The organism is Bacillus sp. 3255, assembly GCF_031456485.1.
In the GTDB taxonomy this organism is placed as follows: domain Bacteria; phylum Bacillota; class Bacilli; order Paenibacillales; family NBRC-103111; genus Paenibacillus_E.
The window spans coordinates 1-230,686 of sequence record NZ_JAVDUS010000004.1; the positions used below are offsets into that span (position 1 = coordinate 1).

General features: G+C 53.0%; 214 protein-coding genes, 2 pseudogenes and 1 riboswitch (1 of these 217 cut by a window edge). Of the genes and pseudogenes, 166 read left to right on the plus strand and 50 right to left on the minus strand.

Annotation, left to right across the window (positions count from 1 at the left end):
• Window positions 1-143: 143 nt before the first annotated feature.
• Window positions 144-626 (minus strand): hypothetical protein, encoded by a 483-nt coding sequence (locus tag J2X61_RS06885; RefSeq protein ID WP_310186802.1) that lies wholly within the window; start codon window positions 624-626, stop codon window positions 144-146.
• A 557-nt stretch (window positions 627-1,183) separates the two neighbouring features.
• Here J2X61_RS06885 and J2X61_RS06890 point away from each other — a divergent pair.
• The 11 genes from J2X61_RS06890 to J2X61_RS06940 all read left to right on the plus strand — a co-directional run bounded on the left by J2X61_RS06890 (window position 1,184) and on the right by J2X61_RS06940 (window position 10,382).
• Complete coding sequence (locus J2X61_RS06890) at window positions 1,184-2,131, plus strand: metal ABC transporter solute-binding protein, Zn/Mn family (RefSeq protein WP_310186804.1); 948 nt, start codon at window positions 1,184-1,186, stop codon at window positions 2,129-2,131.
• A gap of 37 nt (window positions 2,132-2,168) precedes the next feature.
• Complete coding sequence (locus tag J2X61_RS06895) at window positions 2,169-2,930, plus strand: metal ABC transporter ATP-binding protein (protein ID WP_274468489.1); 762 nt, start codon at window positions 2,169-2,171, stop codon at window positions 2,928-2,930.
• 10 nt (window positions 2,931-2,940) lie between these two features.
• Window positions 2,941-3,882, plus strand: a complete 942-nt coding sequence (locus J2X61_RS06900) for a metal ABC transporter permease (protein WP_274468490.1) — start codon at window positions 2,941-2,943, stop codon at window positions 3,880-3,882.
• Entirely contained in the window at window positions 3,875-4,771 is an 897-nt protein-coding gene (locus J2X61_RS06905; RefSeq protein WP_310186807.1) for a metal ABC transporter permease, read from the plus strand. The genes J2X61_RS06900 and J2X61_RS06905 overlap by 8 nt, the downstream gene beginning before the upstream one ends.
• Before the next feature lie 114 nt (window positions 4,772-4,885).
• Window positions 4,886-5,737: a patatin-like phospholipase family protein gene (locus J2X61_RS06910; protein WP_274468492.1), complete on the plus strand. Its 852-nt coding sequence runs from the start codon at window positions 4,886-4,888 to the stop codon at window positions 5,735-5,737.
• 274 nt (window positions 5,738-6,011) lie between these two features.
• Window positions 6,012-7,046, plus strand: coding sequence for an ABC transporter substrate-binding protein (locus J2X61_RS06915; RefSeq protein WP_310186814.1), 1,035 nt, complete (start codon window positions 6,012-6,014; stop codon window positions 7,044-7,046).
• 45 nt (window positions 7,047-7,091) lie between these two features.
• Window positions 7,092-7,382, plus strand: a complete 291-nt coding sequence (locus J2X61_RS06920) for a thiamine-binding protein (RefSeq protein WP_167054316.1) — start codon at window positions 7,092-7,094, stop codon at window positions 7,380-7,382.
• Window positions 7,382-8,149, plus strand: coding sequence for an ABC transporter permease (locus J2X61_RS06925; RefSeq protein WP_310186819.1), 768 nt, complete (start codon window positions 7,382-7,384; stop codon window positions 8,147-8,149). The genes J2X61_RS06920 and J2X61_RS06925 overlap by 1 nt, the downstream gene beginning before the upstream one ends.
• A 20-nt stretch (window positions 8,150-8,169) precedes the next feature.
• The gene (locus J2X61_RS06930) at window positions 8,170-8,946 is read left to right on the plus strand and encodes an ABC transporter ATP-binding protein (protein WP_274468495.1); all 777 of its coding nucleotides are present in this window, start codon (window positions 8,170-8,172) and stop codon (window positions 8,944-8,946) included.
• Window positions 8,943-9,743: a TatD family hydrolase gene (locus tag J2X61_RS06935; RefSeq protein WP_310186821.1), complete on the plus strand. Its 801-nt coding sequence runs from the start codon at window positions 8,943-8,945 to the stop codon at window positions 9,741-9,743. Before J2X61_RS06930 ends, J2X61_RS06935 begins: the two co-directional genes overlap by 4 nt.
• Window positions 9,744-9,824: 81 nt before the next feature.
• Window positions 9,825-10,382: a DNA-3-methyladenine glycosylase I gene (locus J2X61_RS06940; RefSeq protein ID WP_274468498.1), complete on the plus strand. Its 558-nt coding sequence runs from the start codon at window positions 9,825-9,827 to the stop codon at window positions 10,380-10,382.
• Between the two features lie 65 nt (window positions 10,383-10,447).
• On the opposite strand, the gene J2X61_RS06945 is transcribed toward J2X61_RS06940, so the two are convergent.
• From J2X61_RS06945 to J2X61_RS06955, 3 genes are all read right to left on the minus strand, one after another.
• Window positions 10,448-10,750 carry a hypothetical protein gene (locus tag J2X61_RS06945; RefSeq protein ID WP_310186823.1) on the minus strand — a complete coding sequence of 101 codons (303 nt, stop codon included), beginning with the start codon at window positions 10,748-10,750 and terminating at the stop codon, window positions 10,448-10,450.
• A gap of 134 nt (window positions 10,751-10,884) precedes the next feature.
• Window positions 10,885-11,874 carry a YpdA family putative bacillithiol disulfide reductase gene (locus J2X61_RS06950; RefSeq protein ID WP_310186825.1) on the minus strand — a complete coding sequence of 330 codons (990 nt, stop codon included), beginning with the start codon at window positions 11,872-11,874 and terminating at the stop codon, window positions 10,885-10,887.
• Between the two features lie 143 nt (window positions 11,875-12,017).
• Complete coding sequence (locus tag J2X61_RS06955; protein WP_274468503.1) at window positions 12,018-12,194, minus strand: hypothetical protein; 177 nt, start codon at window positions 12,192-12,194, stop codon at window positions 12,018-12,020.
• Between the two features lie 172 nt (window positions 12,195-12,366).
• On the opposite strand from J2X61_RS06955, the gene J2X61_RS06960 reads away from it, so the two are divergent.
• The 3 genes from J2X61_RS06960 to J2X61_RS06970 are packed head-to-tail and all read left to right on the plus strand — an operon-like array spanning window position 12,367 to window position 13,604.
• Complete coding sequence (locus tag J2X61_RS06960) at window positions 12,367-12,675, plus strand: Dabb family protein (RefSeq protein ID WP_274468505.1); 309 nt, start codon at window positions 12,367-12,369, stop codon at window positions 12,673-12,675.
• Window positions 12,676-12,687: 12 nt separating this feature from the next.
• Entirely contained in the window at window positions 12,688-12,942 is a 255-nt protein-coding gene (locus tag J2X61_RS06965; RefSeq protein WP_274468506.1) for a DUF2164 family protein, read from the plus strand.
• 23 nt (window positions 12,943-12,965) lie between these two features.
• Complete coding sequence (locus tag J2X61_RS06970; protein ID WP_274468508.1) at window positions 12,966-13,604, plus strand: NUDIX hydrolase; 639 nt, start codon at window positions 12,966-12,968, stop codon at window positions 13,602-13,604.
• Window positions 13,605-13,654: 50 nt separating this feature from the next.
• On the opposite strand, the gene J2X61_RS06975 is transcribed toward J2X61_RS06970, so the two are convergent.
• Window positions 13,655-13,819, minus strand: coding sequence for a hypothetical protein (locus J2X61_RS06975; protein WP_274468509.1), 165 nt, complete (start codon window positions 13,817-13,819; stop codon window positions 13,655-13,657).
• Window positions 13,820-13,833: 14 nt separating this feature from the next.
• Entirely contained in the window at window positions 13,834-14,088 is a 255-nt protein-coding gene (locus tag J2X61_RS06980; protein ID WP_310186833.1) for a YpbS family protein, read from the minus strand.
• A gap of 136 nt (window positions 14,089-14,224) precedes the next feature.
• On the opposite strand from J2X61_RS06980, the gene hrpB reads away from it, so the two are divergent.
• From hrpB to J2X61_RS07030, 10 genes are all read left to right on the plus strand, one after another.
• Window positions 14,225-16,714, plus strand: coding sequence for an ATP-dependent helicase HrpB (gene hrpB / locus J2X61_RS06985; protein ID WP_310186835.1), 2,490 nt, complete (start codon window positions 14,225-14,227; stop codon window positions 16,712-16,714).
• A gap of 48 nt (window positions 16,715-16,762) precedes the next feature.
• Window positions 16,763-17,518: a hypothetical protein gene (locus J2X61_RS06990; RefSeq protein WP_310186837.1), complete on the plus strand. Its 756-nt coding sequence runs from the start codon at window positions 16,763-16,765 to the stop codon at window positions 17,516-17,518.
• Window positions 17,505-17,774 carry a hypothetical protein gene (locus tag J2X61_RS06995; RefSeq protein WP_274468513.1) on the plus strand — a complete coding sequence of 90 codons (270 nt, stop codon included), beginning with the start codon at window positions 17,505-17,507 and terminating at the stop codon, window positions 17,772-17,774. The genes J2X61_RS06990 and J2X61_RS06995 overlap by 14 nt, the downstream gene beginning before the upstream one ends.
• A gap of 44 nt (window positions 17,775-17,818) precedes the next feature.
• The gene (locus J2X61_RS07000) at window positions 17,819-18,448 is read left to right on the plus strand and encodes a class I SAM-dependent methyltransferase (protein ID WP_310186839.1); all 630 of its coding nucleotides are present in this window, start codon (window positions 17,819-17,821) and stop codon (window positions 18,446-18,448) included.
• A 1,209-nt stretch (window positions 18,449-19,657) separates the two neighbouring features.
• On the plus strand, window positions 19,658-20,752 hold the full coding sequence (locus tag J2X61_RS07005) for a GntR family transcriptional regulator (protein WP_274468515.1): 1,095 nt from the start codon (window positions 19,658-19,660) through the stop codon (window positions 20,750-20,752).
• Window positions 20,753-21,067: 315 nt separating this feature from the next.
• A complete protein-coding gene (araA, locus tag J2X61_RS07010) occupies window positions 21,068-22,555 on the plus strand; it encodes an L-arabinose isomerase (protein WP_310186841.1) in 1,488 nt (495 codons plus the stop codon).
• Window positions 22,556-22,704: 149 nt separating this feature from the next.
• Window positions 22,705-23,706 (plus strand): aldose 1-epimerase, encoded by a 1,002-nt coding sequence (locus J2X61_RS07015; RefSeq protein ID WP_274468518.1) that lies wholly within the window; start codon window positions 22,705-22,707, stop codon window positions 23,704-23,706.
• Between the two features lie 48 nt (window positions 23,707-23,754).
• Window positions 23,755-23,961, plus strand: coding sequence for a hypothetical protein (locus tag J2X61_RS07020; RefSeq protein ID WP_274468519.1), 207 nt, complete (start codon window positions 23,755-23,757; stop codon window positions 23,959-23,961).
• Window positions 23,962-24,033: 72 nt separating this feature from the next.
• Window positions 24,034-24,363, plus strand: coding sequence for an ASCH domain-containing protein (locus J2X61_RS07025; RefSeq protein WP_274468520.1), 330 nt, complete (start codon window positions 24,034-24,036; stop codon window positions 24,361-24,363).
• Window positions 24,364-24,514: 151 nt separating this feature from the next.
• Entirely contained in the window at window positions 24,515-24,871 is a 357-nt protein-coding gene (locus J2X61_RS07030) for a hypothetical protein (RefSeq protein WP_396135409.1), read from the plus strand.
• A gap of 10 nt (window positions 24,872-24,881) precedes the next feature.
• Here the strand turns inward: J2X61_RS07030 and J2X61_RS07035 are convergent, their stop codons facing one another.
• The 3 genes from J2X61_RS07035 to J2X61_RS07045 form a co-directional block, all read right to left on the minus strand.
• Complete coding sequence (locus J2X61_RS07035) at window positions 24,882-25,580, minus strand: class I SAM-dependent methyltransferase (RefSeq protein WP_274468521.1); 699 nt, start codon at window positions 25,578-25,580, stop codon at window positions 24,882-24,884.
• 150 nt (window positions 25,581-25,730) lie between these two features.
• A complete protein-coding gene (locus J2X61_RS07040) occupies window positions 25,731-26,162 on the minus strand; it encodes a threonine/serine exporter family protein (protein WP_274468522.1) in 432 nt (143 codons plus the stop codon).
• Complete coding sequence (locus tag J2X61_RS07045; protein WP_274468523.1) at window positions 26,159-26,944, minus strand: threonine/serine exporter family protein; 786 nt, start codon at window positions 26,942-26,944, stop codon at window positions 26,159-26,161. Before J2X61_RS07045 ends, J2X61_RS07040 begins: the two co-directional genes overlap by 4 nt.
• 172 nt (window positions 26,945-27,116) lie before the next feature.
• On the opposite strand from J2X61_RS07045, the pseudogene J2X61_RS07050 reads away from it, so the two are divergent.
• Window positions 27,117-29,574: pseudogene (locus J2X61_RS07050) on the plus strand (CoA-disulfide reductase).
• Window positions 29,575-29,580: 6 nt separating this feature from the next.
• The gene (locus J2X61_RS07055; RefSeq protein ID WP_379239655.1) at window positions 29,581-29,847 is read left to right on the plus strand and encodes a metal-sensitive transcriptional regulator; all 267 of its coding nucleotides are present in this window, start codon (window positions 29,581-29,583) and stop codon (window positions 29,845-29,847) included.
• Window positions 29,848-29,909: 62 nt separating this feature from the next.
• On the opposite strand, the gene J2X61_RS07060 is transcribed toward J2X61_RS07055, so the two are convergent.
• Window positions 29,910-30,668 (minus strand): alpha/beta hydrolase, encoded by a 759-nt coding sequence (locus J2X61_RS07060; RefSeq protein ID WP_310186845.1) that lies wholly within the window; start codon window positions 30,666-30,668, stop codon window positions 29,910-29,912.
• Window positions 30,669-30,743: 75 nt separating this feature from the next.
• Here J2X61_RS07060 and J2X61_RS07065 point away from each other — a divergent pair, with 75 nt between their 5' ends.
• Together J2X61_RS07065 and J2X61_RS07070 are read left to right on the plus strand one after the other, a co-directional pair.
• Window positions 30,744-31,586, plus strand: a complete 843-nt coding sequence (locus tag J2X61_RS07065) for an HAD-IIB family hydrolase (protein ID WP_310186848.1) — start codon at window positions 30,744-30,746, stop codon at window positions 31,584-31,586.
• Between the two features lie 56 nt (window positions 31,587-31,642).
• Window positions 31,643-32,071: a DUF6157 family protein gene (locus J2X61_RS07070; RefSeq protein ID WP_310186850.1), complete on the plus strand. Its 429-nt coding sequence runs from the start codon at window positions 31,643-31,645 to the stop codon at window positions 32,069-32,071.
• Between the two features lie 49 nt (window positions 32,072-32,120).
• Here J2X61_RS07070 and J2X61_RS07075 read toward each other — a convergent pair whose 3' ends face one another.
• Window positions 32,121-32,822: a DUF6022 family protein gene (locus tag J2X61_RS07075; RefSeq protein WP_274468533.1), complete on the minus strand. Its 702-nt coding sequence runs from the start codon at window positions 32,820-32,822 to the stop codon at window positions 32,121-32,123.
• Between the two features lie 143 nt (window positions 32,823-32,965).
• Between J2X61_RS07075 and J2X61_RS07080 the strand changes: the two genes are divergently transcribed.
• The 3 genes from J2X61_RS07080 (at window position 32,966) to msrB (ending at window position 36,431) form a co-directional block, all read left to right on the plus strand.
• Window positions 32,966-33,682 carry a TetR/AcrR family transcriptional regulator C-terminal domain-containing protein gene (locus J2X61_RS07080; RefSeq protein ID WP_310186852.1) on the plus strand — a complete coding sequence of 239 codons (717 nt, stop codon included), beginning with the start codon at window positions 32,966-32,968 and terminating at the stop codon, window positions 33,680-33,682.
• Between the two features lie 98 nt (window positions 33,683-33,780).
• The gene (locus tag J2X61_RS07085) at window positions 33,781-34,713 is read left to right on the plus strand and encodes a manganese-dependent inorganic pyrophosphatase (RefSeq protein WP_310186854.1); all 933 of its coding nucleotides are present in this window, start codon (window positions 33,781-33,783) and stop codon (window positions 34,711-34,713) included.
• A gap of 731 nt (window positions 34,714-35,444) precedes the next feature.
• Window positions 35,445-36,431, plus strand: coding sequence for a peptide-methionine (R)-S-oxide reductase MsrB (gene msrB, locus J2X61_RS07090; protein WP_310186857.1), 987 nt, complete (start codon window positions 35,445-35,447; stop codon window positions 36,429-36,431).
• 49 nt (window positions 36,432-36,480) lie between these two features.
• Here the strand turns inward: msrB and J2X61_RS07095 are convergent, their stop codons facing one another.
• Window positions 36,481-37,371 carry a cation diffusion facilitator family transporter gene (locus J2X61_RS07095; protein ID WP_274468539.1) on the minus strand — a complete coding sequence of 297 codons (891 nt, stop codon included), beginning with the start codon at window positions 37,369-37,371 and terminating at the stop codon, window positions 36,481-36,483.
• Window positions 37,372-37,619: 248 nt separating this feature from the next.
• Here J2X61_RS07095 and J2X61_RS07100 point away from each other — a divergent pair, with 248 nt between their 5' ends.
• Genes J2X61_RS07100 through J2X61_RS07110 form a run of 3 tightly spaced genes read left to right on the plus strand, consistent with a single transcriptional unit; the run spans window position 37,620 to window position 39,648 of the window.
• Window positions 37,620-38,267 carry a serine/threonine-protein kinase gene (locus tag J2X61_RS07100; protein ID WP_274468540.1) on the plus strand — a complete coding sequence of 216 codons (648 nt, stop codon included), beginning with the start codon at window positions 37,620-37,622 and terminating at the stop codon, window positions 38,265-38,267.
• A gap of 48 nt (window positions 38,268-38,315) precedes the next feature.
• Complete coding sequence (locus J2X61_RS07105; protein ID WP_274468541.1) at window positions 38,316-38,579, plus strand: HPr family phosphocarrier protein; 264 nt, start codon at window positions 38,316-38,318, stop codon at window positions 38,577-38,579.
• Window positions 38,580-38,595: 16 nt separating this feature from the next.
• Window positions 38,596-39,648 (plus strand): Gfo/Idh/MocA family protein, encoded by a 1,053-nt coding sequence (locus J2X61_RS07110; RefSeq protein ID WP_379239656.1) that lies wholly within the window; start codon window positions 38,596-38,598, stop codon window positions 39,646-39,648.
• Between the two features lie 47 nt (window positions 39,649-39,695).
• Here the strand turns inward: J2X61_RS07110 and J2X61_RS07115 are convergent, their stop codons facing one another.
• Entirely contained in the window at window positions 39,696-40,511 is an 816-nt protein-coding gene (locus J2X61_RS07115) for a YitT family protein (protein WP_274469311.1), read from the minus strand.
• A gap of 120 nt (window positions 40,512-40,631) precedes the next feature.
• A complete protein-coding gene (locus J2X61_RS07120) occupies window positions 40,632-40,994 on the minus strand; it encodes a hypothetical protein (protein ID WP_274468545.1) in 363 nt (120 codons plus the stop codon).
• Between the two features lie 301 nt (window positions 40,995-41,295).
• Here J2X61_RS07120 and J2X61_RS07125 point away from each other — a divergent pair, with 301 nt between their 5' ends.
• From J2X61_RS07125 to J2X61_RS07135, 3 genes are all read left to right on the plus strand, one after another.
• Window positions 41,296-43,215 (plus strand): DUF2334 domain-containing protein, encoded by a 1,920-nt coding sequence (locus J2X61_RS07125; protein WP_274468546.1) that lies wholly within the window; start codon window positions 41,296-41,298, stop codon window positions 43,213-43,215.
• A gap of 36 nt (window positions 43,216-43,251) precedes the next feature.
• Window positions 43,252-43,686: an NUDIX hydrolase gene (locus tag J2X61_RS07130; protein ID WP_274468547.1), complete on the plus strand. Its 435-nt coding sequence runs from the start codon at window positions 43,252-43,254 to the stop codon at window positions 43,684-43,686.
• Window positions 43,687-43,779: 93 nt separating this feature from the next.
• Window positions 43,780-43,986 (plus strand): hypothetical protein, encoded by a 207-nt coding sequence (locus tag J2X61_RS07135; protein WP_274468548.1) that lies wholly within the window; start codon window positions 43,780-43,782, stop codon window positions 43,984-43,986.
• A 2-nt stretch (window positions 43,987-43,988) separates the two neighbouring features.
• Here the strand turns inward: J2X61_RS07135 and J2X61_RS07140 are convergent, their stop codons facing one another.
• Window positions 43,989-44,666 (minus strand): phosphatase PAP2 family protein, encoded by a 678-nt coding sequence (locus J2X61_RS07140; protein WP_274468549.1) that lies wholly within the window; start codon window positions 44,664-44,666, stop codon window positions 43,989-43,991.
• Entirely contained in the window at window positions 44,663-44,962 is a 300-nt protein-coding gene (locus J2X61_RS07145; RefSeq protein WP_274468551.1) for a hypothetical protein, read from the minus strand. The genes J2X61_RS07140 and J2X61_RS07145 overlap by 4 nt, the downstream gene beginning before the upstream one ends.
• A 117-nt stretch (window positions 44,963-45,079) precedes the next feature.
• On the opposite strand from J2X61_RS07145, the gene J2X61_RS07150 reads away from it, so the two are divergent.
• From J2X61_RS07150 to J2X61_RS07160, 3 genes are all read left to right on the plus strand, one after another.
• On the plus strand, window positions 45,080-45,568 hold the full coding sequence (locus J2X61_RS07150) for a hypothetical protein (RefSeq protein ID WP_274469312.1): 489 nt from the start codon (window positions 45,080-45,082) through the stop codon (window positions 45,566-45,568).
• A 42-nt stretch (window positions 45,569-45,610) separates the two neighbouring features.
• Window positions 45,611-46,369 (plus strand): phosphoribosylformimino-5-aminoimidazole carboxamide ribotide isomerase, encoded by a 759-nt coding sequence (hisA, locus tag J2X61_RS07155; RefSeq protein WP_274468553.1) that lies wholly within the window; start codon window positions 45,611-45,613, stop codon window positions 46,367-46,369.
• A 78-nt stretch (window positions 46,370-46,447) separates the two neighbouring features.
• The gene (locus tag J2X61_RS07160) at window positions 46,448-47,818 is read left to right on the plus strand and encodes a PDZ domain-containing protein (protein ID WP_274468554.1); all 1,371 of its coding nucleotides are present in this window, start codon (window positions 46,448-46,450) and stop codon (window positions 47,816-47,818) included.
• Here the strand turns inward: J2X61_RS07160 and J2X61_RS07165 are convergent.
• Window positions 47,815-48,702, minus strand: coding sequence for an alpha/beta fold hydrolase (locus J2X61_RS07165; RefSeq protein WP_310186871.1), 888 nt, complete (start codon window positions 48,700-48,702; stop codon window positions 47,815-47,817). The genes J2X61_RS07160 and J2X61_RS07165 overlap by 4 nt on opposite strands.
• A 156-nt stretch (window positions 48,703-48,858) precedes the next feature.
• Here J2X61_RS07165 and J2X61_RS07170 point away from each other — a divergent pair, with 156 nt between their 5' ends.
• Entirely contained in the window at window positions 48,859-50,400 is a 1,542-nt protein-coding gene (locus tag J2X61_RS07170; protein ID WP_310186873.1) for an SAM-dependent methyltransferase, read from the plus strand.
• Here J2X61_RS07170 and J2X61_RS07175 read toward each other — a convergent pair.
• Window positions 50,386-51,015 (minus strand): TerC family protein, encoded by a 630-nt coding sequence (locus J2X61_RS07175; protein WP_274468558.1) that lies wholly within the window; start codon window positions 51,013-51,015, stop codon window positions 50,386-50,388. The genes J2X61_RS07170 and J2X61_RS07175 overlap by 15 nt on opposite strands.
• A gap of 224 nt (window positions 51,016-51,239) precedes the next feature.
• Here J2X61_RS07175 and J2X61_RS07180 point away from each other — a divergent pair, with 224 nt between their 5' ends.
• The 3 genes from J2X61_RS07180 to J2X61_RS07190 all read left to right on the plus strand — a co-directional run bounded on the left by J2X61_RS07180 (window position 51,240) and on the right by J2X61_RS07190 (window position 53,736).
• Window positions 51,240-52,142: an S-layer homology domain-containing protein gene (locus J2X61_RS07180; RefSeq protein WP_274468559.1), complete on the plus strand. Its 903-nt coding sequence runs from the start codon at window positions 51,240-51,242 to the stop codon at window positions 52,140-52,142.
• Between the two features lie 131 nt (window positions 52,143-52,273).
• A complete protein-coding gene (locus J2X61_RS07185) occupies window positions 52,274-52,444 on the plus strand; it encodes a hypothetical protein (RefSeq protein ID WP_274468560.1) in 171 nt (56 codons plus the stop codon).
• Window positions 52,445-52,542: 98 nt separating this feature from the next.
• Window positions 52,543-53,736 (plus strand): CapA family protein, encoded by a 1,194-nt coding sequence (locus J2X61_RS07190; RefSeq protein WP_310186880.1) that lies wholly within the window; start codon window positions 52,543-52,545, stop codon window positions 53,734-53,736.
• A 48-nt stretch (window positions 53,737-53,784) separates the two neighbouring features.
• Here J2X61_RS07190 and J2X61_RS07195 read toward each other — a convergent pair whose 3' ends face one another.
• Window positions 53,785-54,000 carry a hypothetical protein gene (locus J2X61_RS07195; protein ID WP_274468562.1) on the minus strand — a complete coding sequence of 72 codons (216 nt, stop codon included), beginning with the start codon at window positions 53,998-54,000 and terminating at the stop codon, window positions 53,785-53,787.
• A 107-nt stretch (window positions 54,001-54,107) separates the two neighbouring features.
• Between J2X61_RS07195 and fosB the strand changes: the two genes are divergently transcribed.
• Window positions 54,108-54,533: a metallothiol transferase FosB gene (fosB, locus tag J2X61_RS07200; protein ID WP_310186883.1), complete on the plus strand. Its 426-nt coding sequence runs from the start codon at window positions 54,108-54,110 to the stop codon at window positions 54,531-54,533.
• A gap of 87 nt (window positions 54,534-54,620) precedes the next feature.
• Here the strand turns inward: fosB and J2X61_RS07205 are convergent, their stop codons facing one another.
• Window positions 54,621-54,788 carry a hypothetical protein gene (locus J2X61_RS07205; protein ID WP_274468564.1) on the minus strand — a complete coding sequence of 56 codons (168 nt, stop codon included), beginning with the start codon at window positions 54,786-54,788 and terminating at the stop codon, window positions 54,621-54,623.
• Between the two features lie 68 nt (window positions 54,789-54,856).
• Window positions 54,857-55,732, minus strand: a complete 876-nt coding sequence (locus tag J2X61_RS07210) for a DUF2334 domain-containing protein (protein WP_274468565.1) — start codon at window positions 55,730-55,732, stop codon at window positions 54,857-54,859.
• 380 nt (window positions 55,733-56,112) lie between these two features.
• On the opposite strand from J2X61_RS07210, the gene J2X61_RS07215 reads away from it, so the two are divergent.
• From J2X61_RS07215 to J2X61_RS07255, 9 genes are all read left to right on the plus strand, one after another.
• A complete protein-coding gene (locus tag J2X61_RS07215) occupies window positions 56,113-57,123 on the plus strand; it encodes a LacI family DNA-binding transcriptional regulator (protein ID WP_274468566.1) in 1,011 nt (336 codons plus the stop codon).
• Window positions 57,124-57,229: 106 nt separating this feature from the next.
• Window positions 57,230-58,663: an extracellular solute-binding protein gene (locus J2X61_RS07220; RefSeq protein ID WP_310186889.1), complete on the plus strand. Its 1,434-nt coding sequence runs from the start codon at window positions 57,230-57,232 to the stop codon at window positions 58,661-58,663.
• 68 nt (window positions 58,664-58,731) lie between these two features.
• Entirely contained in the window at window positions 58,732-59,607 is an 876-nt protein-coding gene (locus J2X61_RS07225) for an ABC transporter permease subunit (RefSeq protein ID WP_274468568.1), read from the plus strand.
• 10 nt (window positions 59,608-59,617) lie between these two features.
• Window positions 59,618-60,487 (plus strand): carbohydrate ABC transporter permease, encoded by an 870-nt coding sequence (locus tag J2X61_RS07230; protein WP_274468570.1) that lies wholly within the window; start codon window positions 59,618-59,620, stop codon window positions 60,485-60,487.
• Between the two features lie 33 nt (window positions 60,488-60,520).
• On the plus strand, window positions 60,521-61,795 hold the full coding sequence (locus J2X61_RS07235) for a CehA/McbA family metallohydrolase (RefSeq protein WP_310186893.1): 1,275 nt from the start codon (window positions 60,521-60,523) through the stop codon (window positions 61,793-61,795).
• Window positions 61,796-61,846: 51 nt separating this feature from the next.
• The gene (locus tag J2X61_RS07240) at window positions 61,847-64,462 is read left to right on the plus strand and encodes a DUF5054 domain-containing protein (RefSeq protein WP_274468573.1); all 2,616 of its coding nucleotides are present in this window, start codon (window positions 61,847-61,849) and stop codon (window positions 64,460-64,462) included.
• 87 nt (window positions 64,463-64,549) lie between these two features.
• Complete coding sequence (locus tag J2X61_RS07245; protein ID WP_274468574.1) at window positions 64,550-65,554, plus strand: LacI family DNA-binding transcriptional regulator; 1,005 nt, start codon at window positions 64,550-64,552, stop codon at window positions 65,552-65,554.
• Between the two features lie 168 nt (window positions 65,555-65,722).
• The gene (locus J2X61_RS07250; RefSeq protein ID WP_274468575.1) at window positions 65,723-66,481 is read left to right on the plus strand and encodes an MgtC/SapB family protein; all 759 of its coding nucleotides are present in this window, start codon (window positions 65,723-65,725) and stop codon (window positions 66,479-66,481) included.
• Window positions 66,482-66,496: 15 nt separating this feature from the next.
• Window positions 66,497-67,264 (plus strand): glycerophosphodiester phosphodiesterase, encoded by a 768-nt coding sequence (locus J2X61_RS07255; RefSeq protein WP_274468577.1) that lies wholly within the window; start codon window positions 66,497-66,499, stop codon window positions 67,262-67,264.
• Window positions 67,265-67,349: 85 nt separating this feature from the next.
• Here J2X61_RS07255 and J2X61_RS07260 read toward each other — a convergent pair whose 3' ends face one another.
• Entirely contained in the window at window positions 67,350-67,694 is a 345-nt protein-coding gene (locus J2X61_RS07260; protein ID WP_274468578.1) for a DUF1904 family protein, read from the minus strand.
• Between the two features lie 220 nt (window positions 67,695-67,914).
• Here J2X61_RS07260 and J2X61_RS07265 point away from each other — a divergent pair, with 220 nt between their 5' ends.
• Entirely contained in the window at window positions 67,915-68,271 is a 357-nt protein-coding gene (locus tag J2X61_RS07265) for a hypothetical protein (RefSeq protein WP_274468580.1), read from the plus strand.
• A 70-nt stretch (window positions 68,272-68,341) separates the two neighbouring features.
• Here the strand turns inward: J2X61_RS07265 and J2X61_RS07270 are convergent, their stop codons facing one another.
• Window positions 68,342-68,821, minus strand: a complete 480-nt coding sequence (locus J2X61_RS07270) for a C40 family peptidase (protein ID WP_274468581.1) — start codon at window positions 68,819-68,821, stop codon at window positions 68,342-68,344.
• A 182-nt stretch (window positions 68,822-69,003) separates the two neighbouring features.
• Here J2X61_RS07270 and J2X61_RS07275 point away from each other — a divergent pair, with 182 nt between their 5' ends.
• The 14 genes from J2X61_RS07275 (at window position 69,004) to J2X61_RS07340 (ending at window position 84,376) form a co-directional block, all read left to right on the plus strand.
• Window positions 69,004-69,876, plus strand: coding sequence for an aminoglycoside 6-adenylyltransferase (locus J2X61_RS07275; protein WP_274468582.1), 873 nt, complete (start codon window positions 69,004-69,006; stop codon window positions 69,874-69,876).
• Window positions 69,877-69,896: 20 nt separating this feature from the next.
• Window positions 69,897-70,781, plus strand: coding sequence for a nucleoside hydrolase (locus J2X61_RS07280; protein WP_274468584.1), 885 nt, complete (start codon window positions 69,897-69,899; stop codon window positions 70,779-70,781).
• A 25-nt stretch (window positions 70,782-70,806) separates the two neighbouring features.
• A complete protein-coding gene (locus tag J2X61_RS07285) occupies window positions 70,807-70,968 on the plus strand; it encodes a hypothetical protein (RefSeq protein ID WP_274468585.1) in 162 nt (53 codons plus the stop codon).
• Between the two features lie 80 nt (window positions 70,969-71,048).
• The gene (locus tag J2X61_RS07290; RefSeq protein ID WP_274468586.1) at window positions 71,049-72,569 is read left to right on the plus strand and encodes an MDR family MFS transporter; all 1,521 of its coding nucleotides are present in this window, start codon (window positions 71,049-71,051) and stop codon (window positions 72,567-72,569) included.
• A gap of 131 nt (window positions 72,570-72,700) precedes the next feature.
• Window positions 72,701-73,345, plus strand: a complete 645-nt coding sequence (locus J2X61_RS07295) for a hypothetical protein (protein ID WP_310186902.1) — start codon at window positions 72,701-72,703, stop codon at window positions 73,343-73,345.
• A gap of 53 nt (window positions 73,346-73,398) precedes the next feature.
• Entirely contained in the window at window positions 73,399-74,265 is an 867-nt protein-coding gene (locus J2X61_RS07300; protein WP_274468588.1) for a VOC family protein, read from the plus strand.
• A 162-nt stretch (window positions 74,266-74,427) separates the two neighbouring features.
• Entirely contained in the window at window positions 74,428-75,084 is a 657-nt protein-coding gene (locus tag J2X61_RS07305) for a YheC/YheD family protein (RefSeq protein ID WP_310186904.1), read from the plus strand.
• Window positions 75,085-75,173: 89 nt separating this feature from the next.
• Window positions 75,174-76,304 (plus strand): L-dopachrome tautomerase-related protein, encoded by a 1,131-nt coding sequence (locus tag J2X61_RS07310; protein WP_310186906.1) that lies wholly within the window; start codon window positions 75,174-75,176, stop codon window positions 76,302-76,304.
• 695 nt (window positions 76,305-76,999) lie between these two features.
• The gene (locus J2X61_RS07315; protein ID WP_274468594.1) at window positions 77,000-78,676 is read left to right on the plus strand and encodes a permuted SH3 domain-containing protein; all 1,677 of its coding nucleotides are present in this window, start codon (window positions 77,000-77,002) and stop codon (window positions 78,674-78,676) included.
• Between the two features lie 30 nt (window positions 78,677-78,706).
• Complete coding sequence (locus tag J2X61_RS07320; RefSeq protein WP_274468596.1) at window positions 78,707-79,429, plus strand: ABC transporter ATP-binding protein; 723 nt, start codon at window positions 78,707-78,709, stop codon at window positions 79,427-79,429.
• Window positions 79,426-80,604, plus strand: a complete 1,179-nt coding sequence (locus tag J2X61_RS07325; protein WP_274468597.1) for an ABC transporter permease — start codon at window positions 79,426-79,428, stop codon at window positions 80,602-80,604. Before J2X61_RS07320 ends, J2X61_RS07325 begins: the two co-directional genes overlap by 4 nt.
• A 46-nt stretch (window positions 80,605-80,650) precedes the next feature.
• The gene (locus J2X61_RS07330) at window positions 80,651-82,867 is read left to right on the plus strand and encodes a hypothetical protein (RefSeq protein ID WP_310186908.1); all 2,217 of its coding nucleotides are present in this window, start codon (window positions 80,651-80,653) and stop codon (window positions 82,865-82,867) included.
• Window positions 82,868-82,993: 126 nt separating this feature from the next.
• Entirely contained in the window at window positions 82,994-83,884 is an 891-nt protein-coding gene (locus tag J2X61_RS07335) for an RNA polymerase sigma-70 factor (RefSeq protein WP_310186910.1), read from the plus strand.
• Window positions 83,885-83,932: 48 nt separating this feature from the next.
• Window positions 83,933-84,376, plus strand: a complete 444-nt coding sequence (locus J2X61_RS07340) for a carboxymuconolactone decarboxylase family protein (RefSeq protein ID WP_310186911.1) — start codon at window positions 83,933-83,935, stop codon at window positions 84,374-84,376.
• Window positions 84,377-84,447: 71 nt separating this feature from the next.
• On the opposite strand, the gene J2X61_RS07345 is transcribed toward J2X61_RS07340, so the two are convergent.
• The 5 genes from J2X61_RS07345 to J2X61_RS07365 all read right to left on the minus strand — a co-directional run bounded on the left by J2X61_RS07345 (window position 84,448) and on the right by J2X61_RS07365 (window position 89,453).
• Window positions 84,448-85,347 carry an SDR family oxidoreductase gene (locus tag J2X61_RS07345; protein WP_310186912.1) on the minus strand — a complete coding sequence of 300 codons (900 nt, stop codon included), beginning with the start codon at window positions 85,345-85,347 and terminating at the stop codon, window positions 84,448-84,450.
• A gap of 62 nt (window positions 85,348-85,409) precedes the next feature.
• Window positions 85,410-85,592, minus strand: coding sequence for a hypothetical protein (locus J2X61_RS07350; RefSeq protein WP_274468605.1), 183 nt, complete (start codon window positions 85,590-85,592; stop codon window positions 85,410-85,412).
• A 4-nt stretch (window positions 85,593-85,596) separates the two neighbouring features.
• Window positions 85,597-86,790: a Ger(x)C family spore germination protein gene (locus J2X61_RS07355; protein ID WP_310186914.1), complete on the minus strand. Its 1,194-nt coding sequence runs from the start codon at window positions 86,788-86,790 to the stop codon at window positions 85,597-85,599.
• A 17-nt stretch (window positions 86,791-86,807) separates the two neighbouring features.
• Window positions 86,808-88,313: a spore germination protein gene (locus J2X61_RS07360; RefSeq protein WP_310186917.1), complete on the minus strand. Its 1,506-nt coding sequence runs from the start codon at window positions 88,311-88,313 to the stop codon at window positions 86,808-86,810.
• 30 nt (window positions 88,314-88,343) lie between these two features.
• The gene (locus J2X61_RS07365; RefSeq protein WP_274468610.1) at window positions 88,344-89,453 is read right to left on the minus strand and encodes a GerAB/ArcD/ProY family transporter; all 1,110 of its coding nucleotides are present in this window, start codon (window positions 89,451-89,453) and stop codon (window positions 88,344-88,346) included.
• A 237-nt stretch (window positions 89,454-89,690) separates the two neighbouring features.
• Between J2X61_RS07365 and J2X61_RS07370 the strand changes: the two genes are divergently transcribed.
• From J2X61_RS07370 to J2X61_RS07465, 21 genes are all read left to right on the plus strand, one after another.
• Window positions 89,691-90,425: a class I SAM-dependent methyltransferase gene (locus J2X61_RS07370; protein ID WP_310186920.1), complete on the plus strand. Its 735-nt coding sequence runs from the start codon at window positions 89,691-89,693 to the stop codon at window positions 90,423-90,425.
• Between the two features lie 128 nt (window positions 90,426-90,553).
• Window positions 90,554-91,534, plus strand: coding sequence for a glycoside hydrolase family 43 protein (locus J2X61_RS07375; protein ID WP_310186922.1), 981 nt, complete (start codon window positions 90,554-90,556; stop codon window positions 91,532-91,534).
• A 202-nt stretch (window positions 91,535-91,736) separates the two neighbouring features.
• Window positions 91,737-93,395 carry a spore germination protein gene (locus tag J2X61_RS07380; RefSeq protein WP_310187389.1) on the plus strand — a complete coding sequence of 553 codons (1,659 nt, stop codon included), beginning with the start codon at window positions 91,737-91,739 and terminating at the stop codon, window positions 93,393-93,395.
• Window positions 93,340-94,458, plus strand: a complete 1,119-nt coding sequence (locus J2X61_RS07385) for a GerAB/ArcD/ProY family transporter (protein WP_310186924.1) — start codon at window positions 93,340-93,342, stop codon at window positions 94,456-94,458. The genes J2X61_RS07380 and J2X61_RS07385 overlap by 56 nt, the downstream gene beginning before the upstream one ends.
• The gene (locus J2X61_RS07390; RefSeq protein WP_274468615.1) at window positions 94,439-95,656 is read left to right on the plus strand and encodes a Ger(x)C family spore germination protein; all 1,218 of its coding nucleotides are present in this window, start codon (window positions 94,439-94,441) and stop codon (window positions 95,654-95,656) included. The genes J2X61_RS07385 and J2X61_RS07390 overlap by 20 nt, the downstream gene beginning before the upstream one ends.
• A gap of 18 nt (window positions 95,657-95,674) precedes the next feature.
• Complete coding sequence (locus tag J2X61_RS07395; RefSeq protein WP_274468616.1) at window positions 95,675-95,875, plus strand: CLC_0170 family protein; 201 nt, start codon at window positions 95,675-95,677, stop codon at window positions 95,873-95,875.
• A gap of 87 nt (window positions 95,876-95,962) precedes the next feature.
• The gene (locus J2X61_RS07400) at window positions 95,963-96,946 is read left to right on the plus strand and encodes an aldo/keto reductase (protein ID WP_310186929.1); all 984 of its coding nucleotides are present in this window, start codon (window positions 95,963-95,965) and stop codon (window positions 96,944-96,946) included.
• 12 nt (window positions 96,947-96,958) lie between these two features.
• Window positions 96,959-97,336: a LytS/YhcK type 5TM receptor domain-containing protein gene (locus J2X61_RS07405; RefSeq protein WP_310186932.1), complete on the plus strand. Its 378-nt coding sequence runs from the start codon at window positions 96,959-96,961 to the stop codon at window positions 97,334-97,336.
• The gene (locus J2X61_RS36310) at window positions 97,270-97,428 is read left to right on the plus strand and encodes a histidine kinase dimerization/phospho-acceptor domain-containing protein (RefSeq protein ID WP_396135410.1); all 159 of its coding nucleotides are present in this window, start codon (window positions 97,270-97,272) and stop codon (window positions 97,426-97,428) included. The genes J2X61_RS07405 and J2X61_RS36310 overlap by 67 nt, the downstream gene beginning before the upstream one ends.
• A 4-nt stretch (window positions 97,429-97,432) precedes the next feature.
• Window positions 97,433-97,924: an ATP-binding protein gene (locus tag J2X61_RS07410; protein ID WP_310186934.1), complete on the plus strand. Its 492-nt coding sequence runs from the start codon at window positions 97,433-97,435 to the stop codon at window positions 97,922-97,924.
• A gap of 156 nt (window positions 97,925-98,080) precedes the next feature.
• Window positions 98,081-99,313, plus strand: a complete 1,233-nt coding sequence (locus J2X61_RS07415; RefSeq protein WP_310186937.1) for an aminopeptidase — start codon at window positions 98,081-98,083, stop codon at window positions 99,311-99,313.
• Window positions 99,314-99,346: 33 nt separating this feature from the next.
• Entirely contained in the window at window positions 99,347-99,970 is a 624-nt protein-coding gene (locus J2X61_RS07420; protein ID WP_274468623.1) for a TetR/AcrR family transcriptional regulator, read from the plus strand.
• Between the two features lie 5 nt (window positions 99,971-99,975).
• Entirely contained in the window at window positions 99,976-100,848 is an 873-nt protein-coding gene (locus J2X61_RS07425; RefSeq protein ID WP_274468624.1) for a GNAT family N-acetyltransferase, read from the plus strand.
• Between the two features lie 93 nt (window positions 100,849-100,941).
• The gene (locus tag J2X61_RS07430) at window positions 100,942-101,289 is read left to right on the plus strand and encodes a hypothetical protein (protein ID WP_274468626.1); all 348 of its coding nucleotides are present in this window, start codon (window positions 100,942-100,944) and stop codon (window positions 101,287-101,289) included.
• A gap of 974 nt (window positions 101,290-102,263) precedes the next feature.
• On the plus strand, window positions 102,264-102,641 hold the full coding sequence (locus J2X61_RS07435; protein WP_310186945.1) for a hypothetical protein: 378 nt from the start codon (window positions 102,264-102,266) through the stop codon (window positions 102,639-102,641).
• 121 nt (window positions 102,642-102,762) lie between these two features.
• Window positions 102,763-102,897, plus strand: coding sequence for a hypothetical protein (locus J2X61_RS07440; RefSeq protein WP_310186948.1), 135 nt, complete (start codon window positions 102,763-102,765; stop codon window positions 102,895-102,897).
• A gap of 43 nt (window positions 102,898-102,940) precedes the next feature.
• On the plus strand, window positions 102,941-103,987 hold the full coding sequence (locus J2X61_RS07445; protein ID WP_274468629.1) for a LacI family DNA-binding transcriptional regulator: 1,047 nt from the start codon (window positions 102,941-102,943) through the stop codon (window positions 103,985-103,987).
• A gap of 196 nt (window positions 103,988-104,183) precedes the next feature.
• Window positions 104,184-105,455: an ABC transporter substrate-binding protein gene (locus J2X61_RS07450; RefSeq protein WP_310186951.1), complete on the plus strand. Its 1,272-nt coding sequence runs from the start codon at window positions 104,184-104,186 to the stop codon at window positions 105,453-105,455.
• 83 nt (window positions 105,456-105,538) lie between these two features.
• Complete coding sequence (locus tag J2X61_RS07455; RefSeq protein ID WP_310186953.1) at window positions 105,539-106,423, plus strand: carbohydrate ABC transporter permease; 885 nt, start codon at window positions 105,539-105,541, stop codon at window positions 106,421-106,423.
• Between the two features lie 12 nt (window positions 106,424-106,435).
• The gene (locus tag J2X61_RS07460; RefSeq protein WP_310186955.1) at window positions 106,436-107,275 is read left to right on the plus strand and encodes a carbohydrate ABC transporter permease; all 840 of its coding nucleotides are present in this window, start codon (window positions 106,436-106,438) and stop codon (window positions 107,273-107,275) included.
• Window positions 107,276-107,345: 70 nt separating this feature from the next.
• Entirely contained in the window at window positions 107,346-108,608 is a 1,263-nt protein-coding gene (locus tag J2X61_RS07465) for a Gfo/Idh/MocA family protein (protein WP_310186958.1), read from the plus strand.
• Window positions 108,609-108,654: 46 nt separating this feature from the next.
• Here J2X61_RS07465 and J2X61_RS07470 read toward each other — a convergent pair whose 3' ends face one another.
• Window positions 108,655-109,215 carry a helix-turn-helix domain-containing protein gene (locus tag J2X61_RS07470; protein ID WP_310186960.1) on the minus strand — a complete coding sequence of 187 codons (561 nt, stop codon included), beginning with the start codon at window positions 109,213-109,215 and terminating at the stop codon, window positions 108,655-108,657.
• A 141-nt stretch (window positions 109,216-109,356) separates the two neighbouring features.
• Here J2X61_RS07470 and tdh point away from each other — a divergent pair, with 141 nt between their 5' ends.
• The 4 genes from tdh to J2X61_RS07490 all read left to right on the plus strand — a co-directional run bounded on the left by tdh (window position 109,357) and on the right by J2X61_RS07490 (window position 113,521).
• Window positions 109,357-110,397 carry an L-threonine 3-dehydrogenase gene (gene tdh, locus J2X61_RS07475; RefSeq protein WP_274468635.1) on the plus strand — a complete coding sequence of 347 codons (1,041 nt, stop codon included), beginning with the start codon at window positions 109,357-109,359 and terminating at the stop codon, window positions 110,395-110,397.
• A gap of 20 nt (window positions 110,398-110,417) precedes the next feature.
• Window positions 110,418-111,596, plus strand: a complete 1,179-nt coding sequence (locus J2X61_RS07480; RefSeq protein ID WP_274468636.1) for a glycine C-acetyltransferase — start codon at window positions 110,418-110,420, stop codon at window positions 111,594-111,596.
• 123 nt (window positions 111,597-111,719) lie between these two features.
• Complete coding sequence (locus tag J2X61_RS07485; RefSeq protein WP_310186963.1) at window positions 111,720-112,289, plus strand: Hcp family type VI secretion system effector; 570 nt, start codon at window positions 111,720-111,722, stop codon at window positions 112,287-112,289.
• 146 nt (window positions 112,290-112,435) lie between these two features.
• Entirely contained in the window at window positions 112,436-113,521 is a 1,086-nt protein-coding gene (locus tag J2X61_RS07490; RefSeq protein WP_310186965.1) for a PQQ-dependent sugar dehydrogenase, read from the plus strand.
• Window positions 113,522-113,591: 70 nt separating this feature from the next.
• On the opposite strand, the gene fabF is transcribed toward J2X61_RS07490, so the two are convergent.
• Window positions 113,592-114,830: a beta-ketoacyl-ACP synthase II gene (fabF, locus tag J2X61_RS07495; protein WP_310186968.1), complete on the minus strand. Its 1,239-nt coding sequence runs from the start codon at window positions 114,828-114,830 to the stop codon at window positions 113,592-113,594.
• A gap of 142 nt (window positions 114,831-114,972) precedes the next feature.
• On the opposite strand from fabF, the gene J2X61_RS07500 reads away from it, so the two are divergent.
• Window positions 114,973-115,809, plus strand: coding sequence for a helix-turn-helix transcriptional regulator (locus tag J2X61_RS07500; protein ID WP_310186970.1), 837 nt, complete (start codon window positions 114,973-114,975; stop codon window positions 115,807-115,809).
• A 796-nt stretch (window positions 115,810-116,605) separates the two neighbouring features.
• Here J2X61_RS07500 and J2X61_RS07505 read toward each other — a convergent pair.
• Window positions 116,606-116,869: a hypothetical protein gene (locus J2X61_RS07505; protein WP_310186972.1), complete on the minus strand. Its 264-nt coding sequence runs from the start codon at window positions 116,867-116,869 to the stop codon at window positions 116,606-116,608.
• A 2-nt stretch (window positions 116,870-116,871) separates the two neighbouring features.
• Window positions 116,872-117,036, minus strand: coding sequence for a hypothetical protein (locus tag J2X61_RS07510; protein ID WP_274468643.1), 165 nt, complete (start codon window positions 117,034-117,036; stop codon window positions 116,872-116,874).
• A 178-nt stretch (window positions 117,037-117,214) separates the two neighbouring features.
• On the opposite strand from J2X61_RS07510, the gene J2X61_RS07515 reads away from it, so the two are divergent.
• From J2X61_RS07515 to J2X61_RS07530, 4 genes are all read left to right on the plus strand, one after another.
• On the plus strand, window positions 117,215-117,415 hold the full coding sequence (locus tag J2X61_RS07515; protein WP_274468645.1) for a hypothetical protein: 201 nt from the start codon (window positions 117,215-117,217) through the stop codon (window positions 117,413-117,415).
• A gap of 300 nt (window positions 117,416-117,715) precedes the next feature.
• A complete protein-coding gene (locus tag J2X61_RS07520) occupies window positions 117,716-118,090 on the plus strand; it encodes a ribosomal maturation YjgA family protein (RefSeq protein ID WP_274468646.1) in 375 nt (124 codons plus the stop codon).
• A gap of 77 nt (window positions 118,091-118,167) precedes the next feature.
• Window positions 118,168-118,542 carry a GNAT family N-acetyltransferase gene (locus J2X61_RS07525; protein ID WP_396135417.1) on the plus strand — a complete coding sequence of 125 codons (375 nt, stop codon included), beginning with the start codon at window positions 118,168-118,170 and terminating at the stop codon, window positions 118,540-118,542.
• Between the two features lie 14 nt (window positions 118,543-118,556).
• Window positions 118,557-119,735, plus strand: a complete 1,179-nt coding sequence (locus tag J2X61_RS07530) for an alanyl-tRNA editing protein (protein ID WP_310186977.1) — start codon at window positions 118,557-118,559, stop codon at window positions 119,733-119,735.
• Window positions 119,736-119,828: 93 nt separating this feature from the next.
• Here J2X61_RS07530 and J2X61_RS07535 read toward each other — a convergent pair whose 3' ends face one another.
• Window positions 119,829-120,080: a hypothetical protein gene (locus J2X61_RS07535; RefSeq protein ID WP_274468649.1), complete on the minus strand. Its 252-nt coding sequence runs from the start codon at window positions 120,078-120,080 to the stop codon at window positions 119,829-119,831.
• Window positions 120,081-120,256: 176 nt separating this feature from the next.
• Here J2X61_RS07535 and J2X61_RS07540 point away from each other — a divergent pair, with 176 nt between their 5' ends.
• The gene (locus tag J2X61_RS07540; RefSeq protein WP_310186980.1) at window positions 120,257-121,900 is read left to right on the plus strand and encodes a PAS domain-containing sensor histidine kinase; all 1,644 of its coding nucleotides are present in this window, start codon (window positions 120,257-120,259) and stop codon (window positions 121,898-121,900) included.
• 63 nt (window positions 121,901-121,963) lie between these two features.
• Here J2X61_RS07540 and J2X61_RS07545 read toward each other — a convergent pair whose 3' ends face one another.
• Entirely contained in the window at window positions 121,964-122,344 is a 381-nt protein-coding gene (locus J2X61_RS07545) for a YmaF family protein (RefSeq protein ID WP_274468652.1), read from the minus strand.
• 144 nt (window positions 122,345-122,488) lie between these two features.
• Here J2X61_RS07545 and J2X61_RS07550 point away from each other — a divergent pair.
• The 3 genes and pseudogenes from J2X61_RS07550 (at window position 122,489) to J2X61_RS07560 (ending at window position 126,145) form a co-directional block, all read left to right on the plus strand.
• Window positions 122,489-124,830: pseudogene (locus J2X61_RS07550) on the plus strand (xanthine dehydrogenase family protein molybdopterin-binding subunit).
• Window positions 124,827-125,678 (plus strand): FAD binding domain-containing protein, encoded by an 852-nt coding sequence (locus tag J2X61_RS07555; protein WP_310186982.1) that lies wholly within the window; start codon window positions 124,827-124,829, stop codon window positions 125,676-125,678. Before J2X61_RS07550 ends, J2X61_RS07555 begins: the two are co-directional and overlap by 4 nt.
• A complete protein-coding gene (locus J2X61_RS07560; RefSeq protein WP_396135411.1) occupies window positions 125,675-126,145 on the plus strand; it encodes a (2Fe-2S)-binding protein in 471 nt (156 codons plus the stop codon). The genes J2X61_RS07555 and J2X61_RS07560 overlap by 4 nt, the downstream gene beginning before the upstream one ends.
• Before the next feature lie 72 nt (window positions 126,146-126,217).
• On the opposite strand, the gene J2X61_RS07565 is transcribed toward J2X61_RS07560, so the two are convergent.
• Window positions 126,218-126,787, minus strand: a complete 570-nt coding sequence (locus tag J2X61_RS07565; RefSeq protein ID WP_274468655.1) for a CGNR zinc finger domain-containing protein — start codon at window positions 126,785-126,787, stop codon at window positions 126,218-126,220.
• A 155-nt stretch (window positions 126,788-126,942) separates the two neighbouring features.
• Here J2X61_RS07565 and J2X61_RS07570 point away from each other — a divergent pair, with 155 nt between their 5' ends.
• From J2X61_RS07570 to J2X61_RS07615, 10 genes are all read left to right on the plus strand, one after another.
• Window positions 126,943-127,437 (plus strand): DinB family protein, encoded by a 495-nt coding sequence (locus J2X61_RS07570; RefSeq protein ID WP_274468656.1) that lies wholly within the window; start codon window positions 126,943-126,945, stop codon window positions 127,435-127,437.
• 1 nt (window position 127,438) lies between these two features.
• Window positions 127,439-128,557 carry a serine hydrolase domain-containing protein gene (locus J2X61_RS07575; protein ID WP_274468657.1) on the plus strand — a complete coding sequence of 373 codons (1,119 nt, stop codon included), beginning with the start codon at window positions 127,439-127,441 and terminating at the stop codon, window positions 128,555-128,557.
• A gap of 231 nt (window positions 128,558-128,788) precedes the next feature.
• Window positions 128,789-129,076, plus strand: a complete 288-nt coding sequence (locus J2X61_RS07580) for an AbrB/MazE/SpoVT family DNA-binding domain-containing protein (protein ID WP_274468658.1) — start codon at window positions 128,789-128,791, stop codon at window positions 129,074-129,076.
• Window positions 129,077-129,229: 153 nt separating this feature from the next.
• A complete protein-coding gene (locus tag J2X61_RS07585; RefSeq protein WP_310186985.1) occupies window positions 129,230-129,649 on the plus strand; it encodes a GTP pyrophosphokinase in 420 nt (139 codons plus the stop codon).
• A 247-nt stretch (window positions 129,650-129,896) separates the two neighbouring features.
• On the plus strand, window positions 129,897-132,077 hold the full coding sequence (locus J2X61_RS07590) for a helix-turn-helix domain-containing protein (protein ID WP_310186988.1): 2,181 nt from the start codon (window positions 129,897-129,899) through the stop codon (window positions 132,075-132,077).
• 190 nt (window positions 132,078-132,267) lie between these two features.
• The gene (locus J2X61_RS07595) at window positions 132,268-133,188 is read left to right on the plus strand and encodes an ABC transporter permease (protein ID WP_274468665.1); all 921 of its coding nucleotides are present in this window, start codon (window positions 132,268-132,270) and stop codon (window positions 133,186-133,188) included.
• Between the two features lie 13 nt (window positions 133,189-133,201).
• Window positions 133,202-134,062: a carbohydrate ABC transporter permease gene (locus tag J2X61_RS07600; protein ID WP_274468666.1), complete on the plus strand. Its 861-nt coding sequence runs from the start codon at window positions 133,202-133,204 to the stop codon at window positions 134,060-134,062.
• A gap of 33 nt (window positions 134,063-134,095) precedes the next feature.
• Window positions 134,096-135,664: an extracellular solute-binding protein gene (locus J2X61_RS07605; protein ID WP_274468667.1), complete on the plus strand. Its 1,569-nt coding sequence runs from the start codon at window positions 134,096-134,098 to the stop codon at window positions 135,662-135,664.
• A gap of 69 nt (window positions 135,665-135,733) precedes the next feature.
• Window positions 135,734-136,792, plus strand: coding sequence for an amidohydrolase family protein (locus tag J2X61_RS07610; RefSeq protein ID WP_310186991.1), 1,059 nt, complete (start codon window positions 135,734-135,736; stop codon window positions 136,790-136,792).
• A 28-nt stretch (window positions 136,793-136,820) separates the two neighbouring features.
• Window positions 136,821-137,180, plus strand: a complete 360-nt coding sequence (locus J2X61_RS07615) for a Rieske (2Fe-2S) protein (RefSeq protein ID WP_274468669.1) — start codon at window positions 136,821-136,823, stop codon at window positions 137,178-137,180.
• Between the two features lie 293 nt (window positions 137,181-137,473).
• Here J2X61_RS07615 and J2X61_RS07620 read toward each other — a convergent pair whose 3' ends face one another.
• Window positions 137,474-137,695: a hypothetical protein gene (locus tag J2X61_RS07620; protein WP_310186995.1), complete on the minus strand. Its 222-nt coding sequence runs from the start codon at window positions 137,693-137,695 to the stop codon at window positions 137,474-137,476.
• A gap of 1,042 nt (window positions 137,696-138,737) precedes the next feature.
• Between J2X61_RS07620 and J2X61_RS07625 the strand changes: the two genes are divergently transcribed.
• From J2X61_RS07625 to J2X61_RS07665, 9 genes are all read left to right on the plus strand, one after another.
• Window positions 138,738-144,443 (plus strand): family 10 glycosylhydrolase, encoded by a 5,706-nt coding sequence (locus J2X61_RS07625; RefSeq protein WP_310186997.1) that lies wholly within the window; start codon window positions 138,738-138,740, stop codon window positions 144,441-144,443.
• A 66-nt stretch (window positions 144,444-144,509) separates the two neighbouring features.
• Window positions 144,510-149,711: a phosphodiester glycosidase family protein gene (locus tag J2X61_RS07630; protein ID WP_310186999.1), complete on the plus strand. Its 5,202-nt coding sequence runs from the start codon at window positions 144,510-144,512 to the stop codon at window positions 149,709-149,711.
• Between the two features lie 11 nt (window positions 149,712-149,722).
• Complete coding sequence (locus J2X61_RS07635; protein ID WP_310187002.1) at window positions 149,723-150,739, plus strand: S-layer homology domain-containing protein; 1,017 nt, start codon at window positions 149,723-149,725, stop codon at window positions 150,737-150,739.
• Window positions 150,740-150,895: 156 nt separating this feature from the next.
• Entirely contained in the window at window positions 150,896-152,581 is a 1,686-nt protein-coding gene (locus J2X61_RS07640; RefSeq protein ID WP_310187005.1) for a glycoside hydrolase family 10-like protein, read from the plus strand.
• A 13-nt stretch (window positions 152,582-152,594) separates the two neighbouring features.
• A complete protein-coding gene (locus J2X61_RS07645; protein ID WP_310187007.1) occupies window positions 152,595-154,193 on the plus strand; it encodes a response regulator in 1,599 nt (532 codons plus the stop codon).
• Window positions 154,194-154,381: 188 nt separating this feature from the next.
• Entirely contained in the window at window positions 154,382-155,326 is a 945-nt protein-coding gene (locus J2X61_RS07650; RefSeq protein WP_310187010.1) for an ABC transporter permease, read from the plus strand.
• Window positions 155,327-155,350: 24 nt separating this feature from the next.
• Window positions 155,351-156,271, plus strand: coding sequence for a carbohydrate ABC transporter permease (locus J2X61_RS07655; RefSeq protein ID WP_310187012.1), 921 nt, complete (start codon window positions 155,351-155,353; stop codon window positions 156,269-156,271).
• 112 nt (window positions 156,272-156,383) lie between these two features.
• The gene (locus J2X61_RS07660) at window positions 156,384-157,910 is read left to right on the plus strand and encodes an extracellular solute-binding protein (protein ID WP_310187015.1); all 1,527 of its coding nucleotides are present in this window, start codon (window positions 156,384-156,386) and stop codon (window positions 157,908-157,910) included.
• A 64-nt stretch (window positions 157,911-157,974) separates the two neighbouring features.
• Complete coding sequence (locus tag J2X61_RS07665; protein WP_310187017.1) at window positions 157,975-158,811, plus strand: Gfo/Idh/MocA family oxidoreductase; 837 nt, start codon at window positions 157,975-157,977, stop codon at window positions 158,809-158,811.
• 107 nt (window positions 158,812-158,918) lie between these two features.
• Here the strand turns inward: J2X61_RS07665 and J2X61_RS07670 are convergent, their stop codons facing one another.
• The 3 genes from J2X61_RS07670 to J2X61_RS07680 form a co-directional block, all read right to left on the minus strand.
• Window positions 158,919-162,158: a hypothetical protein gene (locus J2X61_RS07670; RefSeq protein WP_310187019.1), complete on the minus strand. Its 3,240-nt coding sequence runs from the start codon at window positions 162,156-162,158 to the stop codon at window positions 158,919-158,921.
• A 78-nt stretch (window positions 162,159-162,236) separates the two neighbouring features.
• On the minus strand, window positions 162,237-163,295 hold the full coding sequence (locus tag J2X61_RS07675; protein WP_310187022.1) for a Gfo/Idh/MocA family protein: 1,059 nt from the start codon (window positions 163,293-163,295) through the stop codon (window positions 162,237-162,239).
• Between the two features lie 45 nt (window positions 163,296-163,340).
• Window positions 163,341-164,918 (minus strand): FAD-dependent oxidoreductase, encoded by a 1,578-nt coding sequence (locus tag J2X61_RS07680; RefSeq protein WP_274469318.1) that lies wholly within the window; start codon window positions 164,916-164,918, stop codon window positions 163,341-163,343.
• 122 nt (window positions 164,919-165,040) lie between these two features.
• Between J2X61_RS07680 and J2X61_RS07685 the strand changes: the two genes are divergently transcribed.
• The 9 genes from J2X61_RS07685 to J2X61_RS07725 all read left to right on the plus strand — a co-directional run bounded on the left by J2X61_RS07685 (window position 165,041) and on the right by J2X61_RS07725 (window position 176,380).
• A complete protein-coding gene (locus J2X61_RS07685; RefSeq protein ID WP_310187397.1) occupies window positions 165,041-166,231 on the plus strand; it encodes an SGNH/GDSL hydrolase family protein in 1,191 nt (396 codons plus the stop codon).
• 17 nt (window positions 166,232-166,248) lie between these two features.
• Window positions 166,249-167,757 carry an extracellular solute-binding protein gene (locus J2X61_RS07690; protein WP_310187025.1) on the plus strand — a complete coding sequence of 503 codons (1,509 nt, stop codon included), beginning with the start codon at window positions 166,249-166,251 and terminating at the stop codon, window positions 167,755-167,757.
• Between the two features lie 26 nt (window positions 167,758-167,783).
• Window positions 167,784-169,613 carry a cache domain-containing sensor histidine kinase gene (locus tag J2X61_RS07695; RefSeq protein ID WP_310187028.1) on the plus strand — a complete coding sequence of 610 codons (1,830 nt, stop codon included), beginning with the start codon at window positions 167,784-167,786 and terminating at the stop codon, window positions 169,611-169,613.
• A gap of 47 nt (window positions 169,614-169,660) precedes the next feature.
• Window positions 169,661-169,939, plus strand: coding sequence for a hypothetical protein (locus J2X61_RS07700; RefSeq protein ID WP_274468685.1), 279 nt, complete (start codon window positions 169,661-169,663; stop codon window positions 169,937-169,939).
• A gap of 469 nt (window positions 169,940-170,408) precedes the next feature.
• A complete protein-coding gene (locus tag J2X61_RS07705) occupies window positions 170,409-172,232 on the plus strand; it encodes an assimilatory sulfite reductase (NADPH) flavoprotein subunit (RefSeq protein WP_274468686.1) in 1,824 nt (607 codons plus the stop codon).
• A 37-nt stretch (window positions 172,233-172,269) separates the two neighbouring features.
• On the plus strand, window positions 172,270-173,988 hold the full coding sequence (gene cysI, locus J2X61_RS07710) for an assimilatory sulfite reductase (NADPH) hemoprotein subunit (RefSeq protein ID WP_274468687.1): 1,719 nt from the start codon (window positions 172,270-172,272) through the stop codon (window positions 173,986-173,988).
• Between the two features lie 123 nt (window positions 173,989-174,111).
• The gene (locus tag J2X61_RS07715) at window positions 174,112-174,810 is read left to right on the plus strand and encodes a DUF7002 family protein (RefSeq protein ID WP_310187034.1); all 699 of its coding nucleotides are present in this window, start codon (window positions 174,112-174,114) and stop codon (window positions 174,808-174,810) included.
• A gap of 197 nt (window positions 174,811-175,007) precedes the next feature.
• The gene (locus tag J2X61_RS07720) at window positions 175,008-175,418 is read left to right on the plus strand and encodes a hypothetical protein (protein WP_310187036.1); all 411 of its coding nucleotides are present in this window, start codon (window positions 175,008-175,010) and stop codon (window positions 175,416-175,418) included.
• A gap of 143 nt (window positions 175,419-175,561) precedes the next feature.
• Window positions 175,562-176,380, plus strand: a complete 819-nt coding sequence (locus J2X61_RS07725) for a class I SAM-dependent methyltransferase (RefSeq protein ID WP_274468690.1) — start codon at window positions 175,562-175,564, stop codon at window positions 176,378-176,380.
• A gap of 51 nt (window positions 176,381-176,431) precedes the next feature.
• Here the strand turns inward: J2X61_RS07725 and J2X61_RS07730 are convergent, their stop codons facing one another.
• Both J2X61_RS07730 and J2X61_RS07735 read right to left on the minus strand, forming a co-directional pair.
• A complete protein-coding gene (locus J2X61_RS07730) occupies window positions 176,432-177,385 on the minus strand; it encodes a DUF4871 domain-containing protein (RefSeq protein ID WP_310187039.1) in 954 nt (317 codons plus the stop codon).
• A complete protein-coding gene (locus J2X61_RS07735; protein WP_310187040.1) occupies window positions 177,372-177,941 on the minus strand; it encodes an RNA polymerase sigma factor in 570 nt (189 codons plus the stop codon). Before J2X61_RS07735 ends, J2X61_RS07730 begins: the two co-directional genes overlap by 14 nt.
• Before the next feature lie 109 nt (window positions 177,942-178,050).
• Here J2X61_RS07735 and J2X61_RS07740 point away from each other — a divergent pair, with 109 nt between their 5' ends.
• Window positions 178,051-179,223: an oxalate decarboxylase family bicupin gene (locus J2X61_RS07740; protein WP_274468693.1), complete on the plus strand. Its 1,173-nt coding sequence runs from the start codon at window positions 178,051-178,053 to the stop codon at window positions 179,221-179,223.
• Between the two features lie 72 nt (window positions 179,224-179,295).
• Here J2X61_RS07740 and J2X61_RS07745 read toward each other — a convergent pair whose 3' ends face one another.
• Window positions 179,296-179,733 carry a DUF6376 family protein gene (locus J2X61_RS07745; protein ID WP_274468694.1) on the minus strand — a complete coding sequence of 146 codons (438 nt, stop codon included), beginning with the start codon at window positions 179,731-179,733 and terminating at the stop codon, window positions 179,296-179,298.
• Window positions 179,734-179,853: 120 nt separating this feature from the next.
• Here J2X61_RS07745 and J2X61_RS07750 point away from each other — a divergent pair, with 120 nt between their 5' ends.
• Together J2X61_RS07750 and J2X61_RS07755 are read left to right on the plus strand one after the other, a co-directional pair.
• Window positions 179,854-180,255 (plus strand): NUDIX hydrolase, encoded by a 402-nt coding sequence (locus J2X61_RS07750; RefSeq protein WP_274468695.1) that lies wholly within the window; start codon window positions 179,854-179,856, stop codon window positions 180,253-180,255.
• A gap of 61 nt (window positions 180,256-180,316) precedes the next feature.
• Window positions 180,317-181,930 carry a glycosyl hydrolase family 18 protein gene (locus tag J2X61_RS07755; RefSeq protein ID WP_310187044.1) on the plus strand — a complete coding sequence of 538 codons (1,614 nt, stop codon included), beginning with the start codon at window positions 180,317-180,319 and terminating at the stop codon, window positions 181,928-181,930.
• Between the two features lie 93 nt (window positions 181,931-182,023).
• Here the strand turns inward: J2X61_RS07755 and J2X61_RS07760 are convergent, their stop codons facing one another.
• Window positions 182,024-182,872: a pentapeptide repeat-containing protein gene (locus tag J2X61_RS07760; RefSeq protein ID WP_310187399.1), complete on the minus strand. Its 849-nt coding sequence runs from the start codon at window positions 182,870-182,872 to the stop codon at window positions 182,024-182,026.
• 347 nt (window positions 182,873-183,219) lie between these two features.
• Here J2X61_RS07760 and J2X61_RS07765 point away from each other — a divergent pair, with 347 nt between their 5' ends.
• The gene (locus J2X61_RS07765) at window positions 183,220-188,853 is read left to right on the plus strand and encodes an S-layer homology domain-containing protein (RefSeq protein WP_310187046.1); all 5,634 of its coding nucleotides are present in this window, start codon (window positions 183,220-183,222) and stop codon (window positions 188,851-188,853) included.
• Window positions 188,854-189,025: 172 nt separating this feature from the next.
• Complete coding sequence (locus tag J2X61_RS07770) at window positions 189,026-189,631, plus strand: DUF2238 domain-containing protein (RefSeq protein ID WP_274468699.1); 606 nt, start codon at window positions 189,026-189,028, stop codon at window positions 189,629-189,631.
• Window positions 189,632-191,122: 1,491 nt separating this feature from the next.
• On the opposite strand, the gene J2X61_RS07775 is transcribed toward J2X61_RS07770, so the two are convergent.
• The gene (locus J2X61_RS07775; RefSeq protein ID WP_310187048.1) at window positions 191,123-191,623 is read right to left on the minus strand and encodes a GNAT family N-acetyltransferase; all 501 of its coding nucleotides are present in this window, start codon (window positions 191,621-191,623) and stop codon (window positions 191,123-191,125) included.
• 198 nt (window positions 191,624-191,821) lie between these two features.
• On the opposite strand from J2X61_RS07775, the gene J2X61_RS07780 reads away from it, so the two are divergent.
• The 9 genes from J2X61_RS07780 to J2X61_RS07820 all read left to right on the plus strand — a co-directional run bounded on the left by J2X61_RS07780 (window position 191,822) and on the right by J2X61_RS07820 (window position 199,538).
• Window positions 191,822-192,622 carry a nicotianamine synthase family protein gene (locus tag J2X61_RS07780; RefSeq protein ID WP_310187050.1) on the plus strand — a complete coding sequence of 267 codons (801 nt, stop codon included), beginning with the start codon at window positions 191,822-191,824 and terminating at the stop codon, window positions 192,620-192,622.
• A 69-nt stretch (window positions 192,623-192,691) separates the two neighbouring features.
• Window positions 192,692-193,759 (plus strand): sulfite oxidase, encoded by a 1,068-nt coding sequence (locus tag J2X61_RS07785; RefSeq protein ID WP_310187052.1) that lies wholly within the window; start codon window positions 192,692-192,694, stop codon window positions 193,757-193,759.
• Window positions 193,760-193,989: 230 nt separating this feature from the next.
• Window positions 193,990-194,988: an NAD-dependent epimerase/dehydratase family protein gene (locus J2X61_RS07790; RefSeq protein ID WP_274468704.1), complete on the plus strand. Its 999-nt coding sequence runs from the start codon at window positions 193,990-193,992 to the stop codon at window positions 194,986-194,988.
• A gap of 19 nt (window positions 194,989-195,007) precedes the next feature.
• Window positions 195,008-196,030: a phosphotransferase enzyme family protein gene (locus J2X61_RS07795; RefSeq protein ID WP_310187054.1), complete on the plus strand. Its 1,023-nt coding sequence runs from the start codon at window positions 195,008-195,010 to the stop codon at window positions 196,028-196,030.
• A gap of 77 nt (window positions 196,031-196,107) precedes the next feature.
• Window positions 196,108-196,923 carry an SDR family oxidoreductase gene (locus J2X61_RS07800; RefSeq protein WP_274468706.1) on the plus strand — a complete coding sequence of 272 codons (816 nt, stop codon included), beginning with the start codon at window positions 196,108-196,110 and terminating at the stop codon, window positions 196,921-196,923.
• 337 nt (window positions 196,924-197,260) lie between these two features.
• On the plus strand, window positions 197,261-197,608 hold the full coding sequence (locus tag J2X61_RS07805; RefSeq protein ID WP_379239658.1) for a PadR family transcriptional regulator: 348 nt from the start codon (window positions 197,261-197,263) through the stop codon (window positions 197,606-197,608).
• A gap of 2 nt (window positions 197,609-197,610) precedes the next feature.
• Window positions 197,611-198,159: a DUF2812 domain-containing protein gene (locus J2X61_RS07810; RefSeq protein ID WP_274468707.1), complete on the plus strand. Its 549-nt coding sequence runs from the start codon at window positions 197,611-197,613 to the stop codon at window positions 198,157-198,159.
• Window positions 198,160-198,189: 30 nt separating this feature from the next.
• Window positions 198,190-198,699 carry a GNAT family N-acetyltransferase gene (locus J2X61_RS07815; RefSeq protein ID WP_274468708.1) on the plus strand — a complete coding sequence of 170 codons (510 nt, stop codon included), beginning with the start codon at window positions 198,190-198,192 and terminating at the stop codon, window positions 198,697-198,699.
• 23 nt (window positions 198,700-198,722) lie between these two features.
• Window positions 198,723-199,538: a serine/threonine protein kinase gene (locus J2X61_RS07820; RefSeq protein ID WP_274468709.1), complete on the plus strand. Its 816-nt coding sequence runs from the start codon at window positions 198,723-198,725 to the stop codon at window positions 199,536-199,538.
• A gap of 293 nt (window positions 199,539-199,831) precedes the next feature.
• Here the strand turns inward: J2X61_RS07820 and J2X61_RS07825 are convergent, their stop codons facing one another.
• Window positions 199,832-200,677, minus strand: a complete 846-nt coding sequence (locus J2X61_RS07825) for an EcsC family protein (protein WP_274468710.1) — start codon at window positions 200,675-200,677, stop codon at window positions 199,832-199,834.
• A gap of 408 nt (window positions 200,678-201,085) precedes the next feature.
• A complete protein-coding gene (locus tag J2X61_RS07830) occupies window positions 201,086-202,069 on the minus strand; it encodes an AraC family transcriptional regulator (protein ID WP_310187062.1) in 984 nt (327 codons plus the stop codon).
• Window positions 202,070-202,207: 138 nt separating this feature from the next.
• On the opposite strand from J2X61_RS07830, the gene kdgD reads away from it, so the two are divergent.
• From kdgD to J2X61_RS07905, 15 genes are all read left to right on the plus strand, one after another.
• Window positions 202,208-203,134 carry a 5-dehydro-4-deoxyglucarate dehydratase gene (kdgD, locus tag J2X61_RS07835; protein ID WP_310187065.1) on the plus strand — a complete coding sequence of 309 codons (927 nt, stop codon included), beginning with the start codon at window positions 202,208-202,210 and terminating at the stop codon, window positions 203,132-203,134.
• A 13-nt stretch (window positions 203,135-203,147) separates the two neighbouring features.
• Window positions 203,148-204,149 carry a sugar phosphate isomerase/epimerase family protein gene (locus J2X61_RS07840; protein WP_310187067.1) on the plus strand — a complete coding sequence of 334 codons (1,002 nt, stop codon included), beginning with the start codon at window positions 203,148-203,150 and terminating at the stop codon, window positions 204,147-204,149.
• Window positions 204,150-204,151: 2 nt separating this feature from the next.
• Window positions 204,152-205,609 carry an alpha-ketoglutaric semialdehyde dehydrogenase GucD gene (gene gucD / locus J2X61_RS07845; RefSeq protein WP_396135412.1) on the plus strand — a complete coding sequence of 486 codons (1,458 nt, stop codon included), beginning with the start codon at window positions 204,152-204,154 and terminating at the stop codon, window positions 205,607-205,609.
• A 172-nt stretch (window positions 205,610-205,781) separates the two neighbouring features.
• Complete coding sequence (locus tag J2X61_RS07850) at window positions 205,782-207,341, plus strand: response regulator (RefSeq protein ID WP_310187072.1); 1,560 nt, start codon at window positions 205,782-205,784, stop codon at window positions 207,339-207,341.
• A 25-nt stretch (window positions 207,342-207,366) separates the two neighbouring features.
• Window positions 207,367-209,148 carry a cache domain-containing sensor histidine kinase gene (locus tag J2X61_RS07855; protein WP_310187075.1) on the plus strand — a complete coding sequence of 594 codons (1,782 nt, stop codon included), beginning with the start codon at window positions 207,367-207,369 and terminating at the stop codon, window positions 209,146-209,148.
• 128 nt (window positions 209,149-209,276) lie between these two features.
• Entirely contained in the window at window positions 209,277-210,686 is a 1,410-nt protein-coding gene (locus tag J2X61_RS07860; protein ID WP_310187078.1) for an ABC transporter substrate-binding protein, read from the plus strand.
• A 70-nt stretch (window positions 210,687-210,756) separates the two neighbouring features.
• A complete protein-coding gene (locus J2X61_RS07865) occupies window positions 210,757-211,713 on the plus strand; it encodes a carbohydrate ABC transporter permease (protein WP_310187080.1) in 957 nt (318 codons plus the stop codon).
• 12 nt (window positions 211,714-211,725) lie between these two features.
• Window positions 211,726-212,559 carry a carbohydrate ABC transporter permease gene (locus J2X61_RS07870; RefSeq protein ID WP_310187083.1) on the plus strand — a complete coding sequence of 278 codons (834 nt, stop codon included), beginning with the start codon at window positions 211,726-211,728 and terminating at the stop codon, window positions 212,557-212,559.
• A gap of 13 nt (window positions 212,560-212,572) precedes the next feature.
• Window positions 212,573-213,535, plus strand: a complete 963-nt coding sequence (locus J2X61_RS07875) for a Gfo/Idh/MocA family protein (RefSeq protein ID WP_310187086.1) — start codon at window positions 212,573-212,575, stop codon at window positions 213,533-213,535.
• A 24-nt stretch (window positions 213,536-213,559) separates the two neighbouring features.
• Window positions 213,560-214,429 (plus strand): sugar phosphate isomerase/epimerase family protein, encoded by an 870-nt coding sequence (locus tag J2X61_RS07880; protein ID WP_274468723.1) that lies wholly within the window; start codon window positions 213,560-213,562, stop codon window positions 214,427-214,429.
• A 136-nt stretch (window positions 214,430-214,565) separates the two neighbouring features.
• Window positions 214,566-215,237, plus strand: coding sequence for a DUF4309 domain-containing protein (locus J2X61_RS07885; protein WP_274468724.1), 672 nt, complete (start codon window positions 214,566-214,568; stop codon window positions 215,235-215,237).
• 138 nt (window positions 215,238-215,375) lie between these two features.
• The gene (locus tag J2X61_RS07890) at window positions 215,376-216,539 is read left to right on the plus strand and encodes a hypothetical protein (protein WP_310187090.1); all 1,164 of its coding nucleotides are present in this window, start codon (window positions 215,376-215,378) and stop codon (window positions 216,537-216,539) included.
• A gap of 60 nt (window positions 216,540-216,599) precedes the next feature.
• Window positions 216,600-216,679, plus strand: a riboswitch (ZMP/ZTP riboswitch).
• A 46-nt stretch (window positions 216,680-216,725) separates the two neighbouring features.
• Window positions 216,726-217,565 carry a bifunctional 5,10-methylenetetrahydrofolate dehydrogenase/5,10-methenyltetrahydrofolate cyclohydrolase gene (locus J2X61_RS07895; protein WP_274468726.1) on the plus strand — a complete coding sequence of 280 codons (840 nt, stop codon included), beginning with the start codon at window positions 216,726-216,728 and terminating at the stop codon, window positions 217,563-217,565.
• Between the two features lie 132 nt (window positions 217,566-217,697).
• Complete coding sequence (locus tag J2X61_RS07900; RefSeq protein ID WP_274468727.1) at window positions 217,698-218,177, plus strand: RrF2 family transcriptional regulator; 480 nt, start codon at window positions 217,698-217,700, stop codon at window positions 218,175-218,177.
• Window positions 218,178-218,270: 93 nt separating this feature from the next.
• Entirely contained in the window at window positions 218,271-219,173 is a 903-nt protein-coding gene (locus J2X61_RS07905) for an NAD(P)/FAD-dependent oxidoreductase (RefSeq protein WP_379239792.1), read from the plus strand.
• A 501-nt stretch (window positions 219,174-219,674) separates the two neighbouring features.
• Here J2X61_RS07905 and J2X61_RS07910 read toward each other — a convergent pair.
• On the minus strand, window positions 219,675-220,553 hold the full coding sequence (locus J2X61_RS07910) for a helix-turn-helix domain-containing protein (protein WP_310187097.1): 879 nt from the start codon (window positions 220,551-220,553) through the stop codon (window positions 219,675-219,677).
• A gap of 150 nt (window positions 220,554-220,703) precedes the next feature.
• Between J2X61_RS07910 and J2X61_RS07915 the strand changes: the two genes are divergently transcribed.
• Window positions 220,704-223,616 (plus strand): family 78 glycoside hydrolase catalytic domain, encoded by a 2,913-nt coding sequence (locus tag J2X61_RS07915; protein ID WP_310187100.1) that lies wholly within the window; start codon window positions 220,704-220,706, stop codon window positions 223,614-223,616.
• A gap of 48 nt (window positions 223,617-223,664) precedes the next feature.
• Here J2X61_RS07915 and J2X61_RS07920 read toward each other — a convergent pair whose 3' ends face one another.
• Complete coding sequence (locus J2X61_RS07920; RefSeq protein ID WP_274468733.1) at window positions 223,665-224,090, minus strand: MarR family winged helix-turn-helix transcriptional regulator; 426 nt, start codon at window positions 224,088-224,090, stop codon at window positions 223,665-223,667.
• 194 nt (window positions 224,091-224,284) lie between these two features.
• On the opposite strand from J2X61_RS07920, the gene J2X61_RS07925 reads away from it, so the two are divergent.
• Window positions 224,285-224,740, plus strand: coding sequence for a CBS domain-containing protein (locus J2X61_RS07925; RefSeq protein WP_379239794.1), 456 nt, complete (start codon window positions 224,285-224,287; stop codon window positions 224,738-224,740).
• Window positions 224,741-224,803: 63 nt separating this feature from the next.
• Here the strand turns inward: J2X61_RS07925 and J2X61_RS07930 are convergent, their stop codons facing one another.
• On the minus strand, window positions 224,804-225,982 hold the full coding sequence (locus J2X61_RS07930) for an NAD(P)/FAD-dependent oxidoreductase (protein WP_310187102.1): 1,179 nt from the start codon (window positions 225,980-225,982) through the stop codon (window positions 224,804-224,806).
• 21 nt (window positions 225,983-226,003) lie between these two features.
• Complete coding sequence (locus J2X61_RS07935) at window positions 226,004-226,435, minus strand: helical membrane plugin domain-containing protein (protein ID WP_274468738.1); 432 nt, start codon at window positions 226,433-226,435, stop codon at window positions 226,004-226,006.
• Window positions 226,436-226,798: 363 nt separating this feature from the next.
• On the opposite strand from J2X61_RS07935, the gene J2X61_RS07940 reads away from it, so the two are divergent.
• From J2X61_RS07940 to J2X61_RS07955, 4 genes are all read left to right on the plus strand, one after another.
• A complete protein-coding gene (locus J2X61_RS07940; protein WP_274469323.1) occupies window positions 226,799-227,104 on the plus strand; it encodes an ArsR/SmtB family transcription factor in 306 nt (101 codons plus the stop codon).
• Window positions 227,105-227,107: 3 nt separating this feature from the next.
• Window positions 227,108-227,503 carry an SRPBCC family protein gene (locus J2X61_RS07945; RefSeq protein ID WP_274468739.1) on the plus strand — a complete coding sequence of 132 codons (396 nt, stop codon included), beginning with the start codon at window positions 227,108-227,110 and terminating at the stop codon, window positions 227,501-227,503.
• Between the two features lie 172 nt (window positions 227,504-227,675).
• On the plus strand, window positions 227,676-229,715 hold the full coding sequence (locus tag J2X61_RS07950; protein WP_274468741.1) for a Na+/H+ antiporter: 2,040 nt from the start codon (window positions 227,676-227,678) through the stop codon (window positions 229,713-229,715).
• 102 nt (window positions 229,716-229,817) lie between these two features.
• A protein-coding gene (locus J2X61_RS07955) for an ATP-binding protein (protein WP_310187106.1) crosses the window boundary here: on the plus strand, window positions 229,818-230,686 show its 5' portion. It continues 88 nt past the right edge of the window; 869 of the gene's 957 nt are visible here — the first part of the coding sequence; its start codon is at window positions 229,818-229,820; the stop codon falls past the right edge of the window.

Sequence of the window (230,686 nt, forward strand, 5' to 3'; positions counted from 1 at the left end):
ACAGTTCGCTATTTCACCCAAATCCACCCATTCTGCGAATGAAGAGGAAATACGATTCGCTATTGAGCGGTTTGCCACTGAAATTGAAGGAACAACGGCGAGATAAGGTCTTACATTTCCGTATCCTCCCCCAAAATTCCCTCTCAGGCTGAAATAAGGAATCGTATTTCCGCTAACTGCTGGTGAGGGGGAATTAGCCTGTACAACCGTGCACGCTGCTGCCCACTGGATACCATGAGTACTTGCTTGTCACACAAACTGCGCATAAGGTTGCGAGCGTGGCGAGGACTTACGCGAAGATGCGCGGCGAGCTCTGAAGGAGAGAAGGGTTGCAGCAATCTGCGTGCAAAGCGAACAGTTTCAAGCTCGAACCCATTCATGGCATCGGAATTAGAATAAGAAACAAATTTTCCAACCAATTCCAGGATCAGCTGTTGGCACTGTTTTGGCGTTTCCGCGAAAGCAGGGTAGGCGAGCGGCATGACGAGCCAGTCATCTAAACCCAGAAGGCAATGGCGCATGCACAGATCCTTGAACCGCCAAAGCTCAATATCGCGCGCATGGGTGGCGTATCCTTGGATCTCAATGGCAGCTTTGGCGCCGCCAGGCATATAAGCAAAGTCCAAGTAGCGGTACCCATTCGAGAAATCACGCTCCTCGCACTCGGGGTACAAATGATCGAAACTGCCGATTGCCGGATACCACTCCTTTCTCAGAAACTCCGTTTCTCCATGCCCCAACCCCCTTTCCAACCTTTCCCGCCTGGGGCATTCCTCTCCGAAGCAAGCTGTGATGCCATGATGATTTCGAAGGCACGTTCAAACTTCATGAAATCCCTCCTTTCTCCTCGAAATACAAAACGCCGCTCGCATCAAAGGCTGTAGGGGTTCAACCCTTACAGCCTTTGATGAAAGCGGCGTGTGCTTCACGACCGGTTGGTTATTTTATTTGACTGTTAGCGCTAGCGGTGTCACGAACCGTGCTCTCGTGTGTCTGTCCTGCATGATAAAAGACTGTTTGAAGGAATGTGGGCGTGGATAAAAAAAATGTATCGAAGAAAATATTTTTCCCTATTGCAACATTTGTGGTTCTGGTTAATAATGTACATATGATAAAGTTTCCTTAGGTAAACAAATATGCGCTTGTCCAATTTGCAAAGAAGATCCAATCGGGGAGGAACACAATGAAGATTAGAGGGGTTTGGAAGATGGCAGCCCAGGCTGCCTTACTAAGCATTATGTTGACTGTGGCGGCATGCGGGAACATGGGGACTCAGCCGGCCGCGAAGAGCGAGAAGGAGATCCAGGTAACAACAACGATCGGAATGATTACGGATATTGTGGAGCATGTGGGCAAGGAACATGTGAAAGTTACGGGGTTAATGAACGCAGGTGTCGATCCGCATTTATATAAAGCTTCGCAGGGCGATATTAAGAAGCTGGATGAAGCACAAATTATTTTTTACAATGGGCTGCACTTGGAAGGGAAAATGGTTGAGATTTTGGAGAAAATGGGCAAACAGAAACCGACCGTCGCTGTCTCCGAAAACATTGATCGCAAGGCGCTGCGTTCCGGCGCCGAGATGGCGACCGAGTATGATCCGCACATTTGGTTCAATGTGAAGCATTGGATGAAAGCGACCGAGCAAGTGAGGGATTCTCTGAGTGAGCACGATCCGGCACATAAGGACGATTACAGCAAGAACGCGGCTGCGTACTTGAAGGAGCTCGAAGAGCTGGACCGGTATGCAACCGAGCAGATCGCATTGATTCCCGAAGCCACACGCGTTCTTGTTACCGCACATGATGCGTTCGGTTATTTCGGAGATGCTTATCATATTCAAGTGAAGGGTTTGCAGGGAATTAGCACAGCGTCGGAATACGGCTCCAAGGACGTTAGTCAGCTCAGGGATTTCCTGGTCGAGAAGAAGATCAAAGCGGTGTTCGTGGAATCCAGCGTTCCCAAAAAGTCGATCGAAGCGGTCATTCAAGGAGCGAAGGAGAAAGGGCATGAGATTCAAATCGGGGGGGAGCTCTTCTCCGACGCCATGGGCCAGGCCGGAACTCCGGAGGGCACCTATGTCGGCATGGTTCGGCACAACGTAGATACCATTGTCAAAGCGCTGAAGTAGCGACCGAATAGATTCGCATTATTGAGGAGGAACGACAATGAAACATTCGGATGCCCCGCTTTCCATTCATAATATGACGGTTGCTTATCATAAGAAGCCGGTTCTTGAGCAAGTATCCCTCACGATTCCCGAAGGCAAGCTCATCGGGATCGTCGGTCCGAACGGTGCGGGCAAATCGACCTTGATCAAAGCCGCGCTCGGGCTTATACCCAAATTATCAGGCGATGTGAAAATTTACGGCAAGCCGTACAAAGAACAGCGCAAACTTGTCGGCTATGTCCCGCAGCGGGAATCGGTCGATTGGGATTTCCCGACGAACGCCCTGGATGTCGTGACCATGGGACGGTACGGCCACTTGGGCTGGTTCCGCAGACCCGGCAGCAAGGAACAGCAGATCGCGATGGCATGCTTGGAGAAGGTGGGCATGGCCGACTTCGCCGAACGGCAGATCAGCCAGCTCTCCGGCGGACAGCAGCAGCGCATCTTCCTCGCCCGCGCGCTAGCACAGGATGCCAGCTTGTATTTCATGGATGAACCGTTCGTCGGGGTTGATGCCGCGACGGAGAAAGCGATAATTACGCTCCTTGGCGAGCTGAAGAAGCAAGGGAAAACCGTGCTGGTTGTCCATCATGATTTATCGACAGTGAAGGAATATTTCGATTGGGTCATATTGCTCAACGTAGGGATCGTCGACATCGGACCGACCGATGAGGTGTTCACGAAGGAGAAATTGCAGCAAACGTATGGCGGGAAACTGGCGATTTGGGATCGGGAAGATACCCACACGCGAATAGGATGAGGTGATCACCATGTTGGACACATTGCTTCATTTATGGCAGGATCCGAATGCGCGCTGGATCTTGCTCGGCTGCTCGCTTCTCGGATTGAGCAGCGGAGTGTTGGGCAGCTTCGCATATTTGCGCAAGCAATCTCTCATGGGCGACGCCTTGTCGCACGCAGCGCTTCCCGGTGTGTGCGTCGCCTTCATGATAACAGGCTCCAAATCGATCCTGTTCTTCTTGATCGGCGCTGCGCTGGCGGGATTATTAGCTACATTAAGCATCGGTTGGATTACGCGGCATTCCAAGATCAAGCAGGATTCGGCGCTCGGCATTGTCTTATCCGTGTTCTTCGGGGTAGGTATCGTATTGCTAACCCAAATTCAGCACAGCTCCAGCGGAAACCAGAGCGGTTTGGATAAATTTCTGTTCGGGCAAGCGGCTTCGATGGTGCATTCGGATGTGGTCACGATGGCTATAATTTCTTTCGTTCTAGTTGGTATTTGTACGCTGTTCTTCAAAGAATTCAAGCTGCTCAGCTTCGATCCCGGATACGCCAGGGGACTTGGCTTCCCGGTAGGGCTCCTTGATCATTTCATGATGTTCCTGATCGTGGTGGCGGTAGTTGTCGGTATTCAAGCGGTTGGCGTCGTCCTGATGGCCGCTCTTCTCATTACCCCCGCAGTGGCCGCCAGATATTGGACGGAGAAGCTCGGGCTGATGGTCATCTTGGCGGGTCTGTTCGGTGCATTCAGCGGGTTTGTCGGCACCTACCTCAGTACGATGGGCAGCAATTTGCCGACCGGACCGCTGAGCGTGCTGGCGGCTACCGGAGTCTTCGGTTTCTCCCTTTTCTTTGCGCCCAAACGCGGACTGCTGGTTAAACTGTTCCGTCAGTCCTCCTTGAAACAGCAGGTGCAGAAGGATTCGGATCCGTACATCAAGGCCAAAGGGGTGAGCCAAGTTGAATGATTTCTGGATTATTTTGACGGCTGCTCTCGTTGCCGCGGCTTGCTCGTTGGTCGGGTGCTTCCTCGTACTGCGTAAAATGGCCATGATCGGAGATGCGATCAGCCATTCCGTATTGCCGGGCATCGTCATCGCCTTCCTGATCAGCGGGTCGAGAGGCTCGATCTTCATGCTGATCGGCGCTGCGGCCATCGGATTGATCACCGTGTTCCTCATCCAGCTGTTTCAGCAGAGCGGCTTGCAATCCGATGCTTCGATCGGCGTTGTGTTCACAGCGCTATTCTCGGTCGGTGTCGTTCTTGTCAGTTTATATACCCGACAAATCGATTTGGATCTGGACTGCGTGCTGTACGGTGAGATTGCCTATGTGCCGTGGAACACCATCGAGGTAGGCGGAATCAGCATCGGGCCGAAGGCTGTCTGGGCGGTAGGTTTCGCTTTGCTGCTCAGCGCGATTGTCATCGGACTGTTCTATAAACAGTTTAAACTCTGTTCGTTTGATCCGGCGCTTGCCGCAGCTGTGGGCATACCGGTCTTGCTGTTCCATTATCTCTTGATGGGCTTGGTGTCGGTAACAACCGTAGCTTCCTTCGAGAGCGTCGGAGCGATTCTCGTCGTAGGCATGCTGATCGTTCCGGCAGCGACGGCATATTTGTTAACGGAGAAGCTGAGCGTCATGATTGTTTGGAGTATGACGATCGGCGTGCTCTCCTCGGTAGTCGGCTATTATGTCGCTTATTTGTTGGACGCTTCGATTGCCGGCTGCATGATCAGCGTGGCAGGGGCCATGTTCGTTCTGGCTTTCCTTTTATCGCCAACCAATGGTCTCATCATTCGGAAAATTCGTCAAAAACGCGGTTTATCCGGGGTATTTCCCGAATCCGCATCATAAAATGGCTCGAACCTGCTTCTTTGTCCCTTTTACGGAGACGGAGAAGCATTTCTTTTATTTTACATTTCCTGTATGCTTAGAGGTGGCTAGAGTAGAGAGAAAGAAGGTGTCACGATGGAAGGAATTGGACTCGTACTGGAAGGCGGAGGTATGCGTGGCGTGTACACCGCGGGAGTCTTGGAATACTTTATGGAGCAAGACTGGTATTTCCCGTATGTCGTCGGGGTGTCCGCCGGAGCCTGCAATGCGGTTTCATACATCTCCAAACAACGCGGACGCAATAAGAAAGTAACCATCGATTATATCGGTGATCACAGATATTTAAGCTATCGTAATTTACTGCGCTACAAAAGCATATTCGGCATGGATTTTATATTCAATGAATTGCCTAATAAGCTGGTGCCCTTCGATTACGATACTTTCTATAGTTCGCCGCAACAGTTTGCAATCGGGACAACGGATGCGCACACCGGCGAACCGATTTACTACACGAAGCATCAGCTCCAGCTGCAAACGATGCCGATCGTTCAAGCATCCAGCTCGCTGCCGTTTGTGGCCACGCCTATCCATTATGAAGGCCGAACCTTATTTGACGGAGGCCTTGTCGATCCCATTCCTGTGCAGAAATCGCTTGCCGATGGGAACCGTAAGCACGTCATTGTGTTAACGAAGGAAGAAGGCTACCGCAAAACGCCCTTCAAGCAGAGATGGCTGGCCAAAAGCTTTTATCCGAAGTATGACGGACTCGTGGATGTGCTTGTCAATCGGAGCGAGATCTATAACGGAACGCTTGAGCTGGTGAGGAAGATGGAAGAGGATGGAAGCGCGATAGTCATCCGCCCCTCGTCCAAAGTCGTTGTTGGCCGGATGGAGAAAAGTCCGAAGAAGCTGGAAGCGCTGCATGAACTCGGGTATGAAGATGCGAAACGGATCGGCTCGCGGATGAAGGAATGGTTATTTAGCTAAGTTAATGATTAATGTTTGCAATCATTGCGAACATGAGGTATGGTAATATCAAACCAATAAGAACCCACGGGAGCTTGAGGAGTCAGGCTGAGATTGTGACCGTTATGTCGCTAACCGTTAATCTGATCTGGGTAATGCCAGCGTAGAGAATTCATACAAATGCATGTCCATTCGCAATGTTCGGAATGAGAATATCATTTTCTACCTATGGCGCTCCCGGTAAACGGGGGCTTTTTCTTGTGGTTATACAGATAAAGGGAGAGGGAAACAAGAAATGAACTGGAAGAAAATTGCACCACTCATGCTCGTGAGCTTGACCGTCCTTGCCGCAGGCTGCGGGAAGCAAGGAGCGTCGCCCGCTACGCCTGCCGCTTCAACGGCGCCGGCTGCTACCGCCAAGAAGCTGACGGATGTGAAAGTCGTCTTGGACTGGACGCCGAACACCAACCATACGGGCTTATATGTGGCCAAAGACCAAGGATTTTTTGAACAAGAGGGGCTGAACGTTCAAATTATCGCGCCTGGCGAAGCGGGGGCTGACGCGATGATTGCTTCAGGAGCCGCCGAGTTCGGCGTATCCTATCAGGAAGGCATTACGCAAGGCCGTATTCAAGGCGTGCCGATCGTCTCGATTGCCGCAGTTATTCAACACAACACCTCGGGCTTCGCATCTCCCGTTGCGAAAAATATCGTCACACCGAAGGATTTTGCAGGCAAAACGTATGGAGGCTGGGGAGCTCCGGCGGAAAGCGCAATGATCGAATCCTTGATGCAATCGGAGAAAGCCGATCCGAGCAAAGTGAAAATTGTGAACATCGGAGATGCGGATTACTTCACAGCCGTGAAAAGAGATATCGATTTCGCCTGGATCTACTATGCATGGACAGGTGTGGACGCTGAACTTCGCGGCGAACCGCTCAACATGATTTATTTGAACAAGTATTCCGATAAGCTGGATTATTATACGCCGGTTCTGGCAACGAACGAGAAAATGATCAAAGAAAAACCGGAAATTGTAAAAGCGTTCACCGCTGCTGCCGCCAAAGGATATCAATTTGCCATCTCCAAACCGGAGGATGCGGCGAATATTTTGATCAAAGCCGTACCGGATCTGGATCCGAAGCTCGTGATGGCCAGTCAGAAATGGCTGAGTCCGCGTTATCAGGACGATGCGCCTCGTTGGGGCGAGCAGAAGCGTCAGGTATGGGAGAACTATGCCAACTGGATGCTGGAACATAAGCTGCTCGAGAAAAATCTCGATGTCGATGCGGCATTTACGAACAACTTCTTGCCTGCAAGCTCGAAATAATCATCATACCGGAAATAAATCGTTAAACCGAAAGGGGCCGTTCATGTGGCTAATGCACTTGTCAGTATTCAAATCATTCCCAAAACGAAAAACAACGAAGATGTCATTCCTTATGTGGACCGTGCGATCGAAGTCATCGCAAAGTCAGGTGTGAAATACTTCGTCTCCCCGCTTGAGACAACGATGGAAGGGGAGCTGGATCAATTGATGCTCATCATTCAGGATATGAATGCAGCGATGATTGAGATGGGCAGCCCGAACGTCATCTCCCAGGTGAAAATTTATTTCAATCCATCCGGCGCTTCCATGGACAAGCTGACGGAGAAGTACAGATAATGAAGCTGAAGAACGCATTGAAAGCAGGGTGGCCACCGGTTGTTGTGGTCATCCTTCTCTTGCTTATTTGGCAGCTTGCCGTAACGTGGGGAGGGACGGCAAGCTGGCTGCTGCCTAGTCCGCTCAAAATCTGGCGGGACGGCACAACGGATATGGTCAGGGTATGGATGCATACGTGGGCAACTGTGCGTCTGATGTTGATCGGTTTCCTTGTCGGCAGCCTTGGCGGCATTGCTGCTGCAAGCATCCTGCATCGCGTCCCCTTCTTGAAGGCGGGATTGTATCCGCTGTTGATTCTGTCGCAGAACGTGCCGGTTATCGCGCTGGGGCCGCTGCTGATCATTTTATTCGGTTTTGGCATTTTACCTAAAATTATTTTGATATCGCTCGTATGTTTCTTTCCTGTGACGATGTCTACCTTGGACGGATTCATGCAAACGGATAGAAACATGTATAACTATATGCAAATGATCGGCGCAGGCAAACGGCAAATCTTCTATAAACTGGAGCTGCCGCATGCCATGCCGTTCGTATTTACCGGACTCAAAATTTCCGCTACCTACAGTGTGATGGGAGCCGTGATCGCAGAGTGGCTTGGCGGGGGTGTCGGGCTTGGCTATTACATGATCTTGCAGAAATCGGCATTCCGGGCAGACCGGGAATTCGTTGCCATTCTGATCATCGTTATTCTCAGCTTGCTCTTCTTCTGGCTGATCGCAGGGTTGGAGAAGCTTGTGATCCGGTGGAACGCCAAGCGGTCATCTTAGGAAGGGAGAGGAACGAAGTCATGAATGAACGTAAGGTCAAATTAGAGCTCAAAGGTATTCATCATACATTCCCAGGCAAAAAACAACAGGTCGCTGTGCTGTCCGATCTGTCGCTGCATGTGGATGAGGGGGAATTCGTTTCCCTAATCGGCCCTTCCGGCAGCGGGAAGAGCACCTTGTTCCACATCATCGGCGGACTGCTTGCACCCGACACCGGAGAGGTTTGGCTGGATGGCGTCCATGTAACCGGCAGGAAGGGACTTATCAGCTATATGCCGCAGCAGCCCGCCTTGTTTCCATGGCGATCCATTGAAGCGAATGTAGCGCTTTCGCAGGAGGTAGCCGGAGAAGCGCGCTCCGCCGCACTGGCCAAAGCAAGGGAGTGGCTGCCGAGAGTAGGGTTGGGCGGCTACGAGCAGGAGCTTCCGCATGTGCTCTCCGGCGGGATGCAGCAGCGCGTATCGTTCCTGAGAGCTCTGCTGGGCCCGCAGGAGCTCATGTGCCTGGATGAGCCGTTCGGCTCATTGGATGCTTTGACCCGCCAGAGCATGCAGACATGGCTGCTGAACATCTGGGAGCAGAACAAAAGATCCATCCTGTTCATTACCCACAGCATTGAAGAAGCCTTGTTCCTGTCCGATCGGATCTATGTCCTCTCCAACAAGCCGGCGCGTGTTATCGAGGAACTGGCCGTGCCATTCCCACGGCCCCGGCAGGAGACAGTTACCGTGCAGCCCGTCTTCCACGAGCTGCGACAGCATATACAAGATTTGCTGCGTCAGGAGATGAGATCATGAACAGAGCCATTGATGCCCATATTCATCTGGACATGTATGATGAGCTGCAAGCCAGCGCCATCCTGTCCGAGCTGGAAGCAAACAAAGTTGAAGCGCTAATTGCCGTCTCGAGACATCTTGCCTCGTGTAAGGCAACGATGCGGCTTCGTTCGCTTGCTCCGCAGCGGGTGTATGCTGCGTATGGTTATCATCCCGAGCAGGCGCTGCCTGCAGAGGAGGACCTGCAAGAGCTGCTTGCGTGGATCCGGCAGCATGCGGCTGAAATGGTGGCGGTAGGCGAAATCGGCCTGCCCTATTATATGCGGACGGAAGCAGAGGAGCAGGGAGGTTCTTTGGATCTTGCACCGTATATCCGGCTGCTGGAACAGTTCCTTCGTCTTGCTGCGGAGTTGGACAAGCCGGTCGTCCTTCATGCCGTCTATGAGGATGGGGACATCGTGTGCGACCTGCTCCACAAGTACGGCATTCGGAAGGCGCATTTCCATTGGTTCAAAGGCTCGCCGCAGACCATTCAGCGAATGATTCAATCGCGGTACGTCATTTCTATCACGCCTGACGTTCTGTACGAGGATGACATTCGTTCGCTTGTTCGCAGCTATCCGCTTGAGCTGCTCATGGTCGAAACGGACGGTCCATGGCCGTTCGAGGGACCATTCGAAGGCCAGATGACGCATCCGCGCATGATTCATGCCGTTATCGAGCAGATCGCCCTGCTGCATGGCAGAACGAGCGAAGCGGTGGCTGAGCGAATCATGCACACCACCAAGCAATTTTATGGCCTTCATACCGTTGGTTAATTTGGATCTGGACATCTGTTCGCACAGCTCCTATAATGAAATAGAACAAGTGTTCGTTATATTGAAAGGGTGCGTGTATACATGACGGTCAGATGCAGTTGGGTAAATGAAGATCCGTTATATGTCGATTACCATGATCATGAATGGGGTGTACCTGTTCATGACGATCGTAAATTGTTTGAAATGCTCAATTTGGAAGGCGCTCAAGCCGGTCTAAGCTGGTATACGATACTGAAGAAGCGAGAAGGCTACCGGGAAGCATTCGAAGGCTTCGATCCTCATAAGATTATCCGGTATGATGAGAAGAAGCTGGCTGAACTGCTGCAGCATCCGGGCATTGTGCGGAACAGGCTGAAAATTGCGGCTGTCGTTCAGAACGCCAAGGCCTTCCTGAAGGTTCAGGAAGAGTTCGGCTCTTTCGACCGGTATATCTGGGGCTTCGTAGGCGGTAAGCCGATTAAGAACAATTGGGCGGATATGTCGCAGGTTCCGGCAACGTCGGAGATTTCCGACGCCATGAGCAAGGATTTGAAAAAGCGCGGCTTCAAGTTCGTCGGCTCGACGATTTGTTATGCGTACATGCAAGCCGTGGGCATGGTCAACGATCATAATCAAATGTGCTTCCGTTATCATAGCTGAACGAAATAGAGAAGGCCATCCAGGAGGACGAATGTCCGAACCGGATGGCCTTTTGTGTGCTTCACTCAGGCATATTGGAGCAGTTTCTCCATCAAGTTATATTTAATTAAATAAATCCGCTTGCGCACATAGAAGTCGTAGACGGCACCCTTCAATTCTCTCGGTTTGATCCGGTTGTTCGTATCGTTATCTATGATAATCACAGAGCCGTCGTCATAGAACTTAAACGTGTAGTCGGCGTAAGGAGTGTCTGTTTCGTCAAGCATGGCGTCAATCTGTCCGGGAAGAAGATGGTCAGTTTCACACAATGCCTTGTGGTACCAATAATCTCTCTCAATAAAACGGAAATTGTGACTGGTGTTCATCATGTTAACTACCTCCTCATCTATACGGAACATTTGTTCTTGTTTTTATTATATCAAACAAATGTTCGTATTGGAAGAGGAATCTCTGAAATTAAAGGAAATATTTTCATAGAAAATCATAGAAAAAAGACCTTCAATCACTCGGATCGAAGGTTCTTTTGTGCAGCGATATGCCGGGTAATCGCCAGGCCGTGGAGCCGGCCCGTTTCGATGAAAATTTCGTTAGCATCGTATTTAGATGAAGCGACAACACCAGCTACGTATAAGCCCGGTACGGCCGTTTCCATCGTCTCGGGGTTCACGACAGGCGCGTTCGTCTCTTCGTGGAAAACGACGCCGATCGTATCCAGAAGCGTGCGGTCAGGCCGGAAGCCTGTGAGCGCAAGCACGAAATCGTTCTCGAGCGTGACTCGTTCGCTTCCTTTGCGTACGGTGACGTTCATCTCCTCGATAACTTCCACCTGAGAATCGAACCACATTGCGATACGGCCTTTATTCACCATGCTTTCGAAAATCGGCCGGACCCAAGGCTTAATATTGGCCGAGAAGTCTTTCCCCCTGTAAATAACCGTGACTTCAGCGCCAACCTTGAGCAGATCCATGGCGGCATCGACGGCAGAGTTGTTCCCGCCGATAATGGCAACTTTGGCTCCGGCATAAGGATGCGCCTCTTTATAATAGTGTGTCGTTTTCGGAAGATCTTCGCCGGGAATGCCGAGAAGATTCGGGTGGTCAAAATACCCGGTAGCAACGACCACATGGACGGCTGCATATTCAGTCTTCCGACCTGCTGCATTCACTGTATGTACTAGGAAGCCCGCCGCATTTCGCTCCACGGATACAACTTCCTCATAAGAATGAATGCGCAGCTTTTCTCGCCGTGCGACCTCGCGGTAGTAGACCAACGCTTCCTGCCGGTACGGCTTATCGTTAGGCGTGGTGAAAGGGTAGCCGCCGATTTCCAGCAGCTCCGGCGTGCTGAAGAACTGCAAGTACGTCGGATATTGATAGATGGCGTTGACGATGCAGCTTTTTTCTATGAGTAACGGGGAAAGACCTTCGCGCTGCAAGGCGACAGCCGCAGACAGACCGCAGGGTCCGGCCCCGATCACAATGACTTGTTCCAATGTTGACAACCTCCTCCATAACTGTTTCCCCAACTAATAGTAACGCAACCTAACGGGGATGCCAAGCTCAGGGAGGTAAAAAAAGAGCAGACAGCTCTCCGATTAACGTTCGGAATACGCTGCCTGCCCGGCGGATCTTGACGTTATTTCTGGTTCAATTGGCGGCTCTCATCCGCTTCGCTGATGTCGTCTTTGGCTATATTGACGGGCGTTAAGCCAGGTGCGTTCTCCAAGGTGTCGTTCACGAACTCCATGTCTTGATTTTTGGCATTCATATTCGTCGTTCCTTTGTAATTGCCGGTATGCTTCTTGTTCTCCAAGAATCATCATCCTCTCATCGTTTGGTTTTCACTTTCAGCCTTAACGTGTACACTTCGGCAGGATTTTATTCCCTGCAGCAGGGAAGAGGAAGGACTGCTTGCAGGCGTGTAGTTCGAGCGGACAAAATCAGCTATAATAAGTGAAGTTGGATAATAAAGGAGAAATGAGACGATGAGTGCGATGGCGATTAAACATATGGTAGTTTTTAATTTGCATGCAGGTAAGGATACACCGGAAGCAGAGGCGTTCTTGAGAGAAAGCGCCGAGGAGCTCGCCGCGATTCCCGGCGTAGAGCAATTCGAAGTGTTTCGTCAAGTTAGCGCCAAAACGAATTATGATTACGGATTTTCCATGTTTTTTGCAAATCAAGCCGCTTATGATGCTTATAACGTGCATCCAGTGCATACGCAGTATGTTGCCGAGCGCTGGGTGAAGGAAGTCAGCCGGTTTCAAGAGATCGATTTGACGAAGTTCGAATAAGGAGAGAATGCCATGAAGCCGTTCAAAATCCCTAAGGAAGAGAAGGAAGCGCTGATTAGCGATCTGCAAGGTCAATTGGAGAACGATCATGGGATCGAGATGGGCAATTTAGCGGTTGAACAGCTAATTGATTATATGGCCCAGCAGCTGTATGCGCCTATATATAATCAAGCGGTCGAAGATGCAGGCAAACTCCTGATGGAGCGAATGGGTGCGATGGAAGATGACCTGTATGCGATGAAAATCATGAGAAAATCGCGCAGATAACAAGCAGGGGAGGCATAGCCGCATTGAGTAAGCAAGAAGAGCTGTTCGACATTTATGATGACAAAATGAATTGGCTAGGCGCAGCCCCGCGCTCGGAAGTGCATGCGAACGGATACTGGCATTGCACGTTTCAATGCTGGATTATTAGCATGGAGGAAGAGGAACCGGCGCTTCTGCTTCAGTTAAGGCATCCGGATAAAGATTTGTTCCCGAACCTGTTGGACATTTCTTGCGCCGGACATCTGGCTGCAGGCGAAACAGTGGCAGACGGGGCGCGGGAGCTGGAGGAAGAGCTGGGACTTCACGTTGATTTCAGCGAGCTCGTTCCTTGCGGCATTTTTGCAGAGGAAGATTTGGTGTCGGACCTGCTCATCGATCGTGAATATTGTCATGTGTTCCTCTACCGGTGCGATCAACCGTTGTCACAGTACAAGCTGCAGGCCGATGAAGTGACCGCTTTATTCAAAGTAAGTGCGGCCGGCTTGGAACGTCTGGTGCATGGGGAAGCGCAACAACTGGAGGCGAGAGGGGTTAGGAGCGGCGAGAACGGCCGGCTTGAACCAGCCGAACTGGTTGTGACCTTGGACAAGGTAGTGCCGCATCCGGCGGCGTATTATGACCTTGTGTTCAATTCACTGCGGAAGCATGGCCTCCTGATATGAAAAAGAACCGAATCGGGTAACCCGACCGGCTCTCCAAACACGCGAAGGTGTTAGACAAAATACTTGTTCGCTATGTAGGCATAAGCAATATAACCGACGATGGAGAGTCCGATACACAGAATGCCAAGCGCAATTTTACGCTTAAACAGCAGCACGAAACCCGCGCTGAAAGCCGACCCTATGAACAACATAGAAATAAACGTGAGAATACCCATGAATCTTGATCTCCCTATCCTTTGTTTACGTAATCACGTACCATGTCTTCGGTTACATAAGAACGGAGCGGAGAAATGCCTTCTTTGGCATGGGCGATGATCTTGGCTGTTACAGCATTGATCGCATCTACGGTAAACGGCAGCCCGCGTCGGCACAATTCGACGGCAGCTTCGATCGCTTCCTCGCGCTGGGCATCCAGTTCGGCGAAACGAACAAGGTGCATATGCTGTGCATTCGAATGTTTGGTAATCGCTTCATGTACATTCATCTTCAAGTTCTCCTTTCGTGACCAGTTTCTAATCCAGTATACACGATTGTAAAGGGCAGGAACAGTTTTTACAGGGTGAAATCCGAACAATAATCGACAAATGATAGCAAATGATAGAGAAGGTATAAGTGAACAAATGAGCAAATTACCGATTGAAGACGTACTCCCCCAACTGAAAAAAGCTCTCCATACACATGTATGTGCCGTTCTGGTCGCACAGCCCGGTGCCGGCAAAACAACGCAGGTTCCGTTAGCTCTTCTTCAAGAGACCTGGCTGCAGGGCAAGAAAATCGTGATGCTGGAGCCGCGAAGGCTGGCCGCGCGGTCAGCTGCTCGCTATATGGCAAGTCTTATCGGCGAAGCCGTTGGGCAAACTGTCGGATACCGGGTGAAAAACGATACGTGCGTCGGTCCGCAAACGCGGATAGAAGTAATTACGGAGGGCATCCTTACTCGGATGCTGCAGTCGGACCCGGCGTTGGAAGAAGCCGGAATCGTTATTTTCGACGAGTTTCACGAGCGCAGCTTGCATGCCGATTTGGGGCTGGCGCTCAGCCGGCAGTCCCAATCGCTGCTGCGGGACGATCTGCGGATCCTCGTCATGTCGGCGACCATCGAAGCCGAACCGGTATCCGCAATGCTGGATGATGCGCCGGTCATTTTGAGTGAAGGGCGCACGTATCCTGTTGCTACCCATTACTTAAGCGCGTCCAAACAAGACGAAAGACTGGAAAACACGGTAGTCAGAAGCATTAGGCATGCCTTACAAACCGATGAAGGCAGCATCCTCGTATTTCTTCCCGGCGCACCGGAAATTCATCGCGTAGCCAGCGCTCTCGCCGCGCTGCAGCTTGACCATGTCGCGACAGTTGCGCCGCTGTACGGGAACCTGCCCCAGGATGCGCAGGACCGCGCTTTGGCGCCGTGCCAGTCGGGGAAGCGGAAAATCGTCCTGGCCACGTCGATTGCCGAAACGTCACTGACCGTGGAAGGCGTCACGGTCGTGATCGACAGCGGCCTGATGCGGGTGCCGCGCTTCTCGCCGCGTACCGGCATGACCCGTCTGACGACGGTTCCGGTGTCCGCGGCTTCGGCCGACCAGCGCCGGGGTCGGGCCGGCCGTCTCGGTCCAGGCGTATGCTACCGCCTCTGGACCGAGACCGAGCAGCGCCAGCTGGCGCCGAGCTCTACGCCGGAGATCCGTGAAGCGGATCTGGCCCCGCTCGCGCTTGAGCTGGCCGCCTGGGGCGTGTCAGACCCTGCGGAGCTGGTCTGGCTCGACCCGCCGCCTGCTGCTGCCTACCAGCAGGCGAAGGAGCTGCTCTTGCAGCTAGGCGCGCTGCAAGAGAGCGGGAGCCCCAGCGCGCACGGCAAACGCATGGCGGCGCTGGGGCTGCACCCGCGGCTTGCGCACATGGTGCTGCAAGCCATTCCGCTCGAGCTCGGCGCGCTGGCGTGCGAGCTCGCGGCAATGCTGAGCGAGCGCGATGTGCTTGCAGGCGCTCGCGGCCGGGATGCGGATGTGCGCACCCGCATCGAAGTGATCTGGCGCGCTGCGCAAGGCGAGCAGCGCGATGATGTTGACTTTGGCTTGTGCCGCCGGATTGCGGCGGAAGCCAAAGCATTGATGGGCGCGCTCGGCATACGGCCTGGCGCGCAGCGGTCTGCGGCGAGCGGATTGCTGCTCGCCTTCGCGTATCCCGATCGGATTGCGCAGCGGCGCACGATCGGGCGGTTCCTGCTCAGTAGCGGGCGCGGAGCCGTGCTGCCGGAACTGCAGGCGCTCTCGAACGAGCGCTACGTCGTGGCGGCGGAGCTCGACGACAGCGGTGTCGAGAGCCGCGTGCTGCTCGCTGCGCCGGTCAGCGAGGAGGAGCTGCTGAACGCTTTCGAGGAACGCCTGCTGCAGGAGCAGGAGGTGCTCTGGGATTCGGCGTCCGGCTCCGTTAAAGCGAGAGAGCGCCTGCGGCTTGGCGCCATTGTATTCAAAGAAAGGCCGCTGCCTAATCCGAATCCCGACCTGCTCGTCGGCGCTTTGATCGCCGGTATCCGCTCGGAATCATTGGAGCTGCTGCCCTGGAATCGGGCTGCGCGTCAGCTGCAAGAACGCGTTATCTTCGTGCACCGCCATTTCGGTGACTGGCCGGACATGAGGGATACGGCGCTGCTGGATACGCTGGAGGAATGGCTTACCCCTCATCTTTACGGAATGACAGGCAAGGGAGCGCTCGGTCGTTTGAATTTGACACAAATTTTGGAAGGCATGCTGACGTGGGAGCAGCGCCGTTCACTCGATGAATGGGCGCCTACACACATCATTGTCCCTAGCGGCTCGCGCATTCCTGTTGATTATAGCGACATAGCCTCTCCGACACTCTCGGTCCGGCTGCAGGAAATGTTCGGCTTGGCCGATACGCCGCGCATCGCAAAAGGCCGGGTGCCGCTGACGCTGCACCTGTTGTCGCCGGCGCAGCGTCCGGTTCAAGTGACGAAGGACTTGGCCAGCTTCTGGCGGGATGCGTATTTCGAGGTCAAAAAAGACCTCAAAGGCCGCTATCCCAAACATTACTGGCCGGATGACCCCATGGCGGCGATTCCGACGAATCGCGCCAAACCGCGGGTTTGAATGATTGCACACGCACATACTGTGCGTTTGAAGGGATAGAAGTTACCGATGACTAAGCACTCCGTCCCCGGAGAGATCGTGATTTATATTTCCGCAGGCTTCGCAACGGCGCCGGATTTTCTCGACCGTTTTGGCGATGCGCTTGCCGGCTGCTTCTCGGAACAGACGGGCGCCCGCGTCCGCATTGTCATCCATTTTCCGTACGGTGACTGGAGCCGGAGTCGTCGAAGGCAGCTCCTCGAAATCACCGGCGATCTATGGAACAATGCCCATAACAAGCCATCTCGCTACGGGGGCAAAAACTTAACGAAGCTCATACGCGAGCATTGGCGCCCGGGACAGCAGCTGCTCCTCGTCGGCCACAGCGCGGGTGCCGTCGCATCCATTCAAGCTGCGAAGGCGCTCATGGAGCACGGCGTGCCCATCCTCGGCGTAATCCAGATCGGATCGCCGAGATGCGCCGTCCCGCCTGCGTTGAAGGACCGCATCCTTTATTTGCACGGAGCGAATCCGCAGGATCGGAAGCTTGATCCAATCCCGCGGTTGGGTACCTGGGGCGGCTGGATCAAGGGGCGCTACGGGGTCTTTCAGTGGCATGGACAGAAACATGCTCCCTCTCACCGCCAAACAATTCCGATGATCGGCGGGCACGCGGATTATTTTAGAGACCACAATCCTTACATATGGCAGGAAACGACGAACATGCAAACGACCATCGGAACGATTTGGGCATGGTTAAATCAATTGAAAGAGCTTGAGTTGAATGGCGAACATAAATTTGAAAAGGAAGATGAATATGATTGAAGTTTTGAAGGCTGACATGGAGCACAGCGAAGAGGATGGCTATCTTGGACATGTGCAATTTAGCGTGCAAGGCCATGAACACCCGTACGAAATTACGCTGCAAAGCCCGCGCGGCAAAAATGATTGGAGCTACGCGCTGAACTTTTTGCGGGAATCAGGTAAGGAAGAAGAGATTGAAGCGGTAGAGGAGCTTTTGGAGGAGGACGAGTGGTTCGATCTGCTGGTCCAAGCAGGGCTTAAAGCGCTTGAGAAATAGTTGCACTTTGGGAGACGGATTAGAGGAGAAGAGGGGGAATTGATTTGTCGGATGATATTGAAATGAAGCAGGTTCTCCGGACAAGCTATGATCAGCAAGCCAGACAAAGGAACGGCGAATCGATGCAGGGGTGGAAAATCGAAGAGCTTGACCGTTTTTTGACCAGATTGGGCGGAAGCGGGAAAACGGTGCTCGATCTGGGCAGCGGTCCTGGACATCAGGCGGAGTACCTGCGAGAGCACGGCTGCGAAGTCACCTGCATCGATCTATCGGAAGAAATGGTTGGCATCTGCCGTGAAAAAGGCTTTGAAGCGCATGCGATGGACTTCTATGACCTTCATTTGTCTCCCGCATCGTTCGATGCCGTGTGGTCCATGAACACGCTGCTTCATGTGCCCAAAAGCAGTCTCGTCCAAGTGCTCCAGAATGTAGAGCGAGTTCTTAAGCCCGACGGCATTTTCTATATGGGGCTGTATGGCGGTTATGAAAGCGAAGGAATTTGGGAAAACGATTCGTATAGGCCTCAGCGTTTCTTCGCCTTTTACGAGGATGAGCGCATCCAGAAGAAGGTTGGCGAGGTGTTCGAGGTCGAGCATTTTGCTGTGCTTCCGATGGCGGATATGCAGCCTGACTATCAAGCGATTATAGCGAGAAAAAAACAATTGAACCCGTGATTTCACGGGTTTTTGTCGTCGCTATCCCCATCGCTCAGTGCTGTGTGACGGCCGTTGCGATCGACACTATCCCCACCGCTCGGTGTAGCGAGTTAGCCGCCGCTATGGTCACTATCCTCACCGCTAAGTGTAGCGGATCAGCTGTCGCTATGGTCACTATCCCCACCACTCAGTGCTGCGGGTCAGCTGTCGTTATGGTCACTATCCCCACCGCTCAGTGCAGCGATTCAGTCATCGTTATCGACACTATCCCTACCGCTCAGTGTAGCGGGTCAGCTGATGCTATGGTCACTATCCCCATCGCTCAGTGTAGCGATTCAGCCATGGCTATCGACACTATCCCAACCGCTCAGTGCAGCGAGTCGGCTGTCGCTATCGTCACTATCCCCACCGCTCAGTGCAGCGAGTCGGCTGTCGCTATCGTCACTATCCCCACCGCTCAGTGCAGCAATTCAGCCATCGCTATCGACACTATCCCAACCGCTCAGAGGAGCGATTAGCTACCGCTATCGACACTATCCCCACCGCTCAGTGCAGCGGGTCAGTTGATGGTATGGTCACTATCCCCATCGCTCAGTGTAGCGATTCAGCCATCGCGATCGACACTATCCCCACCTTTCAGTGCAGGGATTCAGCCATCGCTATCGTCACTCCAACGATCAGTGCCGCGAGCCTGAGCGAAGGGGATAGTGTTCCAAGAGCAATGCGCCAAACCTGAGCGAAGGGGATAGTGTTCCAAGAGTATCGCGCCGAGCCTAAGCGAAGAGAATAGTGCTCCAGGAGTATGGTACCGAACCTGAGCGAAGGGTATAGTGCTCCAAGAGTATTGAGCCGAGCCTGATCGAAGGGTATAGAGCTCCAAGAGTACGGCGCCGAACCTGATCGAAGGGTATAGCGATCCAAGAGTATCGCGCCCGAACCTGATCGAAGGGTATAGCGCTCTAAGCGTATCGTGCCAAACCTGATCGAAGGGAATAGTGCTCCAAGAGTATCGCACCCGAGCCTGAGCGAGGGGGATGGTTCTCTAAGCGTATCGCATCGAACCTGAGCGAGGGGGATAGCGCTCTAAGCGTATCGCATCCGAGCCTGAGCGAGGGGATAGTGCCCAAAGGAGAGCGTGAAATGGCAACCTGCAGAAGGGAGGCGAATATGTACATACAAGTTGAGGCGGTGTATAATACGTTCAGAATCAAACGCCTGAGGTGAATCATGAAAGAAAAGCAAATGCCGAAATACTTGCAGTTGAAACAGGAAATTTTATCGTGGCTTCACACCGGGAAGCTGAAACCGAACGATCAGATGCCGTCGGAGAATGAGATTGCGGAGCAATTTCAGATGAGCCGGCAGACGGTTCGCCAAACATTCGGCGAGCTGGAGCAAGAGGGCTGGTTGTACCGGATGCAGGGGAAGGGAACTTTCGTCTCCACGCCTCAATCGCAAAAAGGCCGGGATGTGCAAACGATCGGCATCCTGACTACGTATATATCCGATTATATTTTTCCGCACATCGTCAGAGGGGCTGAGTCCGCTTTGCGGGCGCGCGGCTACAGGCTGCTGTTGTCGTCAACAGACAATGACAAGGAGAAAGAGAAGGAAAGCCTCAACATGATGATGAGCCAACCGCTCAGCGGGCTTATTATTGAGCCGACGAAAAGCGCGGAGGGGAATCCCAATCTCAATTATTATCTATCTCTTGATTATCAGCATATCCCCTATTTGATGATCAATGAACGGTATCCGGAGATGAATTGTCCGTCGCTGGTCGTTGACGATGAAGAAGGCGGGTTCAAAGCCGCGCAGCATTTGATTGAGCTGGGGCATCGTCGTATCGCGGGATTTTTTAAGACGGACGATTTGCAAGGAGTTAACCGCTTGAAAGGGTTCATTCGGGCTCATCACCACTACCAAATCCCGCTGCTGCCGGAGCTTGTGATCCATTACACAACTGAAGAAAAACGGGAGAAGCCCTACGCGAGCGCCGTTTCGCTCCTTGCCCAAGCGGAAGACAGGCCGACGGCATTCGTTTGCTACAACGACGAGCTGGCGGTGCACCTGCTTGAGGCTGTACGTACATTTGGCCTGCAAGTCCCGCAGGAGGTTTCGATCGTGGGCTTTGACGACTCTTTTTTGGCTACGGCTACGGAAGTGAAGTTAACGACGCTCACACATCCGAAGACGGATCTGGGGTCCGATGCCGCCGAGCTGCTGCTTGATATGATTGAGAATAAGCGCATTAGCGGGAGAGAAACCGGTAGAATCTATAAGCCTGAATTAATCGTCAGGGAGTCTACCATGCGGATTTAAGGTTGGAAAATTATTTCTGGTCAACTTGTACGTACAAGTGTTATACTGGGAGTAGAGATTGGGATTTGGAAAGGGCACTCTATAGCTAATAAGTTAGCAATCGGTGTTAACGATGGAACGGAGCCCGGTCGTGCCGTATTGGCCATGTTTGATGCAGTGGTCGCAGTTCATAAGTACCAGGCGTACAGCGAGCGAGCAGGATGATCGTTCCGGTCGTGGCGGGAATGACGTTATGAAGCGTCTGCGCATGAACCGGGAGGAGGCCCGTTATAATTTCCAAAGCTCTTTTACTTAATTCCAAGGAGGCTAATCGCCATGAACGCTCACTCTGATAAAGTATTTTGGTTCGTTACGGGAAGTCAGCACTTATATGGTCCTGAGACATTGCTGCAAGTGGAGAATCATTCCAGACAAATTACGGAAGGAATTGACCGCGACGCGTCGATTCCGAGCAAGCTGGTGTTCAAAGAGGTTCTGACGACGCCGGATGCTATCCGCAGATTGTGTCTGGATGCCAATGCGGACGATAATTGCGCCGGAATCATTACCTGGATGCATACGTTTTCTCCGGCCAAGATGTGGATTGCAGGTTTAAGCGAGTACCGCAAGCCGCTGCTTCACCTGCATACGCAATTCAATCGCGACATCCCATGGGAAACGATCGATATGGATTTCATGAACCTTAATCAGGCGGCGCATGGCGACCGCGAATATGGATTCATCGGGGCGCGCATGGGCATTTCCCGCAAAGTTGTCGTCGGCTACTGGGAAGATCCGGCGGTCATCTCCCGCATTGCGGGATGGATGCGCACTGCGGTTGCGTTCGTTGAAGGACGTGAGCTGAAGGTAGCCCGTTTCGGCGATAACATGCGTCAAGTTGCCGTAACGGAAGGGGATAAGGTTGAAGCGCAAATCAAGTTCGGCTGGTCCATCAACGGATACGGCGTAGGAGATCTTGTTCAACGTGTCGGGGACATTTCCGAAGCGGAAGTGAACCAATTGATGGACGAATACAACGAGCTGTATGATATTACGCCGGAAGGGCGCAGCGCTGGCCCGGTTCGCGAAGCGATCCGCGAGCAGGCGCGCATCGAGCTCGGCATGAAGAGCTTTCTGCAGGAAGGCGGCTTCGGGGCGTTCACAACGTCTTTTGAAGACCTGCACGGCCTGAAACAGCTGCCTGGCCTAGCTGTTCAACGGCTGATGGAGCAAGGTTACGGCTTCGGCGGCGAAGGCGATTGGAAGACGGCGGCGCTCACTCGCGTCATGAAGATCATTGCCGGCAACAAGGGGACGTCGTTCATGGAAGATTATACGTATCATATGGAACCGGGTCAGGAGCTTGTACTCGGTGCGCATATGCTGGAGGTTTGTCCGACGATCGCAGCGACTCGCCCGAAGATCGAGGTTCATCCGCTAGGCATCGGCGGAAAAGCCGATCCGGCTCGTATCGTATTCGACGGCGCTTCCGGCGCAGCGCTCAATGCTTCGCTGATCGATATGGGCAACCGCTTCCGCTTGCTGATTAACGAGGTGGACGCCGTACAGCCGGTTAAAGCGATGCCTAAGCTGCCAGTGGCCCGCGTCTTATGGAAGCCGCAGCCTTCGCTTAGCGAATCGGCGGAAGCCTGGATCTATGCAGGCGGTGCGCACCATACGGTATTCTCTTACAATGTCAGCACGGAGCAATTGGTGGATTGGGCGGATCTTGCCGGCATCGAGGTAGCCATTATTAATAAGCATACATCGCCGCTGCAATTCCGCAATGAACTTCGCTGGAGCGAGGCTGCGTGGAGACGCTAGGCAGGCACAGGTTATAAGCGAAGACCGTTCTTCCTTTGCGGAGGACGGTTTTCTTGCATTTGCATTGACTTCTTCGTTTCCGATGCTTTAAAGTAAATTGATATGAGCTTGTCCAAATGATGGACAATGTGGTAGGAGGATGACTCGAGATGACAACGAAAGCTTATGAAGGATCATTCCAAGGAGAGAAAGCGGTGTGGCTGCAGGCGGGCCGCTACGAAGCCGCTGTGCTGCCGGAAATCGGCGCCAACCTGATTGCTTTTAGAGATAATGAGAAGGATTACCGTTTCCTCCGCGAGCCGTCCTTGGACGAAATGGAAGCGTTTAAAGCACGTCCAATTATTCACGGCATCCCTGTGCTATTCCCGCCGAACCGTTATGAAGACGGCAAATTCCCATGGCAGGGCAAAGTTTTTCAATTCCCGGTTAACGAACCGAAAACAGGCAATCATCTCCATGGCTTCGTCCATGATATTCCTTGGGAAGTGGAGAAATTCGGCTCCGATGAAAGCGAGAGCCGTGTGACTCTGGCATTGCGCGTTCGCGAAGGCCATTCCGTTTATACGTATTTGCCGTTCGATTTCACGATTCGCCTTACGTATGTGTTGAACGAGTTCGGTTTGCACCAGCATATATCGGTACATAATGAGGGCAGAGAGGCAATGCCTTGCTTGATCGCCTACCATACGACCATCAACGCGCCATTCGCTCCTCATTCGCAGGCTTCCGACTACAGCTTCAAAATGACGATCGGCGACCGCTGGGCGATGAGCGAAAGAATGCTGCCGACTGGCGAGTACCAACCGCTCTCGGACGAAGAAGCGAAAATGAAAGTAGGCGGCCTGTCGCCGTTCTTCGAATCGATGGATAATCATTACACCACATCGCCGCAAAACGGCCGCAACTACATGGAGTTGACCGACGCCCGTGAAGGTGTCAAATTGGTTTATGACGTCGGAACGTCTTATAAACAATGGATGATCTGGAACAACGGCGCTACAGAAGGGTTCTTCTGTCCGGAGCCGCAGATGAATCTTGTCAACGCGCCTAATGTGGATCTTCCGGCAGATCAAATTGGATTGGTCAGCTTGGAGCCAGGTGAAGTATGGGGTGAATCCGCACGTCTTTATACGATTGAATTAAAGAAATAGATCCTAGATTACCGTAATGCCCCCTATGACGCATGGAGAGAATCCGACGTGATGCTCGCTAAGCGGCAAGGGGGTATTTGCATCGAAAGGTTGGGCTGTATGGACAAAGAGCAGTTACTTGCAGAGATTGAAAAGCTGAAGCAGGAAAATGAAAGGCTGAAACAGGAAATCGCGAGGCTTCGCGGAGTCAAACGAACGTCGGCCGGAGCGATGGACAGCATGTCCACGAAATTGAAAGAAGCACTAAGAGAGTAAGGTTCCCGGCACAGTTCGACAAAACGGCGATCATTCGCTATAATGAGTACTGGTAAAAGGAGGGAAATGAAAATGAACGAAACATTACCGCCAAAAACTTGCTCGATCGATCGGCTTGTTACGAAGGAAGCTGAAGTGAGCAAAGTGCTTGCAGGGCAAAAAACAGCGTGCAGACGCAATGGCCGTTATGCCGATATCGGGGAGACGATGGACCTTCAGGGTACAACGTTTCAGGTAACGAAGGTATATCAGCAGTCGCTCGGCGAATTGACCGTGGAAGATGCGAAGGCTGAAGGACATGAGTCGGTCGAGGAGTACCGCGACAGTATTTTGGCTATGCACCCGGGCATGCCGTGGCTGCCGCAAATGAAAGTTTGGGTTCACGAATTTCAGAAAGTTTAACAGCGCAAACCAGTGCGAATCCGAGATTCGCACTGGTTTGTTGAATTTGACGTGAGAATGGATGATGAGGTTGTCTTGGTACGTATGGCTTTTATATATTCATATTTTTAGCGTTGTGCTCAGTATTGGGCCGTACTTCATTCTATTTCCCTTGTTAGCGAAAATAAGAACGGCCCCCTTCGAGCTGCTGCCCGAATATTTGGAGCCGTTTCGCATTACGGTGAGGCTCACGAAGCATGCGGGCCATGTGCTGGTGGCAACAGGCATTCTGCTTACATGGCTGACCGCCTGGACGTGGAAAACCTCATGGATCGTCTTCACCGTACTCATTATGGTAGCCTCGCTCTATTTCATTGCCAGGGCGTTCTCGCCGCTCCTCCGCAAGCTGCGCGCACCCCATGAAGACCGGGATTTGCTGGTGAATCAACTGCGCAAAGCGCTGATCTGGTACGTGATCATCACGCTGACGATGATGTGGTTCATGGTGGCCAAACCGAGCTTCTGGTGATGGCGGGGATTCAGTCCGCCGGCTTGCGGGCGTACATGACGACGAAATTGTAGTACTTGTAGATACAATCGGCGTCGGCGAAGCCGCAAGCTTGAAGCCAGTTCAACTGCTGGTTCAGCGGGGCCATCCGGTCCAGCTTCGTTCTCTCGTAAGCCGCCTTCAGCGCTTCCGGGCTTAGGTCTGTGGCTTCGATTTTCGCTTCCCAGTCCGACCGGTACAGACGATCCAGGTACGGGCTCGCGCCTTGAACTTGATCGGCGTTCACAAAGATGCCGCCAGGCTTCAGCAGCCGGTAGATGCAGTGGAACAGTTTTTGCTTATCCTCATCTTCCAGATGGTGAATCGAAAGCGCGGACACGATGCAGTCGAATGGTTCGGAGGACTCGAAAGCCGTGTAATCACCGGCAACAATCGTCAGATCGAACGGTTGGCCCTCGAAGCGCAGTCTGGCTACATCGAGCATGCCTTCCGACAAGTCGATCAGTGTAACCTTGGCCGCAGGATACTTTTCCAATATGAATGAGGATAACAGGCCCGTCCCGGCCCCTAAGTCAAGGATGCGCGGGGATGCCGTATCCGCCTCAACGAGCGAAGCGGCGGTTTGATAGAAATCATCGAAGCAGGGAATCAGTTTTCTGCGCTGACTGTCGTATTTCTCTGCGATCTCATTGAATTTGGACGTGATCTGTTGGTTGGCTTGATCTTTCATTGAGCTTCAACTCCATTTCCTAAGCTGGTGCTGTGGATATCTTGGCTTCATTCTATAGGGAAAAGGAGGAAAAAGCTAAGATATAAAACCGATCATCGTTATAGGTAAAATCTATAAAAGTGTGGCGACCTATTGGAGTAGGTCGGTGAACTAAGCTTTTTTCCGCCGGACAAGCTGATTCAGCACCTCGGAGAAGACGAGGCCCATCGCGATGGCTCCGGACAGCATGAATGCTTTGGCCGCGAGCTGCACGGCCACGTCATAATGATTGAGCACGACGTTGCGCATCGCATCGTAGGCCAACCCGCCCGGCACGAGCGGGATGATTCCGGCGACGCTGAATACGATGACCGGCGTTTTGTAGATGCGCGCCAGCAGCTGGCTGATGACGGTCACGATGAAAGAGGCGATCAAGGTGGCTACGATCGCATCCAGCGAGACCCGCTGCAGCGATATATATAGCAGCCAGCCGACCATTCCGACGAAGCCGCATTGAACAATCGTGCTTCTGGGCACATTGAACAAGATGGCGAAAGCCGCCGTTGATACGAAGCTCGTGATCAACTGTTCCAGCATGTTCATGCGATTCCCTCCCCGTTATAAAAGGACAGCACGAAGGCGATGCCGGCACCGATGGCAAAAGCCGTTAAGAAGGCTTCCGCTCCCTTGGAAACGCCTGACACAAAGTGTCCTGCCATGAGATCCCGTACGGCATTCGTAATGAGAAGGCCCGGGACAAGCGGCATCACGGAGCCGATGATAATGGTGTCCAGGTCATGTCCGACTCCTGTCCGGACGAATAAATACGCAATGCCCCCGATGAGTAGTGAGGCCAAGAATTCCGCGAAAAATTTGATCGGCACCAATCGGTGGAAATAGCCGAGAAAGGCCAGCCCGGCCCCTCCGGTGACGCAGGCCGGCAAGAAATCAGACCATGTCCCTTGAAACATGATCAAGAAGCAGCCGCTGGCAATTGCAGCGGATACAATTTTGAACCAAAAAGGAAAGCTCGTGTTCGCGGCATCGATGTCGGAGAGCTGCTTATAAGCATCTTGCGGCGATAACTTTCCTTGGGCGATCCGTCTGGAAATCGCGTTGACGACGGTTACTTTGTGCAGATCCGTCGATCTTGCGGAAATGCGAATCAGCCGCGTCGTCTGCTCGGGAGCGTCGATCGAGAAAATAATGCCGGTAGGCGTCACGAAGCTGTGCGAGTTGCGAATACCGAAGCCTTCTGCGATATGGGTCATCGTATCCTCGACCCGGTAGGTTTCTCCGCCGTTCTCCAGCATGATTTTACCGGCCAGCAAACAGACTTGAGCGATTTCATAATTGGTAGCTGCATGAGAAGGGAGATGCTCCATGAACGATTCTCTCCTGATATGTATTTGCCAAAAGTATATACCATTTTGACGCTAAAACCTAAGGGCAATGCGGCTGCCGTTCATAAATAATAATGAGCTCTGGACAAATGTATACCCTATGGGGTATTATGTATACCCATAGGGGTATACTAAACTTCAGGAGTGATCTTACATGAGAAGAACGATTGTTATTGTCGGCGGAGTTGCCGGAGGTGCTTCCGCGGCCGCGCGGTTACGCAGGTTGAATGAAAATGATGATATCATTATGTACGAAAGAGGCGAGCACATTTCATTCGCCAACTGCGGGCTGCCGTATTATATCGGGGAAACGATCGCGAACCGCGACAAGCTGCTCATCCAGTCCCCTCAGGCGATGAAGAACCGGTTCGGCATCGATGTCCGCGTTCAGACGGAAGTTACGGCGATCGATCGGGAAGCCAAAAAGGTACGCTCCCGCCATGTAATTACCGGTGCGTTGGAAGAGCAGCCCTACGATATTTTAATTTTGTCGCCGGGCGCCAAGCCGATTGTTCCGGGAATCGCAGGGATTCAAGAGGCGGATAACGTATTCACACTGCGAAATATCCCGGATACGGATCGGATTAAAGCGTATGTCGACCATGCCCGGCCGAAGCATGCCACGATAGTGGGCGGCGGTTTCATCGGCATTGAAATGGCCGAAAACCTGCGCGAGCGCGGTTTGGATGTAACAGTTATCGAACGAAATCCGCAGGTGCTGGGTCCGCTCGATGTGGAGATGGTGAAGCCGGTTGAGCGGCATTTGCGGCATAAAGGCGTCCAATTGATTATGCAGGACGGCGTCCTGGCGGTGAAAGACAGCGGCAAAACCGTTGAACTGCAATCAGGCACAAGGCTTGCCACCGATCTTATTATTTTATCTGTCGGCGTAAAGCCCGAGAATCGATTGGCGGAAGATGCCGGCTTGGCATTAGGCGTCAAAGGAGCCATTCAAGTCAACCGGCATCTGCAGACGAGCGATCCTGCGATTTATGCGATAGGCGATGCGATCCAGGTAAAGGATCGCGTCCAAGGCTTCGATACGGTTGTGCCCTTGGCATGGGGCGCGAATCGTCAAGGCCGGCTCGCAGCCGATCATATCAACGGCCTTCAAGCAAGCTACGAAGGCGCCTTCGGCACGGCGATCGTCAAGGTGTTCGATTTGACGGCGGCGGTTACCGGCAATAACGAGAAGACGCTGCGCCGCTTGGGCGTGCCATATGAAGTGGTTCATATTCATCCGAATTCGCATGCGGGCTATTACCCTGGAGCGGCTTCCATGGCGCTCAAGCTTCTTTTTGACAAAAAAAGCGGACGGATTCTCGGCGCTCAAGCCGTCGGCGCCGACGGTGTAGATAAGCGTATCGATGTGATTGCAACAGCGATGCGCGGCGGGTTGCGGGCAGAAGAGCTTGCCGATCTGGAGCTGGCTTATGCGCCGCCGTATTCGTCGGCCAAAGATCCCGTCAATATGGCCGGTTATGTAGCCTCCAACGTTATCGGCGGTCTCGTCGATACGATGCAGTGGCATGAGGTCGACGCCTATGTGGAGCAAGGCGGCCTGTTGATCGATGTCAGGGACGAAATCGAACGGGAAACGGGATATATCCCCGGTTCGATCTGCATGCCGCTGAATGATATACGGAGCCGGCTGCATGACATTCCAAAAGGAGCGGACGTCGTTGTCTCCTGCCAGGTCGGACTGCGGGGGTACTTGGCGGCATGGCTGCAAGGTCAGAAATGTGGATGGCGGATACAAAACGTATGCCGTTATGAAAGAGGAGGTGCCAACGCCGCCTCCATCGGTCAAACGTGCGGACCGCGCGCCGGAACTTACTGTGCCTGCGGAACGGCCTCCGGTTCTCATCGATGCGTGCGGCTTGCAGTGCCCAGGTCCGATTATGAGCGTGTACGAAACGATGCAGGGCTTGAAGGAAGGGGAGCGGATCGAGGTGCATGCGACCGATTTCGGATTCGCCGCGGATATTCGGAAGTGGGCGGATAAAACAGGGAACACGATGGAAGCCATCGATACCTCGTCCGGTATCGTGAAAGCTATCGTACGCAAAGGACGGACGGCATCGCCCGAGCAGAGGACCGATGCAGATGCCGATGCAGATGCCTATGCCGGTGCCGCAAGCGCGAAAGGAGCAACGATGGTTGTCTTCAGCGGAGATCTGGACAAGACGATCGCTGCGTTCATTATTGCTTCGGGGGCGGCTGCGATGGGGAAGCAAGTGACGATGTTCTTCACGTTCTGGGGGCTTAACGTGCTGCGCAAAGAAGAGGCGCCGCCGGTTGCCAAGGATGGCTTAGAGACGATGTTCAGCATGATGATGCCGAAGGGAACGCGTCAGCTCCCGATGTCCAAAATGAACATGGGCGGGATGGGATCCAAAATGATCCGCCATGTGATGAAGCGCAAAAACGTGGAGTCACTCGAGTCGCTCATGCAGGGGGCTATCCGGGCCGGCGTAAAATTAATTGCATGTACGATGAGTATGGATATAATGGGTATTAAAAGAGAAGAGTTAATAGATGGCATTGTCTATGCCGGAGTTGCCAGTTATTTGGGCGAAGCGGAGGATGCCGGCTTGAATCTCTTTATATAAGGAGAGATGGACGTGGAGTATGATAAAGCACTGAAAAATAGACTGAAACGAATGGAAGGCCAAATTCGCGGCATCCTTGGCATGCTGGAAGCGGGGGAGGATTGCCGGGAAGTTGTGACACAGTTGTCGGCGGTCCGCACGGCGGTAGACAGAACGATCGGCGTCGTGATCGGCTCCAATTTGAAGCATTGCATACAAGAGGAGCTCGAGAAGGGGAATTCACCGGACAAAGTGATCGAAGAAGCCGTTGAGCTGCTTGTGAAGAGCAGATAACCGTAGACCAGACAAGCAAACTGGGGCTGTCTCAAGATCGGAATGACTTGAGAACAGCCCTTTTAATGTACCGGTTTTGCCGGCTGAACCGATGCTTTGATCCAATCGAGCAGCAGCTTGATCGTCTCGTCTCTTTGTTGTTCGGGCGTCATTTCGGCTGGAAGGTCCCCGTTTTGCAAGCCGTAGCTGCCGAACTGGGAGTGATTTCCTCCCTGCAGCGTATGGTACTCCGTCGTGCTTGGCAAATACAGTTTGGCTTCTGTCAGCGCATCCATGTTGACAGCGCCGTCTCTTGAGCCGACCAAGGAGATGACGGGCAAATTGGCCGAGACCAGACTGCCCTTGGGATCCGGGTACGAGGCCAGAAAAAATACGCCGGCGAATTCGGCTGCATGTGCGGCGGCGAACCGGGCTGCCATCACGCCTCCAAGCGAGTGCCCGTCGATCAGGAACGTTTCGTCCGGATGTTTGGCCGTTATAATCGGCAAGGCCCGGTCACTGCCGAATATGGCGAGATTGAGCGGCATTTTCACGATATAAACACGATGTCCCGCTTTGGCAAGCTCTGCGGCATAGGGAGCGTAGCTCGCGGGCTTGACTAAGCCGCCGGGATAATAAATCATGCTCGGTTGAACCGGAGATTTTGGCTCAAAATACAATGCCTGGGCATCTTCAGACACTTGAACTTCCCCGGTTGATTGCATGGCGGCCAATGCTTCCGATTCAGGTTGATAGGGCTGCAGCAGCCAAGTAATCGCGGCAATCAAGATCAGCAGGAGAGCTAATCCCCATTTCCACCAGTGACGTTTCAAAGCTTTCACGATCATCACCTCTCGCCGATTAATTTAACAAGGGAGCAAGGAGCTGTCAAGGGAACATCTGAAGGAGGATGCCATATGAAAGATTATTTTTTGACGGACTTGGACGGTACATTGCTTCGTTCCAACGCGACCCTATCCGAGCACACAGCCCGTGTGGTCACGAAGGGCTTGGAGGAAGGAGCCGTCATCAGCTATGCGACGGCAAGAAGCTATCAAAGTTCCATGGCTGTTGCCTCACAAATTCCATGGCGGTATCCGCTTGTGCTTTATAATGGGGCTTTATTGTTCGATCCTATTCAGAAGCGGGTGATGGACGGTTTTTTTCTCGATCGGACAAGTACGGAAGCCATTGTTGCGATCGGCCGAACGATGGGGTTGGTGCCGCTTTTATTCGCATTGGATCATGAGGATCGGGAGCGTGTTTTGCATGAAAAGCTGGTCAGAAGCGGTGACCTTCAGTTTGCAGCCAGCAGGCCGGGGGATCCGCGGTTTACAGAAGTGAAGGCATTGAGCTGTCCGGAGAATTACCGGACGCTGCTCGTCACCTATATAGGCATGCTGGAAGAAGTCCAGCCGCTAAGAGACGCGATAGCAGCAGCGTTAGGCTCGAAGCTTCATATCCATATGATGAAAGACAATTACATTGCAGATCATTATTTCCTGGAGTTCAGTCATCCGCAAGCGAATAAGCGGGAGGGACTGCTGCTGTGGGCTGAACATGTCAGGTGTAGTTGTGAAGAGATCACTGTTTTCGGTGATAATCTGAACGATGTCGGGATGTTCCAAGCGGCAGGTCGGAAGATTGCCGTGGCGAATGCCCATCCGGATTTACTCCAACTGGCAACTGAAATCGCAGCGCGCAACGATCAGGACGGCGTAGCTCAATATCTAGAAGCTCGATTAAGAAATGGTGTATAATGGGAATTAATATGCACAAGCGGAGGTTGACTTTAATGCCCTATAATGACGAGCACATGAGCTACAAGCATACATTTATTCAAGTAGCTCCGGATTGTCCAGTAGAAACGGGAACGATTCCCGCCATGAAAAAAGAAGGCAAAACCGCGCACCGGATCCAATACGAGCTTCTATCGCAAAATCCGTACAAGTATTCTCAAGGCGACCTTATTTATGAGGTTCACTTGGAGCATAAGCAAATTCCGCAGGAGGAACGCGAGCTGCACGGCGATGAAATTCGTTCGGCATTGTTTTCCAAAAACCATCCTTGTTTAAGGGCTTCTATGCTGCCCAAAAAGCATGGGTGGGGCGTGCATTTCAACGAAGAAGGAAAAATCGCCCTATATGCGATGGAATCGGAACAATACCGGCAATTTGTGGAAGCCGGAACTCAACAGCAGGACGGTCTCAAGCTGTTATTCGCCATGCGGAATTCACGCGGATAACGGATGCGGTCAAGATACTAGCTCCGAGGCATAAGCCTCGGGGCTTTCCTTATGTGGCGGCAATCCGCCGCTTGAAGAAAGCGGCAAGCTGCTGACCTTGCGGTACAACGGATACGAGCTCCCAGCCGTTTCGTCCCCATGCAGCCAGCGCCAAATCAACAAAATTGCCGCCGGTCTGCCCTTTATAAGGTCGGAGCGCATCGGCTAGCCCGGTTTCTACGCTGTACTCCCATTTGGAATAGGCATCGACGTCAGGCATAGCTTGGAAGCTGTCTTTCGGTTGTTTGACAACACGCATGACGGCATAGCTGATGGCTTCAAGAATATCCTCCCGTTCGGTGACTTCAAGCGCAAATGCACGAGGGGCATGCGGGACGTTGAAGTTGACATGCGAGTGGTAAATTTGCAGCACGAGAGTGCCGATAGGAGTGCCGTCCGCCTTTTTGATGACGTACCAGGCACAGCGCTCCCGCTCTTCGGGGGGACCCCAGTTCTCGATTGAATCTGCCAAATTAAAGCCATGGCGGGTGTGGAGATCGTTTTGGGACAGTTGTTCGAAGAAAGGTGACATGAAGTGCTGAATGTAGACACCGTAAGCACGGTCACCGTATTCGATAAACATTCGGGTAAGCTCAGCTTGTTCCGTCCTGAGTACGTTCTGCCAAGTTTCGTTTAATACGTAATTGGCATATTTAACGATGGTACCGATAGCAGGTTCTTTGTCGTGCAGGTAAGAGCTTAAAGTTTTCATTTTATTTTCTCCTTTGCTGAGTGCTTGTGATTTCAATTAATCTAACGGTGTTAGAAATTAATTTATTGGTGTTAGATTAAATCAGTGTGATATAATTGTCAATACATAAATGATAAGAAGGCGCAAAGGCGGTAGACGGGTGGATGGGAAGAAGACGGATTCAATCGGCGCAAACGGGGACGAGCAGCGAGGCGGACGGTCAGCTGCATACGCCATTAGATAAAGAACGCATCATTCGCCATGCTTTGGAACAGCTCAATGCGTTAGGGCTTAAGGAGCTTAGCATGCGCAAGATAGCCGATTCGTTGGGAGTAAAGGCGGCATCGCTTTATTACCACGTGAAAGATAAAGACGAGCTGCTGCAGCTTCTCGGGGATTATATCAGCGACCAGTTGGCGTGGCCGGAGGGGGATATGAACTGGAAAGAGCGAATCATCGGCTGGGCCATAAATTTTCGCACGGCGCTGCTTTCCTATCGGGACTCGGTGGACATATTCAATGGCACCATTGCGACCAGTTACGGACGTTTGCGGCATATTGAGACTCTTTACGGCGTGCTGGCTGAAGCGGGATTTCAGGACAAGCATATTCCATGGCTTGCCGGGATGTTGAAGAATTACATCACCAGCTTCGCCGCCGAAGAAGCCAGGCATATAGATATGGCTCGGAGTGTGGAAGGACCGCCGGAAGCGTTTGGCTCCGCTTATTTAGCTGTTTTTCGGAGCTTGCCGGCAGAGCAGTTTCCGCACATGATCCGTCTTGCAGCTTATACGACCGGCCCCGATGAAGAGACAGAATTTCTTTATGGACTTGGCGTTTTGCTGGATGGTTTTTCCGCGCAATTTTCCAATCCTCACTAAAGCTTTGGTTAAGTAATGGATTTACCAAGATTTTTTAGTATAATCGTATGTAGAGACTGTAAACTCTCACTACACTAAAAACTGTAAGGAGTCGTATCATGTCAAAAACACTTATTTTCGGACATAAAAATCCGGACACTGATTCAATCACATCCGCAATTGCATATGCAGCGCTGAAAACGAAACTGGGCCAAGAGGTTGAGGCTGTTCGTCTGGGCAGCGTTAACGGTGAAACGCAATTCGCCTTGGATACGTTCAAGGTTGCGGCGCCTCGCCAAGTGGATACGGTTGCGAACGAAGCGGAGAACGTTATCTTGGTTGACCACGTTGAGCGCCAGCAAAGCGCTACCGATATCGATCAAGTACGTGTAGTGGAAGTTATCGACCATCACCGCATCGCTAATTTCGAGACGAGTCACCCGCTCTACTACCGCGCTGAGCCGGTTGGTTGTACAGCAACGATTTTGAATAAATTGTACAAAGAGAATGGCGTTGCCATTGACAAAGAAATCGCAGGCTTGATGCTTTCCGCTATCATTTCCGATTCGTTGTTATTCAAATCCCCTACTTGCACTGAGCAAGACGTGGCAGCTGCCCGTGAACTTGCGGCTATCGCCGGCGTGAACGCTGAAGAGTACGGTCTTTCCATGCTGAAAGCAGGCGCAGACCTGAGCGACAAAACTGTTGCACAGCTCATCTCCCTGGATGCCAAAGAGTTCCAAATGGGCAGCTATAAAGTAGAAATTGCCCAAGTCAATGCCGTTGATATGAACGACGTGCTGTCCAAGCAAGCGGAAATCGAAGCTGCCTTGAACACGATCATTGCCGAGAAAAATCTTGACTTGTTCTTGTTCGTCGTAACGGACATTTTGAACAATGATTCCGTAGGTATTGCGCTGGGCCGCAAAGCGGTGGCAGTTGAGAAAGCTTACAACGTAACGCTTGCCGACAACAAAGCTCTGCTTAAAGGCGTAGTTTCCCGTAAGTCCCAGATCGTACCGGTGCTTACTGACATTTTTAACAGCCTGTAAGTGCTAGGAAGGATGCCTCAAGCCATTTCATGGCTTGGGCATCCTTTTTTTGTTGCTGCTGCCGGCACTCTACACTTCCGCTACGAATAAGCAAGCAGCCGACAGACGTCTAACGGACACCACAGCCGTTATCCCAGAGTTAGACGGCCCGTTGTGTATCCAACGGACACCACAGCGCTTATTTGGCCGAAATCGAGGCGAAATGCGGTCAGAACGGCGATTAACTGCGCTGGTGTCCGTTAGATTTTCATAGTTGCACAAAATCGCCGAATAAGGTCCGCTGTGTCCGTTAGCCGGGCAAGGAGGCGGCTTCTACCCAGTAGCAGACGCGAAGATGAAGTGCTGAGTAGTTGCAGGTCGAAGGCATCCTCACCGTAAATCGCCATCTCCTGTGGTATCTGCAATCCTCAACAAACAAGCAAGCAGCCGCAATACGTCTAACGGACACCACAACCGTTATCCCAGAGTTACACGGCCCGTTGTGTATCCAACGGACACCACAGCGCTTATTTGGCCGAAATCGAGGCGAAAATGCGGTCAGAACGGCGAATAGCTGCGCTGGTGTCCGTTAGATTCATACATTGGCACAACTTCGCCGAAATAAGGTCCGCTGTGTCCGTTAGCCGGGCTAGAAGGGGCATGTACACGGAGACTTCGCAGCGACTTTTGGTTATCGCGCGAACTTTTGGTATGATAGAAGTGATTTTATTGAAAAAGAGGTGGAGTAGAACATGGATGCTAACGTTCAGCAAAGCAAATACGAGAAAGCGACATTTGCCGGCGGATGCTTCTGGTGCATGGTCACGCCGTTTGAGAAACTGCCCGGAATCATCTCTGTCGTCTCAGGCTATATAGGCGGGCATACGGAGAATCCGACATATCAAGAGGTGTGCTCGGAAACGACAGGTCATGCCGAAGCCGTTCAAATTACTTTTGATCCCGAGCTCTATCCTTATCATAAATTATTGGACACCTACTGGCGCCAAATCGATCCTACCGATGCCGGAGGTCAGTTCCATGATCGCGGTTCTTCCTACAGGACGGCGATCTTCGCGCATACCGACCAGCATTTCGCCGAGGCGGAGGCGTCCAAGCAGGCGCTGGAGGAGAGCGGCCGCTTCGATCGGCCGATCATGACGGACATCGTGCGGATTGATGCGGATGCCTTCTATCCGGGGGAAGAGTACCACCAGGATTATCATCACAAAAATCCGATGCGTTACAAAGCGTACCGCAAAGGCTCAGGCCGCGATGCGTTCATCGAGAAGCATTGGAACACAGCCAGGGATAAAGAGGAGCGCAGAAAGCAGCTAACGCCGCAGCAGTATGAGGTTACGCAAAATAACGGTACGGAAAGACCGTTCGACAACGAGTTCTGGGATTCTCACGATGTCGGATTGTACGTGGACATTGTGTCCGGAGAGCCGTTATTTACGTCCATGGATAAATTCGATTCGGGCTGCGGATGGCCCAGCTTCACGAAGCCGGTTTATGAAGGGCACGTGAAAGAGAAAATCGACACGAGCCACTTCATGGTCCGGACGGAAGTTCGGAGCACGGAGGCGGATTCGCATCTGGGCCACGTCTTCAACGACGGCCCGGGGCCGACTAAGCTCCGGTATTGCATCAATTCGGCAGCGTTGAGGTTCGTTCCGTTAGCCGATTTGGAGAAGGAAGGCTACGGAGCCTATCTTCGTTTCTTCGAAGAAGGCAAATAAGAAAGACGCCAGGCAGGACTTAGTCCTGCCGGCGTCTTTTTTCATGCGTTTATTCATCATACCAAGGATTCAAATGAATGAGTACTTCATCCACGTCCTTGTGCCGGTCCATGATCGATTTCTTGATGATCCGGGTAATATCGTGGCCCTCTTGAACGGTCAGTTCCCCCGGAATGGAGATTCTGCAATCTACCAAAATGTAATGCCCATGCTCGCGCGCGCGGATGCGGTCGATGCGCTTCACCTGCGGGACTGCCTCAATAAGGTCGGTATACTGCTGCAGCTTCTCGTGATCGACGGTTTTCTCCATCAAAATATCGAAAGATTCCCTGCCCATTTCGACTGCCAGCTTCAGGACGAGGAGCGAGACGATAATTCCCGCCGCCGCATCGCCGTAAGCGAGAAAGTGAATGTCGTAGGCTCTTCCTGCAAATGCGAGGCCGATCCCGACGACAGCGGCCAGCGATGCATACACGTCTGCCAGATGATCCTTGGCCGTAGCAATAAGACTTTTGCTGCTGGTAGAATGGCCGATTCGCATGCAGTATACATAGAGTCCGTATTTCCAAAGGGTAGAGATGACGGCGGCCGTGAAAGCGATCCAGCTTGGCGAAGTCGGTTCATGGAATAAGGCAAGAGTAGAATGATAGCCGATATAAAGCGCCGCGATGAGTAAAACGAAAGCGACGAAACCGGAGCCCAGCACCTCCGCTTTGCCATGGCCATAAGGGTGGTCTTCGTCGGCCGGGAGCTTGGATATGCGCATAGCGCTAAGCGCCGCAACCGTAGCGATAATATCTCCCGCATTATGGAGACCGTCGGCCAATAAGACCTCGCTTTGAAACAATAGCCCGATGATAACTTTCATCAAGGTTAGGACAATGTTGCTGATCAATGACAGCCAGATTGCGAGTACGGAAGATTTGTTGTCTGTAATCATGAATGATGACCTCCTACAGAAGTGTTTCCCCAAGGAAAAAAAATCCCTTGACCTGGGTACTGCTCAGGTCAAGGGATTTTTGAAAATCTCTATATGATAATCTAGTAAATAAAAATAGGGCATATTCAACACTTCACTTTACACAAATATCTTTGTATAATACCACACATAGCGGGAATTAACAAATCATGGGCCGGGAGTTCGCGCAAGTAGGCTCAATGATGGGTGGAAGGAAGAAGACGACTCATATGTTGAAGCCTTGGTTAGTAGAGATTGAACATCAATTGTTACCGCAGCTGGAACTAAATAGCGAACAACCGTACGAGCCGATCGTTGTACATTATATTCCGAAACCTTGGAAAGTGGTTGGGTCAGGCAATTATGCGGCTGTTGTCATGCATCCGAGTTATCCGGATATTGTGGTCAAGGTCTATGCGCCAGGCCGGCCGGGGATCGAGGAAGAAACGGAAGTGTACCGCCGGTTAGGCCCGCACCCCGCATACTCCGAATGTTTGCATGCAGGGAGCAATTATTTGGTCCTGCGGCGTTTGACGGGCGTTACTTTATACAAATGCTTGCATCGCGGTATACCAATCCCGCGCCAAGTGATTAAGGATATCGATGAAGCCCTGGCTTATGCGGTCAGCAGAGGCTTAAATCCTCACGATGTGCATGGCAAGAATGTGATGATGAAGGATGGCCGGGGACTCGTTGTCGACGTCTCCGATTTTCTGAAGACCGAATATTGCCCGATGTGGGACGATTTGAAAAGCGCTTATGACCGGTTTTATTTTCCATGGGTGGGGAAAATTCAGATCCCCGATTTCGCGCTCAATGTTGTGCGGAGAAGTTACCGAAAATGGAAGAATTTTCGCAGAGCTCGTGGTACAATCTAGTTGTCATGATTAGTTTCCCTACATTTTATACATGAGGAAGGCGCGTCTATGAGAGTACATGAATTTGAAATCCATGCGGATTTGCAGCGGCATGATTTGATTGAGATTTCATCCAAGTCTTCTCATTTTATGTCGGACATTATCATTGATTTTGAGCATGACCATATGCCTCATAGTGTGGATGTCAAAAGCTTGTTGGGCATGCTCTTGATACCGATCAAGGCCGGTACGACACTGCGCCTCTGGACCAAGGGGAAGGACGAAGAGGAAGCGATGCACTTTATGTTTGATTTGTTCGAATCTTACCGGTGATGATCTATAGGATAGGATGAAAGGGGCAAATACGGTGAGCACATATCAGATTGTAGTCGTTGGCTGCGGCAGCATGGCCAATGTGTGGGTGGAATATGTATTGAAACGGGCGGACAGCTCGATTGTCGCGCTTGTCGATATCAAAGAGGAATTCGCGCAAGCGATGGCGGATCGGCATCGTCTGACCTGCGGGATATACACCGATTTGAATCAAGCGATAGAGGCGACGGGCGCGAATCTCGTGCTGGACATCACGATCCCGGCGAGCCATTATACCGTTGCGACGACGGCGCTTGGCCACGGATGCAGCGTGTTCGGCGAGAAGCCGATGGCCGCTACGATGGCCGAAGCGCGGGAGCTTGTGCAGCTATCGGAGCGGACAGGCCGCTCGCTCTCCGTCATGCAGAACCGCCGCTACGATCCGAATATCCGCGCGCTGCGTGAACTGCTCCGCGCGGGAACGATCGGACGCGTCGGCTATGTGGGGGCCGATTTCTTCCTCGGCCCGCATTTCGGAGGCTTCCGCGATGCTATGGCAAGCCCGCTGATCCTGGACATGGCGATCCATACCTTCGATCAGGCACGCCTTCTGACAGGAGCAGATCCCGTCACGGTGTACTGCCATGAATTCAACCCGCCCGGCTCCTGGTATGCCGGGAATGCATCCGCGATCTGCATCTATGAGATGTCGGACGGAACGGTGTTCTGCTATCGCGGTTCCTGGTGCGCGGAGGGAGCGCCGACCTCATGGGAGGCGTCATGGCGCGTAACGGGCGAGAAGGGCACAGCGATCTGGGACGGTGCGGGAGTGCCGTATGCGGAGGTCGTGGCGAGCGGCGATCAGACCGGCAAGTTTATCCGCGAATCTACGAGAGTGGAAGCGGAGGTCAATTGGACCGGCCAGAAGGGGCACGCGGGGTGCCTGGACGAGATGTTCGAGGCGCTGCAATCGGGCAGACGTGCAGAGACCGACTGCCGTGACAACATCAAGAGCATGGCGATGGTTCTCGGCGCTCTCGACAGCGCGAAGAGCGGCCAGAAGGTGGATCTGAGGAGCTATTGGAGTTAAAAAAAAGGTTGGACAGGTGATGATCCTGTCCAACCTTTTTGGTATCGCTAGTGAATATCTTTCTTCTTGAAGCGCCCGCCTTTGACATCATGAATGTTGCCGATGGCAAGGAAAGCTTTGGGATCCAGCTCATCGACGATGGATTTCAGCTTGGCTTCTTCCAACCGGGTGATGACGCTGAAGATGACTTTCTTATCATCGCCGGTAAACGCTCCTTCACCTTGCAAATAGGTAACGCCGCGGCCCAAGCGCGATGTAATCGAGTCGCCGATTCTGCTGTACTCATCGGAGATGATCCATACGGACTTGGATTGGTCAAGTCCTTCGATAGTAATATCGATCAATTTGAAGGCGATGAAGTAAGCAATCAGCGAGTACATGGCATGATCCCAACCGAATACGAAGCCGGCGCTGCCGAGAATGAAGAAGTTGAAAAACATCACGATTTCGCCGACGGAGAAAGGCGATTTCTTGCTGACCAGAATCGCCACGATTTCCGTACCGTCGAGCGATCCGCCGGAGCGGATGACAAGTCCGACACCGATGCCGAGAATGATCCCGCCGAACACGGCGGCCAGCAGCGGATCTATGGTAATGGCCTGGACCGGGTGCAGCAGGGTGGTTCCAATGGACATCAGGATGACGGAAAATAGCGTAGATAAAGCAAAGGTCTTCCCGATCTGTTTGTAGCCTATTAACAGGAACGGCAGATTGAGCAAAACAAGAAATATACCGAGTGAAAAATGAGTCAGATGTGACAAAATGATCGAAATGCCGACGATCCCGCCGTCGATAATATTGTTCGGAACGAGAAAGATTTCCAAAGCGACGGATACTAAGGCAGAACCGACGATCATGAACATGATTCTGCGCAGAAAGGTGATGCGGCTAAGCTTTTGGTGCTTGGAAATGGCTTGTTCAGCCCCAGTTGACAGGTTAGACATGTAGATTCCTCTTTTCCATAATTCATTTCCATCTTACGCCTATGAATAATGATAAATGAGGCCCGTGTAACCAGAGGAAAATTTCAGGAATGAGAGCAGAATCGCTTTTAAACGCAGCCATATTTTCGAAAGGATGAAAACAATAAAGATGACGAATACGGTCGTTTCATAATCAGCAAAGAAGTCATTGTAAGAATGAAGGTCATCGATAAGCGTATAAATCGTTTTTTTGGTAGGCGTCGGTTCCTGTATGGTCAGAACTTGCGTCGTATTGGCCAGCACAAGCACTTCGGTATCGTTAGTAAAGTGATGGGATATTGGCGGAGTTAAAGGAAAAATGAAAAGGCCGAGAATGATCCAAACCAATATTTGCCATTGGTGCTTTCGAGTAAAACGATGCAAGGGTCATCCCCCCTTTGGATAGCATGAAACCAAATGTGCTTGAATTGTAGCACTTCAAATGGGTCTAGTCAAACGTGCTGGGTGCAATTTGTATTTTCAACCTGTGGCTGCGGTGATAAGATAAGATAGGCGGCAATAACAGATAAAGCCGAGTGAAGCCAATAAATGATTTGGTTAATTTTGTAAGCGTATTCAAAATTTGTAGGAGCATTTTTGGAGCAGGAGAAGGGGCTATGGAGGGCCGAATAGTATCTTTAACCAGCTAACAGATCGGGTTAGCATGTTTGGGGGAGCTTGCACGATGAGACAATTACTGCATAAACACGCATGGCTGCGATATGTCGTTGCAGGGACAGTTTCCTGCGGCTTGTATCTTGGTTTGTACCATATGATGACTGTGGAAGGGGCGGACAATACGCCGCGATTCATGATGCTGCGGTTGGAGGACATCGGGCCGGGAGGCTATTACAGCTCGCTCGAAGGCTTGGGCAAGTTAAGGGCGGTAATCGACTATTTGGATGAGCGCCAGGTTTCCTTCAGCATGGCCGTCATTCCTCGTTGGATCAATATCACAGCGGAAGGCGCTCGTTATGACAAATCGATCGACCAACTGGACGATACCTATATACAAGCATTTAACCGGATTATCGCAGGTGCGGCTGAACGGCGCGGAACAGTTGGGATGCACGGCTATACGCATCAAGCAGGGGATACTTACAGGAATGACGGGCATCATGCTTCGGGGATCGGCAACGAGTTCGATGTTGCGGATCTGCCGGAAACGAAGACGGTTTCGTTCGCCGAACGGCGTGTGCAAGAAAGCTGGGGGAGGTTTCAAAGGGCCGGTATTACGCCCCATTTCTGGGAAGCCCCGCACTATCATACGGCTCCGGAGCAGGATCAAGTGTTTCGCTCCTATTTCGGGCTTCAGTACCAACCGGATATGACGATAGATCCGAACCCGCCATCGGCCAGATATGAGAATGTGCCGAACAAAGGATTCGGAGGCACGTCACTGGGCAGCGTCTACGTGCCGACAACTCTGTCATATATTCCCGACGGCAAAGATGAGAAATTTATTCTCAACCAACTAAGTGTGCCGGAGCGCATTCATTCATTTTTCTATCATCCGTTTCTGGAATTCAGCCATCTAGTGCCGGTTGTCGATGAGTTCGATAGGCCGGTGATCCGAGACGGCATACCGGAGTTCCGCTATGAGGGAGATCATTCAAGCGTGCTGCAGAGGCTGATTGCCCAGCTTCAGAGCAAGGGATATCCCTTCTATTCGATTCTCGATTATGTGCCGTTCACACCCGCATCGCGGTTGAAGCTCGGCAGCCCGAAGACGACGCAGGTGCTAATCGGGCATGTCAGCGGCAGAGACCAATCGGATGCCGTCCTCTGGGATAAGAAAATCGGGAGCATGTCCGTCCTGCAAGGACAGTTCAAGCAGCTGCGTAATGACGCTCAGCCTGCTCCCCGGAAGTGGGCGACGATCCCATACTCGGAAGGCGCTGCATTTGCCTTGAACAGCAGGTCGGATGAGCACAGGAATGGCCTATGGATCGTGCGTCCAACCGGCAAACTGGAAGCCTACGCATCAACCGGCAGCTCGTTTACGCTCAGCCAATCCTGGACGATTCCCGCCAATCGTTGGCATGACTTATACGAGCTTGATCAGCCTAACGGGGATTGCATTCTCGCCGGGCAGTCGCAAGACCGGAGCAAACTGCTTGGCTTGTATATTCATAACGGCCAAGTGAAGAGCATCAAGCCCTATACGTTCCGCTCCAACTCATCCCGAGAGCTGATCGTAAGGGACTTGGGAAGAGCCCAGGGCCGGAAGTTGATGCTGTTCAAGGAAAATTCGTCGCAAGGCGTCGAGTTTGAGCTGGATGCGGCCGGCATGCAGTGGCAGTTGAATAAAGTTGAGCTGCCCATTCCTGATGAGCTTGGCGGCATTCGATTTGGCGATTTCAATGGCGACGGACAGGAAGATATTTTGCGCTGGGATGCGGATAATTTGACGAGCCGCGTGTACCAGCAAACTCCGGAGCATACGTACCAGCTGCTCTCCGTCTTCGGGCCTTGGGGCAAAGCGAACGGACGGCTTACGGTGGCGGATTTCGACGGCAACGGCAAGGCGGATATCGCGATGTATCCGAGCGACGATGCTTCTATGGATGTGGCTTTATCGTTTCAGACACTTCATGTAAAATAAGATAGATTAATAGGGACATGAACATGGAGGATCGCAATGCGCACACCTATATTGTATGGTTCGGTACACATTTTATTTTATCGAAACGGCGAAGTGCTCCTGCTCAAGCGGCAAAATACCGGATTTCAAGACGGCAATTGGAGCGTCGTTGCCGGCCGGATGGACGGCAACGAGGAAGTCGTTGCTGCAGCCATAAGAGAAGCCAAAGAAGAGGCGGGAGTGGACATCAGACCCGAGGATATGGAACTGATCGGGGTCATGCACCGCAAAAACATGAGCTCGGAATGGGTTGATTTCTTCCTGATCGCACACCGCTGGCAGGGTGAGATTACGAATCTTGAGCCTGACAAATGCGAGCAGTTACAATGGTTTCCTCTAGATGAGCTCCCTTCCAATATGGTTAGTTATATTCGGGTTGCCGTGGAGCACAAGCACGAAGGGCTATGGTTCGAGAGTATCGGGTGGAGTTAAGCATTTTGATTTTGAATTAGAGAATTCATCTAGTACACTATCAACGCATATGAATAAACTAGGGATATAGCGTTGTAAAGGTGGTATCTTAGTGTGAAAAATCGGGTTTTGGTTATCAAAATGAATTTATTGCCCTGGTATAATGAGTTGACCGACGAGTTGGATATCGGGCACCCGGGCTTTCCGGCCGGCGCCCGCGAGCGTATCCAATCGCTTGGCGAGTACAGCATTGTTGCCATCAGTAAGTTTGAAACCAGATTAAGGCAGGACCGTCAAGAAGAAAACCTCCAAAATCCGTAATCCTACGGTTTGGAGGTTTTTTCTTGGAGCAGGGCGGGGTACGCCCTGTATTCGCGGTACCATTGGAAGAGCCAGACGGCAAGCGTGAAGCAGGCGCCGCTGGCCAAGTATCCGCCAATGACATCGCTGGGATAATGCACGCCCAGATAAATTCGGCTTATTCCAATCAGCAGAATCATCAGCGAGCTGAGCAGGATGACGGCGATTCGCCCGATCCCGGAGGAGATATGCCGCCACAGCAGGAAGGCTAGCGAAGCATACAGCGCGAACGCGCCCATGGAGTGGCCGCTCGGGAAGCTGAAGCCCGCCTCCTCAACGATCCGGTGCAGATCCGGCCGCTCGCGGGCAAATGAAAGCTTGAGCAGCTGATTTAGAATGGCCGAGGCCGTTTCCACCAGAACGAAAAAAAGCAGCTCGAACCGATGATGCAGTGCAAAATAAAGAAAGGCTATTGCAGCTAGCGAAAGCGTGATGACCATCCAGGTAGAGCCGATAAAGCTGAAAAATGCCATCATCGGGGTTAACTCCGGTGACTCCAGACTTTGCACAGCTTGAATGACGGCATGGTCAAAGAACTGAAGCTGCTCGCTATGAATTTGCGAGGAAACCGCGATAAAGCAAACAAGTGCGGCCATACTCAGCAAAAGAACGAAGGTTACTTTCAATTTAGGTGCTGTCACAGCTTAAACCTCTCAATCTGATCCCATTGCTGCTCCAGCTCAAGGATTTGCTTCTGTACCGGTCCGAATAGGTCATAATGGGGATAGGACGGGTTATGGTGAATGTACCGGGGATTGAGACCGTGCGATACGCACCAAGCGGTAAGCCGTTCCAAATCCGAACACCCTACCTTGGTCACCGTCCGAATGTCGCCGAAGCGGTCATCCAGCCAGTAGTGAGTTAAGAAGGCGATTTCTCCGCGCTTCACGGCTTCCTTCCAACGCATAAGTTCCTCTCTTTTTACGCCAAATGCCATAATGGGATCCGTCCTGTTGTTATTTTTACCAGATCAAGCTTAGAATAAATAAATATGTGTTATAATTTACAATATATCAAGAAGAAGCAGCATTTGTACAATTTGACGGAGGCTTATATGCTTAGTGTAGAAGAAAAGTTAGCGATTGTGGAATCATTCCCCGAGCTGCAGCGCAGAGATGTTTCGATGGGGCGCATTAATTTTCATTATGAGGCAAGTAAGTATGACAAGAAGATTGTCGTCTATCATTTACATCCGAACGGCAATGGCTTCGTGTATGCGGAACGGATGAAAGGGTATGCGACCGACCCGAAAGGGTTCGTCAACATTCGTGATTTCGGAGCCGAGGAGCTGCGCGAGATCGTTCGCCTTTCCATCCAGTCTTTATCCGGGGAGAAGCCGTCCGTTACGGATCAACCGGAAACGCTCAACAAGGTAACGGAGGAAGAACTTTGGGTAAGCAGCGAAGGACATCGGCTTGCCGTTATCTATGACGAAGAGCAGGAGCTCTGGTACGTCTATGCCGGGGACAATCTCGACAGCGCGTTCGAAACCTACGAGGAAGTTGCAGAGTACATGGATGAGGAAGGCTTCATCAAGCAGTAATCATAATTCGAGTCACATCAAGAGGATCGTGGGGGAAGGACATTGAAATTTCGGCCGTGTATTGATTTACATAATGGAAAAGTGAAACAAATTGTCGGGGAAACGCTAGGTACCGAGGGGAAAGCGGTTGTTGAGAATTTCGTATCATCGTACGGCTCCAGGCATTATGCGGAGATGTTTAAGAAAGACGAGCTGCTCGGCGGACATGTGATCATGCTTGGCGGGGGGAACGAGGATGAGGCCAAGCATGCGCTCCGCGCTTATCCGGGCGGGTTGCAAATCGGCGGGGGCATTCATGCTGACAATGCCGGGGCTTATCTCGCAGAGGGGGCTTCCCATGTGATTGTCACCTCCTACATTTTCCGTGACGGCGAGTTGAACCGTGACCATCTGGACCGAATTGCAGCGGCTGTGGGAAAGGACAGGCTCGTCATCGACTTAAGCTGCAAAGAGAAAGACGGCAAATGGTTCGTTGCGACGAACCAATGGAAGCTGCTCAGCAATTTCGAGCTGAATGCGGCCAATATTCGCTTCCTGGAAGCGTATTGCGATGAGTTTCTCATTCATGCCGTTGATGTAGAAGGGAAGCAGAGCGGCATCCAGCAAAGTCTCGTCCGCACGCTGGCGGAGTGGGTTACGATTCCGACGACATATGCTGGCGGAGCGAGATCTTTTGCTGATATCGAACTGTTCAAGTCGTTATCCGGGGGCAAGCTCGATATTACGATCGGCAGCGCGCTCGATATTTTCGGCGGCAAGCTCTCGTATGATGAGGTCGTAGCTTACATGAAGAAGCAATAATGGCAAGGTGATCGAGTAGCGGACGCTCAAGCGGAGTGCCTGCTACTTTTTTGCCTTCAAGAAGGGGAAGTGCGTACAATGGCTCTCTGGCAAAAGCTTTATTACGCCGGTATGGTCTTCGCCATGCTGCTAATCGTGACAGGCGAATTGATTTGGCTGCCCGATCCGCTGCGGATTGGCGGGGTCGTATATTGGATCGATGTCATCGATGATCTGATCTATGTGCTCGCGCTCATCCCCATAATCTGGACAGTCGGCGCGGCGCTTCACTTCCGCTTGGAGACGCAATTATGGGTACGGATCAGGACGGCTGCTGTGTGCGCAGCTGGTGTGGCTAGCGCCGTTATTCTCATTGCGATACCGAAGAAATTGGAATTTTCGGCGGGAGCATTCATCCTAACATGGCTGTTGGTCTTCCTCGACCTCTGTATGTATGAGCGAAGACGCCGCAAACTGCCCGTTCGGAGTTTGTCCGCGTTTGCCGTAACGGTCGGTTTGCTGCTCGTCATGTTCTGGCCCACGAAGTATTTGGTGACGTACCCCGGATTAACCTTGAACATGAACCGTTATGCGCAAGTGAGCGAAGGAGCGGTGCATGGGGACATATCCGGCGTACTCGTGTTCGAGCGGCCCGCTTTTCCCATCGATTGGCTGTATGCGAAGCTGTTCGCCAAGTATTCGTTCGAGGTCGAGAATCTGGGGATGACACTTGGCGAATACAATCAAGAGGTGCGTACGATGAAGGCTGATGCGAATGCTGCCGGAAGCGCCGTTGCCCTGCAAAGGGTCGGCAAAGGGAAGGGGATAACGACGAGCGGCGTCAGAATTACCGCGATCCTGAAGGATAGCCCGGCTGCCGGCTATTTCCGGCTTGGAGATGTGATTCAGCGAATGAATGGGCAGCGCATCACGATGATAACGGAACTCACCGAGCGCATGAAGGCTGCGAAGCCCGGCGATGTCGTAGCCGTCACGGTGCTGCGGGATGGCAAGCCTGTCAGCGTCCAAGCAGCGACGCGAGCGAATCCGGATGACGCAAGCCGGGCGGCCTTCGGTATTCAGGTTGCCAATGAGATGAGCTATGATATTCCGCTGCCCGTCAGCTATCACAATTACTTGCTTCATGAAGGCGGTCCTTCTCACGGCGCAATGCTGGCATTAACATTAATCGATCAGCTCACACCGTGCGGAGTGACTTATGGTAACCACGTAGCCGGCACGGGGACGATGGAAGCGAACGGAATCATCGGCGCGGTCGGCGGGCTTGAGCAGAAAGCATATACGATCAGCAGAACGAATGCCGACGTATTCTTCGTCCCGGCGGACAACGAGGCTGAAGCGAGGAAAGGTGCGCCGAATCTGCTGATCGTTCCCGTACGCACGCTGGACGATATGCTGAATTGGCTTCAAGACCACCCGAAGCCAAGCTATACGCAGGGCTGCTCTTAGTCTCTGGCAGCCTCGTACAGTTTGCGGGCTATGCGCTGCGGCTCGAATTGAATGGTTGTCATATGGTCGCCAGGCGTTTGGATGAGGCGAAACAAACCCAGCCGGCTTGACATATGGGGATGCCACCCATAGTCGGGATGGCCCATCGGAATCGCGGTATCTTCCGTCAGGTATACATAGCTTCTAGGAACCGTGAGGCTGTAAAATTTTTTCAAATCGAGCTTCTCGAAAGAAGGACCGGCCGGTTCAGGCGTTATTTTATTATACAGGGATTGGACTTGCGCTAGGCTGCCCAAATTCGAGAACTGCTCGCGGTAGACAGGGAATGGCAGCATGATGGTGTCGTCCTTCGAGCTTTGTCGCAGCTTCTCGAACATATCCAGCATAGGGGCCGGAAATTCATCGGCAAGCCGTTCACCGTCTTTCAGGACGAAGGCATTGATAAAGACAAGGCGTCTCAAGCGATCGGGAACAAGCTCCGCTGCTTTCTGCACTAATGAACCGCCGAAGCTGTGCCCGACGAGAATGATGTTGTTGAGATTGCGGGACCGAATATAATCGGCTATCGATTTGGACATCATGGCATGGGTAACAGCCTTGTTAGGGTCAGCTCCGTGTCCCGGATATTCGGGGACGTAGACGGTATGGCCTTTTTTGCGCAGTTCCGCGGCCACGCCGGCCCAGAAGGAAGCATCCGCCCACGAGCCGTGTATAAGGACGAAGGTCAGCGGCTGCTCCCTCTCGCGGTACTCCTGCCCGTCTTCCTGTTCTGAGGGAGCAGGCTGCGCGAATGGCCAGCCCTCCTGGGGGAACGGGAACTGAGGCGTATAAGGAACCGGCCAATACAGGGGAGGGTATGGGCGATTATCGAAATAGGGATTCATCGTGTACTTCCTTTCAAGAGGTAAGATGTAATACTATATGCCCAGAATGGCCGGTTGCCCATGGAAAAGAAAGAAAGCTGTCCCTGATAGGGAGCTGGTCTTAGATATAAGGGGAATTTTTGATTGACCAATCAATAATGTAAGGACGGGTAGAGAATGTCATCAATCGATACGAAACTTTATCGTTTCAGCGAGTCGCCGATCTGGGAGCTCCAGAGAGCCTATTACGAAGAGCAAGGCATTCAGGCATGGCAGCAGCATGAGGTTCCGCAATATATTACGAGCAATCCTGTGATCGCTGCCGTCTATGCGGAAATGATTTATGGCTTCCTGCAGGACCGCTCCCGCCTAGGCTGTGTGTCCGAGCCGGTTACGATTGTCGAGCTGGGCGCCGGATCCGGCTTGCTAGCTTATCATATTCTCCATGAGCTATGCGCGATGATGGACTATGCGGGGGTTGAGCTGCCATCATTTCGCTATGTGATGACCGATTTGGCTGAAGCGAACACGGCGTATTGGCGGCAGCACCCCAGCTTGCAGCCGTATGTGCGGAGAGGCATTTTGGACTTTGCCCGGTTTGATGCGGAGCAGGATGCAGAGCTGCATCTGCTGGAATCGGGAATGGCCATTCGGCACGGGGACTTGAAGCAGCCCTTGGTCGTCATTGCGAACTATTTCTTCGATAGTATTCCGCAAGAGTTGATCTACGTTGAGAACAATCACATGTATGATTGCATGGTATCTCTGTCGCTCTCCGAGGAGACGGAGGAACCGATAGGCTCTGAACTGCTCAGTCGGATTGTGCCGACATTTCAGTACCGCTTGGCGGACGAGATGCGGCACAAGGATCATCCGTACCATCCGATCATGGAGCTGTACGCGAGCCAGCTGGAGGATTCCCATATTCTTTTTCCAACGGTCGGTTTGCAATGTCTGGAACGTCTTCACCGTCTATCCGCCGAAGGCGCCGTAATCTTGACGGGGGACAAGGGCGAGCATACCTTGGAAAGCTGGGCGTACAACGATCCTCCGGAGCTCATTCATCACGGAAGCTTTTCTTTGACGGCCAACTACCATGCCATTCGGTTTCATTTGGAGCAAAGCGGGGCTTTATGTTTATTTACGTCCCATCCTTATCACCATTTGAACGTTGGCTGCCTGCTGCATGTCGCAGAGCCGCATATGTACGGGAACACCAAACTTGCGTTCAGAAGGTTCGTAGAACGATATGGGCCCGACGATTACATCACGATCAAAGAATGGTTGGACGGTTATTTGGAGCAGCTCCAAATCCCGCAGTTTCTCGCTTTCTGGCGGTTAACCGGCTATGATGCGCAGTTCTTCATGCAATGTGCGGAACACATCGCCGAGCAGCTGCTTCCGGGAGAGGAGTGGCGGTGGGAGTCGCTGTCCCAAGGCATTACCTGCATGTGGAACGGCTACTATCCGCTTACAAGCAGGCATGAGCTGGCGCTGGCCAGCGCATCGCTGCTGTACCGGATGGATAAATACCGGGAAGCGCTTGATTATTTCGAACAGACGGATGAAGCATACGACACGAATGCCGAAGTGCAGTATGAGATGGCGATCTGCTATTACGAGATTGGCGAGCTTGAGTCTGCACGGCACCACGCAGACAGAACGGTCGCATTAGCGTCAGGTCATCAAGGCGCCCTGTCGCTCTTAGAGCTGATGTGACCTGCTGCGCCAGAAGTTGAACCAGCCGACACCGCAGATGAGACACATGACGAGAATGCCCATGAGGTCGAACCATTCTTCCTGGAGCAGCTGCAGGATGCCTGGTTCCTTTTTGATTTGCAGCACGGCAAGCTGGGCGAGCAAACCGGCAATGGCAATTTCCAGCCAAGGCATTTTGCTGAGAAACTCTTCCATTTTGTACGAGAAGAAAAAGAGCAGAAATAAGGCCGGCAGTACGCCGGTCGCGATGAAGACCACATTCCCCGACAATCTGGCGGAGAGCAGAATGCTGTCGATCCCCATCACCAAATCGAGAGCGGCAATGCTGGTGAAGATCCAAAGGAGGGAGAAATGTCTCCTCATTTCTTTCTTCGGCATGACCATGCGGACGGCAAAGGCAAACATGATGATCGCTGTCGCAATATTGATGTACGGCACTTTGGACCAGGATTGGACGCATGCGATATAAACAATGCGGAGTACGCATAAAAGTACGAGCAGATAGACCCTGAATTTACTTCGTACGCTGAACCGGTTTAAGGAATTTTGAATCATAATGGCGTTATCGACGTTGGTTAACAAATTGTAGATAAATATAATGAACCAATTTTGCATCGAACGTTTCCTTTCCTCATGGCATAGGCCAGTCCGTACAGCTAAGTTCATTATATGAACCCATTTACCAAATTAAGCCATATCCTTTGCAGATAGGCAGGGTGAATCGATGAACCTAATTTTGATGGATTCGCTTGCCGCCTTTGCAACATTATTGAGCTGTCCTGCGTTAGGAAGAGTAACCATGAAATCAACCGTTCAAAATGCAAAGGAGAGATTGAAACATGAAGAAATTAGCTGCATTGACGTTAACGTCCCTCTTGGTCAGCGCCTTGACGATCAGCCCGGCATTCGCCTTTACGGATCTGGAGGAAGGCCAGTCTGAGGCGGTGCTGGCACTGAAAGACCGCGGAGTCGTAAGCGGTATTGATAACGAGCATTACGTGCCGAGAGGCAAAATCAGCTACGCTCAGAGCGTGCAAATGATTGTGAATGGCTTGAAACTGAACATGGATACGATTCGTTTCATCAAAGAGCCGCTGGCTTCGGACACGTACACGAATATCCCGAATGATGCCTGGTATGCGAATGCTTTCATAATCGCCCATTACAACGGGTTGGAGATTCCTAAGGATGTAAACCCGAATGCGGCGATTACGCGCGAGCAATTCGGTGATTTGTTAGTGCGTGCAATGGAAACGAAAGGCAACTTCCCGCTTATCAAAATGTATATTATGATCAAAGATGAAGATCAGATCAATATCAATTATCAAGGCGCTTTGCAACGCTTATTGCTGTACAAAATTACCCAGCTTGATAAGGATGGCAACTTCAATCCGAAAACTGAATTAACGCGCGGAGAGGCGGCCGGTTGGGTGTATCAAGCGATTCGCTTCGTAGAAGCCCATGCGCAGAACGAGGCGCCGGCCGCGAACGTAACCGTGAATGTGGAGAAAGTAAACGAGGAAGTCAACAAAGTGACATTGTCCAAAGAGATGCCGCATCCCGGATACGGACTCACGATTACGGGAATCGAATTCCAAGGAAACGGGCAGGCGGTTGTGCACTATACCGTACAGCAGCCGAACCCCGATATGATGTATCCGCAGGTCATCACAGAAGCGAAAGCGGAAACTTTCGTCTCCTCCAAATATCAAGTCATAGCCGAGCCGGCGATTGCCAAGTAAGTAGAACGTGCCCTGCCTTGAAGAAGGCGGCGGCACGTTTTTTGTGTCCTTGCAGCCTGTCATTTGAACATGTCCGATACGCAATCTCTCACATAGCATATAGCATCCTATTTTCATAGGAGGTGAGAGAATTGAAATTGAACTACTACACATTATCACTAGGATTGCTTGGAGCAGCCAAACTGATCTTAGACGCGTATGGGGTGAACATCATTGAAGATGATGACATAAATGCAATTGCCAACGGCGTTGCCGCGCTGCTTTCGGTCGTGGGGATTTATACAAACCATCAAAAATCCTAAAGCTCTCGACAAGTTCGTGAATAAATCCCCTCTGGCGGCAGAGGGGATTTATACGTTGGGGCATACTATGCCAAAGGATGCCTTTGGAGGGATGCCGTTTGCTCAGAAATCGCAAAGTTGTCTTCGTCCTGCTGCTGGTGACCCTAACCGGCTGCTTCTATACCCATACGGGCGGGCCGGCCGCGCCTCAAGAGCCGAGGCTGCATGTCCAGCAAGCGGAGCCGCCGGCTCGGGGGATGCAGCCGTCGCCGAGGGCCGTGCCCGAGAAGCCGGAAGTGAACAAGGCGACGCTTGCCGCGATCGGCGATGTGCTGATACACAGTGAAGTGTATCAAGATGCCAAGCAGAAGGACGGCACGTACAACTTCACGGGCATGTTCGAAGCCGTTCGTCCCTATATGCAGGCACCCGATATCCTCGTGGCGAATCAGGAGACGATGATCGGAGGAGCGGCGCTTCGGCTGTCCGGTTATCCGGCGTTCAACTCCCCGCATGAAGTCGGAGACGCGTTGAAGGCAGCCGGTGTCGACGTCGTCACGGTGGCCAACAATCATACGTTGGATCGCGGGGAGAAAGTCATCCAGAGCGCACTCTCGTATTGGGATGTGCTGGGCATCCCGTATACCGGCGCATACAAATCCCAGGAGGATAGACAAAAAATCCGCACGCTCACCGTTAATAAAATAACGTTCTCATTTCTGAGCTATTCGTACGGTACGAATGGGATCCGGCAGCCAAAGGGCAAATCGTACTTGATCAATCGCATCGATATGCCGCAAATGGCTCACGACGTCGCACAAGCCAAGCTCGCATCCGATGTCGTCGTCGTTGCCATGCATTGGGGCAACGAATACGAGCCTCTGCCTAATGACAGCCAGAAAGCATTGGCGTATAAGCTGGCTGAACTGGGCGTGCACATCATCATCGGCAACCATCCGCATGTGCTGCAGCCCCCGGCATGGGTGACGGCTCGGAACGGGCATAAGACGTTCGTTCTTTACTCGCTGGGGAACTTCATTTCCGCACAGGGAGGCATCCCCAAACGGACTGGCGGCATCGCGAGCATTCTTGTGAAGAAAATATCGACGAAAGAGTCTTCCAGGATAGAATTAAGCCAGCCGGCATTTCTGCCTACTTTCACCTACTACCGTCAAATGGCGGAGTACAAGGTGTTCCCTCTAAGCAAGCTGTCAAACGGCCAATTAAGCGGCGTCAAGCTGCATGAATCACAGCTCCGCAAGCATATGCGGACCTATATTCAGGACCTGGCGTTCAACGATGGTTCGATCTGAACATACGAACCACCCCTCAGTGTACCGAGGGGTGGTTGTTCTTTGCAGCTACGAGAGCGTATCTTCGTCCGCATTCGCGGTTTGTGCGGTGCGCGCTTCAGCCAATTGGGCGTGTGCGGCATCGAGCTGCTCCTGCGCTTCTTGAATGGCTTGACGGCGATCGTTATTGGCGGTTTGCGCGGCATTCAAATTGCTTAGCGCATGAGCGACGGCATTATGCGCTTTGATTTCTGCATCTTGCAGATCGGATTGATAGTCAGACATGGAGCGACCTCCTAGGAAATGGATTTTTGCCTAGTTAATATTCCCAAGAAGGCAGGAATCATTCACGAACGTCTGGAACTTAAGAGGGGAGACGAGGAGGGACAAGAATGAGGCTTAACGGTATCAATCACTTGCTATTTTCCGTATCCGATCTGGACGCGTCGATCCGGTTCTATTCGGAGGTGTTCGGCGCGAAGCTTCTGGTGAAAGGGAGGAGCTTGGCGTATTTTGATTTGGGCGGGACCTGGCTTGCTTTGAATGTGGAGCAGGATATTCCGAGAAGTGAGATCGCCCAGTCGTATACGCACATTGCCTTCTCGGTAGATGAGGAAGATTTTGACGGGATGGTAAGCAAGCTGGAGCAGCTGGGCGTTCATATTTTGCCGGGCCGCACGAGAGATGAACAGGATAAACGTTCGGTCTACTTCACAGACCCGGACGGGCATAAATTTGAGTTCCATACGGGTACGCTGCTGGATCGGTTAATGTACTACAGGAACCATAAGCCGCATATGCAGTTCTATGATCTGTAGAGCATGGAACGGACGCAGCGAAAGAACAAGGGCTATCCCGAGTCGGCAGACTTGCGGGATAGCCCTATTTGAACTCAACCTATGTAATTATTGATCTTGAGATTGGTTGTTCGAGTTCGAGTTCGGATTGGATTGGAAAACTTCCGCCGCTTCCTCTGCGGAAAATTCCGTATCATCTTGGCCTGGAACCGGTAATTTATTAAATTCGTCAGACTGTACTTGCGCTTTGGTCGCTTGCTCATTCTGATTCGCCATGCTAACACCTCCTTCGTTCAATAAACAACAAAGGTTATTGTGTCACGATCCCGGCCATTTTATACGGCTTATGAAGAAATGACCGAATAAATCAAATCTTGAATGTTCACGAACCGTCTTCCGCCGGACAGCATGTGTTGGATAATCCGCTTCAGAGGCGTTCGCTCCTCATAATAGGGAGGCGCATATTTGCGGATGTGAATATAGGGAAATTCAAGAAACGGATGGTAGAAGAAGGACGCCAAATCCTCCTCACCGTAAGCGGAGCTTTCGCTCATTATTCGGTTCACGTCACCGTCGATCTGTTCCCCGCTCACATAGCCCAGAGGGGTCGGCACGTAATACGTTCTACCCACTAGGGACGCCGTTCTGCAGGAAGTCACTTGACGCCGGGAAGGCTCCCGGGGGTTATTCTCGTAGATGAGCCAAGCGCACGCTTCCAGCAGTTTGCGCTGCACGGGGGAAGCCGCATAATGCGGCGTCTCAAACCAATCCGGACGCAGGCCGGCGGTTTGAAAGGCGGACAAGGCCATGTGAAACCGGCCGTAAGCGTACGATCGCTGCATATGAACGGAGCCTGAAAGAGAGCTCGGCGCATCGTCCGGAGGACAATCCATCTGACAGCCTTCATAGGCAAATTCATAGCCTTCGCCGCTGACCGACTGGCCGTATTGATGGGTATAACCGTGCATGCCCAGCGATGCACCTCTTGTGCGAAGCGTTTGCAGCATGTCGACAAATCTGACGGAGACAGCGTCAAAGGGATTGCTCATGGTGCAGTCGTACCCTCGCTTCGGATCTATGAATCGCGGGATGACAGCGACGTGAAACGGAATATGCTGCATATATAAATAATCCGCAACGGCACGCAATTTCATTTGACTTTCCGTTGTCTCATAATAACCGCCGGGTCCGATATCCTCCAGCCGAAGTAATGCTTTCAAGTTCCAATCCCTCCGCGTTCCCTTAAGTTGAATACTGCCAATACCATTGTATGTGTCGGACTTCGGTTTCATTTCGCCGGAAAAACACGAGTCGCCACGTGAAGGTATGTGTCGATTTATGGCGAAAGAGGTCATTTCGTGACGGAGGGGAAAACGGGAAAAGTAAGCGATTTCACCTCATGTTAAAAATCTGTAAAAGACCAAGTAAATCAATAGGTTAAACGCTTACCCGCATTTTACGAAAGATTAATAAAAAACATGTTGTAATTTGTTAGTAATCCACTATAATAAAAATTACGAAGGGCGTTAAACCGGTTTAATTAAACCGCTTTAATGAAACATACAACATGCCTCGACAGATGCATGAAGGGGGTGGATGAATGGCTACCATCGATGACGTTGCCAGGCTGGCGGGCGTTTCCAAAGGAACCGTCTCCAGCGTATTTAGCAAGAAAAGGCCGATTTCTGCAGGCGTTACCGATCGGGTGCTTTCGGTAGCCAAGGAATTGGGTTACTTCCCAAATCATATCGCCAGGAGTTTGGCCATTAAGAAGACGATGGTTGTCGGACTGAAGATGCCCATTTCCAAAGCGGGCTCCTTGTCCCAATTTGAGATTCAAATGTTAAATGGCGTCATTAAGGAGTGTACGAAGCACGGTTACCGCATTCTGCTCGATACGCTTCCCGAATTCGACGATCTGACCCAGTTTTCAAGCGATCCCGTCGACGGCGTCATCATGTTGAATCCGCGCAAGGACGATCAGCGCATTGCCAGATACGAGCAGATGCGAATCCCTCTGGTTCTCGTCGGCCGTCCCGATCCTTTGGACAGCGCAATTTCCTATGTGGATAATGACAATGAGAAGCTGGCCTATGACGTCGGCACGTACCTGCTGTCGGAAGGTCACCGTTCCATTCTCTTCCTGAACGCCTCGAACGATATGACGGTTTCAGTCGATCGGGAGAACGGACTCCGAAGAGCTTTCGCGGAACAAGGCATTTCGTTCAGGAACGAGCATGTCATCAATTATGTGAGGAAACAGCATGCATCGCCGATCGATTACGGATACATAACGACGATGGGAACATATCGCAAGCTTGGTTATACGGCTGTCATTGCGGACACAGACCGCGTTGCGCTCGGTATTTTACGGGCTACAAGAGAGCTGGGGATGGAAGTGCCGAGAGATCTCTCCATTGTCGCATTAAGCAATGATGTGAGACTTGCCGAAGAAATGACACCGAAGCTGACCTCTGTGGAGCTTTCGGCGGAAACGCTGGGCGCGGAGGCAGGCCGCATCTTGATTCAGAAGATGAACGATCCGTCCGCTACCGAGCAGCGTATTGTGCAGGCGGAGCTGATCCGCAGAGAATCCTGCAGAACCGTCTAGGAGAGTTGACTCTCTTCCTAGAGAGGTTTGCCGCTTGGAATGAAAGCGCTTTATTAAGGTTTCGTAAACGAGCTTCACCATATAAACGCCATTACGGAGGGGTAATATGAAAGCCAAGAAAACGAAAATTGCAAGTTCGATGCTGGCTGTACTGCTCGTAGGAAGTTTAACGGCAGGTTGTACGACGGATAGCGGCAGCGGAGCGCCAGCACCTGCCGGTTCCGATCAGCCTAAGGCCGAAGGGAAGAAGGAAGAGCGCTCCCTGCGCATGATGTCCGCCGTCATTGGCGGCAAAACGCCGGAAGAGAACGTCTTGTTCGAGAAGGAGATCGAACGCTTGACGGGTATCAAAGCTAAGCTGGAGAAGCCTGCGTCCGACTATAACCAGAAGCTGATGGCGGCCGTTTCCTCCGGCGAGAAATACGATCTGCTGCAAGTTAGCAAAGAGTTGATGAACACGCTGACGGCCCAAGGCATTCTGATGCCGCTGACGGATCAGGTAAAGGCGTCCAAAACCTTGCAGGATCCAGACGTGCTGCCGACGCAGGAATGGGATCAGGTGAAAACGAAGGATGGCCAAATCTATGGCGTCTTCAGCAAATTCCAGGGCGGAACCATGCCGATCGTACGGGCCGACTGGTTGAAGAAGCTCAATCTGCCGGAGCCCAAGACGTTCGATGACTACTATAAGGTATTGAAAGCTTTCACGGAGCAAGATCCGGACGGCAACGGCAAGAAAGATACCTACGGACTTAGCACAGCCGGAATGTACGAGCTGCAGGGCTTCTTCAGCGGCGCCGGTCTTAAGCAGCGTTATGTGGAGAAGGACGGCAAGCTGGACGTGCCTTACTCGACGGATGCGGCGATTCCCGTCTATGAATGGTTGAACAAGCTGTATAAAGAAGGCATTCTCGATCCGAACTTCGCAACGAATGACACAGGCAAAATGCGTAACCTGTTCCTGGCTGACCGGGTTGGCATGATTACTTACTGGGATGCCTGGGTCGGCATGCTGAACAATACGCGTAAGCTGGCAGATAACAATACCGCCTTCGATGCCAAAGGCTTGCCGGGTATCGCCGGCGCCGACGGGAAGTATATGCTGCGCCGTGGCGATCCGGACGTATGGGTCATTCCGGTAAATGCGCAAAGTCCGAAGACCGCTTTCGAATTCATTGAGTGGTGGCATTCCAAGGACGGCATCGTGCTGGGCAGCATGGGGATCAAAGATACGGATTACACGGAAAACGGCGGCAAATATGAGCTGACACAAGCAGGGAAAGACCATGCGATGGACCATGGCGTACCGTTCTGGTATAACAAGAAGTTTCCGAATCCGTTCGGACTGCTGCCGGGCGTGAAAGAAGCGCAGGATCTGGTGATCAAGAACGCAACCCTGGAACTGACGCCCCCGAAATGGGCGGATGCCGAGAAAATTATTAACGAATACTCCTTCAAAGCGATCCTCGGCGAGATGCCTGCTGCCGATGCGGTGAAGAAAATGCGCGAACAATTGAAAGCGGCGAAATTGATCGATTAGCTTCTGCACACAGGGGAGTATGCACCGTCATAGTCCCCTGACTATTCATAGCATGGTGGTGACTTCGTTTGAAAGCTATATGGAGATTCAAAGCGCTATACCTGATGATGCTTCCGATCATGGCCTACTTTGTTGTTTTCTCCTATTATCCGCTTGTAAGAGGCTTTATCATCTCTTTTCAGGAGTTCCGGTTGATCGGTAACAGGCCGTTTGTCGGGTTCGACAATTACTTGACGGTGCTCAAAGATCCTACATTCTGGGAGATGCTGCAAAATACGCTGCTGCTCGGCGGGGGTATGCTGATCATCGGTTTCGTCATGCCGATCGTGCTGGCGCTGTCGCTAAATGAAATTTTACAGGCTTGGTTTAAAAAAGTGATTCAAATGATCGTCTATATCCCGCACCTGTTCTCCTGGGTCGTCGTTGGCGGCATGTGGATTCTCATGCTTTCCCCGGACACGGGAATCGTGAATGCGATCTTGAAGCTGCTTGGTTCGGAGAAGCCGGTTGCATTCATGTCGGGTACCGATACGGCCCGATGGGTCATGGTACTCACTTCGGTGTGGAAAGAGATGGGCTTCATTTGCATCCTGTACTTGGCGACGATCGTCGCGATTAATCCGGCGCTGTACGAAGCGGCCCGCATCGACGGGGCGAACCGCTGGCAGCTGGTCCGGTACGTGACGCTGCCGTCGCTTGTTTCGACGATGAAAGTTGTCATCATGCTGAACATCCTCAGCATTCTGCGGATCTTCGATCAAATCATTGTGATGAGAAACGGCGCGATCGCCAAGAAAGTCGATGTCATCATGATGTACACGTATCAGAAGGGGATTCTGGAGTTCAAGGTCGGATTGGCGACATCGGCAGGTTTTTTAGTCATTTTTGCAACGTTAATCATTACGTTCGTGACCCGAGCGGTCATCCGTTATGACGAGGGGTGAAGAGAACTTCATGAAAGTCAACAAAATGAATACAAGCTGGGGAAGCCGGTTGTTCGATGGAGTTAACCTTCTTTTTCTCATGCTGCTGCTTGCTACGATGCTCATTCCATTGCTCAATACGTTCGCGCTCGCGTTCTCATCTAATTTTGCTTCCATGCAGCCGGGCATCATTCTATATCCAAGAGAGTTCAGCCTTCAAGGCTTCACAACCGTTTGGAATCGCATGCAATTGTATTTGCCGTTCATGAACAATGTAATCGTAACGCTTGTAGGTACGGTATGCCATGTATTCTTGTGCTCGATGGCAGGATACGTACTGATCCAGAAGGGACTGCCGGGTAAAAAGCTGATGGTCTCCGCAATTTTGCTTACCATGACGATTCCAGGAGAAGCGATCATGATCCCGCTATATGTGGTGAATAAGGAGCTTGGCCTGTTAAATTCATTAACGGCATTAATCATGTCCGGCTTGGTGTCCGGATTCAGCATTTTGCTGATGCGTAATTTCTTCTTGTCCGTGCCCGGCGAAATGTCGGAATCCGCTACGATGGACGGAGCCGGAGCGTTCCGTATTTTCTTCACCATGTATATCCCGCTGGCAGCGGCAGGGCTTGCGACGGTAACGCTGTTCGAATTCGTCAGCCGGTGGAATCAGTTTACGCCTGCGCTGCTGTTCATCAGCAATCATGCGAAGTATACGCTGCAAATCGCCTTGAAATCGCTAATTGTCGATACGGATTCTACGTCGAGCAATTTTATCGTGACGACCAACGTGCGAATGGCCGGTATTGTCATCGCGCTGATCCCGCTCGTCATTATTTATCCTTATGTGCAGAAATATTTCGTCAAGGGCATTCTAGTCGGTGCCAATAAAGAGTAAGCGAAAGGATGCGTGAAAAGCGATATGATGTTGATGGATCAACGAAGAAAACAAATCGAAACGTATCGAAGAGTGATTGTGCATGCGGAGCAGAGCACTTACCTTGAGGTGCCGTTCCAGATGCCTGAGCAGGTAGAGGAAATTCATGTGAACTTCATAGTGCGCTCGCTTGGCGAATCCAGACCGGTCATCGATCTGGGCATAAGGGACAGCCGGAAGGTACGAGGCTGGAGCGGCGGCGCCCGCACCGGGTTCTTCATCGGGCTGGAGAAGGCGACGCCCGGCTATTTGCCGGGGGAGCTGCAGAGCGGCGATTGGGCGGTGCTGCATAACGCTTATAAGGTGCCGGAGGAAGGCTGCGAAGTGGAGCTGACCGTAACGTTCTATTTCCAGACGCCGCGATGGTTGAAGGGAGATCTGCATACGCATAGCGTTAACAGCGACGGTTCTTATACCTTAGAGGAAAGCGCCGCCATTATGGAAGAGCTTGGCTGCGATTTCATCGCCATGACGGATCACAATGCCGTCAGCCAGAATTATACATACCCTCGCAGCACATCGGTCGTCATGATTCCGGGCATGGAGTTTACGACCAATTTCGGGCACAGCAATTTCCTGGGGATTGCCGAGCCGATCGACGATTTCCGGGTGAGCAATCAAGCGGACGTGAACGCCCGGCTGGCGACTGCGCGCGAGCGAGGCGCCAAAATCGTGCTTAACCATCCGCATTGCGACTATTGTCCGTGGGAGTGGGACTTGCAGGTCGATCACGATTGGTGGGAAGTATGGAACGGCCCTTGGACGGCCCGCAATGATCGTGCGCTGGCGTGGTGGCAGGAACAGCTTGCTTCGGGCCGGCGGCTTGTCGCAATCGGGGGCAGCGATGTGCATCGCCCTGATCCGTACGTCAAGCATGCCATGCCGTGTACGTGGGTATATGCCGCGACGAGAACGGTTCCAGGCATCCTGGAAGCGATTGGCCAAGGCCGCGTTGCCATCACGTATTCGCCTGAGGGACCGTTCGCGCAGCTGGCTTGCGGCGCTTACATGACGGGAGATGCGGTGCCCGCTGACGCTGCGGAGCCTGTTAAGGTGCATGTGCAGCAGCTGCTCGCCGGCGATGAGATCAAGCTGATCAGCGAACTTGGTGTCGAGCGGACGGAGATTTGTACGACTGCCGGATCAATCGATTTCGAGGTTGAACGGAGCGGCCGGCTGTTCTACCGCGTAGAAGTATGGCGCCATTTCGAGGAAGTGAATCAGACCTTAATGGCGGGACTTACCAATCCGATATATTTCGAGAAGTGACCGGAGTGCGAGGAGCTTGCATTCGGCTAACGGGCGGGAGGAGACAGGGGCATGACGGTAGAGAAAATTTATGTCGTATTTAAAACGCATTTTGATATTGGTTTTACAGGTTTGGCATCCGATGTCGTGCAGAGATACAGAACGGAGATGTTGAAGGATGTCATCGATATTTGCGAAAAGACGCAAGACAATGCCGAGCGTGAGCAATACGTCTGGACGATGTCGGCGTGGCCGCTGCTTCAGTCGCTGATTGGCAGCAGCGCAGAGGAGCAAGAGAAGGCGCAGGCTTTTCTGCACAACAGGCAGTTGATTTGGCATAAGCTCCCTTATACGACGCATACGGAATTTTGCGGTTTGGAGGAATGGATTCGCGGCATGTATGTCTCGAAGGGACTGACGGACCGCTTCGGATATGACCCGAAGGACGCCAAAATGACGGATGTCCCGGGACATACGTGGATCGTGCCGTCTTTGCTGAAGAAAGCCGGCGTGGACATCCTGCACCTCGGCTGTAACCCGGCAACGACGCCGCCTGACGTGCCGCCTGTTTTCTATTGGGAAGGTCCGGACGGCGAGAGGCTGTTGACCTTCTATTCCAAGGGCTCTTATGGCACGGGAATTTTGCCGCCGCCGGAATGGAAGCATCCGGTCTGGCTCGCCATGATTCAGACCAGCGACAATCACGGACCGCATGAGGCCGGCATTATCGAAGAGATGAAGGCCTCGATTCGGGACAGCGGCTCGTCCGCTCAACTGCATATCGGCTCTCTGGGCGATTTCGCTGCGGATTTCCTCTCGAGGAATCCGGAAATACCGGTGGTGCGCGGCGATATGGCCGATTCATGGATTCACGGCGTAGGCACTGCACCGCGTGAGGTGTCCAGAGTGAGAGCGCTGCGGAGTGAGATTGCGGCGGTGGAAAGCGCGCTGGCGGTCAGCCGGTTAGCCGATGAGAAGCCGGGAAGCCGAGAGGCGGCCAAAGCGGTCATCGATGCAAGCTACGAGCAGACGCTGCTGTTCGGCGAGCACACATGGGGAATGGATTGCAAAACATTCCTGTTCCCGAGGGCCGCATACGACAAGAAGTCATTCCTGGAGTTGAAGCAAACGGAGCGTTATCAGCGAATGGAGCAGTCCTGGGCGGAGCAAGCCGATTACTTGAACAAGGCTGAAGATTTGCTCAATGAAGCGAAAGCGATGCTGCATACGGAGCCGTCACCTGGCGAGAAAGCGCTGCGGGTTCATCACTCGCTCGGTTGGAAACGCAGCGGCAAAGCGTTCATCGCAGCCTGCGACCTGCCTGACGAGCATGAAACGCTGATCGATGCGGAATCGGGTGAAGCGATTGTACTGCAGCCTTGCGAGGGCGGCGCGGAAGCTTGGATTGACGGGCTCCCTGCGCTCGGGTATAAGACGCTGCGCTATGTGAAGACGGATCAGCTTGGCGCCCCGGTACCGCAGGTGACCGATAAGCAGTTGAAGAGCTATGTAACGGAGACCGAAGCCGTCATCGAGAACGCGCATATGGTCGTTCAGGTGGACCGCCGCACAGGTTGGATTCGAAGTCTCTGGGACAAAAAGCTGCGGAAAGAATGGATTGACCGCACTTCTGAAAACGGTTTCGGACAGTATGTCTACGATATTTACTCCAATCAGGAAATTACGCGGTATTTGAAGAAATATGCTTACCGGTTCTATGATTGGGGCGTTCACGATTTCGGTAAAACGGATTATCCCGAAGGACAGCGAAGACTCACGTTTACGACCGACCGCGTTGACGTGCGTGTCATGGAAGAGGGGCATGCCGTCCGTATCCTCTGCTCGGCGATGTCCGAGACGGAAACAACGTCAGCGTACGGAAACGCGCCCAAAGTGGAATGGAGCTATTCCCTGGGTGTGGATGCGCCATACTTGGATTTGGACTATATGCTGCATGACAAGCAGGAAACGCCGCTCGCGGAGTCGGGCCATATCGTGTTCCCGCTCATGCTGGAACGGCCGCAATTCAGCGTGAACAAGCTAGGGTCGGTCGTCAATCCCGTCACGGATACGATACGTTCCTCCAGTACTTTGCTGCACTGCTGCGAACACTTTGTGGATGTCTCCAACGGCTTTGCCGGCATGGCGATTATTGCCCAGGATTCACCGCTCTTTTTCATCGGGAAGAACGGCATGTGGGACTATGAGCATGCGTATAAGCCCGAGAAACCGGAGCTGCATTTCAATCTGTTCAACAATTGGTGGGGAACGAATTTCCCGCAATGGAGCGGGGGAGATTTGCGCTACCGCTACAGGCTTGTCCCTCATGCCGGCGATTGGCGGCAGGGCGAGGTTTGGCGGATCGCGCAGGAAACGATGCATCGGACCGTGACGGCTGCGGTGCAAGCCGATACGCAGCATCCCGTTCAGGAGCTGCTTCCGGCGGGGCTGGACGGGATGGCAGTCACCTGTCTGAAAGCCGCAGAGAACGGCGAGGGCTTCATCCTTCGTCTCCGCGAATGCAAGGGAGAGAGCAGACTCGTCGAGATCGTGCTCCCGGAAGTCGTGAAGGAGCTGCGGATCACGAATCTTCTAGAGCAGGATGAGGAGGTCGCAACTATGAACCGGCACCATTACGGGCTGTTCACGAAGCCCTTCGAGGTGCATACGCTGCGGCTTGTTATGTAACGGCGGCCCTTCATATTTACAGTGTGCGGATCTTATCGTATGATAGACCCAAAATGCGATAGAACCGAACGTTGAGAGGGGCATGGAATGAAACCGACTATCTACGACGTGGCGCAAGCCGCCGGAGTATCGATCGCCACCGTATCCAAGGTGATTAACGAGACGGGCCGCATCAGCGAGAAAACGCGGGCGCATGTGCAGCAGGTCATGCAGCAGCTGAAATACAAGCCGAGCATGGTCGCGTCCGCACTGACAGGGAAGAGCACGTATACGATCGGGCTCACGCTGCCTGATTTGGCCAACCCGTTCTTTGCCGAAATAGCCCGTGCGGTGGAGGACAGGGGACACGAGTGCGGCTTCAGCGTGTTTATTTGCTCGACGGATAATGATCCGGATAAGGAAGTGAAATATTTATCCCTGCTCACGCAGAAGCGGGTGGACGGGATGATATCCGCAACCCGGATTCAGAACGACCGCTTTCTCAAGAAGCTGATCCAGCACAATATCCCGATCGCTTTAATTACTGGCGAAATGCCAACTCTGGCAGTCGATACGGTGATGGTCGACGATTATCTGGGGGGATTCCAAGCAGGCAGCCATCTGGTGGAGCTGGGCCATAGGCATATTGCGATCCTTGTGGAAGATCCGGATAATACGAGCAACCGCGAGCGGATCAGAGGCTGCAAGCAAGCCTTAGCCAATGCGGGCTTACAGGTGGAGGAGCGGCATATCGCTACCGGAGGCTTCACGGTAGAGACCGGCCACAAGGCGATGGCGCAGCTGATCGGATTGGAGGATCGCCCGACCGCCGTGTTCGCCTGCAACGATTTGCTGGCGATCGGCGCTATACGGGCAGCCAGGGAAGCGGGTCTGCAGCTGCCGCGCGATCTTTCGGTCGTAGGCTTTGACAATACGATTCTGGCAACGTTAATTGATCCGCCGCTCACGACGATCGCACAGCCGATCCAGGAGATCGGACGCCGGGCGGTCGACCTGCTCGTCCAGGAGATCCAAGGGGAGAAAGTGCTGAAGCAGCGGGTTGTCCTGCTGCCGGAGCTTGTATTGCGTCATTCAACAGGTACATACAGGTAGACAGTAGACTGTCCCCGCTTGCTGCGTGAACATGCGGCAGGTATGGCGGTCTAGCTTTTTGTCAAAAGGTTAAGCGCTTACCTTACCATGGATGGGTGCGGATACTGTGATTAGGGAAGCTAAAGCCAAAATAAGCATGACCAAAGTCAGAAGGGAGAATGTCATCACATGACGGGAACTGCGAGTGTGTGGACGATTAGTCATAGCGAGCTGTTATTGCGGTTAGTGCTCGCTGTTTTCATGGGAGGGGCAGTCGGGATCGAACGGGAATGGCATAATCATGCTGCGGGCTTCCGAACGCATATCCTAGTATGCTTGGGTTCGACGACGATCATGCTGCTGTCGATGTACGGATTCTCCGAGTTCGCGAACGAGCCGAACGTGCGAATGGATCCGGCCCGCCTGGCCGCTCAGGTGATCAGCGGAATCGGCTTTATCGGAGCCGGTGCGATCCTGCGGAACGGCTCCGTGATCAGCGGCTTGACGACGGCCGCTTCGATCTGGGTCGTTGCCGGAATCGGCTTATGTATCGGTGCAGGCTTTACTTATGCAGCCGTCTTCGCGACCATGCTTTCCCTGATTTCCTTGTTCGCCCTGAACAAATGGGAGAAGCATGTGATGCGCAACCGGCGGTATCACGAAATGACCATCAAGACGCTGGATAATCCGAGTGCGCTGGCGCAAATCGCCACTGCGCTAAGCAGGGAAGGCATTCAAATCATGAAGGTGAAAATGTCACGCCATGAGGCTTCGAGGAACTCCGGGGAAGTCACTTCCATGCAGCTGGAATTCGTGCTTCATGCACAGAATTCGGTTAAGCTGATGGAGGCCATGGAGCAGGTTCATATGTTAGATTTCGTCATCAAGACGGAATCCGGGGGCAAGGCGCTGGACATTGCCCAACGCGGTATTCGGCAGGTACATTAGGAAGGAGATGGGCATATGGAAGTGTTCCCCAAAATAACCGCTCATACCGGCTGCATGGGCATGCCGGACAATACGCGGAGATCGCTTGAAGCCGGACTGCGCAGCGGAGCCGATATTCTGGAGGAGGATCTGCTCCTGACGGCCGACGGCGTCCTGGTGTTGTCCCACGACGATCTAGTTCGGTTGGCCGACGGAACGGAGCGGCTCATCTCACAGTTAAGCTTCGCCCAGCTCAGCGAGCTGGAAGTGAGAGCCCATGGCGGTGTGCCGGGCGAGATGATGAAGGTGCTTCCGTTGGATGCCATCCTGCCTTTCTGTGAAGCGCCGGGCATCGCGATGAATCTGGATCTCAAATCCGACGCGTGTGTCGAGCCCGTTGCGGCATGGGTAGAACAGCATGGGCTGACGCAGCGGGTACTCCTGTCGGGTTGTGAGCTCGAACGTGCGCTGCTCGTTCAACAGGTGAACCCGCAGCTGCGTAAGCTGCTGAACGTCGATCCGGCCGTATTCACCGCGCACGGCTATATGGACGCGGTTCGTCTCATCTGCGAAGACGCTGTCCGTGCTCATTGCTTCGGACTCAATCTAAACTATTCAGTCGTAAGACCGGAGCTGATTCGATTCGCTGCGAAATACGGCTTGGAGGTTTATGTCTGGACGGTCAATGACGAACCGCTGATGAAGACGTTTATAGCAATGGGCGTTCACTCGATTACAACAAGGAATGTGGCGGCGTTGATGGGTTGGAAATATAAATACCAGAATGGAACGGTGAATGAATAGCCGTCATCGTGATGGCCCTTATGCAAATAAAACCCGAGGCATGCCTCGGGTTTTTCCTGCGTAACGGAAGTGTGCGTATGTACGCTCAAGTGAGCGAAATCGGCTCTTCCAGATTCGATTTCAGGGGTTGTCCTTCTTTATAGTACAGGTGCGGCGAAAGCAGGATGAAGAAGATGTGAACCTCACCGAAACCGTGCGCGGCCAGCAGGTTGTTCATGGCTAGCGCGATGCGGTCGTGCATGTCCTGATCTCTCGGGAACATCATAATCTCCAGCGATTGCGGGGAATTGTTCAGCTGCTCGACCAGGAGAAGCTCAATTTTTACTTTTTGCTGCACAACACCTGTAATTCTAGAAAACTCTTCAATAATATCGCTTGAAATCGAAGTCACGAAATCGCTCTGAAATCCTTTGAAACGGAGAAAAGGCATGCTGATTCCTTCTTTGCATAGTTGTTAGCGAATTTAATCATTCTATTGAAAAGTCATCGCAAAAACAAAATCAATTTTAGATGATATCATTCTCGGAACTAGATCGGTAAAGGCAGGAAGGGCCTCCCCGCAAAAAAATTCAGGATGGCGTGAACGATCTTCCGGGCCTGGACGTAATATAGTTGTTCATAACAGAAAAAGAAGGCATGGAGGGATTCCAATGGCAAGAAATATTGAATTTACGAAAGATAGCCTTATTCTTCATCTATCAGGATTAACAAGCGCCGCGGCGTTGAAACGCGAGGTAGACATTCCATATAGCCAAATCAAGCTAGCCACCGTCGACGATTACAAGCTTTCCATGTTTCGCTTCAGAGTCGGTACTTCGATTGCTGATATTCGCGAGGGCCGGTTCCTGATCGGTGACCGCTGGTGCTTCGTATCTTACGAAAATCATCAGGACGTCGTCATACTTGAGCTTGAAGGACACGAATTCGGAAAAGTCATATTTCAAATTGACGAACCGCACGCTGTTCTAGCCACAATTCATGAACACCTGCCTGCCGTCCATTCTTAGCCATCAAATAAAAAAAGAGAGAGTTCAGGATTAGCATTTCCTTGAACTCTCTTTTTCAATCCGGCGGGTGCTAGTAATGTCTAGCTGTTATGTATCTGCTGCCCCAGTATCCGGTGTTCAATGATTTGATCACGACACCTTCACTCTTCGTGTTGCTGATGAAATTGCCATTCCCGACATAAATGCCGACGTGGTCGATCTGCCCAGGCCTGCTGACGCTGAACATGACCAGATCGCCGATCGCCAATTGGCTCTTGCTAGGCACTCTGGATCCGAAGCTTGTCTGCGCCTTGGAGCCCCAAGGAAGATTGACGCCGTTCTTCTTGAATACAAACTGCGTGAACGCGGAGCAATCGAACACCAAGTGTTGAGGATCTCTCGTACCGAAACGGTAGGTTACTCGACCGATATATGATTTTGCTGTATTTACAAACTTATGGCCGTTGGTCGCATAAATTTCTTGAGCCGAGGCGGAAGCAGGCATGGACAGTCCCGCTGTCGAAAATAAAACGGATAGAGCAACCGAAGTGGAAAGAATTAATTTTTTCAAAAGAAATCGCACATCCTTTTTCCAGTTTTGGTAGTTAAGCGTTTGTATGGGATTACTGTACCATAGAAAAACTTAGTGATCCCTAGTTGATTACTGGGTCTAGTGGGGATATTGCCCAAGGTAAATATTGTGAGTCGATGAGATGTGGCAGTCGGACGATATACATAAGGAGAGATGTGTTAGTGAGAACGGAAAAAGAAATGATGGATTTCATTCTTGCCTTTGCCGAGGAGAACGACTGCGTTCGAGCTGTCATAATGAACGGTTCGCGGGTGAATCCGGAGGCGCCGCGCGACATTTTTCAGGACTATGACATCGTGTTCTTCGTCACCTCGGTAGCCGCATTTGTCGAGGATCGCAGCTGGATCGAACGGTTCGGGGAGCTGATTATCATGCAGACGCCCGACGAGATGGACGGCGAATGGATGCGTCCTTTGCAGCGTTTTGCATTTCTTATGCAATTTACCGACGGCAACCGGATCGACTTGACGTTCTGCGCAGCAGACAGCATGGATACACTTTCAAGAGACAGCCTCAGCAAGCTGCTATTGGATAAGGACGGATCGATCGAGCCTTTTGCGGAGCCCAGCAATAGCGACTATTTGACGAAACCGCCGACGGCTGCCGAGTTCGCCGCTTGCTGCAATGAATTCTGGTGGGTCAGTACGTACATTGCCAAAGGGCTGTGGCGCAGGGAGCTCTCCTACGCGAAATTTATGTATGAAAGGCCGGTGCGCGATATGCTGGTCAGGATGCTTCAGTGGCATATCGGGATAAGAACGGGGTTCACCGCGGATTCTGGGAAATGCGGCAAATATTTCGAGCAATGGCTGGAGCCGAGGCTGTGGGAGGCATTCGTGCGGACATACCCGGACGGTGATTATGACCATATCTGGGAAGGACTTGAAACGATGTGCGGACTGTTTCGGGAGACGGCGAAGGAAGTGGCCCAGTATGGCGGCTTTGCTTATAATGTCCAGGAAGATGAGCGGGTTAGCGCCCATCTCGCTCATGTTCGTCAGCTGCCACAGGATGCGGCAGCCATATATGAATGAGCGGGAGGTTTCATCGAGCAATGAAAAAGGTGTGGTTGGATACCGATATCGGCGGCGATATTGATGATGCCCTTTGTTTGGCCTATCTGCTGCGCCAACCTGCTTGCGAGCTGATTGGCATTTCTAGCGTTGGCGGAGAAGCGGAGAAGCGAGCCATGATTGCGGACGCCATCTGCAAGGCTGCAGGCCGAAATATCCCGGTATATGCAGGGGCTGACCGGCAGCTGCTCCCAAGCAGTCTGTATCCCACGCCGGATGGGGCGCGGCGTCTTGACCAGTTCCCCCACGATACATCCTTCCGCAAGTATGAGGCCGTAGACCGGATGCGGCAGGTGATCCGCGAGCATCCGCACGAAATTTCGCTCGCCGCGATCGGCCATTTGACGAATATTGCGCTGCTCTTCGCCGTTGATCCCGGCATTCCGAAGCTGATCAAAGAGCTGTACATCATGAGCGGCGTATTCTCGGAATCGTTGGAGAGAAGCTTGAATATGCCGCAGGATAACTGGAACGCGTGGGTGGATCCTCACGCCGCAGCCATCGTTTATGCGGCGGATGTGCCGGTGATGCGCACGTTCGGGTTGAATGTCACGACGCAGCTGGTCCTGGCGCGAAGCGAGAAGCCTGATCTGTTTCAATCCGCCGTGATGCAGGCGGTGGAGGCTTTCGGCTCACCCTGGCTTGAGCACCATGAGATGACGTTCCACGATCCGCTTGTAGCGGCTTGTCTGTTCGAGCCGGAGCTGTGCGCGTACCGCAGAGGAAAGATCGAGGTGGAGTTTAGGCAAGAGCAGAGGCTTGGCATGATGGAATTTCAAGCGAGCAGCGCCGGCTGCCATGAGATCGCGTCGGATGTGAATCGGCAGCGATTTTTCGAGCACTATTACAAGATTGTCGGCACATGACCGGGAACTGAAGGGGAGGGCACTTATGCGAGAGCTTGTTGGGCAGTGCAGTGTTTGCGGCAAAGATATTTTCTGCGCGGACGGTTTCCTGGAAGGCGTGATACGGGAAGATAAGCAGCTTGAATGCTTGACTTGTTCCGAGGGCCGTTCGGAAACCGGACTACGTCTGGAGACGGATACATTTTAAATTCTCCGGTCCGATGATCTCCTGCGTCCGCGAAGGTAAGATTAACCTATACCAAATAAGTTGAAAGATGAGGTGTAGGTGTGAATAAGCAAGGCAATGACAAAAAACTCATATTAATCGGGCTCCTGCTTGGCTTGGTATTCTCGGAGCTGGATCAAACCGTGGTCTCCACGGCGCTGCCGACAATCATCCGTGAGCTGCACGGACTCTCGCTCTACGGCTGGGTGGCGGGAATTTACATGCTTTCGATCACCATGTTCATGCCGATCTTCGGCAAACTGGCCGATATTTACGGCAGGAAGAAAATTTATTTGAGCTGTGTGACGCTCTTTCTATTGGGCTCCGTCATCTGCGGCTTGTCGGGCTCAATGACGATGCTGCTTATCGGCAGATGCATGCAAGGCATCGGCGCCGGGGGATTAATGCCGCTCGGCATGATCATCATCGGCGATACGTTCCCGCTGGAGATGAGGGCCAAAGTACAGAGCCTGGTCGGTCCTTTGCTAATTCTGCCTCAGTTATTGGGCCCGACCGTCGGCGGTTACCTCGTCAGCCATGTCAGCTGGCATTGGATATTCCTGATTAATATACCGGTTGGGATGACGTCGGCCATCTTCGTCGCCAAAGGCTTGCGCGAATCCGTGAGCGACGCTAGGAAATCGATTGACTGGTGGGGAGCCGTCACGCTGGTTCTTTCCATGCTTTCCCTGTTATTGGCTCCCGTACTTATCGACGTGAAGGGCTACACATGGGGCTCGCCGGCCGTTATCGGCCTTTTGGTGCTGTCCGCTGCGCTGATTGCCGTATTCATCCGCATCGAGTCGAAAGCCCTGGAACCGATTATTCCGCTGGCCTTGTTCCGCAACCGCTCCGTCGTCGTATTATCCTGCATTGTCTTCATCACGATGCTCGGCATCATGGGCGGCATCTCCGCCTTTCCGTTCTTTGCCCAGAACGTTATGGGCATGACGCCGACAGCCTCCGGTTATTTGTCGCTGGCCTTCATGGCGGGCGCCATTCCGGCAAGTATCATTTGCGGGCGATTGATTACGCGGGTTGCCTACAAACGGCTGTTTATCGTTTCCTTTCTATTCCCGGTCGCCAGCTTCATCCTGCTGTCGCGCCTTCATACGGACACCACGGTGCTGTATATCATCGCTTCCTTCTTCATCATGGGACTGGGCATCGGGGTCTTGTTCGGTTCCGACAACTTGATCGTTCAAGAGTCTGTTGCCAAAGAGCATTCCGGCGTAGGCGTAGCGACCGTGCAATTATTCCAGGCGATCGGGACGACGCTCGGCTTCAGCATCTTCGGCAGCCTTCTATCGCGACAAATCGTCACCGGCATAACCGGCTTGTCAGGGCAATTTCCGTCAGGCACAAGCGAGACGATTATGAACGGAGGTATGCCTCAGGGGCTTTCGGCTGACCTGCTGCTGAAGATCAAGCTGGTGTTTGCGGAGAGCTTCCAGCACATATTTGCGATCAGCATCGTCTTCGCCATTGCCGCCTTCGCCGCCTGCCTGCTGTTGAAGAAGGAAGTGCTCTCCTCCAAGGAAGAGCTTCCGTCGGCACCTGCCGCAGCAGATGCCGGCATGTAAGGATATGCCAGCCCAGGTCCGTGACGAACGGGACTTGGGCTTTTTTTCAACTTTCCACATGCTGGAAGCGTCTATTCTCTGTATGGGAGATGATGATGTTTGGGGAGCGTGCGGGGACAATGCCTTGGCCTATGGTTCATTTTAGTATTGCGTTACGAGTTTGGGAGGAGGAGTTGACTCCTGAGTTCCTATTGGGGAGTTTGGCGCCGGATGCCATCCATATGAGGGAGGGGACGAACCGGCAGGACAAGGGGCGGACTCATTTGTGTCTGGACGATGGCACGATGCCGGATCTTGCGGTCATTCATCGTTTTTGCGAAGAGCGCTTACGCAGTCGGGATCCTTTCTTCAGGCAATTTGCGCTGGGCTATGCCGCTCATATATGGACGGATCTGCGTTGGACGCAGACGGTCTGGCAATCGTTTGTCGAACAAGCGGGACAGCAGCGGATCGAACCGTTTGGAGATTTGAAAAGTATCTATAACCGGGAAGTATGTCAACTGGATTATGACTTACTGAGAATGGAGAAACGAGCGGATGCTATGCTTGCTTCCGTCGCCCGTTCTCGTGCGTATTCCCTGCCGCCTTTGCTGAAGGAGCAGGAAATTGCTTCTTACGGTGATCGGGTTGTCAGGGACTTGCGGGATGCATCTATGGAGCCGCGGATCACTCCTGCGTACATAACGATGGATACGATTCAGGAGTTTATGGAACGGACATCGGAGGAACTTAGGGAGCTTATGAAGGAATGGGCACAAATGACGCGCTTGACGTAATTAAATAACTTAACTAAACTTGATTACAAATAGTAAGTCAAGGAGGCGACAGCATGAGTTCAGTTTTACCTTCGGATATGAAGCTTGGTGTCGTGAAGCTGTATGTTTCCAATCTGGAGCGCTCCATCCGCTTTTACCGGGACATCGTCGGGCTGCGGCTGGGAAGTTGCGATAGAACGAAGGCGGACCTTACGATTGACGGCAGCGAACCGTTTCTGCTGCTCGAGGAACTGCCGCATGCCACGGTGACTCCGCGCAGATCGGCTGCCGGATTGTATCATTTTGCCATTCTCCTGCCTGACCGGGCAGCGCTTGGCCGAAGCCTGAGGAATCTGATCGCTTCCGGCATCCATATCGGTCAAGCGGACCATTTGGTGAGCGAAGCGCTGTACATCACCGATCCGGATCAGAACGGGATCGAAATTTACTGCGACCGCCCGCGAAGCGCTTGGCAGCGGGACGCCGAAGGTTATTATGTGATGGCCGCGGACCCGATCGATTGGGAGGGCTTGCTGAAGGAAGCGGAAGGAACGGTCTGGAACGGGCTGCCAGCGGGCACCACAATGGGCCATATCCATTTCCATGTCAAAAGTCTGGAGCAATCCAAAGCCTTCTACTGCGATGTACTTGGCTTTGACATTGCGGCCGATGCCAGAGCCTCGATGAGAGCTTTGTTCATCTCGGCGGGCGGGTACCATCATCACATCGGGCTGAACGTCTGGGCGGGGGAAGACGCCCCGTCACGTCCGCCGCACGGCACGGGGTTAGCTTATTGCACCCTCATTTTCCCGGATGCCGAGTCCCGGAACGAAGCGGCGGAACGGTTGGCGCGCGCCGGATCGCGCTGCGCGGCAGACGGCGAGGCCCTGATCGTTACGGACCCGTCGGATATCCAATTGCGGCTGATCGTTGCGCCATGAATATGAACCTTCAGAAGCAGATGCGGAGAAATCCGACATCTGCTTTTTTGATATGCCGCTAAATCTCATTCGCGGATTGTTTGCCGGATTGTCCGTTTCGTTTCCAGAGAGACAGACATACAGTAGCAGAGAGGAGAGCATGTACAGAGGAGGCGTGTTTCATTGCGTAAGGTTGCTAATAAATGGGTGAAATTTGCAGTCCTGCAGCAGCATTCCGGCGTGGCCAAGCACATCCCGGCTATGCGCCGGTTTAGCCCGGAGAATCTGGAGGCGATGCTTCGTCAGCATTCGTTTATCGTGGCCAAACCGATAGTCGGTACAGGCGGTAACCGGGTCATGAAGCTTTACAAGGCGGGCAGCGGCTTCGTACTGCACCATGCAGGGGTGAAGAAGACGTACGGCAGCATGAACGAGCTGCTGCAAGCCATTCGGCGAATCGGCGGGAATCGGGCGCTCATGCTGCAGCAGGGAATTCATCTGACGACGATTGACGGCAGACCGGTGGATTACCGCGTCAAGCTGGCCAAAGTGGGAAGGAATTGGGAGATCCGCGCGGTTGTAGGACGGTTGGCGCGTCCGGGATTATTCGTTACCAACCTCTGCCAAGGGGGGACGCAGCTGAAAGGCAGAGAGGCTGTTAGGCGGACGTTCCCTGCATCGATCGTTAGAGACAAAATCGCCACGATGATCGGCGTCGCCCGAACCTCGACCATGCTGCTGGAAGCGCGTTATCCGGGCATCGGCATGCTGGGGTACGATTTTGGCATCGATAAGAAAGGGACCGTCTGGATTTTCGAAGTGAATACGAAGCCCCATTAGCAGGCTGCGCGCCCACGCCTTTTGATCTTGAGCGCATACCTATAGGATAGGAGCATATGGAGATCAAGAGGTGACAGGAGGCCTGCATCATGTATAAGATCATTTGCCACTGGAACCGGTTGGATTGGCACTTCCCGCAAGAAGCGAAGAAGCAGGATTACGAGAGTCGTGAAATTTGGAAAAAAGCAATGCCCGCCGGCGTGAAAATCGATCATCACGGCCAGTATTACGTCTCTGTACCGCGCTGGGTATCCGGCATTCCGGCTACGATGAACCGCATCGTATCCAAGGACGGTAAGCCGCTGCTGGACGCCTTTCCCAGCTGGGAGTGGAATGAAGAGGGACAGGCGGATGCCCTGCAATCCGTGCTCGGCTATGAGATCGATGAGCACAACCGGATGTGGCTGCTGGATCAAGGGAAAATCGCGTATCAGCCTTCGCCGGAAGGCTCGCAGAAGCTAGTGATCTGGGATTTGAACGCGAACAAGCTCCTCGATTCCATCGTCATCCCCGATGCGATTGCGCCGTACCAAACTTCTTTTCTGAACGATTTGGTCGTGGATAATAGAAACGGCTTTGTGTATATAACCGATTCCGGCTGCGGCGATCCCAAACGTCCTTTGCGCGGAGGCATCATCGTCTATAACATGCGAACTCGAACGTTCCGGCGCGTATTGGACCGGCAGGACAGCACGCAGGACTTTCCGGGCTTCCATTTCCAGATCGACTACAAGCCGGTTTACAAAAAAGTTCCCTTGCGTATCGGCGCCGACGGGATCGCCTTGTCCGCAGACAGGTCGACTTTATTCTACTGCCAAGTAAGCGGCCGCAATTTATATGCGATCCATACGGGACTGCTCCGGAACGAGCAAGTTCCTGCGGAGCAGTTGAACGCCTCCGTGCAAGTGCTAGGCAGCAAAGGCACGACGACAGACGGCATGCATGCGGATAACAGTGGGAATTTGTTTTATACGATGCTGGAGGGGAAAGGGGTCGGCTTCTTCGATGCCAGAGACCGCAGCTTCCACAAATTCGTGTCGGACGACAGGATGCTATGGGTGGACGGCGTCGCTTTCGATCAGAAAGGCTCGATCATTTTCAACAGCAACCGGCTGCACGAAATGTACGGCGGCTATGAGATCGACTGGAGTTATCCCTATAATCTCATCATTTGGAAAGCCTATGTGGGAAAAGATGTGAAATCGTACCTGTACGGATAAGATCGATGTGAGAGGAATCGGATGCGAGACCTGGCGGCGTGCCAGGTTTTTTTCACCCCACAATTCGGTTGTGAAAACTGTGGTGAAGCGATGCATCCTGAGTATTACAAAGGTATTCGTGGGCATGAATACAAGTTTACCGATGTTCGTCAAACTTAAAAGGACCGTTAGGGGGATATTCCCTGACGGTTTTTCTTACTGCGGCGTGGCGGGGCTCTCTCGTTGAGGGAGCCGAGCTTTTCTTGGTCAAACGCAGGGCGTAACTGGAATTTCTCCCGTTATTCGCGAGAAAATTAGCCCAGTTGTACGAATAAAGGGAATTCCTCCCGTTAATTCGTCCCCATTTCGCGTAAAGGCTGCGAGTACGGGCTGAATAACGGGAGGAATTCCTGTTATTGAGCATTCGAGGATCCGCCAGGCTGCATGTAACAGGAGAAATTCCCGCTATGGGCGGGACTCTCGGTAGAGGCTTGGCTCTCTTAGAGGAGCCGAGCTTTTTTGTCGTGAGGCGCCGCCGCCCGGTCTGAGCCGGAGCCGTGGCGGCCGTACCATTTTTCAGCAAACGTTCAGACAGCTTTCAACTTTTATTCAGCCGCCGCTCAGTATGGATTCAGCCGTGTCCCTTACACTTCAACTTGTGAGATGGTTATGACGAAGACAATCGTGGTCTTGGAACTTGGAGAGGGGAATCATCAATGAGCGTAAGTCGGAAGAAGAAATGGATCATTATCGTCTTGGCAGCGATGCTGTGCGGTGCGGGAACTTATTATTACATACAGAACAAGGCGCAGCCTGCGACAGCCGCCACACAGCAGCAGACGGCCATGAAGGTGTCCAAAGGAGCGATCTCCTCCTCGATCTCTGGTACTTCCCAGCTGGATGCGAAGGACAAGCAAAATATCGTCATCCCGGTGGACGGTATCATCAAAACGATGAACTTGACGCAGAATCAGCCGGTGAAGAAAGGCGATGTGCTTCTTGAGCTCTCCGTTCCTTCTACCGAAACGAATCTGAAGGAGGCGCAAGTCACCCTTCAGCAGTTAGAGAAGGAGTTGGCGGAGCTGCAGAGCGAACAGAACCATATGTCCGTATCTGCGACGATGAGCGGCAAGCTGACGCTGACCGCCAATTTGGATGCAGGCAGCCAGGTGAGCAAAACGACGAAGATCGGCACGATCTCGGATACGTCGCAATTTAAGGTGAAGCTGCCGTTCCCGCTGCAGGATGCGGTTCAATTGCAGAAGGGCGGGAATGTCGAGCTCTCGGTGGACGGTTATTTGCTCACCAAGGTGGGGACGGTATCCTCCGTTTCGCGTGAAATCAAAGCGGATGCGAACGGAAACAAGATCGTCGACGTGGAAGTGTTGGTTACGAATGACGGGACGCTTTCGGCCGGTTTGAAGATGAAAGGCAGCGTCGGAAGCGGCGACAGCTTGATCGAATCGACCGAGCAGGCGGCCTTGGAATACGTGCGGACGACGCCGGTGTTCGCTGAAGCCGGCGGCACGATCAAAACGATGAAATTCAAAGACGGCGAGACGGTGAAGCAGGGAGACTTGATTGCGTCACTGTTCAACGACGATCTCCAGCAGAACATCGTAAGCAAGCAAGCGGCTATTGAAAGCCAGCAAATCAAGGTGGACGACGCGCAGCAGAAGGTCAACCAATTGACGATCACCGCACCGTTCGACGGCGTGTTCTCGGCCGACTTCGCCAACAGCAAGAGCAATGTGCTGCGCAACTATCCGGTCGGTGCGCAAATCACGGCCAATACGACATTAGGCGCTGTGGCCAGTTTGAGCACGATGCAGCTCGCCATTGCGGTGGATGAACTGGACTTGACGAGTGTGAAGGTAGGCCAGAAGGCTGTCGTGAAAGTCGACGCGATTTCCGGGAAATCGTTCGAGGGCGAAGTGACCTCGGTTTCCAATGTAGGAACGACGACGAACGGGGTCACGACCTATGATGCGGTTGTTTCCATTCCGAACTCAGCGTCCAATGAGCTGAAATATGCCATGACGGCAACGGCGGAAATTTATATCCAGGATAAGAAAGATATTCTCGTGCTGCCGATTCAAGTCGTGACGACAACGCGCGGCAAATCGACCGTTACGCTGAAGAAAGCGGATGGAACCGTGGAAGAGCAGCATGAAATCAAGACGGGAATTCGCAGCAAAACGCAAGTCGAGATCGTCAGCGGATTGGCCGAAGGCGACGAAGTCGTTATGCCGACGCGCAAAGCGACGACGACGACCGGCCAGCAGCAAACGGGAGGCTTCCCTGGCGGCGAAGGCGGTCCGCCCGCGGGCTTCCAAGGCGGCGGAGGCAACGGCGGCTTCCAAGGCCAAGGCGGGGGAGGAACGCGTCAGTGATCACTCATCCCGCAGAAAGGAGCCAATCGCATGAATATCATTGAATTATCCGGAATTACCAAGAGCTATGCCCGTGGCGAGGAAGAGCTGCAGATTCTGAAAGGAATCACGCTGAACATCGCACAAGGCGATTTTGTTGCGATTATCGGTCCCAGCGGCTCCGGCAAATCCACCTTGATGAATACGATCGGGCTGCTGGATATCCCGACCTCGGGCACGTATGCGCTGGACGGCGTTTCGACGGAGAAAATGTCCGATAACGGACTGGCCGAGCTGCGCAACCTGAAGATCGGATTTATATTCCAGCAGTTCAACCTGCTGCCCCGATTGTCGGCGATCGAGAATGTCGAGCTGCCCATGATCTATGCGGGCGTTCCGGCCAAACAACGCCGGGAACAGGCGCAGCGCATGCTGGAGAAGCTCGGGATGGGCCAGCGCGGACATCATAAGCCCAGCGAGCTGTCCGGCGGCCAGCAGCAGCGTGTCGCGATAGCAAGGGCATTGGCGATATCGCCCTCGCTCATCCTGGCCGACGAGCCGACCGGCGCGTTGGATTCCAAGACCGGCATTGAAGTGCTGGAGCTGATCCAGGAGCTGAACCGGCAGGGAAATACGATCGTGCTGATCACCCATGACAATCATATTGCCGATCATGCCAAGCGTGTCGTCACGCTTCGCGACGGTCAAATCATCAAGGATGTGCGCAACGAACCCGTGCCGGCGGCGGCTGGCCAGGAGGTGGTTGCGTTATGAGGCCTTGGGAGCTTATTCAGATGGCCATGGCGACGGTTAGAGCCAATCCGCTGCGCACGATTCTTACGATGCTCGGCGTCATTATCGGGGTTAGCTCAGTCATCACACTCGTTTCTATCGGGCAAGGAACGTCCAAAGCGATTGAGAAGCAGTACGAAGGCTTGGGGACGAACCTGCTGACCGTCAACCTGCTTGGCAACGGCCGGGCTACGCAGCTGAAGTATGACGAAATCATGGAGCTGGAGGGGACATCGGGCATTAGCGGCATCGCGCCGACGATGACCAGAGCGAATACGAGCATTAAATTCGATCGAACTACGCAGACGTATAGTGTGATCGGAACGAATGACCGTTATTTGGATATGCAAAAAGGGGAGGTCGGCACCGGCCGTTTCCTGGCACCGGCGGATTTGGATTTCCGCAACCACGTTGCCGTGATCGGGACGGAGGTTGCCGCCAAATTTTTCGGTAAAGAAGATCCTCTCAACGAAGAAATCAACGTCAACGGTTACATGTACACCATTATCGGCGTTTTGAAAAGCAAAGGTTCCAATACGAGCGGAACGTCGCTCGACAGTGCAGTCATCGTGCCGCTGCCGACGATGAGCCGGGATTTCAAGCTGGGCAACATTCGTTCCACGTATGTGGAGGCGGCTACGGGTGACGATATAAGCCGGGTACAGGCGGTATTGGAACGCTGGCTGTATAACAAATTCAAAAGTACGACCGGCTACAATATTTTCAATTCCTCCGAATTGATAAGTGCCAGACAGGCGGCTTCCAGTACGTTGACGAATCAGCTGGTCGCCGTTGCCGCCATATCCCTGCTTGTAGGCGGTATCGGGATTATGAACATCATGCTCGTGACGGTTAGCGAGCGGACGCGGGAAATCGGCATTCGCAAGTCGATCGGCGCCAAGCGGCGGAACATACTGCTCCAATTCCTCGTGGAAGCAACGCTGATTAGCGGAATGGGCGGATTCATCGGCCTTGTGGTCGGTGTCGGGTTATCGCTGGCTTGGCCGTATATCAATCCCAGCCAGACGACCAGTCTTTCGCTTAATGTGGGGGTATATGCCTTCTTGTTCTCTGCGCTGGTCGGCGTCATCTTCGGCTTGTATCCAGCGAATAAAGCATCCAAATTAAAACCGATCGACGCACTCCGGTACGATTAATTCGGCGCAACCAGCAACCATATCTAGCTCTGGGAGGTTATTCATCATGATACGCAAATTCAAATCGATTCCATTCAAGCAAAGCAGCCTGGCGCTGCTCTTCACAGGCAGTTTATTGGCTGCGGCGCTGCCCGGCGGTTCCGCGCTTGCGGCGGGCGAAGCCGTATACATCACGTCCTCATCCTACTTCATATTGAATCAAGCGGCGCTTTCGTCTTCATCCCTTCAGTTCGAAGTCGCTTTGCATAACGGCGACAGCAAGGCCATCGATTTCAATCAATATGGTGTCCGAGTAACCGATGATGCAGGACACAGCTTTACGGCCAAATTAAGCGAGAAGAAGAGCGCGAGCGTTCTTCCCGGTCAGGAGCAAAGCTTCCGCTTCTATGCGAATCTGGGAGAAGGGGAAACGGCGGACCGGCTGAAGATTGACGTCTTCCGCTGGGATGCAAGCCAGGTTGATTTCATGAACCATTTGGGAGATTTGCCGGTCAGCTCTGTCATCGGCGAAGGACAAACGACGGTCCCTGAGGAGATTGTGAATCTCCACTCCATCGACAGCACCCTCCCGAACGATGCGGCCCTTGCCTTCCAGTTGGGTCAGAGCGTGCGGGTTTCGGAGAATGGCAAGTGGTATTTGTACACGCAGGTGGCGGCCAAGAACCTGGGCTCCAGCAGCGTGAAGCTGCCGACAGGCTTGCAGCTCAGACTCGTAGACGCAGCCGGTATGGAATACACATCGACGGTGCTGGACGGGTCCGGAACAACCTTCCTCCCGGGCGAAGGGGATACGATTACGCTGAAGACGCCAATTTCCAAAGGGATGAACCTGAACGGAGCGTCGCTGGAATTTTATTACTTGAATCTGACCGAGGAGGTTTCGCTCGGCAGCATGAGCTTGCATGCATCGATGCAGACGACACCGCTGGATACGAAACAAGCCTACATCGGGCAGCAAACCGGGGAGCAGATGACGGTTCGGGCCAACTCGACGCAATATGCGGAGCAAGCCGACGGTGTACACGTGCAAACGATCGTGACGCTTAGCAATGACGGGAAGGAAAGCGCAGCGATTCCTTCGTTTTTCGCCACCTATCAGGTTGGCGATTCAGGGACAGCCGTTACGGCAGAGGATAATACGGCGCGCAGCAGCTATCTGGCTCCGGAAGAAACGGCTGCCTATTATTTCAATGCGGTACTGCCGGCAGGCACCGACCCGAATTCGGCGCAGCTTGTCCTCTGGGAGAAGACATCGTCATCTTCGACGGCGAGCAGCGCGTCCGGCACGGCGGCCTCGGGTACGGCAGCCGCAGCGACAACCGGCTCCGGCTCGAGCTCTGGCAGCACCAGCAGCAGCAGCACCGGCACCTCCGGAAGCTCCGGAAGCTCCGGAAGCTCCAATGCCGGTGCTTCGGGGCAAATGCCTGTTGCCGTGTTCCTGCTTAAGGGTGCCAAGGAAGCCCCAAGCGGGTTTACGACTGCGGTGAGCTATGATTTGGGTACGAAGCTGAAGTTAACCGACAACTCGGTTCTGAACAAGAATGTGGATGTCGCTCTGGTCGAGCTCCATGCCCACGAGAACGACGATCTCGGCTATAAGACGGCCATCGCCAAGTATAAGATTACGAATCACGGATCCACGACCATCGCGCTGCCGGAGCTGCAAAATGAGCTCCTGGACAGCAGCGGCAATTCCTACACGGGCACGCGCCAAAGCACCGTTGCGGCTCAGCTTACGCCCGGCAGTTCTTATGTCGTGAGCTACTCGTATCTGCTTCCGAACCGGACAACGGAGGATGACGAGTCCTTCGCCCTGAACATCTATGACGATAAGTCCGTCTCCGAAGGCAAAGTCTCGCTAGGCACCTATCAAGTCGCCTTGCAGCAAGATATTGGCGGCGATACGATAGATCTGTATCCATTCTCGTTGAAGGTGAACAGCGATTCGATCTCCTGGCTGTACAGCGGAGGCAGCTATTCCTATCAATTAACGCTCGATCTTACAATCACGCATGAGGATCAAGTGATCATCGATTCGAATTTCTCGACGATCGAATTCGAAATGGTGGATTCGCTAGGCCGCATCGTCGGCACCCAAACGTCCGCTCTTACCGGTACCGCGAAGCTGACGAACGGCGTGCAGAAGGTCGTCGTTTCGGGTCTCAAAAACGAGCAGGTGGACACCGGTGTCGTCGTCAATATGTACGAAGTCATCGCCACGCCTAACGGCACCGCCAAGCGTTTGATCAAACAATTTCATTAATCATGTCGCCAAGGCGTCCGTATGCTTGTCAGCGTACAGACGCCTTGCTGCGTTCTTTACAGAGGGGGACCCATTGTGGTATGAATACAGCAAAGCTCATGAAGATAAATGGAAAGGAAATTCCATATGGAGGAGATCTATCGGACTTATCATAAGCTGCTTTTCGCCGTCGCTTACCGCATGCTTGGGTCTGCAGCTGATGCGGAGGACATCCTGCAGGAAATTTATATGAAGCTTCCATCGGTAGATTTGGCGAGCGTCGACAATCTGAAAGCCTATTTGGTCAAAATGGTAACGAACCGCTGTCTGAACGTCGTGAAATTAGCGCGCAAGACGAGGGAAGTCTACGTAGGACCGTGGCTGCCGGAGCCGCAAATTCAAAACGCCGCCCATGATCCGATGCGGCGCATCGAGCAGGACGAAACTGTCAACTATGCGTTCCTTGTCCTGCTCCAGAAGCTGACAGCCACGGAACGGGCCGTCTTCATTCTGCGAGAAGTGCTCGGCTACGAATACGCCGAAATTGCCGACATGCTGCATAAATCGGAGGATAACTGCCGGAAAATATTCAGCCGGGCCAAAAGCAAAGTCGCAGGCTCAGGTGAGCGGTCCTCCGATCCGGCAGGAGATACCGAGCCGCTTGCCCGGCTGTTTATGCGTGCCGTCTCGACGGGCAATTTCACTGCGTTCGTCTCGATGCTGACGGATGAAGCGGTTTTGATTTCCGATGGGGGAGGCAAGAGGCGGGCTGCGATCCATCCGATTATCGGCAAGCTGCGCATTCAAGCCTTCTTCCAAGGGATTGTCGCCAAAGGGTCGCTGCAAGGGGAATGGCTCCCGGTCCGCCACAATGGACAGGACGGATTGCTGCTTGTTCAAGACCGTGAACCGGTCAAGTTCATCGCCTTCCACCTGCCTGCACAGGGGCAGCAGGCAGCGGGAATTTATATGATTGTTAATCCCGATAAGCTTCAGAACATCTTTTTTTCGCTGACCTGTCACAAAACGCCAAGCTGATCGGTCTCCTAAGCGGGAACAAAATTAACCGCAATGGAGGAGATTCGCATGGAAGTTAGATTTCAGTACAACAAGGTTAATCCGGAGGCGCAGCAAACGATGTATAAGCTGGAGGGCTTCATTAAAAGCAGCGGCTTGGACCGAACTTTGTACGAGTTCATCAAGATTAGGGCTTCGCAAATCAACGGCTGCGCTTTCTGCCTGGATATGCATATGACGGAGCTGCGCAGCATGGGCGAGACGGAGCAGCGCATCCAACTGCTGGGCGTCTGGCGCGAAGTTCCGTTCTATTCGGACCGGGAGAAAGCAGTGCTGGAGCTTACGGAGGCTGTCACATCGATCTCCGCGCAAGGCGTTCCGCAGGCGGTCTATGAGCGGGTTCGGGAGCATTTTGATGAGCGGGAGTTTGTAACGCTGATTATGGCTATCAATACGATCAATGCTTGGAACCGGATTGCTATCTCCACAGGCATGTTCCCGGGATGCCGGTAAACCGGCAGCCGTACGGGGACGGCAGTCCGCCGAAGCACTGAAAAACCTGGCCCTGGGCCAGGTTTTTTGGCTTACGTCTCCGAGATGATCCCGCCATTGACATGCAGCACCTGCCCCGTAACGAACGAAGCGTCATCCGACGCCAAATAGATGTAAGCGGGTGCCAGCTCGAAGGGTTGACCGGCCCGCTTCATCGGCGTTTCCAGACCGAACGACCGCACATAGTCGGCTGAGTAGCTGGAGACGATGAGCGGGGTCCAGATCGGACCGGGAGCGACTGCGTTGACGCGGATTCCTTTGTCCACGAGCTGCAGCGACAAGGAGCGGGTGAAAGAGACGATAGCCCCTTTGGTAGACGAATAGTCGACCAGCAGCGGAGCGCCGGCATACGCCGTAACAGAAGCGGTATTAATAATGGCGCTGCCGGGTTTCAGATGCGGCAGCGCCGCCTTCGTCATATAGAAGTGCGGGAAAATATTCGTCCGGAACGTGTCCTCAAGCTGCTCGCTGCTGATGTTGAGAATGCTTTCCTGGGGGAATTGCACCGCTTGATTCAAGATTAGCACATCGATTCTTCCGAAGCATTCCAACGACCGGCGCACAACCTCGGCGGAGAAAGCTTCGTCTCTGAGATCGCCGGCAATGGGCAGCGCTTGACGGCCGTACTTGGCGACCATGTCAGCGGTTGCCTGCGCGTCTTGGTGCTCATTGAGATAAACAAGAACGACATCCGCGCCTTCTTTGGCGAAGCCGATGGCAACCGCGCGCCCGATGCCGCTGTCGCCGCCGGTAATAATGGCCACCTTTCCTTGCAGCTTGCCGCTTCCGACATAATCCGGATTATCCGATATCGGCGCCGGAACCATCAAGTATTCCAAGCCGGGCTGTTGAGCCTGATGCTGCGGCGGGAACGTAATGGGCTTGTTTTCACATTTCATTTCATAGCTGTAATAAGGATACATCGGATGCATAGGCGATCCTCCCAACGTTTATACAACAGTAGGATATTCACCTAGTTCCGAATTCGTTCGACTTAAGCTCTTGGGGCGATTTTGAATGTGATATGATTGGCGATCAGGATGCTTAAGGTTAATCCTACCAGCATGAGAGCGACAAAAACGAACCATTCGTTCTTTTCTTTTTTTTTCTTCAAACGGGGGAATTCATAGGCAGTCAGTGCGCCATAGAACAATACGGTGAAAATAATAATTGTCATTGCATTAGCCACCCGTCCCTTTAATAAGACCGATCCGGCCAATGACGACATTTGGGTGAATGGCAACTTTCAAGTCAGGAAAGATGTCATCCCAATTATCTTTGTAATGCCGGTTCCATTCCTTGGGATAGGCCCGATAAACGGCACGCCCGAAGCCGAGAATATCGGATCGATATTTTTGCTGTGCTTGCTTGAGCGCAAGTTCGACGCGGTCTTTCAATTCTTTGTTCAACCTGCTTTGCAGGTAGAGGATCATATCATTTTGCGCGAGATTAATGGCAGAAGCACTCTCCAGGACGTTCACATTGGAGCGAATATCGACATCGATGGATAATTGCCCGTCTCCCAGGTTCGGCGTAATGTTCGATTCCACTTTGATAATTTCCACGCTGACTTTACCCCCGCCTTTCTCCTTAGGCAAACTGACCGTTATGACCCCGATGGATATTTCGTTGCGCAGATACAGGATCCCACGTGTTTCCATATCGTCCATCCAACCGACCAGTTTATCTTTCCGGAAGACGGCTGAGCCCTCGATAATTTGTGTCTTGGGATCCGAGTCGGCTGCTGCGTCAGCCATCGCGCCGACTTCCCGCGGGGTGATATTGATTTGCGGTGCGACCGGTTCGAGCCCGTCGGCGAGCATCATGTCCCAGAAATCTTTGATCGTGATCTTCAAGCCGATGCCTTGTTTGACGAGCTCTCGCGTTTCCTCGGAAGGAACCTTCTCCAGCAGCGTTCTGCTGTTCAACAGCTCGACGGCTTCGCCTTTCGTGAGGATCAGGTAGCTGTGCAGCCGCGGTTCGTGGTACCTGGCGAAAAAGTCGATAATATGCGCAACGCCTTCCTTGGCCAATTTCTCTCCGATCACCAGACTGCGGCTGTGTGCGAAAAAAATATGCCTCGATATTTTCTTCTGCAAGTTCCGGTAGGCGTCGGAGATCGTCTCCCCAGTCTCGGAAATAACGAGTGTACTGTTCTTAATATCGGAGCTGCCGCTGCCGGCGGCTGTGGATCCCAATTTGGCAGGAATGCCGATTTGAACCGAAAGACGAATCTCTTTATTCGGCATCAAGTCCAAGCCGGTCGCTGTAACGATGCCGATGTCATTGATCTCTTTCCGGTTCCAGCAGCCTGTTAGCAAGAGGACGATACAAGCCAGCAGCGATACGAGTCTGAAGTTTTTCAACAATTTCATCTGCCTTTGTGCGCGGTCTAGTTGTTGCGGTTCGAGGGGCCGGGACGGAGCCACTTCTTGAAACGTCTTTGATTCTGCTTGGCCGTCTCCTGAGGCCTCTTCGTCATCGCCCACCACGGTGCGCGAATGAGCACATCCTTAAGCCCGTTAAAGTTAAAAGGCGCCAGAGGGGTCAGGTAAGGAACTCCGAAGGACCGAAGCCGCGTGAGATGGATAATAATGAAGAAGATACCGATCAGAATTCCGTATAAACCGAGCACGGATGCGAGAATCATCATCGGAAAACGCAGCAAGCGGATCGCTCCGGTAAGGCTGTAGCTCGGAAACATGAAGGAGGCGATCCCCGTGATCGAAACGACAATGACAAGCGGAGCCCCCACGATACCCGCTTGTACGGCGGCTTGGCCGATCACGAGCGCGCCGACGATGGAGACGGCACTGCCGATCGGACGAGGAAGCCGAATTCCGGCTTCACGCAGCGCTTCGAACGATATTTCCATGAGCAATGCGGCTACGATGACCGGGAAAGGAACGGTTTCTCTGGCGGCGGCAACGCTGAACATCAGATTCGTCGGCAGCAGCTCTTGATGAAACGTAGTGACAGCAATATAGATGGATGGGAAGAGAAGCGCGATTCCAAGGAACAGATAGCGCAGGAGACGAATGGCTGAAGCCAGTATGAACCGCTCATAGTAATCTTCCGTCGCATTCATCAATTGGTAGAACGTAATGGGAACAATCAGCACGAATGGCGTATTATCGGTGAAAATGGCGATCCGGCCTTCCAGCAAATTGCCGACCACCCGGTCGGGCCGCTCGGTTTGCAGCACCTGCGGAAAGACGGAGTACGGGTTATCCTCAATAAACTCTTGAATATAGTTGCTTTCCTCCACGCCATCGATTTGAATCCGGTTAACCCGCAGGCGAACTTCCTCAATGACGGCGGGATCGGCGATTCCGTCTAGATAAGCAATCACAACTTCGGTCTTCGATAACGTGCCGATGGTCATACTTTCCATTTTGAACTGCGTTGTTTTGAGTCTTCGCCGTACCAAGCTTGTATTCGTGCGCAAGCTCTCGACAAATCCGTCGCGTGGACCGTATACAACCACCTCGGTATTAGGATCCTCAACAGACCGTTGTTCCAACGTCTTCTCGCTTATGATCAGGGCTTGCGTGCAGCCGTCTACGAGGAGAATCGTATCCCCTTCCAGCAAGTGGCTGGCTACCTCTTCAAGCGTGACGCACTTACTTACACCGCCAGAGGTGACGGCCTGCTCCAATTCGGGAGGAAATTCCGTTAGCAGATCAATGGTTCCGCTATACCGCAGCAGGGGCTGAAGCACATTCGAATCCAGCCGCTCCATATTGACCAGCCCGTTAATGTACACCATGACAGCGTCGAGGGAGGCGTTAATTTCGAAATTCCGGTAGGCGAAATCGAAGGTACGCTCAAACATAACTTCTAGTTGCTGGAAGTCGTCTTGCAGAATACCCGTCAAAACCGTCCTTTCCTGTACCATCATGAACGCCTCCATGAACGAATTGGAATTTTACGTTTTGCTTTTTTTGCGAATCATTGCAATGACGAGCAGTCCGATCGGGATGACGATTTGCAATGGCACATGCAGATAAGGATCAATAAAGTTTGAGCCGATGAAACGGAATTGAACGAAGTTAGTTGCCAAAATAATGGAAAACGGTGTGATTAGCGCGCCAAGAGCGAGAGCTATCGAGTCGTAATTTTTAATATGGAACAGTTGGGCGATAGCGACGGAAGCTCCGAAAGTCCATCCGCCTACCTTCAAGAAGACGCCGGCCACCATCAGCAAAATGATGACGGCATCGAAACGTTCGAGGAAGTCGGCGATGGAAACCATTCGGGTTGCGGCGAGAAGCGGGAAAAATTCTTCTTTATAAATATGCGGACCCAGCACGCTTATCATGACGATGGCATTAAGGGCAAGCAATATGCCCCCGGCAATAATGACGGCGAAGCCCGCCGTTTTGGCTTTGCTAACCTTCGAGAGGAACGGGAAGAACATCAAGATCAACACGGTTTCACCGAAGGGAAACACCAGGATGGAGGGTGAAGGGAACGGAAACACTTCGTTCATTACCGGCTTCCAGCCTTCCCCCAGCACCGGCTTCAGCCGCTGCAGATCGAATTCATCGTTCGTGATCAAGATGAGGATCCATACGGCGAACATGACAAGTATGTAGACGGGAAACATCAATTCGCCCATCCTTCCGAACGATTCAATGCCCCCGCGCAAGCAATAAATGATCAGCATGACAAAACAGCCGATGATGACGACCATCGGGGTATTCGGCAATATCGTCGACAGGATCAATTCGGCGAAATCCCGGCATGCCGTACTTGCGAGAAAGGTGAAGTAGAAAATATAAAGAACGATAACCGGATAAGCCAGATATTTCCCGATAATTTTGGGAAGCATCTGAATTAGGGTGTCTTCGGGATAGATGGAAGATAGTTTGATGTAAACGCCCATGAGAATAATACCGCCTAGCATCGAAACAAGAATGGCCAGCCAAGCGTCCTGCTTAGCGCCGGCCCCGACGGAGAAAATCAGCGTATTCCCGATTTCGAAGCCGAGCATAACGTAGAAGAGCTGAAGTGCGCTAATTTGTTCTTGTTTCATCGCCGTCTCCAATTATCCATTCAATGAAAGCGGCACGTGACCACTTTTCCACATTGTGACATTTCGCTTAGTAATGTATCCGATTATCCGATTTTTATACGGAAAAATCGCGGCCTTGCCCATGCGGCAAGCCCCATATAATTTAATTACAATCAAACTTGCATTAGCATGGGGCAGGTGAGAAATGTAAAATAGGTACGGGTAAACAAAAGATTACGACGGGAGAGCATCAGACAAATGAAAGAGAACAAATATGACGATAGCGGCTTTTTCGAGAAATATAGTCAAATGGCGCGCTCGATCGGAGGATTGGACGCTGCGGGGGAATGGCCGGCACTCCGCGCGCTGCTGCCGGAGCTTGCCGGTAAGAACGTGCTCGATCTCGGGTGCGGGTACGGCTGGCACTGCCGGTATGCGCGCGAGAGAGGGGCGCACTCGGTTGTCGGGCTCGACCTCTCGGAGAAAATGCTTCAACGCGCCAGAGAAATGACGAACGACTCCGCAATCACGTACCGCAAGCTGGCCATTGAGGACATCGACTATGAAGCCGGACAGTTCGATGTGGTCATTTCCTCGCTAGCCATCCATTACGTGAGAGACTTCGAACTTCTTAGCCGGCGAATTCACTATTGCCTTGCGCAAGGGGGAAGCTTCGTGCTGTCCGTTGAGCATCCGGTATTTACATCCCGTGCCGAACAGGATTGGCATTATGACGAGCATGGCGAGAAAATGCACTGGCCCATCGATCATTACCAGGACGAAGGCGAGCGGGCGGCGCGCTTTCTGGACCATGACGTCGTGAAATATCACCGGACGGTAGCTTCCTACATGAACACGCTTCTGGATGCCGGCTTCGCGATCGATAGAGTGTCAGAGCCTGGACCAACGAAAGAGGCACTGATGAAAGATCCGGAGATGAGGCACGAAGCGCGCCGGCCGATATTTTTATTGATTGCCGCCGTTAAGAAATAGGTGTGGAGGAAGAAGAAAAAGAAGACGGTGCAGGACGTCCAAAAATTTCTTGAAAGTTTGGCGAACATCGGTATAATTATGTATGTAAGTTCATTAAACAAACTAAGTCGAATGAGGAGAATATACCGATGACCAAGCCCGTGCAGCCTAAAGAACCTTTAGTTACCCATATTTATACGGCCGATCCGTCTGCTCACGTATTCGAAGGCAAAATTTATATTTATCCGTCCCACGATCTGGATCACGACGGGCCTTCCAACGATAACGGCGATCAGTACGCCATGGAAGATTATCACGTGCTATCACTGGACGATTTCAATTCGCCTTGTGTCGATCATGGGGAGGCGCTGCATTTGCGAGACATCCCTTGGGCGAAACAGCAGCTATGGGCTCCGGATGCCGCATACCGCAACAACACGTATTATCTATTCTTCCCGGCCAGAGACAAGGACGATATTTTCCGCCTCGGCGTAGCGACGAGTTCCTCGCCTGCCGGACCGTTCACACCTCAGCCCGATTATATCCCCGGCAGCTTCAGCATCGACCCTGCCGTATTCATCGATGAAGACAACAAGGCGTATGTGTATTTCGGCGGCCTATGGGGCGGTCAGCTTGAGAAATGGCAGACAGGCACCTTCGTTCCCGACGCCGCCGGACCGGCGGAGAACGAGCCTGCGCTCGGGCCAAGATTCGCCGAATTGAACGATGACATGCTCACGTTCAAAGAAGCGCCGCAAGAGATTCAAATTATTGACGAAGCGGGTAATCCGATTCTGGCCGGCGATGAGGATCGCAGATATTTTGAAGGCCCATGGATGCATAAGTATAATGGCAATTATTACTTATCCTACTCGACGGGCACCACACATTGTCTGGTCTATGCCGTGAGTCCGAACCCGCAGGGTCCGTTCGTTTTCAAAGGCACTATTCTTACTCCGGTCATCGGCTGGACAACGCACCATTCCATCGTTCAGTTTGAGGATAAATGGTATCTGTTCTACCATGACTGCTCACTGTCCGACGGCGTTAACCACAAACGCTGTGTCAAATATGCGGAGCTCACTTACAACGAAGACGGCACGATCCGGACGATTGATCCTTATAAATAAATCCGGCGCCAGAAGCTGCCCCAAAGGTTCGTCAACCATTGGGGCAGCTTTTTTGCATGCATAGAATCCGGGATTTGGATAAAAATACGGGAAAGGCAATGTTTGGGAAACAGACAGCGAAGTGTAGGGGGGATTCCGTGTGACCGTTTGGCAGTGGTATAAGCGAAGGTCTAGACCTGCAACCCAAAATCAACAGCCTCGGATGCTGCCCGGTAAGGAAAAATCGCCTCATCATTTGCTGGAACAGAAGGAAAAGGTACAAATCAACGGCAAAATTGACGAGACTTTGGGCATGGTCAAAGACATTTTAGGCGAAAATGATGACTTCGTCATGCGCCACTTCCGCATATTTGATGAATATCCTGCGGCTGTCATGTACTTCGCTGATTTGATCGATAAGCAGAACTTGAACGATTATGTCTTGAAACCGCTCATGCAGCCGACCTCCTATGATATGTGGGCGCAATCCAGCCGTCCGCTGCAAGAGTTTCTGATGGCTGAAACGATCTATACCTGTGAAGGAAGAACGGAGAAGCTGCTGCCCGAAATTGTTCAGGCGATCGTGCAAGGCGATTCCGTAGTAGTGGTAGAAGGCTTGACCGAGGCCTTCGTCTTCAGCACGCGTCACGTCGACAAGCGTTCGATCAGTCAGCCGGAGACCGAGCAGGTTATCCGCGGCGCCAGGGAAGGGTTCATCGAGATGCTGGGAACGAACCTGGCCCTGCTGCGCTACCGGCTGCCGACGCCGGACTTCCGGGTGAAGACGATGCGTATCGGCCGTGTCACCAAGTCCAAAGTAGCCATTTGTTATCTGCAGGGCATTGTTAATCCTGCGCTGGTTGAAGAAGTATACAGGCGGTTGTCGCTGATCGACATCGACGGCATTCTGGATGCCGGATACTTGGAGCAGTTTATCGAGGATAATCATACTTCACCGTTTCCTCAGATTCAGAACACCGAGCGGCCGGATAAAGCGGTGGCCAATCTGCTGGAAGGCAGGGTCATCCTGCTCGTCGACGGTTCACCGTTCGCACTTATATTGCCAACGGTTTTCAGCCAATTTTATCAAACGGTTGAGGACTATTCCGAACGGTATCTTCTCGTCAGCTTTATCCGGTTAGCCCGTTTGGTGGCGCTCGTTTTCTCGCTCATTTTCCCGTCGCTCTATGTGGCGCTCATTTCCTTCAACCCGGAGCTCATTCCGACGGAGTTCGCCGTTGCGGTAGCCGGGGGCCGGGCGGGTGTGCCGTTTCCATCCGTTATCGAAGTGTTAGTGATGGAAGTGTCGATGGAAGTGCTGCGGGAAGCGACGCTTCGGCTGCCTCAGCAGGTCGGCGGCGCCCTCTCGATCGTCGGCGTGCTTGTCGTCGGACAAGCGGCGGTGGCGGCAGGCTTCATCTCGCCGATCACCGTCGTGATCATTGCCTTGACGACGATCGGTTCCTTCGCAACGCCGGCTTACAACGCGGCGTTAGCGCTCAGGCTGCTGCGCTTTCCGCTGGTCATTTTATCGGGCATCTTCGGCTTGTATGGGGTGATGATCGGCTTGATTCTCATTGCTAACCATATGCTGTCCTTGCGTTCGTTCGGTGTGCCTTACTTAAGTCCGATCGTTCCGGGCAATTTCCAAGGGATGAAGGATACGCTGGCACGCCTGCCGCTATGGTCCATGCCGAAGCGTCCAGCTCTCCTGCATACGCCGGATGCGAACCGGTTAAGTAAAAAAACGAAAGAAATGAGCGAAGAGGCACCTAACAACACGTTAGATCCAGTGAAAGTTGGAAATACAAGGAGGGACGTAACGCATGGAGGAGCATACGCGTCAGATAACGGTCATACAGGCGGCGATCATTCTGATTAGCACAATCATTGGGGTAGGGGTACTAGCCCTATCCCTGTTTGCAGCTAGAGCTGCCGATTCCGGGGCTCCGTTCGTAACCTTGTTAGGATTTCTGATCGGTTTAATTGGACTTTGGCTGCTCACGAAGCTCGGGATGCGATTTCCGAATCAATCCATCATTCAGTACAGTGAACAACTGATCGGCAAATGGGTTGCCAGGAGCTTCAGCATATTGCTCATCATCTTCGTATCCCTGGTGACGGCATTGGCAGCGCGCGAATTCGGGGAAGTCGTCGTCACCTCCGTATTAACGAAAACACCGTTAGAAGTGACGGTCATCGTTATGCTGCTGCTGGCAGCCGTTTCATCGCGGGCAGACATCACGACCTTTACGTATTTCCATCATTTCTATTTCCCCATCATCGTATTTCCGGCGATTCTGATTGTCGTGCTCTCGCTGAAGAATGCGCATCTGGTCAATCTGCTGCCCGTGTGGGGAAACGAGCATAACAATTTCATCAGCGGAATGTTGACGATGGCGGCATTGTTTCAAGGTTCGTTTGTGATGACGATTGTCATCCCGGCCATGCGCAGGCCGGAGAAGGCGATGATCGCCGGTTACATCGGCATGATCATTCCCGGAGCGCTGTACGTGCTTATTGTCATTGCAACCGTCGGTGTCTTCGGCTCAGAGGAAATCAAGCAGCTCGTTTGGCCGACATTGGAATTAGCGAAGACGACGTCGCTTCCGGCGAACATTTTGGAACGGCTGGACGGTGCTTTCCTGGCGATTTGGGTGACTGCCGTATTCACCACTTTGCTGTCCACCTACTATTTGGCCATTAGTTTCAGCAGCCAGCTGCTGCGTTTAAAGGACCACAAGATGTTTACTTTCTTTCTCGTGCCCTTTATCTATGTCATTGCGATGTTCCCGCAGAACCTGCTGCAGATGTATGAAATTATTCAAATCGTCGGACGCTTCGGCCTCGTATTTACGGTCGCTTATCCATTGGCTTTACTCGTTATTGCGGTTATTCGCAAGAAACAAAGTCGGGGTGAGCCTCTTGCTGCAAAACCTGATTAAATTGGTTCTCATATTCCTGCTGGTCACTCCGCTGCTGACAGGCTGCTGGGACCGTTTGGAAATTGAGGACCGGGCAGTCGTCTTGGCGATCGGTATTGACAAAGCCAAACCGGGTGATGAGAAGGAGACGAGCAATGCAACGCATATTTTGCAAGATGCCCCCAACCTCGGCGGAGAATTAATTCGGACAACGGCGCAAATCGCCGTGCCGGGACGCATTCCGCTTGGAGCCGGCGGGGGCGAAGGCGGTCCTTCCGGGCAGAAGCCCGTCTGGGTGCTGACCAGCGTCGGCAAAACGGTAGAAGATTCCCTGATGAATTTGCAGCAGCAGCTCGCCGACCGGTTATTTTACGGTCATTTGCGGGTAATTGTTTTGTCCGAGGAATTGGCTAGAGAAGGCATTCAGAACGAGAACGATTTCTTCCGCCGCCAGCCGCAAGTGAGAAGAACGGTTTGGATGATAGTGTCGAAGGGGAAGGCAGCCGACATCATGAATGCCAACCCGCAGCTGGAGCGCGTACCAGCGCTGTATTTGTTAGCCACTTTGGAACACGCCAGGGAGATGGGCAAACTGCCGAACATTTTCCTAGGCGTCTTCTTGAGTGCTGCGTCTGCCAAAGGGCAGGAGGGGACGCTTCCCTACGTGGAGTTGAAGAAGAAATCGAACGTGGAAATTGCCGGGATGGCCTATTTCCACAATGACAAAATGGTTGGCAGAACAACGGCGCTGCAGATCGGTCATTATATGGCCATGAAGGAGATTAACCCTGGCGGGTACAGCGTGCTTCAACAGGTGCCGGATTCGGAAACGGCGGTCATGTTCAGAACGAAGCATCGGAAATCGAAGATCAAGACAATGATTCAGAATAACCAGGTGCATGTGGATATCAAATGTCAAGTCGAAGGCGATTTGGAGGAGAAATCCAACGAGAAACTGCTGATGACGAAACAAAATATAATGAAGCTGGAGCAGAAGATCAAGAAAGACGCCGAAGTCGGCTTCGAGAAATTAATCCAGCAGACACAGAAAGACGGAAGTGACATTTTTGGTTTCGGCGAGTATGTGCGGGCCATGCATCCGGGCTACTGGAATAAGGAAGTCCGCAACAAAGAAATGTGGGCCAACAAGTACAAAGAGATAACCGTCGATGTCAGCATGCAGGTCAAAATTAGACGGATCGGAACGAAAACCAAGTAACGAAGGAAGGCGAAACGCTTGATTACTTTTAACAATTACACGGTCTTGCTGCTATTGATTTCCGGGCTGCTCGTGTTGATCTTCGATGTTAAATTGTATGCAAAAGCAAACATGCTGAAAGAGAAAAAAAGCGCTCAGATTACAGGAGTTTTGAATATCTCTCTCGGCGTCCTTTCTTATTTCGGCTATTTGGTGTACGAGAATTGGTTTTGGAAATAAAAGGAGGAGGAGTTAGGGGAGTTATGGAGAATACCATTACGCTGTACGACTATTTGAGGAACGTTAGGTCTAGGGGAGGAAATGGATATGAAGTACCGTCAACTGGGCGATACGGAGTTAAGCATTAGTGAAGTCAGCTTTGGCACGTGGGCAATCGGAGGAGGATGGGGCGAGGCGAAAGACGCCGAGGCACTGAACGGACTGCGCATGGCGATGGAGGCGGGCGTCAACTTCTTTGATACGGCGGACGTTTATGGATCGGGTCATGCCGAAGAGCTTCTGGCTGCTGCTACCAAAGGCAAGGAAGATGACATATATATAGCGACCAAATTTTGCCGTGCAGGCGATATTCATGATCCGCATACGTACTCGGAGGCAACCGTTCGCCAATACTGCGAGAACAGTTTGAAACGATTGCAGCGCGAACGGATTGACTTGTATCAGATCCACTGTCCGCCGCTTGCCATTCTGCAGGATGGACAAGTGTTCGAGGTGCTCGACAAGCTCCAAGCGGAGGGCAAAATCCGTCATTACGGCGTGAGCGTGGAGACCGTCGAAGAAGGGCTGTTCGCGCTGACGAAGCCTGGTGTGAAGGCGCTGCAAGTGATCTATAACATCTTCCGGCAGAAACCTGCCGAGACGTTGTTCCCGCAAGCGAAGGCTGCCGGCGCAGGCATTCTGGTCAGGCTCCCGTTAGCCAGCGGATTATTGACCGGGAAGTTTACGGAATCGAGCACGTTCGCGGCCGACGATCACCGCAATTTCAATGCGGACGGTGCCCAATTCAACGTCGGAGAGACCTTCGCAGGCCTGCCTTTTGTCAAAGGCGTAGAGCTGGCGCGAGAATTGGCTTGGATCGCAGAAGGCCGTGAGAGCATGGCTCAGGCATCCATGCGGTGGATCTTGGACAATCCGAATATCACCTGCATAATCCCGGGCTTTAAGAACGAACGTCAGGTGGAAGACAACCTGGGCGCAGCGCAAGTCGCCTCCTTCAGCCCGGAGGAGCTCGAACGTCTTCAAGCCTTTTATCGGGATGAGGTTAGAGATTATATTCGGGGGCCTTATTAAGAGGATGTCTCGATGATCAATTTTTTCAAAGATTTTCTGTTAAATATTTTCTTCATTTTTTCACCATTGACTGTCTATCCGTATTTGTACCGATCGCAGCGGGATGTGTTCAAGTATCGTGTGGTCATCGCATTATTTTTCACACTCGCAATTGCCGCATCGATGCTCTTTCCCGTTAATTTCAACGGATTGGTTTATGATTTTCGATCCATTCCCTTGCTGATCGGTTCTTTGTACGGAGGCATCTATGTATCCATGGTTTTATATGCGGCAACGATTGTTTGCCGCGTTATCATTGGAAGTCCGTACAATTCGTCAGCGAAATGGCTGCTTCCGTCGCTCATGAAATACGAAATCCGCTTACAACTGTGCGCGGGTTCGTCCAATTGATGGGTGCGCCGAATATTGACCCGGAGAAGAGACAATTTTATCAGCGAATTTCGCTGGAGGAACTGGATCGGGCTCAATCCATCATAAAATGATTATTTGGCGGTCGCAAAGCCTGAGCCCGAGAAAGATGAACTTATCCTTATTAACGAAGAAGTACACTATGTTTCTCAGGTTTTATTAACGCTGGCGAATTATCATGACGTCAAAATTGAGGTTTCTTTGCAACATTCCCAAATGATCATCGAGGGAGACCGGAACAAGCTGCGGCAATCGTTCATCAATATCGGCAAGAATGCCATTGAAGCTATGGCGAACACCGGCGGATTGCTGGAAATAACGTCGTCATCCGGGCACGGCGGAAGCGTGATCGTTTCTTTCCGCGATAGCGGAATCGGTATGACGCAGGAGCAGATCGGCAGGCTGGGGACGCCTTATTTTTCATCTAAGGAGAAAGGAACCGGACTCGGGACGATGGTCTCCTTCAGCTTGATCAGAGCGATGAAAGGCAAGATCAGAATAGATAGTGAAAAAGGCAAGGGAACGGTTTTTGAAATCACCTTTCCGGCCGATATACGGGAAATATCATGACCCTGATGGATGTCAAGGAGCTTGCCTTATCGCAGCTTCTTTTTTATTTGTCCGGATCGTGAGAATTTGCTTGACAGAGAATAACGATTATACACATAATAATAAAACGACTGGTCAGTCTTTTTTATGTGACCAGGACAATAAAGGAGGAGTACGATGCCGACTTTTCAAGACAAATTAGATACCTATGCTGCTCTAGCCATACAATTGGGTGTGAATCTTCAGCAGAATCAATCGCTGGTCATTTTTGCTCCAATAGGCGCCGTTCAATTGGTGCGCAGCTTGGTCAATCGGGCTTATGACGCCGGAGCCAAGCATGTTTATGTCGAGTGGTTCGACAGTTATATCACACGTATCAAATATGACCGGGCGCCTTTCGACGCCTTGCTGGAATACCCGATGTGGCAGGCCAAAGGCTACGAGGAGCTGGCCGGGCAGAACGCCGCGTTCTTGTACGTGGAGGTTAGCAATCCGGACCTGATGAAGGGCATCGATCCGCAGCGCCTGCAGACAGCCAGCAAAACCAATAATACAGCCTTGATGGGGCTAACGAACGCCAGGCTCACCCATCAGGTCAGCTGGGCTATCGTCGCTGCGCCGTCGCAGGAGTGGGCGGATAAAGTGTTCCCGGACCTGATGCCGGAAGAGCGGGTGGAGGCATTATGGGATGCGATCTTCAAAGCGACGCGTGTCGACCTTGAAGATCCGATCACAGCTTGGCAGGAGCATGCAAGCACACTGTCGGCGAAATCGTCATATCTCAACGAGAAACAATACAAATCTCTGCATTATCGCGCTGAGGGCACCGACATCAGAATCGATCTGCCGCGGGATCATTTATGGGTTTCGGCAGGCAGCAGGAACCGGCAAGGCACGACGTATATAGCCAATATACCGACAGAGGAAGTCTTTACATCGCCGCTGAAAACAGGGGTGAACGGAACCGTTAGAAGCACGAAGCCGTTAGTGTATAACGGCGTCTTGATTGAACATTTCTCGTTAACGTTCGAAGAAGGAAGAATTGTTGATTACCATGCGGCGAACGGGCAGGATGTTTTGAAAAGCTTGATCGAATTGGACGAAGGCTCCCACTACTTGGGGGAAATCGCCTTGGTCCCGCATCGCTCCCCGATATCGGATACCGGTCTTGTTTTCTACAATACGTTATACGACGAGAACGCTTCATGCCATTTTGCCATTGGCCGGGCATTTCCGTTTTGCCTCAAGGACGGCATTGCGATGAGCGCGGAGCAATGGCAGCAGCGCGGCTTGAATACGAGCTTGACGCATGTCGATTTCATGATGGGTGCGGCGGATTTGAGCATTGACGGAATATTGGAAAACGGCGAATCGCAGCCGATTTTCCGGAACGGCGGTTGGGCATTTTGATCATGAAACAACAACCGCGGAAAGGATAAGAGCATGTCACCGAAAGTTTCACAAGCTTACAAGGAAGAGAAGAAGGCGATCATTCTCGAGGGAGCGCTTCACTGCTTTACGGAGAAAGGGTTCCAGGCTACGACAATCGACGATATCGTGAAGCATTTGGGGATCAGCAAGGGTGCGATTTATAGCTATTTCGCCTCCAAGGAAGAGATGTACATTCAAATGGCTGACGATAAAATGAATGCGATGCTGGCCAATTCCCTCGAACATTTCAAGAACTTGCCCGGAGCAGCGGATCAAATTCGATATATGTATGAACGTTTCCGCAAACAGCCTTTGGCCGAGCTGCGCAGATGGATGGCCTTTCACCTGGAGTTCATGCTGTATGCGGCTCGCCAGCCGCACTTGAGCGCACGATGGGAGCAGTATGCGGATAAAGCGCTGGTATTTATGCAGGACATCATGGAAGGCGGGAGAAAATCTGGGGAGTTCCGCGCGGACCTGGATTGTGCGGCGGCTTCCCGGCTGTTCTGGTCGATTAGGGACGGATTGGCGCTCCAGTACATGTTAAGCGGGGAAGAAGCGGAGTACCGGCGCAGAATTGACGATATGGAGGGTATGGTATTCCGTTATATTTTGAAAGGTAACGACGGAGGGTGAGCGCAGTGATTTTCAAAAAGATGAGCGAGCTGTCGGTGAACGAGGCAGTTGCGCTTTGGAATCTGGGGTTCGAGGGATATTTCATCAACAGTACGTTGAATGTGGACAGGTTTCTGGCAAGAGCAGTTGCTGAAGGGCTCTCTATGGAGCTTTCGCTGGCCATGTATGACACGTTTGGGGACCCAGTCGGGTTGGTCATGAACGGATTTCGGACGATCGACGGCCGGAAAATCGCTTGGAATGGCGGTACGGGAATTGCCCCGGCCTTCAGGGGAAAAGGCTACGGGCAGCAGCTGATGGAGCGAAACTTAGAGCTGTATCGTGAACAAGGCGCAGCTGCAGCTCTTTTGGAGGCGCTGATCCAGAACGATGCTGCCATTCGGCTGTACCAAAAAGTCGGCTACGAAATCACTGAGCGGCTGCTCGGACTTCAACATGAGGGTACACTTCATGCGGACATCCTGGGAACGAACCGTACGTATGACGTAAAGCGAGGGCGCCCGGTCGAAGTGAAGGAGCTTCCTTTCTACAGGCCGATGTCTGCTTGGCAGACCCAATGGACCAGCCTGAGAGACGGCGAAAGCATCATAGTTACCGATGGAGACGCGGTGGTCGGATATGCGCTATGCAAACGTGTGTATGCAGAGGACAGCAGCTTAGCGACAATCGTCCTTTACCAGTGCGAAGCATCGCCGGGTCGCGGGGATGAGCGCGAAATTATGCGGGCTGCGCTGCGGGAAGTTTTTGAACCAGGAGGTCCATCCTGCAAGCGGTTGACGTTGAACCTCAGGCATTCAAATCAGGAGCTTGCCGAATTGTTAACAGCCATGGGTTTCACGTCATATGTCACGCAGGTGCACATGCTGCGGCAAATGTGAGGACGTATGCACTTGTACCGGTGTGTTAGTTTATGGCGGGTGTGCATATGAATCGTTATGGAGTGCAAAAAACGATTCATGGAGGGGTACCCGATGTCTTTTTTTGACAAAGTAAAGCAGGGAGCGTCCGATGCCGCCAAGAAAGCCCAGCAAACCGTCGAAATTACCAAACTGAAGGCGCAAATTTCATCAAAAGAAAAAGAAATTGAGAAATTTTACGGCCTCATCGGCGAATCCGTTTATTCCGCTTATATGACCGGCGATACGGCCCGTTACGGAGAAATTGTAGAGAGATTAAGCCACGGCATCGCCATGGTCAAACAGGAGATCGTGCAGCTCGAACAGAAATTGATCGAGCTGCGCAATGAAAAAGAATGCGTCTGCGGCAAAGTGGTTGCGGCTGACACGAAATTTTGCTCGACCTGCGGCCATCAGTTTTGATGGGATAGCAGGGTGCTATCAATTGATGGTAGCCTACTATAACCTACAGAATCAGCAGTATCCACGCTAGATACAAAATCCACACTAACTGTCCTCAGCCACTTTATGTCCACTATCCCGTTGGTTCAGGTGACCTGGTAGCGAGCTCAGTTGCGCTATGTCCACTATCCCATTGGCTCAGGTGACGAGGTTCGAGCTCGACTGCGCTGTGTCCACTATCCCATTGGTTCAGGTTACGAGGTTCGAGCTCGACTGCGCTGTGTCCACTATCCCGTTGGCTCAGGTGCCGAGGTATCAAGCTCGGCTCCGCTGTGTCCACTATCCCGTTGTTTCAGGTGACGAGGTAGCGAGGTCAGCGGTGCTATGTCCACTATCCCGTTGGCTCAGGTGCCGAGGTTCGATGTCCATTTAGGTGACCGGGTATCGAGCTCGACTGTGCTTTGACCACTATCCCCTTAGCTCAGGAGTACTGAGCCAAGGGGATAGTGGCAGTAGGCAGCACTGACTATGAGGCGACCTGAGAGAAAGGGATAGTGGCAGTAAGCAGCACTGACTCGGGGGCGACCTGAGCGAAAGGGATAGTGGCTATAGGAAGCACTAACTCGAGGCGACCTGAGCGAAAGGGATAGTGGCTGAAGGAAGCACTGACTATGAGGCAACCTGAGCGAAAGGGATAGTGGCTATAGGAAGCACTAACTTGAGGCGATCTGAGCGAAGGGGGTGGCTGAAGGAAACACTGACTCGAGGTGACCTGAGCGAAAGGGAGGGTGGTTAGAATCGTAATCGCGAGTCGAAATGGGAATGGAGTATGAGATTGAAGGGTGAGTTAGAAGGATGAGTTAGTAGTAAGTGATGCGCGGCGGAAGCAGGGATACTCCAGAAAACGTGGAATTGTACAGAAGGTGTCAATCAAAGAACCTGAGGTAGGAGAGACGAGAGTGAGCGATACGATCATGTATGTTTGAGGAGCTGCAATGAATACCGAAAACCAACGATTATTCAAAAAACCGATATTCACAGCGGTAACAGGCTGGGCTGTTCTAGCTTGCTCAACTGCTTTTATTTATGGTATACGCTTGTTGATGCCAAGTTTTACGCTGTTGCTGGTTGCCAGCGTTTTTATGCTCGTCATATTCCTTCTTATTTGGACAACGGTATCTTTGTTTGGGCTTCTGCAATGTTTGGTTGACTTCAAGCACTTTCGCAGGATCAAGTCCAAGCTTGCGCTAGCAGAACAAGGAATATGCATCCTGCTCTGCGCAGCAGGCGCATTATTGAATATTTTGCTGGTAATATGCAACAGCATAATTATTTACCGGATATACCGGCTGTGGCAGCAGTTTTTCCTCTGAAAGAGTGCGGTGCTATGCATGTCAGGTTTGTGCTCGGTGACAAATCTAAAAAATTTCCCTGTAACAATATTGACACATTGTAAAGAGATGAACTAATATTTATTTAAGCTCAGGAAAACGTTTGGGCAAGGATTTGGGTTTAGATTTGGCTCTTGGTTTGGATCTTGGTTTGGATCTTGGTTTGGATCTTGGTTTGGACCTTGGTTTGTACCTTGGTTTGGATCTTGGTTTGGATCTTGGTTTGGATTTGGCTTAGAGTTGTTTTGGATTTTGGTTTTGGATAAAAGGAGCTGTCACATTTGCCTACACTCAAAGATATCGCCGAGCTGGTCGGCGTTTCGATTTCAACAGCCTCGCGCGTTGTCAGAAATGATACGAGCAGGCATATCAATCCTGAAACAAGAGCCAAAGTTTGGGAAGCCGTTCGACAGCTGGAATATACCCCTAACGAATCGGCGCGCCACCTCGTCAGCAAGGTGAAGGGGCAGAAGAAGCAGACGAAGCAAATCGGCTGTATTATTCAAACGGCTCGTTTGAATGACGATCATCCTTACTATTCGCCGATTATTACGGCTTTTACCAAAAAAATATTGGAATCCAGCTATTCCTTGGCTTTCATCCACACCTCTGACGAGCTTACGGATGATGCACTGCTGCACCGCTGTATTCATGAGATCGGCGTGGACGGCATTATCATGATCGGCGAGATCGGTCCATCTGTGCTCGAATATTTGCAGAAGGTAGAAGATCTCGCACTCATCGGTATTTGCACGAACGGTGCGGAGATTACGATGGTCGATTACGACAGGATACATGCGGCCAAAGCTGCCGTCGACCATTTGATTGCTCAAGGCCACCGCGCGATCGGCTTTGTCGGCGGTCCTGGGCACACCGGGCAGCTGGACAGCGAAGAACGGTTCCAGGGCTACAAATTCGCTATGTACGATGCGGGCATTCCCTTACACAAAGATTGGGTCATAGACACCCGCTGGGAAATCGACCGCAGCTACGAATACGTGAAAGAGCAGCTTGCGCGTACGGATGTAGAGCGTCCGACAGCGATCTTCTCAGCCAGCGACCAGTTGGCGATACCGGCCATGCGGGCAGTGATCGAGAGCAAACTGAGGATACCGGAAGATATCGCGTTCGTTTCCATGGATAATATTGATTTCGCCCAGTATACAACACCGCCGTTATCCTCGGTCCATGTGCCTAAAGTAGAGATTGGCATCACGGCCGCAACTACATTGCTCGACATGTTGAAAGGTGAGCAGCTGGTTCTGTCGAAGGTACTGCTGCCGCATAAATTAATTGTGAGACAGTCGTCAACGTTTCGAAGATCATAATTTTTTTTGGATCTCAGGATAACGTTATCCTGAGTTTGTGCCCAAATGAATTCGATTGAAGGGGGTGAGTTGCGCTTTACGGCCAATCCGGATTGTAACCGTTTTCCCGGTTAGATGAGTTCTTTCACAAAAAAATTAAAAGGGTGATTACACAATGGTTAAGAATGCGAAAAAAATGGTTTGCTTATCAATGCTGATGTCTTCCATGGTTGCCGTGAGTGCTTGCGGGAGCACAGCTTCAACGGACCCAGTCTCTTCTGGGGCACCCGGGGCGGATGCGAAAGCGACGGCTGCTGCAAGTGGGGAGAAGGTTACGATCACGTATGGCGGTTGGGGATTGGATACGATGACCGAAGTCATCAAAGCTTTCCAAGCCAGTCATCCGAATATTGAAGTGAAAGCGGAGAACACACCGTACAAGCAATATTTCACCAAACTGGAGACAGCCGCTCAAGGCGGAACGATGCCGGACGTGCTCTGGATGAACGGGCCTAACTTCATCAAATATGCTGAGAACGGCATGCTGAAGGATTTGACCGACAATATAAAGAAGGATCAAGTCGATTTGAAAAATTTCCCGGCATCCCTCGTATCGCTCTATAGTCTTGGCGGCAAGAACTATGGCATTCCCAAAGATTACGACACGATCGGCTTATGGTACAACAAGAAACTGTTCGATGAGAAAGGTGTCTCTTACCCGGATAACACATGGGATTGGGCGAAGCTGACGGAAGCGGCCAAGAAGCTGACGGACCCCGGCAAAGGCGTATATGGCTTCGCCGCACCGCTCGCCAACCAAGAGTATTTCTACAATACGATTCTTCAAGCCGGAGGCAGCATCATTTCTGACGACCATAAGAAATCAGGGTACGATTCGCCAGAATCCATCGAGGGCTTGAAGTTTTTGACGGATCTTATTCAAGTACATAAAGTGTCCCCGACGCTCGCCCAAATGACGGAGACGGCTCCAGCGGACCTGTTCACTTCAGGCAAGCTGGCGATGTATTTCGACGGTTCATGGGCAGCCTTCACGATTAATCAAAATGCGGAAATGAAAAACATAGCCGATGTTGCCCCGCTGCCGAAGGGTAAAAAGCAAGGCGTCGTCATTCACGGACTGGGTCATGTCATCTCGGCCAACTCCAAGCATCCGAAGGAAGCGTGGGAGTTCGTGAAATTCCTCGGCTCGAAGGAAGCGGCGGAAGTAGCGGCTAAGCAAGGGGGAGCCATCCCGGCTTACAAAGGCAGCGAAGCTGCATGGCTTGCGGCATTCCCGCAATATAAGGCCAAAGTATTCATCGATATGACTGAGTATGCAACGCCGTATCCGGTATCCAAGAACACTTCCGTATGGACAACGTATGAGACGGAAATTTTGAAAAACGCATGGACCGGCGATAAACCGGTGGCAGACGCTGCCAAAGAGCTAGGCGCCAAAATGAATCAAGCCCTGGCGGCAGAGAAATAATCCGCCAAAGCGGAGGTTCGCACGGCAGCGACAAGCACCGTCGAACCTCCCGCCTTAAATCAACCATGGGAGCGTGCGTACTCATGCGATTCAGCTCAAAGCGCCTATCCGAGTGGATGTGGGCGTACATCATGATCACACCGTTAATGCTGGGTTTGCTTATTTTTTACATTTGGCCCGTGTTCCAGACGTTTTATTTCTCATTTACGGATTGGGGCGCCTTTGGCAAGTATACGTGGTCGGGGTTAGCGAATTACAAGAAGCTTTTCACGGATAAAGATTTGCTCTATGCCTTTCGCAATACGAGCATCTATATTATTACCGCCGTGCCCGTAGGCATTATTGTATCGATCGTCCTCGCCGTGCTGCTGAATCAGAAGGTGAGAGGCTTATCGGTTTATCGAACGCTGTATTTCCTACCGGTTGTCACGATGCCGGCTGCGATTGCGATGGTTTGGAAGTGGCTGTACAACTCCGATTTCGGATTGATCAATTATGTGCTCGGAAAGCTGTCCATTCCCGGTCCGCACTGGTTGACCGATCATCGTACGGCGCTGCTCTCCATCATTATCGTTGCAATCTGGTGCTCAATCGGCAGCCATATGATCATCTTCTTATCCGGCTTGCAGGGCATATCCGAGTCTTATTATGAAGCCGCATCGATCGATGGAGCGGGGGCTGTCACTAAGTTTGTCCGCATCACGCTGCCGCTTTTGACGCCGACCATCTTCTTCGTGTTGGTGACGTCACTGATCGGCGCATTCCAGGTGTTTGATTTCATTTATATGATGGTCGGCGATATTGTCATGGAATCCACCCAATCCGTCGTTTATTTGTATTACAAATACGGATTTCTTAAAAACAGCAAAGGGTACGCTTCCGCGATCGCTGTGCTGCTGTTCATCATCATTATGATCATTACGTATATTCAGATGAAAATTCAAAAGAAATGGGTCCACTACGACTAAGGAGGCGAGTGTATGAATACGAAACGGGTCAATCAGAAATCGCTTCAGAGCGGCGGAATCCATCTCATTCTCATATTGGGCGCGGTGCTCATGGTCACGCCTTTCCTCTGGATGTTCCTGACGTCGGTGAAAACGTTGGGCGAGTCGACGGCAATTCCGCCGGTGCTGCTGCCAAAAACGTTCCAATGGAGCAATTATTCCAAGGTTTTTGTGAATCTGCCGTTCTTTACATTCTACTGGAATACGTTCATTACAACTGTGGTAAAAGTGGCCGGCCAGCTGGTCATCTGTTCGTTGGCAGCCTATGCGTTCGCCAGAATCGTTTTTCCGGGGCGCAGCTTTTTCTTCATTCTGATGCTTTCCGTGCTGATGGTGCCGGGGCAAGTATTTCTCATTCCGCAATATATGATTATGAAAAATATGGGCTGGCTGAATTCGCTGACGGCTCTTATCGTACCCGGGTTATTCAGCGCTTTCGGTACGTTCCTGCTGCGTCAGTTTTTCATGACGCTGCCCGGCGAGCTGGAAGAAGCGGCGAAGCTTGACGGCTGCAACCAATTCCGCATCTACTGGCAAATTATGCTGCCGCTCGCCAAATCCGGGATGATCGCCCTCGCCATTTTCACCATGCTATGGTCGTGGAACGATCTCATGTGGCCGCTTATCGTCAATTCGTCACCGGATAAAATGGTGCTGTCCGCAGGAATCGCTTTCCTGGAAGGCGAACATAAAACGAATTACACCATTATTATGGCAGGCTCGATGATGGCGATTCTGCCTATGATCTTCATTTTCTTCGTGTTCCAGCGTTCTTTCATTCAAGGGATCGCATTCACAGGAAGCAAATCCTAAAGCTCATCATAAGATAACTTATAGGTATAGGTTCAAAATTACATACAATGTTACAGGAGATGAACTCATCATGGATAAAGTTACGGCAATCCTGCTAGGGGCGGGAGATCGAGGAGCGCACGCGTATGCGCCTTATGCAATAAACTATCCGCACGAACTGCAATTCGTGGCGGTCGCCGAGCCGCATGCGGAGCGTCGCGCCGCTTTTGCCGCAGCACACGGGATTGCGCCAGAAAATTCGCAGGAGAATTGGGAAGCGCTGCTGGCACAGCCGAAGCTGGCGGATATCGCCATCATTTGTACGCAAGATCAGATGCATTATCAGCCAACGTTGAAAGCGCTTGAGCTTGGGTACCACGTTCTGCTCGAGAAGCCGATGTCGCCAAGTCCAGCCGAATGCGTGGAGATGGAGCTCATGGCCAAAAAGCATAACAGGCTGCTGACAATCTGCCACGTGCTGCGGTATACCACGTTCTGGACGGCCATGAAGCGCGCGATCGACGAAGGCAAAATCGGCCAGATCGTGAACATTCAACTGAACGAGAATGTCGGTAATATGCATATGGCGCACAGCTTCGTTCGCGGCAATTGGAACAACGCCGACAAGTCGTCACCGATGATATTGGCCAAATCGTGCCACGACATGGACATTCTTTCCTATATCATGGGCGGGCCCGCCCAGCGTGTCAGTTCTTTCGGGTCGCTTATGCATTTCAACGAGGCCAACGCGCCGGAAGGCGCGCCGGCACGCTGCTTGGAGGGCTGTCCGGCTGAGACCTCGTGCCAATATTACGCGCCCAAATATTATTTGGGCGCAGGCCGCCGCTGGGCGCGTAAATTTACGACGGATACGAGCAATGAAGGCATCATTGAAGCGCTTCGCACAACGCCTTATGGCAAATGCGTATACCGGAGCGATAATAACGTCGTTGACCATCAGGTGGTCAATATGGAGTTCGCCGGCGGAGCGACCGCCATGTTCAGCATGTGCGGGTTCACGCGTGACAACACGCGGATTCTCCAAATCATGGGGACGAAAGGCGACATTCGCGGCAATATGGAGGAGAACGAGTTCACCGTTCATGATTTCGTGACGAATGAGAAGACGACCGTCCATGTTCACGCATCCGAAGAGGGGCACGGCGGAGGCGATGCAGGCATCGTGCGCAGCTTCTTGCGCGAAGTGAGAACGTATGCAGGGGGCGAAAGCTCGTCGTCGGCCTCCGTATCCGTGCGCAGCCATCTCATGTCGTTCGCAGCGGAGGAATCCCGTTTGAACGGCGGCAAGCCTATTGCGATCGAGGAATTCTACAACCGGTTGGTTCAGGTCTAATAGAAGAAACGCAAGCCGCCGGCGGGAGCCGGCAGCTTGCGTTTTTTTACACGGAGGGATAATAGATGATCGTCTTATAGACAGCTCTGCGGTCCGTGAGATTCGTATACGTATGCGGTCTATCAGCGGAGAAATGGATGCCGTCGCCGGCATACAGCGTGTAGCTCTCTTGTCCGATCGTGATTTGCAGCTTGCCTTCCACCATCAGAATGTATTCCTCAACGCCTTCGTTATGAGGCTCCGATGTATGGCTGCAATGCTGATCCATTTGGACGGTATAGATCTCAAAGTTTTTCTGCGGGTGGAAGGGAAACAGCGGATAGGCGCGATATTGGCCGTCTTCCTCTTCGAATGGGGATAAATCATCCGAACGGACAACGGTAATCTTCGGTTCATCGTCTTCGATTAAAGAGGTGAAGGAGATCTGCAGCCCGCTGACGATCTTCCAAAGCACGGAGATTGTCGGATTCGAGTCTCCCCGTTCGATCTGCCCCAGCATCGCTTTGCTGACGCCGGTCAACTCGGCTACCTGATCCAAGCTTAAGCCTCTTGTTTTGCGGATGTTCAGCAGCTTTCTGCCGACCATTTTGTGTATCGGTTCTTGCATCGGTGTGACTCCTTCTGAGTAAATTGGGTCCGTCAAATTCGCCTATTTACAATATAACATACATTCGTGTAATATGGTATATATAGACAGTAAAACGCACATATGTACAGTATATTGTATATTCACGTAGGAGGAATCATCATGTCCAGAATGATGGTAGGGTTGGTCAAAGAACACCGCGGACCCGGCGCCGTATTGAAAGAAGTTCCCGTGCCGGTGTGCGGCGACGACGAAGTGCTCGTTCGTATCAAGGCGAGTTCCATTTGCGGAACGGATCTGCATATTTACAAATGGGATGCTTGGGCGGACAAAACCGTCATTACGCCCAACGTGTTCGGCCATGAATTTGCCGGCATCGTCGTCGAGATCGGTGACCGGGTTCGCGGTGTGAGAATCGGTGACCACGTCTCTGCCGAAGGGCATATGATCTGCGGGAATTGCAAAGCGTGCCGAACCGGTAACGGGCATGTATGCCCGCATACCAAAAGCTTCGGCATTACGGCGCCGGGCTGCTTCGCCGAGTATGCCGTCGTCAAGGCGAGCAATATTATTCATAATTCGCCTGAATTGCCTTTCGAAATAGCCTGCTTGCAGGATCCGCTCGGCAACGCGGTACAAACCGTGCTATCGGGAGATATCGTCGGGAAGACGGTTGCGATCATTGGGGTAGGTCCCATCGGACTGCTGGCCATCAAAGTGGCGAAAGCGTGCGGTGCAGGCGCAATCTATGCTGTGGACATTAACCAGAACCGGCTGAATATGGCCTCGCAGATGGGGGCGGATGTCACGATCAATGCGATGGAAACGCGTACATCCGAGGAGCTGCGCAAGCTGACGGAAGGCGAAGGCGTGGAGGTCGTCCTTGAAATGTCGGGCAATCCGCTTGCGATTGCGGATGCATTCGAGGCTGCGGCCAATGCGGGCCGTGTATCGCTCCTGGGCATTCCGACGAAGGAAGTCAGTCTGGATGTAACGAACCAGATTATTTTCAAGGGACTTAAGGTCGAAGGCATCACCGGGCGCAAAATGTACCAGACCTGGTACCAGATGAAAGGGCTGCTGAACCAGCATCGCGTGGATTTGGCGTCGGTAATCACCCATACCTTCACGCTGGACCAATATGAGGAAGCCTTCCGTTTAATGCATGAGGGCCAATGCGGTAAAATTGTTTTTACTCATTAATATAACTTGGGAGGTTCGTCATGCATTATTTGAACGATTTGGCGGCAGATATCGAGGGCTGGAAGCGGGACGGCCGGTACCGTACGATCAAAGTATGGGAGAGCGGCTCCGGCACCTGGATGAATTTGAACGGGCGGCGTATTCTCCAAATGTCCTCCAACAACTATTTGGGGCTGACCGATCATCCCCGGTTGAAGCAGGCGGCAATCGCCGCCATCGAGAAATACGGCGTCGGCAGCGGTTCGGTGCGGACGATTACGGGGACGCTGGATATTCACGAACAGCTGGAGCTGGAGCTCGCAGCCTTCAAAGGCACGGAAGCGGCACTCGTCTTCCAGTCCGGCTTCACGACGAACCAGGGCGCATTGTCTGCGATTCTTGGCGCGGATGACGTCGTGATCTCCGACGAGCTGAACCATGCAAGCATCATCGACGGCATTCGCCTGACGAAGGCGGCGCGCCGGATCTTCGCGCATAAGGATATGAATCAGCTTGAAGCCGTGCTGAAAGATACACAAAATCATCGCAAACGGGTCATCGTAACCGACGGCGTGTTCTCCATGGACGGGGACATTGCGCCGCTTCCGGACATTGTGCAATTGGCGGAAGCTTATGACGCCATCGTGTATGTGGACGATGCGCACGCCAGCGGTGTGCTGGGCAAGAACGGCAAAGGCTCGACCGACCATTTCGGCCTGCACGGACGCGTCCATATTCAGATCGGCACGCTGTCCAAAGCGATCGGCGCCGTAGGCGGCTATGTCGCCGGAGCCCAGCTGCTGAAAGAGCATTTGATCCACTCCGCGCGGCCGTTCCTCTTCAGCACGTCGCAGCCGCCGGCCGTTGCAGCTACATGCTTAGCTGCGATTCAGGTGCTGCGCGAGAGTTCGGATCTGGTCGCCAAGTTGTGGCATAATGCGAACGGCTTCCGGAGCTCGCTGCAGCGCCTGGGCTTCGATACCGGCGCCAGCGAAACGCCGATCATCCCGATCATCGTAGGGGACCCCGCACGAACGATGCGTTTCTCTGACCGCCTGCTCGAGGAGGGGATCTTCGCGCAAGGCATCGTTTATCCGACCGTCGCGATGGACAAAGGCCGCGTTCGGCTGATTGTGACGGCGCAGCATACGGAAGCGGATCTTGCCGTTGCCCTTGGAAGCTTGGAGAAGGTCGGCCGGGAATTCGGCTTGATCTCATAATGAGAAGAAGGAGTGCCGTGGCGAACACGGCACTTTCTTTTTGCCCGATATGCATAAAAGAGCATTACTTCCAATATAGTGAGATGATGGATACATATCGTAACACGAATGAGGAGTGATCGTTTGAACAAGGTCCGTTATCGAAAGTACACGTATGTTGTTGTACTGCTAAGCTTGTTGGTTATGGCCTTCGGCGCATGGCCTGCAGCGGCAGCCGAAAGCCAAGAGTACGATGTGTATTTGAAGCTGGATGGCATTGAAGGCGAATCTCAAGCCAGAGGGTTTGAAAAGTGGATTGAAGTTCAGTCCTTCTCCTTCGATGTCCACAATACGGCAGCGGGCGCCAGCACTAGCGGAGCCGGATCATCGGCAGGCAAAGCCGTGCCCAGCACCATTTTGCTGAACAAAAATTTTGACGCCTCGTCCATTCCGTTGTTTCTGAACACCGTCACGGCCAAATCGCTAGAGAAAGGCCAAATTGTTTTCGTGCCTTCAGGCAGCGAGGACAGGAAGCCTGTCATTACGATCGATTTGGAAAAAGTGAATGTGAGCTCGTTCAGCATGTATGAGACGAATGAAACGATTGAGTTGAGCTATGGTTCTATCGCTATCAAATACAATATGGTTGGACCGACAGGCAAAGTAACGACAGTGACGGGCGGATGGGATTTTACGAAAAATGTGAAAAAATAACCGCAGAGAGCGCCAAATAAGGTCGATTTGACCTTGCGGGGGCTCTCTTTTTATCTTACATGGATGCAGCTGTACTTCCCTTTCCGGAGTCGTTATAATGGATTTTACTTATTGGATAAAATTAGGATGTGAGGGGGACAAGTGGGATGAAAGCCGGTCGTTTGGGAACGATCCTGATGGCTGCAGCCATCATGTGCTCAGCTTGTACACGCAGCAGCGATTCCGAGAACCAAGTGAAAACAGCGGACAGCAAGCCCGCCGCCGCTAGAGCCTACACGGTGCTTGCGGAGCACTTGAAAATTCCTTGGTCCATCCAGTTTGACGGGGATACGATTTATGTGAGCGAGCGGGAGGGCCATATTGTCCAAATAAGCGGCGATTCCGTCACCCGGCAAAAGGTGCAGCTCAAAAAGCCGGTCAAGCATCAAGGGGAAGGCGGATTCCTCGGTCTCCAATTGTCTCCTGATTTTGCGAAAACGAAACAGGCCTATGCTTATCATACCTATGAAGAAGGCGGCAAAGCCTATAATCGCGTCATCATGCTGCAGAAGAAAAACGGCGGTTGGGAAGAGGTCAAAGCGTATCTCGAAGGCATCCCGGGAGCCTACACCCATAATGGCGGGCGGTTAGCCATTGGTCCTGATCAGATGCTGTATGTGACGACAGGCGATTCAGGCAACGACATGCTGGCGCAGGATATGAAAAGTACGGCGGGCAAAATATTGCGCATGACCTTGGATGGCAAAGTGCCTGCGGATAACCCGTTTCCCGGGTCCTACGTGTATACTTACGGCCATCGCAATCCGCAAGGCATCGTCTGGGACAAGCAGGGCCGGATGTATAACACGGAGCATGGTCCGTCGGGGGATCCGGGAGGGCATGATGAGATTAACCTCATTGAAAAAGGGAAAAATTACGGGTGGCCGCTCATCATCGGCAGCGCGAAGAAAGAGAGCATGGTCAGCCCGTTGTACCATACCGGCAATACGGCGATCGCCCCTTCGGGCATGACGGTCGATGCCGATGGACAGCTGTTGTTCGCAACGCTGCGCGGGCAGAAGCTGTATAAGTATAATCCCGCAGCCAATCAATTGACGACCAAATTGGAGGGGGAAGGCAGGCTCCGGGATGTGAAGCTGCATAACGGCGATGTGTATGTAATCACGAACAATACCGACGGCCGAGGCAGTCCGGGCGCGAGCGATGACCGCTTATTGCTGCTTAAACCATAGGAAAAACCCTTACAGGCGAACTAATTGACTAGTTTGCCCGGTAAGGGTTTTTTGCTGTATCTGCGTTATGTTAAGCGCCGTATTTTTTGAAAACGAGGACGGCATTATGGCCGCCGAAGCCGAACGAGCTCGATAAGCCGTATTGCAGTTCGGCTGTGCGTGCGCGGTGAGGCACATAATCCAGATCGCACTGCGGATCGGCATGATCGAGATTGATCGTCGGCGGGATGATGCCGTCCTGCAGAGTCTTGATCAGCGCGACCGCTTCCACGCCGCCTGCTGCGCCCAGCATGTGCCCCAGCATCGATTTGTTTGCGCTGACGGGCACATCGTAGGCCCTGCGGCCAAGCAGCCGCTTGATGGCAAGCGTCTCGGACAGATCGCCGGCCGGCGTGCTTGTCGCATGGGCGTTGATCGTGTCCAGCTCCTCAGCTGCCACCCCGGCGTCCGCGAGCGCATCGCGCATGGCTCGGTAGGCGCCCAAGCCTTCCGGATCGGTCGCCACGATATGGTAGGCGTCCGAGGTTGAGCCATAGCCGACGAGCTCGGCATGGATCTTGGCGCCCCGGCGCTCGGCATGCTCGAGCGACTCCAGCACCAGCACGCCGGCGCCTTCGGCGGAGACGAAGCCGTCGCGCTGCGCATCGAACGGGCGGCTGGCTTGCTGCGGCGGACACTCGCGCGTCGACAGTGCCGTCGCATTGCCGAAGCCCGCCAGCGCGAGGTCGGTGACCGTCGCTTCGGCGCCTCCGGCAATGACGGCGTCTGCGCCTCCGCGCTGGATCAGCTTGAAGGCTTCGCCGATGGCGTTATTGCCTGTGGCGCAAGCGGTCACCGGCGCGAGCGAAGGCCCTTTGGCGCCATACAGGATGCTGACTTGCGCAGCGGCCATGTTCGCGATCATCATCGGCACGACGGTCGGACTGACGCGGCCGGGGCCGCGGGTCAGCAGCGTCCGGTAGTTGTCCAGCATCGTATGGATGCCGCCGATCCCGGAGCCGATGTAGACGCCGACTCGCTCTTCGTTGGCCGCGTTGATCTCGAGGCCGGCATCGTCGATCGCCTGTTTGGCTGCGGCAACGGCGAATTGGCAGTACCGGTCCATGCGCCGTACTTCCCGGCGCCCTACGGCGGCCTCGGCGTCGAAATCCCGAATGACGCCGGCAATGCCGGCTTTGTATCCGGAGACGTCCATGTGATCGATTGGGGTAATGCCGGAGGTGCCGCTTGTCAGCTTCTCCCAAAATACATCCACTTGATGACCGAGGGGAGTGATGACTCCCATTCCTGTAATCACAACACGTTTCATGCTATTTCCTCCTTATTTATATGTGCATGGGGATTAGGTTCTACTGTTATGCCATTAGAATGTCACAGTTGTTATCCTATTACAAGTTATAGTTTATACTGGTATAATAGCTTCTAGGATGCACTTATAGGGAGGTATGACCATGAATACGAAGGAACGGCTGCAGGAGCTGTCGGAGTTTCTGACCGCCCACCGGGCCCGGTTGAAGCCCGGCGATGCCGGGCTGCTGGGCGGGAGCCGGAGACGGACGCCGGGCTTGCGCCGGGAGGAAGTGGCGGCGATAGCCGGTGTGAGCACGACGTGGTATACCTGGCTGGAGCAGGGCAGGGAAATCAAAATGTCGGTTCAGGTGCTGGACCGGATCGCGCTTGCTTTGCAGTTGAATGAAGATGAGCGCCAATATTTGTTCATGCTGGCTCTTGAGCAGCCCGCACCGACGGCGATTGTGGACGAGACGCCGACGGTGACGCCGGCGCTTCGCCGCATCGTGGACGAGCTGCGGGATTGCCCTGCGATTATCTCCGATCGCCGCTGTAATATCGTCGGATGGAATTCGGCGGCTGCGGCGATGTTTTTGGATTTTGCCGGAGTTCCGCTGGAGGAGAGGAATCTCATTTGGCTGCTTTTTACACGGAAGGAGCTGAAGGCTCTGGCGGTGAACTGGCGGGATTTCGCCAGGGGGTTTCTGGCGATGTTCCGATCTTATTACGGGCAATATGTGGGGGACAATTGGTACAGTGAGTTTATTGAACGGATCAGCGAGCGGAATCCGGAATTCCGGGCTTTCTGGAATCAGAGCGACGTTAGCCGCGCGCCTGAAGTGTTGATTGAATTCCGCCATGCGAAGGTCGGGAAGCTGCTCTTTGATTTGACGACGCTGCAGATTCAAGGGCAGACGGATTTGCGGTGCAGCGTGTATACGCCGTCGCCGGGATCGGATACCGCTGCCAAGGTGCGGCAGCTGATGAGCAGGATATAGCTCGGCAGCGTTGGCGGGAGGGCGGAGGGCGTTAGCTCCGCCTGCGGGTGCCGTGCGGTCGGTTTGGCTACCGGGCGCACAGTCATGCGCAGCCTCGCGCAGCCATTTGCGCGGCGCGGAGCCGGCTAACGGACACAGCGGACCTTATTGGCGGAATCCTGTCCGCCTCCGCATTCTAACGGACACCAGCGCCGCTATTTGCCCTCATTTGCCCGATTTCGCCCCGAAATCCAGCAAATAGGGGCTGTGGTGTTCGTTAGCTCCGCATAGCGGCGATTTCCGCGCAATTAGCGTCTCCTGTGTCCGTTAGCTCCGCCTGCGGTGCAGCGCGGTGGGCTCGCCGATTGGGCGCGCAGCCCTACGCAGCCTCGCGCAGCCCATTGCGCGGCACGCCTCCGGCTAACGGACACAGCGGATCTTATTGTCGGAACCTTCTCATTCTAACGGACACCAGCGCCGCTATTTGCCCTTTTTGGTTCGATTTCGCACCGAAATCCGGCAAATAGGGGCTGTGGTGTCCGATAGCTCCGCATTGCGGCGCTTTCCGCGCAATTAGCGTCTCCTGTGTCCGTTAGCTCCGCCTGCGAGCGCCGCGCGGTGGGCTCGCCGATCGGGCGCACAGCCCTACGCAGCCTCGCGCAGCCTTTTTCGCGGCGCGGAGCCAGCTAACGGACACAGCGGACCTTATTGGCGGAATCCGGTCCGCCTTCTCATTCTAACGGACACCAGCGCCGCTATTTGCCCTCATTTGCCCGATTTCGCCCCGAAATCCAGCAAATAGGGGCTGTTGTGTCCGTTAGCTCCGCATAGCGGCGATTTCCGCGCAATTAGCGTCTCCTGTGTCCGTTAGCTCCGCCTGCGAGCGCCGTACGCCCGGCACGTCGATCGGGCGGACAGCCCCGGCGGCACGCCCCCGGCTAACGTCCGGCCCCAAGCGGCTGTCGCCTCCGCTTGGGAGCCACACGTTGTGCGCAGGCACGTCCTTCGCACTGCGCCGCCTGCCCTCCGGGGCCGGCGCACACGCAACAAAAAAAGAACGCTGCAAGAGCGTTCTTTTCATTTTCAAGAATGGGATAGCTTTTTATCTTCACGTTCGAGCGCTTTTTGCTGCTCTTTGGTGAATGTGCTGCGCAATTTCGCCAGGCCGGTATGTTCGTTGACGTAAATGATTCTTACGATGCCGTGAATGGATTTGAGCTGTTTGGTCCATTCTTTGGGGTCGAACATGGACATCAACTCCTTCATGTAAACGCTTCATTTGCTTAGTTCCATAGTATGTGCGGGGGACAAGTTTCATGCCTGACAAGCGCGTAATATCGCGAAGGTTTATTTTCCAGTATGAAAATCCCGCCAATGGGGCATAATGAATTAATGATAATTTAGAGCGGTGGGGGACATTGGGTTAATGGATACAATAAAGACGGAAGCATGCTCATATTGCGAGGATTCAGCTTCTTTTCGAATCGGGAATGCCGATTATGAATTGCATGCATGCGAGCTGCACGAAGATACGGCGTATTGTGAGTTCGATTTGGTGATCGGCGAATCGGCATGGCGGATCATCTCGCTGGCATCGCACGGCTTTCCTGAGCGAGCAAGCCTATGAACAGGAGGGATTCCCATTAATAATATATTTCATTTGAGTTATATCCTTTTTTTCAGCGCGCTGCTGTTGGCGGGCGGGATCGGTATCGCGTGGTTCGTGTTCCATCGGAGGAAAAGGAAAGCGCGCTAAGCTAGACTATAGCTATAACGGAAAGCTGCCCCGAAGGCGGCTTTTCATAGGATGAGGTCATCCAGAATTCTTCTGGTTGGCTTTTTTTGCATGCAGCTATGGCCGAGGGTGGCTAAAATGCTCAACTTCCCCTACAATAAAACGTATACGTTACATAGGGTGAGGTAGACGATGATAAGATACGGGGCAGCAGTGGTCATCGCGATGATGCTGGGGCTGGCTTCAAGAAGGTTCGCTTCCTATCTTCCGACTTTTTGGGCTGAACACACGGGGGATATGCTTTGGGCCAGCATGGTTTATTTCGGCATTCGGCTGATGATGAACAAACGGCAGAAGCTGGGCTTGGCTGCGGCGCTTACCTTGCTTTTCAGCTTCGGTATTGAGTTCAGTCAACTGAATCAGTCGGTGTGGATGACCGATCTGAGAAGTACCACTTTGGGTGCGTTGGTGCTGGGCAGAGGCTTTCTATGGATAGATCTCGTACGTTATGCTTTCGGAACAGCCATGGCGTATGGTGTGGACAAGCTCTGGCTGAGAGGGAAGTAACAACAATAGAGGGAGAGAAAGCAGTGGAAATTAGAACGGTTTCTCAAGAGCTGGCATGGCAGCTGCGTCATGAGGTGATGTGGCCGGACCGTGAGCTGGATTATGTGAAGCTTGCGGATGACGATAAGGGGATGCATTATGGGCTTTATGACGGGGAAGAGCTCCAGTCTGTCGTCTCTCTCTTCATCGAGGGCGGCGAGGCGCAGTTTCGCAAATTTGCGACAAAGAATGCGAGTCAAGGCCGTGGTTATGGAAGCCGGTTACTGAGTTATGTGCTTGAAGAGGCGGCGAAGGCCGGCGTGACGCGCATTTTCTGCAATGCCAGGAGCCATAAGGCCGCTTTCTATGAGAAGTTCGGCCTGAAAGCAACGGATCAACAATTCACCAAAGGCGGCAAGGACTATGTGGTGATGGAAAGATGGCTTCACCGCGGCAAGCCTGCCATAGAATAGAAAGGAAGCAAGCGATGACGAAGAAGATTTATTACGATTCCGCTTATATCCAAGAATGGGAAACGACGGTCAGCGAGGTGCTGGCAAGAGAGGATGGATGGTACCTCGTTCTGGAGGCCACGGCCTTTTATCCGCATGGGGGCGGCCAGCCTTGTGACCAAGGGGAGATCGGCGGAATGCCGGTGCTCGATGTCGTCAGCGAGGAGGAGAAGGTGCTGCATAAAGTAGCGAGCCTGCCGGATGGCAGTTCGGTTGCATGTAAGCTGGATTGGGCACGAAGATTCGATCATATGCAGCACCATAGCGGCCAGCATCTGTTATCAGCCGTCTGCCGCGAGATGTATCAAGCGGTGACGCTCAGTTTTCATCTTGGGACCGATTATGCAACCATCGATATCGAGCTGCCGGAACTGCGGCTTGATCAACTGGCAGCGCTCGAACGGGAAGTGAATGCGCAAATTTATCGGAATCGCAGGATGAGCAGTTTTTTCGTATCCGAAGAGGAGCTGGCCAAGCTGCCGCTCGTCAAACAGCCGAAGGTAACAGAGCGCATTCGCATTGTGGAGATCCAAGGAATCGAATACAACGCTTGCGGCGGAACTCATGTTGCATCCACAGGGGAGATCGGCATGATCAAGCTGTTGAGATCCGAGAAGCAGAAGGGGAATACGCGAGTATACTTCAAATGCGGTTATCGGGCATTGGATGAGTTCAATGATTGCATGACAATTTTGGGCGCATTATCCGTTAAGTATAATACCGGCAAAGACGAAATTATGGATCGGATTGCGAAATGGGAGCAGGAGCATAAGCAGCTTCAAGCCGAACTCTCGGAGCTCAAAGAAAGAAACGACGCTTATGTGGCGCAGGAATTGTTGACGTTGTCCTCCGGGCATCCTTTTGTTGCTCATGTGTTTGAGGACAGGGTATTGAAAGATTTGCAAATGCTCGCAGCGAAGCTGGCGGAGGAGAGCAAGCTTCCTGTACTTTTGGCATCGCAATTGGACAACAAGGTCGTACTCGCGAACAGCGGCGGAACGCCTGTCGCCTGCGGAGCTTTTCTCAAAGCGAATTTGGGTGCATATGCCGGAAAAGGCGGAGGCAGTGATAGAATAGCTCAAGCCGGCTTCCAGAAATGGGAAGACGCTAGCGCTTTTTACGAGTTTGCCAGCGGATATTTGAAAGAGCAATAACAAAAAGGCAGAGGGCAGCAAGCCCCCTGTCTTTTTTTTGTCATGTTGCAAGTAAACCTCATCGTATGGCATGAGGTTGTTCGTTATTGATCGTTAGAACGGCCGAAACGGAAAAAACGGACGTGAAGCCAATAGACCAATAGCTAGAAGATCGAAGAGTACGAGCGGAATGATAAAAGGAAAAAATGAGATTTGCGCTTTATTGGATGGCCGCAGCGGCTGCAAATACACTTTGTTATTGTCCAATTTAACAATTTTTCCTTTATAAGTGCCGTGGGTGGTGCGGATAACCACTTCGCGTCCCATATATTTTTGACAAATTTTGAATGACTCTGAACGTTTCATCGGGAAAGACCTCCCTTCTAGCTGTGTTATTCTATTATATGTTCGTCCAATAGAATGTGTGAGATTCGATTTGGGAGAAAGATCCAATAAGCAAGTTCCATTTTAAATGATATACTTATGGATATAACCTTGAAGACTATTAGCCGCACAGCATGGTCAAGGAAGAGAAGAGTGAAATGCAGAACAAGCCAAAAGAAGTGAAAAAAATCAAATCCGCATTAAAAGTCACAGGCATCTATGTATTGGTCGGCAGTCTTTGGGTCATTCTATCGGATCACTTGGTTCGAACGCTGAAGTCGTCAGAGGCGGTTTCCGTTAACTCATCCAAAGGATTGTTTTATGTCGGGGTTACGGCGTTAATTTTATATTTTTGTTTGAAACGGTTGAAAAAGCAGCTGCTGGAAAGTGAAGAGCGATACCGCATTCTGGTAGAGCACTCGCCAGAACCGATCGTTGTACATACGAACGGGGTTATTGTTTTTATTAATCCTGCAGGCGCGAAGGTTCTTGGTGCACAGCATCCTGATGAGCTGATTGGAAGACTTATGGAACATTTTGTTCATCCGGATTATTTGAGTATGACGCGGGAACGAATGAAGCAAGTGAATGACGACAAACGGCCGACGGAACCGATGGATCAAAAGTTTCTGCGTCTCGACCGACAGGTGATCGATGTGGAAGTTCGCGAGGTGCCGATTGAATTCCTGGGCACGTCTGCCGTACAGCTGTTGTGCAGAGACATCACGGAGCGCAAACGGGCGCAAGATATGCTGGAGCTAAGCGAGCAGAGCTATAAGTCGCTTGTCGAGCATAATCCAGATGCGATTTTCACGCTTGATCTGAAAGGGAACGTCACTTCTGTCAATAACGCTACGGAGAAGATTACAGGCTACCCGGAGGCGGCATTCAGCTATCGGTCGCTATCGCCTTTCGTCCGTGCGGAGGACAAGAAGAAGGCGCTGCAGCTGTTCGCCCGGGCGCTGAAAGGTGAGTCCAACAGCATCGAAATGACACTTACGCTCCAAACAGGGAAAATCATCGAAATCAACTTGAAAATGGTGCCGATTATTATTCATGAGCAAGTGAACGGCGTCTATGGGATTGCCAAAGATATCACAGAGCGCAAACGAACCGAGGAGCTGCTGCTCAAAACCGAGAAGCTCTCGATCGTAGGGCAGCTTGCGGCAGGAGTCGCTCATGAAATTCGCAATCCGCTTACGTCGCTGCGCGGCTTTGTGCAATTATTGCAATCTAAGGTGACGGGGTATGAGAGCTATTTCGAAATTATGATCTCGGAGCTGGACCGGATCAATGACATCGTGAGCGAATTTATGGTCATTGCCAAGCCTTCGATTGTTCACTTCCAAATGAAGGACGTCCGCAAAATTGCCCATGATGTTATTTCTCTGCTAGAGACGCAGGCCATTCTTAATAATGTGGTGATCCATACGGAAATGGCGCCGGATCTGCCTCTGATTAACTGCGAAGAGAATCAATTGAAGCAGGTTTTCATTAATATCCTCAAAAATGCGATAGAAGCGATGCCGGAAGGCGGCAATATTGTCATCCAACTTCAAACGGCCGGCAGCCAAGTCTTCATCCGTTTCACGGACGAGGGCTGCGGCATTGCCGAGGAGCGGCTCGCTGTATTGGGAGAGCCTTTCTACACGACGAAGGAGAAGGGGACTGGATTAGGTTTGATGGTTTGTCATAAAATCGTCGAAGCCCACCAAGGAAGCCTGCAGATCAGGAGCGAGGTTGACAAAGGTACGACGGTGGATTTGATTCTGCCGATCGGCACGAAGAAACAGGCTGGATAAGGTAAAAGCAAAAGGACCGCTCGACTAGTTCTGTTGACTAGGAGCAGTCCTTTTTGTCATGCATTACTTCTTGACGCGCTCGCGCAAGACTTTTTCAATGATTAATTTGTGACCGAGCCGGCCGCCAAGGCGAATCAGGCCTGTAGTCCGACCGGAAATAAGATGCCGATGTCCGTCCGCGATGTTCGTTTGAATCGAGAAACGATGAAAATGATTGACCCCGAAGCCGATATTTAAACCGGTTCGTCCCGAATAGGAGTGCCTATGGCCGTCAGCTGTCGTTGTAATGCCCCTGAACGTGTGGCGGTGTCTGCCATCTTCAGGAATGAATAAGTCCGTCAAATTGCCGAAGGCATGCTGGTGTCCCTCTACACGCGAAGTTAACCCCTCCATTCGATGCTTGAATTGTACGGGGCCGCCGTCTCCTTGCCGGATTTTCGCCATTGTCCATCATCCTCTCGAAAGATATGTAAGTAAAGTATGTATCAGGACCTAAATCGGATTGGATGTTTGACGGTACTCTGCAGAAGAAGCAACGGAATAAGACGAGTTGTTATCCGATATGATGATAAAAATAGATTGTCGGAAATGAGCAGGGAGCGTGTCGCTTTGACAGTGATAGGAAAGAGTATTCCGCGGTTGGAATCTGAAGAGAAAGTAACCGGCGTTGCGAAGTATACCAACGATACGCAGTCTCCCGGACTGCTTTACGGCTGGCTCGTGACCAGCCCTTATGCCCATGCGCGGATCCAGTCCATCGATGTCTCCGGCGCCAAGGCAATGAGCGGCGTTCATGCAGTGATTCGTGGAGATGACATAGCTGTTCTTACCGGAAGTATGCTGGCAGACCGGCCGCCGCTCGCTTCCGGCAAAGTTCGTTATTACGGAGAACCGATCGTCATCGTCGTTGCCGAATCGGAGCATCGGGCCAAGGAGGCGGCAGCCCGCATTCGCGCCGAGTTCGAGCAGCTGCCGGTCGTACATTCGCCGAGCAGTGCCCTTGCGCCCGGTGCGCCGCTAATTCATGAAGGATTAGCCGGTTATGAGAAGCAGGGAGACGTGTACCCCGTCGCACACACGAATATCGGCAACTGGGTTCGCATCCGCAAAGGCCATATGCCTGCGGGTTGGGCGGCAAGCGAGGTGACCGTCGAAGGGACCTATGCCTTCAACACGTCCGATCACGCCGCCATGGAGCCGCGCTGCGCGATTGTCGAAGTGAAGCCTGGCGGCTTGATCGAGATTCAAAGCTCAACGCAAGACCCTTATACGATCAAACGTGCGTTTGCGCACTTCTTCCATGTCGACCAGTCCAAGGTCATCGTGCACGTGCCGTTCGTCGGTGGCGGCTTTGGCGGTAAAGGGTCGATTCAGCTCGAATATATCGCCTATTTGGCCTCCAAAGCTTGCGGCGGCCGGCCCGTCAAAGTCAACAATTCCCGCGAATGCGACATCGTCAGTTCCCCCTGCCATATCGGTCTGGAGGCGAAAGTGAAGCTCGGCGCCACCCGAGAAGGCAAGCTGATGGCGGCTGAAGTGACGCTCTTGTTCGACACAGGCGGATACACCGATGAGGGGGCGGCCGTCACGCAATCGGCGGCTGTCGATTGTACGGGTCCGTACAAGATCGACCATGTGTGGTGCGACGCCTTGTGCGTCTATACGAATCACCCTTATGCTACGGCATTCCGGGGCTTCGGTCATACGGAAGCGCTCTATTGCATCGAACGGACGATGGACCGGCTGGCCAAAAGGCTGGAGATGGATCCGTTAGCGCTTCGGCTCAACAACGCTATTTTGCCGGGCGATACGACCCCGACGCAGACTCCGCTTACAAGCAGCTCCATCGGCGATTTGCCCAATGCATCCGTAAGCTGAAGGAACTGATTCATTGGGAGGAAGGTCAGCATGTACAGACGGGTCCGCACACGGTCAGGACGAAAGGCATGGCCTGTGTATGGAAAGCGTTCGGGATGTCCGTGGAAACCGGTTCCGGCGCAACGGTCACCTTCAACCATGACGGCAGTGCGAATCTTAGCATCGGCGCGGTGGAGCTTGGACAAGGGAACCGCACGGCGATGGGGCAGATTCTTGCGGAGCGGCTGCAAATGCGGATGGATCAGGTCCATGTCAAGATGGACATCGATACGCAGATTACACCGGAGCATTGGAGGACTGTTGCGAGCAGCTCGACGATGATGGTCGGCAGGGCAGTGCTCGACGCGGCTGACGATGCGATCAATCAATTGAAAAACAATGCTGCGCTTGCCCTGCAAATGCCGGCGGAGCTGCTGGAGGTTGGACGCGGGATGGTATTCGTGAAGGACGATCCCATCATAAGTCTGAAGATCAGTAAGCTGGTCAGCGGATTCCAATTCCTGGACGGCCGCGCTGTCGGCGAACCCGTGATCGGCCGCGGGCGTTACCGTGTCCGCGACACGACCAGACTGAATCCGCAGACGGGCGAAGGTGTTCCGGGCCAGCAGTGGACCTTAGGCGCGCAAGCGGTTGAAGTGGAATTCGATACCCGCGAATGCACGTATCGCGTGCTCAAAGCGGCATCCGTATTTGATGCCGGGAAGGTGATCAATCCAGGCACGGCGCGAGGTCAGGTCATCGGCGGCATGAATATGGGCCTCAGCTTCGCAACCCGTGAAGGATTGCTGTACAATCAGGCCGGCCAGGTGCTGAACCCGCAGCTGCGTTCCTACAAGGTAACACGGTACGGTGAAACGCCTGCCTATTTGGCGGAATTCGTGGAGACGCCGTTCCTCGAGGGACCGTATGGCGCCAGAGGGGTCGCTGAGCATGGCACCATCGGGATGCCCGCTTGTCTGGCGAACGCCTTGTCTCTCGCGGCGGAAGTCGAATTGGACACATTGCCTTTGACGCCGGAGATGATTTGGCGGGCTAGAGGGGGAGGCCGATGATTTCGTTCGACTTCGAATATTATAAGCCGGCAAGCTTGGATGAGGCGGTCTTTCTATTTCAGCAGGCCGAGGCGAGCGGCAAAGCGCCGCGCTATTATTCCGGCGGCTCGGAGATCATTTCCATGGCCCGGTTGAATAAGCTTCGCACAGGAGCAGTCATCGATGTGAAAGATATTGCTGAATGCAAGGTGATGCAGCTTCGAGAGAAGGAGAACGTACTCGTGATTGGCGCAGCATTAACGCTGACGGAGCTGGAAGAGTCCGGCTTCTTTCCGCTGCTGGCAGATACATCGCGGGATGTGGCGGATCGTACGAACCGCAACCGAATTACGCTCGGCGGCAATCTCTGCGGAGCCTTCATATACCGGGAAGTACTTCTGCCATTTTTGCTGGCGGACAGCGAAGCCGTGCTGGCCGGTCCGGCGGGCGTACGCCGCATATCGGTCCATGAGCTGCTGAACGGTCAACCGCGGCTGGCGAGAGGAGACCTCCTGGTACAGTTGATTACCGGTGCCGCTTATACGCACCTACCCTACGTCACTGTGAAAAAGACCAAAATGGAACGCATCGACTACCCCATCGTTCGCATCGCCGCCCTTCGCAGCAGCGAAGGGGTTCGCGCCGCCTTCAGCGGTGTCAGTTCCGTTCCGTTTCGTTCGCGCAGCTTGGAGAACATCCTGAATGAGGGAACGCTTCCGCTCGGTGTTCGTGTAGAGAACGTTATACGAAGCTGGCCGCTGCCGATTATGAGCGATCTGCTTGGCTCCAGCGACTACCGGGCATTCGTGCTGCGCAATACGTTATATGATGTGATGACCGCTCTGGAAGAGAGGGGGGAAGCAACATGAACGAAGGAATTGTTAGGGGGGAGATGGAACTGCTCGTTAACGGCCGGCCGCATCATGCCGCTATCCGTTCGGCGGATACGCTGCTGCGTGTGCTGCGCGAGCAGCTGGGCCTCACGGGAGCCAAAGCCGGCTGCGAGAATGGAGATTGCGGCGCTTGCACGGTCATCGTTGACGGAGTTCCGGTCAAATCCTGTATGATGCTGGCGATCGAGACACGCGGCAAGCGTATAACGACAATCGAAGGACTTGGGGGAGACACTCCCGTGCAGCAAGCTTTTGTGAAGCATTTCGCTTTTCAATGCGGTTTCTGTACCCCCGGTTTTATCATGGTTGCACATGCCCTTGCCCAGACCGGACGGCAAGCGAGCGAGGAAGAGATCACGGAGTGGCTGCGTTCCAACATATGCCGCTGCACAAGCTATGAGGAAATCGGCAAGGCTGTTCGATCGGTCCTTGCACAGGCATGATTCGAAGGAAATCGGCAGCTGCGAATCTTTGAATTATCGGTAACCAAGCTGCTGCCGACATCTTGGACATGATCACTCGTGATCGTGTTTGGGAGCGTCGGCAGCGGCTTTTTGCCGTGCCCGAAAGCGCCGAACCTTCATCAGATTGCCGCACATTTTGTCATCGCAATACCGTTTGGAACGGTTGCGCGTTTCGTCCACGTATACCCAGAGGCAGTTCGGGTTGTCGCAAATCCGAATTCGCGACGTTTCGCCATTGGCTATCGATTGCGCCATGGAAGCGGCGATATCGGCCAGGACTTGCTCCCATCGCCGGTTAAGGCCATACCATTCCAGGCGATAGCGTCCCTCGTCCGATACAAGCTTGCGGATGACCGGACCGCCGGCCATAATCGCATTGAGCGCCTCCGTATCCGCTTCATGCGGCATAGCCTTGGATACGAATTGCGTCACGATTCGGTGCAGCAGTGCTCGCAGTTCTTTCAATTCTTGCAGCTCTGCCGGTTCCGGGGGACGATCCATATTCAGGTTCTGGCTCGTAAGCCAGCGGTGCAGCCAGTCCGGGTTATCCAAGCGGTCATCGATTGCGCCGTCGCCCCTCCAGTCTCGATGCAAGCTGTTCAGTAAATCGTCCCAAAGCATATGACATGACCCCGATCTTTTTTATGCTTCAGTGTAACATCTGAAAAGTATTTTTGCTAGTTACTTGACCGGAAAATCATTCCATGGTAAATTAGCCATGTAACTTGTTAATTCATATTTGGTGGTTACTAATGATAATATTGGGAGGCTGTTTAATGAATAATGTCGAGCTTTTGCTGCATGGTTGGGAGTGCTGCTATGACAAGGAAGACTGGTATCCTCCACTGACGGACGCGCTGAAAGGATTGACTGCCGAGCAAGCCAATTGGCGTCCTGCAGGCGAACACGTCAACACGATCTGGGAAAATGTGCAGCATCTGATTTTTTATAAAGAAAGATTGCTCAAACGGATGACCGGGGAAGAGATGGAATATCCGGATGCGACGAATGACGATACGTTTGCGGTTGAGTCCGTATCCGGCGAAGCGTGGGAGATGACGTTATCCCGTTTGCAAACGGTTCATTTAGCCATCCGCGAACGCCTTGCGCAGTGGGGAGAGAACGACTTCGAGCATGTATACCCGAATCGTACGCAATCTGCAGGACGCTGGGTGAACAGCCTGATCCTGCATGATGCGTATCATACGGGCCAGATCATGTTCATTCGCAAGCTGCAAGGCTCGTGGCCGTCGCGCCGTTCATTCGAATAAGATGCGCGCCGAACAACAACTGCCGACAACCGCACCCGAGCAGCAAGGGATGGACCCTGATAAGCTCCAAGCCGCTTTCCGGTTACTGGAGCGAGAGATTGACAGCGGCGAAATTCCCGGAGGCGTGGCGCTCGTAGGCCGGGGCGGCGTCATCGTCGGTTCCTGCGCTGCCGGCCGCGCCATTGTCACGCAGGAGCAGGAGCTTCCGGTAACGGAAGATACGATCTATGACTGCGCTTCATTGACCAAGGTGATGGTGACATTGCCGCTTATTTTGCAGCTGATCGACCGCGGCGAGCTGCGGCTGAAGGACCCGGTTGCCCGTTTTTTTCCGGACTTTGCCGCCGGCGGCAAAGGCGAAGTGACGATTCTGCATCTATTGACCCATACGTCCGGCTTCCAAGCCTACAAGAACCTTCACGCACACGGTTGGACCCCGCAGCAGATCAGAGCCGCGGTCATGGAAGAGACCTTGCTTTATCCGTGCGGCGGCGGTTACGAATACAGCGATTTCAATTACATCGTGCTGGGCGAGCTGGCGGCGCATCTGTTCGGTCTGCCGCTGGACGAGGCTGCGCGCCGGTATGTGCTGGAACCGCTGGGCATGACCCGCAGCGGCTACCGGCCGGCTGCGGAGCTGCGGCCGCAAATTGCCGCGACCGAGTTCATGCAGGGCAGCTGCCGCTGGGGCGAGGTGCATGACGAGAACGCCTGGGCGATGGGCGGCGTTAGCGGGCATGCCGGCTTGTTCGCCACGGCACATGACGCGGCCAAATACGCCGCGATGTGGTTGAACAAGGGCTGTCTTGCCGACGGCAGCAGCCTGATATCTGCGGCAGCGGTCGAAGCGGCGACGCGAAGCTATACGCGGGAGTTGGAACACGCAAACCGTGGGCTCGGTTGGGTGCTGAAGGGTGACAAATGGGACGCTTCCGGCGATTGGTTCTCGCCTCGGAGCTTCGGTCACACGGGATTTACCGGCACTTCCTTGTGGATGGACCCGGCTTCGCAAGTTTTCGCCGTGCTTCTGACCAACAGAGTTCACTATGGCCGTGAGAAATCCGTTGCCAGGCTGCGGGATTGTTTCCATAATGCGGTCGCCGCCTCGATCCGGTCATAAAGGTTGGTAAAACCCGCCCAATCGCGGCAAGCCAAAGATGTGTATAGAGCAGGCAATATGAATAAAAAAATATGAAAATCCGCCAAGGCACAGGAACCTGTGTAAGGCGGATTTTCTATTTTTTGGCGATGTGAACTGGTAAAACATACCTGACATAAGTGAAAAATGAACGAAATATTTTAGTAGAACTACGACCTTTGACTTAGAAGGGCAGACTGAGAGGGTGAGGCAATGAAAGCTACGGGGATTGTGCGCAAGGTTGACCAATTAGGTCGTATTGTTCTACCGATCGAGATGCGGCGTTTGCTCAATATCGGCACGGATGACGAAGTGAAGATTTATTGCGATGAAGAGCGGGTGATCGTAACGAAATGCGTGTTGAACTGCATTTTCTGCGGGAGTGAGAGAGAGCCGTATTATTTTAAACGGAAATTGATTTGTAAAGTTTGCTTGGATGAGATTGCCCCGGTTGAAGCCGGGCAGGCAAGAAGCGGAGAAGATGCTGTTCATGGAGGGTGATATTCTGAAAGCGGATTCAATGGGGGGCTTTGAAGCGGGCCGGCCTGCGTTCATAATTTAAAATTGGCGCCTCCCGTAAGCCTCCTCATATAGCTTCCGAATCGTATCGATGCTATGATAGGAGCGTTACTACTTACGAATGAAGGTGCAGACATGAGTACATTAACGAAAGCCATTCTGCTGGCTGCCAAGGCGCATGACGGTCAAACCGATAAAGGCGGAAACCCGTATATTTTACATCCCATTCGATTGGCCAGCAAAGCCGTAACGACCGAGGAATCCATTGTCGCCGTCCTGCATGATGTCGTGGAGGATTCGGATATGACGCTATTCGATCTGAAGAACGAAGGCTTTAGCCTTAACGTGATCGAAGCGCTGGACTACTTGACGCGAAGAGCGGATGAAACCTACGAAAGCTTTATACTAAGAATCAAGCGAAATCCGCTGGCTACGAAAGTCAAACTCCTCGATCTGGAGGATAATTGCGATACCAGCCGCATGCCGGAGATGACCGATAGAGATAAGGCCCGAATTGATAAATATAAAAAAGCGATCGCCGAACTCAAGTTTTGAGGGATGCAGCTTGCTAGCATATCTGAACCATCAAGGACAAAGCGTCCGCCTTCCTGGAGAATGCGGGCGTTTTTGCCGATTTGTCTCATTTTGTCGGAAAAAGAAATAAATATTTATTGAAAATTACAAAAATAAAATAAAATTTCAAATTCTATTGACCCCATAAACCTTTTTCAATAGTATAAAAAAATAGTCATTCTAATATATGGGAATAGAAATAAAGACGTATTCGGGGGGCGGCGCTTGCGTGAAAGCGATTTCGAAGGTGCACAAGTTCCGGTTAGCTTTATTCTGGCGGCTTTTTACTAACTATTTCATCGTCATCATGGTCCCGGTCATTGTCGCCAGCTTCCTGGCTCACGTGCTGGTCGTACGGACGATTGAGAAGGATGCGGAGAAGCTTAACGACGTTGTCATCAGCCATTTCTCCAAACAGACGGACACGGCTCTCGATGCGCTCAAAACGAATATGATCAATATGCTGAGCTCGTCCAATGTGACCGGCTTGCTCCGAGTCATTGACGATTCACGGGAGAACCAGCAGCGGGCCGAACAGTTGTATACGCTGCGGGAGCAGCTCATGAAGCTTCAATCCGACAAGCTCGTCTCGAAAGTTTTCCTATACTTCGCCAATCACGATTTGGTCGCCGATGTGGATATTTACACGGACAAAGCCTACTATTTTACCCAGACCTACCCGCTGGATGAGCAGCAAAAGGGCGGCTATCTTTCCCAATTCGCCGGCAAGAAAATGATGGAAGTTACCGATACGGGCAAGCTCGGCTTATCGGCCGTCATGAGCTATCCGTTCAATACGGATAATCCTGAGGTGTATTTGGTCGTGCACTTTGACCAGAGCAAGCTGAAAGAGCTCATTTCCATACCGGAGAAATGGGTGACGGGGACGGCGATCGCCTCTTCCCAAGGGACGATTCTGAATGCGTTCGGCTTCACAGACAAAGAGATCAAAGCGGTACAGACGCATGCGCGCCTGAGCTCCGCCGATTCACAGTTCCTCGTCACCGACGAAATTGCGATGTCCTTAGTGAAGTCCCGTTTTAACGATACTTGGTACTATGTAACGGTTGCAGATCTGCGTACGCTCATGAAGCCCGCCTATATAACGCGAATGATCTCTTGGGCATTCCTGATCTTCTTCCTCGTTGTCGGCAGCTTGGTGTCCTATTATTTAAGCCGCCGGTTATACCGTCCGATTCAGGAGATTACGGACGAGAACAAAGAGCTCTCGCAGCGCATGAGCGGCATGGTTCCTTATATGCATGAGCTTTTCGTGACGAAAATGCTGCTGGGGGAATACCAGGATGAGCTCTCCATCGCGTTCTATGCCAAAGAAATTCGTTTCACCTATGACAAGCACGCGGTACGCACCGTGCTGACGATTGCCTTTCATTACAATTCGCAAATGTACGCCAAATTATCGGAAACGACGAAATCCTTCATGTTCGTTGAGATTAAAGAATTGATCAGGAAGTCCACGCCATCGCCTATCTGGCTCTGCCAAACGAAGCCGGACGTCATGGCCTGTGTCGTTGCGCACGACCCTTTCCTGCATTTGGGCGCGGAGGAGGCTGCGGATATCGTCCGGTTGGTGCTGGAGTCGTACAGCCAATATTTCAAAGCGACGATCGGCATCGGGAAGCCGGTGAACGCTATCGAACAGCTGCATGAATCGTACGAGCATGCGCTGACGGTCATGCAGAATCGGGGACTTGAGGCGGATGTAGACATCTGCCGCGGTCCGCTGGAGGCAGACCGGACGCAGTGGGAGAGCTTCCTGGCCGTGCAGGACGTGAACCGGATTTTCAATCAGCACAAAACCCGGGAATATGAGAAGCTGCTGCAATTCGTCTACGAGCGGCTGGAAGATGGAAGACGGCGCAATGCGACGGCGCTGCAGGTCAAATATTTTTGTACGGATGTGCTTAACACGTGGATTCGTGCCGTGGAGACGGAGCATAACGATTTCAATGTCCCTTTCTTCTCGAGCCTGTATGAGCGGATGAACAGCTGTATGACCTGGGAGGAATTGAAAGCCTGTTTCCAGGAGAGTCATGCCGTCCTGTTCCGGACGGAAGAGCCCGATCAGCGGACGCAGCTGTTCGCCGAAGTGCTCGACTATATCCATGCACATTACAATGAAGAGCTGTCGATCGAATATTTTGCAGAGAAGCTGAATATGTCCAACGGGCATTTCTCCAGAACGTTCAAAGAAGCGGTAGGCGAGAAGTATGTTGAATACATCGCCAGGTACAGATTGATGAAGGCGAAGCAATTTCTATTGGAGACGGATATGAAAATCGATGACATTGCCGAGAAGGTCGGCTATTGGGGCCGCAATTCGTTTATTCGCACGTTTCGCAAATACGAGGGCATCACGCCGGCCAAATTCCGGACGATGCATCACTGAATAGATAGAGACTTCATTTTTTCCGAAGTCTCTATTTTTTCTTCCAAGGCCAATCGAGACCCGCAGAAACCGCATGAAATCAGGCTTCGCAAAAAATGAGACGTCAAGCAATTATGCGATCTTTACGCTGCGGCGCGCCTTCTCGTATAGTTAGGCCATCAACTTCCGAAAGGAGGAGGGGGGAGGCAGTATGCCGCAGCGCAAAGGAATGTGGTACATCGTCAAGAAACATAGAGCGCTATATTTGTTAATGCTGCCTGGGATTTTATACTACATCATTTTCAAATATGTGCCTATGTACGGAGTCGTCATTGCGTTCCAGGATTATTCGATCGGCAAAGGAATTCTTGGCAGCAAATTTGTCGGGTTCAAGCATTTTATCGAATTCTTCTATGTAAACCCGGATTCGTGGAAGCTCATTCGCAACACAGTCATGCTGAATGTATACGATTTGCTGTTTCATTTTCCGGCCCCGATCCTACTGGCCATCTTGTTTCATGAATTACGGAATAAAATGTTCAAACGCATCGCACAAAGCATCAGCTATATGCCCCACTTTCTGTCAACGGTAGTCATTGCCGGGATTCTGGTGACATTCTTATCGCCGCAAACCGGCATCATTAACTTCCTGCTCGTGAAAGTGTTCGGGATGGAGCCGATCCTGTTTCTCGGTCTGCCCGAATGGTTCCGAACCATCTATGTTTCCTCGGAAATATGGCAAAAGGTCGGCTGGGGAACGATTCTCTACTTGGCGGCCATCGCCGGGATCGATCCGACGCTGTATGAAGCGGCCAAAATGGACGGCGCCAACCGCTTCCAGCAAATGCGCCACATTACCTTTATCGGCATGGTGCCTGTGATGATTATTTTGTTCGTTCTGACACTGGGGCATTTCATGGAAACCGGCTTCCAAAAAATTTTGCTGCTGTACAACTCCATGAACTACGAAACGTCCGACGTCATCAACACATTCGTATACCGCCGTGGGATCCTGGACGCGGATTTCAGCTTTGCCACTGCCGTCGGGTTGTTCCAATCAGTCATCGGTCTCATACTTGTCATCGGCGCCAACCGGATTGCCAAGAAATACTCAGAGACAAGCTTATGGTGAAGGGGGATTCTGCATGAAAATCAGACAATCGGCCGGCTCCCGGATATTCGACGCATTTAATTACACGGTCATGATCGTGATCATGATTGTGATGATTTATCCGCTGTGGTACGTGTTCTCCGCGTCTATAAGCGACAACGCCATGGTTTCGAGCGGCGAAGTGCTGTTCCTGCCCAAACAGGTAACCCTTATCGCGTATAAGCAGCTGACGGCCAATCCGGATCTATGGATCAGCTATTGGAACACGATCCGTTATACCGTTGTCCATGTCGTATTCACGCTGATTACAACCTCTGCGATGGCTTATCCGCTGGCCAAAAAATGGCTGCCCGGCCGCAAGCTCATCCTAATGATGGCCGCGTTTACGCTGCTATTCAGCGGCGGGATGATTCCGACGTTCCTCGTCGTACAGAAGCTCGGCCTGCTGAACAGCATCTGGGCGATCGTGCTGCCGACCATGATCAGCACATGGTATTTGTTCATCATGCGGACGTTCTTCGAAGCGCTGCCGGAGGAGCTGGAAGATGCGGCCACGATAGACGGCTGTTCTTCGCTGCAGGTGCTCCTGCGTGTCGTGATGCCGCTGTCGATGCCCGTGATGGCGACCATCGGCCTGTTCACGGCCGTGAACCAATGGAATGCGTTCTTCGATGCATTGATTTATTTGAACGACCGTTCGATGTATCCGTTGCAAATTATGCTTCGCAATATCCTGGTCGCAGGCTCTACAATTCAAGCGGAAGGGGATATGAACCTTCTACAGACGATGAAATATGCCATTATCATGATCGCGACACTCCCTATTTTGTGTGTATATCCATTCATTCAGAAGTATTTCGTACAGGGCACCATGATTGGCGGCATTAAAGGGTAAGCAGCTTTTTCCATATCCAAGGGAGGTATATCTATGAAAAGAAAAACGGTGGCAGCAGCATTATCCGCAGTTATGCTCTCCGGCATCGTCGCAGCCGGCTGTACGAACGAAACGGCAAATACGCCGGCAGCAAGCGATACGAAGAAAGGGGAAGACGCCAAGAAGCCGATCACATTCTCTTGGCTGGCTTACGACCGCCCGGAGGGGAAGGTGCGGCAGGACTGGGAGATTTTCAAGGAAATCGAAGCGAAGACCGGCGTGAAAATCGAATTTCAGGTGGTCAGCCAGGAAGGCTTGAAGGAAAAGAAGCAGATTATGATCGCGACGAACGCCGTGACCGATTTCATTCAGGTCGATACACTGGAAGGAAGACAGCACGGTCCCGACAAGGTGTTCTTGAATTTGAAAGACTACTTGGATAAAGCTCCGAATCTGAAAGCATTCTACGAAAAATATCCGGAAGCCAAAGCTGTGGCCACAGGAGCCGACGGGGGCATCTATACCGTACCGGTCATCGAAGGCGACGCGGAAGGCAAAGGTTTCAACTTCATCTGGTATACGCGCAAAGATTTGATGGATAAGTTCGGTTTGAAAGCGCCGACGACCGTGGAAGAATTTTACCAGTTTCTGAAAGCGCTGAAAGAAAAACAACCGGACACGTACCCGCTGATCAACAATGCCATCGTTGGGGATACGGGGCTATTCACCACGTTCGGGCGGGCGTTCACCGGCATTCATGGCTTCTACAACGTGGATCCTTCGACAGACAAATATGCCTTTGCTCCCTACCACAAAGGATATAAGGACTCGTTGATTTTCCTTAACAAGCTGTTTAATGAGAAATTGCTCGATCCTGAGTTTTCCATGATTACGCAAGCACAATGGGAAGAGCGCATTCTGAAAGGGAAATCGCTCGTTACGTTCTTCTGGAAGGCTGATTTGGAGACGCTTATGGACAAGGGGCGGAAAGCGGGCATCGCCGATTACACACTGGATGCCATTCCGCAGTTTGCGGCCGACGGCATCAAGAACTATCAATTCTCCCGGTCGGTCGTAGGATCGACGGGGCGTGCGATTTCGGCGAAGGTGAAAGATAAGGACCGGGCGGTGCAATTCCTCGACTACTTGCTCAGTGAGGAAGGCTCCAATTATTTATCCTTGGGGATCGAAGGCAAGACGTATACCAAAGAAAACGGCAAGCCGGTATACAACAAAGACTTCGGCGCTTCACCGTTTACAACGCTGCGCAAAGATTGGGGCGTCTGGTACGACATGATTACGCTGGATAACGCCAAATCTCGGGCTGTGTGGGAAAGCGGGCTGAGCGAGAAGAGCAAAGCGATTAACAAAAGCTACGAGTCTTTCATCATTCCGGCGCCGAAGCAAATTGTCAAAACGAGCGAAGAGCTGGAGCTGGAGAAGTCGAAGCTGAACAATCTGAATAAATATTTGGAGCAAAAGCTGACGGAATTCGTATCCGGGAAAACGCCGATTAACGATAAAACATGGCAGGAATTCATCGACCAAACGAAAAAGCTTGGCGCTGACGAATTGCTCAACATGTACAATACGGCATACACACGCACATATGGAAAGAAATAAGCCTTAGGCACAACAGGGGAGCATGAAGGGCAAGACTCGCTTCGTGCTCCCCGCATGGGAGGGATTCGAATGGCCGACGAACGGATGAAGGTCATTGATGTGGACGTCCATAATGAACAGAACGACAGCGCGCTGCTGCCCTATCTGGCGGAGCCGTGGCGGTCGCGCGTGGCGGCAACCGGAATCGGTTATTCCGGTTCCGGCTATTACTCGCCGGTAGGCGTCATGAAGAAGGACGCCATTCCGCCGGGCGGCGGGAAGGCCGGATCAGACCCTGACCTTCTGATCAAGCAGCTGCTCGAAGGCTATAATGTCGAGTACTGTGTTTTGACCGGCGTGGTCTACAACATCTCGACGACGCACGATCCGGATTATGCGGCTGTCATATGTTCCGCCTACAATGATTTCCTGATCGCGGAGTGGCTGGGCCGGCACAAGGCGTTCAAAGGCGCCATGTCCGTCGCCACGCAGGACCCGCTGCTGGCAGCGCGGGAAATCGACCGGATCGGCGGTCATCCCGACATCGTCGAGGTGATGATCTCCAGCGCGGCCCGCGCACCGCTGGGGCAGCGCATGTACCACCCGATCTATGAGGCGGCTGAACGGAACGGGCTTCCGATTGCCATTCATCCTGGGGCCGAGGGCGGCGGCAGCTCGACGGCGCCAACGGCAGCCGGGTACCCGTCCCGGTACATCGAATGGCACACCTGCTTGTCCCAAATGTTCATGGCGCATTTGGTCTCGATGGTATGCGAGGGCGTATTCGAGAAGTTTCCACGGTTGAAGGTGGTGCTTACCGAAGGAGGCATCGCCTGGCTGCCGCATCTGATGTGGAGGCTCGATAAAAACTACAAAGCGCTGCGTTCCACGGTTCCTTGGCTGAAGAAGCTGCCCAGCCAGTATATTCGGGAGCATTGCTATTTGACGACGCAGCCGATTGAAGAGCCGGATAATCCGCAGCATCTCATCGATCTGTTCAATATGATCGATGCCGAGAATATGATTTTGTATTCCAGCGACTATCCGCATTGGGATTTCGACTCGCCGGATATGATCTTGCGACGGTTGAAGCCGGAAGCTAAGCGCAAAATCTTTTATGAGAACGCAAAGAATCTGTTTAAACTTTAGCTTATGGGGGGAGGAGGAGGAGGAGCCGATGTCCGTGCATGATGTGCTGGATGTGGATGCTGTTCCTGATGGCGGCCATGCCGTAGTGACGGTCGAGGGGAAGAGTATCGGCATCTACCGGTTGGGCGACAGCTTCTATGCCATCAACAACTATTGTCCGCATCAAGGTGCGCCGATGTGCGCCGGGCTCGTTTCCGGCACAACGCTTCCGTCCGGCGTCTACGAATATGAATACGGCAAGGCGGGGGAGATCATCCGTTGCCCTTGGCATGGCTGGGAGTTCGACATCCGTACCGGCAAATCGCTGTTCAGCGAGAAGATTTGGGTGAAAACGTACAAAGTGATCGTGGAGGACGGCCGGGTTCATGTGGACATGGACCGTAAGTGACGGAAGGACCGAACAGGGGGGATGCCTGTTCGGTCTTCTTTTGGTTTTGGGGCGGGCTTGGCCCCGCCCTGCCCGCCCGGACCGGAGCGTGCCGGAGCGTGCCAAAGCCAAAGCGTGCCAAAGCCAAAGCGTGCCAAAGCGTGTCAGAGCGTGTCGGAGCTCTCTAGCGGACACAGCGGCCCTTATTTCCCGAAAAAGGCGGCTTCGGAAATGTAACGGACACCAGAGCCTCTATTTTGGCCATTTTGGGCTTGTTGAGCCTCGAAATTGGCAAATAACGTCACTGGTGACCGTTAGCGCAGAAGCTCGGCGTATATTGCGCGAATAGCGGCGCCTGTGTCCGTTAGGCTGTCGTCGGTGTGCGAACCCAGGCCAGCACGGGGATCTCTACCACTAGCCGAAGTCGTTTCTTGCACCGCCGCCTCTAGTGCCGCAGCTAGCGATTCCGTTCTCGTCCTCAGGGGGAGAGGTGAGTTCACGGAAGAGAGCGTATAGCCACTATCCCGTTGGCTCATGAAAGTTCACCGCTCCGGTCGTTGTTACCGCCACCTTGTCCCGCGCCGCCGCTAGCGTTCCCGTTCTCGTCCTCGGGTGGGGGCGAGTTTACGCTGAGGAAATACAGGCCGCTATTTTTTGTTGAAATCGCTTTCATTTGGCGCTTGCGGAAATAAGATGTCTTATTTGCGCAGAAAGTTGGCCACAGCGGTTAAAGTAATCTACATAAGGCATCATATTTCCCCTTAAGCTGCCAAAAGGGTGTTTTGTCCGGAAATAACGCATCATAGTTCCGTTAATCCTCGATATTCACTGTGCATCTGCCAGGAGGCCTACGCCTAGCTGCTCAGATACATTTTGTAACGACAGGTTTCGCTACGTTTCCTCAGTATTCATGGGTGGAAAACAGACAGAACCAGTCACGGTTCGCTATGTACATATTGAAAAGTTGCGGATAAACTTAACGTATATGCGATGAAATTTAATTTCATTAGAAATTAAAATTTCGAAACAATATTTTCGAGGAGGTGTGAAGAAAGGCTATTCACAGTATAGGTAGCTTGTTTTGCTGTAGCGAGCGATACATATAGTATCGCATTGAGATTCCAGGGAAAGGGTGATGTGCGAGAAACGAAGTCAGGCGAAGCCAGGTAGAGAGGGTCGAGTCGACGTGTGTACTACCGATGAATTTATCAGCGGTTATTAGCGGAGTTCACGAAACTAATGACACTCGGGTGTGCCCTGTCTCATGCTCATTTGTACCTGCGCGTAAATCTTCGCATGGTTTGGTGTTTGGAGCTACGCGTGAATCTACGTATGGATTCGTGCATGGACCGACGCATGAGTCTACGTAAGGACTCGCGCATGGACCGACGCATTAATCTACGTATGAATTCGCGCATGAACCGGCGCGTGAATCTGCAGCAATCCGCGCATGATTTCGCGCGTCGAAGGGATCTGAGATGTTCATGTCTAGCATCGAGCGAGTCATCAGTCGTGCATACACGAACCAACATAAGCGGTAATTGAAGAGAAAGGACATACATAGAAGGGAAGTGCCTAATGATGAGAGGCTACACCTATTCGCTACGCAAACGATGGCAGGCATCTCTTGCCGTGATGCTGCTGGTTTGCACAATTGTATCCGGTTATGGAAGCGGTTTAAACGCTGTGTATGCACAAGAGGAAGCAGGGGGGAGTTCTCTTGCGGCGGCAGCCCCGATCCATGAGAAGATCATGGCCAAAAATGCGGCAGCCCGTACGATTGAATTGGCTTACAAAGGTACTGTCCCTTTGAGCGATACGTTGACCGTCGTGCAGCAGTTCGCCGACACGAGCGTGGCACGCACACTGAACGATGTCATGGTCGGTGCGGAGAACGTCGACGTCTATTTAGGCGAAGACGGCAAGGCAGCGCGTATCGTTATCGTCGGGGAAACGCCGATGAACCGGATGCGTGTCGGCATCCGCAACAATATTAGCGACATCACCGACATGACGCAAATCAATCACGGTGCCATCGAGATCAAGTCGGCCAAGGGCTTCGCGATCACCGATAAGGCAGCTAATCAGACCTACCCGGTTGCGGCGGGTGCGCAAGTATCTTTTACCGTCGCCAACGGGGAAATCGCAGTCCAACAAAACGGCACGCCCATCGCAGTAACGCCAAACCGGCTGTATATCGAGCCGGCGGCCGATGATTCGCTGCTGCAGGTCATGTCGATTACCCGAGCTCAGGGAAATCCTCAGTACCGGGGGACGCTCGAAATATTCCTTAATCCCGACAAATCGAAGCTAAGGCTTATTAACGAGCTGGATATCGAGCAGTATTTGTATCAGGTCGTCCCTAGTGAGATGCCCGCTTCATTCGGTCTGGAGGCTTTGAAAGCGCAGTCCGTCGCAGCGCGCACTTACGCATTAACGGATTATATGACGAGCCGGTTCGCCGATCTCGGTTTCCACATCGATGACAGCACGCTCAGCCAAGTGTACAACAACCAAGTGGAAAACGCGTTGACGACGCAGGCGGTGCAAGCAACTGCCGGCAAGATCATGAAGAGCGGCAATGCGCTCGTCGATGCGCGATTTTACTCGACATCAGGCGGTTACGGAGCATCGAAGCATGAGGTGTGGCAGGATGTCGACACGAATCTGTTCCCGGGAACGCCGCTTCCGTATTTGACGGGGCGCAGCTATACGTTCGATCCTGCAAACAGCGGAAGTATGCTCAGCATCGATACGTCCAATGAGCAGGCGTTGAATGATTTTTACAAAAATTTGACTTATACCGGCTATGATTCCGAATCCCCGTATTTCCGCTGGAAAGTGAGTTTGACGAGAACCGAGCTGCAAAATACGGTGAATAAAAACATCAAAGTACGCTATGCGCAAGAACCGATGTTTGTTTTGACGAAAGGCGAAGACGGCGCTTTTGCGAGTAAACCGATACCGGAAGAAGGCGTCGGAACGATTGCCAATCTGTACGTTGCGAGGCGCGGGGCCGGCGGCAACGCGATGGAGCTTGTGATTGAGGGAAGCACCGGCACTTATAAAATTTTGCGCGAATACAATATTCGCTTTACGATTCGGCCCAATAAGACGGACACCGGCGGCGGGGATGTACTCGCTTACCGTACGAAGGGAGGGGCAGGAACCTATGATAATTCACCGCTGAAAAACCCCAGTATCCTCTACTCGGCGTTCCTGACTTTCGATCTCGCACGCGATACGGGCGGCGAACTTACAGGTGTTACCTTCTACGGCGGCGGCAATGGACATGGCGTCGGCATGAGCCAATTCGGAGCGCAAATGCTCGGGCAGCAGGGCTGGAGCTATGACAAAATTCTCGATGCCTATTATAAAGGCATGCAGATCTCGGATCTGAATGCCCCCGTGCTCCGCAGGCTGGAACTTTCACCAGCATTTGCGAATATCGCACCTGGATCAACGCAAGCTTATACCGTCAAAGGGTATGACGGAAGCGGCAGCGAAATGGCGGTTCCTGCAGAAGGGCTCGTCTGGAGCCAAACCGGCGGGATCGGCACCGTCTCTTCCGCAGGTCAATTGACAGCATCGAGTACGGCGGCGGTCGGTAAGGTGTCGGTTTCTACAGGCGGGGCAGGCGGAGCAAGCGGGGAGGCGGCCGTAGTCGTCGGCAAGCCTTCGGTTGTGGTCGAAGATTTCGAGAACACGAGCGATCTTGCAGCGTCCAGTGTGCGTGCAGTTCCGAACTCGGTCCAGTTCACGAAGGCCAACAGACCTGAACCTGTGCAAGCCGGCACATTCGCCGGGAAATTCACGTATGACTTTACGGGAACGACAGGCACATCTGCAGCCTATTTGAACTTCAAAGACGAGCTTGGCGGCACAGGCCGCATTCTGGAAGGGGATCCACGAAAGCTTGGCGTGTGGGTATACGGCGACGGTCAGAAGCATTGGCTGCGCGCTATGCTGCAGGATTCCGCCGGCACGAAGCCGACGATCGATTTCACGCTGGTCGGCGGGCTGAATTGGCTCGGGTGGAAATATGTCACGATCGATCTGCCTGCGAATTTGAAGCCGCCGATTCGATTGAATCAAATTTACCTGGTGGAGACGAGCGACACGAACAAAAACGGGGGAACCCTTTACATCGATCAAGTAACGGCTTTGTATGCGAACACGGATGTGTTCGAGCTGGGGCTGTCCGGTTTGACGCCGATGGTGATTGGCGAAAGCAAGCAATCGGTCGTCCAGGCAACGTATTCCGGCAGCACGGCGCCTGTGACGGTGCGAAGCGGCCTAACTTTCTACAGCAGCGATCCTGGCGTTGCAGCCGTGAATGCCCAAGGTGCAGTGAAGGCACTGAAGGCAGGCAGCACGACGATTACGGCGCTATATGGAAGCGCGCCGCCTGCAGTGTATGAGCTGAAAGTCACCGCAGAGGCACCTGTGGTTGAACGCTTGGAGATCGCAGGACTGACGCCGATGGAGAAAGGTCAGTCGAAGCAGTCGAAGGTGTTCGCGACGTATGCCGGTGAGGCGAACCCGGTTGAGCTGCCGGTTAGCGAAGTTACTTTCAGCAGCAGTGCCACGGATGTGGCAACCGTCGATGCGATCGGCAAGGTGACGGCGATGAAGGCCGGTCAGACGACGATTACTGCCGCATACGGAGGTAAAACAGCCGGTTATGAGCTTGTCGTCACGAACCCTATCGCCGTTCTGCAAAGCATCGAGATTCAGGGGCTGAGCGCCATGATAATCGGTGATACGCAGCACCCTCGCGTGACGGCGCAGTACAGCTTGACGCCGGATCCGGTCGAGCTGACGAGCGGCGTAACGTTCAAGAGCAGCAACCCTGCTGTCGCAGCGGTTGACGAAACAGGGAATGTAAGCGCCTTGAAAGTAGGTTTTACGATGATTACAGCTTCGTTCGAAGGCAAAACGGATTATTTCACGATCGTTGTCAATCAGCCGGCATCGGCGCCGAAACGCGAGCTGAGAGCGGCATGGATCGCCTCCGTGGACAATATCGACTGGCCGCAGAAGGGCGTTGTGACACCGGAAGCGCAGAAACAGTCCTTCTCCGCCATGCTGGACCAATTGGCCGCAACGGGCATGAATGCCGTAGTCGTTCAAGTGAAGCCGACAGCGGATAGCTTCTATCCGTCTGAGTACGGCCCGTGGTCCGAGTATTTGACGGGAGTGCAGGGACAGAATCCCGGCTATGACCCGCTGGCTTTTATGATTGAGGAAGCGCACAAGCGCAATATGGAGTTCCATGCCTGGTTCAATCCGTACCGGGTCTCCATGAAGGATAATATCGGGAATTTGGTTGCGAATCATCCGGCAAGACAGCATCCCGATTGGGTTGTCAGCTACGGCGGCAAGCTCTACTACAATCCGGGCGTGCCGGCTGTGAAAGATTTTGTCATCGGCAGCATTATGGAAGTAGTGAATGGCTATGATATCGACGCTGTTCATATGGATGACTATTTCTATCCTTATGTGGTAGACGGCCAAGATTTCCCTGACAATGCCACCTATCAAACATACGGAACAGGCTTCACGAACAAAGGAGACTGGCGTAGGGACAACGTGAACAAATTGGTGCATGAACTGTCCGTCGCGATTAAACACAAGAAAAGCTACGTGAAGTTCGGCATCTCGCCGTTCGGGGTATGGCGCAATATTGCCGACGATCCGACGGGCTCCGATACGACAGCCGGCCAGCGTAATTACGATGATTTGTATGCGGACACGCGGACCTGGATCAAGCAAGGCTGGATCGACTATATGACGCCGCAAATTTATTGGAATTTCGGCTTTACGGCGGCGGCTTACGAGAAGCTGATCGACTGGTGGACCCGAGAAACACAGGGGACCAACGTGCATTTGTATATCGGCCACGCGGTTTACAAAATCGATGCGAACAATGAGGCATGGGCGCTTCCCGACGAGCTGCCGAATCAGTTGACATACAACCGGAACTTTGCAGACGTTAAGGGAAGCATGCATTTCAGCACGAAGGACCTGCTCAGAAATCCGCTGGGCATCAAAGACCGCCTGACAACGGACAGCTACAAGCTGCCTGCATTGATTCCGGCGATGCCCTGGATCGATGCTGCTGCGCCAGGGAAACCGGCATTGATCTCCGCTGTGCGAGGTACGAATGGCGCCGAGCTTACCTGGAGCGTCGAAGCGGACGGCGAAGCAGCGTATTACGTCGTATACAGATTCGATGGCAGCGAGGGAGGCAGTATCGATCAGCCTTCCCACATCGCCGCTATAGTCCGCAAACAGCCGGGCGATGTGCAGCGCTACACCGATACCGCCGCAGCTGCGGGGCAGCAGTTCACCTATGCGGTCACTGCCGTAGACCGTGTGCATAACGAGAGTGAACCGAGCAGCTACGTCACGTTAGGCGAGAGCCGGAAACGGATCGAGCTGGAGCCGATCGGCGAGCTTGCCGCAGGCGCAACGAAGCAGGCGAGAGTGATGGCGTATGACGCCGAACACGCTGAACCGGTGGATGTGACGGGCTACTCGCAGTTCGGCAGCTCGCAAACCGATGTGGCGGTGATCTCGTCAAGCGGCTTAATTACGGCGCTGAAGGAGGGTTCCAGTGTCATTACAGCCACTTATGGCGCATTAACGGCAGCGGAGACCGTGCAGGTGCGCGTCTATAACGAGGAGCCCGCCGCCGTCTTGTCGGCACCTATCAGCGTGACCAAGGGACAGCCGTTTACAGTAAATGTTGGGCTTCATAATGTGACATCCGGCGTCTATGCTGAGGACATTACGGTTGAATACGATGCAGCCGTTATGGATTATGTATCATCCGTCTCGCTCCGCAGCGGCGTCGAGATCGTGTCTGAGAAGTCAGCTCCAGGCACAATAAGGCTGATCTTGGCCAGCCAAGGCGCGGGAAGCGCGATTAGCGGCAATGTCGAACTGGTGCAGCTGGCCTTCCAAGCCAAAGCGCTTGAGCAAACAACGTCCGGAACGGTTGCGGTCTCGAATGTCCTGTTAGGCGACAGCCAAGGCAGAGAGATTGCGGCGCGTCCGGCATCCGCCCGGATCGAAGTTGTCGTTCCGCCGCCTGGCAAGCCGGGAGACGCCAATGGCGATAACCGTTACAGCATAGGCGATCTGTCGTTCGCCGCAGCTCATTACGGCAAGGACAGCACAAGCCCCGACTGGAATCGGATCAAGGCGGCTGACTACGACGGCAACGGTATGATCGATATTGCCGACCTGGCCGCTATCGCAAGTAAAATTGTGGAATAAGGTTAGACACATGCCGCCTCTTTCCCTGTGGGGGAGGGGCGGACTCGTAAACAGGAGGCTTCAAGGATGATAAAGCTTCGCAGGAAACTTTCCGTCTGGCTATGCGGCGTCTCGGTACTCTCCATGCTCCTTCCATCTGGAGCCGCTTCGGGGGCTGAGCCTGCTGCGGTGAGCCAAGTGATCGATTCGCGGCAGATGGACATAGCCCCAGGCGCCGTATACAATTGGTACGATATGAAGCTGGACCGCGGGTTGGAGAAAATACATACGATTGAATTCAATCCGCAGAGCGGGGATTTGGATTTGCAGCCGGGCACAACGAACGGCAAAGTATACGGGATGCAGGGGTTGTCTCAAATGGCTAGCGACGCCGATCGAACCGGTAATCGCGTTATTGCGGGAATTAACGGAGATTTCTACGATCTGGCGAACGGTATTCCGCTAGGCATGTTCATGGGGGACGGCCGCATCTTGACGAGTCCGCCCAGCGACTGGTTTGCCTTCGCTTTAAACCATGACGGGACGACGCTATTCGGCCCGAGTCCCAAATTGACGAGAACCGTGACCATCAAGGGGAAGACGTCGAGCATTACGCATATTAACCGCTTGCGCAGCACGGATGCGCTGGTGCTGTATACGGTAGATTATTACACTTCGACCATGACGAATGAACTTGGCGACGAGGTTGTGCTCGACATCGTCGAAGGCGATGTGAAGAGCGGCCAGACGATGAAGCTCCAAGTCGCCGAAATTCGTAAGGACCGCGGGAATTCTGCGCTGACGGCCGGCCAAGTCGTTTTATCGGCGGCAGGCAATTCCAGAGCTATTCTGGCCGGTCTTCAAGTCGGCGACGAGCTGAGCGCCAGCTTCGTATTGGAAGCCGCTTGGCGCAATGCGCAACTGGTCATCGGCGGCTCGGAGCTGCTGGTCAAGGACGGCATCGTTCAGCCGAACAGCGATACCGCCGTACATCCGCGTTCCGCCATCGGAGTCAAGGCGGACGGTACGATCGTGATGTTCGAGGTCGACGGCCGTGCGCCGGGGTTCAGCGAAGGCGTACAGCTTCAGGAGCTGGGACAATTGATGAAGAGCCTCGGCGTCGTGCAGGCGCTCAACCTCGATGGCGGCGGCTCCTCGACCGTCGTGGTGAAGCTTCCGGGACAGACGGCGCGCCAAGTCATGAACCGGCCTTCGGACGGCGGGGAAAGAAAAACCGCGAACGGGCTGCTGCTCGTCAACAAGGCTCCCGAGGGGGCGGCGTCCAAGCTGGTTGTACAGCCGAATTTCGAGCGCGTGCTGGCCGGTTCGAGCGTCAGCTTCCAGTCCTACGCGGTGGATAATGCCGGACATCCGGCTGCTTATGCGGGTGAGCGCAGCTGGCGAATGGATCCGATGAGCGGTACGATCGACGGCACAGGCAAATTTACGGCCGGAACCGCGCCGGGGATATCCGAATTGACCGTAAGCGGTTCCGGTCTGGAAGCCGGGAAAGCGAATGTCGAGGTGGTTGATGAGCTGACACAATTGAAATTTCCCGATGCAGTGCAAACGTTCGCTTCGGGCAAATCTGCGGTTCTCTCCGTTATTGCATTGCGGGACGGTCAAGTTGTGCGGGCGGATAACAGCCAATTGAGCTGGCGCGTAGAAGGACCGATCGGCACAATCGACGCAAGCGGCACTTTCACCGCAACGAATGAAACGGAAAAAAACGGAAAAATTTACGCAAGCTATCACGGAGTGGAGACATCAATGGACGTTAACGTAGGCCTTCCGCCTGTTATTCTTGAAGATTTCGAGAACGGGCTGGGCAATTATCTTGTCAGCTCCTCCGCACAAGCGGTTAAGAGCGTTGCAAGTATTGAAACGAATGAGGAATTCGTCAGATTCGGCGGCAAAGCGCTGAAGCTGGAGTATGATTTTACGGGCAAACCGGGGACATCCGGCGCATATCTGACTGTCAAGGACGTCGCTTCACGCATCCAAATCCCAGGATACCCGGAGAAAATCAGCATGTGGGTGTACGGCGACGGACGCACGCACTGGCTGAGAGCCCAGCTCAGGGATGTGAACGGGGCCATTCCGATCGACTTCACGGACCAGAATATCGGAGTGAATTGGACGGGATGGAAATACGTGGAGGCCGTCGTGCCGAAAGGCAGGACGCTTCCGCTCACGATCGATATGCCGGTCCGCTATATGGAGACGCAGGCGGCCAAGAAGGATGCCGGAGTCATCTATGTCGATCAGATCCGCGCGCTGTACGGACCTGCCAAGGACGATATGGATCCGCCGGTCATCACGAACCTATCGCCTGCCGAAGGTGCCGTCGTGCATACGAATACTCCTATGATCCGCGCGTACGGTGAGGATTACGGCTACAATCACGAAACGCATCCGGGAACTACGCTGATCGATCAGGACAAAATAAGGTTGTATCTGGACGGTGCTTTGATATCCCATGCACTGTATCCGCCGGAGGGCCGCATTTGGCATACGCCGGAAGTGCCTCTCGCGGACGGCGTTCATCAAGCGAAGCTGCAGATCAAAGATTTGTCCGGCAACCAGACGACGAAGGAATGGACATTCACGGTCGAGACAGGCGCGCCCAAAATCGTGTATGAAGCTCCGCAAGAAACGTATGCGGGCAATACGTATACGGTTGACCTGAAAGGTGTCAAGGCCTCGAACATTCGTGACGGTCAGATCGAATTTGCTTTCGATCCCGCGAAAATTGAGGGGCTGCAAGCAATCAAAGGTGCAAAGCTGGACGACTCCATGTGGCAATCGACCATCGATCGGGTCGGAGGCACCGTACGTCTAACATGGACGGGATTGCAGGCTGCAGCGCTGGGAGATGAAGATTGGCTCGGTCAAATCTCTTTCCGGGTGAAGCCGGATGCGGCAGGTACGCATGAGATTGCCTTCCGTTCCGGTGCGATCAGATTCACGGATACGGGCGAGACGCCTTTCGCTTTCTTCGGATTGCCGGTAACGGCTGTGATCAAGCAGCATTTGTCACTGGGCTGGGATGAGTTCGGCGTCGTTCAAGGCTACACAACCGAATTTACAGTGAAAGATGAGCAGGGGCAGGCGGTGGAAGGGGCGAAATTGCTTGCCGACGGGGCGGAAATTGGCATGACCGATGCACAAGGGATGCTGGAAACGCCGGTATTGACTTCGAATGTGAAAGAATACAAGCTGCAAGCGGTCAAAGGGCAAATGTTCAGCTCCGTCATGAACTTCAAGGTATCGCCGCTGGGCGGTACGCCGGCCCCGTTCAATATCAGCGTAACGATGGGCGATGACCCGGCGACATCGAGATATATCGCATGGCATACGCACCCGGGCATTGAGCCGTCCGTTGTGGAAGTCGTGAAAGCGGCTGAATTCGCCGGTTTCTCGCAAGACCATGTGCAGAAGTTTAACGGGGACAGTTACGTGTATTCAACGTACGATCTAGGCACGGTTCGTGTTCACAAGGCGGTGGCGAGCGGTCTGGAGGCCGATACTTCATATGTGTACCGGGTCGGCGACGGCAGCGGGAATGTGAGCGCTCAGGGGACGTTCCGTACGGCTGCGGCTCAAGGCGACCATACCAAGTTTCTGTATTTCGCGGATTCGCAAGCGGCGGATTTGAATGGCTACAAGCTGTGGGGGAACACCGTTAACCGAGCTTTCGAAGAACATCCGGATGCGGAATTCATGGTGCATGCCGGCGATATGATCGACAGCGGCTTTAAGGAGAGCGAGTGGAACATGTGGTTCGGGGCTGCGCAGGAGAAGCTGATGAATTCGACGCTCGTGGCGCTGATCGGGAATCACGAAGTGATGGGGATGCGGGAAAACAACGATTTCCTGGCCCATTTTCACCAGCCCGGCAATGGCGTCAGCACGCTGAAAGGAACGAATTTCTCTTTTGACTATAAGGATATGCACTTCGTCGTGCTGAACAGCGAATATGCGTACGAAGAGCAGAAGGAATGGCTGCGCCAAGATTTGGCGAAGACAACGAAGAAGTGGAAGGTCGTTGCTTTCCACCGCGGACCGTACGGCAGCATCTATGATACGGCGATCGTGCGCGAGCAGTGGGTGCCGGTGTTCGACGAGTTCAAAGTGGATCTGGGCATTAATGGACACGATCACATCTATTTGCGCACGTTCCCGATGAAGGACGGCCATGCGGTTGCCGAAGGTCAAGGAACGACTTATATGGTCGCAGGCTCCACCGGACCCAAGTTTTACTCGCTGACCGCAAGAGACTGGCAGAAGGTGACGGATGCGGAGAATACGCAAATGTATGCGGCTGTGGACATTCAGGGCGATGAAATGACGGTCGTCACCAAAACGGTAGGCGGGCGGTTGGTTGATCAGTTTACGCTCAAGAAATCGGTTCAACCGGAAACATTCACGATTGGTCTGGATCAAGCCGAATACAGTCTGGAAGCTGGGGAAAGCCATCAAACGGTGGTAACAGCCACTTACAGTCCTTCCGGAACGGTGAGAACTGTCACCGCAGACACGGTGTTCACCGTAGCTGATGAAAGCATCGCATCAATCGACGGCCATGGCGTCGTGAAGGGCCTGAGAGCCGGCAGCACGACGCTGACGGCGCAGTATGGCGGGCAGACCGTGACAGCGCAGGTTCTTGTTCGGGAAGAGACAGGTCAAGGCACCGTTACAACGCTGACCGGGCCTCCGAATGTGGGTCCAGGCGAGAGCTTCACGCTGCGTTTCGGTTTAGCTCATGTCGGGCAGCCCGTACTGGCACAGGATTTATCGTACCGTTATGACCCAAGCCTGTATGAATTCGTGGATGCAAGATCGACGGCGGACGGCGTGAAGATCGTGCACACCGGTTCATCTCAGGCGACGGGCGACATCCGTTTGATCGTCGTCAGCGAAGGGATAGCCCATGCCATATCGAGCGACCAAGTGTACATCGAGCTGAACTTGCGGGCGAAGCCGATTACGGACACCTCGACCGGTTCGATTGCCGTTACCGGCGCCACCTTGGGTGATGCCGAAGGGCACGAATATGCAGCAGCCCCATCGAGCGTGAACGTGGAAGTGACCGTTCCGCAAGGCTTGCCAGGCGATTCGAACCATGACAACCGGTACTCGATCAGCGACCTCGCTTTCGCAGCCGCACATTACGGCATGGATCAATCGCATCCGGATTGGAGCACCATCCGAACGGCGGACTATGACGGCAACGGCTTGATTGACATTGTCGACCTCGTGGCGATTGCCAAAAAAATATTGGAGTGAGGATGGGGGATATGAAACGTAAGCTGTTAACGATCTATGTTGTAACGCTGCTGCTCCTCATCCCGCTGCTTCCCTTAACGGCGTTTGCGGCTGAGACGCCCGCCTTCTCGTTGACGCTGTCCAATGACAAGCCGGCAGCCGGCGATGAAGTGACGGTTACGGTCAAAGGAAAGAACTTGCAGGATGTGTATGCTTATGAAGTCAATCTGTCCTATGATGAGACACAATTAAAATTCGTATCGGCGAAGAGCGCCATCGAGGGCTTCTCCGTGCCTGCGATTCAGAAGAAAAACCTTGTGCAATTCGCCAGTACCAAGATGGGCAATGTGCCGGGCGAGAGCGGCGAAGTGACGCTGTGCACGCTGATCTTCAAAGCGGCCGGCGCAGGGAAGGCTTCCATGGAGCTCACGGCGGTGAAGCTTGTTAACAGCCGGATCGTCTCCAATCAGCTGAAGCCGGGAACGCTGGCCGCCGCAGAGATCGCTCCGCGCGCCTTCACCGATATTGCCGGGCACTGGGCGAAGGCAGCCATCGAGAGGGCGGCGAAGCTCGGGTTTGTAGACGGCTATGAGGACGGCTCCTTCCAGCCTGAGGGGCATGTTACACGCGCGGAGTTCGCCGCCATGCTGGCCAGAGCGCAGCACTGGGATACCGGCGATAGCGCCCAGCCGGGCTTCGCCGATCACGCCGGCATCCCCGAGTGGGCGAGACCGAGCATCAATGCAGCGGTTCGGCAATCCGTTGTGAACGGCTATGAAGACGGCACGTTCCGTGCGGAACGGCAAATCACGCGTGCGGAAATTACAGTGATGATCGCGAGGTCGCTGGAATTAAGCTTGAATACCGCGTCGGCACCCGGATTTAGCGATGATTCGGACATTCCGGATTGGGCGGTGGCTTCGATAGCGGCTGCCCGTGAAGCCAAGCTCGTTCAAGGCAGAGACGGAAATGTTTTCGTTCCGAATGACCCCACGACCCGGGCGGAAGCCGTTACGCTCATCTTGTCCATGCTGGATTACAGGAAATAATCATACGGAAGAAGCTGTCTCCATAGTCGCTGATGACTGTGGCGGCAGCTTTTTTTGCATAAGAAAGTACCAAAGGAAGTCACGGAAGTCCTCTGTCGGGCCGCCAGACGTTGTGATATGTTAGATTTCAAATACAGGCGATGGGAGGCGTGTAAGTTGGCGGTAGGGGAGATCGAACGATGGATCGGGCAAGCGGAACAGCAGCTCATCCTTGCGCAGCATACGATTGAACGCAATTGGCAAGATTACGTCCGCGCCCCTTTGGATATGGCAAGAAGCCGATCGGATGCGGCTGCCAAGCTGCTCGCCCAGGCGAAACAATTATATGCGGCCGGTCTGGCAAGCAGCCGTGACAGCCGTGACAGCCGTGAAGCAGCTCTGCAAGCAAGGAACGAAGCTCTGGACAGCTACTTGCTCGCGCTTCCCAGTCGGGCGGCGGAAGCGAGGGGCGTATGGTACCGGCCGACAGAGCAAAGCGGTGCCGAAGTTTGCCGAACGCTCGACAGGATGCTGGAAGCCGGCTTCAACGAGCTGTACTTGGAGACATGGTTTTGGGGCTATACGATTTATCCCAGCACCGCAGCCGCTGGGTACGGGGTGGAGAATCAGCATCCTTCCTTCCTGGGGTGGGATCCTTTACATGTTTTTGCCGTTGAGTCGCGGAAACGAGGCATCGCTCTCCATGCTTGGCTGGACGGCTTCATGGTCGGCATACATCCGACCGGAGGCCCTGTGCTGCGCGTTTACCCGGAGTGGGGGGCGCTCGCGAGGCGCCAATGCGGTGCTGACAGACCGCAGCCGCAGCCTGGAACCGGATATTACTGGCTGGACATTACGAACCCGAACGTTCGCGCTTACTTGATGGCCATCATGGTTGAAATCATCACGGGGTATGAGATCGCAGGCGTGAATGTCGATTTTATCCGGCTGCCGCATGCGGCGGACAACAACCCGGATGACAGCTATTGCTTCAGCTCTCATGCCAGGCGTGCATTTGAGAAAGAGCATGGCGTTGATCCGAAGGATATCGATGCCCGGGAGCAGCCGGACATGGCCATGGTTTGGTCGCAATGGCTGGCGGACATCGAGGACAGCTTCATGAGCGACATGTACCGGACGTTGAAATCCGTCCGCCCGCACACGATCGTTTCGGCCACGCCGGAGCCTGGGGCGGAGTCGGACAAGATCGGTCAATGGTCCGCTTGCGTGGACGTCGTGATTCCACAGTCTTATTATGCAAGTACGGAGGACGTCCGGGCTTCATTCGTGGCGCATAAAGCTCAATTGAACCCGGGAAACTTGGTTTATACGGGGATTTATCCGATGTATGCCCGCATGGGAACGCTGGAGACGATTGAGCAGGTGCTAGCCGCACGCGATTTGGACGAGGGGACGGTCATCTTCGCCTTCGGACAGGCCACGAGCGAAGCGAATCGCGCCTTACGGCTAGGTCCCTGGAGAGACAAGGCGATATCGCCTGGCGTGTATCCTCGCCGGGCGATCCGGGCTTTGTTGGCCGCCGTCGTGAAGGATGTGGAGCAGTCTTATATCCCGCGAAGCGGCATAAGCGATGAAGCCGCTGCCGTCCTCATCGGGCGGCTGAACGATCTCTTGACCGCCAGTCGAGCTGATGAAGGTTTGGATCGGGGGACCGATGGCTTATGGGCAGCTCGAATATTCGAGCTTAGCGAGTGGCTGTCCGGACGGAAGGAAGCGGAGGTGCATCCTGCGGTGCATGAACAGCTGAAGGCCGCTTTCGCCCAAATGGCGGCAATTCTGAACTATATGCAGGAAAAACAAATCCTTGAAGAGAAAGAGGATCGTAACTCATCACAACCTTAAAGGAGTTCCAGCTATGAATTTACTGATCGTAGAAGACGAAGTCCGCTTAAGGAACGCGCTCGCGAACAATATTCCTTGGGAGCAGCATGGCATTGAAGTCGTAGGTCAAGCCGGGAATGGCGTAGAGGCGCTGCGGCTGATCGACCGGAAGAAGCCGGACATTGTGCTGCTTGATGTGCAAATGCCGGAGATGGATGGATTGGCGCTGGCCCGGCAGCTCCGCCGGACCGATCCATTATTGAAAATGATCGTGCTCAGCGGACATGACGATTTTGCTTACGCGCAGGAGGCGATGTCGCTAGGAGTCATGAAATATTTGCTGAAGCCCGCCGGGGACGAAGAGATTATGGAGGCGGTGCTGGCAGCGGCCGAGAAGCTGCGAACGGAGCTGGAGCAGCGCCACAACGCAGAGGAGCTGAAGCAGCGGTGGATGCAGCATCTGCCGTATTTGGTCAATGACTTTATGCAGGGCTGGCTGAAGGGGAAGTTCGAGCTATGGGAAATTGAGCAGCGGAGCAAATATTTGCAAATGGATGTGGGGCAGGATGCGCAATTCGCGGTTGCCGTAATCGACATGGACCCGCTCTCAGAGTCGGAAACCCGATTCAGCAGAAAGGATGTCTCCCTGCTTCAATTCTCGCTGGGCAGCATCGTGAAGGAATACCTGCAAACAACGCCCTGCTGGGTTGTCTCCGATTACGCGGGATACACGGTCGTCGTCTTCAAGCTTTCCGGTCAGGACGATCCGAAGGAAGCGCTGCAGAAAGTCAATGTGATGACCGAGAAGCTGCTGTTCACTGTCCTGAGCTGCCTTCGTCTTACGGCCAGCGCAGGCATCAGCGGAACGACAGGCGGATGCGAGGATTTGAACAAGCTGTACGTACAAGCTGTGCGGGCATTGCAAAACCGGATCATACTGGGGCATGACCTGGCGATTCCCTACCGGGAAGAGCAGGGCAGGGAGCCCGAGCTCCAGCTGCAGCCGAATCTGGAGAAGGCGCTGGAGATCGCGCTGGAAACCGGGGAAGGGGACAAGGCTGCTGAGACGCTGCATGCGCTGTGGGAAGGCGGGATGGCCCAAGCGGATACGCTCGAGGAGATCCATGAACATATTCTGTATTTCGAAAGCCTGTTCGTCCGTATGATTCAGAAGCAAGGATGGCCTGTGCGGGAGGTGGCCGGAGAGGATTATGTGTTTTTCAATAATCGCCGGGAGCTGATCGCCAAGGATCAAATCCTGTTCTGGCTGCAGCGCATGGTCAAAGCCTACCTGGCCTATGCGTCCCAGCGCAGAAAATCGACGAGCCACGACATGATCAAAACGATTCTGAGCCTTGTCGAGAATGAAATCGATCAGGAGATGACGCTGCACGCCGTGGCTGATCGGCTGTATGTGAACTCCTCCTACTTGAGCCGTTTGTTTAAACAAGAGACGGGCAAAGCTTTCTCAACCTATGTCATGGAAAGAAAAATGGAACGGGCCAAGGCCACGCTGCAGGAAGGCGTCCGGGTGTATGATGCCGCCGCTGCCGTCGGCTACCGGGACGTGAGCTACTTCACGAGAGTGTTCCGCAAATATTGGGGGGTCACTCCCGGGGAAGTGCGCAGCTGAACTTTAACAGAACCCTGCCTTGGATGAGGCGGGGTTTTTGGCTTGTCCGGCAAGGATTCACAGCGAGAAGTTATGAAAGTACCAAAACAAGTAATATTACTCTAATTCGCAAAAAAACGCCGGATGCTACACTAAATCTATAGAAGAAAGTAAAGAAGGCAAGGCAGCCTGAGAGATGGAGGTCCGACATGCATCCGAATCCGAATCCGAATGCGAAGAAGAGCTATGGCAAGCAATTATGGGTGGATATCCGGAAAGATTGGGATTTGTATCTGGCCCTGATTCCCGGACTGGCCTTTCTGCTGCTGTTCAAGTACACGCCTATGTACGGAATTATTATTGCTTTCAAGGATTTCAACATATTTGAAGGCATGGCATCAAGTCCATGGGTCGGGTGGAAACATTTTGAGAAGCTGCTCTCATCCGATAGCTTCATGCAAGTGTTTCAGAATACGCTGGCCATTTCGGTTTATAAAATCTTGTTTCTGTTCCCGCTGCCCATCATCGTGGCCATCCTGCTCAACGAGTTGAAGAATATGGCCTTCAAACGAAGTGTGCAAACCGTAATTTATTTGCCCCATTTCTTATCGTGGGTAATCGTCAGCGGGTTGTTCATCGACCTGCTCTCCACCAATGGGGGAATCGTAAACAAAATGATCGTCGCGATGGGCGGCGAACCGGTTCGCTTTTTTCTGGACAGCGACATCTTCCGTTCCGTGCTCGTGTCTTCCGCCGGGTGGAAGGAAACCGGCTGGAATACGATTATTTATTTGGCAGCACTGGCCGGCATTGATCCGGGCCTGTATGAATCGGCCAAAATCGACGGCGCCAACAAATGGAAGCAAATCGTGCATATCACGCTCCCCGGTCTTATGCCGATCATTCTGCTGATGTTCATTCTCCGTCTGGGCTATGTCCTGGAAGCGGGTACGGAGCAAGTGCTCGTGATGTACAACCCCAGCGTTTATAACGTTGCGGATGTGATCGGCACCTATGTGTACAGGGTCGGTTTAGGCGATCAAGATTACAGCTTCTCGACGGCTGTCGGCGTTTTCGAATCGGTTGTCGCCTTTATTTTGATTCTTTCTGGAAATGGGCTGGCACGCAAATTTTTCGGTCGCGGTCTCTGGTGAAGAGAGGAAGGAGGTCATGTACGCATGCAAACGAATCGCGCTGTACAATCCGCACGGACACGAAACTCCGGCGTTATCCGGTCGTCTCCGGGCGAGAAGGTTTTTGCCATAATCAATTACGTGTTTTTCGTACTGCTCGGACTCTCGACGATCTTCCCGTTCATTAATTTGATCGCCAAGTCCTTGAGCGGTGAATCGGCGGTCGTATCGGGTATGGTCACGCTGTATCCCATCGACTTCCAAGTCGGGACGTACAAGTATGTGGCTAGCAACAGTCTGTTCTTGAACGCTTTCACCGTTTCGGTCACCGTCACCGCCATCGGGTCTCTGCTTGCCTTATTCATGACGACGCTGGCCGCTTATCCGCTCTCTAAGCCCAGGCTGAGAGGCCGCAGATGGTTTATCATCGTCTACTTGTTCACGATGCTGTTCAGCGGAGGATTAATCCCGACCTATCTGCTCATGCACACCCTTCACTTAATCGATAAGCTGCCGGTGCTCTTCCTGCCCTTCATGATCAACGTGTACAACATGCTGATTATTAAAAATTATTTCGAAAGCTTGCCGGACAGCTTGGAGGAATCGGCCAAAATTGACGGTGCCAGCAATATGACGATTCTATGGCGTATTATGCTGCCGCTGTCGCTGCCCGTACTAGCCACTATCGGGCTGTTCTATGCCGTTACGTTCTGGAACGATTATTTCACGTCGCTCATCTATATCAACTCGGCTGATTTGAAGCCGCTGCAGCTATATTTGAAGGAGCTGTTCGTCTCATCGACAGACGCGTTCCTTCGGACGAATGTCGATGCTTCGCTCAACGTCTCGCCGCAGTCCATTCAGGCGGCTTCCATTATTTTGGCGACGCTGCCGATCGTTCTCGTTTATCCGTTCTTGCAAAAATATTTCGTCAAAGGTGTACTGGTCGGATCGGTCAAGGGCTGATTCCGCTTCACATTCGCGAAGGGTGGTGGTTGGCAGGCGCACGGAACGCTGTACGAAGCTTGCTTGACAGGTTGAACCTCATAAGGATAAAGCGATAAAGGGAGGCACACGCATGTTCAAAAAATGTTTAGCCGTATTATCCATCACCACGATTGCGGCATCTTTAGCCGCTTGCGGAAGCAGCAGTCCCGCCAGTACCTCAGCTCCTTCTACCTCGGCGGCTCCGGCTGCCACCGCCAATGCCAATGCGCCGAAGCCGGAATTCAAGGCGCTGCTGCAGTATGCGCGCTTCGACCCCAATGCGGAAGTCGTAGCCAAGTTTCTGAATGAGAAGACGGGCTACAAGGTGACGTACGACATGCTGCCTGTAGAGAATCCGGATGACAAGCTGAACCTGTTAATGGCGAACAAAGAGCAGTATTCCTTCATGCTGCTGACCGGTCCGCAATATTCGAAGCTCGCGTCCTCCGGCGCGCTGGAGCCGATTGACGAATTGGTCAACAAATACGGAACGAATATGAAGAACGTCATCTCCCAGAACTCTTGGAACGGTGCCAAGTTGAACGGCAAGATTTACGGCATCCCGCAGACCGGTTCGGGAACGGTCGTCAACTCGGCGCTCATTATCCGCCAGGATTGGATGGATGAGTTGGGGCTGAAGCCGCCTACGACGCGGGATGAGCTGTATAACGTCATGAAGACGATCAAGGAGAAGAAGAATGTCATCGCGATGTCCGGCGGCAAAAGCCCGCTGCTTCCGGAGGTGCTGCCGACCTTCGGTCTGACGATGGTGCAATCGACAGCGACGACGGGGTGGCAGGATGTCAACGGGAAGCTGGTCAATGCGGTGGAAAATCCGAATATGAAAAAATATTTGGAATTTATGAAAAAGCTGTACAGCGAGAAATTGATCGACCAGGAATGGTCGCTGAACCAGGCGAATAAAGTGATTGAGAACTTCACGAGCGGCAAAGCGGCCATCATCTCCAACGGCTATTTCAATGCGCCGACCGTGCAAAATGCGCTGCTCAAAAACTCGCCGAACGCCAAAATCGCCAGCCTGCCCTACCTGAAGGGGGATGACGGCAAGGTTCAAGTCATGGCAACGGCAGGCATCAGCTACTATGTGGGCATTCCCAAATGGGCCGATAAGAAAGAGGACATCATCAAATATTTGGACCTGAAGCTCGACAAAGATATTCACAAGGAAGCGACGATCGGGAAAGAGGGTGTCCACCATAAAGTGGAGAATGGCAACTATTTCCCCATTCTGCCGATTTTCAACGATCAATACAACAACGCTTCTTCCTTCTTGACCGGTGTGGATGAGAAAAATTACCCGATTTACTGGCAAGCGCGTGTCCGCAAAGATCCGATACTGACGGACGCGTTCAATAAGAATCAGGAGGCCGCCAAAGGCAATACGGTGGTTGATCCGCTTTCCTTCGCTCCGCCGCTGGAGGCAATCGGTAAAAACAATCAAAAGCTGCAAAAGCTGATGGAAGACACGTTCTTGAAATACATCACGGGAGCCGAGCCGCTTGAGAACTATGATAAGTTCCTGGCGCAGTGGAAGGCGGACGGCGGAGATGAGATGACAAAGGCGGCCAATGAATGGTACGCTGCAAACAAGAAGTAAGCAAGGCGGTATCCCCTGTGGCTTCTAGCCGCGGGGGTTTTATTTCGGGGAGGAGCGAAAGGCAATGAAAAATATCGGATTTATCGACTATTTCTTGGATGAATGGCATGCGGAGAAATATCCGGCTTGGATTGAAGCGGCGTCAGGGAACCGAATGAAGGTCGCTTACGCTTATGGCAAGACGAATGTTGAAGGCAAACTGACCAATGCGGCATGGTGCGAGAAGAAGGGGATCCAGCTGCTGGAATCCGCCGAAGCCGTTGTCGAGCGAAGCGATTATTTGATCGTGCTGTCGCCGGATCATGCCGAGCACCATGAAGAGCTGTCTCAGGCCGCTCTGCGGTCGGGTAAGCCGACATACATCGACAAGACGTTCGCCCCCGACCGGGCTGCGGCTGCCCGCATGTTCGAGCTGGCCGAGAAGCACGGCACGCCGATGTATTCCACTTCGGCGCTCCGGTTCGCCGCGGAATATACGGGTCTGCAGCTGGAGGAGATCGAGTCCGTATGCACGCTGGGGCCGGGCAGGTTCGAGACGTATGCCATCCACCAGGTTGAACCGATCGTCGCGCTAATGGGCGCGGATGTGAAGCGGGTGATGTGGACGGGTACGCCGAATACGCCGTCCCTGATCATCGGCTACGCAGACGGCAGGCAGGCGACATTGCATCAGTATGGCGGAGACTGCCCGTTCAGCATGGCCTTGAAAACGGTAAGCGGTCAGTCGCAGTATTTGAAAGTAGAGTCCAATTTCTTCGGGGCTTTCATTGACAACCTCGTGCACTTCTTTGAATCCGGTAAGCCCGCTGTCCCGAAAGACCAAACGCTTGCCATTGCCGCCATCTTGGAATACGGCAGGAAAGCCGCCGAGACGCCATTCCAATGGCTGGAACTTCCCTAACAGTCAAAGCAGCTTTATTCAGCCAATTCTTGGACCGAGTGAACCGCAGCATACGAGTAAAGGAGCTAAGCCCATCAAGCGGCTTAGCTCCTTTTCCATTTCCAACTTTATTCAAGCTCCTCCGCAGCAATCGCGTCTAATTCTCTCTCTAGCTCCATGTTGGCTTGCTCATCGTTTTTATCCTTATTATCCTTGAAGACTTTGACTTTGATCTCGGCCTTGAATCCTTGATAGGAGGCGGTGATCTTCACGGCACCCTGCTTCACGCCCGTAATCGTTCCGTCCTCCGTGACAATGGCGGTTTTGTCATGCGACGAGCGGTACGCCGGTCCGGTTGTGACGAACGCCGTCATACCGTCCGAATACGTGGCCAGCAAAGGAGCGGCGAACGATTCACCTTGGACGATAGCGTATTTCGGCTGTTCATAAGCTAGCCGGGTCATTTCGACGACAGTGACGGTCGAGGTGGCGGTTAAGCCTTCATACTGCGCGGTAATCTCGGCCGTTCCAGCCATGAGCGCCGTAATTTTGCCGTCAGGTGTAACGGCTGCCACCAGCGGATTGCTGGAGGAGAAGGCGGCGCCGATGAGCGGCAGCGTCGATCCGTCCGAGTACACGGCCGTCGTCACGGCTGTATGCGTATCGCCTTTCACCAGACGGTACGATGGCGCATCCAGTGTGAGGCCGGTCAGAACCGGAGCTGTGCGCGTAATACGGACGATTTTCTCGTTCGTTTTGCGGCCGTCCACATAGACGGCCATGCTTACGTCGTTGGCGCCTACGTTTAAAGCGGCCGTACCGCTGAAATCGCCGTTCGGTAGCAGTGCGGCCGGAACGCCGCCTACGCGTACTTCAGCCGTGCCGGGGCCCAGTACCTCAACGCTGCCTTTGATCTCGATGTTCGCCAGAGGGGTAGAGGCGCCTTCGTAAGCCAAATGCCCGCGTAATACGGCGGCTCTCACCTCGTCGCCTGCCTTATAGGTGCGAGCGACAAGCTGGCGTCTCGTTCTGACGCCGGATGCGTCCAGCGCGGAGATCACGAAGCCTCCCTGCGGTATGACGCTATTATTGGGCGACATATTCGTCCAATTCCAAGTCAATGCTTGCTGCTGGTTGACGACTTTACTGACTTTTCCATTGCTTTCCACAATGGCTTCTACACCGAAGGTGGTCGTAGCTGTCGTCTGACCGAATGAGGAGGTGTACACATTGAGATTGTTCTCGTTGCGGCTGACATTGTACATATCGCCTTCGATGAATGATTCGCTGTTGCCCGGAACGCTTGAGCCGACTTGGTAATCCTTCACATACTCCACGTTCTGGAGCGAAGCTTTCACGACCGGCCAGTTGACTTGCGAATAATCGAAGAGCATGAGGCCATTCGACTGCGACAAGCCGGCCTGGAAGACGGACCGCTGAAGCGGCGGGTCTTGAATGTTCGCCAGCGCGATACTGGCGTACATCGGCACTTCGCCGTTCGTGATGATGTTGCCTAACGTAATATGATGCTCGATTTCTTTCTGCGTCGTCTGATAAGTACCAATCATTAAGAAATCGATGTTATTCACATAGGCTGTGTTGGAATAAGAGTCCGTGTACAAACTGTCTTCAGGGAACTGGAGCCGCTTATCATATTTGAAATTCGGGCTGCCCCAATGAACGCCGTTCAAATAATACGATTCAAACCACGAGCCGACATAAGCGGAAGATTGAATCTTCTTGCCTTTCAGAGCGGTGTAGCGGTCCGTAAGGGCGCGTACATCGTCCGTGAACGTCTTGATCGTTAAGGAACGGAATTCCCACCAATCGTTGATCAGCGGACCGTTGACTCTGCCATTGTTCACATATGAGAATACGTCCGCCGGCCAATTGTTCAACTGCTTGCCCCTTGCGGCAAGGAAGGCTTCGAACTTGGTTCTCGTCTGTGCAGAGAAGTCGGCCGTTTCGTTATCGTAGCGGGTCCGGTCGAGCACGATGCCGTCCACATCATAGTTTTTGATAACTTCTTCCAGATTCAGGAGTTCGAAGGCGCGCACATCGTCATTCGCCGGGTTCACGAAAGCGACGAGCGATTTGCCCGATTTGAAATAGTTGCTCTCGCGCAGGCGAAGAATTTGGCCGCCGTCTTCCGGACGGAAGACGCGTTCCTCCCAATCGAGATGCTGGTTCAGCAGACCGTATTCATTGTGGGCGGGAGAGCCCTCTGCAAATACGTTGAATGCCGCATGAATTTTGATCCCCAGCTGATGACCGTATTTAATGAATTCTTCCAGCATGTCCAGGTTAGGATTCGCGCCCGCCCGGGTCGGAGCCGTCATAAGCGAGATGTGCGGGCGTCCGGTCAGATCGTTCTTCTTGTAGTTAGCGAACCCTTCCACGCCTTTCACATCCAGCGCGACCGCCGTGACGCCGGCATCCTTGGCTTTCAACAGCATGTCGTGAATGTTCTCCGGTGTCTGGAGTTTGAAAATGTTCGTACCTTGGTCTACCCAAAGCACGACTTCTTTCGGAGCGCCGGTCTGCTTCTTGTAGAAAACGATCAGCGATTTGCGGTCATTCTCTACGCCGTTCTTGAGTGCGACGACATCGAAATAATTGACGCCTTCCGCAAGCGCCATGGTGATCTGGAACGTATGGCCTGCCTGCAGCGCAACATTCGTCTCATTGATCTTGACGGCGTAGGAGACGCCTTGCTCCACATTGTCCAGCTTGCCTGAGATTGCAGCGGTCGGCTGCGTTACCGTGAACCAATCGTCATTGTTCAGCTTCAGCTGAACCTTCAGACCTTGTCCCGTCATCAGGGCGGTTACCGGAATGACATCGCCGTTTTTGCGCAGCTTGATTTTATCCCCGACTTTGAAATTTTTGGCCAAATACTGTTTATACGTTTTGTTGGCCCAGCTGTCGTCATTGGCTACGAGAATGTAACCGCCTTGGGGGATAACCAAATCGGTTGGGCCGGTCCAGACCGGCACCCCGCCGTTCACGGACGGATTGACGACCCGGGTGACCTGGCTTGCCGCATCGACAACGACGGCGACTGAGGTCGTGCCGACGGTCATCTGCGTTGCATACTCCGGCGTGAACAGCGCGATATAATCGGTAATTCCGCTTACATTTTTATCAACGTAATTGATTTGCTTGCGCGGACCTTCGATATCGATCGTAATATCGGCCGGTGCGGCTTCGACTTCAATGTAATCCGCAGCGGCGGAAGGGCTGGCCGCCGCTCCTGCGGCTCCAGCCCCTGTTCCTGTCCCGGTCTCCGCAGCGGAGGCCGCCATCGGCCACATGGAAACGACCATCGACAGCAATAAGGAGAACAATAACCATTTCGACTTCTTCAACGGCTTCACAATCCTTCCCTTTACGAAATAACTAGAGAATTGCAGGCTTTTCCGTATGTCGGCTTCCGGAGGAAGGTCTTAGAAGTGAATTTCTTTGCCTAACAGGCTGGATTCATAAATGCCGCACAAAATTTTCATCATCTCCACGCCGTCTTGAACGGGAGAGAGGGTCTCTTTCTTGCCTTGACACACTTCCACGAAGTAATTGATCTCCTGCTGGAAACCGGCTACGAAGTCGAAGGACAAGTTATTGATCTGCGGAGTCAGGTTCATAATCGTGTCATACTTCTCCGTGACGATGGCCAGCTGAGGCTCGAGCTCGGCGCCGCCTTTGTCGCCGTACACTTTGACCGTGAGCTCGTCCTCCTTGGCGTGCAGCGTGAAGCTGACATCGACAAGAATGGAAGCGCCGTTCTTGAAGCGGATCAAAGCATTCGCCATATCCTCGACGGTGTTATGTGTCGCATCGTAGTCGGCCGCCTTGTAGAATGCGAGGTTTTTCACGTTCGCCCGGTTGCCCAGCCGCTTGTACGTATTGCCGGAGACCGATTTGACTTTCGGCCGGCCCATCAAGTACCAGCACAGGTCGATGACGTGCACGCCGACATCGATCAGCGGTCCGCCGCCGGACCGTTCCACATCGGCGAACCAGCCGCCCGGATTGCCCAATCGGCGGATGCAGGAAGCTTTGGCATAATAAATGTCGCCAAGCTCGCCGTTATCCAGGAACGACTTCACAATGCCCGTGTTAGACGCATAGCGGCGGACGAAGCCGACCTGCAGCGTTTTGCCGGACCGTTGAACGGCTTTCTCAACTTCAAGCGCTTCCTCGACCGTTTTGCACAGCGGTTTCTCCGTCAGCACGTTTTTGCCGGCCTCCAGCGCGGCAATGGAGATCGGGGCATGGGAGTTGTTCCATGTGCAGATGCTCACGGCATCGATGCCGGCATCTTGAAGCAGCTCGCGGTAGTCGGTGAAAACGCGGCTAATGCCGTATTTCTCGGCTTTGGTCCGGGCGCGTTCTTCGTTGAGATCGCAGATGGCAACCAATTCAACGTCCGGATTGTTTTGATACGATCTCAAATGCATTTCGGAAATCGATCCGGCTCCAATTACAGCTACTTTTACTTTGCTCATCGGTTAAGCACCTCATCTTTGATTTGATTGGACGGTTATTGCGGCTTACACGGCATGAATGGCCGGCCATTCCAATTCGATTCCGAAGCTGGTTAACATGCGCTGGAAGTCCTGCAGCTCCGCTTGCCGGTTGCGGATGTCCCGCGGTTTCAGCTGGCGGTCGATACAGCGGCTGGCCAAGAATCCGGCAGCTTCGCCGATATTCCACTCGACCGGATGAAGCCGGTAGCAGCCGTTCGTGATGTGGGTGACTCCAAGATTTTTGCAGGCGGGCAATAAATTGTTCATTCGCACGGGAATCAGGCTGCCTAGCGGAATCTGGAACGGCAGGGAGGAGATATCGATGTAGTGGCGGTTCCCTGTGCTCGGATGCAGGTCGATGCGATAGCAGCCGATTCCCACGGAATCATAGAAATGCTCCGCCTTGCCGTCTTCACGGCAGGCTGCCCCCACATGCTGCTCGAGCACTGTGAACTCGGCTTTAATCCGGCGCGATTCGCGGATGTACGGATACATCGCGAGGCCATCGTCCGTGCCGACGATATCTTTGCGCAATCGGAGGCCCGGGTAGCCGCGGCCGCCGTCGGGGCGCGGCGCCTCGGTTTGCAGCCAATAGAGCAGCGAAAGGCTGAGCTGTTTGGCGTCCCACAGGTGACGTTCGCGCACGCTCTCCGGCACGTCAATGACGGAACCGAGCCAGTAATCGTTCTGCGGCCAGTTGACGAGCGTAATGCTGCTCGGATAGAAGCCTTGCTCGAAATTGCCGGCATCGATGATGCGCCGGTAATAGAAGAGGGAATAGTGCTCCGTACCCTCGAAGAGCTCGTATTGGACGGGCTCCAGCGTATGCGGGCGCACCCCCGTCCAGCTCAGCAGCCGGTCCGGCCAGAAATCGGCTTGGTAAGCGCGCCAGAAATCGTAGCGCTCCGGCCGCTCGATCGTATGATCTTCGCCTTCGATATAATCCATGGCGAAGCAGTAGGTCAGTCCCTGCATGTCCTGCGGCAGAGCTTCGCCCTTCACCGCATGGGGTTCCCCGGTTTGGCTGAACGATTCCGCGCCGGTTACATACTCTGCTCCGGCAAGCGGCAGGACATCTCCGCACTCCGTCGCGTCCAGGAAGTAAGCGGCTGTCAGCAGCAGCTCCTCTCCGGTCTGCGTATGCTTCACCGTGACGGAGCGCACATCGTCACCGTCCACGCTGGCAGCCTTTACCCGGTAGCGGTACAGAATTCGCAATCTTCCGCTGTGAATATAAGGGGCGAGCATTTCCTGCAGCACCGCGAGCGCAGCGCGAGGTTCGTGGCACAGCCGCGATACGCCGCCGTTCCCGGGATTGAGGTGGAGGCGGGAGCGCGCTTCCTCGGTGAGCGGGAAGTGGCGGCGGTAATAGTTGCGCACGCCGTCCCGGAACTGCCTGTACGTTCGCGTACAGCCGAATTGCTCGATCCAGCGGTGTTCGTCCGGCGGAACGGCTTGGCTTGTCAGCTGGCCCCCGATCCAATCGGTTTCCTCGGTCATGATCACCGTCTTGCCCGACTTGGCTGCGGCCAAAGCGGCGGCGCAGCCGCCCGTACCACCGCCGAGAATGACGATATCGGCGGTGTATGGTTTGATGCTCATGTCTGCCAACGAAGTTCTCCTCCTTTTGTAACCTGATCTCACAGGTTATTCCCATTGTATTACAGCAGGCCGGGAGTCACAGCAGAGGACGATGACTTCTTTTGGTACTTTAATAACCATTGATGAAGGTCAAAAAAGGGATTGGCGGGCATGTGCCGAAAATTTGTAATAAAGAGCTGGCTATAAAGCCAATGAAGGAAGGGGATGTTCCGATGGATATAGCGAAAGGCGTTAACGCCGCACAATTGGATGCGAATATGCACATAACTTCAGGGACTCGCGCATTGCAATGGCACTCGCCGCTTGAGCAGCCGTTTCAAGTTGCGGGCTTCGGCTGGCTGCAAGCGGAAGGACGCTACCGCCGGCTTCCGGCACAACCGGCTTGGCCGCTGCCGGCCGCGGTCGATCAGCTGGCCGACTGCACGTCCGGCGGGCAAATCCGGTTTGTTACCGATTCCCCTGCGCTGTCTCTTCGCGTCAAGCTGAGAGGCGCAGCGGATATGTACCATATGGCGGCAACCGGACAATGCGGATTTGACTGCTATATCGGCGGACCCGGTGAGCAAGTTTTTTATGGCACGACCCGATACGATCACCGGCAGTCCGAATACGAAAGTGTCCTGTTCGATGATTTAGCCCGGGAGAACCGGAGCATTACGCTCAATTTTCCATTATATCAAGCAGTGGAAGAGGTCTGGATCGGCCTAATGCCCGGTGCCGGAATCGCGGAGCCTCCCCCTTACGAGTCTGAGCGCAAAGTGATTATATACGGCACCTCCATTACGCAGGGAGCGTGCGCTTCCCGTCCGGGCATGGCGTACACGAATATTTTATCGCGGCGCTTCAACCTCGAATTTCTGAATTTGGGCTTTTCCGGCAATGGCAAAGGCGAGCCTGAGCTCGCTCATATTATCGCGGAGCTGCACGAACCGGCATGCCTCATCTTGGACTATGAAGCGAATTGCGTTTCGACGGAGCTGCTGCAGCAGACGCTGCCCGCCTTCATTGACATTTACCGGGCGAAGCATCCCGTGACGCCGATTCTGGTTATTTCGCGGATTACCCATGCAAGAGAACGTTTCGAAGCGGCCATGCGGCAGGACCGGGCTGACCGCAGACGCGTATCGATGCAGACGGTGGAACAGCGCCGCGAGAATGGAGACGCCTATATAGATTTCTGCGACGGCTCCGCCCTCCTAGGCGAAGATGCGCAGGACTGCACGGTGGACGGATCCCATCCGACGGATCTGGGCTTTGCCCGAATGGCCGACGGGCTGACGCCGGTCATGCAGCGCATCCTCGCGGAACGCTAGCCGGAAGGGGTGGGACCATGAAAGGTGCGAAACGTCTTGCTGTGCTGTCCATTGCCGTAGTCTTCACAGCCACAAGCTGCGGCACACAGGCAGGGGACAACAAGGGCAACCAAGCGTCGCCGCCGCTCATTCGCATTGTGGCGAACAGCTTGGGCATGAGCTTTCCGGAAGGCATGGATGCCGGACACAACCCTTATTTGGCCTATATCGAGCAAAATACCGGCGTTCAAGTGAATGTGACCCTGCCGCCCTTAAACGGCTACGACGAGAAGCTGAACGTCATCATGACTTCGGGGGATCCGCCGGATCTGCTCAATACGAGCTCTCCGTCCTGGTTCATCAATTTCGTCAATCAGAAAGCGCTGACGCCTTTGAACGGCTATATCGAGAAGTACGGGGCAAACTTGAAGGCCAAAATCCCCCAGGCGGCTTGGGATAACGTAACGGTGGACGGGAACATCTATGCCATTCCGAGCCTGAGCGAGGTGAAAGGGACTGAAATCATGTACGCGCGCAAGGATTGGCTGGATAAGCTGGGATTGAAGCCGCCGCGTACGATTGAGGAATATACGGCCGTGATGAAGGCATTCGCCGAACAGGACCCTGACGGGAACGGGAAGAAGGATACGTACGGGCTCTCGATTCTGGAGCGGCTCGGCAGAACCTCGCCATTCCTCGGCGCATTCGGGGTACAGATGAATGCCTGGTACGAGCGGGACGGTAAGCTTGTATATGCGGGCATTATGCCGGAAATGAAAGAGGCTCTCCGCTATTTGAACTCCCTCTATGAGCAGGATGTGCTGGATCCGGAATTTCCGCTGAACAAAATCGACGTGCTCGGCGATAAAATCGCTTCCGGCCGAGTCGGCTTGTATTCGGCCGCATGGTCCGATACCCGTACGCATATTGCAGCGAACCGCAAGCAGGATGCGAACGCCGAATGGATCCCTCTGGATTTCCCTGTAGGGCCGGGCGGCCATCATGGGGTGTACAGCACGTCCACGGTTCGCTCCTATAATGTTGTGCCTCTCAAAAGCGCCAATGCGGCAGCGGTTGTCCGATTTCTTGATTTTATCGCAGGGCCCGGCCAGATGAGTTTGAAGCTCGGCTTCGAGAATGAGGTGTGGAAGCGCGTGAACGGCAAGCTGTCCATCTCATTTGATGAACATATCAAGCACGGGTATCGCGGCATTTATGGCGCTCTCGCCGACACGGTGGATCCGGAGATGACCCGGGACCGGCTGGATGGTCTGGGCCAGCAGTACCGGTTGTATGACAATTTGCAGCGCATAGACGGCAATCTCATGCAGAACCGTTTCAACGGACCTCCGACGCCCGCTATGGGCAAGCACCAGGTCAAGCTGTCCAAGCTGCAGGAAGAGACCTTTACCCGAATTATTGCGGGCATGAGTCCGATCACGGAATTCGATGCCTTTGTGAAGAAGTGGAAGGATGCCGGCGGCGACGAGATTACCGGTGAAGTGAATGAATGGTGGCGGGAAACCGCCAAGCAGGCGAAGCCATGAACCGGACCGAATGGAGGGACCGCCGTATGGGGAAAGACGTACTGCCTAAATTGCGCAAGCTGTTGACCGGATTCATCCAGGTCAGGCTGACATGGTATTTTCTGCTGATCCTGCTGCCCATCTCCGGCTTCAGTCTGTTCGCTATCGCCAAGTCGCAGACGATCCTGGAAGTGCAGACGGGGGAGCGAACGCAAGGGGCCTTGCATACGATGGCGGATTATATCGATCTAACGCTGCAAAATATCGAGCAGCTCTCCTCTCTGATTGCGTTCGATATGAACATGAATGCGACCTTGCAGTCCGTCGGCCAAGAGCCGGGGAAGCAGTCGTTCGTGCAGCTTGCACAGGTGATGGATCAACTGACGAGCATGACGACCGTCAACTTGATGGTGGATCAAATCACGATTATTCATATGCCATCGCGGACCGTCATCTCTACGAAGCTCGGCGGCCGGAAGCTGCCGGAGGGCGCAGAGAAGCAGGATTGGTATATCCGGCTGATGGAAGCGGGCGGGGGGACTTACTTCTATACGCCGCAGGAGGGGGAATCGTATTTTGATGCGGATAGCGTGCATCTGATCCGGACGATGGATCCGTACAACCGGACGCTGATCAATCCGAATTTGCTCGTACTATCGATCAAGAAGAGCACGTTGATTGAGCAGGCGAAGCCGCTCTTGCCTTCCAAGAATGCCAACATCTATTTGTTCGGCAGCAGCGGCCAGCTCATTACCGGTACGGGAGCGGGGCTCGGCGCGCAGGTTTGGGACAAGAAGGAAGAAGCGAGATCGATCCGCAAATCGCCGCAGACCGGGACGGAAATGGTCAATATATCCGTGCAATCGAAGCTATCCGGATGGTCGCTGATGATGGAGCAGCCGCTCTGGGAAATTCGCAGCCATACGGACTCGCTGAAAATTTTCACATACGGTATAGTGGTCGTCAGTCTCGTCCTCGCGATTGTCATCTCGTGGATCGTCTATCGCGGCATTTCGTCGCCGCTGCGCAAGCTCGCGTATGGGATGAAGCAGCTGCGCACCGGCAACTTCACGATCCAATTGGAGGATCAGCGGGTGGATGAGCTGGGGTATGTCATCGAGTCCTTCAATAGGATGGCGGAAAACCAGAAACTGCTCATCCGGGACCATTATGAGAAGCAGCTGCTGCTATCCAAGATGGAATTGAAATTTCTGCAGTCCCAAATTAATCCGCATTTCCTGTATAATACATTGGACTCCATTTATTGGACGGCCAAGAACTACGAAGCTGACGAAATCAGCGAGATGGTGCTGAACTTGTCCAAGTTTTTCCGGCTGAGTCTGAATAAAGGCAATGAAACATTTTCAGTTGCAGAGACAATCATGCATTTGACATATTATATTAAAGTGCAGCAGCTCCGGTTTCTGGATCATTTCAGCGTACGGTATGAGATCGCCGAGGAAAGCAAGCCTTATCATGTGCTGAAGCTTCTCCTGCAGCCGCTTGTCGAGAATGCCGTTCTTCACGGTTTGGAGAAGATGAGTACAGGCGGCGAGCTGGTCATTTCCTCGTATTTGCAAGGGCATCTGCTCGTGCTTGAAGTGAGCGATAACGGCGTAGGCGTGGACAGCGCTAGGCTGCAATATATTTGTGCGAAGCTGGATGAAGCGGCGGGTCAGGCAGCTGACGGGATTTTGTCGGACCGCAAGAAGGAGAAGGATTTGTTCGGTCTGCGCAACGTGGTGTCCCGGATGAAAATGTACTATGGCGAGCAATCACAGTTTCGTTTCGAAAGCCGCGCAGGCCATGGAACCCGAATGACGCTTCGTCTTCCGCTGGATAGGTGCGTATCACACGTCGAGGATCAGGCGGGATGATGGATGGCCGGGGGAAGCTTGCAGCAACCATGTAGGGAGGATGAGCCATGATCTATTTCCTCGTTCTTATCCCCGTTCTGATCGTATGCGGTTATGGCCTGTACAAAGTGTATCAGAAGGTGAGAGATAAGACGGAAACTTCCAAAGTCATTCAACTGTCGTTGTACCAGGAGAAAAAGAAGGCTGCGCCGGGCAAGCAAGCATGTTCGTTCTGCCGGAAGAAGGAGAAGAAGCTGGCCTTCTATGCGGATGAGAAGGGCACCGTTGTCGGCGTGTGCCAGGAATGCAGGCCGCAGGCGGAGCGGCGGGCTCTGATGCGCCTTTGAGAAAGCGAGGGTGGCTTCACGCCAATCGAGGATCAAAAGGACACCACAACCGTTTGTTGCCGCGAAAATAGCCCTGAGTCCGATCTTACGGACATCAGAGCGCTTATTTTTTGCCGATTTCGAAGGGGAAATCAGGCGGCACTGGCAATTAACGGCACGGGTGTCCGTTAGCTTGTTAAATTGGCCGTTTTTCATGTGGTAAGAGCAGCGGTATCCGTCAGCTATGTGCGGGACCGCGAAGATGAGGCCTTGCCGCACCTTCAAAACCGATAAAACCAGTTGTATAAATTGGGTTTATGTCGGGTTTTATCGAATCATTTCCTCGCCATATCAGTTAATCTGATAGAACTTATAAATTCATTATAATTGACCTGTACTCTAAGCTGTGTTAGCTTCAAGAGAGTGAAAAATTATGCGACAAAATAATTGGGGAATTCTTATTACTGCAGCATACGAGAGGTGGATTTTGTTGGAACTCCAAGTAACGAACAGTCCTTTTAATCAGGAGCAAGTAGAATTGCTGAATCGTCTACTGCCTACGCTTAACGATGGTCAACGAATCTGGTTAAGCGGTTATTTTACAGCGTTGAACGCCGGAGCGGCCGGTGCCGCAGTTGCCGGTGCAGTGCCTGCATTAAGTGCGGCGCCTGCAGCGCCTGCCGGATCCAAAGAGATTACCGTTCTCTTCGGATCGCAATCCGGTAAAGCGCAAGGAGTAGCGAAGAAGTTTGCCAAGAAGCTCGAAGAGCAAGGCTTCCAGATTACGCTGTCCTCCATGTCAGATTTCAAGCCGAATGGGCTGAAGAAGGTACAGAACCTGCTCGTCATTGTCAGTACCCACGGGGAAGGCGTTCCGCCGGATAATGCGATTTCGTTCCATGAATTCCTTCATAGCAAAAGAGCGCCTCAGTTGGACGGCATGCGTTACTCCGTTCTTGCGCTGGGCGACACCTCTTATGAGTTTTTCTGCCAAACCGGCAAAGATTTCGACAAACGCTTGGGTGAGCTGGGCGCAGCGCAAATCGCACCGCGCGTCGATTGCGATGTCGACTTCGACGAGCCTGCCGCAGAATGGATGAGCAGTGTGCTTAACGCACTGAACGCCGCTTCGCCGGCAGCGGCTGTAAGCGGTGCTGCAGTTAGCGCTGTAAGCGGCGGCGATTCGGAATTCTCGAGAACGAATCCGTTCCAAGCGGAAGTGCTGGAGAACTTGAATTTGAACGGACGCGGTTCCGACCGCGAAACACGGCACGTGGAAATTTCCTTGGAAGGTTCCAACCTGCAATATGAGCCGGGCGATTGCCTCGGGATTTATCCGGAAAATCATCCCCGTCTCGTTGACGAACTGATCGAAGCGTTGGGCTGGAATGCCGACGAGCAAGTGACGATTAACAAGAACGGTGACAAACGTTCCGTACGTGATGCACTTATAAACAATTATGAAATTACGGTATTGACTAAGCCGCTCCTTGAACAAGTGGCGAAATTGACATCAAACGCCGAATTGCAGGCGCTTGTTGCACCAGGCAGCGAGCAAGAGCTCAAGGCCTATATCGGTGGCAGAGATCTGCTGGATCTGGTCGAGGATTTCTCGCTGAAAGGGATTGCCGCATCGGACTTGACCGCCGTGCTGCGCAAAATGCCTGCTCGGTTGTACTCCATTGCCAGCAGCTCGAAGGCGTACCCGGAAGAAGTGCACGTGACGGTTCGTACGGTTCGTTACGAAGCGCGCGGACGTGAACGTTACGGCGTATGCTCCGTTCAATTGGCGGAAAGAGTGGCCGCAGGCGACAAGCTGCCGGTATACATTCAGAACAATCCGAATTTCAAAATGCCGGAAAATCCGGATACGCCTATCATTATGATCGGACCGGGTACAGGCGTCGCTCCATTCCGTGCATTCCTCGGAGAGCGCGAAGAGACAGGTGCCGAAGGCAAAACATGGCTGTTCTACGGCGATCAGCATTTCTCAACTGACTTCCTGTATCAAATCGAATGGCAGCGTTGGTTGAAAGACGGCGTGTTGACACGCATGGATGTTGCATTCTCCCGGGATACCGACCAGAAAGTCTATGTCCAGCACCGGATGCTCGAGAAAAGCAAAGATCTTTACCAATGGCTGCAAGAAGGCGCCAGCGTGTACGTCTGCGGGGACGAGAAGCGCATGGCTCATGACGTTCACCAAACGTTAGCAACGATTATTGAACAAGAGGGCGGTTTCAGCTCCGAAGAAGCGGCTGAATACTTGTCCCGTATGCAACAGCAGAAACGCTATCAACGGGATGTCTATTAAGATTTAGCCCGTAGATTGCCAGAGGAGAGAGGCCAAGATGTCAGAAAACAATTTATTGTCGAAGAATAGCGCACCGCATAGCGAAGTTGAACATATCAAGCAGAGAACCAATTACTTGCGCGGGAGCCTCGAAGAGACGCTGCTGGATACGATCACCGGATCGATTCCGGAAGACGATAACCGCCTGATGAAGTTTCACGGCAGCTATATGCAGGATGACAGAGACTTGCGTACCGAGCGCCAGAAGCAAAAGCTGGAGCCGGCCTATCAATTCATGCTGCGCGTACGTGCTGCCGGCGGTGTCGTGACGCCGGACCAATGGCTCATGATGGACCGCATCGCACAGAAATACGCCAACGGAACCATCCGTTTGACAACGCGCCAATCGTTCCAGCTTCACGGTGTGCTCAAATGGAACATGAAAAAAACGATTCAAGAAGTCAACGCCGCGATGCTCAGCACGCTCGCAGCTTGCGGTGACGTGAACCGTAACGTGATGTGCAATCCGAATCCGCATTTGTCGGACGTGCACGGCGAAGTGTACGAATGGGCTTGCCGCATCAGCAATCATTTGGATCCGCAGACGCGCGCATACCACGAAATTTGGCTCGACGGCGAGAAAATCGTCCACAGTGAGGACGAAGAGCAAGAGCCGATTTACGGCAAAGTGTATTTGCCGCGTAAGTTCAAAATCGGGATTGCCGTTCCGCCATCCAACGATATCGACGTTTTCTCGCAAGATTTGGGCTTCATCGCCATTGTGGAGAACGGCAAGCTGCAGGGCTTTAACGTAACGGTAGGCGGCGGTATGGGGATGACGCATGGCGATCCGTTAACATATCCGCAGGTTGCGCAAGTCATCGGCTTCGTCACGCCGGATCAAGTCGTTGATTTGGCTGAGAAAACCGTGACGATTCAGCGTGACTATGGCGACCGTTCCGTACGGAAGCATGCGCGCTTCAAATATACGATCGACGACCGCGGTATCGAGTGGTTCGTTGACGAGCTGACCAGCCGCCTCGGCTGGAAGCTGCAGGCAGCGCGTCCGTACCAGTTTGACGATAACGGCGACCGCTATGGTTGGGTTAAGGGCAGCAACGGCAAATGGCACTTCACCCTGTTCATCCAAAACGGCCGTATCAAAGACGAAGAAAACAATCAACTGCTGACGGGTCTTCGCGAAATCGCCAAAATTCACGGCGGCGACTTCCGTCTGACGGCGAATCAGAACTTGGTGATCGGGAACATCAGCGCTCAGAAGAAGAAAAAGATCGAAGAAATGATCAAGGAATACGGTCTGACGGACGGTATGCACTACACGGCTCTGCGCAGAAGCTCCATGGCTTGCGTTGCGCTGCCGACGTGCGGAATGGCGATGGCGGAAGCCGAGCGTTATCTGCCTGAGCTGATGGACAAAATCGAGCCGATGCTGGCGGAAGCCGGGATTAGCGAGAAAGAAATTACCATCCGGATGACAGGCTGCCCGAACGGCTGTGCACGTCCGATGCTGGCGGAGCTGGCGTTCATCGGTAAGGCGCCTGGCAAGTACAACATGTACTTGGGCGGCGGCCATGCCGGTAACCGTCTGAACAAGCTGTACAAAGAAAATATCGGCGAAGCGGAGATTCTGCAGTCGCTTCAACCGATTATCACCCAATATGCCAAAGAGCGTTGGGAAGGCGAACATTTCGGCGATTTCGTCATCCGCGCCGGCTATGTGAATGAAGTTCGATCCGGTCAAGAATTCCACGCATAATACGATAGAAGGGCTGTCCCGAGGTCTGCATTGGCCTCTGGGATGGCCTTTTGCTTTGTCCGTATGGAACTCCCCGGCCGGTGGGAACCTATTCTAAGCTTGGAAGGATAAGGGGAATGAAGGATGGACAATGAAGCGGTTCTAGCCATTGCCGATATGATAACCCGTGCGGGGAGCCGGAAAAGCTTATTTCATTTTACGAGAGCCTCCAATTTACTTGCCATTGCGGCGGAGAATACGCTCGGTTCCAGTCATTGGCTGGATCCCGGACAGGCGGGAGAACGTCGGGTTCAGCCGGAGAGTATTCGACATCAGGGGTATCGGATTACGATTAACGCGCACTTGCGGATCGCCGAGAGCATGATGGAGGCAGGGACGACGCTGGAGCAGTTCCGGGCGCATCTGGACCGGCATGTGTTTTTCTGGCCGACGCGTAAGGATTGCCAGATGATGATAGACACATATAGCAGGAGGGAGCCGGAAGAAGCTTTCGCCGTGCTGGAATTGGACGCCAGGTCCATGTTCATAGCGAATCATTCCTCCGTAAAGCTCTCCAAATACGATTCGGGCAGCTCGCCGCGCTTTCCGCATCGGTGCAGTTACCGTAAAAGCTTGGCGATGTTCCTGCCGTTCCAACAATTCGGTACCGTGACGAACCCGTTGGTACCCGCCAAGCCTTCCGAGATCAAAGAAGTGTTGATGGAGAACAAGGTAACCGGCATTTCCTCCTTTCTGAAGGCCTTATATGTTAATCATTCGGATACGCTGCCGGAGAACTGGAGGCGACTCGCCCGGCCGTGGGTGGAATGGGTTGAAAAATAAGCTTTGCCGACGAAATTCGCCTTAAACAAGCTGCTTCGTGGCACGATTGCACATACACTGTTACATCATGGAATAGATTACATTAAGCAGCTGTGCGATGAGGAGGGGTACAGGTGAGATACACGGTGCAATATATACCTCTGAGTAAAATTAAGCCGGAAAGTACCATATCCAAAGCCTCTGGTCGAAAAAAGGAATTGAAAAAAGTAGCGCAGGATCTCATGCATTTATTGGTCGTGCAGAAAAGCAAAAAAGCGAAGGGCTACGTCATTTTGGACGGACAGCAGCATTTCAATTTCCTCAAAAAGCATACCAAAAAACAATCCGCCGTTTGTCTGGTGGATGAAAGCAAGCTTAGTGAAAAGGTCGGTAACTTCGTGAACCGTTTCCGCAGACGGACGCTGCCTTATGAAATTCCGCCGATCAAGTCGGACCGGGTAACGGTTAGCAGCTGGTCGATCATTCGCGCCTTTCTGAAGCGGGAGCCGCGATTCCGCAAGCTGTCCCGCAGAGAGCAGCTCAAGGTGTTGAGACTCGGCATGCAATATAAGAAGACGACGGTGCGCAGCATGCAGATCAAAGTAGACGAATTGCTTAGGAGCACTTAGGAGCTAAAAACACAGATAGAGGGCTGCCCATGCAGCTCTTTTTCCGCTGTAAGCGAGTTCGCTCCGTGCCCATATTCCTGCCTCCGGCTAGGTAGAATGTTGTATAATGAGGAAAACAATCGCAGTAAGGAGAATTAGAAGCCATGCTAGAGAATGTTCGCACGAATAATGTTCAGCGGTTTGCCGGGTTCGGCGCTTTGTACGATCAGAACCGGCCTACAGCTCCCGCTGAGGTGGTTAAGCTCTTGACTGCCTATCTATCCAGCCAGCCGCATACCGTCGTCGATGTGGGCTGCGGCACAGGACTGTCCTCGTTTATTTGGTTGAACGCGGCACAGCGTATTATCGGCGTAGAGCCAAGCGACGATATGCGCACTGTAGCCATAAGCAAATGGGAAGCGGTTCATAAACCGGAACAGCTGCGTTTTGTGAAGGGACTTTCGCATGAGCTCGAGCTGCCGGATGCATCCGCCGACATCATCACGTGCTCTCAATCGTTCCATTGGATGGAACCTCAGAGCACGCTTCGGGAATTCGCGCGCGTCCTTCGTCCCGGCGGCGTATTCGCCGCCTATGATTGCGATTGGCCGCCGGCGCTCAATTGGCAAGTCGAAGAAGCGTTCCGCAAGCTGAACGCTTTAAGCGACGCTCGGGCGGCCGAGCTGTCTCCGCAAGAAGAGCAAGCCCGCAAATGGAGCAAGGAAGAGCATCTGCAGCAAATTAGCGGCTCCGGCTTATTCCGTTACAGCCGTGAAATTGTTTTCCATAACTGGGAAGTTTGCACCGCAGAGCGCTACGCGAATATCGCGCTTAGCCAAGGAGGTCTGCAAACCGCCTTGAAGCGGGGAGCGGACGACCTGCAAGCCGAAATAACGGCGTTCCGTGAAGCGGTCGCGGAAGCGTTCGGCGGCGAAGAGCGGGACGTATTGTTTGGCTACCGGATGCGTATGGGTGTGAAATAAGTTGAAAGAACGGCGCTTGGAAGGAATGATTCCGTCCAGGCACCGTTTTTTTTAATTGACCTGTACGACGATCGGATCCAACAACATGCCTCGCACATAAGGAAGCAATCGCCAGCGCCCGGCCTCCGGCAGCATCATGGACGTCGGCAGATGGCGGTCGGCGCCATTCAATTCGCCGCCCAGAGCATTGGCTGAGCTAAGCGGGTCCGATGCGAATACGGTGATCAATGTGTCGGAGCCTTCCTTGACCGCTTTCACTTCAAAAGGCCCGTTTAACTGTTCGTCGGTTCCCCAGAAATGCCACATATACTTCTGCACTTTCCCGGCTTCGAATCCTGCATCAATAAATCCGATTCGGTTCTCTACGCCGCGCAGCCAATATTGGTTGGCTTGGAATAAGGGGGCGACGTCCCATGCCGAACGATGCAGCGCCAACTTCACACTACCGTATAGGGTGTCATCCAGTTTCACCTGCAGCTCCCACTGCCCCTCGAGGGGCAAGGCGAATCGGATTGCATAGCGTTCAAGTCCAGGGTATCCGCTGCTCGGCTGTTGAATGTTTTCGGAGGAGACCGTTTCTCTGATGCCCGTTCGCATGTGAATGGCTTCGACTGTCAGCGTTTTGCCGTAGAACGTTTGGAACGGAGCCTCAAAGTGGAAAATATACCCGTTCGTCACACCTGCCTGCGCGCCGGGTTCAGCGGCAACGGAGAAGAGCAGTCGCCCGTCTGGGGTGTACGCGCGATTGCCATCCACAGCGACGTTAGATGTACCGATAAGCGGCGCGATGAAAGAAAAGGACGCATCCTTCCTCACCTCAATAACGACGAATAGGAGGAGCATTACGGCGGGAATGAGGGACGCAAGGGCTATTCGCTTGAACCGCCGACGGCGTACTTCGCGCGTTCGACTTCGAATTTGATTGGCAAGCGTCCGGGTAAAATGCGACCCTGTAAAAGGGGAATCGGCCAGTTGCTCCGCCCATAAGGGCTTATCTTCTTTCACGTTCATCCGCCTCCTTATATTCCTGCGACAGCCATTTGTTTAACGTCTTCTTGGCACGGTGTGATCTAGATTTAACGGTTCCCTCCGAAACCCGCAGCAGCTTGGCAATTTCTTTCTGCTTCAGTCCATAGTGGTAATCCAGGATGAGGACTTCCCGATATTTCCTGGGAAGCTGCAGGACCATATGCCACAAGTGCCGATTTTCCAACCGCGTGAAGATCACTTGCTCAGCCGGCGGGGCATTGTTTCTGGCAAACAACCGGTCTGTCAACGTAACTTTACGGATAAAAGCGCTCTGCAGAACATGCATGGCTTTATTCCTGGTAATGGTCAGCAGCCAGCTCTTGACCGAGCAATCGCCGCGGAAGGCGTAGATCCCGTTATAGGCTGCTAGGAACACTTCTTGAGACAAATCATCAGCCGCCTCTCGCCGGCGTGTCAGGAAGTACGCGAAATTCCACACATCTTCCCCGAAATTTTCCATTAACTCACAGAGGATTTGATCCCGGTCATAGCCTTGGTCCAAATATTTCAAGTAATCCATTTCATCGGTCAATATAGTTCACCCCAATAGATAAGACCGGACTATTCATAAAAGGTTCCCATCCATCATACCATTTAGGATCATTTATCGCTGACAACCCGATAGGAGGGGGGCCTAACTTATGGATACGGGAAAACGAAATGTGCCTCAGCCCATACGTTATGACGGCGCAGGGGGAATGGATACGGGACCCAGGGACATCATGAGGGACATGGAGAACCCCGACATGCTGGTGCCGCCGATCACGGACAACGGCTTAATGCCGAATTTGAAGTTCTCATTCTCAGATACGTCCATGACGTTGAATCAGGGCGGATGGTCCAGAGAAATTACGGTTCGGGAGCTGCCGATCGCCACGACGATGGCCGGCGTCAATATGAGTCTGACAGCCGGCGGGGTGCGCGAGCTGCATTGGCATCAGCAGGCGGAATGGTCCTACATGCTGCTAGGCCGTGCGCGAATTACAGCCATCGACCAGAACGGCCGCAATTTCATTGCCGATGTCGGACCAGGCGATCTCTGGTATTTTCCGCCGGGTCTCCCGCATTCGATTCAAGGGTTGGAGCATTGTGAATTTTTGCTCGTTTTCGATGACGGTCATTTCTCGGATTTGAACACACTGTCCATCTCGGATTGGTTCGCACATACGCCCAAAGATGTGCTGTCCGCCAATTTCGGCGTGCCGATGAGCGCCTTTGACCAAATTCCTAAACAACAAGTTTACATTTATCAGGACACCGTGCCCGGTCCGATCGAGACCGACAAGGTACCGTCTCCGTACGGCACGATCCCGCTTAGCTTCAAGCATCAGCTGTTAGCACAGACGCCGATCAAAACGCCGGGGGGCAGCGTGCGCATTGTGGATTCCACGAATTTCCCGATATCTACGCAGATCGCAGCCGCGCTGGTCGAGATTGAGCCTGGCGCCATGAGAGAGCTGCACTGGCATCCCAACAACGACGAGTGGCAGTATTATCTCAGCGGCCAGGGACGGATGACGGTGTTTACCGGCAATGGCAATGCCCGGACGTTCGATTACAGGGCCGGCGATGTCGGCTACGTGCCATTTGCAACGGGGCATTACATCCAGAATACGGGGACGCAGACGCTGTGGTTTCTGGAGATATTCAAAAGCGACCGCTTCGAGGACGTCTCCTTGAATCAATGGATGGCGCTAACGCCGCATGAGCTGCTGAAAGGGAATTTGCATGTGGGAGCGGAGCTGATTGAGGCGCTGCGCAAAGAAAAATGGCCAGTCGTCAAATATCCCGGATTCTCGTATTATCCCAAGTAACTGAGACCAAGAGAGGGTGCCCCCGGCCATTGCCATGGCTACAGGGACACCCTCTGCGTCGTTCCGGTACGATTATCCGGTTAAGCTGCTGATGCGGTTAATCAGTCCGGTTATATCGTTAATCGTCGTGATGATTTGTGAATTTTGCAGCTTATCGAGCGCCAAGTGCCCGTTCTCTACCACTTTGTTGATTTCATCCAACAGCACTTTGTTTTTGTCCACGAGTTGTTGGTGAATATCCTTGGCGATGGCCGGAACGCTTCGTAGATTAAATTGTTCGATGTCGGCCTTCAAGGCTAGCAACTGTTTCTCTAACTCGGCTTTGGTTTCGGGATTCGCTGCCGCATCCTTGATCATCTGGGGAGCTTGTTCTGCGAAAGTACTCAGTTTGTTTATATGCGAAGTAGCTTGATTGACATAATCCAGTGTGCTGTTGGCACTTTCCAGGAATGAGCAGCCACCCACTAATACGGAGGAAAGCAGCACAACGAACAATAACGATTTTCTCATGAATACCAACTCCTTTTCTGTGCAAATTTGTGAATAAGGGTTTAGTTTGGTATTGTTTTATTACGTTTGTCAGTAAGCAGAGTTTCAAGCTTTGCGAAAAAAGAAGGAGAACAAACCGTCATGACAACATTCATTGATAAAATCGCACTGATTTACATTGAGAACGGACAAATCCTCGGAACGCGTTCCAAGGGCAAAGAGCTGTATTATTTACCGGGGGGCAAGCGGGAGCCTGGGGAAACGGACGTCGAGACGCTGGTCAGAGAAATCGAGGAGGAGCTGGCCGTACGGGTGAAACCGGAGACAGCCGTTCATGTCGGCAATTTCGAAGCGCAGGCGGACGGGAAGGCCGAAGGCATTGTCGTGAAAATGACTTGCTACGCCGCCGAGCTGGACGGCAAGCCGAATGCGGCTTCGGAGATCGAAGAGCTGGAATGGCTGTCGTATAAAGACCGGGACCGTGTTTCGCGCGTGGTTCAAATCATATTCGATCATCTGCATGAGAACAATTGGATCTCGTAAGGGAAGCAACTATTTCTTTCCCCGTGCGTCTCATTAATGAGACAGAGAGGAGAGATTTCAGTTGTCAGTATTTAAAAAGGCAGTTCAAACCGCGGCGCTGCTTGTGTTGGCTTCCTCAGGCACCGCTTATGCATACGATGTGCAGCTCAAGCCGTTCACCGATGTGACGGACCAAGACTGGTTTCGCAATGAGGTGTATTCTCTCTCGGCGATCGGGATTATCGATGGATACTCGGATTTAACGTATAAACCGGACGGACAGCTGACTCGTGAGGCGTTCATTAAATTGTTGGTGACCGCCGAGCAAGTCGGCGTCGATTCATCGGGCGTCGGGACGGCGCCCATCCCGGATGTGGAGAAGGGAAGATGGTCGTATCCCTTCGTTACCGCTGCATTTGAACGGAAATGGATCGATTTCCTGGTCAATGAGCATGGCTTGTTCAATCCGGAGAAGGTGATCACGCGCGAAGAAGTTGCCACAATCGTCGGGAAGTCGCTGCTGGACCGGCTGCCTCAAGAAGCTCGTGACCGGTGGATGGCGCAAGGATGGCAGGATGAACAAGGCAAGCGGCAATTTATCGACGGTCCGGCTTTCACCGAAACGCTCCGAGGGTATGCTTACTATGCCGTCAATCAAGGCGTGATGGAAGGCGACGAGACGGGATTCCATCCGCAGCAGTCGCTAACGCGCAAGGAAGCGGCGGCCATCGTGTACCGGTTGATTGAGCAACAAACAGCGAACCGTGAAATAGAGAAAACCGGATTCTATGCGATTCGTTCGTACCCGGCTCTTGACCGGATGCCGCTGCTCGACAAGGTGACGTTCGGCTGGTCCAATTTGGCCTACACGGCGCCTGGCAAGGCACAGCTTAGTATGACGGAGACGGAGTACAAGCTCCCTTCCGGTTGGGAGGAAGCCGTTCAAACGGCGAATGCGTCGGGCGTAGATAAGGACTTAATGGTTTACTACGGCAAATCCGATCTGCAAGAGTTTTTGAAGGATACCCCCGCCCAGGAAGCTTTCCTGAGTTCTTTGGAAGCGGTTATGAAGGATGCCAGGTACGGCTTTACCGGCGTTACGATGGACTTGGAAGGGTTGAAGGATTCATCCAGCGCTCCGGATTATGTCCGTTTACTTCAAGCATTGAAGAAGGCGGTCCCAGCTGCTAAACTAACCGTGGCCGTGCCGCCGGACTATTATTACAAAGGCTATGATTTGCAGGGTATCGGCGCGCTGGCGGACACCGTCATTCTCATGGCTTATGATTTTACGCATGACGACAGCAAGCTGCCGTCTGCGCCGCTGCCGCTTGTCGGCGATGCCGTGAAGCGAACGCTGCTCGCCGTTCCGAAAGATAAGCTGGTGCTCGGTATATCCAAGCAAGCGAACCAGTGGCTGACTGCCGGCGGCGTCACCCAAACGTATCTGCCCGATATTGCATCCGTCGAGCAGCGGCTTGCGTCACCGGGAATTAGCCAGTGGATGAATGTGCCTTATTTCCTCCGGGAGATCGGCTTCCAGGATGAACGGGGAAGTCATGATATTTATTATGAAGATACAGCCAGCATCGAGAAGAAAATATGGCTTGCTCAATTTTATGGTCTTAAAGGCGTTTCTTTCTGGTACATGGGCAATTATACCGAATCGGATTGGGCACTTATAGAGCGGAAATAATGAATAGCGAACAGTTCAAAACGTATCGTTTTGGGCTGTTTTTTTTTTTGCATGAAAACAAGAAAACCACCGTCTCTGCGGTGGTTTTCCTTATTAAGCGCGCCAATGCGTCGGCCGGCTCAGACGTGGCGGCAGCTTCGTCAGCGCATCGCCCTTGGCGGCATTGATCTGGAACTGCGTAACGAACAGGGCGCTCGTCAAGTCAGCTCCGCTCAGGTTGGCATCCCGCAGATCAGCGCCAATGAGATCAGCCGCACGCAGGTCGGCTCCGCTGAGATCGGCGGCGATCAGATATGCGCCCCTGAGCAGAGACCCCCGCAGGTCAGCGCCTTTGAGATTGGCCCCGATCAGATCCGCGCCTCTGCCGATAGCCTTAGACCGGCCTTTCCCGCTCTTCATAGGACGGGGAGCGCTTGCCCGCACAAGCTCGCTGGCTTGAAGCAGCAGCTCGTTCACTTTGGCCCGGTGTGCGGGCATATCGAGCTGGATAAGCGCTTCGGGCTTCAGCAGTGTGAGGCTCTCGGTCTCACGCAACACGGCGCGAAGCGCTTCGTGAATCGGCTGGGTGAGCTCCAGCTCCAGCGCTTCGGTCAAATACCACAGCAGCTCGTGAAGCTGCCGCATAACCGGGAATACGTCGAACATTTCCTTCGCAGAATCCGGGACTTGCCGCCAATCCCGTCCTCCGTAAGTCACCTGCGCGACATGCTGTCCAGCGCCGAAGCAATCATACACCGTACAACCCCGGTAGCCGATGTTTCTTAATTCGCGATGAACGCCGCAGCGGTAGTCAGCCTCCAGATTCGGGCAAGGATGTCCGGCCGATTTATCGACGGCGAAATCGACGGAAGCGGCGAACGGCAGGGCGACACAGCACAAGCCGAAGCAGCGCTCGCAGTCTGCCTGCAGGTGATTTCGCTGTGTATTGGAAGCGGCTTCCATAGGTTGCTCAGTCAACGTGCTTCCTCCTCTTACATGGATGTATCTGTGTTCTACCATATAATTTCAGGTATCTCCCCGTCAACGGCAGTCTTTGGTTATAACGATTCTTGCCGAAATCATCAATGCGTTTACGCTTTTTACAGACGTGAGAATCCAGTTATTTTTCATAATGTCAATGCAATTGTAGCTTTTGTTCATAGGCAAGCCTGCCGGTTGTGTCCGATAATGGATCGTGAGTGCTGGTGTATATTTCCAAAAGTGGACTTAAGTCAAAGAGGAGGTGGGCAAGGGCTGTTATATTGAAAACGTTCACAACAGCAGGTATACGAAACGGAGGAAAAGCAAGCATGATGAAACAAGCAGTAAGCTTCATGATGGCGATTACCTTAACGGCAAGTTCTTTGCTCGGCCTGCCGGCAGATATCAGCGCTGCAGGCACGACAGGAACGCCAATCAAACCTCAACAAGATGTAACGGTCTATTCCAACGGCTACTATTTGAATAGCAAAATCATTGCGGCCGATACCGTCAATTACCACCAACATGCCGATGATGGCGGAGCTGCGGATATCATGCGGGTAGGTCTGCAAGATGACGGAACTTCGGCATACACGTACATGAAGTACGATATTTCGGGAATACCCGTCTTAACGCCAGGGATGGAGGTGGAGCTGGCGTTTCAAGCCTCCTCCTCCGAGCAGATGGAGCTCAGCGTTTATGGCCTTCATCCGCTGCAAGCGGCGAGCGATTGGTCGGAGACGACGATGACATGGAGAAGCAAGTTCTTGAATTTGACGGACTCGATCGACACCATTCAAATCCCGAACGCTTCTAGCGGCATTCAATTTAACCTGACCGATTATATTATGGATAATCAGAAAGCCGGCAAGTCCATCATCGGGCTCGTAATGAAGGCGGAAACGACTGGCGTCATTGAGCTGAGAGGTCACGAGACAACGGATAGCGCCGGTGCAGGACGAATTCCGGTCTTGATTGTGAACGAGCAATCCACCGGTCTTCATGCGCCTCGCCCGTATACGCCGCCAGTGAAGTTTGCCTATGGCAAAAATATGCCTCCGCTTCATGATGCGCTGGTCTACAATCCGGCAACGACCAACAACAAGGATGCGAACAAAAACTATCACGGCACGAACAATACGGCGAGCATTGCCGATGGGATGACCGTGGAATTCAACAAATCATACGGCTATTACAAGTTCGACATCTCAAATCTGCCTGACGCCGATCATATCGGCACTACGCTGTTCTCGGTTTGGGGCCGTGATACGTCAAAGGCTACTTCAGCACCGGCAACGAACTATATTCAAATCTATGGAGCCGATGAGGCGGTAAACTGGAAGGAGACCGGCATCACTTGGAATAACAAGCCTGCCATGGGCGCAGCACCAATCGCTGAAGTGCTCTATAAATCAGCCAACGATTATCAAGACGCCGACATTACCGAGTATGTCAAGCGGCAAAAGCAAAAAGGCGAAAAAACGATTACGCTCATGATGGCTGCCAAAACGAGCAGCGGCATTTTTTATCATCGCGGCAAAGATACGACCGCCTCGGGGCAAATGCCGCCAAGGCTGATCGTTGCGGATCCGGCTGATGTGCCGGAAGATATGACGCTGGGCGCCGACGGAAGAAGCCGGCTCTACCCCGCAGACTGGTATCCGGGGTTCAAAGACGGCAAGGGGCGGTTTCTGCACGATTTCTCCTATGCCGGTTACCGTTTAGGCGAAGCCTCCTTGCCGGATACGGATGCAGCAGCAGGTATTGACGTCACCAAAGCGCCGTACTTGGCCGATTCTACAGGTGCTGCTGATGCAACGGCTGCGATTCAAGCCGCTATTAACAGTGCGGCGGCAGCGGGCGGCGGTATTGTGTATCTGCCGGAAGGCACGTACCAGGTCAATCCGCAAGAAGGCAAAGATTTCTCGTTAAACATTGCAGGGAGCGGCGTCGTGCTGAAGGGTGCGGGGATGAACCGGACGTTCGTCTATAACGCCGCCGAGAACATGAAGCAGAAGGATATTATCCGTGTCGGGGACGGCGACTGGAAAAAAACGAGCGTTGCAACAAAATTGAGCAAATCGGTGGCAGAACCGACCGTGCTCCTTCCGGTTGCGGATGCAAGCGGTTTTGCAGTAGGCGACTATGTGCTGATTGCGTTCGATACGACGCTGGATTTCTTGAACGAGCTGGGCATGCAAAACAAATGGGCGTCACGTTTAGGTAAGGTCGAGCCGCTGTTTTACCGGCAAATTGTCGGCGTTGATACGCTGAACCGGACCCTAACGTTGGATATTCCGACCCGCTATGCACTCAAGCAAAGGGACAATATCACCATCACGAAGACTGAGCCTCCGATCTCTGAGGTGGGCATTGAGGATTTCTCCATTGCCAATGTGCAGAATCATAACAGCGGTCTGGGAGAAGACGACTACAAGGTTGTCGGAACTGCGGGCTATGAAACCGATAATGCAAAAGTCATCAATATGATTGCTGTGGCCAACAGTTGGGTTCGCAATGTGAACACGTACAAGCCAGCCGGCAATTCGACGTACCACATTTTGTCCAAAGGAATTATTTTGGATCGGACGAAAAATGTCACCGTTGACAACGTCACGATGCAGTATCCGCAATACCGGGGCGCGAATGGCAACGGGTACTTGTACCAATTCATCGGCAATGACAACTTGATTACGAACAGCAAAGCGATCGCAGCGCGTCACAGCTTTACCTATGCCAACTTCTCAAGCAACGGCAATGTGCTGCACAATGTGTATTCGGAGAACTCCTCTCTGATGACCGATTTCCACATGTACCTCAGCATGGCGAATCTCATTGACAACATGACGCTTAATGGCGACGGCATTTCCGCGATCACGCGAGACTACGGCTCGTCGGCCACGAACAGGCATGGGGTCGTCACGACGGAGAGCGTCTTCTGGAACACGACCGGCCAAGCCGCACATAGCAGCAAGAACGGCATCATCATTGAGTCCGAGCAGTTCGGCAACGGCTATATCATCGGGACCAAGGGTGCAGTAACCGGTGTGAATGTCAATATCGTCGGCTCCATCCCGGATACGAATACGAAGCCGTTCGATATGGCGGAAGGGGTAGGCGAAGGTGCAAGATTAGTGCCGCAGAGCTTGTATGCGGACCAGTTCGAACGCAGAAGCAGCGGCAAGGAGCTTGCCTTGCAATCCTTGCTTGTAAACGGAGTACCGATCGGCGGCATGCAGTTTTTGACAACGAAATATGCGTACACCTTGCCATATGGAACTACCAAGGTGCCGACGATTGCCGCGAAGGCTCTGTCAGCGGATGCTGTCGTAACAATCACGCAGCCTGCTGCCGCCAATGGAACAGGGATCGTGCAAGTATCCAAGAACGGGTCTGTACAAGAATACCGGGTACAGTTCCAGGTAGCGGCATCGCCGATTATGCCCAAGCAGGTAACACTTGCGCCGGATAAATCCGAGCCGGGCTGGCGAGCGGCAGGCAATGCCATCAGCGAAGGCAGAAGCGGGAAATTGAAAGCTTATCTGACGCTCGACAATGGCGAAGTATTGAACGCCGAACAAGCGAATATCCCGGTTGTTTATCGTGTCAACAACGAACAAGTCGGCACGACGGAAGGCAATTGGTTCAAGGCGAAGCAGGCCGGAGTGCTGCGGATAACGGCCGAAATCGTTTGGAACGGCGTGAAGGTCAGCGCCTCGGAGAACTTTGAAGTGAAAGTGCCAATGCCGGAACCGGAGGGCAGCTTCGCCCAAGTCATCAATGTGACGGCAAGCGAGGATGACGGCAACCTGCCGGTCAATACGATTGACAGGGACCCGGATTCGAGATGGTCGGCGGAAGGCAGCGAACAGTATTTGCAATTGGAGCTGGATCGGGAGCAGTGGATCGATAAAGTCAGCCTTCTTTTCTACAGCGGCAATTTGCGCTCCAACTATTTCGATCTTGAAGTTTCCACGGATGGCATCCATTATCAGCGAGTCATTACGGGAGCGACCAGTACGAAGCAGGAGCCGAATCAAACGGAAACCTTCGGATTCGAGCCTGTCAGAGCCAAGTATGTGAAATATATCGGTCATGGCAACGAGCTTAACGCTTGGAACAGCATCATCGAATGCTGGGTGCACACGACGCATATAGACGCTCCTTTCACAACGTTAAGTGTTGCGGAGTCCGTCTATAGCGGTCAAACTTTTCAGTCGCTGATCGGGCTCGGCAATGTGACCGCCAGTGTCTATGCCGCTGTGTATGGGGCGGAGATGAGCGTCACCTATGATCCGGCGGTTCTGTCGTTCGTATCGGTGGAGAGCTTGAAACCGGGTTTCATCCTTGATCATGAAACCGTCATGCAGCTTCCAGGTCAATTGCGTATAAAGGCTTCTGCCGGCGCTGCGCAAGATGCTATTACGTCCAATGGTGATGTTTTCCGAATTCACTGGCTGGCGAAGCCCGTATCTCAAGCTGCGACGACCCGAATTCGCATTGCGTCGGCGCAATTGACGAACGGAAGCCAGCATACGGCGGAAGCTTTGACGACGGCAAGCGATGTTCGGGTTCTTGCAGCAAGCTCGTCCTCTTCAGGGAACGACAGTCACTCAGGATCGTATCCGGGAACGGCGACGCCTAGTGTTCCGCCGGCTGCCCCAACGCCTCCTGTCGTTCAGGAATCGCCGGATCAGCCTGTGAAAGTGATGGTTCCTGCCGGAGCACCTAAGTATGAAACATCGGTCAGCGGAACGACAGTTGCCAAAGTTGTTGTCACCGATGCCGATTTGCAGAAAGCAATAGACGCATTGAAATCTGAATCTGAAGCGAAAAATGGTGAAGTCCATTTTGTGCTCCAAGTGACGGGTCAGGCGGACCGGGGAACCGTTCTGTTTCCTGCCGCCAGCTTCGCCTCCTTGGCAGCCCAAGTGCCGCAAGCTGTTTGGCGTGTGGAGTTCGATGGAGCCGTCTACCAGCTGCCAGTTGACGCAGTAAACATTCAGGAGCCCGCGTTGAAGTTGAATGCCCAATCGGATGACATGCAGATCGGCATTCATATTGACAAGCTGAGTAGCGCTGATCAAAGTAAACTTCAAGCGGCTGCTGACGCTAACGGAGCCAAGCTGCTTCACCGGGGCATCGGATTTGAGGTGACGGCTGAAGCCGGCGGCAGGCAAATCGAAGTCCGCGACTTCGGCAGCACCTATGCGCCTCGTATCCTCACGCTTCCCGGACATGTGGCTGCGGATACTACGGCTGCGGTATGGTTCGATTCTGCGACCGGTGACATGAATTTCGTACCGGCCAAGTATGATTATGCGGACGGTCAAACGCTCGTAACACTATTCCGCACAGGCAACAGTATCTACACGGTTGTCCAAGCGGATAAGGCGTTCTCCGATCTCAGCGGACATTGGGCTCGCAAGCAAGTGGAGCAGCTCGCTTCCAAGTTCCTTGTCCATGGTGCTGGAGATGACCGGTTTATACCGGATGCTGCGATTACGAGAGCGGAGTTTGCCGCTTTGGTTACGAGAGCGATCGGGCTGGCGGCCAAAGTTAACGGCAGCTTCGCCGATGTATCCGGCACGGCCTGGTATGCGGGTGCCGTAGGTGCCGCCTCGGCTGCGGGGATTGTCGAAGGCGATGAGGCACATGCCTTTAAACCCGATGCAAGCATTACGCGCGAGGAGATGGCGGTGATGATTGTGCGCGCTCTGCGGGCGGCAGGCTTGGCCGAGCAAGCGGCGGAAGGTGGTGCGGTTGCGGTGGATGCGGCGCTGGCGCGCTTCGAGGACAGCGGCTCCATCAGCGGCTACGCCAAAGCTGCGATTTCCGAGGCGCTGCAAGCAGGCATCGTCGAAGGCATGACGGCGAGCACATTTGCGCCTCAGAACAACGCGACGCGTGCTGAGGCGGCTGTGATGCTGCAGCGCATGCTGGCGTATATGCATTTCAACTAAATGGAAAATGGAAGACGGGGCTTGCCCGATTGGCTTGAATGGCCGGTTGGGCGGCCTTTTTGCTTTGCACAAAACATCTCTTTTCAACCGTATGACACTCAAGTATTTGGGTATAATATAGTATTTACATACGAAATAATAACAATTTCCATGGTGAAGAAGGTGAATGACGATGGGGAAGGCTTTGGGGAAAAGCAGGGGCAACGATCTCTTCGAGCTGGCGCTGTATGTGCTCGCTGCAGTGTGTTTCGTGTATTTTCTGATCAAGGGCAATATGCCGAAAGTGTGGCAGGCCGTCTTGATTACCGCCGTGCTGCTCCTAATCAGGCTCGTGGTGCGACTAACGAAAACGACGATGTTTGCCGCGCTGCGATTTTGTGTGCTTCTTTTCATATTTATTGCGATGTTTATGGCAAACGAGTTTGGCTTCTACAGTGTGATCCCGTACTTGGACAAATTCGAGCACCTCTTCTCGGGGGTCATCTTATGTTTCATAGGTTTGCTCATTTACGAAAAAGCAAGCGATAAAGAGAACAAGACGGTAACGCTCAGCGCAAAAGTGGCGATTTGGCTCTGTTTGTTCTTTTCCGTGGCGATGGCCGGCGTTTGGGAAATATATGAGTTCACGACGGATCACCTGTTCGGACTTCATTCGCAGAACAACAGCTTGCTGGATACGATGACGGACATCATATGCGGTTCGATCGGCGCAGTGCTCACGAGCCTATATCTCGTTGTTCAGGCGAAACGCAAGCGCCTGCCGCTTATTGATGAATAACGCGAATGGCTGTCGGTAACGCTGTACGCAGCAAAAATAGGATGCCCTTGGGCATCCTTTTTTGCGTCTGTCGCAGGGAGGGGCTGAGCGAGCGTTACAGGAAGAAGGTGTTACTACGGCCACTGGTGCCACCCGCTAAAGGAACGGATACAAACAACGACAAGAGTAACTGCTACTGCCACGCGCTAAAGGAGTGGCTACAAGCAACGACGAGAGTAACTGCTACTGCCAACTGCTAAAGGAGTGGCTACAAGCAACGACGAGAGAACTGCTGCTGCCACCCGCTAAAGGAACGACCACAAACAACGACAAGAGTAAATGCTACTGCTAACCGCTGCTGCCAACCGCTATAGTAACTGCCAATGCTGACACTGGAGTAGCTTCCACTGTCAAGTGCAGTAGTAACTGCCACTTGGACTGCCATGGTTGATAGTTCGCCATCGGCGACTAGCCACAACTACCACCGCGAGCAAGCTGCTGCCCGCGTGTCAGATTCTAACGGACACCACGGCCGTTAAAGCCGTGCTTTTTGCCGCGCCGCGGCGCTAACGGACACCAGAGGCCTTATTTGCCCGATATTGAACGGAAATCACGCTGAAATCGGCAAATAGCCGCCCTGGTGTCCGTTAGAAATCCAATTCGGCCTATTCAAGCCGAATAGCGTCCGCTGTGTCCGTTAGCGCTACAGGACACCTCCATGAGCTCGCCGCCTCGCCATCGGCGACTAGCCAAAGCTACCACCGCGAGCAAGCTGCTGCCCGCGTGTCAGATTCTAACGGACACCACGGCCGTTAAAGCCGTGCTTTTTGCCGCGCCGCGGCGCTAACGGACACCAGAGGCCTTATTTGCCCGATATTCAGCGGAAATCACGCTGAAATCGGCAAATAGCCGCCCTGGTGTCCGTTAGAAATCCAATTCGGCCTATTCCAGCCGAATAGCGTCCGCTGTGTCCGTTAGCGCCACAGGACACCTCCATGAGCTCGCCGCCTCGCCATCGGCGGACTAGCCAAAGCTACCACCGCGAGCAAGCTGCTGCCCGCGTGTCAGATTCTAACGGACACCACGGCCGTTAAAGCCGTGCTCTTCGCCGCGCCGCGGCGCAAACGGACACCAGAGGCCTTATTTGCCGTAGATTCAACAGAAATCACGCTGAAATCGGCAAATAGCCGCCCTGGTGTCCGTTAGAAATCCAATTCGGCCTATTCCAGCCGAATAGCGTTCGCTGTGTCCGTTAGCGCCACAGGACACCTCCATGAGCTCGCGGCCTCGCCACCGGCGACTAGCCAAACCTACCAACGCGAGCAAGCTGCTGCTCGCGTGTCAGATTCTAACGGATACCACGGCCGTTAAAGCCGTGCTCTTCGCCGCGCCGCGGCACAAACGGAGACCAGAGGTCTTATTTGCCGTAGATTCAACAGAAATCACGCTGAAATCGGCAAATAGCCTCCAGGTGTCTTCGGCCTAATTAAGCCGCCAGCGCCACACGCAGCCTTAGACAACGGGCATGACCAGAATATGCTGGCCGCCGTTGCGTCCCATTTTGGTGCGGCCCGAATCATAGAACCCGCAGCATAAATAAACGTGACGGGCGGGGTCATTTTTGAAATTCACGGCCAATGCAATTTCTGCGACAGCCGGAAAATGCTTCGACACGAAAGCCTTCAGCTGCAGCAGCGCAGCTTTCGCATGACCATGTCCTTGTTCGGCATGGTTGATCGAAAAGGCTCGCAGAACCAGCGAGTTGGGGTGATCCGAGTACTCGAATCGTTCTTCCCCGTCATACAGGATGAAAAATCCAACCGGCCTGCCGTCCGCGACGATGCAAACCGGATAACGATGCTTGTCTTCCAGCGCAATGGGCAGCATGTCTCTGGGCATGCCTGTAAACTGCTGCTGCTCCTCCGGCAGGTGAAAAGAAAACAGCGCCTCGCGATAAGCCGATGTATAGAATTCAAGTTGATTGGGAAATAGACTTGCCGAATATGATGTCATGCCGGTCTTCCTTTCATGGAACCATGTATATGAAATATTGTACCGAGATTTCCTTGCAGGAAAAAGGGAAAAGAGAACTGAGCATGCAGCACCCTTTTATAGTACCTCCAAAAATAGTTCACCCTCTTAACTATTTTCGGTACTTTTCAACGGAGAAGACTGATATGCATAGTAGCAATGGGATAAGGAGGGAGTTCGATGAAAGAGAAGTTCGAGTTTATCCTGACGATGAAGCTGCTGGAGGTTGGAATCAAACAAGTTGCCGCATTTGCGAAGGCATCACCGGATGGCTTTGAGCTTTTGAGAAATAAACTGGACGATCTTTGCGATTTCATTCAGAACCCGGAGCACGCAAGAAAGTGGGAGTTATGGGGGCATGATCACGAGGTGACTGCTCAAGCACGCGCGCTGCGGGATACCGCCACCGAGGCGCTCTGTGAGTTGGAGAAGCTGCAGTCGCGGCGAATACATAATCAAGAACTGCACATCAGCTGCTATATGGATCAATTATCCGAATCCGTCAGAACGGAATTGAACGCCCTTCAGATTGATAGGTTCTCCAAGGTGCTATTCATCGGTTCCGGCGCGTTTCCGCTTTCCTGCTTTACCATAGCACAGGAGACGGGGGCCGAGGTTTGGGGGCTGGATATCGATAAGGAGGCTGTAGAGCTTGCCAATCATGCCGCAGCCATATGCGGTTTCGGGTGCAGAGTCCGGTTCTCGCACCAACCGCCTGCGGAATTAGCCTTCACGAAGGAGGCCACGCATATCATCGTCGCTTCCTTGGTCGCCAATAAGCTGGAAGTGTTGGAGGAACTAAAGCAAGCCGCTAACAGCCAAGCGCTAATCATGTTGAGATACGGCAACGGTTTGAAGTCGCTGTTCAATTACCCACTGGTAACAGAACTGCCGGAATGGGAGCACATGGAGGTTCGCCTGCCTTCCTTTGTGTACGATACGATTGTTTTGCAAAGGGCAATTCAGATGAAAGCGGTCTGATGCCGATGCCTTGAAAAAAAATTGTGCTTTGTTCGCATAGTCCGAGATCTCAGGGCTCTTCTAGAAAGGATGATGGTAGTGCTGTATACGCCTTACCCCATTACACGCAAGCTGATACCGGAGGTTCAAGAATTTCCGATGCTGGCCTTATCGGATCAGGTGACCCCGCAGCAGCTTTTTTTCATTCACAATCATTTCAAGTATCCTTCTCAAGTGAATATCCGAGCCTGGCAGCTGCATATCGGCGGGTGCGTAGACAGACCGTACAGTTTGAGATATGAAGATCTGTTAAGGATGCCGCAAGTCACGATGCCTGTGACGCTGGAATGCGCGGGAGATCAACGCTCGTTCTTTCAACCGAAGACCCGTGGCGAACAATGGACGCTTGGGGGGATAAGCCATGCCTACTGGTCCGGTGTCCGCCTCAGCGAAGTACTGCGAGCGGCCCGTATACGAAGCCAGGGAGTGGAGGTGACCTTTGCGGGGATGGATCGCGGATTCCGGACGGATCGTCCCGGTGAGTTCGCTTATGTGCGAAGCTTGCCGCTAGAAACCGCCATGAACCCTGACATTCTGATTGCCCTCTATATGAACGGACAGCCGCTGCCATTCAAGCACGGGTATCCGGCCAGAATGATTGTCCCGGGCTGGTATGGCATGGCATCCGTCAAATGGCTCAACAGAATCGAAGTTATCGATCACCGGTTTGATGGCCCGTTTCAAGTGTCGGATTATGTATATGACCGCGGAGATGATCGTCCGCGGGAACCGGTTACGAAGATTAGGCCCCATGCCGTCATCGCTCGTCCTGCCGATCAGGAGGTTCTTCCCCAAGGGGAGCATTGGATTGCCGGCATGGCAATCTCGGGCGACGGTCCCGTCGTGAGAGTGGAAGTAAGCGTAGATAACGGCCTGACATGGATACCGGCTTCATGGCTGGATCCCCCGGAGCGGTACGCTTGGCGCAGGTGGGCATATCGGTGGAACGTGACGGAATCGGGCAGCTATGACGTGAAAGCCAGGGTATGGGACGATGCCGGCAATTCTCAGCCTGTTCAAGCGGACTGGAATGTGAAAGGGTACGGGTATCATGCGATTCAGCACATCAAGGTTTATGTCGATTTCAGCCGGCCATAGGGGAATTTTGCAGCTTCTGCATTCGTATTTGGAAAATTGCGAAGAAAATAGCGGTAAGTTGAAGGTGACAGTCTGATACAAACCATCAGGCTGTTTTTTATGTTCCATCGGTTAAAATATATTGACAGTTGGCACAATTTGGAATCATAATAAAAACGACTGGATAGTCATTTTAATTAACGATGCGGCAAATGCGGAATGTGAAATCGAGCTGATAAGGAGTTGGGCATATGAAGCTTTTAGTGCTTGGAGGCACCCGATTCGTGGGCAAAACCATGGTAGAAACGGCGCTTGCCAGAGGGCATGAGGTGACATTATTTAACCGCGGCAGCAATCAAGAATTGTTCCCGGAGGTCGAACGGTTGATTGGCGACCGCGACGGCGGTCTGGATGCGCTCAGCGGCAGGCAGTGGGATGCGGTCATTGATACGTGCGGCTATTATCCGCGTGTCGTAGAGGCTTCGGTACGAACGCTTGCCGATCGGGTAAACTTTTATACGTTCATCTCAACGTTAGATGTGTATGAAGAAGAGAAGATGGGCTCGGAAGCGGTGGACGAAACGTTATCCGTTAAAACGCTGCCGGAAGATTACGTCGAGGATATCGCCCGGTTCTATGGTGCGATGAAAGCTTCCTGCGAGCAGCTTGTGTCGGCTGCCTTTCAAGACCGCAGCTTGATTGTAAGATGCGGCCTGGTAGCGGGCCCCGGCGACATGTCGGACCGGTTCACCTATTGGCCGACCCGGATTGCCCGCGGCGGCGAAGTGCTGGCGCCAGGCGATCCGCAGGCGCCGATTCAATTCATCGATGTCCGGGATTTGGCAGACTGGACGATAAGGATGGTGGAGCGTCAAGCAGGCGGGACGTTCAACGCAACGGGACCGGCGGCGCCGCTCACGGTAGGCGAACTGCTCGAGCGCTGCATCGGTGCAACGCACAGCGAGGCGCGGCTGACTTGGGTGCCGGATGAATTCTTGACGGAGCATAAGATCGGGCATTGGGTGGAAATGCCGTTATGGCTGCCGGCCAGCGAGAACGTCGGCGGGCTGATGAAGCTCCAGGTACAGAAGGCTGTTCATGCCGGCCTGCAGCACCGGCCGATTGAGGAGACGATTCGCGATACCTGGGTTTGGGATCGCGAGAGAGTGGCAGACGGTCCGCGCAAAGCCGGACTTGATCCTGAGAAGGAAGCTCAGCTGCTGGAAGAATGGCATATGCGGCATGGTTAAATGACCGGGAGGACACGATATGGAACACGAAGTTGAGAAGCTGTTTCAGAAGGCGGTCCTGGAGCAGGCTGCGGCCGCTTTCGGACTTGATCCGCATGCGCCCATGCAGCTCCTGGGAGATTTCGAAAACTATGTATATGCCGCTGCGAAAGACGGCGTACCTGTCATCGTGCGCTTAACGCACAGCTCGCACAGGTCCGAGGCTCAAGTTCGTGCGGAATTGGATTGGATACATGAGCTGGTGCGGCAGGGGATATCCGTTCCGGCATGCTACAGGTCGATTAACGGCGCGCCGACGGAGAAGATTGCCGTCAAGGATTCCTATTTTACGGTCATCGTGATGGAGCAAGCGGCCGGACATCTCCCCGATTATGCGAATGAGGCAGAATGGAACGCAGCGCTGTTCCAGGAATGGGGCCGTGTGACGGGACGAATGCACAGGGTCACCAGCTCGTATGCCGTCCCTTCGGGTAGCCCCATGAGGCCTCACTGGCACGAGGATGATTTACTTGTTCACGCCAGTGATTACTTTTCAATTGGGAACCGGATTGTGCTGCAGCGGCTGGAAGAACTCCAGAGGCAATTGGCAGGATTACCGCAGCGGAACGATGCTTACGGACTCATTCATACCGATATTCATTCCCGTAATTTTTTCGTCGAGAACGGGAGAATAACCGTGTTCGATTTCGACGATTGTACGTATCATTGGTTCGTTCAGGATATCGCGATACCGCTCTATTATGCGGTAAGTTGGAGCGTGCCCGTTCATGCGGGCAGGGACTCATTCGGCAATGCATTCCTGCAGGCGTTCTGGCAAGGCTATCGGGCGGAATACGTCCTTGATCCTGCCTGGTTAAGGCATGTGCCGTTATTTTTGAAGCTGCGGGATATGGTGCTGTACCTGGTGCTGCAGAAGAAGACGGAGCCGGACCAAAGGAGCGAGCGGATACGTACTTGGCTGGCCGAAATCGAAGACAGGATCGTCCGAGACATCCCCATTGTCCGAATAGACTTCAAAGCGTTAGATGTATGCGCTACATAGAAATCATCCCTCGCGGGCAACCCTAACAAGGGATTTCAAGAATCCGCAAAATTAGAATTAGGCAGGGATGAATGCATATGAGCGTACAAACATTGCAAAAACCGGGTATGATACTTCCGGATCTGAAAGACAAGGTGGCGTTGGTAACCGGAGCCGGATCAGGCATTGGCAAAGCGGCAGCGATCATGTTTGCGCAGCAGGGGATGAAGGTATGCCTGGTCGATTTGAAGGACGAGCGTACCGAGCAGACCAAGAAGCAAATTGCGGAAGCGGGCGGCGAGGCGATTGCGGTAGATGTCGATACCGCCGATCCGGAGCGCGTCGCGGAAGCGTTCGAGCAAGCCGTGAAGAAGTGGGGACGGCTTGATGTCGTGTTCGCCAATGCGGGCATTAACGGAGTGTTGGCGCCTATAGAGGACATGAAGCTGGAGGACTGGGATCGCACGCTCTCCGTCAATTTGAGAGGAACGTTCCTCTGTATCAAGTATGCCGTTCCTCATATGAAAGACAAGGGCGGCAGCATCATTGTGACAAGCTCCATTAACGGCAGCAGGGCGTTTTCCGGATTCGGCATGACGGCCTACAGTACGTCCAAGGCAGGGCAGGTAGCCCTCGCCAAAATGGCTTCGCTGGAGCTGGCCCGCTACAAGATTCGGGTGAACGCTATCTGCCCGGGATCGATTAAGACGAACATCGGTGAGAATACGAAGCCGACGCCGGAGCTCGACAAAATTAAAATTCCGGTGAAATACCCGGAAGGGAGCCAGCCTCTTGAGCATGCGCCCGGTGAGCCGGAGCAGGTGGCGAGTCTCGTCGCTTTCCTGGCTTCAGACGCGTCAAGCCACATCACGGGCACGGAGCTGTTCATCGACGGGGCGGAGTCGCTGCTGTAAGGTTGAGGAACTCCTCCGCAACCCGCCATTCTTTTGTCATGCTGTCGATCTATATGATTTTTCGCATACAATCAGTCGGTGAGGGAACAGGTTCTTTCGTTAGTACGGACGGATCTGGAGGCCGCATCACGCATAAGAAAACCGTCAGGTGCCATGAACGGCGTCTCAAAGTCAGCAAGATCTAACTAACTTTGGGGGCAGTCATGTATCGGGCGGTTTTTTTAAAACCACTATATTGACAGTCGATATAGCAAAGGTTATTATATCGATATACGATATAACGAGTGGTGATATAACTACGTACGATATAGTTGCAAACGAACGGAGGTGACGCAGGATGGAGATCGCCAGAGACGCATTGCCGCTGACTGAAGCTTTCTATTATATCCTGGTGACGCTGTACCCCAGGGCCGCACACGGCTACGCGATGATGCAGGATGTAGAACGAATGAGCGGAGGCCGGGTGCGCATCGGAGCAGGGACGTTATATACGGCATTAAATACGCTGCTGAAGAAAGGGTTGATCGAGCACGCCCCTGACGCGGAGCATTCGGCGGATTCCCGGCGCAAGCTGTATGCCATCACGGAGATGGGGAAGGCGGTGCTGAAAGCGGAGATGGTGCGCATGGAAGAGCTGCTGATGAACGGAAGGAATGTCATACAACAAGTGGATAAGGAGAGATGAGCGTGAGAAAGCATCAATACCGGAACAGATTTTCATTCGTTTGGAACTATGAGAAAGACGAGAGTTGGTTGACCGGCTTGTCCGCCCAAGGACTGCACCTGGATAAACCCGGCGTCATCCGTAACCGGTTTGAGAGCAATCCCGAGCTTCGCTACGTATACCGGATGGATTATCAAAAAATTGTTGGACAGGAGCAAGTGAACGAATACGTGGCTCTCTTCGAGGATTCGGGCTGGGAGCATGTGGGGACGATCATGGGCTGGCATTATTTCCGCAAACCGTACCGCGAAGGCGGGACGTACGACATTTATACCGACCGCTTGTCGGTGAGGCAGCTTTTACAAAGAGTTCAGACGACGCTGGGCATTCTGGCTATTGCGAATGTTCCGCTACTCATTATGAATCTCAAGAACTTATTTTCCGGCCCCCGCTCTCATACGATATCTAGTACACTCACCTTCACGATCGTGTTGGAAGTGCTGTGCATTCTATTATTGGCCTATGGCTGCGTACGTTTCCAGCAGAAAATCAAGAAGTTGGATGAGCAATAAAGGCAAATAGAGGGAGGCGGACAGAAAAATATGGCCAATACGTCCATTCGTTTACTGCGTGAATATGATGCTAAAGTGATATCCGAAGCATTCCGGCAGCAGGGCTGGGATAAGCCGGCTGCGCAATACGATGCCTATTACCGCAAACAGATGAACGGCGGGCAAGTGACGCTGGTTGCGGAAACCGACGGCGATTTCGCCGGTTATGTGAATGTGCTCTGGGACTCTCCTTACCCCGATTTCAGAGCCAATAGCATCCCTGAAATCAACGATTTCAATGTATTGATCAAATACCGGAGACGCGGGATCGGCACTGCCTTGATGAATGAAGCGGAAGCGATAATCGGGGAAAGATCGCAGGTTGCGGGCATCCGGGTCGGGCTTTATAGCGATTACGGCGCAGCTCAAGTGATGTATGTCCTTAGGGGCTATGTACCTGACGGCAAAGGCATTTTCCAACACGACGCCTATCCGCAATATGGCGAGCAGGTCCGGGTGGATGACGATCTCGTTCTGTCATTGACGAAGAAGCTAAGATAGGACGAAGGAGAATACAAGTAGTCATGTCAATCAAAGCCTATCTGAAAAGAGTGTACACGGAATGGATCGACTTCCCGCATAAGGAAGGGACGGATCTGCTTGGACAGTTCCGGATCGAGCGGTTTCTTGGCATGGGCAGCTACGGACTGACCTACTTATGCCGGGATATGGGCACCGGCGAGGAAGTCGTCCTGAAGCAGGCGAAGCCCAGCAAGAAACAGCTTGGCCGCGACTTGCTGCTGCGCGAATATGAGATCATGCAGCGCCTGCAGCACCCGTCCATTCCGCACTGTGTCGCGGCTGTGCATGAGCGTAAGCAGATGTATATGATAACGGAGTATGTGAAAGGTCAAACCGTTGAAGATTTGATTTTTGCAAGGGGATACCGATATTCGGAGCACGAGGCGCTTCTGTTGATCCGCAAGCTGATGGAGGTTGTCCGCTATTTGCATGAGCAGCGGTTCGTCCATTTGGATATTCGGATTCCGAATGTAATCCTGCACCGGGACTGCCTGCATCTCATTGATTTCGGTCTGGCGTCGCGAATCGGCGAACCGCCAAGCCAGCCATTCGGATCCGATGAGGAGCTTAAGCGCAAGAGAACGGCGGAAATCGCTTCCGACCTTTATGCCATAGGCCACTTTATGCTGTTCATGCTGTATTCGACATATGAAGCAGGTCAAGCTCAAACGGAAACAGGCAGTTTAAGCTGGGAAGAGGAGCTTCAGCTCACACCGGCGACGAAGGGAATGCTTCGTAAGCTGCTTCAGACGGATGCTGCGTATGGAAGCACGGAGGCTTTTATCGAGGACTTGGATGCCATACTTCGGACCACCTGACCAAAAAAAGCCGCATATGCGGCTAAACTAGCTGGAACTATGATAGCTGTTTCTATAATAACCGTGCCCTTGATGACCCTGTCTTGGCCCGTGTCCGCGATGCGACGATGAGTAACGGCGATTGTAGCGGATAGCGTGATGCGAGCTCGTATAGCGATTATGACGGTGTTTTGAGTGGAAAATGGAACTTATTAATTTCTTAAGCAAATATTTGATCAATTGGCATTCCTCCAGAGGTTTTACTATTCCATACGGAAGGATGCTTGCATAGTTTCAAGGGGCATGAGCGATGTTCAATCCATCCGTTCTGCCTGCTCGATTTGGTGCAGCCGTTCGAGGATTCTACGCTTCCGGTACAGCATTTTGGCGGCTTCGCCGACATCCTTCAGCGTTCCCCGGTTGATCCACGCGCCAAAAAGAATGCCGGCCACGGGAATTAATTGAAAGAGCTTTTTCCAGCCCCAGTTGTCACGGTACGTTGCGAACACCTCTCTCCAGCCCTGCAGCTGAGAGATCATTTGCGTATCCGCTTTGTCCTCATCGGCATATGCGGCAAGCTCATCGAGAATCGCCTTCTTGCCGACAATGTCGGCGGATGAGAACTGCAAGCATTTGATCGTGAAGATGCGCTCCTGCTTCATGGCCGGTTCGTATCCATAGCAGAGGGCGATTTCCTGGATGGTTTTGAGTGATAATCCGAGCACGGCCGGGATATCGATAGCGAGCGTCAAAATGCCGCCGATCCCCGTCGTCGCCCCCTGAAGCGTGGCTAAATTCGTTCGATTCTGGACGATTTCATCAGCCGCTTGATCCAGAACATGGAGCGGCAGCGCTCCGACATCGCCGATTTGAAGCGGTTCCCCCGGCAATCGGCTCCCTCTTTCGTTTCGGGAAAGCACACCCTCGATATGCCGCAGCGTACCTGCTTCGGAGATTAAGTAACGGCCCCCGGCTTGCAAATAATGGCCCAGTTCATTCAGCGCTTCGCTAATTTTGGCGTTTAGCGCTTTCGGTGTTAGCCGGTCCAACAGCTGGAAGGGAAGCCTGCCGATTTTCTCCCAAAACCACAGATCCTTCTGCTCGTCCTCCCAAGCTCGGATGAGGCGAAGCTCCTGCAGCAATTGTTCTTTGGTTTCCATAACAGTCACAGCTCCTTTGCAAGTTGTATACGTTTTAAATCCATTTTGGATGCAGCCGAACGCCAAAAAAAGATGTCCTATGGAACATCCTTTGCGAATAGTTCTTCTGTTATTCGGTGCTAACGGACACCGCAGCCGTTAATGCCACGAAAATGTCTCCGTGACGAAGCTAACGGACATCGGAAACCTTATTTGCCGGTTTCGGAGCGGATTCGTGATAATTTGGGCAAATAACGGCGCCGGTGTCCGTTAGAACAAGAAATGGGCTGATATTGGCCGAATAAGGCCTGCACTGTCCGTTAGCCAGCCAGTCGAATACCATAGCCGCGGAGCTGACGTTCAAAGGCCGCGTATGTTCAACATGCTCTCTATGATTGGCGCTTGCGCGGCGCCTCACAGCAGCGACGTTTACAACGGAGCTTCGTCCGCCGTTTCAAACTTCTTCTTCTGGTAGCGAGTCGCCACTTGCTCCAAATATTTATGAATCAAGGCGTCGACCGACTCCGGATTCAAGCATTTTTTGCGAAAAGTGCTCGGCGGAGTGCCGATTTCCTTCGTGAATACTTGCGTAAAATAATGGATGCTCTCGAAGCCCGTATCCTCCGCGATTTGCTTCAGAGGAATATCTGTGAATCCGAGCAGATAGGCGGCCCTTTTCACTCGCTCGGTTTTCACAACCGAGGGGAACGATTGACCCAATTCTTCCGCCATTAAGCGGGATAGCTGGCGTTCGGAGACGTGCAGGCTTTGCGCCACGTCGGCAAGCGATATTTTGGCAGTCAGATGGGACTGGATATAGGCTTTGGCCCGCTTGAGCGTTCCCTGGAGCTCCGTGGCGGCAGCGGAAGCAACCGTATCGCCCGTAAGGCTGATTTGCAGCAAAAGCGATAAGCAGCTCATCACGAACGAATAAGCCAGCTGCCGGGTCGTTTCCGGATACCGCGACTCCGGGTCGGCGGCTTGGAGGAGCAAAGCCTGCCAAATATGCGCTGGGGCCGTGTGCTCGGCATTAGGAATAAAGAGGTGCGGATAGGAGATGACCTGTTGGAAATCATGCAGGAACGCATCGCTGCTCTCGGAAGCGACGGGTTCCAGGGCGACGAATAAAAGCAGCATGCCCTCATCGCTCCGGATGAAATGCCGGCTCTCCGGCTTCGAGCAATAGAGCGTTCCCGCACGGAGCGGGTAGGTGACCCCATCGCTATAATAAACGCCTTCCCCTTGAACGACATAGCAAATTTCGAAAAAAGAATGCGTATGGGGGCGGTTCCCCCGATGCTGCGGTTTGGCTCCCCAATAGTGGACGAAGATGGATGCGGAGTCGCCTCGCAGCTGAACCACGTTTTGGTTGAGATACAGGTTGCTTCGAGAATAAACGGATGGGCTCAGCATGCAGGATGGTCTCCTCTCGGGCTGTCTGCCCTTCATTATAGCACGGAATTTTTATAAAAAGCGGCGAGTTTTTACAAAGACCGGTCTGTACGGCATTCCCTATAATGGGGAGGAAGATATCGCAAAGGGGATGCTGAAATGAGTAACGAACAACCGATTTCGCTTGCAGGGATTATGGGTTTTCCCGTAACGCCATTTGACGATAACGAGAATGTGAATGAGCAAGCGTTCGAAGCGAATGTGCAGTTTCTGCTGGATAACGGCCTGGATTCCATCTTCGTATGCGCAGGTTCAGGGGAATTTCAATCGCTGGATATCAACGAGTATGAGAGGCTCGTGACGGTAGCGGTTTCCGTCGTTGGCGGCAAAGTTCCCGTCTTCGCAGGCGTCGGCGGCAACATCAGAGAAGCCGTGGAGCGCGCCCAACTGGCAGAACGGCTAGGTGCGGACGGCTTGCTGCTGCTGCCGCCATATTTGATTATTCCGGAGCAAGAGGGACTGTATCACTTCTACCGGACGATTGCGGAGAGCACGAAGCTGCCTGTCATCATTTACCAGCGGGACAATGCTGTGTTCACATTAAGCACTGTGGAGAAGTTGGCAAATCTGCCGACGGTCATCGGTTTCAAGGACGGTTTGGGCAATTTTGAGCTAAACGTAGAGTTCTCACAGGTGATAGGGGACAGGCTGCAATGGATGAACGGCATGCCGCTGGCGGAACTGACGATGCCGGCTTACAAAGCGCTCGGCTACCATTCCTATTCATCCGCGATTTCCAACTATATTCCGCAGGTTTCAAGAGCGTACTACAAGAGCTTGCTTAGCGGCGATCAAGAAACGGTTCAAACGATTTACCGGGAAGTGATTTTGCCGATTCACCGCATTCGCCGGCTGCGCAAAGGCTATGCCGTTTCGCTGATCAAAGCGGGGATGAACATCGTCGGCTTGCCCGTAGGGCTGCAGGTCCGCACCCCTTTGATCCAAGTGGAGAAGGAGCATTATGCGCAATTGGAAGCGATCATTAAGCGAAGCCTGAGCCTTACGGCGGCTGCGAATCACGTATAGGGGGAAATGACCGATGATGAAAGTATCCATTCAAGTGCCTACGTGCGATCTGTCCGATAGCGATTTGCGGCAAATGTGCCAGCTAGGCGTTGACTGCATTGATTTTACGAGAGGATCGTCGTTCCCCGGCGTCAGCGAGCTGGGCTATCCGGATTTGGACCAACTGCTGAAGCTAAAGCGTAGAATTCGTTCGTTCGGCATGGACATCAACCGGGTGACGCTGCCCGATATGACGAGCAGCTTCATGCGCGCCGAGTCAGGCACGGAGATTCAACTGGAGAACGTCAGCAATGCGATCCGAGCTTTCGGAGAGGCGGGCATCACGCTAGTCCGTCAGAGATTCGCAGGTGACGTGTTCCCTTATATGTCGGAGGACTATACCGCTGTACACCGGGGCGGGGCTTTGGTCCGCGGTGAATCGACCAAGCGCAGCTTGGAACAACAGCCGCCGACCGTGGAACAATTGAACGAGTGGTGGAAGCGCTTCGATCTTGTATTCGGGACATTGGTTCCGCTGGCCGAAGATTACAACGTGAATCTGGCCGTGCATCCGTCGGATACGCCGCATCATAACACGACTTTCGGAGGGCTGGGCTTAAACCGGGTGATCGATGCCTTCCCAAGCAAGAACGTCGGATTGGTGTACTGCGTAGGTACACGCGGCGAAGCAGGCGGCACACCGCTCGTGCTGGACGAAATTTATCAGTACGGCCGGAAGAACCGTATATTCCTTGTCCACTTCCGCAATATTCGCGGCAGTCTGGCCACAGCAGGAGCTTTCGAAGAGGCGCTGCTGGATGACGGGCATATGAATATGGCCAAAATATTGCTGGCGCTGCATAAAGTGGGCTATAACGGCTGCATTAATCCGGATCATATTACATCGCTGGAGATGGACCGAGCGCCGCATAACCCGTCCCCATCCGGTATGGGCTGGGTAGGCTGGGCATATTCGGTCGGTTATGTGAAGGCGCTTCTGGCCGCCTTGGTCGAATTTCACGGCGGGAGGGATTGAACGTGAGCGAAGCTAGAACGTTCCTGAATTACGTAGGCGGCGAGTGGAAAGCGGCCTCCGGCTTGGAGACGGAGGCGAGCCTGAACCCGGCGCGCCGGCATGAAGTCGTAGGGTATGTACAGAAGTCGTCCGTACGCGATTTGAATGAAGCGGTTGCTAGCGCCCAAAACGCCCGGCAGGCGTGGCGCAAGCTGTCCGCTCCGGCACGCGGCGATTTGCTGTTCGAGGCCGCGAATGTGCTGGAGCGGCGGCTGGGTGAAGTCGCGGAGATGATGACCCGCGAGATGGGCAAGACGCTTCCGGAAGCGAAGGGAGAAACCGCCCGGGGCGTAGCGATTCTGCGGTATTACGCCGGCGAAGGCATGCGGAAAACGGGCGACGTCATTCCTTCGACGGACAGCGCGGCATTGATGTTCACAACGCGCGCTCCGCTTGGCGTGGTCGGCGTCATTACGCCATGGAATTTCCCCGTCGCCATTCCGATCTGGAAAATAGCGCCGGCGCTTGTGTACGGGAACACCGTCGTCTTCAAGCCCGCACAGGAAACGGCAGCCACCGCTGCGCTCGTGATCGAGTGTTTCCATGAAGCAGGCATTCCCGCCGGCGTCGTCAACATGGTCACGGGGGATGGCGGCATCATCGGTCAGGCGATCGCCGACCATCCCGGCATCGCGGGAATCACGTTCACCGGATCCGACCGGGTCGGACGAATCGTCGGGCAGAGCGCATTGGCCCGAGGGGCGAAGTATCAGCTCGAAATGGGAGGGAAGAATCCCGTTATCGTAGCTGAGGACGCGGACCTGGACTTGGCGGTAGAAGCGACGATTAGCGGCGGCTTGCGTTCGACCGGACAGAAATGCACCGCGACCAGCCGAGTGATCGTACAGAGCCGGGTGTATGAAGCGTTCAAGGACAAGCTGCTCGGTAAAATTGCGGAGATCCGGGTGGGCTCAGGCTTGGATGCCTCCACATGGATGGGGCCCTGCGCGAGTGAGAAACAGTTTCAAACCGTCCTTTCCTACATCGCCAAGGGGGTGCAGGAAGGCGGGAAGCTGTTATGCGGAGGCGACATTGCCGGCGGGGAAGGGTTGGATGAAGGTTATTTCATCAAGCCGACCGTCTTTGAACAGATCAGCAGCTCCATGACGATCGCACAGGAGGAGATTTTCGGACCTGTTTTGGCACTGATCAAGGTCGAGACACTTGAAGAGGCGATTGCTATTGCCAATGACGTGAAATTCGGACTCAGCGCTTCGATATTCACGCGTGACATCTCGACGATGTTGGCGTTCTTGAACGACATCGATGCCGGACTTGTCCGCATTAACGCGGAGAGCGCAGGCGTTGAGCTGCAAGCGCCGTTCGGCGGCGTCAAGCAGTCGAGCTCGGGTTCGCGCGAGCAAGGGCAAGCGGCGATCGAGTTTTACACGGATATCAAAACCGTATTTGTCAAAGCGTAAAATACTAGGGCCTCCAGCCTTGTAGATTCTTCTACGGGTGGAGGTCCTATTTTGTTGGCAAAGACGACTTCTCAGCGAAACCTTATTCCTGTAAAATATGGAAAACACAGCTAAGGAATAATCGTTTTTGAAAGGTGTCCAAGCTGTGAGGGGAAAGGAGAGGAGAATGCGCATGTATACGTTATTAATCGTGGATGATGAAAGGTGGGTCCGTCAAGGATTACGTACGACAATCGATTGGCAGGCAGAAGGTATTGAGGTATTGGGGGATGCCGAGGACGGTGAGGACGCGCTTCAGATGATGCGAGACCGGATGCCGGATATCATCATTACCGATATCAAAATGCCGCGAATGGACGGCCTTGCGCTTATAGAAGCCGTCAAAAGCCATCAAGGCGCCGTGAAAATTATCATTATGAGCGGCTATAGCGATTTCAGCTATGCGCAGCAAGCGATGCGGCTTGGAGCTGTCGATTATGTGCTGAAGCCGATCGAGGAAACGCAGATGCTCGAGGTTGTGCGCAAATGCATCGCACAGCTCCAGCAAGAACGGGAAGAACAAGCAGCGCTGAAGCAAATGTCGGAACGAATTCGTGAAAGTATGCCGCTAGCCCGCCAGCAGTACCTGGAAGCGCTCCTCACGAATGTAAGTGCTTCATCCAGATTCTCGCAATCGTTATGGGATCGCCTCCGCATTCCGCTTGATCCGAATCGTATGCAAGTGATTCATATTCAAGTATACGACTGGGGGCTGCACGAACATCAGCCAAGCGAGCATTACCTCCTTCGTCATGCGATCGGCAATCTGGCTCAGGAAATCGGCAAGTCCGAGGGCGCCATGGCGGTATGCTTGTTCGATGATGAGGAGGAGACGGATCTTGTTATTCTACATACCCCCGCCGGCGGGAAGGAAGGAAGCGGATCTGCGGCATGGGAAGCCCTGATTGATGATTGCCGGAAGTATTTGGGAGTCCGCATCAACATCGGCATCAGTTCCATGACCGACATTGCCTCGCTGCACGCTTCGTTTCAGGAAGCTGTCCATGCAGCGGCTCATGCATTTTATGAGGGATACGGCAAGGTGTACGATGCGGCGCGAAGCTCACAAGAGCAGTCTCTTCACAAATTCGTGGAGCCAAGCGGTTGGAGCAATCGAATCGTACATGCGGTGAAGCTCGGCGACGAGGCTTCGCTCGGCGAATTGCTCGACGAGCTGCTCACCCATTTGGATAACAGCCGTGCCAAGTGTACTCCGCGTGTGCTGCGAAGCGGTTTCATTGCTTTGCTGCAGGAATTGGAGAGAAAGCTTGAAGTGCAGATCCAAATTCCGTACTGTGCGCTGCATGAATTGAAGGGCGAACTGCTCGCTGTGCTCTTGCCGTACCGGTATGAGGAGGGCGCCGCCGGCAACAGGAAACGATTCATCGAACTCGCCATGATCTATATCGAGCAGCACTATACGGAAGCGATTACTCTCAATCGGGTAGCGGAGCACTTGTACTTAAATCCGTCGTATTTCAGCAAAATTTTTCATGAGAGAACAGGCGAGACGTTCAGCAAGTATATCATTCGTCTAAGAATGAATAAAGCCAAGGAGCTGCTCAAAGATTCCACGCTCCGCATTTATCAGGTTGCCGATCAAGTCGGCTATCAAGATTTCCGGCATTTCGTCAAGCTGTTCAAAGAGCACGAAGGAATGACTCCGGCACAGTATAGGGATAGGGGCATCTAACCAGAGGAATCGGAGGAGGGTTATCTTGAAGCTGCATGCTTACTTGAAATGGCGGTCAATCGGCTATAAGCTGTTTATTTTGTTCTTGGGCAGCATGTCGCTGTCGATCATGATGATGGGATATCTATCCTATCATAAGGCGAATGAGATCATCAGCTCCAAAGTGTCGCAAGTGGCGTGGCAAACGATCCAGCAAGCGAACCGGCGGCTGGAGCTCATCTTGAATGAGTATGATAACCGGACGCTGCTTATCTTCGGGAACAAGGAGATCCAGCGCGGCATCATCGGAGATTACAGGGACAGCTACGACCAGAGCTATAACAATCAGCAGATCGGCAAGTTCCTGTCCAATTTGGTCAATGTCAAGAACGATACGCTGAACATCTATATTTTTGGGGAGCGCAGTGCCTCCTACAGGTTCACGAACAACGGTTTCGCCGAGCTGCCGATGATAACGCCGAGGGAAGCCGAGCAGGACTGGTACAAGAAGATCAAGGAAGCGAACGGACAAGTCGTCTGGTTCGGCATTCGTGCACCGTTAGTGAAATCGGCCAGTTCGGAAGACAATAAACCGGTCTTCATCATGGGCAGATCGCTGAAAAACTTTGACAATTTAAACCAAACGCTCGGTGTGCTCATTATGGAGATTAATCCGGAGCTGATTCAGCATTTTTTGTCCGAGGTCGATTTTCAGGCGCAAGGCACGACTTATATTGTCGATCCCAACGACACGGTCATGGCGGATTCCAACGGCGCCCGCATTATGCGTCCTGCAGGGCTGAAGCTCCCGCCGGAGTCAAGCGGTTATCTCCGAGATACCGTCGATGAACGGGAAGTGATGCTCGTCTTCGATGAGCTCCAGATCAATCATTGGAAGCTCGTCGGCATGGCTCCGATCCAAAACTTGATCAGCGACTCAAGAAACATCGCCTATTATACCGTTTATCTGGTTATAGCCTTCAGCGTAGTGGCAGTAGGGCTCGCATTCATGGTGGCGAAGCAGATGCATAAGCCTGTCAGGACCTTGCTGTGGTCTATGCGGAGAGCGCGGGAAGGCGATTTCGATATCCAAATTGAGAACGAACGCAGCGACGAATTCGGCATGCTCTATCACAGCTTCAACACGATGGTGACGAGAATCAAGGATCTCATCGATGAAGTATATATCCAGAAGCTGTTGAAGAAGGAAACGCAGCTGAAAATGATGGCTTCGCAAATCAATGCGCATTTTCTATACAATACGCTCGATTCGATTCACTGGATTTCCCGGATTCACAAAGTGGACGAGATCAGCACGATGATTTTCGGCTTATCCAAATATTTGCGCATTTCTTTAAGCGAGGGCGCCGATTTCGTTACCGTCAGAGAGAGCGCTGAGCTATTGGAGAGCTATCTATCGATTCAGAAGGTCAGATATCAGGACAAATTCTCCGTGAATATGAGCATGGATAGCCAACTGATGAATGCCAAAGTGTTGAAATTCGTGTTTCAACCGCTCGTAGAGAATGCCATTTACCATGGGCTTGAGAATAAACGGGGGAGCGGGCGCTTGGATATTCGCTGGAAAATGGAAGGGGCGCTCCTGCATTTCGAAGTGGAGGATGATGGAATCGGCATCAGAGCGGATAAAATGGAGGAGCTTACCGAGATGATGACCAGCGATGAATGGGAAGGCAAGCATAATTTCGCCCTGCGGAATATTCATTCACAAATTCAGTTAACGTACGGCAAGGAGTACGGCCTGCTCATCGAAAGCACATGGGGGGCAGGTACCAAAGTTACCTTGATCCTTCCTTTACGATCCTAACGCGACCGGTCAACCAACAAAAATAATACACCAAAAACAAAAATCGCCTCGTTTCGAACTGATCGTGAAAGCGCCTACAATATTACTAAGCTCCTAAGCGAGTTAGTCCAATTAAGGGAGGATCATTTATGAACCATACAAAGCGCCGAATCGATTATCGGCAAGGTAGCAAGTTGATTGTTCTTCCGCTTACAGCAGCGCTGGCGTTGACGGCAGCAGGCTGCAGTTCGACAGGCACCACTTCGAGCAGTCCGGACACCAAAGGCACAGAAGCGAATAGCACGGTGAGCACCTCACCGAATGCAGCGGCTACGACAGCCGCAGGCGCGCCCGTCACGATCGATTTCTGGTTTCCGTGGGGCGGAGATTATCAGAAGGATTTCAAGGCGAACGTGGTTGACGTATTTGAGAAAAAGTATCCGAATATCAAAGTGAAAATGACATTCGTAGAGACGACCGGGCAAACCCAAGCGTCGGATAAACTGTTGACCGCTATCGCAGGCGGCAATCCGCCTGACGTCGCCCTGTTCGACCGGTTCCTTATCGGCTCCTGGGCGGCCAAGGGATCTTTGACCGATTTATCCTCGTACGTGAAGAGCAGCGGTATTTCTCCGGATGATTATTATAAAGGGCTTTGGGCCGAGAGCGTTTATAAGGATAAAGTATATGCCTTGCCGTGGGGGACGGATACTCGCGGAATGTTTTACAATAAAACGCTGATGAAGGAAGCCGGGCTGGATCCGAATAAACCGCCGCAAACGATCGCCGAGCTGGATCAAATGGCGGAGAAAATTTTCAAGAAAAGCGGCAACGGCAAGTACTCGCAAATCGGTTTCATTCCCTGGATGAATCAAGGCTTTCTATTCACCCATGCCTGGAACTTCGGCGGGAAGTGGGAGGATGCGGCTCACAATCTGACGCCGAACGACCCGCAAAATGTGAAGGCGCTTGCCTGGATGGCTGACTATGCGAAGAAATATGACATCGGCAACCTCACAAGCTTCTCGGATGCCATGGGTCAAACCGGGATGAATCCGTTCTGGACAGGGAAAGTCGGTTTTGAATTCGACGGGAACTGGATATTGAATGATTTGGCCAAATATAAGCTGAACTTCGATTGGGGCGTTGCGCCCATGCCGGCTGCCGATGGTAATAAACCGGCGACATGGGCCGGCGGATGGTCGTATGTCATCCCGAAAGGTTCCAAGCACGAGAAGGAAGCGTGGGAATTCGTCAAATTCGTTGCGCACAAAGAGGGCACGCTGCTGTATGCGAAGCGCCCTAAAGCGGGGAACGACATTACGGCCATGCCGAGCGTCAACGAGGAGCTGAAGCTGTCGGATAACCCGAACTTGAAGGTTTTCCTTGATCTGATGCCGACCGCATATACGCGCCCTGTATCGCCTGCCGGAGCTTTCTTGTGGAACGAAGCGCTGCGCGTTCAGGACTTGGCCATTCATGGCAAAGGGGACGCCAAGACGCTGCTCGATGAAGTGAAGAAGAATGTGGATGCGGAATTAGCGAAAATGGGCAATTAATCAGATGTGAAGAAGGGGCAGGGCGTTCAGCACGACCCTGCCTCTTTGGATTGGAAAAGGAGGGAATCGATTGAAAACTGCCGAGACCGAAGCTTCCGTGAACAACCTGTCGGCTTCAGCGCAAGTAAAAGCCAAGAAAACTCGCTTTGAGCGAAAGATCGCCTTGTTCGGATTTGTTTTTGCACTTCCCTGGATCATAGGCTTGCTGCTCTTTCACGCTTATCCGCTCATCATGTCCGCTTATTACAGCCTGACAACCTACAGCATTCTGGAACCGGGGGAATTCGTCGGATTCGATAATTACACAAATCTTTTCAAGGACAGGGTATTCTGGATCAGTATTTATAATACCTTGTACTATACGGTTATTTTCGTACCGCTGAGCATCGCTTTCGGCGTGCTGTTAGCCCTTCTGTTGAACTTGAAAATTCGCGGTCAGGGCATCTACCGTACGCTGTTCTTCATTCCGAGCCTCGTGCCGCCGGTCGCTACGACGATCATCTGGCTGTGGCTGCTGAACCCGCAGTTCGGGCTGGTCAACTTCTGGCTTGACAAAATCGGCATTTCCGGGCCGCCTTGGATCGGCAGCGAACTATGGTCAAAGCCGTCATTAATTCTGATGAGTCTATGGGGGACGGGCCAGGCGGTCGTCATTTATTTGGCCGGGCTGCAGGACATTCCGCAAGATTACTACGATGCGGCAAGTGTCGACGGGGCCAATGCCTGGCAGCGGACGAAGACGATTACACTGCCGCTCCTGACACCCGTCATCTTCTTCAACTTGATTATGGGGACGATCGGTGCTCTGCAAAACTTCGTTCTGCCGTTTACGCTGACGAACGGGCAAGGTACGCCTGCGAATTCGATGATGTTCTATGTGATGTACTTGTACACGAACGGCTTCGGCTACTTGAAGATGGGGTATGCTTCCGCCATGGCATGGATTCTGTTTCTGATTGTGGTCGTATTAACGGCGCTTATCTTTGTTTCCCAGAAGCGCTGGGTCCATTATCAAGGAAAAGAATAGGGAGGGATTGTCATGGGGAGCACAAAGCTTGGGCATGTACAAAAAATTTTCGCGCATCTGTTATTACTTGTCGTCGGCGCCTTTTTCCTGTCACCGTTCCTGTGGATGGTTTCGACTTCGCTCAAAGCGAACAGCGAGCTGTTCCTCTGGCCGCCGGTCTGGATTCCGAGCGTGCTGGAGTGGAGCAACTACCCGGCGGCGTTAGACTATATTCCGTTCTATAAATATTTATCGAACACCTTGGTTATTGCTGGCCTATCGACCGTGGCGGTGCTGTTCTCCTGTCCGCTGGTCGCGTATAGCTTGGCTAGAATTCCATGGAAGGGGGCGAAGCCGCTTTTTGCCGTAACGCTCATCGTCATGATGCTGCCTTATCAGGTGACGATGATTCCGATCTTCATCGCGTTCAAAAATTTCGGCTGGGTCGGTACGAATATTCCGCTCTGGCTGCCCGCCTTCTTCGGCGCACCGTTCTTCATCTTCCTCCTCCGGCAGTTCTTCATGGGCTTGCCCAAGGAGCTGGAAGATGCGGCGCGCATTGACGGCGCATCCGAGCTTCGCATTTATTGGCAAATTATGCTCCCGCTATGCCGTCCCGCCTTGCTGACGATCGCGCTCTTCCAGTTCATGAACAGTTGGACGGATTATCAGGGACCGCTCATTTATTTATCCGACGAGAGCCAGTACACCTTGATGCTCGGCATGCAGGCGTTCAAATCGCAGCACAGCGCCGAGTGGCAGATGATGATGGCGACGCTGGTGATGATTACGCTGCCGATTATTTTGCTCTATTTCTTCGTGCAGCGCGCATTTATTCGAGGCATTACGTTCTCGGGAATCAAATAGGAGGTCGACTTCCATGGGTGAAATTCGAATAGGCATGATTGGAACAGGCGGCATTGCGCACGTCCACGGTCGCCAATTGCTGGAGCTGGAAGAAGCGGACATCGTCGCTATCTGCGATACGAGCGATCCGAACCGGGAGAAGTTCGCCGGCAAGTTCGGGCTGGACGATGTGGAGCACTATACCGACTATCAGGCGATGCTGGCGGAATCGGAGCTGGATGCCGTTGTCATCTGTTCCCCGCATACCCTGCATTTCCAGCAGGCGACCGATGCGCTGAACAAAGGGCTGCACGTCTTGATCGAGAAGCCGATGACCTGTTCTTCGGCGGAAGCCGAGCAGCTCATCAGGACAGCGAAGCAGGCGGGGAAAGTGATGCAGGTCTCGTATCAGCGCCATTTCCAACCGGAATTTCTGTATATCCGCGATGCCATCGCAAGCGGCCAGATCGGCAAGCTGACGTCCATTACGGCTTCGCTCTATCAAGAGTGGAAGCAATTCACAACCGGCCTGTGGCGGCAAGTACCGGCGTTATCAGGGGGCGGGATGCTGATGGATTCCGGCAGCCACATTATCGACGTCCTGCTCTGGACGACAGGTCTTACCCCGGCGGAGGTGAAGCCGAACCTGCATCTGCAGGGGGCACCGGTGGAAATCGATTCCTTCACCTCGATCCGTTTCGAGGAAGGCGCCGTTGCCGGCCTGAACATTGTCGGCTTCGCGCCATGCTGGCATGAAACCTATGTGTTCTGCGGAGAAGATGGCGGGATATTCTATGACAACGGCAAAATTACCGTGCGTCGGCTCCGTCAAGAGCCCGTCGTTCCTGAGCTCCCGGCGCAGCAAACGAACCAGGATAAAAGCTTTATCGATGCGATTCTGGGACGCCATGAAGTGATGGTTCCGGGGGATTTCGCCTTGAAGGTCGTCAAGTTTACAGAGATGGTGTATCAGGCTGCCGGATATAAACCGTATTAGGCCGATCAAAGAGGAGATGAAGCTATGAAGCTGAAAATAGGCATGCGCATACCGCCCAGAATCGGTGCCGAAGGAATGGAGCAAACCGCTGTATGGGCAGCAGCGGCAGGGCTTGACGTGCTTGACGTTCCGTATGTGAATCCGGAGGTCATAAGCGTTTGCGAGCGCGCGGGCATTGGCATCGGTTCCGTAGATGCCGTGCAAATGGGCGCCCTGCTCAGCAGAGACGACGGCCGCCGGGAAGCAGCCGCCGAAGCAGTCCGGGAGCAGATGACGGAGATGGCGGCGCTTGGCGCGAAGGTCATGTTCATGTGCTTGGTCCCGGAGGATCACACGGTTCCGCGGAGTGAGAGCTTCGCGATCTGGAAGGACACCTTCCCTGCGATTGTCAGCCATGCGGAGCAGCAGGGCGTCTATATCGCCATCGAGGGGTGGCCGGGGCCTGCGCCTTATTATCCGACCATCGGCTGCACGCCGGAGATGTGGCGCAAGATGTTCGAAGCGATCCCCTCCAAGCATTTCGGATTGAACTATGATCCGTCCCATCTCGTGCGGCTCGGGATCGATTACATCCGGGCCTTGCATGAATTCGGCGAAAGAGTGAACCATTGCCACGGCAAAGATACGGAATTGCTGCCGGATGAGCAGTACGAATGCGGCGTTCTCCCGGCAACCTTCGGAGCGCGATACGGATTCTCCGAAGGCTCCTGGCGGTATACGATTCCCGGACATGGCGCGGTTGAATGGAGCAAGGTGGCCGTCAGACTGGACCGGCTCGGTTATCAAGGCGCGATCTCCATTGAGTTGGAGGATCACCGGTACTGGGGTTCGCTGGAGAAAGAACGTGAAGGGATTGTGAAGGCGGCGGCACATTTGAGCGCCTATTTTAAATAATTGGACCCATCCAGAAGCCTGTCCGAAGCCTTCGTGCTTGCCGGAACAGGCTTTTATTTTTGGCGGAGACAGCAACCTGCCGGCAGATTTTACGTCTTATTGGTAAAAGCAATGATAAGGGAGCTGAATAACTGGAATGAAGAAATTTATACTTGGTATGGTTTGCGGTATGGCGCTGACGGCAACGACGGCCGTTTATGCGGCGGATACGATTCAAACGTATTTATTTCCGGTGAAGTTCGAATTCAATGGAGAGAGCAAGCCGCTTGACGAGAAGGAATATGTGGTTCTGAACCACAACGGCCATGCTTATGTACCTCTGCGTTATGCAGCCGAAAGTATGGGGAAGCTCGCCAGATACAATGAGGAGACGCGAACCATTTCGATTGATGATACAAATTTAAGCCAAAAGCTGATTCTGGACAGCAAATTCCTCACGGCGGCATCCCAAGGGAAGCTTAGCGGGATTGAATTCGGCATCGGAGCAAGCCGGCAGGAGGTGCTGTCGAAGTGGGGCGAGCCGCATAAGACGGGAAGCTGGCAGACGGCCTACTCACAATGGTTTGACTATTATTACTTCTTCAGCAATCCGAATGAACGCGTCGGTGCGATCCGCGTCGCTGGACATTCGATCCCTTATTCGGCCGCCGAAGTGAAGAAGGCGCTGGGCACACCGGATGCGGAAGGAATAGACGAAGTAGCGGGAACGGGTTATTACGTCCATTACACGGCAGGTGAGTATGAATTATTTTTCTTGGCAGGCTCGCAGGACAGCGCAGTGAATTATATGACGTTCAAAAAGAAATAAAAGCAGGTTCATATACCCATAATGTGGAAGATATGATACGATAAAAAGAATTGCGCCTATCGAATTTTGGGCAGCCGCAGCGGCTGCGAAAGCGAAGCAGCTACGAATTATCAGGAACTGAATTTGGAGGGAATTCAAGTGCATTCACGTTTTACAAGCCATGCTTCTAAACGTCAAGTCCATGCGGGCAGTGCCCATGTTCAAATGAAAGCGCCGAACCCTGTGTACAGCTCCGTCATGCAACTGCAGCGTACGATCGGCAATCGGGCCGTTCAGCAGTTGGTTGCGGGCTCCTCTGTGATTCAAATGCTGGCTTGGCCATCCAAGAAGCCTCAGCAATCCAAAATCAGTCAGACACTTGCTGATCATTGGGGTGAGTTGGACACTTCGGATGTGAAGGAATTTTATGCGTGGTGTACGACTACGGACCAGTTCGAACATATTCCGACGGCATTAAGCCATTCGGAATGGAAGACGTTGAAGGCAAGCTGCACAGGAGCCAAGTTCGATGAACACGGCTTTGCCAGCGATACAAGCAAGGGGAATATACGCAGTATTTTCCAATTTGCAACGGCGAAGAAAGCGGCTCCTTACAAGCGATATGATGAAGGCACCTATATGCAAACGAACGATCAGCTAGCCTCCGACATAGCCGCAATTCAGACTGAAGGCACGTTCAACCTGGATCGCATTATCGCGTTGGATAAATCGCTTGCTTTCGATTTGGTAGAAGCCGACAAGGAGCGGCATGCGGCGAAGTGGGAGAAAGAGAACAACGCGGATCTTGCCAAAGAGAAGTCGATGGAACTGAATCAGAAAATAAAAGCGGCCAAGGAGAAAATGCAAACCACCCTTGCACTGCTGGCCAGCGCCCACATGACGAAGCTTACCGAGGAGAAGGAAGCGGCGAAGAAGAAAGCGAAGGTCGACGGCGCGATTCTCGCTGCGGAGAATGCCTATGCGATTACGAGCAGCAGCGCCTTGACAAGAGCGATTTGGAACAGCACGAAGGCGAATGCCGGATTAACCGGATATTTGGAACTCAGCGGTTCCTATACGGCAGGGGATTTACAAACTGCACACGACGAATGGCGGGATTTCGGTTATGCGTACGATCAGTATGCGGGCAAGGTCGACTTTCTGGATAACATCCACAGTCCCGGCAATGGAACGGCGCAGGATAAATTGACGCACAGCAACTATGAGAGCCGCTCATGCCGCTACCAGGTCGATTTCATTTCCAATTGGGGAGGCAATCGTACCGTTATGCACGTTGGCCTGCAAGGAACAGAGAAGAAGTAACTCCTTGATCGAGTCAGGACTTGTTAGATCGTGCAGTTCCGCCTATAATGATGGAAATGACTTCGTATGCGCAACTGGCGTAAACGTGGAGTACCACGAGGGAGCGCATATCTATACGGCCGTACGCCTGGGCAGAGGTAGGGATTCTAAATCCCTGCCTCTTTATGTTTAGAAAGGGCTGATGAGATGAATACGGTGATACTAGACGGAAGCAAAGTTGCAGAGAGCATTAAAGAGGAGCTGGCAGTACGTATTAATAGTCTGTCGCAGCGTGGGATCGTGCCTTGTTTGGCCACGGTACTCGTAGGGAACGACCCGTCTTCGGCTACGTATGTGAAGATGAAAGGTCATGCTTGCAGGAAGCTGGGCATGCGCTCCATCCGGGTGGACTTGCCGGAGAGCACCTCGACGGACGAATTAATCGCCCATATCAACAAGCTCAATGAGGATCCGAGTGTACACGGCATATTGCTTCAGCATCCTGTTCCAGCACATATCGATGAGCGTGCGGCATTCGACGCGATTCGAATCGACAAAGACGTAGACGGCGTAACAACATTAGGATATGCGCAAAATGCGTTCGGCGTCGCCAGGTTCCCGTCATGTACGCCGGCGGCTATTGTTGAGATCCTGGACTATTACCGTATCGACATCGAAGGGAGACATGCCGTGGTGATTGGGCGCAGTCCCATTCTCGGGAAGCCTGTCTCGGCTATGCTATTGAATCGCAATGCGACCGTAACGACCTGCCATTCGCGAACATCCGATTTGGCGAGCATCGTCCGCTTGGGCGATATTGTCGTCGCGGCGGTAGGCAAGCCGAACTTTGTGCAAGGCGATTGGCTCAAACAAGGCGCCATTGTGCTGGATGCCGGCTATAATGAGGGGAATGTGGGCGACGTGGACTATGAGCAATGCCTGCCGGTCGCTTCGGCGATTACGCCGGTCCCTGCCGGGGTAGGGCCAGTGACCATCGCGATGCTGCTGAAGCACACGGTAGATGCTGCGAACACGGCCGGGGGTTAAGCTCGCCGCATGCAGGTCCGGCCGGAGGCGAAGCTTGCTTGGCTTCCGGTCTATTGGTGCTTGCATTTCATGAGCTTAGGAGATATTATGGATATATAATGTCCATAAGGAAGTTTACATCGAGGTGAAGACATGCAATTTTCCAAGAGCACAGGATACGCCTTGCATGCCCTAATCCACTTAGCCCGCTCAGAGCGCGGTCATCATGTAGGGATTAAGGAGCTTTCGTCGCTGCTCGGCGTTTCCGATACGTATTTATCCAAGATCATGTCTAAACTGCGTCAGGACGGTATCGTACGAGCGATGACCGGAGCGAGCGGCGGCTATGAGCTGGCGAGGCCGGCGGAGCAGATTACCTTTCTTGATGTGATTCAAGTCGTTGAAGGCCGGCAGCACATGTTCGAATGCTTTCAGATGAATGAGCAGCAGCATCAGTTGTTCTATGAATCGGAGGCGGCGGTCGAGAATGAGCACCATGGGGCAAACACGAATGATCCGTTCAGCAAAGAGTGCTTGGTGAAGAAAATCATGATCGGCGCGGAGCAGCAAATGTACCAATATTTGCGGGAGCATACGATTCAAGGCGTGCTAGATGCGTCATCTTTTGGATAAAGGGCAGAAGGCTGTTAACAAGAGGTGCTGCACTTCTTGTACTTATATTATGGATATCGAAGATCCGGGAGGGTGATTATAGTGGGACAACAGATGGATGTAGGCATTATTGGCGGCGGACCTGCAGGGCTCAATGCGGCGCTTGTACTGGGCAGAGCAAGAAAGAGTGTCATCGTGATTGACGAAGGGGTGCCTCGCAACCGGGTGACACGTGAGACGCACGGCTTTCTGACACGGGATGGCATAGCTCCGGCGGAGTTTCGGCGAATCGCCAGAGAGCAGATTCAGGCTTACCCTTCCGTACAATTCGCGGAGGAGAAGGCGGTTGCGGTTGCCGGCGAGGATGGACATTTTCAAATTACAACTTCCGCTGGCAGCGTCTTTCATTGCAAAAAGCTGCTGTTTGCAGTCGGCATGAAGGATCTTCCGCTGGAAATCAACGGTTTGCAGGAGGTATATGGCCGAAGCGCTTTTGTATGCCCTTATTGCGATGGCTGGGAGCTGAGAGATCAGCCGCTCGTACTGATTGCCAAAGGACCGCGTGTGCTCCATGCCGCCAAAATGCTGGCGGGGTGGACCTCGGAGTACGTGATATGTACAGACGGCCCGGCCGAATTGACGGATGAACAGCGTGAAGAGCTAAGAGCCCATCATGTATCCGTGTTCGAATCTCCGATTCGAAAGATAGCTTCGAGGGAGGGAATGGTGGATCATATCCTACTAGAAGATGGAATGAGTCTTCCTTGTACGGGAATATTTTTTGCTCCGAAGCTTGTTCCTGGTTCCGATTTGCCTAAGAGCATGGGCTGTCAAGTGACGGAGACCGGCATGGTCGTCGCGGATGCATTCGGTAAAACGAGCGTACCGGGCATATTCAGCGCCGGGGATATCGCTACCGAAATGTATCAAGCTATTGCCGCCGCATCGATGGGGGCTCTGGCCGGCGTCGGCATCAATAACGAGCTGCTCATTGAAGCTTGGGATCGAGGTAAGTAGAGGGTAGGACAGGACAGTCTTGGCCGAAGGGGTCAAGGCTGTTTTTTTGATTTTCAGGGAGCGCGCGTGCTCTAACGGACAAGGGGAGGCTGTAAATCTGCGGGAGACCACCAAATGTATGCGAAAATTCTACATAATCAGCGGCACACACCAAGAATCAGTCGATTGTATTCGAAATTTCATATACAAAACGTGATTTGAGCCCTAATTCTGTACATGTATTCGAAAAATCACATACATTCTCTGCATGTGTCCGTTCCCATTAAAACTGTCGACAGTTAATTGACAGCCTCAAGGGAGCCGTTATGCAGCCCCGAATGCGCCCCTTGCTGCTCTAACGGACTGGATTCCCGTTATCCGTTATTAACTGGAATTCAACGATGAATCAATCGCAAAGAAGGGAGGAATAAGATCCTGACAGTCCGTTACAATTTTCATCTAATTGCATAGAGGCTTCTGCAGCTGAGCTGGAATAACGGAGGAGCATCGTTAGGATGCTCCTTATTGATTTGAAAGGCGATAGCCGGCAGGGGTCATGCCTGTCTTATCCTTGAACAGCCGATAAAATCTTTTGAGATCGGACATCCCGACAGCTGCGGCAATCTCGGCGATCGACAAGCCGCGGTGAGCCGGATCGGCCAGCAGTTGGCAGCTGCGGTTCATCCGCTCGTGGACCAGCAAGTCCGAGAACGTGCCGCCTGTGCTTGCATGTATCAATCGCTGCAGCTGCCTGGCTCCGATGCCGGCTTCGGCGGCTAAGCTCGTTAGCGTTATTTTGTCATGCAGCCGGCCGCGTATACTCTTCAGAACGGTGTCCATCCGATTGTAGCCCTTGCAGGATTCGATGTCCGCTGCTGCTTCCAGAGATCGCTCTATGCTGATGAACAACTGCAGCAGCAGCCCGCACATCATCGTTTCGAAGCCGGTCCTTTGCTGCTGAAACTCCCGGTAGAGAGATTCGAACAGCTGCGCGAATTCGCTTGAGCGCTCCCGCATGTGCACCCAATGTCCCGAATTCGCCGTTAACTCCCGGAAGCGGTACATGTGAAACCGTTCGGGCAGAACGGCGGTTAGAAAATGGTAAAGCTCTTCGTCAAAAATACAATTGCAGATGACGAGCGGCTTATGGGGATCGGCGGAGGCCGGCCGGAATATGTGCGAGATGCCGATCGGCAGGAAAAACAGATCGCCTTTGGCCACGCGAAGCGTCCGGTCGCCGATGTAATGAAACCCGCTGCCTTCCCAAACATAGCAAATTTCATAAAAATCATGCACATGCTCAGGCAGTTCAAACCGTTCATGAACTTTATTGACGAAGATGGAGAAGCCGTCTCTGAAAAATTGTTCGCCTTTCTCGACAAGCAGTTGGGGTCTTGGCATAAGAACTCCTTTGAGTATGATATCCGATTGTGTTTCCTTGCTGAATAATGTCATCATATACCGATATAATGTCGTAATCAACCCATAACCTGAATGGTCGCTTTTCGATAAGATGAGAGGAGATCAGCAAGATCAGGAGGAATCGAATCGATGACAAGAACAGAGTGGCAGGCCAAATGGATATGGGGAGAAGGGGAGCCAAGTCCGCGCAACGAGTGGAGATGCTTCCGCAAAACGTTTGATCTCTCGCCGGCACAAGCTAATAATGAAGGGACTACGCTAAGCATCACGGCTGACTCGCGCTATGTGCTGTATGTCAATGGAACACGAGTTGGAAGAGGACCGGTCAGATCATGGCCTAACGAACAAGCTTACGATACATATGAAATCGGTCATTTGCTGCGGCCCGGCAAAGCCAATACGGTTGCCGTATTGGTGATGCATTATGGAGTATCCACCTTTTATTATTTACGCGGCCGCGGCGGATTGCTCCTCGAATTGAACGATTCCCAAGGAGCTGTCCTTGCTGCGACAGATGCTTCGTGGCTCACTGCGCTGCATAAGGGACATCACCCCCGGGCGCCAAGGGCTTCATGCCAACACGGGTTCGCCGAATATGTCGATGCCGCGGCTTGGGATTCCGCATGGATAACGGGCGGCGGGAACCCGCATGATTGGACGGCGTCCCGGGAGCTTGGCCCCGCAGGCATGGAGCCATGGACGACGCTGAAGCCTCGTGATATTCCGTTACTGACGGAAGAGATCATCACACCCGTGCGTGTGGAATCGCTCGCCAAGGTGAAGTCGTTCCAGGTCACGACAGCGATCGATGTCCGCAACGGATGGATGGATGGAAGCGAAGAACACGCCAACCGGATCCGCTTTCTTGGATTTGCCGTGACTTCGCTGCATGCGAGCCGGGCGGGACGGGCTACGATCGGCTTTCTACAAGTCCATGAATGCTTGAATGGGCTCATGTTAAATGGGACCAAGCTGGATAGCAGCCAGATGTACGGCAGCGCACCTGAACGGTATGCCGATGTTCAGCTGCAAGAGGGACATAATCTGCTCGTAATCGATGTCTCCTCGAACATCCATACCGGGAAGCTGCAGATCGGTGTAGATGGCGAGGCGGATCAGATCCTTTCTTTCCAGTCGCCTGCAGGCTGCAGCGTTCAGGCGGAATCCGGATGGCTGCGAATCGGTCCGTTCGATGCGGTTGTGCAGCTCGACCATCAAGCCGTGCGCCCGCTGGACAACCGGCATGCCGACTATTTGGCCTGTCAAGAGCGTCTGAAGTCAACGGATGACCTGGCATTGTTTCATCACTGGATGAAGCCCGTCGAGATTCAGTACGTATCTGAAGTTGACGTCTTCGCGCTAAGCGTATGGAGGAAGGAAGAGATTCGTTACGCGGTGCCCGAACAGCTCCAGCATGCGGCCATCCCTCACGCAGAAGCTGCTCGGATTCCGGTGTTTGAGGGCTACGACACGGAAGTGCTGTTCGATTTGGGCAAAGAGTACTCCGGGTATTTGACATTTGAAGTTGATGCGGATGAAGGGACCGTGCTCGATTGGTACGGCTTCGAATATATGGCTGGGGACTACCGCCAGGACATGTTCGGTCTTGACCATACGCTTCGGTACGTCTGCCGGGATGGCCGCCAGCGGTATGAATCGCCCATCCGCAAAGGGTTCCGCTATGTCGCATTAACGGTGCGCGGCGCCGCTAACCCGGTTAAGCTTCATAACGTCAATCTGATTCAGAGCAATTATCCGGTCGCGGAGGTCGGTCAGTTCTCATGCTCGGATGCACTCCTGAACGATATATGGGACATATCCCGGCATACGACGAAGCTGTGTATGGAAGATACGTTCGTCGATTGTCCCGCCTATGAGCAAGTTTTCTGGGTAGGTGACAGCCGCAACGAGGCGCTGGTGAGCAATTATGTGTACGGGGTTCAGGATATTGTGAAACGCTGCTTGCGACTTGTTCCCGGCTCCAAGCACCAAACGCCGCTCTTCGCGGATCAGGTGCCGAGCGGATGGAGCAGTGTGATTCCGAATTGGACGTTCTTCTGGGCGATCGCTTGCGCTGAATATTACGAGCGGACCGGAGATCAGGCTTTTGCCGCAGAGATGTATGCCCATATTAAGTTCACGCTAGAGCATTATATCGCGAAGATGGATGATCGCGGGCTGTTTCATATCAAAGGCTGGAATTTGCTGGACTGGTCGCCGATCGATCAGCCCAACGACGGCGTTGTGACTCACCAGAACATGTTTCTCGTGCACACTCTCAAAGTCGCGGCAGGTATGGGTGAGCTTGCTGGCGATCGCGAGGGGGCAGCTACCTTGGCTTCCGCGGCGGAACGGCTTCATCGGGCCATCAACGAACATCTCTGGGACGATGATAAGCGAGCTTATATCGATTGCATTCATGCGGATGGAAGACGATCCGGGGTACTAAGCATGCAGACGCAGGTCGTGGCCGCATTGACCGGTGTTGCGCAGCAGGAACGGCAAGCGGTCATTAACGGCTATTTGGTCGATCCGCCGCAGCATTTTGTGCAAATCGGCTCGCCATTCATGTCATTCTTCTATTACGAAGTGCTTGCGCAAATCGGCGAAGTCGGCCTTATGCTTGCGGATATCCGCCATAATTACGGCACGATGATTCGGCATGGGGCGACGACTTGTTGGGAGCAGTATCCCAACTTCCTGGAGAACCGCGCCAACCCTGAGATGCTGACACGCAGCCACTGTCATGCCTGGTCGGCTGCTCCCGCTTACTTCTTGGGCAAGGAAGTGCTGGGGGTACGGGGGCTCACGCCTGGGTGGACGGAAGTAGAGATTGCACCCGTCCCTTGCGGCCTGACTTGGGCGAAGGGCAGCGTGCCTCATCCGGCGGGCGGAAGAATCGATGTGACGTGGCAAGTGAATGAATCCGAGCAGACGATGGAATTGACATTGACTTATCCGGATAACGTGACGGTGCGACCGCGCATTCCTTCGGGGTACAAAGGGGTAATTCGGGAGACGAAGCTGGCTGTGCTGGAGTAAAAGAGAGGAAAATGAAAGGCTGTCCATCGTAGAATGGACAGCCTTTGCTTACTCGACAAACGTTCGATTAAACTTATGCAGCAGCGCGCCGAACTGCTGTTGGTCCTCTAAGGACCAATTCTTCAGAAAGTCGGCAACCCGTTCGAATCTCGCCTGCTTGTTCAAGGCTAATTCTTTGGTTCCGGTTTCCGTAATCTGCAGGGAGTAAGCCCGGCCATCCTGCGGATCGGGAATCCGGTAAACCAATCCTTTCTGTTCCAGGGCGGCCGTTTGCCGGGATATGGTGGAGATATCCAGATGGAATTCCTCCGCCAAGGCTTTGACACCGGCCGAGCCGTGCGAGGAGATTTGGTGGAGCAGCAGATAGGCGGAACGGTCCAGACTCCCGATTCGCCCATTGGCGGTGACAGCTAGAAAGCGGCGCATTAATATCGATAATTCTAACTCGATGGTTTCGGCAGGATGGTTGGTCATAGCGTACCTCGTCTTCATTCGAAATAATAAAATTTCATTGTATAATCGTATCATAAACGATTCGTTTTGAATATGTGCGCCAATCTGTTGAAATGGAATTGACATGCTCTTATATAGTTGTATAATACAATTATATATAGTTGTATTATACATCTAGATACATCATCAAGCCTATTCAACTGGAGGGGAACATCATTAAAGCCCATGACATTATGGTTCGTCAGGTTTATAAAGTGAAAGAAGACGATCCTGTTCGCAGCGTAATAGAGAAATTCATCAATTACCGGATCAGCGGATTGCCGGTGGTGAACGAACGAAATGAAGTCGTCGCTTATTTGAGTGACGGCGATATTATGCGCTACATCGGCAAGCACGAGGATCACGTATTCGGCTCTTATTTTTACACGGCAGTCATACGTGGAGATAACGAGGAATTTGATGAACGAGTTCGTAGTTTGCTGTCCTTGAATGTGCTGCAAATCGCCCGGAAGAAAGTCATTGCCGTGAACGCTGAAGAGGAAATCGAGCAAATAGCCGCTATTCTGGGCAAGAAGCGAATTAAAAAGCTGCCTGTCATCCGCAATGGTGTTCTTGTCGGTATCATTTCTAGAGGAGATGTCATCCGGCATGCCTTCCAGTCGATCTTGTGAGCGGCTGTCGTATATAGACAAAGAAGCCCCCGGCTATGTGATAGCCGGGGGCTTCTTGTATGATTAGTAAGCGAGCGCGAACAGCCCGTGAATGTGAGAGAGATAGCGAACGTTGCTCGCTTCTTTCATAAGGGATGCCGGCAAGCCTTTCAATTTGGTGTTATTGCCGCCGATGGTTCCGATACCGTCTTTGCGTCCAAGACTGCCAAGCGTTCCGGAGAATACAGGCGTGAATTTATCCATTACGCCGCCTTTGATTTGAACGGAAAGGTTGAAGCCAACCGTTTCGCCCATTTGCCAAGCCAGCTGAGCTGTTGGAGGGTAAGGTCTTTCGCTGCCTTCCGGGAATACAACCGCGCAATCGCCTGCAAGGAACACATCCGGATGCGAAGTGGATTGCAGTGTCGATGTGACGGTAGCGCGGCCGCGATCTTCGGCGATTCCGCAGCTTCCGACAACCGGATTGCCTTTCACGCCGCCAGTCCAAATGATTGTGTTGGACTCGATGGTTTGTCCGTTTTTCAAGGAAACCGTGTTTTTAGTTGCTTCTGTAATCGCTACGCCGGTCAGGAAGGTGACACCGCGTTTCTCAAGGCTTTCTACCGCGCGTTCGATTAGAACAGGAGGGAAGACGGGCAGAATGGAAGGGCCGGCTTCTACGCAGTAGATGGAAATATCCGCGAAGTCGATGCCTTTGCTGCGGCAAACTTCAGGCAGTTTGTCGGCGAATTCGCCAACAAGCTCAACGCCTGTCAAGCCGCCGCCGCCAACGACGATCGTTGCGTCCGCTTTGTTGCCGGATGCTTTGTAAGCGTCAAGACGAGCTTCAACGTGCTCGCGAATGCGGTTGGCATCTGCCGCCGATTTCAGCACGAAGCTGTTCTCTTCAAGTCCTGGAATGCCGAAATAGTTCGTTTCACTGCCTAGCGCAACAACCAGCGCATCGTATGTAAAAGCGCCGTTTGCTGTAACGACTTGCTTATCGTTAGGTTTGATTTCTTTCACCGTATCGACTACAATATTCACTTGCTTGTCGCCAAGCAGCTTTTGCAGCGGAAGCGCAACGGCTTGTTCTTTGATCGTACCGCCGGCAAGACGGTGCAGTTCCGTAATAATTTGATGTGTCGGGAAACGGTTGATGATTGTAATATTAGCTTCTGCTGCCGATAAGTGCTGGCGTGCTGTCAATGCAGTCAATAGACCGCCATAGCCGCCGCCAAGAATTAGTATTTGTTTAGCCATCGATATCATCCCTTGTTCGTATTAATTTTTGCGTTCGGAGAGTACGTTCAAGAATGCTTGAGCAAAACGAAGTGTTTTCTGTACTTCAGGATCTTTCAACATTTTCAGAATACCGAAGAGGCCGATCGTTGTGCCTGCTTCAGCCTGGGAGCGTTCGCCGGCTTCGATAGCTGCGGATGCGATATCTTTCGCCTTCTCTTGAACAGGTTTTACGAATTCGCCGATCCCTTGTGCAAAATCGTTGATCAGCACTTTGTCCGTTGCAACGCTTTGTGCGAAATCGTAAGCCTTAGTCAGCACAGTCACCATTTCTGCCAGCTTAGGCAGGTTGTCGACGAGGACGGTGAGAGACTGCTGCACCTCAGGTTTTAGCAATTGGTCGAGTACGTCTAGCGATTTTGGTTCCGCAGCAGCCGTTGCTGCTACTTCTTGAACAGCAGATGTCTGTGACATAAAGAAAATCCTCCTTTGCGTTGAAAAAAAATCGGGTACTGTCTCAATGTGTGTGGGACGAAAAAGGCTTGTTTCCCCGAATGGTTGTAACATTTTTCACATAAGAAAATGTCATCAACGACGACACAATTGGATATAAACCGTATTTAGTTATTTTACACCCAATGTCAGCAAAATTATAATTGAAAATATTTCAAATTCGTGAACATTGATAGCAGCAGAGAGGGAAAATATAACTTCAGTGGATGTAAAGGCAGCAGTTGACAGGACACTGAATGGTGTCGTATGATCGTATCAGACACCAAACGGTGTCATTTTGACCGAGTTTAAAGAGGAGAGGGTGTTGTGAACGAATATAAGGGGATGCACGATGTGTATGATGCGGTTGCCGATCCAACCCGCCGCAAGCTTCTTCAACTGCTGGCGAATGCCGAGGAACTGCCGCTGCACGAATTGCTGGTTCATTTTGAGATGGGCCGTACAGCCGTTTCCAAACATTTGGCCATTCTCAAAGAAGCTCATCTAGTCATCGACCGGAAAGTAGGCCGGGAAACCAGGTATCGATTGAATGCAGGGCCGCTTCAGGAAATTCAAGATTGGGTTTCATTTTACGAGAAATTCTGGAAAACCAATATGCTGCGCTTGGACCAATTATTAAAGGAGGAATGAACGATGAAAGTAGTGACGCAACAATTTGAATACACAGCTTCGATGGAGAAGGTGTGGAATGCATTGACGAACCCTGCAATGCTGGCGAAGTGGATCATGGACAATGACTTTAAACCGGTCGTGGGACATAAATTTCAATTTCGTACGGAACCTACGGGCTGGTGGAACGGTATTATCGATTGTGAAGTGCTGGAGGTGAACGAACCGCATCGCCTAAGCTATACCTGGGTCAGCGGTGGAGAGAATACGACGGTGACGTGGACGCTGAATGACAGCGGCAACGGTACCGTTGTGCTGCATTTGGAGCAGTCGGGCTTCCAGAGCGAACAGGCTTTCGGCGGAGCGGCACACGGTTGGGTTCGAATGGGCAAAGAGCTTGGCAGCCTGCTTGCGGTCTAATCTGGACCAGCTGACAACCGAATAAAACGGACGATAACGCCAGTATCAGCGAGGAATCGCTTGTATTGGCGTTTTTGCGTTTGTTTTTTATGGCGGAAGCATCGATAAGGTTGCGGTTTTTTGGAAATTATGAGATAAAGTTGATAATCAGTCTGACATGGAGGGAAACCGATTGGAAGTATTCATTATTATACTCATGCTGCTTATCTTGCTCGGTGTTTCGAACGTCGTACACCGCTTCGTTCCTTTCATCCCTGTTCCACTCATTCAGATCGCGCTAGGCGCCGGACTGGTCTTGGTTCCGCTTGGCATTCATCTGCATCTGGAGCCGGAATTATTCTTCATTCTGTTCATCGCCCCCCTGCTATATAACGATGGGAAGCACACGCCGCGCGATGAATTATGGCGCTTAAGGGCGCCGATTCTGCTGTTGGCGGTAGGGCTTGTGTTCATAACCGTATGCGTCGTCGGCTACAGCATTCATTGGATGATCCCGACGATTCCGCTGGCCGCCGCATTCGGTCTGGCCGCCATCCTGTCTCCGACGGACGCCGTTGCCGTCAGCTCCTTGGCCGGCCGCATTCACCTGCCGCGCAGCTTGAAGCGGCTGCTGGAGGGAGAGGCCTTGATGAACGATGCCTCGGGTCTGGTTGCCTTCAAATTCGCCATCGCCGCGGCTGTGACCGGCGTATTCTCATTGCCGAAGGCAAGCTTCAGCTTCCTGGTGATCTCGATCGGCGGTTTGATCGTCGGTGCCGTCGTCGCCTTCCTTATCACCGGTCTGCGGCAGCTGCTGCGCCGGGCGGGTCTGGAAGATGAGACGATGCATATGCTGCTGCAAATCTTGACGCCGTTCCTGCTCTATCTCGTTGCGGAGGAATTGGGTGTTTCCGGCATCTTGGCTGCGGTTGCCGGGGGGCTGCTGCATGCGATCGAGAACGAACGGCTGGCGTTTACAATGCCTAATCTTAAGAACGTGTCCAACCCAACCTGGTCCGTCATTTTATTCGTGTTGAACGGGCTTGTCTTTATCCTGCTGGGGCTGCAGATTCCGGAAGTTTCCCGGAAGATTCTCAAGGATCCGGCCTTCGACAATTTCGAGGTGATTGGCTATGCCGTTCTGATCTATGTGATGCTTCTCGTGCTTCGGTTCCTGTGGACTTATGTATTCTCCAGAGGAGGCCGCTGGTTCGGCAATCAGAGCAACGAAGTGCCGAGTCTGCGGACGATGACGCTCACGACCATTTCCGGCGTGCGCGGGGCGGTGACCCTTGCGGGTGCCTTCTCCATCCCGCTGCTGCTGCAGAACGGCGAACCATTCCCGCAGAGAGATCTCATTATTTTCCTTGCGGCCTCGGTCATCTTGTTCTCGCTGCTTACAGCCAGCTTGGTATTGCCGCTCCTTGCCAAGAAGAAGAATACGGCGGACGATGCGGAGCGGGAGCGTCAAGAACGCGAGTGGCAAATTCAGGTCATGAAGGCTGCCATTCGTACACTTAAGGAATCCGGCTCGGACAAAAATGAGCTTGCCTTGAACTCGGTCATTGGCGATTACAAGCTTATGATACAGCAGCTAGGCCAGAAGGACGGCCGGATGAAACGGCTTTCGCTGTCACAGCAGCGGGAAGCCGGGATGCGGCTGATGGCGCTGAGCATCGAGCGCAAATATGTGAATGATTCCGTCGACAGCGGCAAAGTAAGCCGTGAGCAAGCGAATTACTATTTGAACATGCTGGAACAAATCGAGCTTATCTTATCCAATAAGCTGGATCTGGGCAAAGTCATCGTGAAGAACGTCTGGCGCCGGTTGAGAATGGTGTTTACCTCGGTCAGCCAGCCGGCTACCGTACTGGGCATCAGCGATGCGGACATGAACGCGCTCCGCTCGCTGAAGATGCAATGCGGCCAAGCTGTCGTCGATGAATTCTCGAAGCGCTGCGCGATCCAGACCGACGAAGCGACGGAAGGCGTGCTTGATTATTACAAGCAGATGCTCGACAGGTTGAACAGATTTACGCTGGGCTCGCGGCGCAAGGACCGCTCATTCAACGATTGCCGGAGAGAGCTGCACTGGATTGCGATTCAGGCAGAGCGCGATGCCGTGCAGTCATTCTTCGAACAGGGAAATATCACCCGGGAGATGGCGACTCTGCTACGGAGAATCATCCGTAACCGGGAAGCTTCCTTATATGAACTGGAAGAAATAGGATAAAAGGCGGGAAGCCCGCAGATGGAAGTTCGCTTATGAACCTTACATCTGTGGGTTTTTCTGGATTTGTGCTAAAATAAACCCATTGGGAGAAGGAGGAGACCGATGTCAGATCACGATGAACTGAATGAAAGACGGCGCAAGAAATTAAAATTGATTCAATTTAATAAAGATGACCACACCTTGGTTGAATCGGAGAAGCCGGAGGTTACGTTCGCCGATGTCGGCGGCTTGGAGGAAGTCAAGAAGAAGATTCGTCTGAATTTCATCCTTCCGCTGCAGCAGCCCGAAGTGTTCAAGGCCTATGGCAAGGAAGCCGGCGGGAGCTTGCTCCTGTTCGGACCGCCAGGCTGCGGAAAAACGTTCCTGGCGCGAGCGGTAGCCGGCGAAATCGACGCCAATTTCATGCATATTGAGCTCCAGGCGATTCTGTCCATGTATGTTGGCCAAAGCGAACATAATTTGCACGATATTTTCCAGAAGGCTCGTGAGAACAAGCCCTGTGTCATTTTCATCGATGAATTGGATGCGATGGGCGGAAGCCGCCATCAGATGAGGCAGCATCACGACCGGATGCTTGTCAATCAGCTGCTGCTGGAGCTCGACGGTCTGCAGTCCAACAACGACAATGTCTTCGTCATCGGGGCTACGAACACGCCGTGGTACCTGGACTCCGCTTTAAGACGTCCGGGCCGTTTTAATCATCTCGTCTTCGTGCCGCCGCCGGAGGAGACCGAGCGTCAGACCATCCTGCAGCTGAAGCTGGCAGGGAAACCGGCTGAAGCGCTCAATCTGGCCAAGCTTGCAGGGGATACCCGCTTATTTTCCGGCGCTGACTTGGAACAGGTTGTGAAGGATGCCATCGATTGTGCGATGGAGCGAACGTTCGAAACCGGCGACATTCAGCCGATCCGGCAAGAGGATTTAAGAGCCGCTGCGAAAAGCCGAAAAGCTACGACGTTGGAATGGTTCGC

What these genes read in the sequence shown, in the direction of transcription:
- J2X61_RS07165 (WP_310186871.1), bottom strand. Translation starts at nt 48,702, where the DNA reads ATGAATCCCTATTTCGATAATCGCCCATACCCTCCCCTGTATTGGCCG.
- J2X61_RS07360 (WP_310186917.1), bottom strand. Translation starts at nt 88,313, where the DNA reads ATGGTACAGGAAAGGACGGTTTTGACGGGTATTCTGCAAGACGACTTC.
- J2X61_RS07685 (WP_310187397.1), top strand. Translation starts at nt 165,041, where the DNA reads ATGAAGGTCAAAAAAGGGATTGGCGGGCATGTGCCGAAAATTTGTAAT.
- J2X61_RS07535 (WP_274468649.1), bottom strand. Translation starts at nt 120,080, where the DNA reads ATGAAACGTTCAGAGTCATTCAAAATTTGTCAAAAATATATGGGACGC.
- J2X61_RS07665 (WP_310187017.1), top strand. Translation starts at nt 157,975, where the DNA reads ATGAAAAATATCGGATTTATCGACTATTTCTTGGATGAATGGCATGCG.
- J2X61_RS07025 (WP_274468520.1), top strand. Translation starts at nt 24,034, where the DNA reads ATGAACGAAACATTACCGCCAAAAACTTGCTCGATCGATCGGCTTGTT.
- J2X61_RS07370 (WP_310186920.1), top strand. Translation starts at nt 89,691, where the DNA reads ATGAAAGAGAACAAATATGACGATAGCGGCTTTTTCGAGAAATATAGT.
- tdh (WP_274468635.1), top strand. Translation starts at nt 109,357, where the DNA reads ATGTCCAGAATGATGGTAGGGTTGGTCAAAGAACACCGCGGACCCGGC.
- J2X61_RS07840 (WP_310187067.1), top strand. Translation starts at nt 203,148, where the DNA reads ATGATGAAAGTATCCATTCAAGTGCCTACGTGCGATCTGTCCGATAGC.
- J2X61_RS07480 (WP_274468636.1), top strand. Translation starts at nt 110,418, where the DNA reads ATGCATTATTTGAACGATTTGGCGGCAGATATCGAGGGCTGGAAGCGG.
- J2X61_RS07340 (WP_310186911.1), top strand. Translation starts at nt 83,933, where the DNA reads ATGGAAGTTAGATTTCAGTACAACAAGGTTAATCCGGAGGCGCAGCAA.
- J2X61_RS07515 (WP_274468645.1), top strand. Translation starts at nt 117,215, where the DNA reads ATGGATACAATAAAGACGGAAGCATGCTCATATTGCGAGGATTCAGCT.
- J2X61_RS07435 (WP_310186945.1), top strand. Translation starts at nt 102,264, where the DNA reads ATGAATACCGAAAACCAACGATTATTCAAAAAACCGATATTCACAGCG.
- J2X61_RS07490 (WP_310186965.1), top strand. Translation starts at nt 112,436, where the DNA reads ATGAAAGCCGGTCGTTTGGGAACGATCCTGATGGCTGCAGCCATCATG.
- J2X61_RS07565 (WP_274468655.1), bottom strand. Translation starts at nt 126,787, where the DNA reads ATGCTTTGGGACGATTTACTGAACAGCTTGCATCGAGACTGGAGGGGC.
- J2X61_RS07770 (WP_274468699.1), top strand. Translation starts at nt 189,026, where the DNA reads ATGGGGAAGGCTTTGGGGAAAAGCAGGGGCAACGATCTCTTCGAGCTG.
- J2X61_RS07870 (WP_310187083.1), top strand. Translation starts at nt 211,726, where the DNA reads ATGGGGAGCACAAAGCTTGGGCATGTACAAAAAATTTTCGCGCATCTG.
- J2X61_RS06975 (WP_274468509.1), bottom strand. Translation starts at nt 13,819, where the DNA reads ATGGGTATTCTCACGTTTATTTCTATGTTGTTCATAGGGTCGGCTTTC.
- kdgD (WP_310187065.1), top strand. Translation starts at nt 202,208, where the DNA reads ATGAGTAACGAACAACCGATTTCGCTTGCAGGGATTATGGGTTTTCCC.
- J2X61_RS06935 (WP_310186821.1), top strand. Translation starts at nt 8,943, where the DNA reads ATGAACAGAGCCATTGATGCCCATATTCATCTGGACATGTATGATGAG.
- J2X61_RS07545 (WP_274468652.1), bottom strand. Translation starts at nt 122,344, where the DNA reads ATGGCGAAAATCCGGCAAGGAGACGGCGGCCCCGTACAATTCAAGCAT.
- J2X61_RS07465 (WP_310186958.1), top strand. Translation starts at nt 107,346, where the DNA reads ATGGATAAAGTTACGGCAATCCTGCTAGGGGCGGGAGATCGAGGAGCG.
- J2X61_RS07765 (WP_310187046.1), top strand. Translation starts at nt 183,220, where the DNA reads ATGATGAAACAAGCAGTAAGCTTCATGATGGCGATTACCTTAACGGCA.
- J2X61_RS07110 (WP_379239656.1), top strand. Translation starts at nt 38,596, where the DNA reads ATGAAAGGGGCAAATACGGTGAGCACATATCAGATTGTAGTCGTTGGC.
- J2X61_RS06960 (WP_274468505.1), top strand. Translation starts at nt 12,367, where the DNA reads ATGAGTGCGATGGCGATTAAACATATGGTAGTTTTTAATTTGCATGCA.
- J2X61_RS07660 (WP_310187015.1), top strand. Translation starts at nt 156,384, where the DNA reads ATGTTCAAAAAATGTTTAGCCGTATTATCCATCACCACGATTGCGGCA.
- J2X61_RS07280 (WP_274468584.1), top strand. Translation starts at nt 69,897, where the DNA reads ATGAAAAAGGTGTGGTTGGATACCGATATCGGCGGCGATATTGATGAT.
- J2X61_RS07355 (WP_310186914.1), bottom strand. Translation starts at nt 86,790, where the DNA reads ATGAAATTGTTGAAAAACTTCAGACTCGTATCGCTGCTGGCTTGTATC.
- J2X61_RS07860 (WP_310187078.1), top strand. Translation starts at nt 209,277, where the DNA reads ATGAACCATACAAAGCGCCGAATCGATTATCGGCAAGGTAGCAAGTTG.
- J2X61_RS07570 (WP_274468656.1), top strand. Translation starts at nt 126,943, where the DNA reads ATGAATAATGTCGAGCTTTTGCTGCATGGTTGGGAGTGCTGCTATGAC.
- J2X61_RS06990 (WP_310186837.1), top strand. Translation starts at nt 16,763, where the DNA reads ATGACTAAGCACTCCGTCCCCGGAGAGATCGTGATTTATATTTCCGCA.
- J2X61_RS07915 (WP_310187100.1), top strand. Translation starts at nt 220,704, where the DNA reads ATGACAAGAACAGAGTGGCAGGCCAAATGGATATGGGGAGAAGGGGAG.
- J2X61_RS07195 (WP_274468562.1), bottom strand. Translation starts at nt 54,000, where the DNA reads ATGTCTGACTATCAATCCGATCTGCAAGATGCAGAAATCAAAGCGCAT.
- J2X61_RS07260 (WP_274468578.1), bottom strand. Translation starts at nt 67,694, where the DNA reads ATGCCTTTTCTCCGTTTCAAAGGATTTCAGAGCGATTTCGTGACTTCG.
- J2X61_RS07760 (WP_310187399.1), bottom strand. Translation starts at nt 182,872, where the DNA reads ATGGAAGCCGCTTCCAATACACAGCGAAATCACCTGCAGGCAGACTGC.
- J2X61_RS07450 (WP_310186951.1), top strand. Translation starts at nt 104,184, where the DNA reads ATGTCTTCCATGGTTGCCGTGAGTGCTTGCGGGAGCACAGCTTCAACG.
- J2X61_RS07900 (WP_274468727.1), top strand. Translation starts at nt 217,698, where the DNA reads ATGCAATTTTCCAAGAGCACAGGATACGCCTTGCATGCCCTAATCCAC.
- J2X61_RS07525 (WP_396135417.1), top strand. Translation starts at nt 118,168, where the DNA reads ATGTGGCCGGACCGTGAGCTGGATTATGTGAAGCTTGCGGATGACGAT.
- J2X61_RS07075 (WP_274468533.1), bottom strand. Translation starts at nt 32,822, where the DNA reads ATGAAAACTTTAAGCTCTTACCTGCACGACAAAGAACCTGCTATCGGT.
- J2X61_RS06900 (WP_274468490.1), top strand. Translation starts at nt 2,941, where the DNA reads ATGTTGGACACATTGCTTCATTTATGGCAGGATCCGAATGCGCGCTGG.
- J2X61_RS07345 (WP_310186912.1), bottom strand. Translation starts at nt 85,347, where the DNA reads ATGCATCCGATGTATCCTTATTACAGCTATGAAATGAAATGTGAAAAC.
- J2X61_RS06930 (WP_274468495.1), top strand. Translation starts at nt 8,170, where the DNA reads ATGAATGAACGTAAGGTCAAATTAGAGCTCAAAGGTATTCATCATACA.
- J2X61_RS07935 (WP_274468738.1), bottom strand. Translation starts at nt 226,435, where the DNA reads ATGTCACAGACATCTGCTGTTCAAGAAGTAGCAGCAACGGCTGCTGCG.
- J2X61_RS07725 (WP_274468690.1), top strand. Translation starts at nt 175,562, where the DNA reads ATGCTAGAGAATGTTCGCACGAATAATGTTCAGCGGTTTGCCGGGTTC.
- J2X61_RS06915 (WP_310186814.1), top strand. Translation starts at nt 6,012, where the DNA reads ATGAACTGGAAGAAAATTGCACCACTCATGCTCGTGAGCTTGACCGTC.
- J2X61_RS07035 (WP_274468521.1), bottom strand. Translation starts at nt 25,580, where the DNA reads ATGAAAGATCAAGCCAACCAACAGATCACGTCCAAATTCAATGAGATC.
- J2X61_RS07780 (WP_310187050.1), top strand. Translation starts at nt 191,822, where the DNA reads ATGAAAGAGAAGTTCGAGTTTATCCTGACGATGAAGCTGCTGGAGGTT.
- J2X61_RS07310 (WP_310186906.1), top strand. Translation starts at nt 75,174, where the DNA reads ATGTATAAGATCATTTGCCACTGGAACCGGTTGGATTGGCACTTCCCG.
- J2X61_RS07820 (WP_274468709.1), top strand. Translation starts at nt 198,723, where the DNA reads ATGTCAATCAAAGCCTATCTGAAAAGAGTGTACACGGAATGGATCGAC.
- hrpB (WP_310186835.1), top strand. Translation starts at nt 14,225, where the DNA reads ATGAGCAAATTACCGATTGAAGACGTACTCCCCCAACTGAAAAAAGCT.
- J2X61_RS07920 (WP_274468733.1), bottom strand. Translation starts at nt 224,090, where the DNA reads ATGACCAACCATCCTGCCGAAACCATCGAGTTAGAATTATCGATATTA.
- J2X61_RS07295 (WP_310186902.1), top strand. Translation starts at nt 72,701, where the DNA reads ATGGTTCATTTTAGTATTGCGTTACGAGTTTGGGAGGAGGAGTTGACT.
- J2X61_RS07170 (WP_310186873.1), top strand. Translation starts at nt 48,859, where the DNA reads ATGTCATCAATCGATACGAAACTTTATCGTTTCAGCGAGTCGCCGATC.
- J2X61_RS07880 (WP_274468723.1), top strand. Translation starts at nt 213,560, where the DNA reads ATGAAGCTGAAAATAGGCATGCGCATACCGCCCAGAATCGGTGCCGAA.
- J2X61_RS07805 (WP_379239658.1), top strand. Translation starts at nt 197,261, where the DNA reads ATGGAGATCGCCAGAGACGCATTGCCGCTGACTGAAGCTTTCTATTAT.
- J2X61_RS06890 (WP_310186804.1), top strand. Translation starts at nt 1,184, where the DNA reads ATGAAGATTAGAGGGGTTTGGAAGATGGCAGCCCAGGCTGCCTTACTA.
- J2X61_RS07690 (WP_310187025.1), top strand. Translation starts at nt 166,249, where the DNA reads ATGAAAGGTGCGAAACGTCTTGCTGTGCTGTCCATTGCCGTAGTCTTC.
- J2X61_RS07405 (WP_310186932.1), top strand. Translation starts at nt 96,959, where the DNA reads ATGATCAATTTTTTCAAAGATTTTCTGTTAAATATTTTCTTCATTTTT.
- J2X61_RS07700 (WP_274468685.1), top strand. Translation starts at nt 169,661, where the DNA reads ATGATCTATTTCCTCGTTCTTATCCCCGTTCTGATCGTATGCGGTTAT.
- J2X61_RS06995 (WP_274468513.1), top strand. Translation starts at nt 17,505, where the DNA reads ATGAATATGATTGAAGTTTTGAAGGCTGACATGGAGCACAGCGAAGAG.
- J2X61_RS07930 (WP_310187102.1), bottom strand. Translation starts at nt 225,982, where the DNA reads ATGGCTAAACAAATACTAATTCTTGGCGGCGGCTATGGCGGTCTATTG.
- J2X61_RS07400 (WP_310186929.1), top strand. Translation starts at nt 95,963, where the DNA reads ATGAAGTACCGTCAACTGGGCGATACGGAGTTAAGCATTAGTGAAGTC.
- J2X61_RS07325 (WP_274468597.1), top strand. Translation starts at nt 79,426, where the DNA reads ATGAGGCCTTGGGAGCTTATTCAGATGGCCATGGCGACGGTTAGAGCC.
- J2X61_RS07315 (WP_274468594.1), top strand. Translation starts at nt 77,000, where the DNA reads ATGAGCGTAAGTCGGAAGAAGAAATGGATCATTATCGTCTTGGCAGCG.
- J2X61_RS07080 (WP_310186852.1), top strand. Translation starts at nt 32,966, where the DNA reads ATGGGAAGAAGACGGATTCAATCGGCGCAAACGGGGACGAGCAGCGAG.
- J2X61_RS06925 (WP_310186819.1), top strand. Translation starts at nt 7,382, where the DNA reads ATGAAGCTGAAGAACGCATTGAAAGCAGGGTGGCCACCGGTTGTTGTG.
- J2X61_RS07530 (WP_310186977.1), top strand. Translation starts at nt 118,557, where the DNA reads ATGACGAAGAAGATTTATTACGATTCCGCTTATATCCAAGAATGGGAA.
- J2X61_RS07785 (WP_310187052.1), top strand. Translation starts at nt 192,692, where the DNA reads ATGATGGTAGTGCTGTATACGCCTTACCCCATTACACGCAAGCTGATA.
- J2X61_RS07560 (WP_396135411.1), top strand. Translation starts at nt 125,675, where the DNA reads ATGAACGAAGGAATTGTTAGGGGGGAGATGGAACTGCTCGTTAACGGC.
- J2X61_RS07595 (WP_274468665.1), top strand. Translation starts at nt 132,268, where the DNA reads ATGCCGCAGCGCAAAGGAATGTGGTACATCGTCAAGAAACATAGAGCG.
- J2X61_RS06940 (WP_274468498.1), top strand. Translation starts at nt 9,825, where the DNA reads ATGACGGTCAGATGCAGTTGGGTAAATGAAGATCCGTTATATGTCGAT.
- J2X61_RS07250 (WP_274468575.1), top strand. Translation starts at nt 65,723, where the DNA reads ATGACGGGAACTGCGAGTGTGTGGACGATTAGTCATAGCGAGCTGTTA.
- J2X61_RS07500 (WP_310186970.1), top strand. Translation starts at nt 114,973, where the DNA reads ATGAATACGAAGGAACGGCTGCAGGAGCTGTCGGAGTTTCTGACCGCC.
- J2X61_RS07130 (WP_274468547.1), top strand. Translation starts at nt 43,252, where the DNA reads ATGCGCACACCTATATTGTATGGTTCGGTACACATTTTATTTTATCGA.
- J2X61_RS07430 (WP_274468626.1), top strand. Translation starts at nt 100,942, where the DNA reads ATGTCTTTTTTTGACAAAGTAAAGCAGGGAGCGTCCGATGCCGCCAAG.
- J2X61_RS07825 (WP_274468710.1), bottom strand. Translation starts at nt 200,677, where the DNA reads ATGGAAACCAAAGAACAATTGCTGCAGGAGCTTCGCCTCATCCGAGCT.
- J2X61_RS07800 (WP_274468706.1), top strand. Translation starts at nt 196,108, where the DNA reads ATGAGCGTACAAACATTGCAAAAACCGGGTATGATACTTCCGGATCTG.
- fosB (WP_310186883.1), top strand. Translation starts at nt 54,108, where the DNA reads ATGAGGCTTAACGGTATCAATCACTTGCTATTTTCCGTATCCGATCTG.
- J2X61_RS07505 (WP_310186972.1), bottom strand. Translation starts at nt 116,869, where the DNA reads ATGAAAAGAACGCTCTTGCAGCGTTCTTTTTTTGTTGCGTGTGCGCCG.
- J2X61_RS07095 (WP_274468539.1), bottom strand. Translation starts at nt 37,371, where the DNA reads ATGATTACAGACAACAAATCTTCCGTACTCGCAATCTGGCTGTCATTG.
- J2X61_RS07615 (WP_274468669.1), top strand. Translation starts at nt 136,821, where the DNA reads ATGTCCGTGCATGATGTGCTGGATGTGGATGCTGTTCCTGATGGCGGC.
- J2X61_RS07940 (WP_274469323.1), top strand. Translation starts at nt 226,799, where the DNA reads ATGCACGATGTGTATGATGCGGTTGCCGATCCAACCCGCCGCAAGCTT.
- J2X61_RS07635 (WP_310187002.1), top strand. Translation starts at nt 149,723, where the DNA reads ATGAAACGTAAGCTGTTAACGATCTATGTTGTAACGCTGCTGCTCCTC.
- J2X61_RS07235 (WP_310186893.1), top strand. Translation starts at nt 60,521, where the DNA reads ATGGATCAACGAAGAAAACAAATCGAAACGTATCGAAGAGTGATTGTG.
- J2X61_RS07585 (WP_310186985.1), top strand. Translation starts at nt 129,230, where the DNA reads ATGAGTACATTAACGAAAGCCATTCTGCTGGCTGCCAAGGCGCATGAC.
- J2X61_RS07470 (WP_310186960.1), bottom strand. Translation starts at nt 109,215, where the DNA reads ATGCAAGAACCGATACACAAAATGGTCGGCAGAAAGCTGCTGAACATC.
- J2X61_RS07215 (WP_274468566.1), top strand. Translation starts at nt 56,113, where the DNA reads ATGGCTACCATCGATGACGTTGCCAGGCTGGCGGGCGTTTCCAAAGGA.
- J2X61_RS07830 (WP_310187062.1), bottom strand. Translation starts at nt 202,069, where the DNA reads ATGCTGAGCCCATCCGTTTATTCTCGAAGCAACCTGTATCTCAACCAA.
- J2X61_RS07415 (WP_310186937.1), top strand. Translation starts at nt 98,081, where the DNA reads ATGCCGACTTTTCAAGACAAATTAGATACCTATGCTGCTCTAGCCATA.
- J2X61_RS07605 (WP_274468667.1), top strand. Translation starts at nt 134,096, where the DNA reads ATGAAAAGAAAAACGGTGGCAGCAGCATTATCCGCAGTTATGCTCTCC.
- cysI (WP_274468687.1), top strand. Translation starts at nt 172,270, where the DNA reads ATGTCAGAAAACAATTTATTGTCGAAGAATAGCGCACCGCATAGCGAA.
- J2X61_RS07655 (WP_310187012.1), top strand. Translation starts at nt 155,351, where the DNA reads ATGCAAACGAATCGCGCTGTACAATCCGCACGGACACGAAACTCCGGC.
- J2X61_RS07085 (WP_310186854.1), top strand. Translation starts at nt 33,781, where the DNA reads ATGTCAAAAACACTTATTTTCGGACATAAAAATCCGGACACTGATTCA.
- J2X61_RS07420 (WP_274468623.1), top strand. Translation starts at nt 99,347, where the DNA reads ATGTCACCGAAAGTTTCACAAGCTTACAAGGAAGAGAAGAAGGCGATC.
- J2X61_RS07625 (WP_310186997.1), top strand. Translation starts at nt 138,738, where the DNA reads ATGATGAGAGGCTACACCTATTCGCTACGCAAACGATGGCAGGCATCT.
- J2X61_RS07875 (WP_310187086.1), top strand. Translation starts at nt 212,573, where the DNA reads ATGGGTGAAATTCGAATAGGCATGATTGGAACAGGCGGCATTGCGCAC.
- msrB (WP_310186857.1), top strand. Translation starts at nt 35,445, where the DNA reads ATGGATGCTAACGTTCAGCAAAGCAAATACGAGAAAGCGACATTTGCC.
- J2X61_RS07320 (WP_274468596.1), top strand. Translation starts at nt 78,707, where the DNA reads ATGAATATCATTGAATTATCCGGAATTACCAAGAGCTATGCCCGTGGC.
- J2X61_RS07790 (WP_274468704.1), top strand. Translation starts at nt 193,990, where the DNA reads ATGAAGCTTTTAGTGCTTGGAGGCACCCGATTCGTGGGCAAAACCATG.
- J2X61_RS07245 (WP_274468574.1), top strand. Translation starts at nt 64,550, where the DNA reads ATGAAACCGACTATCTACGACGTGGCGCAAGCCGCCGGAGTATCGATC.
- fabF (WP_310186968.1), bottom strand. Translation starts at nt 114,830, where the DNA reads ATGAAACGTGTTGTGATTACAGGAATGGGAGTCATCACTCCCCTCGGT.
- J2X61_RS07300 (WP_274468588.1), top strand. Translation starts at nt 73,399, where the DNA reads ATGAGTTCAGTTTTACCTTCGGATATGAAGCTTGGTGTCGTGAAGCTG.
- J2X61_RS07145 (WP_274468551.1), bottom strand. Translation starts at nt 44,962, where the DNA reads ATGGCATTTGGCGTAAAAAGAGAGGAACTTATGCGTTGGAAGGAAGCC.
- J2X61_RS07885 (WP_274468724.1), top strand. Translation starts at nt 214,566, where the DNA reads ATGAAGAAATTTATACTTGGTATGGTTTGCGGTATGGCGCTGACGGCA.
- J2X61_RS06895 (WP_274468489.1), top strand. Translation starts at nt 2,169, where the DNA reads ATGAAACATTCGGATGCCCCGCTTTCCATTCATAATATGACGGTTGCT.
- J2X61_RS07100 (WP_274468540.1), top strand. Translation starts at nt 37,620, where the DNA reads ATGTTGAAGCCTTGGTTAGTAGAGATTGAACATCAATTGTTACCGCAG.
- J2X61_RS07895 (WP_274468726.1), top strand. Translation starts at nt 216,726, where the DNA reads ATGAATACGGTGATACTAGACGGAAGCAAAGTTGCAGAGAGCATTAAA.
- J2X61_RS07910 (WP_310187097.1), bottom strand. Translation starts at nt 220,553, where the DNA reads ATGCCAAGACCCCAACTGCTTGTCGAGAAAGGCGAACAATTTTTCAGA.
- J2X61_RS07815 (WP_274468708.1), top strand. Translation starts at nt 198,190, where the DNA reads ATGGCCAATACGTCCATTCGTTTACTGCGTGAATATGATGCTAAAGTG.
- J2X61_RS07055 (WP_379239655.1), top strand. Translation starts at nt 29,581, where the DNA reads ATGGACGTGGAGTATGATAAAGCACTGAAAAATAGACTGAAACGAATG.
- J2X61_RS07775 (WP_310187048.1), bottom strand. Translation starts at nt 191,623, where the DNA reads ATGACATCATATTCGGCAAGTCTATTTCCCAATCAACTTGAATTCTAT.
- J2X61_RS07795 (WP_310187054.1), top strand. Translation starts at nt 195,008, where the DNA reads ATGGAACACGAAGTTGAGAAGCTGTTTCAGAAGGCGGTCCTGGAGCAG.
- J2X61_RS07575 (WP_274468657.1), top strand. Translation starts at nt 127,439, where the DNA reads ATGCGCGCCGAACAACAACTGCCGACAACCGCACCCGAGCAGCAAGGG.
- J2X61_RS07160 (WP_274468554.1), top strand. Translation starts at nt 46,448, where the DNA reads ATGGCTCTCTGGCAAAAGCTTTATTACGCCGGTATGGTCTTCGCCATG.
- J2X61_RS07330 (WP_310186908.1), top strand. Translation starts at nt 80,651, where the DNA reads ATGATACGCAAATTCAAATCGATTCCATTCAAGCAAAGCAGCCTGGCG.
- J2X61_RS07180 (WP_274468559.1), top strand. Translation starts at nt 51,240, where the DNA reads ATGAAGAAATTAGCTGCATTGACGTTAACGTCCCTCTTGGTCAGCGCC.
- J2X61_RS07680 (WP_274469318.1), bottom strand. Translation starts at nt 164,918, where the DNA reads ATGAGCATCAAACCATACACCGCCGATATCGTCATTCTCGGCGGTGGT.
- J2X61_RS07065 (WP_310186848.1), top strand. Translation starts at nt 30,744, where the DNA reads ATGAAAGATTATTTTTTGACGGACTTGGACGGTACATTGCTTCGTTCC.
- J2X61_RS07750 (WP_274468695.1), top strand. Translation starts at nt 179,854, where the DNA reads ATGACAACATTCATTGATAAAATCGCACTGATTTACATTGAGAACGGA.
- J2X61_RS07240 (WP_274468573.1), top strand. Translation starts at nt 61,847, where the DNA reads ATGACGGTAGAGAAAATTTATGTCGTATTTAAAACGCATTTTGATATT.
- J2X61_RS07115 (WP_274469311.1), bottom strand. Translation starts at nt 40,511, where the DNA reads ATGTTCATGATCGTCGGTTCTGCCTTAGTATCCGTCGCTTTGGAAATC.
- J2X61_RS07150 (WP_274469312.1), top strand. Translation starts at nt 45,080, where the DNA reads ATGCTTAGTGTAGAAGAAAAGTTAGCGATTGTGGAATCATTCCCCGAG.
- J2X61_RS07555 (WP_310186982.1), top strand. Translation starts at nt 124,827, where the DNA reads ATGATTTCGTTCGACTTCGAATATTATAAGCCGGCAAGCTTGGATGAG.
- J2X61_RS07905 (WP_379239792.1), top strand. Translation starts at nt 218,271, where the DNA reads ATGGATGTAGGCATTATTGGCGGCGGACCTGCAGGGCTCAATGCGGCG.
- J2X61_RS07230 (WP_274468570.1), top strand. Translation starts at nt 59,618, where the DNA reads ATGAAAGTCAACAAAATGAATACAAGCTGGGGAAGCCGGTTGTTCGAT.
- J2X61_RS07520 (WP_274468646.1), top strand. Translation starts at nt 117,716, where the DNA reads ATGATAAGATACGGGGCAGCAGTGGTCATCGCGATGATGCTGGGGCTG.
- J2X61_RS07265 (WP_274468580.1), top strand. Translation starts at nt 67,915, where the DNA reads ATGGCAAGAAATATTGAATTTACGAAAGATAGCCTTATTCTTCATCTA.
- J2X61_RS07205 (WP_274468564.1), bottom strand. Translation starts at nt 54,788, where the DNA reads ATGGCGAATCAGAATGAGCAAGCGACCAAAGCGCAAGTACAGTCTGAC.
- J2X61_RS07455 (WP_310186953.1), top strand. Translation starts at nt 105,539, where the DNA reads ATGCGATTCAGCTCAAAGCGCCTATCCGAGTGGATGTGGGCGTACATC.
- J2X61_RS07335 (WP_310186910.1), top strand. Translation starts at nt 82,994, where the DNA reads ATGGAGGAGATCTATCGGACTTATCATAAGCTGCTTTTCGCCGTCGCT.
- J2X61_RS07105 (WP_274468541.1), top strand. Translation starts at nt 38,316, where the DNA reads ATGAGAGTACATGAATTTGAAATCCATGCGGATTTGCAGCGGCATGAT.
- J2X61_RS07675 (WP_310187022.1), bottom strand. Translation starts at nt 163,295, where the DNA reads ATGAGCAAAGTAAAAGTAGCTGTAATTGGAGCCGGATCGATTTCCGAA.
- J2X61_RS06980 (WP_310186833.1), bottom strand. Translation starts at nt 14,088, where the DNA reads ATGAATGTACATGAAGCGATTACCAAACATTCGAATGCACAGCATATG.
- J2X61_RS07220 (WP_310186889.1), top strand. Translation starts at nt 57,230, where the DNA reads ATGAAAGCCAAGAAAACGAAAATTGCAAGTTCGATGCTGGCTGTACTG.
- J2X61_RS07540 (WP_310186980.1), top strand. Translation starts at nt 120,257, where the DNA reads ATGCAGAACAAGCCAAAAGAAGTGAAAAAAATCAAATCCGCATTAAAA.
- J2X61_RS07005 (WP_274468515.1), top strand. Translation starts at nt 19,658, where the DNA reads ATGAAAGAAAAGCAAATGCCGAAATACTTGCAGTTGAAACAGGAAATT.
- J2X61_RS07745 (WP_274468694.1), bottom strand. Translation starts at nt 179,733, where the DNA reads ATGAGAAAATCGTTATTGTTCGTTGTGCTGCTTTCCTCCGTATTAGTG.
- J2X61_RS07175 (WP_274468558.1), bottom strand. Translation starts at nt 51,015, where the DNA reads ATGCAAAATTGGTTCATTATATTTATCTACAATTTGTTAACCAACGTC.
- J2X61_RS07610 (WP_310186991.1), top strand. Translation starts at nt 135,734, where the DNA reads ATGGCCGACGAACGGATGAAGGTCATTGATGTGGACGTCCATAATGAA.
- J2X61_RS07630 (WP_310186999.1), top strand. Translation starts at nt 144,510, where the DNA reads ATGATAAAGCTTCGCAGGAAACTTTCCGTCTGGCTATGCGGCGTCTCG.
- J2X61_RS07510 (WP_274468643.1), bottom strand. Translation starts at nt 117,036, where the DNA reads ATGTTCGACCCCAAAGAATGGACCAAACAGCTCAAATCCATTCACGGC.
- J2X61_RS07015 (WP_274468518.1), top strand. Translation starts at nt 22,705, where the DNA reads ATGACAACGAAAGCTTATGAAGGATCATTCCAAGGAGAGAAAGCGGTG.
- J2X61_RS06910 (WP_274468492.1), top strand. Translation starts at nt 4,886, where the DNA reads ATGGAAGGAATTGGACTCGTACTGGAAGGCGGAGGTATGCGTGGCGTG.
- J2X61_RS07255 (WP_274468577.1), top strand. Translation starts at nt 66,497, where the DNA reads ATGGAAGTGTTCCCCAAAATAACCGCTCATACCGGCTGCATGGGCATG.
- J2X61_RS07715 (WP_310187034.1), top strand. Translation starts at nt 174,112, where the DNA reads ATGGACAATGAAGCGGTTCTAGCCATTGCCGATATGATAACCCGTGCG.
- J2X61_RS07945 (WP_274468739.1), top strand. Translation starts at nt 227,108, where the DNA reads ATGAAAGTAGTGACGCAACAATTTGAATACACAGCTTCGATGGAGAAG.
- J2X61_RS07380 (WP_310187389.1), top strand. Translation starts at nt 91,737, where the DNA reads ATGCTGCCCGGTAAGGAAAAATCGCCTCATCATTTGCTGGAACAGAAG.
- J2X61_RS07350 (WP_274468605.1), bottom strand. Translation starts at nt 85,592, where the DNA reads ATGACAATTATTATTTTCACCGTATTGTTCTATGGCGCACTGACTGCC.
- J2X61_RS07070 (WP_310186850.1), top strand. Translation starts at nt 31,643, where the DNA reads ATGAGCTACAAGCATACATTTATTCAAGTAGCTCCGGATTGTCCAGTA.
- J2X61_RS07850 (WP_310187072.1), top strand. Translation starts at nt 205,782, where the DNA reads ATGTATACGTTATTAATCGTGGATGATGAAAGGTGGGTCCGTCAAGGA.
- J2X61_RS07040 (WP_274468522.1), bottom strand. Translation starts at nt 26,162, where the DNA reads ATGAACATGCTGGAACAGTTGATCACGAGCTTCGTATCAACGGCGGCT.
- J2X61_RS07695 (WP_310187028.1), top strand. Translation starts at nt 167,784, where the DNA reads ATGGGGAAAGACGTACTGCCTAAATTGCGCAAGCTGTTGACCGGATTC.
- J2X61_RS07045 (WP_274468523.1), bottom strand. Translation starts at nt 26,944, where the DNA reads ATGGAGCATCTCCCTTCTCATGCAGCTACCAATTATGAAATCGCTCAA.
- J2X61_RS07580 (WP_274468658.1), top strand. Translation starts at nt 128,789, where the DNA reads ATGAAAGCTACGGGGATTGTGCGCAAGGTTGACCAATTAGGTCGTATT.
- J2X61_RS07375 (WP_310186922.1), top strand. Translation starts at nt 90,554, where the DNA reads ATGACCAAGCCCGTGCAGCCTAAAGAACCTTTAGTTACCCATATTTAT.
- J2X61_RS07620 (WP_310186995.1), bottom strand. Translation starts at nt 137,695, where the DNA reads ATGAGCCAACGGGATAGTGGCTATACGCTCTCTTCCGTGAACTCACCT.
- J2X61_RS36310 (WP_396135410.1), top strand. Translation starts at nt 97,270, where the DNA reads ATGGCTGCTTCCGTCGCTCATGAAATACGAAATCCGCTTACAACTGTG.
- J2X61_RS07285 (WP_274468585.1), top strand. Translation starts at nt 70,807, where the DNA reads ATGCGAGAGCTTGTTGGGCAGTGCAGTGTTTGCGGCAAAGATATTTTC.
- J2X61_RS07650 (WP_310187010.1), top strand. Translation starts at nt 154,382, where the DNA reads ATGCATCCGAATCCGAATCCGAATGCGAAGAAGAGCTATGGCAAGCAA.
- J2X61_RS07385 (WP_310186924.1), top strand. Translation starts at nt 93,340, where the DNA reads ATGGAGGAGCATACGCGTCAGATAACGGTCATACAGGCGGCGATCATT.
- J2X61_RS07125 (WP_274468546.1), top strand. Translation starts at nt 41,296, where the DNA reads ATGAGACAATTACTGCATAAACACGCATGGCTGCGATATGTCGTTGCA.
- J2X61_RS06945 (WP_310186823.1), bottom strand. Translation starts at nt 10,750, where the DNA reads ATGATGAACACCAGTCACAATTTCCGTTTTATTGAGAGAGATTATTGG.
- J2X61_RS06965 (WP_274468506.1), top strand. Translation starts at nt 12,688, where the DNA reads ATGAAGCCGTTCAAAATCCCTAAGGAAGAGAAGGAAGCGCTGATTAGC.
- J2X61_RS07645 (WP_310187007.1), top strand. Translation starts at nt 152,595, where the DNA reads ATGAATTTACTGATCGTAGAAGACGAAGTCCGCTTAAGGAACGCGCTC.
- J2X61_RS07365 (WP_274468610.1), bottom strand. Translation starts at nt 89,453, where the DNA reads ATGAAACAAGAACAAATTAGCGCACTTCAGCTCTTCTACGTTATGCTC.
- J2X61_RS07460 (WP_310186955.1), top strand. Translation starts at nt 106,436, where the DNA reads ATGAATACGAAACGGGTCAATCAGAAATCGCTTCAGAGCGGCGGAATC.
- J2X61_RS07600 (WP_274468666.1), top strand. Translation starts at nt 133,202, where the DNA reads ATGAAAATCAGACAATCGGCCGGCTCCCGGATATTCGACGCATTTAAT.
- araA (WP_310186841.1), top strand. Translation starts at nt 21,068, where the DNA reads ATGAACGCTCACTCTGATAAAGTATTTTGGTTCGTTACGGGAAGTCAG.
- J2X61_RS07740 (WP_274468693.1), top strand. Translation starts at nt 178,051, where the DNA reads ATGGATACGGGAAAACGAAATGTGCCTCAGCCCATACGTTATGACGGC.